The sequence below is a fragment of the Chitinophaga sp. genome (assembly GCF_039596455.1).
Lineage (GTDB): Bacteria > Bacteroidota > Bacteroidia > Chitinophagales > Chitinophagaceae > Chitinophaga.
Genome location: NZ_JBCNJR010000008.1, coordinates 57,672 through 288,357, shown reverse-complemented (window position 1 = coordinate 288,357; position 230,686 = coordinate 57,672). Strand labels below are relative to the sequence as shown.

The 230,686-nt window shown below is 53.5% G+C and carries 197 protein-coding genes and 2 tRNA genes (1 of these 199 running past the window's edge); 73 read left to right on the top strand and 126 right to left on the bottom strand.

Annotated elements, in window-relative coordinates:
* Positions 1-326, bottom strand: the 5' end (the start) of a protein-coding gene (locus ABDW36_RS22110) for a hypothetical protein (protein ID WP_343704106.1). It extends 355 nt beyond the left edge of the window; only the first 326 of its 681 coding nucleotides appear in the window; its start codon is at positions 324-326; its stop codon lies beyond the left edge, outside the window.
* A gap of 139 nt (positions 327-465) precedes the next feature.
* Positions 466-1,569, bottom strand: a complete 1,104-nt coding sequence (locus ABDW36_RS22105) for an AI-2E family transporter (RefSeq protein WP_343704105.1) — start codon at positions 1,567-1,569, stop codon at positions 466-468.
* A 93-nt stretch (positions 1,570-1,662) separates the two neighbouring features.
* Here ABDW36_RS22105 and ABDW36_RS22100 point away from each other — a divergent pair, with 93 nt between their 5' ends.
* Together ABDW36_RS22100 and ABDW36_RS22095 are read left to right on the top strand one after the other, a co-directional pair.
* Positions 1,663-1,977, top strand: coding sequence for a nucleotidyltransferase family protein (locus ABDW36_RS22100; protein ID WP_343704104.1), 315 nt, complete (start codon positions 1,663-1,665; stop codon positions 1,975-1,977).
* The gene (locus ABDW36_RS22095; RefSeq protein WP_343704103.1) at positions 1,964-2,320 is read left to right on the top strand and encodes a HepT-like ribonuclease domain-containing protein; all 357 of its coding nucleotides are present in this window, start codon (positions 1,964-1,966) and stop codon (positions 2,318-2,320) included. Before ABDW36_RS22100 ends, ABDW36_RS22095 begins: the two co-directional genes overlap by 14 nt.
* A gap of 64 nt (positions 2,321-2,384) precedes the next feature.
* Here ABDW36_RS22095 and ABDW36_RS22090 read toward each other — a convergent pair whose 3' ends face one another.
* Positions 2,385-2,789 carry a hypothetical protein gene (locus ABDW36_RS22090; protein ID WP_343704102.1) on the bottom strand — a complete coding sequence of 135 codons (405 nt, stop codon included), beginning with the start codon at positions 2,787-2,789 and terminating at the stop codon, positions 2,385-2,387.
* A gap of 165 nt (positions 2,790-2,954) precedes the next feature.
* On the opposite strand from ABDW36_RS22090, the gene ABDW36_RS22085 reads away from it, so the two are divergent.
* Positions 2,955-3,125, top strand: coding sequence for a hypothetical protein (locus tag ABDW36_RS22085; protein WP_343704101.1), 171 nt, complete (start codon positions 2,955-2,957; stop codon positions 3,123-3,125).
* Positions 3,126-3,149: 24 nt separating this feature from the next.
* Positions 3,150-4,277 (top strand): DUF692 family multinuclear iron-containing protein, encoded by a 1,128-nt coding sequence (locus tag ABDW36_RS22080; protein ID WP_343704100.1) that lies wholly within the window; start codon positions 3,150-3,152, stop codon positions 4,275-4,277.
* Positions 4,278-4,323: 46 nt separating this feature from the next.
* Here ABDW36_RS22080 and ABDW36_RS22075 read toward each other — a convergent pair whose 3' ends face one another.
* The 6 genes from ABDW36_RS22075 to ABDW36_RS22050 form a co-directional block, all read right to left on the bottom strand.
* On the bottom strand, positions 4,324-6,069 hold the full coding sequence (locus ABDW36_RS22075) for a RagB/SusD family nutrient uptake outer membrane protein (protein ID WP_343704099.1): 1,746 nt from the start codon (positions 6,067-6,069) through the stop codon (positions 4,324-4,326).
* 9 nt (positions 6,070-6,078) lie between these two features.
* Positions 6,079-9,495 carry a TonB-dependent receptor gene (locus tag ABDW36_RS22070; protein WP_343704098.1) on the bottom strand — a complete coding sequence of 1,139 codons (3,417 nt, stop codon included), beginning with the start codon at positions 9,493-9,495 and terminating at the stop codon, positions 6,079-6,081.
* 242 nt (positions 9,496-9,737) lie between these two features.
* Positions 9,738-10,805 (bottom strand): FecR domain-containing protein, encoded by a 1,068-nt coding sequence (locus tag ABDW36_RS22065; RefSeq protein WP_343704097.1) that lies wholly within the window; start codon positions 10,803-10,805, stop codon positions 9,738-9,740.
* 168 nt (positions 10,806-10,973) lie between these two features.
* Positions 10,974-11,531: an RNA polymerase sigma-70 factor gene (locus ABDW36_RS22060; RefSeq protein ID WP_343704096.1), complete on the bottom strand. Its 558-nt coding sequence runs from the start codon at positions 11,529-11,531 to the stop codon at positions 10,974-10,976.
* Between the two features lie 8 nt (positions 11,532-11,539).
* A complete protein-coding gene (locus ABDW36_RS22055; protein ID WP_343704095.1) occupies positions 11,540-12,655 on the bottom strand; it encodes a hypothetical protein in 1,116 nt (371 codons plus the stop codon).
* A 133-nt stretch (positions 12,656-12,788) separates the two neighbouring features.
* Complete coding sequence (locus tag ABDW36_RS22050) at positions 12,789-13,670, bottom strand: AraC family transcriptional regulator (protein WP_343704094.1); 882 nt, start codon at positions 13,668-13,670, stop codon at positions 12,789-12,791.
* A 137-nt stretch (positions 13,671-13,807) separates the two neighbouring features.
* Between ABDW36_RS22050 and ABDW36_RS22045 the strand changes: the two genes are divergently transcribed.
* The gene (locus ABDW36_RS22045) at positions 13,808-14,866 is read left to right on the top strand and encodes an amidohydrolase family protein (RefSeq protein WP_343704093.1); all 1,059 of its coding nucleotides are present in this window, start codon (positions 13,808-13,810) and stop codon (positions 14,864-14,866) included.
* Between the two features lie 106 nt (positions 14,867-14,972).
* Here ABDW36_RS22045 and ABDW36_RS22040 read toward each other — a convergent pair whose 3' ends face one another.
* From ABDW36_RS22040 to ABDW36_RS21995, 10 genes are all read right to left on the bottom strand, one after another.
* Positions 14,973-15,914, bottom strand: a complete 942-nt coding sequence (locus ABDW36_RS22040) for an SMP-30/gluconolactonase/LRE family protein (protein ID WP_343704092.1) — start codon at positions 15,912-15,914, stop codon at positions 14,973-14,975.
* Positions 15,911-16,813 carry a sugar phosphate isomerase/epimerase family protein gene (locus tag ABDW36_RS22035; RefSeq protein WP_343704091.1) on the bottom strand — a complete coding sequence of 301 codons (903 nt, stop codon included), beginning with the start codon at positions 16,811-16,813 and terminating at the stop codon, positions 15,911-15,913. The genes ABDW36_RS22040 and ABDW36_RS22035 overlap by 4 nt, the downstream gene beginning before the upstream one ends.
* A gap of 22 nt (positions 16,814-16,835) precedes the next feature.
* On the bottom strand, positions 16,836-17,636 hold the full coding sequence (locus tag ABDW36_RS22030; protein WP_343704090.1) for an SDR family oxidoreductase: 801 nt from the start codon (positions 17,634-17,636) through the stop codon (positions 16,836-16,838).
* A 2-nt stretch (positions 17,637-17,638) separates the two neighbouring features.
* Positions 17,639-18,664: a zinc-binding dehydrogenase gene (locus ABDW36_RS22025; protein ID WP_343704089.1), complete on the bottom strand. Its 1,026-nt coding sequence runs from the start codon at positions 18,662-18,664 to the stop codon at positions 17,639-17,641.
* A gap of 3 nt (positions 18,665-18,667) precedes the next feature.
* Positions 18,668-19,387 carry an orotidine 5'-phosphate decarboxylase / HUMPS family protein gene (locus ABDW36_RS22020; protein WP_343704088.1) on the bottom strand — a complete coding sequence of 240 codons (720 nt, stop codon included), beginning with the start codon at positions 19,385-19,387 and terminating at the stop codon, positions 18,668-18,670.
* A gap of 10 nt (positions 19,388-19,397) precedes the next feature.
* Positions 19,398-20,126 (bottom strand): DUF1080 domain-containing protein, encoded by a 729-nt coding sequence (locus ABDW36_RS22015; protein ID WP_343704087.1) that lies wholly within the window; start codon positions 20,124-20,126, stop codon positions 19,398-19,400.
* Positions 20,127-20,156: 30 nt separating this feature from the next.
* Complete coding sequence (locus ABDW36_RS22010) at positions 20,157-21,596, bottom strand: Gfo/Idh/MocA family oxidoreductase (protein WP_343704086.1); 1,440 nt, start codon at positions 21,594-21,596, stop codon at positions 20,157-20,159.
* A 320-nt stretch (positions 21,597-21,916) separates the two neighbouring features.
* The gene (locus tag ABDW36_RS22005; protein ID WP_343704085.1) at positions 21,917-23,284 is read right to left on the bottom strand and encodes a hypothetical protein; all 1,368 of its coding nucleotides are present in this window, start codon (positions 23,282-23,284) and stop codon (positions 21,917-21,919) included.
* Positions 23,285-23,302: 18 nt separating this feature from the next.
* Positions 23,303-26,380 carry a SusC/RagA family TonB-linked outer membrane protein gene (locus ABDW36_RS22000; RefSeq protein WP_343704084.1) on the bottom strand — a complete coding sequence of 1,026 codons (3,078 nt, stop codon included), beginning with the start codon at positions 26,378-26,380 and terminating at the stop codon, positions 23,303-23,305.
* Positions 26,381-26,508: 128 nt separating this feature from the next.
* The gene (locus ABDW36_RS21995; RefSeq protein ID WP_343704083.1) at positions 26,509-27,255 is read right to left on the bottom strand and encodes a DeoR/GlpR family DNA-binding transcription regulator; all 747 of its coding nucleotides are present in this window, start codon (positions 27,253-27,255) and stop codon (positions 26,509-26,511) included.
* 192 nt (positions 27,256-27,447) lie between these two features.
* Between ABDW36_RS21995 and ABDW36_RS21990 the strand changes: the two genes are divergently transcribed.
* The gene (locus tag ABDW36_RS21990) at positions 27,448-28,704 is read left to right on the top strand and encodes a PQQ-dependent sugar dehydrogenase (protein WP_343704082.1); all 1,257 of its coding nucleotides are present in this window, start codon (positions 27,448-27,450) and stop codon (positions 28,702-28,704) included.
* Between the two features lie 91 nt (positions 28,705-28,795).
* Here ABDW36_RS21990 and ABDW36_RS21985 read toward each other — a convergent pair whose 3' ends face one another.
* Positions 28,796-29,713 carry an OmpA family protein gene (locus ABDW36_RS21985; RefSeq protein WP_343704081.1) on the bottom strand — a complete coding sequence of 306 codons (918 nt, stop codon included), beginning with the start codon at positions 29,711-29,713 and terminating at the stop codon, positions 28,796-28,798.
* A gap of 171 nt (positions 29,714-29,884) precedes the next feature.
* Between ABDW36_RS21985 and ABDW36_RS21980 the strand changes: the two genes are divergently transcribed.
* The 4 genes from ABDW36_RS21980 (at position 29,885) to ABDW36_RS21965 (ending at position 32,255) form a co-directional block, all read left to right on the top strand.
* Positions 29,885-30,073 (top strand): DUF3606 domain-containing protein, encoded by a 189-nt coding sequence (locus ABDW36_RS21980; RefSeq protein WP_343704080.1) that lies wholly within the window; start codon positions 29,885-29,887, stop codon positions 30,071-30,073.
* 46 nt (positions 30,074-30,119) lie between these two features.
* Positions 30,120-31,010, top strand: a complete 891-nt coding sequence (locus ABDW36_RS21975) for a DMT family transporter (protein WP_343704079.1) — start codon at positions 30,120-30,122, stop codon at positions 31,008-31,010.
* Between the two features lie 23 nt (positions 31,011-31,033).
* On the top strand, positions 31,034-31,414 hold the full coding sequence (locus ABDW36_RS21970; RefSeq protein ID WP_343704078.1) for an AraC family transcriptional regulator: 381 nt from the start codon (positions 31,034-31,036) through the stop codon (positions 31,412-31,414).
* Between the two features lie 85 nt (positions 31,415-31,499).
* Positions 31,500-32,255, top strand: coding sequence for an SDR family oxidoreductase (locus ABDW36_RS21965; RefSeq protein ID WP_343704077.1), 756 nt, complete (start codon positions 31,500-31,502; stop codon positions 32,253-32,255).
* Between the two features lie 73 nt (positions 32,256-32,328).
* Here ABDW36_RS21965 and ABDW36_RS21960 read toward each other — a convergent pair whose 3' ends face one another.
* Complete coding sequence (locus ABDW36_RS21960) at positions 32,329-32,817, bottom strand: SRPBCC domain-containing protein (RefSeq protein ID WP_343704076.1); 489 nt, start codon at positions 32,815-32,817, stop codon at positions 32,329-32,331.
* Between the two features lie 126 nt (positions 32,818-32,943).
* On the opposite strand from ABDW36_RS21960, the gene ABDW36_RS21955 reads away from it, so the two are divergent.
* Positions 32,944-33,933 carry a helix-turn-helix domain-containing protein gene (locus ABDW36_RS21955; RefSeq protein WP_343704075.1) on the top strand — a complete coding sequence of 330 codons (990 nt, stop codon included), beginning with the start codon at positions 32,944-32,946 and terminating at the stop codon, positions 33,931-33,933.
* A gap of 2 nt (positions 33,934-33,935) precedes the next feature.
* Here ABDW36_RS21955 and ABDW36_RS21950 read toward each other — a convergent pair whose 3' ends face one another.
* A complete protein-coding gene (locus ABDW36_RS21950; protein ID WP_343704074.1) occupies positions 33,936-34,301 on the bottom strand; it encodes a helix-turn-helix domain-containing protein in 366 nt (121 codons plus the stop codon).
* A gap of 79 nt (positions 34,302-34,380) precedes the next feature.
* Between ABDW36_RS21950 and ABDW36_RS21945 the strand changes: the two genes are divergently transcribed.
* The 5 genes from ABDW36_RS21945 to ABDW36_RS21925 all read left to right on the top strand — a co-directional run bounded on the left by ABDW36_RS21945 (position 34,381) and on the right by ABDW36_RS21925 (position 43,159).
* Entirely contained in the window at positions 34,381-35,256 is an 876-nt protein-coding gene (locus ABDW36_RS21945; protein WP_343704073.1) for an NAD(P)H-binding protein, read from the top strand.
* A 337-nt stretch (positions 35,257-35,593) separates the two neighbouring features.
* Complete coding sequence (locus ABDW36_RS21940) at positions 35,594-36,184, top strand: tail fiber protein (RefSeq protein ID WP_343704072.1); 591 nt, start codon at positions 35,594-35,596, stop codon at positions 36,182-36,184.
* A 43-nt stretch (positions 36,185-36,227) separates the two neighbouring features.
* Positions 36,228-37,391 (top strand): ABC transporter substrate-binding protein, encoded by a 1,164-nt coding sequence (locus ABDW36_RS21935; RefSeq protein ID WP_343704071.1) that lies wholly within the window; start codon positions 36,228-36,230, stop codon positions 37,389-37,391.
* A 9-nt stretch (positions 37,392-37,400) separates the two neighbouring features.
* A complete protein-coding gene (locus ABDW36_RS21930; RefSeq protein WP_343704070.1) occupies positions 37,401-42,209 on the top strand; it encodes an Ig-like domain-containing protein in 4,809 nt (1,602 codons plus the stop codon).
* Positions 42,210-42,229: 20 nt separating this feature from the next.
* Positions 42,230-43,159, top strand: a complete 930-nt coding sequence (locus ABDW36_RS21925; protein WP_343704069.1) for a PorP/SprF family type IX secretion system membrane protein — start codon at positions 42,230-42,232, stop codon at positions 43,157-43,159.
* Between the two features lie 91 nt (positions 43,160-43,250).
* Here the strand turns inward: ABDW36_RS21925 and ABDW36_RS21920 are convergent, their stop codons facing one another.
* Together ABDW36_RS21920 and ABDW36_RS21915 are read right to left on the bottom strand one after the other, a co-directional pair.
* Positions 43,251-44,339 (bottom strand): hypothetical protein, encoded by a 1,089-nt coding sequence (locus tag ABDW36_RS21920; protein WP_343704068.1) that lies wholly within the window; start codon positions 44,337-44,339, stop codon positions 43,251-43,253.
* An 18-nt stretch (positions 44,340-44,357) separates the two neighbouring features.
* On the bottom strand, positions 44,358-44,723 hold the full coding sequence (locus ABDW36_RS21915; protein ID WP_343704067.1) for a hypothetical protein: 366 nt from the start codon (positions 44,721-44,723) through the stop codon (positions 44,358-44,360).
* A gap of 471 nt (positions 44,724-45,194) precedes the next feature.
* Between ABDW36_RS21915 and ABDW36_RS21910 the strand changes: the two genes are divergently transcribed.
* Complete coding sequence (locus ABDW36_RS21910; RefSeq protein ID WP_343704066.1) at positions 45,195-45,695, top strand: hypothetical protein; 501 nt, start codon at positions 45,195-45,197, stop codon at positions 45,693-45,695.
* Between the two features lie 5 nt (positions 45,696-45,700).
* On the opposite strand, the gene ABDW36_RS21905 is transcribed toward ABDW36_RS21910, so the two are convergent.
* Complete coding sequence (locus ABDW36_RS21905) at positions 45,701-47,236, bottom strand: hypothetical protein (RefSeq protein ID WP_343704065.1); 1,536 nt, start codon at positions 47,234-47,236, stop codon at positions 45,701-45,703.
* Positions 47,237-47,367: 131 nt separating this feature from the next.
* Positions 47,368-48,111: a PmeII family type II restriction endonuclease gene (locus ABDW36_RS21900; protein WP_343704064.1), complete on the bottom strand. Its 744-nt coding sequence runs from the start codon at positions 48,109-48,111 to the stop codon at positions 47,368-47,370.
* Between the two features lie 76 nt (positions 48,112-48,187).
* Here ABDW36_RS21900 and ABDW36_RS21895 point away from each other — a divergent pair, with 76 nt between their 5' ends.
* Positions 48,188-48,628, top strand: a complete 441-nt coding sequence (locus tag ABDW36_RS21895) for a very short patch repair endonuclease (protein WP_343704063.1) — start codon at positions 48,188-48,190, stop codon at positions 48,626-48,628.
* Here the strand turns inward: ABDW36_RS21895 and ABDW36_RS21890 are convergent.
* From ABDW36_RS21890 to ABDW36_RS21880, 3 genes are all read right to left on the bottom strand, one after another.
* Entirely contained in the window at positions 48,620-49,174 is a 555-nt protein-coding gene (locus ABDW36_RS21890; RefSeq protein ID WP_343704062.1) for a hypothetical protein, read from the bottom strand. The two genes, ABDW36_RS21895 and ABDW36_RS21890, sit on opposite strands and share 9 nt — an antisense overlap.
* Positions 49,175-49,231: 57 nt before the next feature.
* On the bottom strand, positions 49,232-50,632 hold the full coding sequence (locus ABDW36_RS21885; RefSeq protein ID WP_343704061.1) for a DNA cytosine methyltransferase: 1,401 nt from the start codon (positions 50,630-50,632) through the stop codon (positions 49,232-49,234).
* A 121-nt stretch (positions 50,633-50,753) separates the two neighbouring features.
* Complete coding sequence (locus tag ABDW36_RS21880) at positions 50,754-51,500, bottom strand: HNH endonuclease (RefSeq protein WP_343704060.1); 747 nt, start codon at positions 51,498-51,500, stop codon at positions 50,754-50,756.
* A 170-nt stretch (positions 51,501-51,670) separates the two neighbouring features.
* Between ABDW36_RS21880 and ABDW36_RS21875 the strand changes: the two genes are divergently transcribed.
* Complete coding sequence (locus tag ABDW36_RS21875) at positions 51,671-53,737, top strand: hypothetical protein (protein ID WP_343704059.1); 2,067 nt, start codon at positions 51,671-51,673, stop codon at positions 53,735-53,737.
* A gap of 307 nt (positions 53,738-54,044) precedes the next feature.
* Here the strand turns inward: ABDW36_RS21875 and ABDW36_RS21870 are convergent, their stop codons facing one another.
* From ABDW36_RS21870 to ABDW36_RS21820, 11 genes are all read right to left on the bottom strand, one after another.
* The gene (locus ABDW36_RS21870) at positions 54,045-55,301 is read right to left on the bottom strand and encodes a hypothetical protein (protein ID WP_343704058.1); all 1,257 of its coding nucleotides are present in this window, start codon (positions 55,299-55,301) and stop codon (positions 54,045-54,047) included.
* 155 nt (positions 55,302-55,456) lie between these two features.
* Positions 55,457-56,545: a TlpA disulfide reductase family protein gene (locus tag ABDW36_RS21865; RefSeq protein WP_343704057.1), complete on the bottom strand. Its 1,089-nt coding sequence runs from the start codon at positions 56,543-56,545 to the stop codon at positions 55,457-55,459.
* A gap of 17 nt (positions 56,546-56,562) precedes the next feature.
* Positions 56,563-58,062 carry a PKD-like family lipoprotein gene (locus tag ABDW36_RS21860; RefSeq protein ID WP_343704056.1) on the bottom strand — a complete coding sequence of 500 codons (1,500 nt, stop codon included), beginning with the start codon at positions 58,060-58,062 and terminating at the stop codon, positions 56,563-56,565.
* 18 nt (positions 58,063-58,080) lie between these two features.
* Positions 58,081-58,794, bottom strand: a complete 714-nt coding sequence (locus ABDW36_RS21855; RefSeq protein ID WP_343704055.1) for a DUF4843 domain-containing protein — start codon at positions 58,792-58,794, stop codon at positions 58,081-58,083.
* A 15-nt stretch (positions 58,795-58,809) separates the two neighbouring features.
* The gene (locus ABDW36_RS21850; protein WP_343704054.1) at positions 58,810-60,294 is read right to left on the bottom strand and encodes a RagB/SusD family nutrient uptake outer membrane protein; all 1,485 of its coding nucleotides are present in this window, start codon (positions 60,292-60,294) and stop codon (positions 58,810-58,812) included.
* 1 nt (position 60,295) lies between these two features.
* Positions 60,296-63,706, bottom strand: a complete 3,411-nt coding sequence (locus ABDW36_RS21845; RefSeq protein WP_343704053.1) for a SusC/RagA family TonB-linked outer membrane protein — start codon at positions 63,704-63,706, stop codon at positions 60,296-60,298.
* A gap of 91 nt (positions 63,707-63,797) precedes the next feature.
* On the bottom strand, positions 63,798-64,910 hold the full coding sequence (locus ABDW36_RS21840; RefSeq protein ID WP_343704052.1) for a FecR domain-containing protein: 1,113 nt from the start codon (positions 64,908-64,910) through the stop codon (positions 63,798-63,800).
* Between the two features lie 77 nt (positions 64,911-64,987).
* On the bottom strand, positions 64,988-65,530 hold the full coding sequence (locus tag ABDW36_RS21835) for a sigma-70 family RNA polymerase sigma factor (protein ID WP_343704051.1): 543 nt from the start codon (positions 65,528-65,530) through the stop codon (positions 64,988-64,990).
* Between the two features lie 112 nt (positions 65,531-65,642).
* Complete coding sequence (locus ABDW36_RS21830) at positions 65,643-66,110, bottom strand: hypothetical protein (protein ID WP_343704050.1); 468 nt, start codon at positions 66,108-66,110, stop codon at positions 65,643-65,645.
* Between the two features lie 54 nt (positions 66,111-66,164).
* A complete protein-coding gene (locus ABDW36_RS21825) occupies positions 66,165-67,667 on the bottom strand; it encodes a TlpA disulfide reductase family protein (RefSeq protein ID WP_343704049.1) in 1,503 nt (500 codons plus the stop codon).
* Positions 67,668-67,773: 106 nt separating this feature from the next.
* On the bottom strand, positions 67,774-70,200 hold the full coding sequence (locus ABDW36_RS21820) for a TlpA disulfide reductase family protein (RefSeq protein WP_343704048.1): 2,427 nt from the start codon (positions 70,198-70,200) through the stop codon (positions 67,774-67,776).
* Positions 70,201-70,369: 169 nt separating this feature from the next.
* Here ABDW36_RS21820 and ABDW36_RS21815 point away from each other — a divergent pair, with 169 nt between their 5' ends.
* Positions 70,370-71,440 carry a helix-turn-helix transcriptional regulator gene (locus ABDW36_RS21815; RefSeq protein WP_343704047.1) on the top strand — a complete coding sequence of 357 codons (1,071 nt, stop codon included), beginning with the start codon at positions 70,370-70,372 and terminating at the stop codon, positions 71,438-71,440.
* 40 nt (positions 71,441-71,480) lie between these two features.
* Complete coding sequence (locus tag ABDW36_RS21810) at positions 71,481-72,551, top strand: hypothetical protein (protein WP_343704046.1); 1,071 nt, start codon at positions 71,481-71,483, stop codon at positions 72,549-72,551.
* Positions 72,552-72,560: 9 nt separating this feature from the next.
* Here the strand turns inward: ABDW36_RS21810 and ABDW36_RS21805 are convergent, their stop codons facing one another.
* On the bottom strand, positions 72,561-73,568 hold the full coding sequence (locus tag ABDW36_RS21805; RefSeq protein WP_343704045.1) for an AraC family transcriptional regulator ligand-binding domain-containing protein: 1,008 nt from the start codon (positions 73,566-73,568) through the stop codon (positions 72,561-72,563).
* 81 nt (positions 73,569-73,649) lie between these two features.
* Here ABDW36_RS21805 and ABDW36_RS21800 point away from each other — a divergent pair, with 81 nt between their 5' ends.
* Complete coding sequence (locus ABDW36_RS21800) at positions 73,650-75,002, top strand: nucleotide disphospho-sugar-binding domain-containing protein (protein WP_343704044.1); 1,353 nt, start codon at positions 73,650-73,652, stop codon at positions 75,000-75,002.
* Positions 75,003-75,063: 61 nt separating this feature from the next.
* On the opposite strand, the gene ABDW36_RS21795 is transcribed toward ABDW36_RS21800, so the two are convergent.
* Entirely contained in the window at positions 75,064-75,489 is a 426-nt protein-coding gene (locus ABDW36_RS21795; RefSeq protein WP_343704043.1) for a hypothetical protein, read from the bottom strand.
* Positions 75,490-75,940: 451 nt separating this feature from the next.
* Between ABDW36_RS21795 and ABDW36_RS21790 the strand changes: the two genes are divergently transcribed.
* Entirely contained in the window at positions 75,941-76,489 is a 549-nt protein-coding gene (locus ABDW36_RS21790) for a hypothetical protein (protein ID WP_343704042.1), read from the top strand.
* A 59-nt stretch (positions 76,490-76,548) separates the two neighbouring features.
* Here ABDW36_RS21790 and ABDW36_RS21785 read toward each other — a convergent pair whose 3' ends face one another.
* The 3 genes from ABDW36_RS21785 to ABDW36_RS21775 all read right to left on the bottom strand — a co-directional run bounded on the left by ABDW36_RS21785 (position 76,549) and on the right by ABDW36_RS21775 (position 79,724).
* Positions 76,549-77,037 (bottom strand): hypothetical protein, encoded by a 489-nt coding sequence (locus ABDW36_RS21785; RefSeq protein ID WP_343704041.1) that lies wholly within the window; start codon positions 77,035-77,037, stop codon positions 76,549-76,551.
* A 106-nt stretch (positions 77,038-77,143) separates the two neighbouring features.
* Entirely contained in the window at positions 77,144-77,779 is a 636-nt protein-coding gene (locus ABDW36_RS21780; RefSeq protein ID WP_343704040.1) for a response regulator transcription factor, read from the bottom strand.
* Positions 77,772-79,724 carry a sensor histidine kinase gene (locus ABDW36_RS21775; protein ID WP_343704039.1) on the bottom strand — a complete coding sequence of 651 codons (1,953 nt, stop codon included), beginning with the start codon at positions 79,722-79,724 and terminating at the stop codon, positions 77,772-77,774. Before ABDW36_RS21775 ends, ABDW36_RS21780 begins: the two co-directional genes overlap by 8 nt.
* Positions 79,725-79,886: 162 nt before the next feature.
* Here ABDW36_RS21775 and ABDW36_RS21770 point away from each other — a divergent pair, with 162 nt between their 5' ends.
* From ABDW36_RS21770 to ABDW36_RS21760, 3 genes are read left to right on the top strand one after another with little or no spacing between them, the layout of a single operon-like run.
* Entirely contained in the window at positions 79,887-80,030 is a 144-nt protein-coding gene (locus tag ABDW36_RS21770) for a hypothetical protein (protein ID WP_343704038.1), read from the top strand.
* A 1-nt stretch (position 80,031) separates the two neighbouring features.
* A complete protein-coding gene (locus ABDW36_RS21765; protein ID WP_343704037.1) occupies positions 80,032-80,253 on the top strand; it encodes a hypothetical protein in 222 nt (73 codons plus the stop codon).
* Complete coding sequence (locus ABDW36_RS21760; RefSeq protein ID WP_343704036.1) at positions 80,250-80,456, top strand: helix-turn-helix transcriptional regulator; 207 nt, start codon at positions 80,250-80,252, stop codon at positions 80,454-80,456. Before ABDW36_RS21765 ends, ABDW36_RS21760 begins: the two co-directional genes overlap by 4 nt.
* A 305-nt stretch (positions 80,457-80,761) precedes the next feature.
* Here the strand turns inward: ABDW36_RS21760 and ABDW36_RS21755 are convergent, their stop codons facing one another.
* The 5 genes from ABDW36_RS21755 to ABDW36_RS21735 form a co-directional block, all read right to left on the bottom strand.
* Positions 80,762-81,565, bottom strand: a complete 804-nt coding sequence (locus tag ABDW36_RS21755) for a hypothetical protein (RefSeq protein WP_343704035.1) — start codon at positions 81,563-81,565, stop codon at positions 80,762-80,764.
* 128 nt (positions 81,566-81,693) lie between these two features.
* The gene (locus ABDW36_RS21750) at positions 81,694-82,743 is read right to left on the bottom strand and encodes a phytase (RefSeq protein ID WP_343704034.1); all 1,050 of its coding nucleotides are present in this window, start codon (positions 82,741-82,743) and stop codon (positions 81,694-81,696) included.
* A gap of 2 nt (positions 82,744-82,745) precedes the next feature.
* On the bottom strand, positions 82,746-85,559 hold the full coding sequence (locus tag ABDW36_RS21745; RefSeq protein ID WP_343704033.1) for a TonB-dependent receptor: 2,814 nt from the start codon (positions 85,557-85,559) through the stop codon (positions 82,746-82,748).
* Between the two features lie 188 nt (positions 85,560-85,747).
* Complete coding sequence (locus tag ABDW36_RS21740) at positions 85,748-87,364, bottom strand: tetratricopeptide repeat protein (RefSeq protein ID WP_343704032.1); 1,617 nt, start codon at positions 87,362-87,364, stop codon at positions 85,748-85,750.
* Positions 87,365-87,398: 34 nt separating this feature from the next.
* On the bottom strand, positions 87,399-88,388 hold the full coding sequence (locus ABDW36_RS21735) for a BtrH N-terminal domain-containing protein (protein ID WP_343704031.1): 990 nt from the start codon (positions 88,386-88,388) through the stop codon (positions 87,399-87,401).
* 47 nt (positions 88,389-88,435) lie between these two features.
* Here ABDW36_RS21735 and ABDW36_RS21730 point away from each other — a divergent pair, with 47 nt between their 5' ends.
* Entirely contained in the window at positions 88,436-90,544 is a 2,109-nt protein-coding gene (locus ABDW36_RS21730; protein ID WP_343704030.1) for a PQQ-binding-like beta-propeller repeat protein, read from the top strand.
* Between the two features lie 66 nt (positions 90,545-90,610).
* Here the strand turns inward: ABDW36_RS21730 and ABDW36_RS21725 are convergent, their stop codons facing one another.
* Together ABDW36_RS21725 and ABDW36_RS21720 are read right to left on the bottom strand one after the other, a co-directional pair.
* Complete coding sequence (locus tag ABDW36_RS21725) at positions 90,611-91,396, bottom strand: SDR family oxidoreductase (protein ID WP_343704029.1); 786 nt, start codon at positions 91,394-91,396, stop codon at positions 90,611-90,613.
* 166 nt (positions 91,397-91,562) lie between these two features.
* A complete protein-coding gene (locus ABDW36_RS21720) occupies positions 91,563-92,762 on the bottom strand; it encodes a bifunctional 3,4-dihydroxy-2-butanone-4-phosphate synthase/GTP cyclohydrolase II (protein ID WP_343704113.1) in 1,200 nt (399 codons plus the stop codon).
* Positions 92,763-93,095: 333 nt separating this feature from the next.
* On the opposite strand from ABDW36_RS21720, the gene ABDW36_RS21715 reads away from it, so the two are divergent.
* Positions 93,096-96,386, top strand: a complete 3,291-nt coding sequence (locus ABDW36_RS21715; protein WP_343704028.1) for a TonB-dependent receptor — start codon at positions 93,096-93,098, stop codon at positions 96,384-96,386.
* 74 nt (positions 96,387-96,460) lie between these two features.
* Here ABDW36_RS21715 and ABDW36_RS21710 read toward each other — a convergent pair whose 3' ends face one another.
* Positions 96,461-97,228: an alpha/beta hydrolase-fold protein gene (locus tag ABDW36_RS21710; RefSeq protein ID WP_343704027.1), complete on the bottom strand. Its 768-nt coding sequence runs from the start codon at positions 97,226-97,228 to the stop codon at positions 96,461-96,463.
* A 72-nt stretch (positions 97,229-97,300) separates the two neighbouring features.
* Here ABDW36_RS21710 and ABDW36_RS21705 point away from each other — a divergent pair, with 72 nt between their 5' ends.
* From ABDW36_RS21705 to ABDW36_RS21675, 7 genes are all read left to right on the top strand, one after another.
* Complete coding sequence (locus ABDW36_RS21705; protein WP_343704026.1) at positions 97,301-97,804, top strand: DUF695 domain-containing protein; 504 nt, start codon at positions 97,301-97,303, stop codon at positions 97,802-97,804.
* Between the two features lie 291 nt (positions 97,805-98,095).
* Positions 98,096-98,806: an alpha/beta hydrolase-fold protein gene (locus ABDW36_RS21700; protein WP_343704025.1), complete on the top strand. Its 711-nt coding sequence runs from the start codon at positions 98,096-98,098 to the stop codon at positions 98,804-98,806.
* A gap of 44 nt (positions 98,807-98,850) precedes the next feature.
* On the top strand, positions 98,851-99,816 hold the full coding sequence (locus ABDW36_RS21695) for a hypothetical protein (RefSeq protein ID WP_343704024.1): 966 nt from the start codon (positions 98,851-98,853) through the stop codon (positions 99,814-99,816).
* A 93-nt stretch (positions 99,817-99,909) separates the two neighbouring features.
* The gene (locus ABDW36_RS21690; RefSeq protein ID WP_343704023.1) at positions 99,910-101,010 is read left to right on the top strand and encodes a carboxylate-amine ligase; all 1,101 of its coding nucleotides are present in this window, start codon (positions 99,910-99,912) and stop codon (positions 101,008-101,010) included.
* Between the two features lie 9 nt (positions 101,011-101,019).
* The gene (locus tag ABDW36_RS21685; RefSeq protein WP_343704022.1) at positions 101,020-101,841 is read left to right on the top strand and encodes a GMP synthase; all 822 of its coding nucleotides are present in this window, start codon (positions 101,020-101,022) and stop codon (positions 101,839-101,841) included.
* 9 nt (positions 101,842-101,850) lie between these two features.
* Positions 101,851-103,041, top strand: coding sequence for a hypothetical protein (locus tag ABDW36_RS21680; protein ID WP_343704021.1), 1,191 nt, complete (start codon positions 101,851-101,853; stop codon positions 103,039-103,041).
* 13 nt (positions 103,042-103,054) lie between these two features.
* Positions 103,055-103,450: a RidA family protein gene (locus ABDW36_RS21675; protein ID WP_343704020.1), complete on the top strand. Its 396-nt coding sequence runs from the start codon at positions 103,055-103,057 to the stop codon at positions 103,448-103,450.
* A 143-nt stretch (positions 103,451-103,593) separates the two neighbouring features.
* Here the strand turns inward: ABDW36_RS21675 and ABDW36_RS21670 are convergent, their stop codons facing one another.
* The 4 genes from ABDW36_RS21670 to ABDW36_RS21655 all read right to left on the bottom strand — a co-directional run bounded on the left by ABDW36_RS21670 (position 103,594) and on the right by ABDW36_RS21655 (position 106,320).
* Entirely contained in the window at positions 103,594-103,902 is a 309-nt protein-coding gene (locus ABDW36_RS21670) for a rhodanese-like domain-containing protein (RefSeq protein WP_343704019.1), read from the bottom strand.
* 31 nt (positions 103,903-103,933) lie between these two features.
* Positions 103,934-104,776: a PASTA domain-containing protein gene (locus tag ABDW36_RS21665; protein WP_343704018.1), complete on the bottom strand. Its 843-nt coding sequence runs from the start codon at positions 104,774-104,776 to the stop codon at positions 103,934-103,936.
* A gap of 99 nt (positions 104,777-104,875) precedes the next feature.
* Positions 104,876-105,868: a D-alanine--D-alanine ligase gene (locus ABDW36_RS21660; protein WP_343704017.1), complete on the bottom strand. Its 993-nt coding sequence runs from the start codon at positions 105,866-105,868 to the stop codon at positions 104,876-104,878.
* Between the two features lie 104 nt (positions 105,869-105,972).
* Complete coding sequence (locus ABDW36_RS21655) at positions 105,973-106,320, bottom strand: 4Fe-4S dicluster domain-containing protein (protein ID WP_343704016.1); 348 nt, start codon at positions 106,318-106,320, stop codon at positions 105,973-105,975.
* A gap of 132 nt (positions 106,321-106,452) precedes the next feature.
* Between ABDW36_RS21655 and ABDW36_RS21650 the strand changes: the two genes are divergently transcribed.
* Together ABDW36_RS21650 and ABDW36_RS21645 are read left to right on the top strand one after the other, a co-directional pair.
* On the top strand, positions 106,453-107,505 hold the full coding sequence (locus tag ABDW36_RS21650; protein ID WP_343704015.1) for an acyl-CoA reductase: 1,053 nt from the start codon (positions 106,453-106,455) through the stop codon (positions 107,503-107,505).
* A gap of 241 nt (positions 107,506-107,746) precedes the next feature.
* Complete coding sequence (locus ABDW36_RS21645; protein ID WP_343704014.1) at positions 107,747-109,297, top strand: trypsin-like peptidase domain-containing protein; 1,551 nt, start codon at positions 107,747-107,749, stop codon at positions 109,295-109,297.
* A 299-nt stretch (positions 109,298-109,596) separates the two neighbouring features.
* On the opposite strand, the gene ABDW36_RS21640 is transcribed toward ABDW36_RS21645, so the two are convergent.
* Genes ABDW36_RS21640 through proS form a run of 3 tightly spaced genes read right to left on the bottom strand, consistent with a single transcriptional unit; the run spans position 109,597 to position 114,801 of the window.
* Positions 109,597-110,358 carry a LytTR family DNA-binding domain-containing protein gene (locus ABDW36_RS21640; protein ID WP_074237512.1) on the bottom strand — a complete coding sequence of 254 codons (762 nt, stop codon included), beginning with the start codon at positions 110,356-110,358 and terminating at the stop codon, positions 109,597-109,599.
* Positions 110,355-113,294: a histidine kinase gene (locus ABDW36_RS21635; protein WP_343704013.1), complete on the bottom strand. Its 2,940-nt coding sequence runs from the start codon at positions 113,292-113,294 to the stop codon at positions 110,355-110,357. The genes ABDW36_RS21640 and ABDW36_RS21635 overlap by 4 nt, the downstream gene beginning before the upstream one ends.
* A gap of 31 nt (positions 113,295-113,325) precedes the next feature.
* Entirely contained in the window at positions 113,326-114,801 is a 1,476-nt protein-coding gene (gene proS, locus ABDW36_RS21630) for a proline--tRNA ligase (RefSeq protein WP_343704012.1), read from the bottom strand.
* A gap of 443 nt (positions 114,802-115,244) precedes the next feature.
* On the opposite strand from proS, the gene ABDW36_RS21625 reads away from it, so the two are divergent.
* Positions 115,245-116,156, top strand: a complete 912-nt coding sequence (locus tag ABDW36_RS21625; protein ID WP_343704011.1) for a hypothetical protein — start codon at positions 115,245-115,247, stop codon at positions 116,154-116,156.
* 178 nt (positions 116,157-116,334) lie between these two features.
* Positions 116,335-117,891 carry a hypothetical protein gene (locus tag ABDW36_RS21620; RefSeq protein WP_343704010.1) on the top strand — a complete coding sequence of 519 codons (1,557 nt, stop codon included), beginning with the start codon at positions 116,335-116,337 and terminating at the stop codon, positions 117,889-117,891.
* Between the two features lie 60 nt (positions 117,892-117,951).
* Here the strand turns inward: ABDW36_RS21620 and miaA are convergent, their stop codons facing one another.
* The 5 genes from miaA to ABDW36_RS21595 all read right to left on the bottom strand — a co-directional run bounded on the left by miaA (position 117,952) and on the right by ABDW36_RS21595 (position 122,689).
* Positions 117,952-118,851, bottom strand: a complete 900-nt coding sequence (gene miaA, locus ABDW36_RS21615; protein ID WP_343704009.1) for a tRNA (adenosine(37)-N6)-dimethylallyltransferase MiaA — start codon at positions 118,849-118,851, stop codon at positions 117,952-117,954.
* A 41-nt stretch (positions 118,852-118,892) separates the two neighbouring features.
* On the bottom strand, positions 118,893-119,471 hold the full coding sequence (locus ABDW36_RS21610; RefSeq protein ID WP_343704008.1) for a hypothetical protein: 579 nt from the start codon (positions 119,469-119,471) through the stop codon (positions 118,893-118,895).
* A 36-nt stretch (positions 119,472-119,507) separates the two neighbouring features.
* On the bottom strand, positions 119,508-120,926 hold the full coding sequence (locus tag ABDW36_RS21605) for an HD domain-containing protein (RefSeq protein WP_343704007.1): 1,419 nt from the start codon (positions 120,924-120,926) through the stop codon (positions 119,508-119,510).
* A gap of 61 nt (positions 120,927-120,987) precedes the next feature.
* Positions 120,988-121,560: an L-threonylcarbamoyladenylate synthase gene (locus ABDW36_RS21600; RefSeq protein ID WP_343704006.1), complete on the bottom strand. Its 573-nt coding sequence runs from the start codon at positions 121,558-121,560 to the stop codon at positions 120,988-120,990.
* 4 nt (positions 121,561-121,564) lie between these two features.
* Positions 121,565-122,689 (bottom strand): glycosyltransferase family 1 protein, encoded by a 1,125-nt coding sequence (locus ABDW36_RS21595; protein ID WP_343704005.1) that lies wholly within the window; start codon positions 122,687-122,689, stop codon positions 121,565-121,567.
* A 178-nt stretch (positions 122,690-122,867) separates the two neighbouring features.
* Here ABDW36_RS21595 and ABDW36_RS21590 point away from each other — a divergent pair, with 178 nt between their 5' ends.
* The 6 genes from ABDW36_RS21590 (at position 122,868) to ABDW36_RS21565 (ending at position 128,398) form a co-directional block, all read left to right on the top strand.
* Positions 122,868-123,047, top strand: coding sequence for a microviridin/marinostatin family tricyclic proteinase inhibitor (locus ABDW36_RS21590; RefSeq protein WP_119079949.1), 180 nt, complete (start codon positions 122,868-122,870; stop codon positions 123,045-123,047).
* Positions 123,048-123,120: 73 nt separating this feature from the next.
* Positions 123,121-124,083: an MvdC/MvdD family ATP grasp protein gene (locus ABDW36_RS21585; RefSeq protein WP_343704004.1), complete on the top strand. Its 963-nt coding sequence runs from the start codon at positions 123,121-123,123 to the stop codon at positions 124,081-124,083.
* A complete protein-coding gene (locus ABDW36_RS21580) occupies positions 124,058-125,059 on the top strand; it encodes an MvdC/MvdD family ATP grasp protein (protein WP_343704003.1) in 1,002 nt (333 codons plus the stop codon). The genes ABDW36_RS21585 and ABDW36_RS21580 overlap by 26 nt, the downstream gene beginning before the upstream one ends.
* 54 nt (positions 125,060-125,113) lie before the next feature.
* Positions 125,114-125,926: a 2,3,4,5-tetrahydropyridine-2,6-dicarboxylate N-succinyltransferase gene (locus ABDW36_RS21575; RefSeq protein ID WP_343704002.1), complete on the top strand. Its 813-nt coding sequence runs from the start codon at positions 125,114-125,116 to the stop codon at positions 125,924-125,926.
* Between the two features lie 72 nt (positions 125,927-125,998).
* Positions 125,999-126,082: transfer RNA gene (locus tag ABDW36_RS21570), tRNA-Leu, on the top strand.
* Between the two features lie 210 nt (positions 126,083-126,292).
* Positions 126,293-128,398: a glycoside hydrolase family 97 protein gene (locus ABDW36_RS21565; protein ID WP_343704001.1), complete on the top strand. Its 2,106-nt coding sequence runs from the start codon at positions 126,293-126,295 to the stop codon at positions 128,396-128,398.
* A 112-nt stretch (positions 128,399-128,510) separates the two neighbouring features.
* Here the strand turns inward: ABDW36_RS21565 and ABDW36_RS21560 are convergent, their stop codons facing one another.
* Positions 128,511-129,245, bottom strand: a complete 735-nt coding sequence (locus ABDW36_RS21560; protein WP_343704000.1) for a LytTR family DNA-binding domain-containing protein — start codon at positions 129,243-129,245, stop codon at positions 128,511-128,513.
* Positions 129,229-130,293 (bottom strand): histidine kinase, encoded by a 1,065-nt coding sequence (locus ABDW36_RS21555; RefSeq protein WP_343703999.1) that lies wholly within the window; start codon positions 130,291-130,293, stop codon positions 129,229-129,231. The genes ABDW36_RS21560 and ABDW36_RS21555 overlap by 17 nt, the downstream gene beginning before the upstream one ends.
* 206 nt (positions 130,294-130,499) lie before the next feature.
* Here ABDW36_RS21555 and ABDW36_RS21550 point away from each other — a divergent pair, with 206 nt between their 5' ends.
* The 7 genes from ABDW36_RS21550 to rsgA all read left to right on the top strand — a co-directional run bounded on the left by ABDW36_RS21550 (position 130,500) and on the right by rsgA (position 141,894).
* Positions 130,500-132,353, top strand: coding sequence for an alpha-amylase family glycosyl hydrolase (locus ABDW36_RS21550; RefSeq protein ID WP_343703998.1), 1,854 nt, complete (start codon positions 130,500-130,502; stop codon positions 132,351-132,353).
* 68 nt (positions 132,354-132,421) lie between these two features.
* Complete coding sequence (locus ABDW36_RS21545; protein WP_343703997.1) at positions 132,422-135,397, top strand: TonB-dependent receptor; 2,976 nt, start codon at positions 132,422-132,424, stop codon at positions 135,395-135,397.
* 17 nt (positions 135,398-135,414) lie between these two features.
* On the top strand, positions 135,415-137,007 hold the full coding sequence (locus ABDW36_RS21540; protein WP_343703996.1) for a RagB/SusD family nutrient uptake outer membrane protein: 1,593 nt from the start codon (positions 135,415-135,417) through the stop codon (positions 137,005-137,007).
* Between the two features lie 20 nt (positions 137,008-137,027).
* The gene (locus ABDW36_RS21535; protein WP_343703995.1) at positions 137,028-138,056 is read left to right on the top strand and encodes a SusE domain-containing protein; all 1,029 of its coding nucleotides are present in this window, start codon (positions 137,028-137,030) and stop codon (positions 138,054-138,056) included.
* 3 nt (positions 138,057-138,059) lie between these two features.
* Positions 138,060-139,325, top strand: a complete 1,266-nt coding sequence (locus ABDW36_RS21530; protein ID WP_343703994.1) for a PQQ-binding-like beta-propeller repeat protein — start codon at positions 138,060-138,062, stop codon at positions 139,323-139,325.
* 56 nt (positions 139,326-139,381) lie between these two features.
* Positions 139,382-140,581, top strand: a complete 1,200-nt coding sequence (locus tag ABDW36_RS21525; protein WP_343703993.1) for an acyltransferase family protein — start codon at positions 139,382-139,384, stop codon at positions 140,579-140,581.
* A gap of 251 nt (positions 140,582-140,832) precedes the next feature.
* Complete coding sequence (rsgA, locus tag ABDW36_RS21520) at positions 140,833-141,894, top strand: ribosome small subunit-dependent GTPase A (protein WP_343703992.1); 1,062 nt, start codon at positions 140,833-140,835, stop codon at positions 141,892-141,894.
* Between the two features lie 105 nt (positions 141,895-141,999).
* On the opposite strand, the gene ABDW36_RS21515 is transcribed toward rsgA, so the two are convergent.
* Complete coding sequence (locus ABDW36_RS21515; protein WP_343703991.1) at positions 142,000-142,929, bottom strand: alpha/beta hydrolase; 930 nt, start codon at positions 142,927-142,929, stop codon at positions 142,000-142,002.
* 346 nt (positions 142,930-143,275) lie between these two features.
* Between ABDW36_RS21515 and ABDW36_RS21510 the strand changes: the two genes are divergently transcribed.
* Positions 143,276-143,881, top strand: a complete 606-nt coding sequence (locus ABDW36_RS21510) for a Crp/Fnr family transcriptional regulator (protein WP_343703990.1) — start codon at positions 143,276-143,278, stop codon at positions 143,879-143,881.
* A 60-nt stretch (positions 143,882-143,941) separates the two neighbouring features.
* Here ABDW36_RS21510 and ABDW36_RS21505 read toward each other — a convergent pair whose 3' ends face one another.
* Entirely contained in the window at positions 143,942-144,133 is a 192-nt protein-coding gene (locus ABDW36_RS21505) for a hypothetical protein (RefSeq protein ID WP_343703989.1), read from the bottom strand.
* 261 nt (positions 144,134-144,394) lie between these two features.
* Here ABDW36_RS21505 and ABDW36_RS21500 point away from each other — a divergent pair, with 261 nt between their 5' ends.
* From ABDW36_RS21500 to ABDW36_RS21490, 3 genes are read left to right on the top strand one after another with little or no spacing between them, the layout of a single operon-like run.
* Positions 144,395-145,579 (top strand): hypothetical protein, encoded by a 1,185-nt coding sequence (locus ABDW36_RS21500; protein WP_343703988.1) that lies wholly within the window; start codon positions 144,395-144,397, stop codon positions 145,577-145,579.
* Positions 145,580-145,597: 18 nt separating this feature from the next.
* Positions 145,598-146,395, top strand: coding sequence for a hypothetical protein (locus ABDW36_RS21495; RefSeq protein ID WP_343703987.1), 798 nt, complete (start codon positions 145,598-145,600; stop codon positions 146,393-146,395).
* Positions 146,337-146,996: a hypothetical protein gene (locus ABDW36_RS21490; protein WP_343703986.1), complete on the top strand. Its 660-nt coding sequence runs from the start codon at positions 146,337-146,339 to the stop codon at positions 146,994-146,996. The genes ABDW36_RS21495 and ABDW36_RS21490 overlap by 59 nt, the downstream gene beginning before the upstream one ends.
* A 62-nt stretch (positions 146,997-147,058) precedes the next feature.
* On the opposite strand, the gene ABDW36_RS21485 is transcribed toward ABDW36_RS21490, so the two are convergent.
* Entirely contained in the window at positions 147,059-147,265 is a 207-nt protein-coding gene (locus ABDW36_RS21485; protein ID WP_343703985.1) for a hypothetical protein, read from the bottom strand.
* Between the two features lie 44 nt (positions 147,266-147,309).
* Positions 147,310-148,068 (bottom strand): hypothetical protein, encoded by a 759-nt coding sequence (locus ABDW36_RS21480; protein WP_343703984.1) that lies wholly within the window; start codon positions 148,066-148,068, stop codon positions 147,310-147,312.
* A 181-nt stretch (positions 148,069-148,249) separates the two neighbouring features.
* Here ABDW36_RS21480 and ABDW36_RS21475 point away from each other — a divergent pair, with 181 nt between their 5' ends.
* Positions 148,250-148,459, top strand: coding sequence for a hypothetical protein (locus tag ABDW36_RS21475; RefSeq protein WP_343703983.1), 210 nt, complete (start codon positions 148,250-148,252; stop codon positions 148,457-148,459).
* Positions 148,460-148,607: 148 nt separating this feature from the next.
* Here ABDW36_RS21475 and ABDW36_RS21470 read toward each other — a convergent pair whose 3' ends face one another.
* Positions 148,608-148,898 carry a hypothetical protein gene (locus ABDW36_RS21470; protein WP_343703982.1) on the bottom strand — a complete coding sequence of 97 codons (291 nt, stop codon included), beginning with the start codon at positions 148,896-148,898 and terminating at the stop codon, positions 148,608-148,610.
* Positions 148,899-149,132: 234 nt separating this feature from the next.
* Between ABDW36_RS21470 and ABDW36_RS21465 the strand changes: the two genes are divergently transcribed.
* From ABDW36_RS21465 to ABDW36_RS21455, 3 genes are all read left to right on the top strand, one after another.
* Positions 149,133-149,357, top strand: coding sequence for a helix-turn-helix transcriptional regulator (locus tag ABDW36_RS21465; protein WP_343703981.1), 225 nt, complete (start codon positions 149,133-149,135; stop codon positions 149,355-149,357).
* Positions 149,358-149,457: 100 nt separating this feature from the next.
* On the top strand, positions 149,458-149,799 hold the full coding sequence (locus tag ABDW36_RS21460; RefSeq protein WP_343703980.1) for a YegP family protein: 342 nt from the start codon (positions 149,458-149,460) through the stop codon (positions 149,797-149,799).
* A 109-nt stretch (positions 149,800-149,908) separates the two neighbouring features.
* Positions 149,909-150,925: a hypothetical protein gene (locus tag ABDW36_RS21455; RefSeq protein ID WP_343703979.1), complete on the top strand. Its 1,017-nt coding sequence runs from the start codon at positions 149,909-149,911 to the stop codon at positions 150,923-150,925.
* A 209-nt stretch (positions 150,926-151,134) separates the two neighbouring features.
* Here ABDW36_RS21455 and ABDW36_RS21450 read toward each other — a convergent pair whose 3' ends face one another.
* The 15 genes from ABDW36_RS21450 to ABDW36_RS21380 all read right to left on the bottom strand — a co-directional run bounded on the left by ABDW36_RS21450 (position 151,135) and on the right by ABDW36_RS21380 (position 173,205).
* Positions 151,135-153,138, bottom strand: coding sequence for an AIPR family protein (locus tag ABDW36_RS21450; protein WP_343703978.1), 2,004 nt, complete (start codon positions 153,136-153,138; stop codon positions 151,135-151,137).
* Positions 153,139-153,471: 333 nt separating this feature from the next.
* On the bottom strand, positions 153,472-154,470 hold the full coding sequence (locus tag ABDW36_RS21445) for a hypothetical protein (protein WP_343703977.1): 999 nt from the start codon (positions 154,468-154,470) through the stop codon (positions 153,472-153,474).
* A 193-nt stretch (positions 154,471-154,663) separates the two neighbouring features.
* Positions 154,664-155,482, bottom strand: coding sequence for a Fic family protein (locus ABDW36_RS21440; protein WP_343703976.1), 819 nt, complete (start codon positions 155,480-155,482; stop codon positions 154,664-154,666).
* Between the two features lie 315 nt (positions 155,483-155,797).
* Positions 155,798-156,172 (bottom strand): hypothetical protein, encoded by a 375-nt coding sequence (locus ABDW36_RS21435; protein ID WP_343703975.1) that lies wholly within the window; start codon positions 156,170-156,172, stop codon positions 155,798-155,800.
* A gap of 723 nt (positions 156,173-156,895) precedes the next feature.
* Complete coding sequence (locus ABDW36_RS21430; protein WP_343703974.1) at positions 156,896-158,071, bottom strand: MFS transporter; 1,176 nt, start codon at positions 158,069-158,071, stop codon at positions 156,896-156,898.
* A gap of 7 nt (positions 158,072-158,078) precedes the next feature.
* Positions 158,079-159,248 (bottom strand): glycoside hydrolase family 76 protein, encoded by a 1,170-nt coding sequence (locus ABDW36_RS21425; RefSeq protein WP_343703973.1) that lies wholly within the window; start codon positions 159,246-159,248, stop codon positions 158,079-158,081.
* A gap of 6 nt (positions 159,249-159,254) precedes the next feature.
* On the bottom strand, positions 159,255-160,457 hold the full coding sequence (locus ABDW36_RS21420) for a glycoside hydrolase family 76 protein (RefSeq protein ID WP_343703972.1): 1,203 nt from the start codon (positions 160,455-160,457) through the stop codon (positions 159,255-159,257).
* Between the two features lie 25 nt (positions 160,458-160,482).
* The gene (locus ABDW36_RS21415) at positions 160,483-161,628 is read right to left on the bottom strand and encodes a SusE domain-containing protein (RefSeq protein WP_343703971.1); all 1,146 of its coding nucleotides are present in this window, start codon (positions 161,626-161,628) and stop codon (positions 160,483-160,485) included.
* 38 nt (positions 161,629-161,666) lie between these two features.
* The gene (locus ABDW36_RS21410; RefSeq protein ID WP_343703970.1) at positions 161,667-163,271 is read right to left on the bottom strand and encodes a RagB/SusD family nutrient uptake outer membrane protein; all 1,605 of its coding nucleotides are present in this window, start codon (positions 163,269-163,271) and stop codon (positions 161,667-161,669) included.
* Between the two features lie 21 nt (positions 163,272-163,292).
* The gene (locus tag ABDW36_RS21405) at positions 163,293-166,385 is read right to left on the bottom strand and encodes a TonB-dependent receptor (protein ID WP_343703969.1); all 3,093 of its coding nucleotides are present in this window, start codon (positions 166,383-166,385) and stop codon (positions 163,293-163,295) included.
* A gap of 59 nt (positions 166,386-166,444) precedes the next feature.
* Complete coding sequence (locus ABDW36_RS21400) at positions 166,445-168,769, bottom strand: GH92 family glycosyl hydrolase (protein ID WP_343703968.1); 2,325 nt, start codon at positions 168,767-168,769, stop codon at positions 166,445-166,447.
* A gap of 64 nt (positions 168,770-168,833) precedes the next feature.
* Positions 168,834-170,600 (bottom strand): class I mannose-6-phosphate isomerase, encoded by a 1,767-nt coding sequence (locus ABDW36_RS21395; protein ID WP_343703967.1) that lies wholly within the window; start codon positions 170,598-170,600, stop codon positions 168,834-168,836.
* A 15-nt stretch (positions 170,601-170,615) separates the two neighbouring features.
* Positions 170,616-171,533, bottom strand: coding sequence for an ROK family protein (locus ABDW36_RS21390; protein ID WP_343703966.1), 918 nt, complete (start codon positions 171,531-171,533; stop codon positions 170,616-170,618).
* Positions 171,534-171,610: 77 nt separating this feature from the next.
* Positions 171,611-172,342, bottom strand: coding sequence for a GntR family transcriptional regulator (locus tag ABDW36_RS21385; RefSeq protein ID WP_343703965.1), 732 nt, complete (start codon positions 172,340-172,342; stop codon positions 171,611-171,613).
* Positions 172,343-172,419: 77 nt separating this feature from the next.
* Positions 172,420-173,205 (bottom strand): AraC family transcriptional regulator, encoded by a 786-nt coding sequence (locus tag ABDW36_RS21380; RefSeq protein ID WP_343703964.1) that lies wholly within the window; start codon positions 173,203-173,205, stop codon positions 172,420-172,422.
* A gap of 144 nt (positions 173,206-173,349) precedes the next feature.
* Between ABDW36_RS21380 and ABDW36_RS21375 the strand changes: the two genes are divergently transcribed.
* The 7 genes from ABDW36_RS21375 (at position 173,350) to ABDW36_RS21345 (ending at position 183,154) form a co-directional block, all read left to right on the top strand.
* A complete protein-coding gene (locus tag ABDW36_RS21375) occupies positions 173,350-174,681 on the top strand; it encodes a TolC family protein (RefSeq protein WP_343703963.1) in 1,332 nt (443 codons plus the stop codon).
* A gap of 5 nt (positions 174,682-174,686) precedes the next feature.
* Entirely contained in the window at positions 174,687-175,751 is a 1,065-nt protein-coding gene (locus ABDW36_RS21370) for an HlyD family secretion protein (RefSeq protein WP_343703962.1), read from the top strand.
* Complete coding sequence (locus ABDW36_RS21365) at positions 175,744-177,333, top strand: beta-carotene 15,15'-monooxygenase (RefSeq protein ID WP_343703961.1); 1,590 nt, start codon at positions 175,744-175,746, stop codon at positions 177,331-177,333. The genes ABDW36_RS21370 and ABDW36_RS21365 overlap by 8 nt, the downstream gene beginning before the upstream one ends.
* A 10-nt stretch (positions 177,334-177,343) precedes the next feature.
* Positions 177,344-177,745, top strand: coding sequence for a hypothetical protein (locus ABDW36_RS21360; protein ID WP_343703960.1), 402 nt, complete (start codon positions 177,344-177,346; stop codon positions 177,743-177,745).
* A gap of 101 nt (positions 177,746-177,846) precedes the next feature.
* On the top strand, positions 177,847-178,764 hold the full coding sequence (locus ABDW36_RS21355; protein ID WP_343703959.1) for a PorP/SprF family type IX secretion system membrane protein: 918 nt from the start codon (positions 177,847-177,849) through the stop codon (positions 178,762-178,764).
* A 28-nt stretch (positions 178,765-178,792) separates the two neighbouring features.
* The gene (locus ABDW36_RS21350) at positions 178,793-182,599 is read left to right on the top strand and encodes an FG-GAP-like repeat-containing protein (protein ID WP_343703958.1); all 3,807 of its coding nucleotides are present in this window, start codon (positions 178,793-178,795) and stop codon (positions 182,597-182,599) included.
* A gap of 168 nt (positions 182,600-182,767) precedes the next feature.
* On the top strand, positions 182,768-183,154 hold the full coding sequence (locus ABDW36_RS21345; protein WP_343703957.1) for a VOC family protein: 387 nt from the start codon (positions 182,768-182,770) through the stop codon (positions 183,152-183,154).
* 67 nt (positions 183,155-183,221) lie between these two features.
* On the opposite strand, the gene ABDW36_RS21340 is transcribed toward ABDW36_RS21345, so the two are convergent.
* From ABDW36_RS21340 to ABDW36_RS21330, 3 genes are all read right to left on the bottom strand, one after another.
* Positions 183,222-184,037, bottom strand: coding sequence for a class I SAM-dependent methyltransferase (locus tag ABDW36_RS21340; RefSeq protein ID WP_343703956.1), 816 nt, complete (start codon positions 184,035-184,037; stop codon positions 183,222-183,224).
* A gap of 224 nt (positions 184,038-184,261) precedes the next feature.
* Positions 184,262-184,828 (bottom strand): dihydrofolate reductase family protein, encoded by a 567-nt coding sequence (locus ABDW36_RS21335; protein WP_343703955.1) that lies wholly within the window; start codon positions 184,826-184,828, stop codon positions 184,262-184,264.
* Between the two features lie 158 nt (positions 184,829-184,986).
* The gene (locus tag ABDW36_RS21330) at positions 184,987-185,640 is read right to left on the bottom strand and encodes a DUF2306 domain-containing protein (protein WP_343703954.1); all 654 of its coding nucleotides are present in this window, start codon (positions 185,638-185,640) and stop codon (positions 184,987-184,989) included.
* Positions 185,641-185,795: 155 nt separating this feature from the next.
* Between ABDW36_RS21330 and ABDW36_RS21325 the strand changes: the two genes are divergently transcribed.
* Positions 185,796-186,158 carry a helix-turn-helix domain-containing protein gene (locus ABDW36_RS21325; protein WP_343703953.1) on the top strand — a complete coding sequence of 121 codons (363 nt, stop codon included), beginning with the start codon at positions 185,796-185,798 and terminating at the stop codon, positions 186,156-186,158.
* A gap of 217 nt (positions 186,159-186,375) precedes the next feature.
* Here the strand turns inward: ABDW36_RS21325 and ABDW36_RS21320 are convergent.
* The 4 genes from ABDW36_RS21320 to ABDW36_RS21305 all read right to left on the bottom strand — a co-directional run bounded on the left by ABDW36_RS21320 (position 186,376) and on the right by ABDW36_RS21305 (position 190,618).
* Positions 186,376-186,448, bottom strand: a tRNA-Lys gene (locus ABDW36_RS21320).
* A 103-nt stretch (positions 186,449-186,551) separates the two neighbouring features.
* Positions 186,552-188,957 carry a penicillin acylase family protein gene (locus ABDW36_RS21315; RefSeq protein ID WP_343703952.1) on the bottom strand — a complete coding sequence of 802 codons (2,406 nt, stop codon included), beginning with the start codon at positions 188,955-188,957 and terminating at the stop codon, positions 186,552-186,554.
* Between the two features lie 9 nt (positions 188,958-188,966).
* Positions 188,967-189,458: a hypothetical protein gene (locus ABDW36_RS21310; protein WP_343703951.1), complete on the bottom strand. Its 492-nt coding sequence runs from the start codon at positions 189,456-189,458 to the stop codon at positions 188,967-188,969.
* Positions 189,459-189,505: 47 nt separating this feature from the next.
* On the bottom strand, positions 189,506-190,618 hold the full coding sequence (locus ABDW36_RS21305; protein ID WP_343703950.1) for an 8-amino-7-oxononanoate synthase: 1,113 nt from the start codon (positions 190,616-190,618) through the stop codon (positions 189,506-189,508).
* Between the two features lie 40 nt (positions 190,619-190,658).
* On the opposite strand from ABDW36_RS21305, the gene ABDW36_RS21300 reads away from it, so the two are divergent.
* Positions 190,659-191,258 carry a tRNA-(ms[2]io[6]A)-hydroxylase gene (locus ABDW36_RS21300; RefSeq protein ID WP_343703949.1) on the top strand — a complete coding sequence of 200 codons (600 nt, stop codon included), beginning with the start codon at positions 190,659-190,661 and terminating at the stop codon, positions 191,256-191,258.
* Positions 191,259-191,267: 9 nt separating this feature from the next.
* Here ABDW36_RS21300 and ABDW36_RS21295 read toward each other — a convergent pair whose 3' ends face one another.
* Complete coding sequence (locus ABDW36_RS21295; RefSeq protein WP_343703948.1) at positions 191,268-193,493, bottom strand: patatin-like phospholipase family protein; 2,226 nt, start codon at positions 193,491-193,493, stop codon at positions 191,268-191,270.
* A gap of 98 nt (positions 193,494-193,591) precedes the next feature.
* Here ABDW36_RS21295 and ABDW36_RS21290 point away from each other — a divergent pair, with 98 nt between their 5' ends.
* On the top strand, positions 193,592-195,097 hold the full coding sequence (locus ABDW36_RS21290; RefSeq protein WP_343703947.1) for an MFS transporter: 1,506 nt from the start codon (positions 193,592-193,594) through the stop codon (positions 195,095-195,097).
* A 69-nt stretch (positions 195,098-195,166) separates the two neighbouring features.
* On the opposite strand, the gene ABDW36_RS21285 is transcribed toward ABDW36_RS21290, so the two are convergent.
* The 4 genes from ABDW36_RS21285 to ABDW36_RS21270 are packed head-to-tail and all read right to left on the bottom strand — an operon-like array spanning position 195,167 to position 198,400.
* Positions 195,167-196,144 (bottom strand): GSCFA domain-containing protein, encoded by a 978-nt coding sequence (locus ABDW36_RS21285; RefSeq protein WP_343703946.1) that lies wholly within the window; start codon positions 196,142-196,144, stop codon positions 195,167-195,169.
* Positions 196,145-196,156: 12 nt separating this feature from the next.
* On the bottom strand, positions 196,157-197,011 hold the full coding sequence (locus ABDW36_RS21280; protein ID WP_343703945.1) for a hydroxymethylglutaryl-CoA lyase: 855 nt from the start codon (positions 197,009-197,011) through the stop codon (positions 196,157-196,159).
* Positions 197,012-197,046: 35 nt separating this feature from the next.
* The gene (rlmB, locus tag ABDW36_RS21275; protein WP_343703944.1) at positions 197,047-197,823 is read right to left on the bottom strand and encodes a 23S rRNA (guanosine(2251)-2'-O)-methyltransferase RlmB; all 777 of its coding nucleotides are present in this window, start codon (positions 197,821-197,823) and stop codon (positions 197,047-197,049) included.
* 19 nt (positions 197,824-197,842) lie between these two features.
* Positions 197,843-198,400: an NUDIX hydrolase gene (locus ABDW36_RS21270; protein WP_343703943.1), complete on the bottom strand. Its 558-nt coding sequence runs from the start codon at positions 198,398-198,400 to the stop codon at positions 197,843-197,845.
* Between the two features lie 105 nt (positions 198,401-198,505).
* On the opposite strand from ABDW36_RS21270, the gene ABDW36_RS21265 reads away from it, so the two are divergent.
* Positions 198,506-199,042 (top strand): hypothetical protein, encoded by a 537-nt coding sequence (locus ABDW36_RS21265; protein ID WP_343703942.1) that lies wholly within the window; start codon positions 198,506-198,508, stop codon positions 199,040-199,042.
* Between the two features lie 119 nt (positions 199,043-199,161).
* On the opposite strand, the gene ABDW36_RS21260 is transcribed toward ABDW36_RS21265, so the two are convergent.
* The 7 genes from ABDW36_RS21260 to ABDW36_RS21230 all read right to left on the bottom strand — a co-directional run bounded on the left by ABDW36_RS21260 (position 199,162) and on the right by ABDW36_RS21230 (position 204,909).
* Positions 199,162-199,602: a GNAT family N-acetyltransferase gene (locus ABDW36_RS21260; RefSeq protein ID WP_343703941.1), complete on the bottom strand. Its 441-nt coding sequence runs from the start codon at positions 199,600-199,602 to the stop codon at positions 199,162-199,164.
* Positions 199,589-200,524, bottom strand: coding sequence for a GNAT family N-acetyltransferase (locus tag ABDW36_RS21255; RefSeq protein ID WP_343703940.1), 936 nt, complete (start codon positions 200,522-200,524; stop codon positions 199,589-199,591). The genes ABDW36_RS21260 and ABDW36_RS21255 overlap by 14 nt, the downstream gene beginning before the upstream one ends.
* Positions 200,508-201,419: an EamA family transporter gene (locus ABDW36_RS21250; protein WP_343703939.1), complete on the bottom strand. Its 912-nt coding sequence runs from the start codon at positions 201,417-201,419 to the stop codon at positions 200,508-200,510. The genes ABDW36_RS21255 and ABDW36_RS21250 overlap by 17 nt, the downstream gene beginning before the upstream one ends.
* A gap of 94 nt (positions 201,420-201,513) precedes the next feature.
* Complete coding sequence (locus ABDW36_RS21245; RefSeq protein ID WP_343703938.1) at positions 201,514-202,941, bottom strand: pyridoxal-dependent decarboxylase; 1,428 nt, start codon at positions 202,939-202,941, stop codon at positions 201,514-201,516.
* Positions 202,942-203,082: 141 nt separating this feature from the next.
* Positions 203,083-203,583, bottom strand: coding sequence for a methylated-DNA--[protein]-cysteine S-methyltransferase (locus ABDW36_RS21240; RefSeq protein WP_343703937.1), 501 nt, complete (start codon positions 203,581-203,583; stop codon positions 203,083-203,085).
* Positions 203,543-204,439: a hypothetical protein gene (locus ABDW36_RS21235; RefSeq protein WP_343703936.1), complete on the bottom strand. Its 897-nt coding sequence runs from the start codon at positions 204,437-204,439 to the stop codon at positions 203,543-203,545. Before ABDW36_RS21235 ends, ABDW36_RS21240 begins: the two co-directional genes overlap by 41 nt.
* Entirely contained in the window at positions 204,436-204,909 is a 474-nt protein-coding gene (locus tag ABDW36_RS21230; RefSeq protein WP_343703935.1) for a DinB family protein, read from the bottom strand. The genes ABDW36_RS21235 and ABDW36_RS21230 overlap by 4 nt, the downstream gene beginning before the upstream one ends.
* 97 nt (positions 204,910-205,006) lie before the next feature.
* Between ABDW36_RS21230 and ABDW36_RS21225 the strand changes: the two genes are divergently transcribed.
* Complete coding sequence (locus ABDW36_RS21225; protein WP_343703934.1) at positions 205,007-206,425, top strand: PLP-dependent aminotransferase family protein; 1,419 nt, start codon at positions 205,007-205,009, stop codon at positions 206,423-206,425.
* Positions 206,426-206,481: 56 nt separating this feature from the next.
* On the opposite strand, the gene ABDW36_RS21220 is transcribed toward ABDW36_RS21225, so the two are convergent.
* The 17 genes from ABDW36_RS21220 to ABDW36_RS21140 form a co-directional block, all read right to left on the bottom strand.
* The gene (locus ABDW36_RS21220; protein WP_343703933.1) at positions 206,482-207,600 is read right to left on the bottom strand and encodes an ABC transporter permease; all 1,119 of its coding nucleotides are present in this window, start codon (positions 207,598-207,600) and stop codon (positions 206,482-206,484) included.
* The gene (locus tag ABDW36_RS21215; RefSeq protein WP_343703932.1) at positions 207,600-208,706 is read right to left on the bottom strand and encodes an ABC transporter permease; all 1,107 of its coding nucleotides are present in this window, start codon (positions 208,704-208,706) and stop codon (positions 207,600-207,602) included. Before ABDW36_RS21215 ends, ABDW36_RS21220 begins: the two co-directional genes overlap by 1 nt.
* A 9-nt stretch (positions 208,707-208,715) precedes the next feature.
* Positions 208,716-209,465: an ABC transporter ATP-binding protein gene (locus tag ABDW36_RS21210; protein ID WP_343703931.1), complete on the bottom strand. Its 750-nt coding sequence runs from the start codon at positions 209,463-209,465 to the stop codon at positions 208,716-208,718.
* Positions 209,462-210,376, bottom strand: coding sequence for an ABC transporter ATP-binding protein (locus ABDW36_RS21205; RefSeq protein WP_343703930.1), 915 nt, complete (start codon positions 210,374-210,376; stop codon positions 209,462-209,464). Before ABDW36_RS21205 ends, ABDW36_RS21210 begins: the two co-directional genes overlap by 4 nt.
* 7 nt (positions 210,377-210,383) lie before the next feature.
* Complete coding sequence (locus tag ABDW36_RS21200) at positions 210,384-211,280, bottom strand: HlyD family efflux transporter periplasmic adaptor subunit (protein ID WP_343703929.1); 897 nt, start codon at positions 211,278-211,280, stop codon at positions 210,384-210,386.
* Between the two features lie 11 nt (positions 211,281-211,291).
* Positions 211,292-212,554: a TolC family protein gene (locus tag ABDW36_RS21195; protein WP_343703928.1), complete on the bottom strand. Its 1,263-nt coding sequence runs from the start codon at positions 212,552-212,554 to the stop codon at positions 211,292-211,294.
* Positions 212,555-212,602: 48 nt separating this feature from the next.
* Positions 212,603-213,211, bottom strand: coding sequence for a TetR/AcrR family transcriptional regulator (locus ABDW36_RS21190; RefSeq protein WP_343703927.1), 609 nt, complete (start codon positions 213,209-213,211; stop codon positions 212,603-212,605).
* Between the two features lie 175 nt (positions 213,212-213,386).
* A complete protein-coding gene (locus ABDW36_RS21185; protein WP_343703926.1) occupies positions 213,387-213,860 on the bottom strand; it encodes an acyl-CoA thioesterase in 474 nt (157 codons plus the stop codon).
* 138 nt (positions 213,861-213,998) lie between these two features.
* Entirely contained in the window at positions 213,999-214,760 is a 762-nt protein-coding gene (locus ABDW36_RS21180; protein WP_343703925.1) for an SDR family oxidoreductase, read from the bottom strand.
* Positions 214,761-214,822: 62 nt separating this feature from the next.
* The gene (locus tag ABDW36_RS21175) at positions 214,823-215,092 is read right to left on the bottom strand and encodes a metalloregulator ArsR/SmtB family transcription factor (RefSeq protein ID WP_343703924.1); all 270 of its coding nucleotides are present in this window, start codon (positions 215,090-215,092) and stop codon (positions 214,823-214,825) included.
* Positions 215,093-215,167: 75 nt separating this feature from the next.
* On the bottom strand, positions 215,168-216,640 hold the full coding sequence (gene cls, locus ABDW36_RS21170) for a cardiolipin synthase (RefSeq protein WP_343703923.1): 1,473 nt from the start codon (positions 216,638-216,640) through the stop codon (positions 215,168-215,170).
* 116 nt (positions 216,641-216,756) lie between these two features.
* Positions 216,757-217,140, bottom strand: coding sequence for a hypothetical protein (locus ABDW36_RS21165; protein ID WP_343703922.1), 384 nt, complete (start codon positions 217,138-217,140; stop codon positions 216,757-216,759).
* Between the two features lie 46 nt (positions 217,141-217,186).
* Positions 217,187-217,711, bottom strand: a complete 525-nt coding sequence (locus tag ABDW36_RS21160) for a periplasmic heavy metal sensor (RefSeq protein ID WP_343703921.1) — start codon at positions 217,709-217,711, stop codon at positions 217,187-217,189.
* A complete protein-coding gene (locus ABDW36_RS21155; protein WP_343703920.1) occupies positions 217,711-218,055 on the bottom strand; it encodes a hypothetical protein in 345 nt (114 codons plus the stop codon). The genes ABDW36_RS21160 and ABDW36_RS21155 overlap by 1 nt, the downstream gene beginning before the upstream one ends.
* Positions 218,056-218,101: 46 nt before the next feature.
* Entirely contained in the window at positions 218,102-218,668 is a 567-nt protein-coding gene (locus tag ABDW36_RS21150) for an RNA polymerase sigma factor (protein ID WP_343703919.1), read from the bottom strand.
* Positions 218,669-218,686: 18 nt separating this feature from the next.
* Positions 218,687-221,596, bottom strand: coding sequence for an outer membrane beta-barrel protein (locus ABDW36_RS21145; RefSeq protein WP_343703918.1), 2,910 nt, complete (start codon positions 221,594-221,596; stop codon positions 218,687-218,689).
* A gap of 231 nt (positions 221,597-221,827) precedes the next feature.
* Positions 221,828-224,233, bottom strand: coding sequence for a prolyl oligopeptidase family serine peptidase (locus tag ABDW36_RS21140; protein ID WP_343703917.1), 2,406 nt, complete (start codon positions 224,231-224,233; stop codon positions 221,828-221,830).
* A gap of 179 nt (positions 224,234-224,412) precedes the next feature.
* Between ABDW36_RS21140 and ABDW36_RS21135 the strand changes: the two genes are divergently transcribed.
* On the top strand, positions 224,413-228,489 hold the full coding sequence (locus ABDW36_RS21135; protein WP_343703916.1) for an IPT/TIG domain-containing protein: 4,077 nt from the start codon (positions 224,413-224,415) through the stop codon (positions 228,487-228,489).
* A 52-nt stretch (positions 228,490-228,541) separates the two neighbouring features.
* On the opposite strand, the gene ABDW36_RS21130 is transcribed toward ABDW36_RS21135, so the two are convergent.
* Genes ABDW36_RS21130 through ABDW36_RS21120 form a run of 3 tightly spaced genes read right to left on the bottom strand, consistent with a single transcriptional unit; the run spans position 228,542 to position 230,595 of the window.
* Positions 228,542-229,210: a response regulator transcription factor gene (locus ABDW36_RS21130; protein ID WP_343703915.1), complete on the bottom strand. Its 669-nt coding sequence runs from the start codon at positions 229,208-229,210 to the stop codon at positions 228,542-228,544.
* 41 nt (positions 229,211-229,251) lie between these two features.
* Positions 229,252-229,992 carry an ATP-binding protein gene (locus tag ABDW36_RS21125; RefSeq protein WP_343703914.1) on the bottom strand — a complete coding sequence of 247 codons (741 nt, stop codon included), beginning with the start codon at positions 229,990-229,992 and terminating at the stop codon, positions 229,252-229,254.
* Positions 229,993-229,998: 6 nt separating this feature from the next.
* A complete protein-coding gene (locus ABDW36_RS21120; RefSeq protein ID WP_343703913.1) occupies positions 229,999-230,595 on the bottom strand; it encodes a hypothetical protein in 597 nt (198 codons plus the stop codon).
* Positions 230,596-230,686 lie beyond the last annotated feature (91 nt).

Genomic DNA, 230,686 nt, shown 5'->3' with positions numbered 1-230,686 from the left:
TTAGACTCGTCTGCGGCTTTTACTCTTCCCCAGTCTCCGTCCATCGTAGTAACGTTCACCTTGACGATGGCCGCGTTGCCGGCGCCGTCTTTCACGGTGATATCCGTTTTGCCCGCCAGGTCTGAGGTGAGCAGGAGCTGGTCATTCTCCACCTTTACCTGCACGATCTGCGCGTTGCCGGCCGTGGCGGTGTAAGGCGGGGCAATGCCTTCAATGGTAACGGCGGTGTCTTCTCCGGAGAGCAGGTTTACTTCGTTGCTGCTGAAATGAAGCGGCGGTCCGGATGTTTTGTCTTTTTTGCAGGACAGGCAAATGAGCGCAAACAATGCGATACATGTTAGAGCATGGTGAAATTTCATAAGTAGCTGTTAGGTTAATGTTTCCGTGAATTAAAAATATAATAATTCCCCGGAAAGCCCGGAACGATCTTGTTTCAACTTACCATGTATCTTTCTGCAGCAATAACTAGGCGTTTGTTGTGCCGGTGAAAGGCCGGGTGGCCATGCTCTGTTTCCGTTCCAGCCAGGAGTTGAACACGGTATAAAATACCGCCAGTATGATAGCCCCTTTGAACATGCCGGTAAAACCCCAGGCCGCCATTCCCCCCACTACCCCCACAAAGAGCACCAGGAAGGGCAGCTTGCCCCCGCTCCTTGCGATCAGGACGGGTTTCAATACAGCATCTGCCACCAGCACCGCCGCGCCGTAAATGCCCAGGAAGATGGCGGTACCTGTATGGCCTTGCGTAGCGGCCCATATCACCAGCGGCGCCCATACAATCAGCGGGCCCACCTGTATCAGTACCACAAAGAACACAATGGCCGCCAGCAGCACCTTGAAATGAAGGCCCGCAATGGCAAAACCTATCCAGGAAATTACCGTGGCAATAAAAGCCGTGCCCATCACCCCTATGGATACGCCCCTGATGGCATGCGCCGTGGCATACATGAGGCTCATCCCGTCTTTTCTGCCCAGCAGATGCCGGAGCGTGGATTGCAGCGGTTGCAGTATTTTATCTCCTGTAGCCAGGAGCATGGAGGATATGATAACGCCCAGTATCACCTGCAACGCCGCCCCGATGATGCCGGCGCCGCCCGTCAGCAGGTGGTGCAGCACCATTTTTATCTGCTGCTCGTAACCGACAATGGTTTCCCGCGGGTTGTCCTGGAGCTGCTGCCAGAAAGCGGTGATGGTCTCGCCTATATAAGGCATGCCCGTTATATTCGGCGGCAGGTCCGGCAAGCCGTGCTGCTTCACTTCTTCCACCAGGTGCAGCGCATCTTTTACATGCCTGCCCAGGGCGGCAATAGCGTATACAAATGGCAACGCCACCACCAGCACCAGTACCACGGAGTAGATGACCGCGGCCAGCTTCCGCCGGTTGTTCAGGAGGCGCACCAGCCGCTCATACGGCTGCGCCATGGATACGTAGAAAATAATAGCGAAGGTAAACACACCAAAAAAGACCTTCATCACGTCATACAGCGCCAACAGCAGGGCCAGCAATAGCAGCAACACAAGGATAGTTTCCAGGATACTGCGTGAAGAGGGGGATTCAGCGTATCGCATATAGTATAGCGTTATTTAACGGATTGTCCGGTTTGCGGGTATATAAATATAACTACAATAGGGGACATCTAATAAAAATCCTATCTTTGATCAATGAACACTTCGGTACCAAATAAGTCATCATTGCTGCATCGGTTGCTATCTCATAGTGATGAGATAAAATCTTTTGGTGTAAAGGAACTGGGACTATTTGGGTCGTTCAAAAGAGACAGCTCCATCAAGCACGAAAGCGATGTAGACCTCCTTGTTGAATTTGAGAGAGGGAAGAAAAACTATGACAACTTCATAGAACTTGCTTTTTACCTGGAAGACCTCCTGGGCAGGAAAGTAGAACTCGTAACACCAGAATCTCTCAGCAAACACATTGGCCCTCATATTCTAAAAGAAGTGGAGCATGTTAGCCTCTAATCTTGAACTGCTGCGACATATCTACGATGAAACCACTTTTATTCTTGACTCCACGCATGGTAAAAGTAAACACGATGTTGTTGACGATCCTGTTTTAAGCCGCGCAATTATCAGAAGCCTGGAAATTATAGGCGAAGCCTCCAAAAAAATTGATGACGAATTTAAAAGCCGGTTCCCCTATGTTGAATGGAAGAAAATGGCTGGAACACGGGACAGGCTTATACACGACTATTTCGGTGTAGATTATGATATTGTCTGGAATATTATTGAAAGTAAGCTTTCAAATCTCAAAGAATTTCTGGATACCATTCTGACTGAATTGGACAACGCACCTGAAGATTAAAGCCAGGAATCATAAAAAAGGCTGCACCCCCAAGAATACAGCCTTCATAAAATATCAATCAAGCTTAAAAAGTATCCTGCAAAGTAAGCCCGGTATTAGTGCCGGTCGGCGCTTCGGCTACTTTTTTCAATCCCGTGCCATCCAGCTTGCAGTAATAAATGCCGGTCTCTTTCTCCTCAGCGTCCATAGCTACAAAAACAACGCCCTGTTTGTTGGCGGTAATCCTGGCCTGCGGGGCAATGAACTCACCCGCCGGCAACGTGATGTTCAGTTTTTGCTGGTCCGTGCCGTCAATTTTGGATATCCATATTTCGGATGACTGGCCGCGGGTGTCTTTTGTGAATACAAAACGCTGCGGATAGTCAACAGGTGTTTCTGCCTTGCTTTCCTTTCTGCAGCTCATCTGGGTCAGGAAAAGGGAGGCGCTGAAAAAGAGCAGGATGAGGGCTGACAATAATAATCTCTTCATAACAATGTTACATGGTTTCGTGAATAAATAGGTAGCCAAAATACATGCTATCCTGAAATAAAAAAAAAGATAGTGCTGTAACTTTCCGCAGTACCCGGCCGTTTAACATCAACTGAAGCCATTGCATTGTGAGGAAACAGCATCATTATTCTTAAAACACGATCTATGAAACTTTCCAAAATCCTGATCGGCGCCATTATGGCCGGCATTGCCATTCAAACGCTGCCTTCCTGCTCCAAAGACAGAGATCTGACGCCCCAGCAAAAGGAAGCCAAGAAAAAAGAAGAAGAAAAGAAACGCCACATGGACCCTTGTCCGGCCTGTGGAATGGGCTGATGCTGAACGAAAAACATTCCTGCCTTGCCCCGACTGCTTTCCACCGTAGCCTGTAACCTGGACCCCCATTTGCTGGGAGCCTGCCTCCCGCTCTTCGAATCTGGTGAAGCCGATGCCATCGAATGGTCTTTTGATGCATTGTACAGGCTGGATGCGTTGCCGGATTGGTTCCATGGATTGATCAACGCCTTCAGTGAGGGTAACCGCCTGATAGGCCATGGTATTTTCTTTTCGCTGTTTTCCGGGAAATGGCACCCGGAACAGGAAACCTGGCTGCGGGAGCTTTCCGCCGTCTGCCGGAAATACCGGTTCGATCATATCACCGAACATTTCGGGTTCATGACCGGGCAAGACTTCCATCATGGCGCGCCGCTCAATATTCCTTATACTGATGCGGCATTGCGTATCGGGCAGGACCGCCTCCTGCGCATCGCGGATGCCTGCGGGCGGCCGGTAGGGCTCGAGAATCTTGCGTTTTCATGGTCTGTGGAAGAGGTGCGCCGGCACGGAGATTTCCTGGACCAGCTGATGGAGCCCGTCAACGGTTTCATCATCCTCGACCTCCACAACCTCTATTGCCAGGTAGCCAACTTCGACCTCCCTTTCGAAACGCTGGCCGCGCTCTATCCCCTGCATCGCGTCAGGGAGATCCATATTTCCGGCGGCAGATGGGAACCCTCGGAAGACCGATCCCGGTCCATCCGCCGCGATACCCACGACGATTCGGTTCCGGAAGAAGTATTCCGCTACCTGGAAAACATCATCCCCCAATGCCCTCACCTGCGCTACCTGGTGATGGAACAACTCGGGGCAGGACTGGAAACGGAAGACAGCAAAACCGCATTCCGTGCCGATTTCCGGCGGATGGCAGCTATTGCCGGACAATGGAATGTTACAAAGGGAGACGAGATCCTTCATCCCTTCTCCCCGCCCGCCACCCCGCCGCAAGGCGCGCCGTTGGAAGACCTGGCGCTGCACCAGCAGCAAACAGAGCTTTCTTCCATCCTCGAAAACGCCCCGTCATTTGAAGCCGCCACTCATGCCCTGCAGGCATCTTCCCTTGCGCAAAGCCACTGGCAGGTAGAACAATGGTCTCCCCATATGCTGGAAACCGCCATACGCATTGCGCAGAAGTGGATGAAAAAAAATTAAAAAAGCGCCCGCGGTGCGGGCGCTTCGTATATCCGTAACAGTACATTTATTGCACCCAGCCCGGGTTCTGTGTCAGCGCCGGGTTCAGCGTAAGCTCCGTTTGCGGCAGGGGGCTCAGGTAATCCCTGTCCAGCCGGAAGCCGTAGCCGTTGGGCAGCGGGGACTGGTAGGGGTCCATAAAGCCGTTTGCATCATCCGGATAAGGGTTTTTGGAGAATTGTTCCCCGTAAAAAATACCCTTGGGGCGTTTGCCGGCAATATATTCATCCGCAGCGGCCCAGCGGGCAATATCGTCCCAGCGGAAGCCCACCAGAGACAGCTCTACGCGGCGCTCGCGGCGCACTTCGTTGATGAGTGGGGACAGGGTGGGAAAATCCCAGTTAGGGTCTGGCGTAATGGCGGCAACATCCAGGTTGGGCATGCCAACTCGGTCTCGCAGCAGCTTGATAGACTTGTCTACCTCCGCCTGTGTAAGCTGGCCCAGCTCTGCTTTAGCCTCGGCATAGTTCAGCAGCACTTCGCCATAACGGAAAAATATCACGGGCTCCGTACCGCCGCTAAGATCGTGGTTCACGAACGCTGCGCTGTAGCCCTTCCTGATCACGTAACCGGTGGGCGTGGAATATTCCGAGCTGATGAACAATTTGGAATACACGGCCTGGTTCCAGTTGATGGTATCCGTACCTTTTATTTCCCAGGGCATGCCGGGAGAGAAAATGGTTTGTGCGTAGCGGGGGTCGCGGTCTTTCATTTCGGCGGCAAGGCTGCCATGGCCTCCAAACATGGGGCTGGCGGCTATGGGTCTGCCATCCTTGCAGAGGTAGGCATCTGCCAGGCCTTTGGTGATGCCGGTGCCATCGGGGAAGTCGCTGGACACGCTGCGGTAATTCACAATGCCCAGGCCTTTGTCAAACTTCTTCCAGAGCAGTATTTCCGGGTTGGTAGCGTAATCCGGCAATACGAAGAGATCATAATAGTCTTTGTCAGCCTTACCAGTGGAGTACAGCTGGAACTTGCCGGAGGCCATAATGGCCCCGGCAGCTTCCGCAGCTTTGGTGAAGTACTTTTCAGGATTGGCGCCGTTTACGGCAAAGGGGCTGCCGGCATGGTATTTTTCCCAACTGCCTTCATACAACGCTACTCTTGACTGCAATGCCAGCGCCACCCATTTGTTGGGGCGCAGACCGGTGCTCACTTTTTCTGCGGACATATACAACGCGGCCTTGTCAAGGTCTGCCAGTATGCTGTCTGCAATCACATTGCGCGGCGTTCTGGGGTTCAACAGTTCCGGCGAGTTGGTATTCAGCACCTTGCTGAACCATTGCACGTCACCGAAGGTGCGCAGCAGCCTGAAGTAGATCAGCGCGCGGAAGAAGTACGCTTCGCCCACGTATTGTTTATAGCTGTCAAAGGCATCTTTACAGCGCTCGTAGTTCTCGAAAAAGTAGTTCACCTTGCGCACCAGGCTGTAGTCCCAACCGCCGCCGGAAGCGGGCACCACGCGCGTGCCGTTGAGCAGCGGGCTGATGGAGGCGTTAATGAAATTGTCTGTTGCCAGGTCAAGCGCAAACACCGTTCTGTTATAGTTCAGGCCGCCGCTGCTGCCAAAATCAAGCAAGCGGTTGGCGGGGTCGTAGAACTGGTTCACATACAACATCAGGTCTGATGTGGTACGGAAGTACACTTCTTCAGACACCTGGTCTAGCGGGTCTTTCTGCAGAAAATCGTCTTTACAGGAACCGAAACTTATTATAACCGCAAGGGCGAATATGATATACTTAATCTGATTCATGGCACTCAATTAAAATGTGATGTTCAATCCGAAAGAAATCACTCTTGACAGGGGGTAGATCTTACCCAGGCCTTCCACAGAGCTGCTGCCCATGGAGGTGAAGGCAGTTTCCGGATCTATCCGTTTAGGCATTTTCTGGAACGTGAGCAGGTTCTCGCCAGACACGTATACTTTCAGGTTGCTGATGGCTACTTTGGTGGTCAGCCATTTAGGCAGCGTATAACCTATCTGCGCATTTTTCAGGCGCAGGTAGGCGCCGTTGAGCAAATAGCGGGTTTGCGCCTGCAGGTTCTTGTAAGTCTCGTTATTTTCATACGGCTTGGGGAAATAGGCGTCTGTATTGGGCCCCAGTATATTGGTTTCATTGGCGGGGCGCCAGTAGTCTTCATGCCCGTAAAAGAACGCCTCCCCGTTGTTCACCAGCCCCCAGAACAGGGCGTTGCCATATGCGCTGCTCACATACAGGTCTCTGCGGCCAATGCCCTGCCAGAACATGGAAAAGTCAAGGTTCTTCCAGGAAAGGCCGGCGCTGAGGCCAAAGTTGAACCGGGGCTGGTTGTTGCCTATCACCCGCAGGTCTCCATGATTGGCCAGCGTTCGGTTACCATCGTTGATGATGTTGTTGCCGTCGAGGTCGCTGTATTTCATGTCTCCAGGGCCCCATTTGTTGAAGAACTTGGACTGATCAGGCATCTTCTCTCCTTCCTGCTGAATAAGGCCGTCTGAAGTATAACCCCATATTTCTCCGTACACTTTGCCTTTGTAATAGTTGTCTATCAGGCCGGCGCCGTTATTGTACTCAAGGATGATGGAACGGTAATCTGCCAGGGTAAAGCGGAGGTTATAAAAAATGTCGTTAGCAATGTGGTCTTTCCAGGTGAGAGACAGCTCCCAGCCTTTGGTGGAAAGGGAGGCATTGTTTTCCAGCGGTACGGCGGTACCCAGGGCTGCCGGCAGGGTGATGGCAGGGCCGAACATGCGGCTGGTGCGCCGGTCGTACCAGTCAAAAGTGAGGCCGAGGCGAGAGTTAAGGAAAGCTGCATCTACGCCGAAGTCAAGCGTGCTGATGCGCTCCCAGGTAATATTCGGGCTCTTGATGTTGGGCATAACGGCGAAGTTGGGGCGGGTATCGTTCAGTATCCACTCCAGGTTGCTGGCCGTATGCATGATGGACATGTACAGGTAGTTGTCTACATTCTGGTTGCCCAGCGTACCATAAGAGCCTCTTATTTTCAGGTTGTTCACTGCTTTTGCCAGCCAGCCCGTCCAGAAGTTTTCCCTGGAAACGTTGTACCCGGCAGAGAAAGACGGGAACAGGCCCCAGCGGGAATCAGGCGCAAAGCGGGAGGAGCCGCCATAACGGGCGTTTGCTTCCAGCAGGTATTTTTCCTTGTAGTTATAATTGAAGCGGCTGAAGAAAGCGCGCGTGCTCCAGTGGCTCATACCATCATACAACTGTACGGGGCCGGTAGCCGTGGAAATGGAAGGCACCAGTTCCGTGATCAGCGCCCGTTTGTTACCGGAGAGGCTGTTGTATTGTTTGTATTCCTGCTCATACCCCGCCATCAAACGGAGGAAGTGGCCTGCAAGCTGCTTCTGGTAGGCGGAGGTAGCAGACAGGAAGGAATAATAGTTCTCGTCCCAATCCTGCGTAAACCCGTTCTCCGGGGAACCGATGTTCCAGAGGGTGCCGTTAGGCGCTTCCAGCCACACCTGCTTGTCATGTTTGGTGTATTTGCCGCCGTAGTAGTTATAGCTGTAGGAAACGGTAGACTTCCAGTCTTTCACCGGCTCCAGGTCTGCGCTGATGGTAGCCCACAGGTCGTTATCCCGCATGCGTTCCAGGCCGGCGTTCATCAGCTGTTGCACGTAGGGGTTGTTGATGGTGCCGTTCACGTTGTACATGGGCGTGGTGGGATAGAACTTGATCATCTCGGAAATGATCTGTTTCTTTTCCAGCCCGCTGGAGCCAATGGGGTGATGCTGCATGGACGTGGCGAACTTGGTGCTCAGGTTGACCGTCATCCATTTGGTGGCCTGCGTGGAGAGGTTAGACACCAGGTTGTACCTTTTGTAATTCTCGTCTGCCCAGTTGTAAGAGCTGCCCTGGCTAAAGTAGCCGAGGGAAATGTAGTACTGCGATTTTTCCGTTCCCCCGCTCAGGCTGAGGCCATGTTTATGATTGGGTACCACATCCTTGAAATACATGTCAAACCATTCGTAGTTGGCATTACCGTCGTGGCGGCCGCGCCAGAGCGTGGGCGGCGGGTTGGCCGTGTCATACTCCGGCAGGTAGGAGCCGTCCATATACCGTTTGATGCGGTCTATCTGCTCCGCGGGGAACTTGGGCGGCTGGCCCGCATTGATCAGCGCCTGGTTACGGGCGGTAACGTACTCCAGCGAGTTCCTCCACTTGGGAAGGTTAATGGGCGATGCGAGGCCCAGGTTGTAATTGTATTGTATCTGCACGCCTTTCGCGGCAGAGCCTTTTTTAGTAGTGATGAGCACCACGCCAAAGGGGGCGCGGGCGCCATAGATGGCGGAGGCGGCCGCGTCTTTCAGTACGGTTACGCTTTCTACGGATTCAGGGTTCAGGTTGTTGATATTCATCTCCACCCCGTCTACCAGTATCAGCGGAGCGCTGCTGCCGGCAATAGAGCCCAGGCCGCGGATGTTCCAGGTACGGCTGGCGCCCGGCTCGCCGCCGGTATTGGTAACGCCGATGTTGAGGTTGGGGGAAGCGCCCTGCAGCAGCTCACCCATATTGGCGGAGGGCCTGTTCTCCAGCATTTCGCCACGCACCACGTCTACCGCACCGGTGAGGTTGATCTTTTTCTGCTCTCCATACCCTACTACCACCACTTCGTCCAGCGCGGTGTTGTCTTCCATCATGGTGATGTTCATCTGGGCCGCTACGGGCAGCTCCCTGGTTACGAAGCCAATGTATTTGAATACCAGGATGGCGGAGTCATTTTTCACCTTGATGGTGAAGGTGCCGTCTTCCAGCGTGGTAGTGGCGTTGATGGTGCCTTTCTCTATGATGGTAACGCCGGGCAGGGGCTGGTTGTCTTTCATCACCACCTTGCCGCGCACGGTGGTCTGGTATACCTGCGTTTGGCCAGCCGCCTGCGTGATCACCACCAGGTTCTCATCTACCTGCTTGTAGGTGAGGCCGGTATTGCGCAGCAGGTGCACCACCGCTTCCGCCCAGGTTTTATCCGTTACCTGCACGTCTGCCGGGGCTTTATTTGCCAGTATCTCATCATTATACACAAAGTGGATAGACGTTTGCCGCTCAATAGCCTTCAGCACCTTTTTCAGGGGCGCCTGCCGGAGGTTGAGAGACACCCGCTCCTGCGAGTAGCCCGTGAGCGCAAAAGCCTGAACAGTGCATACACACACAATAATGGCTGCCAATTTCATCATGAGTAAAAACTTGACAAGTGGTACAACAGGCCAGCCGGGCTGAAAGCCCGGGCCTATTCTCATTTTTTTCATACTTTTGGTTATTGGGTGATAATAAATAATGGCTTCTTTCCCCTTAGAACCCGGAAAAAGCCGTTACATGAAACATTACCTTCTGGAATGGAGAGTGTTAGCGCATTCTCCTTCCTTTTTTCTGTGATTTCAGTTGACCATTGTTTGTTTAAGTTGTTGTTCGTTTTTCTTTAGCGGACGTACACAGTATCGTTTTCCAGCCGGTATGCCAGTTTACCCGTCTCCTGCAGGGTGTTCAGCACCGTGGTAAGCGATTTGTTATCAAATACGCCGGTAAAGCTGGAGCTGTACAAGTTTTTATTTTCCAGCACTACCGTTACGTTGTACCATTTCTCGATTTTGGAGGCCACGCGCAGAAAGTCATCTCCGTCAAATATCAGTTTCCCTTCCGTCCAGGCCGCGTCTACCGTAGCGTTGCCGGAGGTGTCTACGCGGGTTTTGCTCAGCAGCAGCATGGGCGCCGCCAGGCTGTCTTCCGGCATGCCCGGCACAAATGCCTTGCCGGCGGTATTGTCTACGCTGAGCTTCTGCCCGGGTTTGAGCTGTATCTTGTTCCCCGGCTGATCGTCCAGCGTAATTTCTACAGAGCCGCTTTCCAGCGTGGTTTCAATATTCGGTTCATCAGGATAGGAACGGATGTTGAAGGTGGTGCCCAGCACTTTTACCTTCAGCCCTCCCGCCTGTATGATGAAAGGTTTGTCTGCATCAGGCGCCACCTTGAAATAAGCTTCCCCTGTAAGGGCCAGCTCCCGGTTGGCCCGGCCGAAACCTTTGCTCTGGAGAATGGAGCTGTTGGCGTTGAGCCATACTTCCGTACCATCTGCCAGTACCAGGTGGGTGCGCGCGCCTTTCTGCGTTTTGATCTCGTGGCCTGCCGCCGTTTTTTCCCGGATGCCGAACCACCAGCCGCCGGCCAGCAGCAGCACCAGTACGCAGGCGGCCGCAGGCAGCAGGTACATGCTTCTGCGCCGCGGGCGGGCGGGCTCCGGCGCTTCCGCAACCGGCGCAGCATCAAACAGCCCGGCAATCTGCATGCGGGCGTAATGTGCCGAATAGGCCAGCAGCGCCTCAGAGTCTTCATCTTGCGCTCCCGCTTCAATACCGGGAACAAACTCCCGGTACAACAAGGCCAGCTGTTCATCTTCCTGCATGAGTTGCTGCAGCTCAGCCTGCTCTTCTTCGCTGGTTTTGCCGGCCATCAGCCGCCTCATCAGGGCATAAAAACGTTCTTCCTTCATAAAAAATATAAGGGGCGGTTACAGGTAAGACAAGATGCGGAGGGAAAGTCCCCAATTGTTTTAAAAAAAATTTTCAGTGAGGTTCCGGGGCGTTGTTGCAGGCCAGACAGTCAGCGGCTGTTGTGCTGCCCGTTTGCTTTTCAACATCCGCGGCTGCGTTTACGCCTGTCAGCGCCCGCTGCGTTGCCGGTAGTTTTGCAGTACATCCGCCAGCCGGTGCATGGCAATATTTAGGTGCCTGTCTACCGTATTTTCAGAAATATCCAGGATGGCGGCCACTTCCTTGTAGGAAAAGCTGTCTTCCCGCACCAGCTTGAACACCATGCGGCATTTGGGCGGCAGCTGGCTGACGGCTTCGGCAAAGTTGCGCTTCAGCTCGCGGTGAATGGTTTCTTCTTCGGGCGTATGGGAGGAAACAAACGTATCAGGGGCTACCTGGTCAATGTCCCAGGTGGTGTAATTGCGGTTTTTGAGCAGGTAATTGATGGCGCCGTTGCGCACGGCGCTGAACAGGTACACGCGGAGGTTGCGTACATCCAGCAGGGCTTCCTGCATGGTCCATACCTTCAGCATCACGTCAGACACTATTTCTTCCGCTACCTCATGCTGCCGCACGTAGGTATCCGCAAAGCGGATCAACCCTTTATAGAAATGCAGGAACAGGCGCTTGTAGGCGTTCTCGTCCCTGCCAAGGGCAACCTGTTCCTGCAATAAAGTGGTATCCATGACGTCTTTTATTGTTTTCCTTTCAACCATTTGTCGAGAAAGCGTATACCCGGCTCCACCACGGCTTCGTGGCCGCCCTCATGCATGGTCAGCTCCATACGGTCTGCCATGTTGAGGCGCTCATAATGGGTGCGCGCTTTTTTGAAATCTTCCTCTACCTGCGGCCAGTATGCAATGCCGTCTTTTTTGCCGTGCTGCACCATGACCGGGCGCGGGCAGATCAGCGATACCAGGTCGTGGTCAGCAAACTGCTGCAGCCAGCCCCTTACGAACACGTAGTTTTCATTCCCCCGCTGAAAGCTGCTGTAGCGTTTGTCTTTCACCACCATTTTATTGATGCGGTCATTATACCAGGCGGATACGATGCCGGCTTTGATACGCCGCTCCAGCGGCATCCAGAACATGGTGGCCATCCCGCCCAGGGACACGCCCCACATGCCCACTTTTGCGGCGTCTATGCGCGGGTCTGCCAGCACCACGTCCAGCAAATGCTGCACCCTTACCAGCTCAATGCCGGGCAGGCTGGTGCCGGCCAGGCGGCAGAGGTGCTCTACGTTGTTGCGCCGCTCTATGCTGCGCATGTTGAGCGGGCACAGCACCGCGTAGCCCGCTTTGAGCAAGGCTTTGGCGTAGGCGTTATAGTTACCGCCGTAGAAGGGCGTTTCCGGCGAGCTGCCGATGCCGTGCTGCACTATAATAAGGGGTACGGGCTTTTTGGCGCTGGCCGATGCGGGGATGGCCAGCACGGCATCTGCCGTTACAATGCCCAGCGGCAGGCTCAGCCATTCGGCTTTCACATCATCTATCTGGTGGGGGCGTTTCTGCAGCGGGCCGGTTTTACGGAGCACGGGGGGGCTGAGCACTACTTCCCAGGCCCTCCTGTTGGGCGCCACGCTGCGCTCCAGTGCGTCTGCACTGCTATAGTCACGGTGCCAGAGGGTTTTCGCCCGGCTGTCATATTCATCTACGAGGAAATGCGTCAGGTATTTTTCCAGTTGGGCCTCATAAGCGTCTAACCGCGCTATTTCTTCCGGTGTATTAACGGAAGCTTTCTGCTGCGCCAGTGCAGGCAACTGTAGCAGGCACGCAGGCAGCAACGCCAGAGCAGCTATCAATTTTTTCATATGTCTTTAATTACTTGCCTACCCTCAGCGTGTGTGCAGGAGATTGCTGATCTGGTTGACTGAAAAACGCGGTAAAAATGTGTACGTACCCGTACACAAGTATAAAAAACATTCTTGCAACATCCAAATTCCGTTACGCAAAAGTTTTCACCTGCAGGTAGTTCCGCTTGTACATCACCGGCGTAAAGCCCGTTACCTTCTTGAACTGCCGGTAAAAATTGGAAATGTTGAGGAAACCGCACTCGTTGGAGATATGGGGAATGGAGAGCTTGTCTTCTATCAGCAGCCGGCATACATGGCCTACCCTCACTTCCGTCAGGAAATCATAATAGGTTTTCCGGGTCATCAGTTTAAAATACCGGCAAAAGGAGGTAACGGTCAGGTTGCTGATGGCGGCTATTTCTTCCAGGGTGATCACCTTCCTGAAATTGGAGAGCGTATAATTGTATACCGCGCTCAGGCGCTCTGTTTCCTGCCGGCCGGGCGGCTGAAAGGTGTAGGTATTGCTGATAAAGGAGTATTCTTCCGTTTCAGAGAGCAGGCGCAGAATAGCCAGCAGCGTTACCATTTTCTCCAGGCCTTCCATATCCAGCAGCCGGAACAGCAGGGGCAGCAGCTGTTGTTTGGTATTGCCGTAGATCACCATGCCTCTCTTTGCCTTTTCATACAGCTTGAGCAGCAGGCGGGCTTCCGGCAGCGCCAGGAAATCATCTCCCATGCAGTTGGGTAAAAACTGCAGCACCAGGGCTTCCGTGTCTTTATGGGAACCTTTGCCGGTATCTTCCTCTTTAGAGTACCAGGTATGGGGCATGTTCTCTCCCAGCAGTATCATTTCCCCTGCTGAAAAGTTGCTGATCTTATCCCCGATAAAACGGATGCCTTCGCCTTTGAGCACACAGTGCAGCTCCAGCTCGGGATGGTAGTGCCAGGTGGTGTCGAAGCTGGGCTCAATGTCATGACGTATGCTGAATGAGGTTTGCAGCGGACGTGGAACTTTATGAAAATGCGGTTTCATGGCCGGAGGAAAACTGTTTCTCTAAATATAGGGTAAAAAAGCATGATTTACAAATAACCAACAGTATGATAATATAGTATAGCAGACTGACAATAAACGGCATAAACCGCTCGCATATAAATCATACATTAAGGCGTATGGAGAAGGGCCTTTTTAACATATGCCTCCTTTGGCTGCTTTGCGCCTGCGGCAACCACAGCCAATACTACACCGCGGAAGATTTTGCCGGCCTTCCCAAAACAGATGCCCATGTTCACATCTACACGGCAGACACCGCCTTCATTCACCAGGCCCGGCAAGACAATTTCCGCCTGCTCACCATTGCTGTAGAAGAGCCGCCCGGCATGGCGCTGCAGGAGCGGCTGGGCATTGCCCACCACCGGCGCTTCCCGCAACAGGTGGCCTTTGCCGCCACGCTTTCCATTGCGGGCTGGGACCACCCGAACTGGCCGCAAAAAACCATTGCCCACCTGGATTCCATGATCAGCGCCGGGGCCATGGCCATCAAGTTCTACAAAACCATCGGCATGGAACTGCAAGACGAAGCAGGGAATTTTGTGATGATAGACCACCCGCGGTTTGATACGGTGCTGAGCTTCCTGACCAGCAAAGGCATACCGGTGATAGGGCACTTTGGAGAACCGAAAGACTGCTGGCTGCCGCTGGAAAAGATGCAGATGAACAGCAACCGGAAATACTACAGCCGCCACCCGGAATTCCACATGTACGCCCATCCCTCCTATCCTTCTTACCATGAACAGATAGCCGCCCGTAACCGCATGCTGCAAAAACACCCGCAGCTGCGCTTCATTGGCGCGCACCTGGGCAGCCTGGAATGGAACACGGATACGCTGGCGGCCTGCCTTGACAAATTTCCGAACATGGCGGTAGATATGGCGGCCAGGATAGGCGACCTGCAGTTCCAGGCCATGAAAGACCGGCAAAAGGTGCGTGATTTTTTTATCCGTTACCAGGACAGGCTGATATACGGCACTGACCGCACGGCGGAAGACGATGGCCCCGCCCCGCAGTTCATTCATGAAGCCTGGCTGCGTGACTGGGCTTTCTTCACCGGCAGGGATACGCTGCGCTCTCCGTCTTTCGAAGGCGTGTTTACCGGGCTGCAATTGCCCAAAACGGTAGTGGATAAAATATACCGGGATAACGCGGAACAGTGGTGCAGGGGATTGCGCTAACAAGTGGCGCTACATAGAGCAGCTCTTGAGGCAAGCGCCGGCAACAAGGTATAACCGGGGTTAAAGCAGCAAGCAACGCTACAACACCGTATCAGTACAGTACGTCTCAGGGCATGGCCCCGTTCAGCACCGCGCATTTCTCTACATACACCGGCTCGCCGGCCGCTGCGGCCTGCAGATGGTAAGCCGCTGTTGGCAGGCCTTTCACGCCAGTGCGTACCTGGAACAGGCTGCCGCTCTGCGGGTAAAGGCGCAACGCTTCTTCACTCATCTCCTGCCGGGCAGTGGTAATAAAAAGCGTATCCATGTTATCCCCGCCAAACACGCAAGCGGTAACATTGGGCGCAGGCAGGCCTATCTTTTCCAGCAGGGCGCCGGTGAGAGGGTTCCAGCGGTAAACGCCGAAGCCGCCGTAATGCGCCACCCACAACATGCCTTCGGCATCAATTGTCATACCATCGGGGCTGCCCATCAGCGGCGGTATTTTAAACGCTGTTTTTTCAAAGGTGATGTTTCCGCTTTCCGCATCAAAGAGGAAAGACTGTACGCAACGCCGGGTGGAGTCTATGTAATACATCCTGCTATTGTCCAGTGACCATACCAGGCCGTTGGGAATGGTCTGGCCCGGCAAGCGGCGGTGCAGTTGCAGCTGCCCGTCCATCATATACAGGGAGCCGGCGCCTTCGTTGAACTGCATGTGCAGGGTGCCTACCCACAGGCGGCCCTGCGGGTCACAGGCGCCGTCGTTGCAGCGGTGCAATGGAAGATCTTTTTCCAGGTCTGCCAGCCATTGCAGGCAGCCGCTGGCAGGGTTGAACGCGGCCAGGCCGCCCTGCATGCCCAGCAGCAGGTTGCTGCTTTGGTGCAGAGGCAAAATGAGCGTTACGCGGTGGCCCATCTGCCAGCAGGCAGTAGTACGGTGGCCCCAGTCATATTCATAGAGGGTTTTGCCCTCAATATCTACCCACATCAGCTTGCGCGTGGCAGGCAGCCATACGGGGCCTTCGCCCAAAATACATGCTGTGTTGGATAATACGGATGCTGTCATAGTTGTGTTGTTGCAACGGGCCAGTACTGCGCCAGCTTGCGGCGTAGAAAGGCAACGCTGCGCTCCAGCTGCGCCATACCGTCTACCCCGTCCTCAATACTGATCCAGCCGTTGAAGCCTGCATTTTTCAAGGTGGTGAAAATGGCGTCATAGTCATTCAGCCCCTTCCCTATTTCACCATGGCTGAGGCGTTTGGCATACCCTGCAGCCCCGCCTTCTTCGCGGCGGAGATCTTCCAGCGTGCCTTCTTTCAGGTACCGGTCACTGGCGTGCATGGTCACCACGCGGTGCACCACGCGTTGCAGCAGCTCCAGCGGGTCTTCTCCCGCAAGATAGGTATTGCTGGGGTCATAGTTCACGCCGAAGTTGGGATGATGTATCATATCCACCAGTTTGCAGAACACGTTCATCTGCTGCGCAAACTCCGGGTACTCCCAGAAATCGTCTTTGTAATGATTTTCGATGATGAGCGTGATGCCCCGTTCTGCGGCGTAAGGGATGCAGGCTTCTATACAATCCGCCGCCAGCTTCAGCCCTTCTTCCATTGTCAGCTCCGGGCGGCGCTGGCCTGACAGCACGCGGCAATACGTACCGCCCAATGCATGCGTCATGTCTATCCAGCGTTTTTGCCGGCTGATCTGCTCTTCGCGAAAATGACGGTCCGGATGCGTAAAGTCAGGCGAGCAGCACATCATGGGGATCACCTTCCCCTTGTCTTCCACCTGCCGGCGGAAGCGGGGCCAGTTGGCGATGTTCTCCATTTCGAGGAAACCGGCGTACCATTCCAGCCCGTCTACATCCAGCGGGGCGGCCAGTTCAATCCATTCGGAGAGGCGCATGCTGCCGTCTTTACAAAGGGCATGCATAAAGGCTTTGGGAAATACGGCCAGTTGAGGCATAATATTGAGTTATGTTGTTGATCTATTTTCGTGCAGGCAATACCGTATCATCTTTAGGCGGGTTGCGCCCAATGAAGGGATGCTGCTCCAGGTCTACCACCTGCCCGCTGATGGGGCCGCTTTCGTCCGCCAGCCAGTACACGGCGGCGGCCGCTATTTCTTCCGGCTGCAGCAGGCGGCCGGCGGGCGCATATACCGTGGGCACCTGCCGGTGCCAGTCATCCGCCAGGCCCTGCGAGCGTTTGATGTCTACTTCTTTTTCCGTGAGCACCCAGCCCGGGTTGATCTGGTTCACGCGCACGCCCTGCTCCCGGTGCAGCGTATCGCCCAGGTTGCGGCTGAGCGTCATGAGCGCGCCTTTGGACACGCTGTAGGCAAACAGGTTGGGCTCACCGCTCCAGGCATTCACAGAGCCGATGTTGAGCACGCAGCCGCGCGCCGCGCTGAGGTGCGGGAGGGCGGCCTGTATAAGCGCAAAGGGAGCCAGCAGGTTCACTTCCAGTATATCACGAAAAAAGGGCAAGGTGGTAGACCGGAGGTTGGAAGATGCTATCATGGCGGCATTGTTTACCACGCCATGCAAGGAGCCGAAGCGTTCAACGGCCAGGTTGACGAGGCGCTGCGGGGCGCCGTTGGCGGTGATGTCTTCAATGTGCAATACTGCTTTGTCTTCTCCCAGCATCTGCACAATATCCGCTCCCTTGTCTGCATCCAGCCCGTGTATGACCACCCGCGCCCCTTCTGCCGCGCAGCGGATGGCAATGGCTTTGCCAATGCCGGTGCAACTGCCGGTAACGATGATCACTTTATCTTTCAGCCGCATAGTTATGCCGGTTTAATGATACTTTTTACTACTTCCCCGCGGTGCATTTTCTCAAACGCATCGTGCCATTGCGCCAGGGGCCATATACCGCCTATGATGGGCTTTACGTCCAGCCGGCCGCTGGCCAGCAACGCAATCACCCGCTCCCACACGGGCCAGTTGTGGCTGAAGCTGCCCTGCAGGGTTACGTTCTTCTGCACCAGCTGGTCCAGCGAAAAGCCCAGCGGCTGCGGGCCCCAGCCTACTTTGAGAATGTGCCCGTTGGGCCGTACCAGCTCCATGGCTACCTGGAGGGTGGCGCTGGCGCCAGCGGCGTCTATCACACAATCGGCGCCCAGCCCGTCTTGCGCACGGGCCCAGTCTCGCGCGCTGCCAACAATAGCTTCGCAACCGTATTGCTCCGCAATGCTGAGCCTGCCGCGGTCTCCTTCCAGCCCTACCACAGCTACGTCTGCACCGCAGAGGTGCGCCACCGCGGCGCAGAGAATGCCAATGGTGCCGGGGCCCAGTACTACCACCCGGTCTCCGGGGCGCAGGCGCGCATTGTTCACTACGGCGTTATAGGCTACGCAGCAAGGTTCCGTGAGGCAGGCATGCTCAAAAGGAAGATGCTCCGGTATGCGGTGCAGGCAGCGGGCGGGGGTAGACACGTACCGCGTCATGGCCCCGTTTACGCCATACCCGAAACCTTTGCGCGTGGGGTCAAGATTGTAGAGGCCTATTTTAGACATGGGGTTGGCAGGGTCTATGATAGCAGCGGTTTCACTCACCACCCTGTCTCCCACCTGCCAGCCGGTAACGGCGGCGCCCAGCTCTGCAATGCGGCCTGCAAACTCGTGGCCCAGCACTACGGGGTAATTGACCGGCCAGCTATGGCCATTGGTCCATTGATGGAGGTCACTGCCGCATACGCCTACGTACGCTACTTCCAGCAGTACGTCGTCAGGGCCTGTTTCCGGTTTGGGTATCTCACGTATTTCCACCGCTCCTTTTTCCGGAGCGTAGTTGACTACAGCGGCTGATTTCATGTGCTAATGATTTAAGGATGCATGCCCTACAGCTACGTCGCCATAGGCATGAATTTTATCGCATATCAGTTTCAGGGATGCTTCCAGGTTGCCGTCTGCCGTTTTAAAAGCATCGGCGTCTATAGTCAGGGGGGCGCCCAGTACTACCAGCGGCGCGCCGTACTCCGGGCAGCGGATGGCCTGCTCCAGCGAAAGGCCGCCCACGGCCTGTACCGGCACCTTCACCGCGGCCACCACCTGGCGCAGCTGGTCTAAGGGGCTGGGCATGCGCTGGCCTCGCGCCGCAATGCCACGCCGCTCGTCATACCCGATGTGGTGGATCACATAATCGCACCCCAGCGCTTCCAGCTGGCGGGCGCCTTCCACCATATCCGGACAGCCCAGGTTGTCTCCCATCACCTTTACACCAAAGTCCCGCCCGGCTTTTACGGCACAGTGAATGGTTTCTTCATGGGCCCTGGCCATCACCACTACGTGTGTGGCGCCGGCTTTGGCCATCATCTCCACTTCCAGGTAACCGCCGTCCATGGTTTTGAGGTCTGCTACAATGGGCACGCCGGGAAAGGCTTCGCGCAGCTTCCTCACGCCATGCAGGCCCTCCGCCAGGATGAGCGGCGTACCGGCTTCCAGCCAGTCTACACCCGCGCGCATGGCCAGCGCGGCGGTTTCGAGGGCTTCGTCAATGTTGGTGAGATCGAGCGATATCTGTACAATCGGTTTCATGTACTTGTTTTTAATCCGGCAGCTGCCGCACTTTTATATCCTTGTAGTATACCTTGCTTTTCGGATCGTGGCCCTGCAGGGCAAACGTGCCGCGGTCAATCACCCGGCCAACGTGGCCTTCCGGGGCGGCTACATTGTCCGGCTCGGTGTATTCCAGCACCGTTTTCCCGTTCACCTTCAGCGTAACCCGCTTGCCTTCTACGCGGATGTACTGGGTGTACCATACGTCGTCCGCGGCATGCACCTCCCTGATGTCTTTGATATCGTAGAGGCTGGAAGTTCTTTTCCAGTCTGTGTGCGAGTTGTTCACCTGCACTTCAAAGCCTTTTTCCGGCCAGCCTTTTTCCTGGTAGGCGGTGTGGAAATAAATACCGGAGTTGGAGCCGGGCGTTGTTTTTACTTTGGCCTCAAACTCGAAGTTTTTGAAGTTATGCTGCGCCGCATCGCCCACATAAAAAAGGTGCGCGCGCGGGCCGTGCACTACAATGGTACCGTTCTCCACGGAAAAGGTACCGGCGTTCTCGCCTACTTTCCAGCCCTTGAGGGATTTGCCGTCAAAGAGGGATACCCAGCCGTTTTGCGGAGGGGCGTTTTCCACGCTGTTATACGCCCACGGAACGGCGCTATTTCGCTCAATACCCAGCTGAGAAGCGGCAGCAAATGTACCCGCCGGCTGGGCGGTATCCGGCGCTGCATAAAGGCCTATCGCCATTAATCCAAGCCATACTGAAGGTTTCATAACAGATAGTTTTTCGGTTAAAAAAAAGGATCATCCCAGGCTGCCCCAACCCTGCCGGTATTCCCGTTTCACGAACTGGTTGGCGGCATCGTAATTGGTAACGCGCATGTTCTCATTGTCCCAGAGCAGCTTGGTGTTGCTGCCCGGATAGTCATTACCCCGGCCGCTTTTGCGCGGCACGGGAATATCCGCCACCCTGATGGCCAGGTTGGCCATCAACACTGCTTCCGTGAGCGGGCCGGCCAGGCTGAAGGGAGAGCTGAGCTCCATGTTGCCGTAACCGGCAATGGCGCCTTCCACCCATTGCGCATAATGCCCGTCCGCACTGCCCGGCACGCGGGCCAGCGTTTGTTTCACCTTCACTTCCTGCATGCGCGAGAGCGGCAGCAGCCGCGGGTTGGCCGCATATTCACTGGCCATCATCTTGCCTTTGCTGCCAATGAACAGGATGCCGCTGTTGCCGTCTCCGAACAGCTCATCGGGCCCCAGCTCTTCCGGCCTTTCGGGTTTGATGCCGCCGTCCATCCAGTGCATCGTTACCTTGCCTTTTGTTTTGTCTGTTTTGGGGAAGGTGAGCGTGGCATGGCTGGCCGGTGGACAACTGTCCGGGAAAAAGCCGCGCTGCCCGAAGGCGGTGAACACGCTGCTTACGCTGGCCTGCACATCCAGCGCATATTTCAGGTTGAGCACGCGGAAGGGGGCTTCTATGAGGTGGCAGCCCAGGTCTCCCAGGGCGCCGGTACCATAGTCCCACCAGCCGCGCCAGCTGCCGGGTATGAGGTTGTCTACGTAATCTTTTTGCGGCGCCGTGCCCAGCCAGAGGTCCCAGTCCAGCTCCTTCGGCACCGGCGGTTTTTCTTTGGGCCAGGGAATGCCCTGCGGCCAGATGGGGCGGTTGGTCCAGATGTAAACGGTATGCACATCACCGATCACGCCGGCGTCGTACCATTCGCGCAATTGCCGCACGCCGTCTCCCGAAGCGCCCTGGTTGCCCATTTGCGTTACTACTTTATAACGGTCTGCCGCTTTGGTGAGCATGCGGGCTTCGTAAATATCGTGGGTGAGAGGTTTCTGTACATACACGTGTTTGCCCAGCTGCATGGCGCCCATGGCAATAACCGCGTGGTTATGGTCTGGTGTGGAAACAGACACGGCATCGAAGCTTTTTGACTCCTTGTCAAACAGCTCCCGCCAGTCTTTGTAAAACTTCGCTTTGGGGAAGCGCTCGCGGGAGGCGGCCGTCATACGGTCATCCACATCACAGAGGAAACCGATGTCTGCCTTGCCGCTCTGGAAGAAGCTGCTGAGGTCTGAGCGCCCTTTTCCCCCTACGCCTACGCCGGCAATCACCAGCCGGTCACTGGGGGCCAGGTAGCCTTTGCCGCCTAGTACGTGTCGGGGCACAATGGTAAACGCCGCGGCCGCCATGGCCGTTGTTTTGATAAAGTTGCGACGGGAATCCGAATGCATGTGCTTTGGTTTTTGGTGAGTGGTATGTAACGTGGCTGCGGCCATTATACAGGGTTTTACCGGCCGCCTCATGTAACAAATATCCTAATTATGCCGGCTGGGATGTTATACGATATTTTCCTGTTTGTAGCGGATGTTATCTTAAAAGCGACGGCGGGTACATGGGGCAAAAAAAGGGCCGGGTCCTGCGGGCAAACGGGTGCAGATTGCGGGGGATATTTGATGGGCGTATGGTTGCAAGAGAACCGGCCGTTAAGCTGCGGCCCCTGTGATGGTAGCACAGGGGCCGCAGGGCCGGTCTTTCCAAATAATATATACCGTCAGATGGCAGGGTCTGCCGGCGTATTCACGTTATTGTCCCTTTCTATCAAGGGGTAGGGATAGAAGTTGCGGTTCCGCTCCTCACCTGGCTGGTTGGGGCCGGGGCGGCCAAAGCGGCGGCTGTCTTCCAGCTCCTGCCCGCTGATGAACATCTCCAGCCTCCTTTGTTTGTAGATGTCCGTCAGCAGCGCCGGCATGGTCATGGCCCCGCTGTAGGGCGGTTGAGACGCACCGATGCCGAACACGTCCGTTGTTTTGGTACGCACCGCGTCCAGCGCCGTTTTGGCCTGTACAAACTGCGACTGCCGGGCGTAGTTCTCGGCCATGATGAGGCTCATTTCTCCCGGCAGGTATACCGGGTATATGGCCGTGGTATTGAGCGCAAAGGCTTTCAGCGGGTAAGTGGTGGGCCCGGTTTGGCTGATGTAGAAACCCACCCGCGGATCTGAAGCCGCAGGCACCGGCGCCAGCCCGTTGCGCAGGCCCAGGGTAGAGTCAATAGCGCCAAACACGTTGACGGTGGCGTTCCATTCTCCCAGCGGGTTGGTAGTGGCGGTGGAGAAAGTGAACGTTGACGGAATGGTTTGGCTGGCCGCGGCCGCGGCGGCAATGGCTTTGTTGCCCACAGCGGCATCGTAGGTGCCGGTGATCATGCTCTGGATGTTGTAGTACCTTGCCAGCAGCGCCTTCACGGTGTTTTTCATGTCGATGGAAGGCACACGCGTTGTTGTGCCGGGCGGAACAGTACCAGGTATCCGGCTGATGAACTTGGCGCTGGGATTGGTGGTGGCCAGGTCTGCATCCGCGCTTTCCAGCACGGAGATAACGCGTTGCAGCGCTTCCGCGCGCGGGCTGAACGCCGCATTGTTTTCCGTGGCCAGCGGTATGTGCTCATAAAACTGTACCAGCGTGCCTATATTCAGTGCGTAAAAGATGCTGGCGTAGGCTTTCAGCCCTACCCTGTCTCCCGCCTCCGTGGCTACGTCCAGGTTGTTCAGCACCGTTTCCGCTTCCGTGCGGCCCAGCAGGCATTGCGTCCACATCTGCGTTACCACAGAGTTATTGAGGGTAATGGCGCCTTTGCCCGTTTCCAGCTCCTTCTCCGTAGTGTTCCCGATGTTGAGGGTATACAATGCGTACACACCATACGCACCGCCCACGGGCGCGCAATACAGGGGGCTTTGCCTGCCAATGGTAAAGCGGCGCTGCAGGCCGGCGCAAAGGTTCATCAACGCGTCCGGGCTGGTGGTAACACTGGGTACCGATGCCGAACTGGGGTTGATGTATTCTTTATTGCAGGAAACAACGGGAAATACCGTTCCCAGCAAAAGCAATAAAGCGATCTGTTGTATATGGATCATTTTCATGGCTGTTCGTGTTTGGGTTTAGAAACTGGCTCTTAAAGACAACTGGTAAGTGCGCGGAATGGGCACGTTGCCGAAATCTATGCCGCGCAGCACGGAGCTGTTGCCGCCTGCGTTGGTTTCCGGGTCGTAGCCGTCATAATCGTCCCAGCTGATGAGGTTGCGGCCTACCAGGGAAACGGAGAGCGATTTGATGAAGCTGGCAAAGGAAGGCAACTCATAAGACAAGGCTACTTCCCGGAGCTTCACAAATGATCCGCTCTCCACCCTCCATTCTTCAGTATTGTAAATGGCAAAGATGTACCCGCGGGGCAGCTCGCCTTTTATTTCCCTTTCGGAATAATCTCCGATGCCTACGCCCTGGCGTGTTCTCCTGTCCGCATTAAATATCTCCTGTCCCAGCGCTCCGTCAAGCAGGAAGCTGAGACTGAGTTTTTTGTAAGACAGGCTGCTGTTAAAGCTCAATAGCCAGTCAGGGTGAGGGCTGCCCAGCACTCTGCGCAACAGCACTTTTGTAGTGGGATCTATGGCGGCAATGGGCCTTCCTTCAGCATCCAGCGCCATGCCTCCCTTGCCGTCCCGCTCAAAATAATTTCCGTAGAATACGCCCAGCGGTTCACCAGCCAGTATTACAGACAATGAACCTGCAGCATTGGGCAAGGTAATAGGCGTTACCTGGCTGGAAGCCGTTACCAGGTTCTTGTTCCTGGCCAGTGAGCCACCCACTGTCCATGTAAAGTTTTTATTAGAAACCGGCGTTGCATTGATGCCCAGTTCCCAGCCTTTGTTGGTAAGATCTCCTACGTTCTCCGTACGCCTGCTGCCACCTGAAGACGGGGCCAGCACGCGGTCTACCAGCAGGGAGGCGTCTACTATCTTTTTGTTATAGATCGTAAAAATGACACCCAGCCTGTTATTCAGGAAAGAGAGGTCTGTTCCGAATTCCATTTCGCTTGACCTTTCCGGCTCTACCAGCTCGTTTCCCAACAGCGGGTTGATGTTATAGGTGGCCACGCCGTTGAGACTGAGCGGAAGATAAGTGGAGAACCGGTCGTAAGAGCCGATGCCCGAAAGGTTGCCGGCCAGCCCCCAGGATGCGCGGAGACGGGCGGAGGTGAACCAGTTGCCCATATCGCTCCAGAACCCCATGTCACTGATGCTCCAAGAACCGCTCAGTTTGGGGTAGAAGTAAGTGCGGGTGTCTTTCGGGAAAGATGTGCTGCCGTCTATACGGGCCGCAGCGGTAATAAAGGCTATGTTCTTGTAGCCGAAGGTTTCCTGCAGGAAACCGCCGAATATCTGCCGCTGATCATATGTATAACGCGGGTCAAGCCGGGTGGCTGCGCCGTTGATGGTGGTGATGCCGTTCAGCAGGTCACGCCCTTCATTAAAGAGGCCTGTGATCTTCTGGTACTGGTGGTTAAACCCGGCGGTAGTGAGAGAAGAAAAATCTCCCATCCGCGCGTTGTAGGAAATATTGACATCATTATTGATCAGGTAGGAATTTACCATGGCGCTTGACACATACCCTATTCCTTCCTGCGCCGCAATGTATGGGTACCGTTCAATCAGGTTGTTCCCTTCCTGGCTGTAATTGTCTACGCCCAGTACATAATCAATGCTCAAGCCCTCCACCGGCCTGATCTTTACCTGCAAGTCACTGATGGTGCGGCTTACAGCCTGTGTAAGATGCATGTCCTCTATCACGCTCAGGGGGTTCACGCGGGTAGGCTCTACGTTTTTGAGGTTTCCGGCCACGTCCCTTTCTTCAATGTTGTAAATATTGTTGGTGATGTTCACGGAATTGATGGGGCCCCAGAAAACATTGCCGTTCGGCTTCTCGTTGGCAAAACTGTTGGTATACGCTACGCCGCCTACCAGGGTAATGTATTTGCCAATGGTTTGCTCCACCCTGGTTTTGAAGTTATAGCGCCTGAAATCCGTATTCCGGATAATACCTTCATTTTTATAGTAGCCGCCGGAGAAATAATACTTTGTCTTTTCCGTGCCGCCGCTAACAGATACATAATTATCAGTACCCAGCCCGGTATGAAATATCTGGTCTTGATAATCATAACGGGTTACGTCTACCAGGCCGGTAGAGAGCCTTCTCACCTGCCCGTCCGGCCGCGTATATACCACATTGGGAGCCGGCCCGTCACTGATATTGCCCAGGCGCAGCGTGGCGGAGCCAAACTGTTTTCCGTAGGTGGAAATATACACTCGCTTGCGGAGCTCGTTCACGATGATGCTGGTGCCGAAATCAACTTTCGGCGCACCCGTTCTCCCGGATTTGGTGGTGATCAGCACCACGCCGTTACTGGCCCTGGAGCCATAGATGGCTGATGCGGAAGCGCCCGGTATTACGTCTATCTTTTCAATATCGTTCGGGTTGATGTCTGCCATACGGTTAGTGCCCACTTCGGCGCTGGACTCGTTTCGCTGGCCGGGGTCTGTGGTTACGTTAAGGTTGGTAACGTTAGTAGTGGCGTTGCTGATCACTACGCCGTCTATCACGTATAGCGGCTCGGAAGACCCTTTAATAGTACTGGTGCCCCGCATACGGATGGAAATGCCACCAGCCGGGTCTCCCGAAGTTTGTGTGATCTGCGCGCCCGGCACCTTGCCCTGCAGCGCCGCGCCGAGGTTGCCTGAGCCGGTGTTGGTCAGCTGTTTGGCGTTCACGGAGTTGACCGTATTGCCCAGCTGTTTCCTGGATTGCCGGAGGGTGGAACCGATCACCACCACTTCATCCATATTCAGCACGTCTTCCTGCATCACCGCATCTGCCGTAACCGGGCTGCTGCCGATGGTGATGCTTTGCGGCGCCGACTTGAAGCCGATACCGGAAAAATCAAGCATGTAGCTGCCGGGCTTTGCATTGGTGGTAAAATTGTACCGCCCTTCTACATCTGTGGTGGCGCCGGTGCTGGTACCGCGCAATTGCACCGTAATGCCGGGCAGCCCCTGGCCCGCGGGGGAGGTAACTCTTCCGCTGATGCGGACCTGCGCCGTAACCAGGCAGGCCAGCAGCTGGAACAAGATGATAAGCGGAAGCGCTTGCCATCTTCTGTGCAGGAGTCTAAGTGGACTTCTCATAATGATCTCAATTTTGGCGTTAGAAAAAGGAAGTAAGAAAGACTTGTTCACCGTATTGAATACAGGAGATGCATTCAGCCGGGCTGCTGCCCGGAGACGTCATTGTCAGCGATCATGATAATAGCCTGTCAGTGTACCTCCATACCTGCATCGCGGTAGGGGGCCAATAATTCATCAAGCGGGTCCAGTTCCGTAATCAGGATGTCGATGTCTGTTGCGTTGCAAACCTTCAGCCGTTGGGCCGTGTTGATCTTTTCCGATATAGCCAGCGAAACAACTTTTGATGCGGATTCTACCATGGCCTTTTTCACCTGCACTACATCAAGGTCGTTATCTGTAAGGCCTGCATGAATGTCTATGGCGTTGGTGCCCAGGAAACAGAGGTCTGCCTTCACCTGCCTGATCTGCGCAATAGCGCCGCCTCCTACCGTAATGCGCGAGCTTTTGGACAGCCTGTCACCTATCAGTATCACCTCAATATGCGGGTGCTGCAGGTATTCAAATGCTGCGGGCAGGCTGCCGGTAAAAAAAGTGGCGCGCAGCTGCGGCGGCAGCGCACGGGCCATTTCCAGGATGGTGGTGCCGCCGGTGGTGAACACGAACATGCCGTCCTGTATCAGCCCGATGGCTTTCTGCGCAATACGTTTCTTCTCAGGCAGGGAATAAATGTCTGTAATGTTGAAGGAGTTGTGGAAAGAGCGGGAAAGCGCGCCGCCATGCACTTTGATGATCCTCCCCGCGTCTGCCAGCTCATTGAGGTCTCGCCGGATGGTGTCTTCAGACACGTTCAACCGCTCTACAAGATGCGTGGTGAGCACCTTGTTGTGGAGGTTGACCTCATGAAGAATAACGTTCTGTCTTTCTTCTTTGAGCATATAGCGGGGTTGTTGAATTGTTAGCCATATGAAGGTAAACAAAATACCCACTTCCCGCACAAAAATGCATGATTTTTTCTGGAACATGCATATTTCGGCAAGGGAAGTGCGTGTTTCAGGCATGTAAATCTTTCCCCTTTATACAGCGGTATAGCTTATTTTTGGGTGAATAAAAGACCATCAATTATGCATTTGTCTCAGCAATTTCTGTCTACTATCTGTTTAGGCGGCGCGCTGGTGCTGGCCTCCTGCGGCCAGGGCAGCAGCGGCAATCATTCCAAAACGCCTGCTGACAGTGCTGCAACGCCGGCAGACAGCTCTGCCGCGCCTGTGGAAACCAAGGCCGCCAACACTGACTACAAACCCGCATTCCCCGGCCAGACAAGGATTGGCGGTGTAACCACCACCACCCCCTATCAAAGCCAGGTGCTCAGCAGTGACCTGCAATCTCCCTGGGGCATCACACAATTGCCGGACGGCCGCTTCCTCATCACGGAAAAGAAAGGCACCATGCGCATTGCCACACTAGAGGGAAAAGTAAGCGAGCCCATTACCGGTCTTCCGGCCGTTAACTCAGGCGGCCAGGGCGGTTTGCTGGGCCTCCGTGTTGACCCTGACTTTGCCAGCAACAGGATGGTATACTGGGTATTTTCCGAAAAGCTGCCCGATGGCAACCTGACGGCGGTAGCAAAAGGCAAACTGTCTGCAGATGAAAAGAAAATAGAAGGCGCCACCGTGATCTACCGCGCTACACCGGCTTATGACGGTACGCTCCACTACGGCGGCCGCATCCTGTTTGACAAGGAAGGCAACCTGGTCATCAGCACCGGAGAACGTTCAGATCTGGCCACCCGCCCGCAGGCGCAAGACCTGCAATCCGGCCTGGGCAAAATCATACGCATCACCAAAGACGGCAAACCCGCAGCCGGCAATCCCTTTGCCAACAGGCAGGATGCACGGCCCGAGCTGTATTCTTACGGCCACCGCAACGTACAGGGCCTGGCCTTCCACCCCGTTACAGGCGATCTGTGGGAAACCGAATTCGGCCCCCGCGGCGGTGATGAGCTGAACCGCATTGAGCCGGGCAAAAACTACGGATGGCCCACCATTACCTACGGCCTGGAATACAGCGGCAAAAAGATAGGTGACAGCATACAGCAGAAAGCAGGGCTTGAGCAACCGGTGTACTACTGGGACCCCGTGCTCTCCCCCAGCGGTATCACCTTCTATGCCGGCAACGCTATTCCTGAATGGCAGAACAACCTGTTCATTGCAGGCCTGAGCAGCCAGCACATTGCCCGCATCGTGATCAAAGACAACAAGGTTGTGGGTGAAGAAAGGCTGCTGGCAGATGAAAAGCAGCGTTTCCGTGACGTAACGGAAGGAAAAGACGGCGCCCTGTATGCCGTTACTGACGGCGGGCGGCTGTATAAGATATCGAAGAAGTAAGCACTCGGCTGTACATAAGAAAGGGGCTGCATAAAAAGTAAATGGTTACTTTTTATGCAGCCCCTCTGCTTTATTGTGGGGTTACCCGCTGTTATTGCTGGTTACCTGCCGGTGGTTGCGTATTGCCTGCGGGCGCTGCTGGAGTTACAGGATCTTCCGCATCGGGCGCTTTTTCTATCAGCTCCATGAACTGGTCAAGCTTGGGCGTGATGATGATCTGCGTACGCCTGTTGCGGCTTTTGCCTGCATCGTCAGCATTGGAAGCAATCGGGTTGTACTCGCCCCGGCCGCCCGCTGTGAGCCTTTTAGGATCTACACCATAATCGTTCTGCAAAGACTGCACCACGGAAGAGGCGCGCAGGGCGCTCAAATCCCAGTTGTTGCGGATGTTGGTCTTGGAAATGGGCACATTGTCCGTATTACCTTCAATCAGCACGTCATAGTCTTTGTAATCTTTGATGATCTTGGCAATCTTGGCCAGCGTGGCCCCGGCGGTGCTTGATATCTCGTAGCTGCCGGATTTGTACAGCATCTTGTCTGACAGCGAAATGTACACTACGCCCTTCAGCACCTGCACGTCAACATCCTGCATCTCTTCCCGGCTGAGGGAACGGGTGAGGTTGTTGGTGAGCACAAGGTTCAGGGAGTCGCTGGTGTTCTTGGTGTTCACCAGGTGCTGTATGTATTTGTTGGAAGCGTTGATCTCGTCTACCAGTTTGGAAATGTTCACATTACCCTGGCTTGTGGAGTTCAGACATTTGTCTAACGCGGCCTGCAGCGCCACCAGGTTGTTACGCTGCGCAGCTATTTGTTCTTCCAGGCTTTGCACCCGTGTGGTGGCGCCTGAAAGCTCACGCTGAGAGGCTTGGTATTTACCGTCCAATGCCCTGTTCTGGTTCTGTAATTCGTTATAACTGCTCTGTAACTGGCTAAACTTCTTGTTGCTCACACAACCCTCTCCTAAAATGGCTACCACCGCTAATGATGATAATAAAACCGGTACTCTCATGTGTTTGTTATTTAATATGAAGAATTATTACCTCAAGTGGATAACAAACGGGTGTCTGCAAAGGTTGTGCCAGTAAATGGATGCCATTGTGCCACAATCACTTGCAAACGGCTTTAGTACGTTTGCCGCTGGCTTTCTTTTTGCTGCTCCTGTTGTATAAAATCCTATATAATGAGTGACGATAAAAAATTAACCGGCAAGCAGGATGACATCCGTGTAGACGCAAAGGACCCCTCCGAGGTTGAATACCTGCATCAGCAATTTCCCTGGAAAACGCATGAAAAGATCAGGGAAGCTATTAAAACCAAAGGGCCTTTCCGGCAAGATATTGAGGCCTTTCTGAGCAAAGGGAAAGCATAATTACCTATTTTTACGGCCGCTTTGCAAAACCCATTGCTTTCGTTTCATGCCATCTACAAGCGCGCCGCGTGGCAAGCTGATACTGGCGGGTATCATCTTCGCATTTTTATGGGCCTCTGCCTCCGCCGGCACCAAAGTGGGCCTGAGCGCCGTGCAGCCGTTTGTGCTGTTTGTACCGCGCTTTTTCATGGCGGCCACTATTATGCTTTTCATTTCCCACGTGCTGCTGAAGAAACGCCTGCCGAAGGGCAAAGAATGGCGGCAGGTGGCCATATACGGCCTGTTCAACATCTCGCTGTACCTGGGCATTTACGTAGTGGGCATGACGGAGGTATCTGCCGGGCTGGGCGCCCTGGCCGCCGCCACCAATCCCGTATTCATCAGTCTGCTCAGCACCATATGGCTGCGCAGGCCGCTGCGGCCGGTTACTGTAGTGAGTCTGCTCCTGTGCCTGGCCGGCATTGGCGTGGCGGCATGGCCGCTGATGGCAGACAGCTACGCCACTCCCTGGGGGCTCAGCATGGTACTGCTGAGCATGGTAGCCTATTCTATCGGGTCTATTTATTTCTCCGGCCGCGTGTGGACAGACCTGCACATCTTCACCATCAACGGCTGGCAAACGCTCTTCGGCGGCATTTTCCTGTTGCCGCTTATGGCCGCCTGGTACCAGCCCGGCCTGAACCATTTTAATCTTACCTGGCTGCTGGCCACGCTGTGGCTGGTAATACCGGTATCCATCATTGCCGTGCTGCTGTGGCTGTACCTGCTGAAAGACAATCCCGTGAACGCATCGTTCTGGCTGTTCCTCTGCCCTATTTTCGGTTTCGGCATTTCCGCCGCGCTCATGGGCGAGCCGCTCAGCCTGTACACCCTGGCCAGCGTAGTGCTGGTGGTGGCCGGTCTCTACCTGGTGCAACGGGCACGGAAAAAATCATAACTTCAAGGCTACAAGCGGACACCATGAAGAAAGCAGCGCCACAAAATACCAGCCGGCCGGAAGAAATTGTGCAGCAATACCTGCAGTTCCTTGACGGGCATCTTGATGACCTGGTGCAGGGAAAAGCCACGCAAATGCTGCAGCTCCGGCAAATTGCCGCAGCCCTCTATATTTCGCACTATCACCTGACGGATACCGTCAAGCAGCTGCTGGGGCATCACCCCTGCCACTTTTATGATCAGAAGATCATTCTCAAGGCCAAGGAGATGCTGGCGGAAACCAGCCTGCCCGTTTCAGAAATTGCGCTCACATTAACCTATGACCCTTCCAACTTCAGCAAGTTCTTCAAAAAGCTCACCGGCCAGACACCGGGAGATTACAGGAAAGCACAATTAAAAGGCTGACCGGCGGAAATTCCCAAAAGTTCACCATAAGGTATCCGGCCGCTTTGGTGAGATTTGCCATACTGTTCATCAAAAAAGAATCAATATGGCAAGAAACGATCTCAAAGGGAAAGTTGTGTTAATTGCAGGCGGCGCCAAGAACCTGGGCGGCCTGTTGAGCAAAAAACTCGCCGCCAAAGGAGCGAAAGTGGCCATCCACTATAACAGCGCCGGTACAAAATCTGATGCGGACCATACGCTGGCAGCCATTCAGGAGGCCGGCGGCGAAGCCTTCACATTCCAGGCGGACCTGACGCAGGTAAGCAATATCACGAAGCTGTTTGACGAAACCATCAAAAAATTCGGCGGCATAGACATTGCCATCAACACTGCAGGCAAGGTGCTGAAGAAACCCTTTGTGGAAACAACGGAAGCCGAGTATGACAGCATGGCTGACATCAACTCCAAGCTGGCTTATTTCTTTATACAGGAAGCCGGTAAAAAGCTGAATGACAATGGCAAGGTTTGCACCATTGTAACCTCGCTGCTGGCGGCTTTTACGGGGTATTATTCTACCTACGAGGGATTGAAAGCGCCGGTTGAGCACTTCACGCGCGCGGCGGCCAAGGAGTTTGGCGAAAGGGGAATTTCAGTCACCGCGGTAGCTCCCGGCCCTATGGACACGCCCTTCTTCTACGGGCAGGAGTCTGAAGATGCGGTAGCCTATCACAAATCTGCTTCCGCATTGGGCGGCTTGACGGATATCAAAGACATTGCCCCGCTGGTGGAGTTCCTGATTTCAGACGGCTGGTGGATCACGGGGCAAACCATTTTTGCGAACGGAGGGTATACCACGCGGTAACCATGCAAACATGTACACGCAACCAAGCGCTCATTTCACCGTGAGCGCTTGTTGCATTTCTGGCAGCGCCAGCTTAACTGCTTACGCGGTCTGGCCTGGTTGTTTCAAATTCATTTCCCTCTTTGGTGTTGGGCCGCCCTTTACCGGTGGTGATGAGGTCATACATGCTGCTGGTGATGTAGTTCGTCCATGCATTATGGCAGATCTCGTAACATTCATGTGACGGCACCAGCCCCTGGTGCGTAAAACGGAGGCGGGTCTTGTCTCCTTCCTTTGATATCTCAAAAGTGGGCCGGGTGTCTTTCCATTCGGCCTGGTCTTCCGTGAAACTGAAGTAGTTATCCAGCACATGCCATACTACTTTCTTACCGGGTATCACCTCCACCAGCTTCATGGTACAACGGTGAACGTCCCTGTAATGATAATAAAACTCGTCATTGAGCTTTGCGGTGCCGCCTTCAATTTCTTCTGACCACCAGGCACGGGGGTTTGTAACAGCGGCAAAAACTTCTTCCGGGGTTTGGCTGACCAGCAGCGTGGCAGTGAAACTTTGATTTTCCATGATTGACCGTTTAGTGTGTGAGATACAAAGCTACCGTCTAGATATGGCTTGGAAGGGTGGCAAAATGGACTTTATAGCGGGGTGATCTGGACATGGCAAATGCCTACCTTTGCCAAAACACCGTGCATGAAACACATTACCATCATAGTGCCTGACGGGCAGAGCAACCTCAGTACCATTGCCAGCATTGTGGGCACCTACGAGATATTTACCCGGGCCAACGGGCATTGGGTGGAAACCGGCAGGGAAAAGCCGTTCAGGATAGAGCTGGCCGGTGTTTCAGAAAAAGCGGAAGTATACGACGGCCTGTTTTCCGTAAAGCCGCAAATACATATTTCGGCCATCCGGCAAACGCATCTCATCATCATCCCTTCCCTGGTGCGTGATTACCGGGAGGCGCTGAACGGCAACCAGGAATTGATCAGCTGGATAGAACAGCAGTATATTGGCGGCGCTGAAATAGCCAGCATGTGCACCGGCGCTTTCATGCTGGCTGCGGCGGGCCTGCTTGACGGGCGGAGCTGCTCCACCCACTGGTCTGCCGGAGACGCATTCAGGGCCTTGTTCCCGAAAGTGAACCTGCAAACGGACAAACTCATCACAGATGAAAACGGCATCTATACCAACGGCGGGGCGTACTCTTTCCTTCACCTGGTGATCTACCTGGTAGAAAAGTACTATGACCGGCAAACGGCCATTTATTGCGCCAAGATATTCCAGATCGAAATGGACCGGCAAAGCCAGTCTGCCTTCACCATATTCAGGGGCCAGAAACAGCATGGAGACGAGATGGTGATAGAAGCCCAAGCCTATATTGAAAACAGGCTGCATGAAAAAATATCCGTAGAAGAACTGTCTTCCAGGTTTGCCGTGGGGCGGCGCAACTTTGACCGGCGCTTCATCAAAGCCACGGGCAACACGCCGGTAGAATACGCCCAGCGGGTCAAGATAGAGTCTGCCAAAAAAGCGTTCGAGACTACGCGGAAAACCATCAATGAAGTGATGTATGACGTGGGATATTCGGACATAAAAGCTTTCCGGGAAGTGTTCAAAAAGATCACAGGCATATCGCCGGTAGCGTACCGGAACAAATACAACAAGGAGGCGCTGGTGTAGCTTTACTTTTTGAATTTCCCCGCCTTGTCTTTCACCGCCCATGTTTCCATGGCATCAATCACCGCCTGCAGCCCCTGCCCTGCCTTGCTCAGCCGGTAGGTTACAAAAGGCGGCACCACGGGCTTAGACTCCCGCACTACCAGGTTATCTTCTTCCAGCTGCTTCAGGTGCTGAATCAGCACTTTCTCCGTAATGGCGGGTATGGCCCGCTTCAGTTCACTATACCTTTTGGGGCCGCCGGCCAGGTGGTAAATGATGATAGGCTTCCAGTAGCCGCCTATTTTCTCCATTACGTAGGTGACCGGGCAAAGGTCCAGCGCATACTGCTTGTTTTCCTGTATAACAGATGATTGTTTGATAGCTGTCATGATACATACTTCAGGGTAAGTACTTGTCAAAAAGTAAGTACAAAGATACCTTTGTTCCCGGAATTAAAAAACAATTATCATGAAAATCATAGTTACAGGTTCTTTAGGGAACACCGCCAAACCGTTAACCACCACATTGATAGCCGCCGGCCACCAGGTAACTGTTATCAGCAGCAGTGCAGACAGGCAGAAAGACATTGAGGCCCTGGGCGCCGCCGCCGCCATTGGCTCCCTGGGCAATGCTGCTTTTCTCACCAGCACCTTCACCGGTGCGGATGCCGTATATGCCATGACGCCTCCGGGCATGGGTGGCTCCAACATTGTAGCCAACAACACCAAAGCCGGTGAAGCGCTGGCCACGGCCATACAGCAGGCGCGCGTACCGCGGGTAGTAGTGCTGAGCAGCGTAGGCGCAGACCTGCCAGGCGGCAACGGCCCTATTGCAGCGCTGTACAACATAGAACAGTTCTATAACAAGATACAGGCCACGGCCTTCACGTACCTGCGCGCCGGGTATTTCTACCTGAACTTTTATGCAGACATCCCCCTGATCAAAAGCCAGGGTTTTATGGGCGCCAACTACCCTGCCGCTACGCGGGTACCGCTGGTGCACCCGCGGGATATTGCGGCCATAGCGGCGGAAGAGCTGCAAAAACCTTCCGGTGAAAAAATCCGCTACGTAGTGAGTGATGTGCGGACGGCGGCAGATCTGGCCAAAGTACTGGGCCAGGCAGCCGGCAAAACAGACATGCCCTGGGTGGAGTTTACAGACGAACAATCCCTGCAAGGCATGACACAGGCAGGGTTGCCGGAAGAAATAGCGGGACTGTACACAGAGATGGGCGCAGGTTTCCGCAGCGGCAAGCTGCAGGCTGATTTTGAAAAGCAGGGCGCTCCTGCAAGCGGCAAGGTGAAGCTGGAAGATTTTGCGAAGGAGTTTGCGGAGAAGGTGTAAAACGATGAAATAAGCAAAGCCTGCAAAGCCGGATGCAAAAACGGTTTGCAGGCTTTTTTGCAATAGCGCAGCCGGGTTAAGCCACAAGTGCATAATATTTTTACCGGAAAAATGAAGATATGCCCTATATTTGAACCATCGTTTCACATTTCGACCCTTGAGAAGTCTTATGTTTACCCGGTTGCCCAGTAACCTATAAAAAACCAATACTAAACTTCGGCAGAGTAATGTATCTCCCGTCCGTATCAGTCTTCCAGGATGTCTTTAGCTGAAATTCATTTAAGCAGAACAATCGCTTTTCAAAAAAGATATTGTTTACTCCTTAATCATATAGTCTATGGAAGCTTACCTTGCACTTATCTGCATTTTCGGCGGCGATTTCGCTATCAGGGGCTGGGCCTTCTGCCAGGGGCAGCTGCTCTCTATTGCCCAGAACTCCGCATTATTTTCATTGCTGGGCACTACCTACGGCGGCGACGGGCGGAACACTTTTGCCTTGCCTGACCTCCGGGGCCGGGCGCCCATCGGCATTGGCCAGGGTCCGGGCCTTTCCAATTATGTACTGGGGCAGATGGGTGGAACAGAATCTGCCACGCTGCTTACTATCAACATGCCGGCACACAACCACGTTGCGGATGCAAGCGGGCTCAGCATGATACCTTCTGCCAGTACAGCCGATGGTATTACCAACATTCCCGCCGCAGACATGGTGCCTGCACAGGTACCCACTATAGGCAGCGGGCCTACCGCCATTACTGTAAAGGCTTATGCCAAGCAAGACGGCAGCAGCACGCTGGCCCCCGGTAAAATCAGCGGCAATGTGGCTATAGGCATAGCCGGCGGCAACCAGCCTTTCAGCATTCAGAACCCTTACCTGGCCATGAATTACCTGATTGCAACGCAGGGTATTTTCCCTTCCAGGAGCTAGGAGCACATCACTTTATCAACCACGTCAACAAGATCACTACTTCATGGCTCCTGCCCTTACTGTTGGCTTTCTGAGCCCCTATTCCGGCATTTATCCATACTACGCTCCGCACCTCTTTACAGGTTGGCTGCTGGGCATGGGGCTTGACCCTGCGCGACAGACCACTGTTCAATTTGTACAGGAGTACACGGAGATGGGCGGTATGAAAACTACGGAAGCCGCTGCCCGCAAGCTGCTCTTTTTCAACCGGGTGGATATCCTGTCTGGCCTTATCAGCTACAAAGCTGCGCCGGGCATTATACCACTTGTTGAAAAAGAGCGGCGGCCGGCTTTCTTTTTTGACCTGGGGGAATATGTACCGCATTTCCCGTACCTGAGCCCTGATGTGTTTTATGCTTCCCACCAGTTATGGCAATCACAGTACGCATTGGGCCGCTGGGCACAAGCCACGTTCGGCAACGGCGGCCATATGATCATGCCTGTGTACGAAGCAGGCTATCACTTTTCGAGCACCTTCCGCCAGGGCACCATTTCCGCAGGCGGAACAGCACTGAAGCTGACAGTACTGCCTTTTGACGAAAACGATCCGTACAAGATGGAGCTGGGCGCTTTTTTTGCGTCGCTCGCAAAAGATCCCCCACCCTATGTGTATGCCGTATTCTGCGGCAGCATGGGCCGGCTCTTTTTCCAGCAATGGATGGCCAGCGGCTTTCATAAAAAAATACCGCTGCTGGTACATGAAACGATGGCCTATGATGACATACTGGATGATGTCAGGCATACAGACCTCGAAGTATATACCTCCAGCTTATGGATGCGGGAAGACGAGAACAAGGTGAACCGGCAGTTTGTCCGGCAATTTGAACAGGTGGCGCAACAGCCCGCCAACATTTATGCATTGATGGGTTATGAAGCAGGCCTGATATGGAAGGAAGTGCTTCCCCATGCGCAAAAAAAAGACTGGGACACGGTGAAGCAGCAATTACGCAATGGCATCATCAACGGCCCCTGCGGTGAAAAGAACTTCTACCCTGTTTCCGGCTTTGCGTTATCCACCCCCAACATTATCAAGATCACAACACGGGGTCACAACATACACAAGATCATTCTTGACCGGGGAAAGGGCATGCGCTTCGATGCAAAAGAGCTGGAAGAAATACACAACGACAGTGTATCCGGCTGGCAGAACCCCTTTCTCTGTATTTAAAAACATACCATGCAGCAAATTTTTACCAAGTACACCAGATTACTCCTACTGTTTACATTCAGCTGCCTGCTGGGCACTACGGCCAGCGCGCAATACACTGAAACTATCCTGGAAACCGGGGGATATTACTCCGCGGTAGCCTGTGATAAAAACGACAATGTTTACGTGGTGCGCTACAACGGCGCCAGTTATGAAATAGCCAAATACATCAATGGCGCGGGTACGCCTACCGTCATCTATGACGGGTTGGCCTCGGGGCCCGGTGCCCTACCCTGGGGAATTACTGTCAATGATAACGGAGTGGTGTTTGTAACCAACCCGAACCCGGCCAACAATTGGGAGATCATCAGGCTGACACCCGGGCCGGGCGGCACCTATGCAGACGAGGTGATACAAAGCGGCGCCTGGTTTTCGGCGCTCGGACAGGGAAGCGCTAACACATTACTGGCATTGGAGTATCTTTTTTCACCAGACAGGTACCGCATAAGATCTCTCCAACCGGGACAAGAAGACCAGGCCGGCACCTGGCTCACGCTTCCTATAACCGTACATCCCGGAGCAACATCATCCTGGCCCTGGGGAGTAGTAATGGACGCCGCAGGAAACTATTATGTGCTTGACCTTCATGAAAATAACGGCGGACAAATTATCCGGATAAATGCCGCAGGAGGTTATAGCACGCATGATATACTGGCCTCCGGCGGGTACTATACCGCCCTGGCCGTTGACAGGAACGGCAATTTTTACACCACTGAACAAGTGGGTGCTACTTACCGTGTGGTAAAACGGGCAGACTTTACCCAACCCACGGGAGAGCTGCTGCTGGATAACCTGAGCATAGACGGGCTGGCAAGGCCCTGGGGCCTCGCCGTCAACAGGAAGGGAGAAGTATTTATCGGAGACGGCAGCTCAACCACCGGCGGCCGCTTCGTAAAACTCAGCCCTCCGGGTATTGCCGTAACCGGCTCGGCCAGAGCCGGCACCACCCCTACCAACACCCCCACCGTACAGTTCACCGTTACCTTCAGCGGGGCGGCCAGTGACGTCACAGCTTCCGCGTTTTCCCTATTCGCCTCCGGCGGTATTACAGGCGCCAGCGTGGCGGGCGTAACTGCTGTGAACAGTACCACATATACCGTTACCGTCAATACCGGCACAGGCAGCGGCCAGCTGCGCCTGGATGTAACCGGCGTTGGCATGAGTAATGTTGTGAGCAATGCTCCTTACGCCCTCGGTGAGGTGTACACCATAGACAAAACGGCGCCTGCCGGTACCTTATCTGTTAACGGCGGCGCGGCTGCCACCAATGACCCTGATGTAACGCTTGCCATTACTGCAGACGGTACCGCCCCCGCCTATACGATGAGATTTTCCAATGACAATACCACCTGGAGCGCCTTTGTACCCCTAGCTGCCAGCAGCGCATGGACGCTCACCGCCGGAGACGGGCTCAAGACGGTATACATGCAGCTGCGCGATGCCGCGGGTAATATAACCCTGCTGCAGGACCAGATCACGCTGGATGCCACGCCGCCCGGCACTACCATTGTTTCCGGGCCTCCTGCCCTTACGAGCAGCGCCACTGCTACTTTCACATTTAATTCTGACGATCCCGCCGCCACGTTTGAAGCGCAGCTGGATGGCAGCCCTTTTTCACCCGTAGCCAACCCGCGTACTTTTACGGGTCTAAGCGAAGGCCTGCATACCTTCTCCGTAAGGGCGCGGGACGCTGCCGGCAACGTAGACCCCACACCCGCTTCTCATAGCTGGACCATAGACCTTACAGCCCCCGCCGTAACCAGCGTGGGCGTACCTGCCAACGGCTACTACAATGCGGGAGGCGTACTTAGCTTTACCGTAAAGTACAACGAAAACCTCACGGTAAACACCTCCGGGGGCACGCCTTACCTGGAGCTGATACTTGGCAGCGCTACGGTACATGCCGCCTACCAAAGCGGCTCCGGCACCGGCACGCATGTATTTTCCTACACCGTTCAGGCGGGAGATATGGATATGGATGGTATTGCACTGGGAAACAATATTGTATTGAACGGCGGCACCATACGGGATGCGGCCGGGAACAATGTTCAGCCGGCGTTGCAGAATGTAATGCCTACCAGCAACGTATTCGTGAACACAGCATCTCCCTCCGTCACCCTGTCTACCACCGCCGCCTCTCTCGTGAACCAGCAGTTTACGGTCACGGTTACTTTCAGTGAAGCAGTCACCGGCTTTACGATAAACGACTTTATAACTACTAATGCCGGCCTGAGCGGTTTATATACAGCAGACAACACGACCTACACCGTAACCGCAGCACCACCTGCCGATGGTGCGGTCTCCATATCCTTACCTGCCAACATTGCGCAAAACAGCGGGAAAAACGGTAACCTGGCCTCCAATACGCTCAACCTTACGTATGACGGCACGCCCCCTGCCCTAAGCTCGGTAAGTGTACCCGCCGACGGCATTTACTCCGCCGGCGATGCGCTGAACTTCATTGTCAATTATACTGAGGATGTATTGGTGACTGGCACCTCTTCCCTGCCGGTAACCATTGGCGCTACCACTGTACAGGCCCTCTATACCGGTGGCACAGGTACTGATGCCCTGACCTTCTCCTACACGGTGCAGAATGGAGACCTGGATATGAACGGCATTACCATCGGCAGCAACCTGGCGCTGAACGGCGGCTCACTAAGAGATGCTGCAGGAAACACTGCGGCGCTCACGTTAAATAGCGTTGGCAATACAAACAATGTTCTCGTGAACGCTATTGTTCCTACAGTTATACTTTCCGGCACGCCGTCTCCCAACGCACCGTTTACACTCACCGCCACCTTCAGCGAAGCGGTAACCGGCCTTACCGTCACGGATTTTACCGTTACCAACGCTACCCTGAACAATCTGCAGACTGCAGATAACATCTCCTATACGGTATTGGTAACGCCGGTAGCAGATGGAACCGTCAACATCAGCATACCGGCTAATGCAGCCCAAAACGCCGGCCAGAACGGCAACCAGGCGTCTAACGTAATCTCCTATACGTACGATGGCGCCGCACCGGCGGTTACCGCGGTAGATGTACCAGCCAATGGCTATTACAGCACTGGCGAAACGCTTGACTTCACCATACATTTTAACGAGAACGTAACGGTGAACACGGCAGGCGGCTCACCGGCCATCGGTATTACCATTGGCACAGCTTCCGTGCCAGCAGGCTATACCGGCGGTTCCGGCACCAGCGCCCTCACTTTCCGCTACACCGTGCAGAACGGAGACCTTGACATGGACGGCATCAGCATAGGCGCCACACTGGCGCTGAATGGCGGCACCATACAAGACGCAGCGGGCAACAATGCAGCGCTGGCGCTGAATAACCCCGGCAGTACCAGCGGCGTGTTTGTAAACACCCGCCGCCCCGCCGTTACGCTCACCGCTTCCGCCACCGGCCGGGTAAATACGCCGGTAACCATCACCCTTAGCTTCAGCGAAGCAGTGACCAGCCTGCTGGCCACAGACATTGCCGTTACCAACGGCGCTGCTTCCAGCCTGCAAACCACAGACAACATTACTTACACCGCTACCATTACCCCGGCGGCAGACGGCGCCGTGAGCGCAACCCTGCCGGCAGATGTTGCGGAAAACATTGCAGGTAACGGCAATGATGCTTCCAATACCATTTCCTTCACCTACGATGCCACCGCCCCCGTGATCAATACCGGGCAAAGCTTCACCGTGAACCAGTACAGCCCTGCCGGCACTGAAATAGGCCAGGTAGCGGCCACTGCAGGTACAGATGCCCTGCAGAACTGGGCCATTGCCGCAGACGGCTCCGGCGGCGCCCTTGAAATTACCGGCACCGGCATGCTGCGCGTAAAAGATGTAAACCTGCTGGGCCCGCTGGGCGGCACTACCGTTACCGTCAGCATTATTGTAAGTGACGGCCTGAATACCAGCGCGCCTGTGCCGGTAACCGTACAGGTCAACCGCGTGAACCAGGCGCCCACCCTGGACCCGATTGGGAACATAAGCCACTGCCCTGATACGGAAACGCACACTGTTCAGCTAACCGGCGCATCTGCTGTAGAACCGGCGCAAACGTATACCATTGCGGCCACTGCCAGCCAGGATGTATTTGACCTGCTGACCGTTAACGCCTCCAGCCTGTTGAGCTACCGGCTGAAACCCGGCACCGCGGCGGGCAATATAACCGTTACCGTTACTATCAAAGATGACGGCGGCACCGTTAACGGCGGAACAGACACCCTGCGCCGCAGCTTCACCATCACGCTCACCAGCCCGCCGGCCATCAGCATCACCAGCGATAAAGGTACCAGCGTATCCAAGGGGGACGTGGTCAGGCTCACCGCTTCCGGCGGCACTACCTACCAATGGGCGGACGCACCCGGTATTATCAGCGGGCGGCAAAGCGCCGTACTGGAAGTAAGGCCGCAGGACAACATTACTTATGAGGTGACTGCCGCCAACGCCGCCGGCTGCACCGGCGCCGGCAGCATCAGCATAGCCGTGGTGAACGACTTTAAAGTAGACGCCACCAATATACTCACACCGAACGGAGACGGGCGGAACGACCGCTGGGTGGTCCGCAACCTGGACAGCTATCCGAACAATGAGGTGAAAATATTTGACCGCTCCGGCCGCCTGGTGTACCAGCGCAGGAATTACAGCAACGAGTGGGACGGCACCGTCAACGGCAGCCCGCTGGCGGAAGGCACCTACTATTATATCCTGACCATCAACGGCGGAGCAGCCATGGCCAAGGGATACATCACCATTGTACGGGACAGTAAATAATCCATTAAATGTTCAGCAAAATGAAAAGACTTATCACAACACCGTTATATATACGCACCTTCTGCATGCTGCTGTTTTCAGCAGCATGCGTTCACCAGGCGCAGGCGCAAAGCCTTGGAGAAGCGCCTGCATTGCTGCAGCCTTCCGGCACGCAATGGTACCAGAACCAGTACCTTGCCAACCCAGCCATGGCCGGCATAGACACCGGCATGCACGTAAACGCAGCCTACCGCCGCCAGTGGAGCGGCATGGAAGGGGCGCCTAAAACCGCCTTCTTCACGGCAGACGGCGCAATGACCAACAGGGTTGGCGCAGGCGTCAATGTGTTCAATGACCAGGCGGGCCTGATCAACCGCACCCGCATAGGACTTACTTATGCGTATCACCTGCCCCTGGGCGCCCGCGGCCAGCGTTTGCATTTCGGGATTTCATTCGTGTTCAATGTGCAGCGCCTGAATTATGAGCATGTAGACGGGGATGCAACAGACCCTTCTCTGGGAGCCTTTAACCGGCGGGACGATTATTTTGAAGCGGAATATGGCATGGCTTATACAGACGGGCCGTGGGCCCTCCAGGCCGCCATTCCCAACGTACGGGCCCTGTTTACCGGGAAAGACCTGGGCGTGAACGGCGGCGGCGTGTTCTTCACCGCAGCCTCCTACCGGTTTACATTACCCGGCGCCATCAGCCGCATTGAGCCCAAAGTAAGCTACCGTGGCGTAAAAGGATATGACAATATCCTGGATGCCGGCGTACAGATCGGCTTCCTCAACAACGTAGCCAATGTAATGGGTATGTACCATTCCTCAGGAAGCGTCACTGCCGGCCTGGGCTTCAACATCATGAAAGCCGTGCAGGTACAGGCATTGTACAACGCGCAGACAGGCGGTATCAAAAATTATGTAGACGGCGCTTTCGAAGTGGGCGCTACCGTTCACCTGTTCCGTTGACAATCAGAATATTTACTGAAAAAAAGGGCCGGTCCAAAGTAAGACTACTTTTCTGACCGGCTTTTTTTACAGTTTATGCTATTGTTCTTTTTTATGAAACGTTCTGGGCAATCAACTTTACATTGATCGTATATTCCACCTTATCAAACCCGGAAGAATAATCTTTAGTGCTTTTGAAGGTAACGCTCGTGCCCAGCTTCAGCTGCGAGAGGCTGATGCTGAACGTGCCCACCACATCATTACCACTGGTGCCGTCTTCGTCATACACTGTTACCGCTACGCTGGAGTTGAACCACACGGAGCGGCCGCATTGCCAGGTATCTCCTTCTTTCATAGAAAAATAATCGTACGTGGGGTAAGGATACGCCGTATCTCCGTCTGCCTGGAAAATAAAATATATCTCGTTCTCATCTCCTGCCCCGTCATTGGACGGATGCACGCATTTTAAACTTTCGATGATGAGGAAGTTGCTCTTCCTGGGTTGCACCACGGGTTTAATATAGGGGTCTGCGCCCTGGTCTCCCAATATGAAGGTATAACATTCCACCACCGCTATGCCGTCTTCCACGCCCACACCCAACGTCAGGGTGGCGCCCCGCAGGCCGGAGGTGTTAAAATAAAACGCGCCGCTCATCTCAAATTCAATGCCCAAGTCTAGCTCCACGCCCGTTGCGTTCCCTTCAAGCTCAGCCGGCGCCTGGTTCCACAACCCGAATTGCACACCTGCCAATGCCCCGGCTTGCAGGCCCACCTCCAGTGATACAGACAAAAATTCGCAAGACTGTGCGCCTGCGGAATTCCCCACGCCAACGGCAACGCCTAGGGTACCGGAGAAGCCGATCACCAGCTCCGCCTCCACGTACAGGCCTATAGAAAAGCTGCTATCCGGCAAGTCAAGCGACCTGATCCATTTGATCAGTTTGCTGAATACCGGTTTATCAGGCAACCCGGCTACATATGCACGCAACTCAGGCAAGTCCATGTTTTCTACTGCCGCCAGCTCCTTTTTACCTTCCGGAGAGCTGCTGTAGGCTGCCCAGGCTTTCTCCGCTTCCATAAATACCTTCTTTTCATTCTCTGTCAATACGGGGTTGGAAGGGCGTTCAGCAGGCGCCGGAGAAGGCATGGACCGGTAAGCGCTCACATAATTGGCCAGCTGTATTTTCAGTGTATCGTTCATGATGATCTTTTTTTGGTGTTAGTCAATGTAAGTATACGAGATGGTGTAATCCGCCCCATTGCGGTTGGAGAGGCGTTTGGAGCCGGAGCCGGTACCCGGCTGGAAATCGTTGCTTTGGAGGTAGGTGGCGAGGTTGGGGTCGTAATTCAGGTCGTGGTCCCAGAGTGTGACCAGCACCTCATATTCAAAGTTGAGCACGAGATTGTCCAGCTTCCAGGTGTCTCCTTTCTTCATATTCTCGCTTGAATTGATCTTGCCTGGCACGCGGATGGGCAAACCGCCGTCTGCCTGGCATACCAGGTATACTTCATCTCCCGATGTGATGCCTGACTCAGAGGTTGCGTTGCAATAAATGGATGTGACCTGAATAGAATGTTTACGCATGGTTAAAATTATTAGTTAACAAAATGATTAGCCTGACTCTGTTTTAAGCCGCTTGTACGGGCAATAATATATCAGCCCGCCCGGTATTGATGTATGCGGGCGGCACGGCAAGTCACTTGCAGGAATGCCTGTTGTGGATCGCCCGTTGGGGCAATGCCGGATGTAGCTCCCCTCTTTTGCGCAGAGGGCAATTAGTGTCGGATGTGTTTAAATGACGAAAACCGGGTGCTGCTGTTGAAGGAATGAAGAATAGGGCTCATTTGTCTCACAACAAAGCGTTGGGCGCTTCTATTGGCAGCGATATTAATCTAACGTCACGAATATACGAAAGTATTTTAATGCCGTGTTAAAAAAATGAGGCACAAGGCAATACGCCCGCCCTGTAACACATAATGATTATTTAACAATTTTCTGTGACAAAAAGCGATACTTTTACCATAGCTGCATTGCGCAGTGTGAAACCGCTGCTTCATGAAAACCAAATACCTGTTCCCCTTGTGCCTGCTTGCCACCGCCCTTTTCTCCTGCAAGAAAAAAGACGGGCCTGTGGTGATAGATACTGATCTTACCCTCAAGGTATCAGACGCGCAGGGAAAAGACCTGCTTAACCCGCAAACCGGCGTTTACGATGCTGCAACAATAGCACTGTTCTATATCGTCAACGGCCAGAAGGTACCGGTCTACTCTTCTTCCCGCGACCTTCCGAAGAATTTTCAACTGGTAGAGAACGCGGCCAAAAACGAGCACCTGCTGCGTATATTCCCCAACATGGAGAAAGAAGCCCGCCCGCAAACCCTCATCCAGTGGAACGATGCTGATACAGACACCATTACCTGCGAGTTTCAGCGGCCGGGCTCTTCCGTATTCCTGACCAAAATATGGCTGAACGGGGAATTGAAATGGGAAAAGGCTGCCACCGGTACGCCCGCTGACCTTGTACGCGGTGTACGCTTTTTTGAGATCATCAAATAAGATGTCTAATACCCGTGATAGAGATAAATAGCCCCATACGTCCAGTTGGGCCCTTTCATACCGGGATAGTTGTACCGGTCCATCATCAGTGAAACAAACCTGAACGGATAACCTTCCGGCATTTGCACCACGTTGGGCCATACCCTTGTATTGGCGGTGCTGTCCCAGGGCGGCAGGTCCATTTTCAGCGTGCCTGCTTCCTTGAGATCGGGATAAGTGTAGATGAAGATCTCCCTTTCCGAGCTGCCGGAGAAACAATAATACCGGCCGTTGATCTTCGTGATGGAAGTACCGGTAGAATTATGCTTCACCGGGCCGGCCACCTGGTTGTATCCCTTGTTCCAGTGGTCAGATTCCAGCACAACGGCCTTGTACCCGTCCTGGTTGACACAGGTGAGGATGCGCCATTTCTTTGCGGCCTGATCATACAGGATATGTGGATCTTCAATATCTCCCACTACACCGAAAGGCGCCGCGTTCATCACCGAAAAACCAAACCGGGGGTCTCTTTTGCTTTCCACGGCCAGCAGCTGTTTCTTTTCCTTGCCGGGGTTGGCATAGGCGCTGAAGCCGGTAGTGATGCCGCGCCAGGTGGCCGTCCTTCTGTCGTAAAAGATATGGGAGGCTACCTCATTGCGCAGCAGCCCGTCGTTCCTGTCAAACAGTATAATACCTTCGAGCTTAACATCAAACACCGTCGGGTTCATGCTGAACACGCCCTGGATGTGATGGGGCAGCGCCCGCCCGCGGATGGACATGGTGTACCACAACCGGCCCTGGTCAAGATACGGATCACCATTCTCACAGGTGATGGGCCGTATGTCTGCCAGGCCCATGCCGGTGGTGAGGGCCATGTCCGCGCGGTTGATAATGGCCTGACCGTTGGTGAGGCGGACGAAAAGATTGGACTGGAACGTATGGATGCGGTCTTTGGCGCGGAGGTCCATGTTCATATCGAAATCCACCTGCCCTATCACCTTCGGCAAACCGGTGCTATGATGATACAGCACAAGCCCGCTGCCGAGCATTTGCAGGATGATCTTGCCGCGGATGTTCACCGGCTCCTGTTGTTTTACCATGATGGATTTAGCTGCTGCCAGGCTTGTTTTGAACTGCACATCGTTCAATACATTATCCTTTACGTTCACCGTCATCAACACCTGCTCCCCGTTACCGGCAAACTCAAAACCGATCTCTCCTTCACCAGACAATGCGTCCAAATCTATGGTGTAAGTGGCAAAAGGGTTGAAGCCGCCGAACCAGATGGCCGTTTCCGACTTTTCCTTTGAGGTGAGCACCAGCCTGTTTTTATCAATAGTGATATCTGACCGGTTCTTAAGGCGATGCTGAGCGGGATGCATGGCGGAGATGCCGATGATGTTGGCAGGTTCCAGCCTGGCCAGTGGGATGGACTGGTTTTCCTCAAAGATCATGCGTTGTACGCCTTGCCTTACGAAGTTGATCTCATCCGGTTTTTTCTGGCCAGAGGCCGTGAGGTGGTAAATCGACAAGAGAAGGATTGCCAGTATTCGTTGTTTCATGTGGAATTGTAGTTTTTAGCATGAGCCATTCGCCTAAAACTAATATTTTTCGCGTGAAGATTATCTATTGGAATTCTGTGTTGCTCAATCCCCAAAATCAAGACCAAACTACGGCGTTCGATAGTTCTTCGTTACTCACAAGAGGAATTGAACCGTACTAGTTTCTCCCAGTCAATTGCCCCATTCTCCTTACAAAAATCAATGAGGAATTCACGATCTAATCGGTTAACAAGATTGTCATACGATGTTCTAAACAAAAGGTCCATTTCATCAGCATCTTTTCCTAGAGGCTCTATAAGATTAACGTACAGGTCCTTTTCTCCTGAGATCAGTTCCCAAAATCGAGCTCCGCACATTTTGTAATAGTTCCCTTTTTTGTATTCCGTCTCTGGTTTCGATTTGCCGTAGCAACACCCATTTACGCATATAGTGTCAACCCGTGAACCTGATGTTGCCAAACGCTTTCTGGCAGTATCAAACTGATCGATCAATTTTTTGACTTGACTGTCGTTCCCCCAAGCTGGTCCCGACTTAATAGCAACAAGATAACGTTTGCCATCTTTATCAAAGTCAAGGTCAATCCCGTCTATCCCAGCCTTTCTTCCCTCGTAGACCATATCATTGACATAAATAGCAAGCTGCTCCAGCCAATTACCAAATATGCCTTCTTCACTTGAAGAAATAAAGGCATTCAAGATACTTTCAATAATATCCCGGGATTGCGTAACGTTCTTTGCCTTGTACAAGTAGGGGTTTTTGCTTTTCAGCACCTGCTTCAACTTGATGCTTTCGACTTTAGTTAGCCGGCTTTTGTGGAATGCTGCTATATGCTTCTCCACATACGCTGTTACCTGGGCCAGATCAAATTTTGCCATAAAATTCTTTATCTTTCGGATATAGGAATGCTTTTTCTACTACCCCGTAAATATAAGCATTATAGAGCATACATAAATGACAAATAAAGAGTACAAAAGAGATAAGAGGTCGCCAGTACCCAAAAACGGGACTGTTTCCAAGGTAATGAGTGCCATTAAATCAAAAGAAACCAAACCCGAAGTACAACTACGTAAGGCACTTTTTAGTGTGGGCCTAAGGGGCTACAGAAAGAACCTAAAAGAACTCCCAGGCAAGCCAGACATTGCTTATACCAAATGGAAGATCGCGATTTTTATTAATGGCTGCTATTGGCATGGCTGCCAACAATGTGGCTGGAAGCCACCTAAACACAATACGGAGTATTGGGTCAATAAGATCAACAAGAACCGTCAGCGCGATCTGCAGAAAATAGATGCCCTCAAAAGCATCGGATATAAAGTTATCACGATTTGGGAGCATGAGCTAAAAGGAAGCATGGACCTTGTTGTCAAAAAAATACATCTCAACCTAATGTAACCGTTCAAAAGCTGGGTCCCTTATATCAAGCACATAGCTATCTTTTGCATTCCCACGTAGATCGCCTTTTCGTTGAATATACTCATGTACCGGCGCGCCATCAAGAATCGGCAAAAAATCCTGGAAGGAAATTCTGTACACGCCTATTAACGGCTGTACTTCGTAAGATTTACCGTATATGTTTGCGCGTACTGCGATCCAATCCACGTAATACAGAATGTCAATGTCCGGGTATTCCTTCTTATAACGTACCTTGTCTTTTACATTAAAAACAACAGCAAAGTTCGGATCAATGCCATACCGCTCACCCGCTTTGAAAAAAGGGGAATGTTGGGACTTGAGGTCAGTAAGCACATTAGTGGTGGAAATCAGATCAGGAGCATATTCATTACTTTCCTTTTCGGGATTCATTTTATAGCCAAGGGAAACATATCTTCTCACAAAAGCTTGCTCCTTACTTTCACCCTCTCTGCACCAGTGCAATTTATCTTGCAGATTATGGTACTCCAATTCGTTACCATCCTTATCATAAAGTATAGTACACATGGTTATCTGTATTATTAGGGAATGCTACCTAATAAAGATAACCAAATTCCAATTAAACTAAATGCAGTTTTCCATTTTCTTAGCTTTCAGCAAAAAATCTGCTTCCCATTCTTTATCAGACGTTTTCTTGTATCTTGAATAGGGAAACCCATCAATAACTTTTTTCTCTACCCCTTTATGATGGTCCATGATCTCTTTCCCGATGGCCTTACCCAGCCCAACAGGGACTGCATTCCCTATCTGCTTGTATTGGTCAATTATTGAGCCTTCAATGCTCCATTCATCTGGAAACTGTTGTATCCTTTTGTATTCTTCCACAGACAGCGGCCTGTCTGCGGTTGGATGTGCAAGTTCCGTAGCTGGCATTGCCGGGTGGGTTACGAGGGTGGGTGCCGGCCTGTCCCAGGCCAATCTTCGGTAAAATCCAGTTTTGCCACCACCCAAAAAATAAGAATTACCCATGGCCAAAGGCTGCAGGTCCTGAGGAAGATCTCTCCAATTTTGACCGGGTTTCAATAGCCTGATGTATTGAAGCCTCTTTTCCGGAAATTTGACAAAGTGCGCATTCTTATTATTCAAACCAGACACTGCTTCCCGGAAGGTGACCCAAGGTTTCAACCCTGGCATTGCGTTCTCTGCATGTGTGGGGGTCAGGTAGGGAACAGGGATTTTAGCAAGGGTCCCTATGATCACCACTCGCTCTCGTATCTGTGGAACACCAAAATTGGCGGAATTATACAGATTAAAGGTAATATTATAGCCTATTGACTCAAGCTTCTTTTTCACAAAATACAAGGAGGACCCATTAAGATGTTTCATATCCATGTGCTGTGTCAGCTTGTCCTTCACATCAATTGTCATTGGCACGGACATTAATCCCCGGACATTCTCTATGACAACATATTTGGGTTTTATTGCTCTTATAAGATCTATAAACTTTAAAAAAACGTTCCCCCTTTCGTCTTGAAAACCCATTCGTTTGCCGGCAGTACTGAAAGCCTGACACGGAGGCCCACCTACAATTACATCGACCTCCTCCGCAGCGCCTAAATTAGCATACTGCAATATTTCTTCGACATCGTAAGAGAGCAGGTCACCAATAAGCCCAATGTCTTTTTCATTCTTCACAATTGTCTTTCTTGTAGCATTATCGATCTCACATGCTAACAAAACGTTCATTCCTGCCGCTTCGAGGCCAAGGTCCAGCCCCATAGCTCCTGAAAAAAAAGACAGAACGTTCAATTTCGTTTTTGAGCGTTTCCGCGTAGACACCCTGTCAGGCACCTTTCCAGGCTGCACTTTTTTGATATCCTCAATGGTTAATCCATCAACTACCTCTTCGGGAACTATCCAAGAGCCCCCCACTCTTTCCGCTTCTATTTTCCCTTCCCGGACCAATTTTCTTATATATTGTTCTGAACAATTCAATTGTTGTGCGACCTGACTTACCGTGAGCATATTGCGTGTTTCGATAGCGAAACTAAATTTTTATACCCAATAAGCCAAAAACAGAAGGTGTGTATTTATCCACATTGTGTGAATGCCTAAAAATAGGCGATTGATGCAAGGTGACCACTGGTCATTTACTAATATCATTTCTACTTGCATTCGTCAGCATCTTTTTCAGATAATCTATGGTTAGCACCTCTGGCCTTCTATGTAACATTCTGTGACAGTTGCTACATACCAATGCCAAATCTTCCAATTTTGTCTCACGTTCCACTTTAATCAGGGCCAATGGAATTCGATGATGACATTCAATAAATCCTTCTCCAATAGGGCCATAAGTGTGCGAAAAATCAAATGCGCAAACTTCACAGGCCAACCGTCCAAACAAACGGACAGCTTGCTTCTTCTTTCGTTCAGTGATCTTTCTATTACGCTCAATACTTTTATGCCACTTGTACAAAACACTACCCTCTTTCACACTATCGCTTTGTATCTCTTCATCATCTTCAATGGTAGCCACCTCAGCCCGAAGTTCGGGTTTGGTGATGATCTTTATTATTTCCGTCGCGATCTCTTTCAGCGTTATCTGGTCATCAATAAATTCATTAAATATAGCCTTATCTAGTTTTGAGCCGTTAGGCATTCCGCCTACGTAATTGGGGTCATGCCATGCAATGTTGAGCAATTTATAAGCTACTCCGTCCGGGTTCCTATATTTGTCAGGCTCCGCTACATTAAAATTAAAAGGTATATTCCTCAAAAGATTGCTAAGTGCTATAATCTTCGGGTTTCTTTTGTCTATGGGCCCCCTGTCCGAGGAAAAATATAGAGCAAGCGCTAGAATAAGCTCATCTCTGCGCCAGTTGGGATTTTTCATGACTCATGCTGATCGAATGGTTATCAAAAACATTGTAAATATCATTATTTTATTTGACGTATTTCTAAGCACAGTTGAAACACTTTGATATCTAACCCGCTTTTCTTATTTTCAGGCATCAACCGGGGTGTCCACGACCCACACACATTAACACGCTTAAAAACCAGCGGATGAAAAAAATCCTGTTACTATTCGTAACCCTCTATTGCCATGCCCTCAGCGCGCAGACACCCGTAAACCTGAGCGGCCTCAAAAAAAACGGCGCTACCGTGCGCGTCAATAAAAACCTGCTCACCATCAACTGGCCCGCCGGCGCATCTGGCCAGGGCAGCATGGTGCTGAACCTGGAAGGCAATGCCCCCTTGTTCCACAGCATCCGCCTGGGCAAGGCGCAAACAGAAGTAGCCAAAGGCATAGACCCGGTTTTCGTACTAAGAACCGGCAAGCGCACCCTGAGCCCCAAGAGCGGCGGCTGGGACGTGTTTTTTGACAACGTGTATAAGCGCCCCTACACCACAGAGCTGGTGAAATTCACCAAGGGCAGCGCCGCCGTATCTACCAACGGTTCCCGTACCGTGGTAAAAATAGGCCAGGTGAGCACGCCGCTTTTCCGCGGCCACCTGGAAGTAACCGTTTACAATGGCAGCCCGCTGTTCAATGTGGCGGCCGTGCTCTCTACACAGCAGGATTCCACCGCCATTCTCTACGATGCCGGGCTAACCGGTACCCCCTGGCAGCAAATAGCCTGGTCTGACGTGAAAAGCGCTATGCAATACGCCCCCGCGCGTCCGCAGGAACCAAGCCGGCACCTGGAAGTAAAATACAGAACAGTGATAGGTGAAAGCAACGCCGGCAGCCTGGCCGTGTTCCCCGCGCCGCATCAGTACTTCTACCCGCTTGACGAGGCCTTTAACCTGAAATTCACCTGGTGCGGCGCCAACTACCTGGACCTGGTACCCGGCTTTGCCATCGGCATCCGGCAAGATCCTGAGGGAGACCACCGGTATGTTCCCTGGTTCAACGCACCGCCGGGCACCATGCAGCGCCTCAATTTCTTCTGCCTCATCAGCACCGGCAAAGCCCCTGCCGCGCTCAATGAAGTGAAGCAGTTCACGTATAACGACAGCTATGCACCGTTGCCTGGCTATAAAACCATGGCCAGCCATTTTCATAACGAGTTTATCACCAAAGTAGCCCTCAGCGGCCAGCCCATACCGGAAAAACCGGAGTTTACCGAAGTGCTCAAAAAGGCCGGGCTCAACATCGTAAAGCTGGCGGAATTTCATGGCCCCGGCCACCCGAAGGGGCCAGACAGTTTGCGACTGAAGGAGCTGGAGAGTTTGTTCACGCAAACCCGGCGCCTCTCCGACACCGGCTTTTTGCTGCTGCCGGGTGAAGAGGCCAACAACTTTTACGGCGGGCACTGGCTGGCGTTTTTCCCGAAGCCGGTGTACTGGGTAATGTCACGCAAGGAAGGTGAGCCATATGTTTCACAGCACCCCACCTACGGTAAAGTATACCACATCGGCAACAAGGAAGAGATGCTGCAGCTGCTGGAGCAGGAAAAAGGCCTGGCCTGGGTGGCGCATGCCAGAACAAAAGGCTCCACCGGCTTTCCTGACAGGTATAAAGACGAAGCCTTCTTCCATTCCCCCACGTACCTGGGCGCGGCCTGGAAGGCCATCCCCGCAGACCTCTCCTGGCCTACCCTCAGCAAACGCGTGCTGCACCTGCTGGATGACATGGCCAACTGGGGCCTGAAAAAGTATGTATTGGCGGAGTCAGACATTTTCACCATCACGGAGCAAAACGAAATGTACGCCCACCTCAATGTGAACTATCTCAAAATCGACAAATTGCCGCGCTATGAAGACGGCTGGCAATCCGTGCTGGACGTGCTCCGCAAGGGGCAATTCTTTGTATCTACAGGGGAAGTGCTGATGCCCGCTTTTACCGTAAACGGCAAGGAAAGCGGGGAAACGCTGCAGCTGAACAGCGCCGGAAAAGCTACTGTTGAAATGCGCCTGCGGTGGACGTTCCCGATGAACTTTGTGGAAATAGTATCCGGAGACGGTCATAAAGTATATCGTGAGCGTTTTGATCTCAGCCATACGAAGGCTTTCGGGGAACAGGCTTTCCGCTGGCCGGTGAATCTGGCCGGCCGCAAGTGGGTACGCGCAGAAGCGTGGGATGTGGCGGCGAACGGGGCGTTTACGCAGATGGTGTGGCTGGAGTAGAATAAAAAACAGGGATTATATTCTATATTGGTATCCAAAACTATACCTGAATACCTGGAATATTTCCCGCAAACGCTGGATGCGCATACCGACCAAATAAATGAATTGTAGGTATCCCTTACTGGTTTATTCAAAAAACTTATATCTATAAACTTCAGCCATTTAAATTATACCCTTTCGGGTACGATTCATACAAAAAAGACCAATAATATACCCGAACGGGTATAATTTGACGATATCTTCAGGATATTATACCCGTTCGGGATCATTAGTTACCAATTTCCCAGTAAGGGGGCTGCCGGAAGCCTTACTTTTTCACCACCTCAAGGCTTCCCGTTCTTTTACCTTCTTTTACGGTCCATCCGGGTGACAGAGATAATTTCCAGCCGTCTCCCGAATAAGTAGATTCATCAAGTTTAGTTGGCGCCGCAACACAACGGTAACTACCGTCACTCGATACCAGCACTCCTTTCTCCGCTTCCAGCTTTCCCCAGGGGCCTGAGGCACGGAAAGGCCCGAAATATACCGTTCCCGCTCCCTGCAGCGAAACGGCCCCCCGGCTGTCAAAACTGTGGCTGCCTCCGGGGAACGAAAGTGCCGGCCCCTCAACAAAGGCCTTACGCAATTCATCGAGACGGGCCTTGCGGTCTTGCTCCCTCTTCTCTTCGGATAAAAGAATTTCAGCGCCGCCGTACCTGGCAGCAGCTGTAGTGACTTCAGGGTTTGGCTGGATTTTTAGTGCCTGCACCAGGAGCAGGGCAAGATCGTCCGTATTTTTTACCCGCTTTCTCCAGTCAGGAAGGCCTGCATCGAGCAGCAGGCCGTAGGCAGGGCCGGAGAAATAGGCGAATGTGCGAACGAAGCTGGCATCCTTAGCGCTCTTTTCAATACTAACCAGCAGATCAAGCGCACCAGCAATAGCATCACTACCGGAATCCGCCACCAGTGCCGTGGCGGTATAGGCGGCAAGCCCTTCTGTAATTTCCTGTCCTCTTTCGTCTTCGATGCTGGCCGGGAAAAGAAGGTGCCGGGCCTTTCGAAATGCAACGGCATCGCCAATAGCCTGTTTTCGCTGCTTGCCGGAGCTACGGAGCGCCTGCTCAAGCGCCTTCCACTCCAGTCTCAACCAATACCGGCCTTCTTTTGAATCAAGATGTTCAGGTGTAGCTGCTGCCGCACCCAATTTGAGCTGCGGCTGAACGCCATGAAATAATTCGTGCAATAGCAGCTCCTTTCTATCACGGGGGGACTTGGTTGCAACATCATTCCAGATATAGGCGCCCCATGTTTCTCCGCCCCATTGAATGGGGGCATTCACAAGACCAAGAAGCCGTGGCCTGGTCCCATCCGGTGCAGGCTTGCTGGTAGCCATCGTTTTTGTCTGCATGTCGAAGACCACCATTGGCCCGCAGATGGGAATGCCCCATAAACGGCCATTATCCCGCTCACAAAGCGCCTGGGCCTCTTTGAAATATTCCATGGCGCGTTGCTGGTCAACCTGCGCGTTGGCAACTGTTACTATGCAAGCAAGAATCAATTGGGATAAACATGTTTTAGCTAACATAACTTAATTTTTGAGGAGTTAATTATATCGTGATTCCGTTAGCTTTAATTGGTACGCCGTTAAATTGGTCCGATAGTACATAAATATACACCATAAAAAAAGGAGCCGCCCCAAAAGGCAGCTCCCTCCAAACTATCGAGGTTTCAGACCGGGCGCTATTTAAAGATCGCCGCCAGCTTGTCTTGCAGCGCTTTCTCCCTCAGGTCTTTCGCGATCACCTTCCCGGAAGGATCGAGCAGGAAGTTGGTAGGCACGGCGCGTATACCATAGTCGGTTACGATGGGGCTCTTCCACCCTTCCAGGTCTCCTACATGCGTCCAGGTGAGGCCGTCTTTGGCAATGGCGGCCAGCCAGGCGTCTTTCTTGGTATCCAGCGTTACGCCAATTACTTCAAAACCTTTGCCGTGGTATTGCTGGTAGGCGGCCACCACGTTGGGGTTTTCTTTGCGGCAGGGGCCGCACCAGCTGGCCCAGAAGTCTACCAGTACGTACTTGCCTTTATAGGAAGAGAGTTTCACCGGGTTGCCGCTGGTATCTGCCAACGTAAAATCCGGCCGGGCGCCGATGCCTGTTTTGGAGGCAATGCGCTGGTATTCGGTGATCTCCTTGCCGTAGATGGAGCTTTTGGCCGCGGGCGCCAGCATGGCGTAGAGGCGTTCCACTTTGGCCGGGTTGGGATAATCAATGTAGCGGTGAATGATCACCAGCGGCGCCACGGGAGATGCGGGGTAGCGGCGTACCAGCTGGGTAACGGCGGAGTCCAGCTCCAGGTCGAGGTTTTCAAAACCTTTGCGGGCCTGGTTGAGGGCTACGGTGTCTTTGGCTTTGGTGGCGGCGTCAATGGCCTGGTACAGGCCGCCGGCTTTGGCGGTAATGGTGTTCCAGGTTTTGTTCCACTCCTCCCACTGCGGCTGGGTGGCGGAGCCTTTCAGCACGGGGTTGGTCATGGCCGTATCTGCCGTGAAGGTGAGCGGCTTGTTTTCCGCCATGAAGCTGAAGCCGCGGCGGATGCCCTCTACGCGCAGAAACTGCAGGGTAGCGCCTTTCAGCTGGCCGCGGAAAGTAAACGTACCGTCTTTGCTCACTACGGAATCTGTTTTGTTGGTTTTGCCTTCAGACCAGCTCAGGTATACCTTGCGGTCTTGCACGCCGGCCACGCGGCCTTTGAGGGTGTAACCGCTTTGCGCCTTCAGCAGCGGCATGCCTGCGGCCAGGCAACATATCAGAATGCTTGTTCTTTTCATATATCAGGTTTAACAATTTACGGTACTTTATAACCCATGTCTACAATTTTGCCGAAGCCGCCGTATGCCGTGGCGGTAAGCGTAAGGTCTCCCAGGTTGGACACGTTGAAGAAATACACCTTGCCTTCCGTACCGTTCCAGGTGGCTACGGCCAGTTGGGAGGTGCCGCCGGGCTCGCGCCTGAACTTCATGCGCACCACCTGCTCCTGCGCGGGGAAGGCGTGTTGCTCTGTGGTGGTGTTGGAAGTGGTTTCATAGCGGTTCACCTTGTTGCCTGTTGCATAGTAGAGATGCGGTGTGGCGGTAGAGCCTGCCGCGGCGCTCATCTGGAGGATGCCGGGGGCGTTCATCTGTGTTTTGGCAAGCGTGAGCACGGGAGATTCCCCGGTGGCTACAATAGCCTTGAACTGCAGCAGGTAGGGCACGCCGCCGGCGTCTTTCATCACGGCGTTATGATAGCGCGGTACGTTGGCGGAGTCCATGTAGACCAGCTCCATGCCGGTGCTGTTCATGTCAAACACGTTGCTGCTGGCCTGGGTGGGCAGGCGTTGCAGGCCGGTGGTGGTAACGGAGAGAAAACGTTTGCCGGTATTGTCATGTACCAGCGCGGTGTACGTGGTACCGCCGGCTACAAAGGGCGCCACGTTGTAATTGGGCGTGCCTTCGGGCGTGAGCAGCACGCCGCCCCATTTTTTAGAGCCGGGAAAACCGCCTACCAGGTTGGCGTGCACCTTGCCGTTGTTAATAGCTACGCCCAGGGAGGCGGAGAGATTTGCGCCGGTGCTGGTGCTCATCCAGGTTTGTATGGCGGGCTTCACCACATCTGGCGCCAGGTAAAAGAGATAGCCGTAGTCAAACTTATGCTGCAGGGTCTGGTAGTCCAGCTCCATGCCACCGTTTTCCCATAACATGTAGAGCTTCCGGGATGAAGGGGAAAGATCGTCCGTTACCTGGAAGGGCGTGATCTCCAGCTTTACGGGCTTGCTGACAGGGCGGCCGGCGTTGATGGTGGAATAAATGTGATGCTCCACCGTACCGTCTGGCAGTATCATGGAAAAATCCCCGGTAGCGCCGGTTTCTTCCAGGAACATCCAGCCGCGGGCGTATTTGTTGGTAATGGTGAGGTTGTAGAAATGATAACCGGCCAGGCCAGTGCGTTTGTCCATCACCTTGTAGCCTAAACGATAGTTTTGCCCCAGCGTGAAAATGGGGCTGGTTACCTTGATGGCCAGGCTGCGGTCTGTAGACACAATGCTCCTGGGCAGGGTGTAAGAGCTGGCCGGACTGTTGTCAAACACCGTCCATTCAAAGGCCAGGCTGGTATCATTACCGGGCATGGTCTGGGTGAAGGCGGGCGTGATTTTAAGGCTGTCGTTAAACAGCACGGAGAGCGCTTCCGGCGCCTTGCCGCCTTCCACTACAATCTCGTTCACGGGCCGGTAATCGTAATTGCCTTTGTCTTTATAACATCCTGCCAGGGCTACGGCCGCCAGCAGGGAAAGTATCTGGATTCTCATTGCAATGCATTTAAGCGGTTAGGGGAATACGACGCGGGCGCCGTTTTCGTCCAGCAGGGGGCCATGGGCCTCTTCATATTTGTACAGCGCGTATTTCACGGTCTGGATCAGGAACTGCAGGTCTCCCGGATAGATGGTGGTGTTCCAGTCCGTTTTGCCTGTTTCCAGTATCATGAAGCGGAACTTCACCTGTGAATATACACCGAAACTACCGGCCAGGCTGGCATCCCAGCGGGCGGGCTTCAGCAGCTGGTCTGTTACGCTGATCTTGTAATGCAGCCGGTCTATGCGCGAGGTGCCCGGGTTGTCGTTATAGCCGGGCTTGAAGTCGGCGGACTCTTCCACGGCCAGGTCTATGGTCAGCAGGCTGTCTTTCAGGCCGGGCTTGCGGTAGAGCACCACGGGCACGCGGGCTTCAAACTGGTTGGCGGGCACAACCAGCGGGCCAAAGCTGAAGTGATACCCTTCGCGGGCTTTGGAGGTGTCTGACACGCTGAGTTTGATCTCCCGGTCTTTATCCGCGGTGGAGCCCATAATGCGCAGGGTGAGCCAAACCGTGTCCTGCATCAGGCTGGCATCCTTTACGGCAAAAGAATAGTCTATGCTGTCTGCATTGGTGACGAACTTGGAGAAATAGATCCGCGGGTCTTCTTCGTACATAAGCCGGTCATCCTGGCTGCAGGCTGCAAGGCCCAGGATGGCGGAGAGTATAATGATATATCTGCGTTTCATGCTTGCGTCTGTTTATTATTTACCGAACTGGATCTCGTCCAGCGGTAATGGGAAAATGTATTTTGCTTCGGTCATCGGGTTGCCTACACCGTCTGGTATAGTGGCCGTGTTCTTCCGTTTGAAGTAATACCAGAGCTGCCCTTCGGCGTAAAACTCCTTGCGGTACTCTTTCATGATCTCCGCTTCCAGGTTGGCGGCGGTGGCCAGGGCGGGCAGGCTGCGGGCGGAGCGCACGGCATTGAGGAATACCAGCCCTTCATCAGGCGTGGGCGCTGCTTCCGCCGCTATGTAGTACATCTCCGGGAGGCGGATAACGGGTATCAGCCGCTGGCGCACGTTGCGCTGGTTGTCTGCGTGGTACTTCTTGGTGTAGAGGTTATTGAGGGTGTTCACCACCGTCCACAGGGATTTGGCCTGGATGGGCAGGCGGATGTCTGTACTGTAACCGGGCACGGAGGCTTCGTACATGTTGTTCACCTTGGTTTGGGTAGTGTACAGATCGCGGTTATCTTCATTGTTGTTAACCGGGCTTTGTTTGAACAGGTCGTCCGCTACGCGTTTGAGATGGGAGGCATAGATGGAAAAGATATGCTCCGGCGTGAACGTAAGGTCTGAGTTTTCCGTCAGCGGGTCAGTGCTGGTCAGGGTTGCGCTGGTCATGAACCGGAACTTGCCGCTGTTGATCACCTCCTGCGCATATTTCAACGCGTTCACCTTATCTCCCTTGTACAGGTGCAACCGTGCCAGCAGCGCTTTTACGGCCCAGTAGTTCAGGTGGTTCTGGCGGTACATGAGGAAAAGGTCAGGGTTGGTGGAGTTCTGGTTGCCGGCTATCTGGTCTATTTCCGTGTGAACAGACAAGAGCTGCTCCGCCTCCAGCAGCTCCTGCTCGCAGCGGGTAATGATCTGGCCAACGGTTTGGCGGGCCTGCGGCTGAATGGTGAACGCATCCATATAGGGAATGGCGGGTTTGTCATTATTGGCCGCGTTGGGCACGGGCGCGTATAGGCGCAGCAGGTCAAAGTGGAAGAAGGCACGCAAGGCCAGGGCTTCGCCTTTGATGATCTGGTAAGCCTGTTCCCCAAGAATGCTCTTTCCTTTATCTACGTTGCGGAGAATATAGTTGGCCTGCGCAATGCAGGAATAGGCGGTGCTCCATACTTCTGCTACCTCACGCTCTACGTTCACGCCAAGGCCTGCGTTGTAAGTGTAATTGTACATAGCCATCTGGCTGTACCAGTTACCCGTGCCGGACTTGTTCTCATAGCGGCCTGCCAGCACGTCCAGCATGCCGAAAGAAAGGTTGTTGCCATATAGCGAGTCTGCCGCGGCGCGCTGGTACACACCGAACAGGGCGTCTATGAAACCCTGGCGGGAAGAGAACTGTTCGTCTTCCTTCATCTGCGTTTTCGGAGACACATCCAGCCACTTTGAGCAGCCTCCCGCTATGGAGGCGGCTGCCAGCAGCACGCTCAGTATCAATATGCGGTATTGTTTCATACTAGAAAGAAGTTTGAATTTGCAGCGTATAAGATTTTGAGAAAGGATAATCCAGGCCCCTCTCCCGCTTCACGCTGGAGAAACGGAACAGGTCTGATGTAAAGAAGGTGATCCGCGTATTCTTCATGTGCACTTTGCTGAGCATGCGTTCCGGGAAACGGTAGTACACGGAAAGGCTTTCGCAGATCAGCTCGTTATCATCCTGCACAAAGCGGGAAGAAGCGCGCGTGAGGCCGGTCAGGAACCCTCCGGCGTTGGTCACGCCTTTGAAGAATACCTTGTCTCCCGGTTTCATCCAGCGCTCTTCGGCCACGCGGCGGTCTACGTTGTAGAGCGCGGCGTTCACGTTCTCCACGCGGTCTATCAGCGTCTGGTTGTAAGCCTGGCCGCCAAAGCGGAAACGGAAAAACATGTTCAGGCCTATGCCGCGTATTTCAGCGTTGGTGCCGAAGGTGCCTTCCACTTCAGGCCGGCTGTCTCCTATGATCACCTGGTCAAGCGGGCTGTACTCATTAGTAAGCCGTCCATCGCGGGTGCGGAAGATCTCCAGGCCGGTAGAAGGGTCTATGCCCAGGCTGGGCACTACCCAGATGGCGGTGGTAGACTGCCCGGCCGCGTAGCGCGGCAGCGGCGTGGAGGAATTGGTGGTATCTGCCCGTTTGTTCAGCTGTGCAATGGTGTTGGAAATGCGCTCAATGGAGTTCTTCACATGGAAGGCATTGACGAAGACAGACCAGTTGTCTCTGCTGGTTTGGCTGTTGATGATGTTGAGGCGCGCGTTTATTTCCCAGCCCTTGTTCAGCACATCTCCCATGTTCTCGTAGTAATACGGGAAGCCGGTAGATGGGGCGGTGGAAATACGGGCAATGCTGCCCTGCGTGCGTTCTATAAAGTAGTTGGCCGTAAGGTCCAGCTTGTTGAACAGGGTGATGTCTGCCCCCAGGTTGCTTTTACGTGTTTGCTGCCAGCCCAGGGCGGTGTTGCCGTAGCCCATCAGCCCGGTGCCTATCACGCCGCGGTAGTCTGTCATAGAGTGGTACGCGCTGGTGGTAACGCCCAGGTAGCTGTCAAAATTCTGTGAGCCGGTGTAGCCGAAAGAATAACGAAGCTTCAGGCGGTTGATAAAGGTAACGTCACGAAGGAAGTTTTCTTTATGCAGGTTGTAACCCACGCCGGTAGACCAGAAGGGCGCAAACCGCCGCTCAGCGCCGAACTGGGAGGAACCATCCACACGGTAGGAAAAGTCCAGCAGATAACGGTTATCATACGCATAACTTACGTTGCCCACAAAACCCGCCAGGCGGGCCTGGCCTTCCAGGCCGGAGGGCCGGTCTCCTTCCGCGTATTTGCTGCCCAGGATGAGCTCATCCATCTGCGGGTTGGGAAAACCAACAGCCCGCACGGTAGCATAGCTGAAGGCCTGCTGCTGAATGTTGGTGGCCAGCGTTCCGAAAAACAGGTGGCGGCCAAAGGTCTTATTGACATCCGCTCCCAGGAAACCTTCTACCGTAGTGCTGGAGCCGGTAGATTTGGTGTAGCTCCCCTTTTCAAAGGTGGGCGTATTCACGAAAGACGTATGCTGTGCTGGCGCGAAAACATCATAATCATCCAGCTGGCGCATGTATGCCAGGCGCGTATTTACGCGCAGCCAGGGTTTGGCCTGCCAGATGAGTGCAAAGTTATTGGTGATGTTAGTGTACTGCTTCCGGTCTATCACGTTGAGGTTGGCGTTATACAGCGGGTTCAACGCCCGGCCGGCCTTCTGCCCGTCAAGATTATCATACAGGTCAAAGTTGCTGAGGCGGTTGCCGCTGGGGCCGTATACTTCTTCGAGGAACATTTTCATGTTCCCGTCAGCATCGTACGGCGTCCAGTACGGGTTCAGCTGGGTATATTGACGGAAATGACCGTAGGGTGAGTTGTTGGCCCGGTTGAAGCCCAGGTTGAGATCGTTCCGGAACTGCAGGTTTTTGTAGCGGTAGCTCAGGTAAGTGCCCGCCATAATGTTGCGGCGGTCTGAGCCTTTCATTACACCTTCCCGCTGGTCGTAGCTGAGGTTTACACCGTAGAGCGCATCGTTGCCGCCGCCTTCTACGTATACGTTGTGTTTGTGGCCCCAGCCTGCGCGCAGCGGTTTGCTGAGCCAGTCTGTGTTCACGCCGCGCTCTATTTCAGACAGGCGGTGCTGGTAGTAGAGCTTCAGCTCTTCATCTCTCATGTTCCAGGTGTTGTTGTAGGCGCCGGTTTTCAGTTCCAGGTCAAGCTTCTCGCGGGCATTGAGCAGATCGTACCCGCGCAGGTCAGGCAGCTCTGAGGTTACGTTGCCGTTATAGGTGATCATGAGCTGGCCGCTCTGCGGGCGGATGGTCTCAATGACTATTACGCCGTTGGCCGCGCGGGAGCCGTAGATGGAGGTAGCGGCGGCATCTTTGAGGATGTCTACCTTGGCTATGCGGTTCAGGTCAAGATCATTGATGCGCTGCAGGTTTACTTCAAAACCGTCCAGTATAAAGAGCGGCACGTTGGGCGCGTTGGCGTAGTTGAAGGTGTTGCCGCTGCCGCCGTTGCCGATGTCTACCAGGCTGTTGCCGCCGCGCAGCGTTATTTCCGGCAGCATGTTGGGATTGGAGCCGAAGTTCAGGTTGTCAGGCATCTGGAACGAAGGGTCCAGCGCGCTGAGCGCGGTGAGCACGTTGCTGTTGGTCACCTTGTTGAGGTCTTCACGGGTGAAGGAAGAGGCGGCGCCGGTGAAGTTTTGCTTCGGGCGGCTGAACATGCCCGTTACCACCACGTCTTTAATAGACTGCTGGGAGGCGCGCATGATGATGTTCAGCGTTTCACCTGCGCGGGGCGTTACCACGGTTGTTTCATAGCCCATGTAGCTGATCTGCAGCTGGTCTCCGGGGCGGATGCGCACGGCAAACTCTCCTTTCAGGCCGGAGATGGCGCCGGTGCTGGTACCGCGCACTACAATGGTGGCGCCTACTACGGGCTCCTTTGTTTTGTCGTCTGTCAGCCGGCCTTTTACCTCTACCGGGTCTTGCTGCTGCGGAGCAGCGGTGGTGCGTACCGGCGCCGCTTTCAGTATCACCGTTTTGTTGCTGATGGAATACGTTAATGGTTGGTCTTTGAGCGCGGCGTCCAGCACTTCGGAAAGGCTGACGTCATTCACCCGGAGGGTAACGGGGCGCGTACCCGCCAGGGTGGCGTTGTTGTAGAGGAATGAATAGCCTGTCTGCTTGCGCAGTTCCCGGAAAAAACCGGGCAACGGCATGTCTTTCACGGTAAGGGTCACCTGCTGGGCTCCCGCCGGCACGGCGGCGAATGCCAACAGCAGGATGAACAGTGCAGCGCGGACAAAGCGCCGCCTGCCCGCCCCTGGGGGCGAATTACGATAATAGCTACGTCTCATACTGGTACAGTACGTTTAAAACATTACAAATAGCAACTGCGCATGCATAGCGAAGGAACAGCGTCCCGATTTTGGTGTATGCAGGCTCCGCTTACGGTATAGCCGTTACGGTCCTGTTCTCGATACGGAAATGAATGGTACCCGTCATTTCCAGCATTTTTAGCACTTCTGATAATTTTTCTCCCCGGGAGATCTGTCCCGTAAATATTTTCCCTTTGAGTGATGCGTGTTCGTATTCCGCTTCAATATTATACCATCTGCTTAACTGCGTCATGATGTTGGCCAGGGGCTCGTTCGTAAAGATGAACATCCCGTCTTTCCAGGCCGCCGCATCTTCCGCATACGGATCTTCCTGCACCTGCAGGCGGCTTCCCTCCTGCCATTGCGCAGACTGGCCCGGCCGCAGCACGGCGGCGCCCTGCGGTACTTCCACTCTTACCGCGCCTTTGAGCAGCACGGTTTTCTGCTCTTCGCGGTCATAGGCGGAGGCGTTAAACTGCGTGCCCAGCACGGTTACTTCCATATCTTTCATGGCTACCACAAAGGGGTGCGCCGCATCGGCCTTTACGTCAAAATATGCTTCGCCACGCAGCTCCACGCGGCGGTCTGCCCCCTGGAAGGAAGCGGGGAAGCGCAGTGAAGAGGCCGCATTGAGCCATACGCGGCTGCCGTCAGGCAATTGCACCTGGTACTGGCCGCCCTTTGGCGTGGCAATGGTATTGAATACCGGCGGGCCTTCCGGTGCAGCGGCATCTACATATACCAGCTGCATGCCGGCAGACTTGGCTACCTGCGCGCCGCCCTGTGCCGCCAGCGCACCGTTCTGCGCCGTATCCAGCTCAATAACGGTACCATCCGCCAGCGTAAGGGTGGCCTTGTCACCACCCGGCAGCGCGTCTGCCCCATATACGGAAGTGATGGCAGGGGTGCTGTCTGCACGGGGCTGCCTCAGCAGGAACCACCCTGATGCACCTATTGCCGCAAACACGGCGGCAGCGGCAGCCATACGCCAGATGTGGCGGGCCGGGCGGGTACGGCGTTGTACCTGCGCCAGCATGCGGCTGCGCAGGGCTTCCCTGCCGGCGGGTATTTCCCCGGAGGTGTCCATGCCGTCATACCAGGCATGCAGCTCCTGCTGCTCCGCTTCTGTGGCGGTGCCTGCCAGTAACTTGCCGGCCAGCTCTTCTATGCGTTGATGGTCCATCTGCTTATGATTATAGAGACATCTCGTAACGAGTTACCCTTAGTGGAGAAGAAATTTTTTTTTGAGGCCGCCGGAGCTTACCATAAAAACAGGTGCAGCGCCCTTCCCAGGCTGATGCGTATGGATTTGAGGGCTTTGGTAAGATGCGCTTCGGCGGTTTTGAGGGAGATGCCCATATCGCGCGCTATGTCATCCAGCGCACGGTCTTGCAGCTTGCTGGCGCGGAACACGATGCTGCACTTCTCCGGCAGGTGGTCACTGAGCTTGCTGACCATTTCCAGCAGGAGCTTTTCATCAATATCTTCGGGGGCTTGCATGAGCGGAGCGGCATTGGCCACCTGGCGGAGATGCTCCCGGCGGCGGCGGTTGCGGTGAAGGTGGCGGTAAATGGCATACCGGAGCATGGCTGCCAGGTAGGGCTGCAGCGACTCAATGGCCAGCTCCCGGCGTTTCTGCCAGATGGCCACAAAAACGTCCTGCACCAGCTCTTCAGCGGCGGCCGTGTCTTTCAGGTGAAAGTAGGCGGAGGCGTACAGCCGGTCCCAGTAACGGTCATAAAGTTCTGTAAAAGCCTGGTGGTCGTCCTCCCCGATCCTTTTTATTAATTCAATATCCTCCAAAGCAAGCACCAAAATGGTTGATTGATTCTATACAAATGGTTGATCCGTTGCACAAAATACAACTATTCGGGGATTTTGTTGTGTTTTTTGGTCTAAATAGCCGCCCCTCTCATCATCCCTTTTTCACCGCCTTCTTCCAACCGTCACGCATCTTTATCAATTTCCAGAAAAATAGCCCCAGCAAGACCAGCTCCAGCCTGATTGAAAAGTTCGTGCCTCCCGTAATAAAGGGCTCAATAGTAAAATATATACAGAGAACAATGCCGATGACAGCATCTATCAAACCTGCATCTACCGCCCAGTCCTGTTCTCCAAGCAAACCGATGGCCACCACTCCTTTGTAGAGGTAAATACCAATAATCAGCAGTCCTGCGCCAGATAATGCATCGGTTGTCTGTAACCCGTACAACGCCAGGTTGACTAGTTTTCCCAATAAGCCCAGCACCAGGCATACAATTGCAATAATAGCGGACAAAATAAACAACCAGGAGAATACTTTCATCCATTTGGGCAGCAGCTTGGCCCTTGTATTAATTGGCTCATCAAATTCGGAGTCCAGGTAGGAGACTTGCTCGTTCATAGATACAGGAGTTTGTCCCCCAAAGATAATACGTTTTTTCACAATACGTCAGCCCTACAGCTGCTCCGCCAGCTGCGTATACAACGCCTCCCCGTCACTGGGCCGCTTTGCTTTCTTCACCGCTACCTTCCCATCCCGCCCGAAAATAAAATACGTGGGATAACGCTGCTCCTTTTCACCCGGCAGCAGTTCCTCCCATATTTTCGAGATCCGCTCCTGCGGCATTCTTACATGCTGCCCGGTGATGTGATGCAGCTGCACATACTCCCGCCATTGCATATCCGCATCATCCTTATCGTAGCTAAGGTAGAGGAATACCACGTCTTTTCCCGCCATGCTGGCCTTCAGGGCCGGCACATGGCCCATTTCCACCTTGCACCAGCCGCACCAGGTGCCCCAGATATCCAGGTACACTACCTTCCCCCGGTAGGGCGCCAGCAACTCCTCAACAGAAGATACCTGCCGGTAATCTTCCCTGAAAACGATGTGGCTGTTCTGCTTTCCTTTATCCAACAGCGCTTCCAGCCCCGCAATCCTTTTGCGGCCGTCCGCGGCGGCTGTGCCTGCGGCAAAACGTTTCTCCAGCTCGCCCTGTATCATGCGGGCCATTCCCAGTTCCTTTGCATTACTGTAATACACCAACCGGTTGGCCAGCAGGTGTTCATACTGCGGGGCGGGCAGGCTGCCGGCTGCCAGCAGCAGGTCAACAACCTCATCGTTATACGTGTTGGCCAAATGCATGAGGGAATCAAAAGAAAGACCGGTGGCTTCTTCCAGCATTTTGCGGCCTTGCTCTTTGTTTTGCTTGTACAACCGGCCTATCTTCCTTGTATTATGTTTGACGGTGGCCTGCAGGAAGTAGCCGGCGTAAGGGCTGCTGTTCAATTCCTGTACAGACGGAATACCGGTCATATTCATCACCGTATCCCGCCACGCTTCCCCGGCAGGGTTCCTGTTGTAGCTTTCCAGCACCATGGAGAACTCCTCCAGGTTCAAAGCGTAATAATATTTAACATGCGTTTTTAGAGACTTCTTAATATTATCCGACAACGAGGCTTTAGAGACGGATTGCCGGAGGCTGTCTGCTTCCTTTAAAACAGCCGGCAGCAGGATGTTGACCAGGGAATCCCCCGGCCATTTGCCATATTCGTTTTTGGCGGAAAACTCTTTTGAAAAGGAAGGCCGGGGCGGGAAAAAGGCATGCACCATCCTATTCTCCGCAGCGCCTTTGCCGCTGTAGCGGATGGTGCCGGGCAGGTCTGCTGCATCAAAGGTAACATGCAGGGGCCTGCCGGCACTGAGTAGCAGCGGCTGTCTTTTTTCGTTATAGAGCAGCGTGACCAGCACAGGGCCATTCTCCGGCAGGGAGAAAGTGAAGGTACCGTCAGCAGTAACTTTTGCATACATGGAATTTTGAGGCTGATACCATACATCGCGGGATATGTTCAGCTCTACCGCTGCAGGTGTTGGGCCGCTGATCTTGCCGGTCAGTAAAGTTTGAGACATGCCGGCTTGCGCGCAGCACAGGAGCAGCGCCAGCAACAATTTCTTTTGCATAGCAGATAATTTTCCCCGCAAGAATAGTCAACTGGCTGGTGGTAACCGGCTGAATGTGACCAACCGGGATGATCATGCCATGAATACCCCGTGCGGGGATGTGGGGCTATTGTATCTCCCCCTTCTTTTCCAGTTGCACCGTTTGTTGTTTCCCATCCGTTTTTGGAGGCTGCAGCTGGCTGAATGCCTGGAAAGCGCCTTTCCAGTCGAGGTTGAAGGCTACTTCCAGCATGCGCCCGTCTGGCGAGATCATGATCTTGCAGGGATAACCGCTTACCTTGTAGCTCCTCTCCACGTTACCATCACTCATGGCCACGGGGAAGGTATACTTTTCGCCCTCCATGAACTGGGTCACTTTCTCCGGTGTGTCATGACAGGCAATGGAGAGAAAGGCAGATTCCGTACTGTTGCGAAGGCTTTGGGATACCTTTTCTACTTCCGGCAGCTCCTTTCTGCAGGGCTGGCACCAGGTGCCCCAGAAATCTACCAGCAGCCATTTGCCGCGGTAGTCCGAAAGTTTGTACTTTTTGCCGTCAGGACTGGTTAGCTCAAAGTCCGGCGCGGTTTTCCAGGTACGCACCAGCGTGTTGTGCACAAAGTCCTTAAAATCACGGTTGGGCATATGTTGTGCAAAGGCCTTTTGCACATCCGGCAGTATGGAGGGGTCTGCATTCACCTGCTGGGCCATTACCTTCATGGCCTCCCGGCTATCTCCCTGTTTGAAGAGCGCATTGGCGAAGCCGGGGCGGTATGTTTCTTCAGACTTCAGCATTACGCGGTCATAAAAGCTGCTGTGCGCCCGTTCTGCCTTGCTGCGGGGAGAAACGGCGGCGGCGCGGGCATAATAGTTCAGGGCCTGTGCGGCGTCTTTATCTTTGAGGGCTTCATACCGCAGAAAATAAGCGTAAGCCAGCATGTTTTGATCTGTATAGCGGGTGCTGCTCAGGCTGTCTGCTGTGCCTTTTTCCAGTATGGCGGTTACGGCCTTCAGGGTGGCGGCTGCTTCTTCCTGCATGCCATTTGCCTGCATCTGTTTGTACAGCATGAGCTGGTAGCGGCTGCCGTTGCCGTATTTCCGTTCTCCGGTGCGCAATTTACCGAACGCTTTTGCCAGCAGGCGGAGAGAATCCCGATTAGTGGTGCGGGTGGCCTGCATGCCTAGCAGCATGGGATAGGCCGCCTGGCGAATAACGGTATCCTTGTCTTGCGCCAGCCTTTGCAGGAGGCCCGCCGCGTTGCGCCGGCTGTTGTGATAGTCTGCTTCCAGCTCAGCTATTCTTTCTTCGCTCAGGCCGTTTTTACGCCAATGGCTTTTAGCCCTTTCCATATCAGCGGGGTTGAAAGTCTCAAATACACTTTGCGCAAAGCTGTGTTGCAGCCAATCCTCCAGAGATTGCCGCCGCGCCGCGCCCAGGTAGTGGATGAGCTGTATGGCGCTGTCTGCATCTTTTGCCCAAACGTTCTGCAGCTTGTTGTGGAGGTGAATGGAGTTGCCCTCCAGCATGTAATCAGGCACGGTCTTCAGTTCCCTTCTGTATATCTCATAACTGCTCTCTATATTCATTCTCTGGATGAGGCCGAGCTTGGTGTTCACATAATTTTTGCTGGTGCCGAACAACGGGTCCATTTTATGGATGAACGCCATCACCCTGGCGGAATCGTACTCCACGCCTTTGCTGTCTTTCAGGGCCGCGCTCCAGCTGGAACCTTGAATGAGCATTTCGCGCAGTTCGGGCGTAACGGCCGGGATGCGGGCCATGTCTGGCTTCTCTATAACCCGGAGCAGCACGGTGTCATAATAATGGAGGGGATGCTTTTTCCCGTTCACGTCTGCCACGCCGTTTACACTGGTGGTCAACCTGGCGGACGTCAGCCCGCCGGCAGCATCATTCCATTGGTACACCTGGCTATATTCGTTTTTCAGGCCGGGGGTATTTTCAGGCTTATGCTGAACGGCAGTAATAGTGCGGGCGCCGCCTGCCTGCGGGGCAGCTGTAAATGCAAGCGTAGAATCTGCGTTGAACCAATGCGCTGTACCGGGCGGCACCGGGAGAAAAACGGAACGGATCTCCCTGTCCAGGAAACTATGTACGTTTCCCACCAGGGGTTTAATATGATTTTTGTCAATACCCACCTGCAGGGCTTTTTCTTCCACCAGCTGCTCCAGCTCCGGCCGCGGGCGAGCGGGCCCGCCGGGATGGTACAAGATCTCCACCGGCACCTGCAGCAAGAGCACAAACAGCAACGGCTCTGTAGTGTTCATCGGGAACTCCGCCATGTCTGTCATGCGCTCCGGCAACGCCCCTTTACCCGGCTTGTAGTTGAGCAGGGTAGCGCGGATGCGCAGCGTGCCGTCTGCCTGTTTTTCCAGCAGCTGCAGCTCGCAGAGCGAAACGTAAGCCGACTGGTACGCGCCTTTATGCTCTTTGGCACAGCGGGTTTCTACATATCGGGTAAAAGGTGTTTGCTGAGCCGGTGAGGCGCCGGCTATCAACAATGCTGGCAGCAAAAGCCAGAGGGATTTTACGTACATGGTACCTGGTATTATTTGAAGAATGGCGGCTATTGAGGGTTTGATTATTTACATTAAATATAGCCAGTATTTCTCATACCCACAATATTTCGCGCACAGCGCCGCTTTTGTGGCCCCGCCTTTATGGAATATCCGCCCCGCTGCATCTATACCAGAAAACCACTGGCATTTGTTATTCTTTCAACTGAGCTGCGGCAGCATTTTCCTGCTGTCCTTTCTGCTGCTGAGCAATGTAAAAGGCGTCAACACGGGCGCCAACCGATGGATGGGCATTTTCTACCTCTTTGCCGGCTTTGCCATGCTGGGTGCTATTGCGGAGCACTCCTCCCCCGGCTATCAATGGCTGATACCGGCTACGGAAACCACCCGCTTTGCCATGGCCCCCGCGCTTTATTTTTCGGTGAAGCATTATACCAGCATCCGTTACCGCTTCCGGTTCACTGACCTGCTGCATTTTCTCCCCGCCCTGCTCTTCCTGCCCATACTCTTCGGCGGCAGCCGCTACCTGCCGGCCTGTGGAGGTATGTTGATAGGCATGGGCATCAAGCTGCAGCTGGTGGTGTATTGGGTGCTCAGCTACCGCCTGCTCCGGCAGCACCGGTCGCGGCTGGAAAACGTTGCTTCCAGCACCAGTGGGGCTACGCTGGGCTGGTTGAAAAACCTGGTGATACTCACCGGCATCATGATCGTCAATTTTCTCCTTTCGCCATTTATGCGGCCGCATACCTGGGAGGGCACTTCTTACATTATTTACCTGGCAGCCATCTACCTCTCCTGTTACCATGCATTGCGGCAGGGGCCGGTATTTCCGCCCGGGGAAAAAGAAGGCCCCCTCCCGGCGCAGCCGTCTGCCGGAGCGCCACGGCTGCCTGAAGACGAGGCGGCTGTTTTGAAGAAGCGGCTGGCCACGCTCATGCAGGAAGAAAAACTATACACGGAACCGGAGCTGTCCCTTTCCGGATTGGCAGACAGGCTGGACGTTTCCTTGCATGAAGTATCGTGGCTGCTGAACAAGGAAATCGGTAAAAATTTTTATCAATACGTGAACCACTTCCGGATAGAAGAAGCGAAAGAGCTGCTGCACTCGCCCAACCACCAGCACCTGAGCATACTGGCCGTTGGTTTTACAGCAGGCTTCAATTCCAAAACAGCGTTTAACAGCGCCTTCCGGAAAATAGTGGGCATGACGCCTGCAGAATTCCGGAATTTAGTGGTGCGCCTGGATGCAGGCGGGCAGTAGAAACCTTGCCAGTGGCTAGTATTGCAAGAAAAGCAATACTATGAAGCAATTGAAATTTGGCCCGCTGATGCTGGCCGCCACACTGACGGGATTGATGGCCTGCCTGGTTGTGTACAGGGTAACCGCCCGCTACGCCAAGAGCTGGATGCCGCCGGCAGCCATCTGGGGGCTGGCCTTCCTGGTGCTGATTGCGGCGCTGGTATACGGCGTAATCCGTTACCTCCGTTTCCGGAAAAGCGATACCCCGCCGCCTGATTTGCTGGCGCCGTTTAACATGCTGCTGGTATTTCTGCTGGCGTGGGACCTCTACTCCTTCGGCTGGCAGAAAATATTCCACCTGCAAATGGTGGTGCCGCTGGGCATGTTAGACCTGCCGTTCAATGATCTTGACGGGGAAACGCTTACCTGGGCGTACTTCAGAAGGTCTTACCCCTTCACCGTCACCATTGGCCTTGCGCAGATGACCAGCTCGGCAATGCTGCTTTTCAAACGCACCCGCCTGCTGGGGCTGATCATGCTGGTGCCGGTGCTGCTCAACATCATTCTGATCGATACCTTCTACCACCTGCATACCTGGGTGCTGGTGCATGCGCTGGTATTGATGTCTGGCGTTGCCTATCTTTTGTACCAGTACCGGGCGGGGCTGATCACGTTCTTTTTCAGGGTTGCTCCCACTCTGCTGCCCTTGCGCAAAACGCCCTGGGTGATCGGCCTCCTGATCCTGACATTACCGCTGGTGCTGCTGCTCACCTATTCCCAACCCGACTGGCACCCGCAGTTCACCGGCAAGTACAAGGTGAAAGACCTGCATGTGAACGGTGCTCCACAGCGGGCGCATAGCTTCCGTGACAGTGTGCTCACGGTAATGTATATGGACTTGCAGGATGATATTGTGCTCGAATTCAACCATTACAACAACCGGTACATTGGTACATATCAGTATGATGAGGCTTCCCGGCGGATCAGCGCCAAATGGAGATACCCGCGCAGTACGGATTTCCGGTTTGAGGGTGTAATGCAGCCGCTAAGCGGGAGGAATCTGCAGTTCAGGGGAGTGTTAGCGGGAGATAGCGTGCAGATGCGGCTGGTGTATGTGCCGGAGCCGCGGTGAGGGGGGGTGTCAGGCCGACATCTCTTTCCTCACCATTTTAGGCGTAGCATTCGTCCAGGTTTTGAATGCGCGGCGGAAAGCGGGCAGATCGTTATAACCCAGTATGCCTGCTACCTCCGTAATAGAAATTGCGGGATTTTTCATCAGGTGGAGGGCCAGCTCTCTTTTCACTTCGCCGGCCACTTCCCTGAAACTGGTGTTCTCTTCAGACAGCTTGCGTTGCAGGGTACGGACGGTTACGTTCATACCCGCCGCGGCGTCTTCTATAGTGGGCAGCTGGCCTTTGAACTGCATCAGCAACAGGTGCTTGAGGCTGGCGCGGCAGTCTGCCTGCAGCTGGAGGGATTTTTTCTGGCCCAGGATGTTGTTGAAGAGCTGGTACAGCGAGTTATCTGACGAGAGGACCGGGGTATCCATGTCACTGGTGAAGAAAACCACCCGGTGAAGCGGGGCGTTGAAGAGCACCGGGCAATGCAGCACGTCTGTATAAGCAGAAACGGCGGTTTTGGAAAACTCTACCTCCGCGGCAGCCGGGTAGATGTGCCTGCCGGTGAGCAAGCGCATATGGTACAGCATACTGGCCAGCACCATGTCTATGGCAATGCGGGCGTTGCGGGGATAGGCGCTTTTCCAGGCGGCGTTCTGGTGCAGCTCTACCATGGCTTTATCCCCTTCTTCGCGGTACATGAACGTAATCATGGGGCACACCATGCAGCCGTAGCGGCAATATACCTCCAGCGCTTCCCTGACGTTGCGGCTGGCCTGCATCATAAAACCCACCATGCCCGTCATCGAAAGGCTGATCTCAGAACCGATGGCCAGGCCTACCTGTTCGTTGCCGGTCAGGTCTGCCAGCAGATCATACAAGGCGGCGGCCTTTTGCCATTCCACCTTTTGTTCGGAGTCACTGATCTCTTCCTGCGTAAAACCGGCCAGCTCGCGCAGGGTATCATAGGCTTCCCCGTAGGTAGCGGCAGTGTGCAATATTTCCCGTATAACGGTTGCCTGTAATCCCATGGCGTAAAATGACCTGTTTCAAGTACAAATTACACTTTTTCCGCCTGTTGTACCGGGCTTTCTTTGCAGAAAAAATCACGTATGACATCCCCCAAGATCAACATCCCCCCAAACATGCCGGCGCTGCTGAACGGCCGGCGGAAAAAGATCCTCTTTGCCAACATTCCCGCAGACGGGCATTTTAACCCACTTACCGCCCTGGCAGTTCACCTTCGTGACCAGGGCCATGAAGTACGCTGGTACACCGGCCCCAGCTACGCCCCCAAAATAGAAAAGCTGGGCATTCCCTACTACCTCTTCAACAAGGCAAAGGAAGTGACCGTTCACAACATAGACGCCGTTTTTCCCCGGCGGCAGCAGATCAGGAACCATGTTAAAAAAGTGATCTTCGACATCTGCACCTATTTTATTGAAAGAGGGCCGGAGTTTTATGAAGACATCCGGGATATTAACGAGAGCTATGACTTTGACGTACTGGTGGCAGACAACACCTTCACCGGCATCTCCTTTGTAAAGGAAAAGCTCCGCAAACACACCGTGGCCATTGGCATACTGCCCCTCAGCGAATCTTCCCCCAACCTGCCGCCGCCTATCATGGGCCTTACACCGGCTACCACCCCGGCCGGGCGTGCCTTTCACGCCGCGCTCCGTTTGCTGGTGAACAAGGTGCTGCTGAAAAAACCCCATCAGCTAATGCATGCCTGCCACCGGCGGTACGGCATTACCCTGGGAGACAGCAACCTCTTTGATGCGCAGATAGAAAAGTCTACCCTCTACCTGCAAAGCGGCTCGCCGGGCTTTGAATACCCCCGCCCCGCCATGAGCCGCCACATCCATTTCATAGGCCCCCTGCTCCCCCACCGGGACAACAGCCACTATCACATTCCCTTTATGGACAAGCTGCAACGGTACAAAAAAGTGATACTGGTTACCCAGGGCACCTTTGAGCCGGACGTGAACAAGCTCATTGTGCCCACGCTGGAAGCCTTCCGCGATACAGACCACCTGGTGATCGTTACCACCGCGGGCTGGCATACCGGCAGCCTGCGCGAGCGGTACGGCAGCAGTGACAATGTGGTGATCGAAGATTTCATCCCCTTTGAGCGGATCATGCCGTTTGCACACGTGTTTGTGTCTACCGGCGGGTTTGGCGGCGTGATGCTGTCTGTCTGCAACAAACTGCCTATTGTAGCCGCGGGCATTCACGAAGGGAAGAATGAAATATGCGCACGCATCGGGTATTTCAGGCTGGGCATCAACCTGCGTACAGAAAAGCCGTCTGCGGGGCGCGTTAAGAAGGCCGTCCTCCAGGTGCTGGCAGACCGTACCTACAAACGGAATACGGAAAAGCTGGCGGCGGAGTTTGCTTCTTACGATCCGTTGCGGCTTTGTACGGAGCATATTGAAGGGTTGCCGGTGGTGGCCGGGAAGTGATGACCGGATTGTATTCCGGTTTGCCAGATGAATAGGATAAGCTGACACGCATGATCCGCATTCAATCAAGCACTTCCAAGCCAGGGTTTTCCTCAGCCCTGGCTTTACTCCTTCCCCATGCATACCCTCCGCTCCCGCTAATAATTGCGGTAGCCACTATTTCCAGTATCCGTAATGCTATTTCTTCTTTGCCTGCACGTACACAATACAGAAGCACCCCTGACACTATCAGGAGAATAATAGTAAAAAATACAGCGAGCAAAATCTTATGATGCAATCCATGACGTGGTGCATTTTTTATGAATTCGCCTTGCTGCTTCAGACCTTCCCTGGAAAGTTCATAATTCTGCTGAAGCTCAATTTTACGAAGTTCGTTTTCCTGATGACGCAGCCTTAATTCTTCCCGCTGCAATTCAAGAAATTCCCTTATAGATTGTTCGCCTAGGCTATTTGTTTGATTGTTTCGCTGCGGTAAATTTTGAGGCATATTTATAACCGGGTTTGAGCACCACCCGAACGGACCCGCCAACTTCATTACTACCTAAACGGGGAGGAATAAACCTGGCTGACACTACAGACGCTCTGTCCTGCTCGTACAGCCTGACAAAAGCTCCCGGTGAGAAAACAATCTCATTATGAGGTCTTAATTTTGCGTTCATAGTTCATAAATTATCGGAGGTATTGTACTTTATTTTCTTGTCTAAGCAAATTGGATCACGGATTTAACCAATGCCTTTCAAATGAAAAACGGGATTGAACAAGTAAAAAAAATTCGATGCTAAACGTGTTATTCAAAACTACAGAAAATAATATTCCTGCCAATGTACAACGCTTGTCATTTTCTAATACCTGAAAAACTATCGGTTATTATAGCATTTTAATCTGTAGATTCCGTGAAAAACTAGTAAGATTCTTTACTTTGCATGCATCAATAAGCCATGCACCACCTCCCACTCACATACCAACAAACAATATTCAACACAATAGCAGGAAAGATCACCACCCCTGACTTCGAAACCTGGCTCTACGCCCACCCTGAACTGGAAGGATACATAGGCCCGGAACGCTACCTCAGCCTCATCTCTTTCCGCTTCAAAACAGACAGCAGGTACAATCTCATAAAAATACTGGAAGCAGTAATTGACATGGGAGAATACGAAACCCACAAACTGCTGTCCCGGCTAAAAGAAGCACAAACACTAATTCCCGGCCTGCCGGAACTGCTGGAGCTTTTCTACTACCAGTATTGCGACGGCTACTATTTCCTGCAAAAAGTTGCCCTGGGGCAGGGCTTGTCAGTTGTTATCCATAAGGAAAACGGAAATGCGGAATTTGAGATCACGCCTGCCTCCTTTGAGGAACTGCAGACAGATATTGCACAGGTAATTCAATGGATAGCAGAAAAGAAGATCGTGCTCACCGGCACCAGGGATAACCTGAACAGGCTTGAATACATCGATCAGCGTGAACCATATGACCGCGAATAAAAAAAATGGAGCACCCCCAAAAACTGGTTGATGCTCCATCAATCTTCCAACAATCAGTACTATTTCGCCTGGTAACTATAATTCTTGTTATGAGATTGCCCGCCGGCAATAACCAGGTTTTCAACATTCGTTTCCGCTTTACCATCTACTTCCACCTTATAGCTCATCGTGATCGTATTAGCCTCCAAACCATTGATGCAGCTTGCGTTCAGGCTGCCGAAGTCAAAGGGCTTCACCGTTTCGAGCACATATGTTTGGTTAGCTCTGAATTCCTGCACACCCAGCAAGATATGGTCTTCATTACCCTGGGTTACGCCGTTTATTTTCCAGACAGGAGCGCCGTATTGGCTGGCGTCATGGTTTCCCGCCCCTATCCCGAAATCAACCTGGTCACCCTCGGCAAGACCGGTTACGGTAATAGTAACTTTCATGGATATTTTCCTGGCAGCCGGTTTGGGGTCGTCTTTGCTGCATCCCGTGAATATTAAACCTGCAATAGCCATCAGGCACAAACTGAAAATAATACGTTTTACTCTTGTAGTTTCCATTTCCTTTGGGTTAAATGTAATTAATGGCCCAAAGGTAAACCTGCCTCAAAATGCCAACAATACCGGGGAATAGGGCTTTTTACCCTCCTAATTACAGGAGGGTGGCTTACAGCAGCTTCTCCTGCACCATCAGCATCAACAGCTCCGCCGTGTTTTTTGCCCCGAACTTTTGCAGCAGGTTCTTACGATAGGTATCTACCGTATAACGGCTTAAATACAGCTCAGCGGCTATCACCGCGGTTGTTTTGCCTTCAGAGAGCAATTGCAGCAATTGTTTTTCTCTCTTTGTAAGTGACGGAAGGGGTTTGGCGTTCTTTACGAAGGCATCAACAATCAGTCCCTTCAACGCTGCACTGAGCACTACCTCTCCGCGCTGGGCCAGTTCTATGCTGTTCAGTATCTCCGCTGCGGGGGAGCTTTTCAGGATATACCCTGATGCGCCGTGCTGCAACAGCTCCAAAACGGTACTGCGCTCTGCCAGGTTGCTCATTCCCAATATGCAGGCGCCTGGTAATTGTGCCTTGATCTCCCTGCACAGGTCTATGCCGTTGCCATCCGGGAGCATGATATCCAGCAGCACTATATCCACGCTGTTGCTCTCCAGGTAAGACCGGAAGCTGCCTGCATCCGTAAAGCTCAATACGGCTGCATACCGGGGATCGGCTTCCAGGAGGTGTTTCATGCCTTCGATAACGATGGGATGATCATCTACTACAGCCAGTATTTTTTTGTGATCAGACATACAGCTCAATGTTTATGGTGGTGCCTTCAGCCGGGGTGGATTCAATATCCAGCCGGCCTTTCATGTAGTTCACGCGGTTGCGGATATTGCTCAGCCCTATTCCGTTTGAGGTGGCGAGGATGCCCGCATCGAAGCCGCGGCCGTCATCTTCCGCTGTAATAAGGAATACGTGGCCGTTTTGTATGCACTGCAGGATGATCTTGCGGGCATGGGCATGCCGGATGGCGTTAGTGAGCAGCTCCTGCACAATGCGGTAGATGTTGGCCTGCGCGGCAAGGGGCATGCCTTGCGCTATACCGTTTGCCTGGAACTCGATATGGGTATCATCCGTGCGCAGGGAAGCGCACAGGTCGCGCAGCGCTGTCTCCAGGCCGGATTTCAGCAGGCTGTCCGGCATCATGTTACGGGCAATGCGGCGCAAGTCACCAATGGAATCTTCCAGCTGCCCGATGGCCTCATCGAGATACGGAACGGGTTGTTTCCGCTGCTGGTCAGACAATTTTATCATGATACCGGAGAGCGCCCCGCCAAGGCCATCGTGCAGGTCTCTCGCCACGCGCTGCCGCTCCTGCTCCTCTCCTTCCAGCATGGCATTAGCCAGCTTCAGCTCCTGCTGCTGCTCTATCTCAATGAGCTTTTGCCGGGCCCGTTTGCGGCTGCTCCTGTAAAAGATCACCAGCAATAGCGAAATGGCCAGCAGCAACAGCCCCGCGCTGCCCAGCAGCCAGTTGGTCAGCCGCTGGTTCTTTTCTTTCATCTGTACCTGCTGCTTTTCCGCCTGCAACCGGATGATCTGCTTTTCTTTTTCCGCTACGTTGTATTTGCTTTCAATGGTGGCCAGTTCGCTTTTCAGCTTTTCAGGGTATACGCTGTCTCTTACACTGTTGAATTTCTTCAGCCACTCGTAAGCTTTGGGAAGGTTGCCCATTTTCTCATAGGTATCAGACATGTTCATAAAATAGATCATCCTGTTACCATCCAGGTTCACGGGCGTTTCATCAATGGCCAGCTGCAACGTTTTCCGGGCGGCCTCATACTGCCCCTGGACAAAGTATAATTTGTAGAGATGGAACCGCAGCTCGTTCAGCTTATATTGTTTGTTGAGCTTTTCCGCCAGGGCAATGCCGCGTTGCAGATGGGCCAGGGATTGGCGAGGGTTACCGGCGGTCCGGTAATACATGGCGGCGGAATTGCAATAGTCCAGGTTATATTCCGATTCCGGAAAAGGTTGCAGCAGCTCACCGGCCTGGTCCAGCAGGGGTTTTGCCCTGGCCAGGCTGTCCATATACACGTAGTTGTCCGTGGCAAAAAGCAGCGTGGTAACTTCGGTGTGTAAAGGCGGGCGGGCACTTTTGTAGTACGCCAGGCTTTTATCGAAATATCCGGCCGCTTTTGCATGTACGCGCAGGTTCATGAATACCATGCCTACATCCGCATAATATCCGCCAATCAGCATGTTTTCCCCGGCTTTTTCCGCCATGGGAATGGCTTTGGTGAGGATCAGGTTGACCATTTCCGTTAAATCGTTCTTCCGCTGGTACAGCGCCCCGGAATTGCGCCAGGCCCTTGCCTGGAACACGTAGCTTTCCTTTGTGCGGAACCTGCTGAACATCCCGGCGGCTTTGGCGTAGAGCTGCAGCGCCTTGTCTACGTCCGTATCAAAAAAATAACCGGCTTCATAGAAGCGGTGTACGGCCTGAAGGTAGCCGTTTTCTCCGCCGTATTTTTTTCCTGCCTGCAGGTAGTGCAGCGCTTTGGCGGTATCGGAATAAGACCAGAAGTCAGACAACAGGTAACTGGCGCGCGCCCGCAGGCTGTCCGTAAGCCCGTACTGTTCCAGCTGAACAAGACTGTCTACGTACTTTTTTTCATCCACCAGGGGCTGGGCCTTTGCAATAGTGAGGGCTGCCAACAGGATGAAGGGTATTGAAAATAAATGTTTCATATAGTCAGGCGCGGTAAATATACAGCAATCAACCAGAACAGGGGAAAAAGCAAAAGCGGCACATTTATTTGGCAAAATGTAAACTATACATTACATTTAGTAATGTAAAAATTACATTTTATGCGCTAAAATCCTTTCCCGTATGCCTACTGGGCCAAAATATTGGGGGCACTGATAGTGCTGGCCGGTATTGCCAGCTTTTTCTTCCAGCATCATAAAAAAGGGGTGTATGATTTCAATGACCTGGCGGCAGGCCTGAGCTGGGGCTTTGTTTTTATCTTCTTTTCAAAAGAGAACAGACGATGAAATGGTCCGGAGCCTGAAATTCAAAGCGCTGGCGGTAGCCGTCATTGTTGCGTTCTCCATCACCCACCTTTACAATTACATTTTTCTGAACTGGCGCCTGGAGCGGGGGAAAGACATCATCCTGTCCATCTCCGCCTACCAGTTCCTGGCGTTAACGCTCATGATGGCAACAGGTTATTTTTACTACCTGAAACACCAGATAACATCAAATGAACGGGAATGAAGAATCTCATAAAAGTGGAACGGGCAAGGAAAAATTTAACACAGGCGGAGCTGGCGGAGAAAGTAAAAGTAGCGCGGCAGACCATTATAGCCATTGAAGCAGGCAAATTTGTTCCTTCTACCATACTGGCTTTTAAAATTGCCGGGGTATTAGGCTGCAAACCTGACGAGCTCTTTGAGCTGGAAGAGGACGACTGGCTGTAAGTTGCGGCTGCAACACGGCCCAACCCTGCCGTAACCATGCAGGAAAACACTATGAACACTATAGGAGAACAGTACCGCAGGTGGACTTGCTACGGAATTGCCCCGCACAACGTGTTCACATGCCGTAAAAGGGTATTACTCCATACATTTTGAGCGGAAAAAGCATAAAAACAGGAAAAAAGAAACGGAAGAAAGGCGTAACAAACACAAAAATCAGGCAAGAAGGCATGAGTTTCCATCAACCCGGAAGATTGCAGGTAAAGTGACACTAAAAAAAATACGCGGCGTATAAAAAAACATCATTCCTATTCCCGTTGATTGAAGTTAACCACCAGCCCCGGTACAAAAGGGATGGCCGCATCTTCCGCTACCGCCGTGTACGGCCGCGGCGCCCGCTCCTCTTTACCCGGCAGTACCGCTATCACGTCTGCCGCGGAGAATTTGCGGTTGTACAACATATGCATCTTGCCGCCCTGCGCTACACAGCTCATCACCTCCAGCACCACGCAATACAATGCGCCCTTTTCCGCCGGCATCACCAGCGTAAGCGCCTCAGACGGCCGGCTCACGTCTACCAGCACCGGTGCGGAAGCCACGGCGGCGGCGTTTGTAAAGCCGGGCTGTACGCAGATGGCCACTGCCTTGATGCACAGGTGGGTGGCCAGCGGGTTGGCCGTGTACGCCTCCATGGCAGGCAGGTGTACTTCAATGCTGCCGTCATAATTACGGGAAACGGACGGCGTTACCGTCAGCACATGGGAAAGGTTGGCATGCTGGTTCAGGGAAAACCCCTCCAGCCCGCGGAAGTGCCGGGGAATAAAGCGTTTCTGCCGGTGCAGGTCATCTTCCCGCAACACGTTCAGCAAAGCCTTGTTGAGGCGGTTGCCCATGGCGTGTTCATAACGGATGTCCAGCAGCGGGTCCATGGCATGCCGCATGGCGGCGCCCAAGGTGCTGGCTTTACCGAAGTACCGGCTGCTGATTTTGGTGCGGGGGCTTTGCCGCACCTCAGCAGGCATGGAGCGCACGTAGTACTGCTTCCCTACGCGGTAGCCTATCAGGTCTCCTACCCGGCCGGTGAATTTCAATAGCCCTGTTTGCTTGCCCATAAGTGAATCGTTTTTAACTGAAGTTACGGAAAACGGGTAACCGCAGTTGTTAACAGCAGCAATAATGAAGCCGGGCCTGCATTTAGGCAGGCCCGGTTGTTACAATAGTGCATACAGCATCAGGTAAATCAGGGCAATTGCTGCCTGATCTTCGCCTCCATATCACTCCATGAGTAATAATGAAACACCTTCCCGTTGCTCATGGCCACCAGCATGCCTTTCGGGAACCTGGGGCCCAGCGCCACGGGGGTTACCTCAGACCCGTCGCTTTCTACGGTAGACACGGGTACTTCGGCCAGAAGGGTATGCTGGTGGGGGTTGCCGGCCGCCCCCTCCCGCGGGAACACCATAAACGTGTTGGCCTGCTGGTTAGACACCAGGATGTACCCTGTGCTGTCGGTAAGGGGATAAATGGAAATGCCTTCATGGTCAGATGCAAAACCGGTGGTACCGAAAAGGGCCAGCCCGGCAGCAGCGGTGTCATCAGGGTTGGCGTTATATTTCCGGATACCCACGGTTTCATCTGAACAGTATACGTAGCCCAGCGCATTATCTACCGCTATGGCCTCAATTTCCTTCTTGCCGCTGTATTGGCCGAATTTGCGCACCAGCGCGCCGGTTACATGGCCCTGCCCGTCATCCTGCAGGCGGTATTGCCAGAGGTAATTGTTCACGGGGCCGCTTTTACGGCCTACAATGGCAAATATGGCGGTATCTGCAGGGCGGGTGTACAAGGCCACGCCCATGGGCGCGCGCTCCGCCTCGCCTTCAAACACGGGTATGCCGCCGTTGTCTATGGCTTCCAGGCCGGGCAGCCTGAACACGCGGAGCTTGTTGGTTTCCCTTTCTGTGACCACAGCCACGTCTACCCGCTGGCCGCCCAGCAGCAGGCCGTAAGCAATGTCTACATTATTGGGGCGTTGCAGCCGTGCGGTTTTGCGCACTATTTTACCGTTGAGGTCAAAGGCATAGAGCGCGCCGTCACTGTCTTTATCTGTGCCGATGATGAGGCTCTGCAGCGTGTCTGCCGGGTTGATCCAGATGGCAGGGTCATCGGTATCGTGCACTACCTGTTCTGTGATCACTACGGGCTGCAGGGCGCCGGGGGCCTTGGGTTGCGTCTGGCAGGCGCTGCAAAGCGCTGCGCCGGCCAGCCATATTATATATTTCCTGGTCATGGTCAGAGGTCAAATTTAAATCCAACATTGTAGCGGGGGCGGTAATATTCCGCCTGCATGGTACGGTCTGAAACGCCCTGGTAGTAACGCAGCGGCTGGTTGGTGAGGTTGTTGGCCTCCCCGAACATGCGCAGCTGGCGGGTGAGCCTGAAAGAAGCGTTGGCGTCCAGGAAAAACTGGCGGTCATAATACCGGTCGTCAAACGCGGAGCCGCCCAGCTCATCCAGGTAGGCAGCGGCGTAGTTGCCGGAAAGCCGTGCGGAGAAGCGTTTGTTTTCGTAAGAGAGAGAGGCGTTGAACATATGCGGCGCCGTGCCGGGCAGGGTTACGCCGGTGCGCTTTTCCCCGTCTCCGTTATACACGCCTTCGGCGGATGATTTGGTGTAGGTGTAGTTCAGGTAAATGCCGAAACCTTTGAGGGCGCCGGGCAAAAAGTCGAGCTGGCGCTGAAGGGCCACCTCAAAGCCGTACACCTTCACCTTGTTGCCGTTGCGGGCCTGCTTGTACGTCCAGCTTTCACCGGCGGGCACGGGATTTTTTTCACCGGGATATTCGGCGGCAAATTTCTCCGTGGTATACTGCTCATCGTTGTACATGTAAATGAAATCGCGGATGTGCTTGTAGAACACGCCGCCGGAGAGGATGCCTACAGACTTGAAATAATGTTCTGCCATGAAGTCAAAGTTCCACGCGTAAGCGGCCTTCAGCTGCGGGTTGCCGGCGGCCAGCTCCTCATCGTCCGCCACGCTGCTGATGAACGGCGCAATGTCATAATAGTTGGGCCGGGCAATAGACGTGGTGGCGGCCAGGCGGAGTATGGTATTCGGGTTTACGTCGTACTTGAAAGTAAGGCCCGGCAACACGTTCAGGTAGCTGTTCTTCACGCTGCGTTTACCGGCCAGCTCTTCTTCTTCCTCCACAATATTCCCGTCATAATCTATCTGCGTATTCTCCAGGCGCAGGCCGGCAATCATGGAAAAGCGCGAAGAAAAGTCCTGGTCCCAGCGGATGTACCCGGCCGTGATGGTTTCTTTGGCGGTGAAGTTTACGGCGAGGTATTCCGAGGGATTATCGTTCTGTTCAAACAATGTGCTGTTGCCCAGCGCCTGGCTGCCCAGGAACTGTTTGGAAACAAACGAGCCGGGGTTGTATTGCTCACCGGGCTGAAAACCTTTGCCGTCTGAAGTGTACAGGGGGATGACCGACAGGTTGCCGAAGGGTGTAACGGGCTCGTACTCGAAGAAGTTATTGTTCCGCTTTTTGTCTTTCAGGCGGAGGCGGCTGCCTACCCGCAGGCGGCCTTTCTGGCCGGGCACCACGCTCAGGGGGAAGCGGAGGTTGAGCTTCAGGCCCAGCTCGTTTTCACGGGTATAGTCGTGGTTTTCGGAGAGCTCGTTAAACTCCAGGTCGTTATTGCTGCTGCCCGGCGTTGTAGCGAGGGGGAAACGCGGGTTGGCCAGGTTGAGCGATACGGGTACGCCTTCCTGCTCAAATTCAATATACCGCTCGTTAGGGCGGTCTTCACTGGCGGAAGAATAGCTGGCGGCCCAGTCAAGGTCTACCTTGCTGCCTATCAGGTGCTCCCCGCGCAGGGAATAGTTCTGCACGCGCTGGTCTTCCAGGCGGCGGCTCTTGTTGCGGCTGTTATCAATACCGCCCTTGGTTTGGCGGGATACGGCGCCGGTATAGCCGGTAAGGTTATCGTTAGCGTCATATTCGGGCTCAATGTCCTTGATGCCTGCGCGGTAACGGTTCTCCCGGTCGTCACGCCAGTTGTACATGGCGTTGGCATAGAGGGTGTTTTTGGAATTGAGCTTGTAATCAACCGCGGCGGAAAGGCTTCTGCGTACACGTTGCACGTAATACTTGCGTATTTCCAGCTCTTCCGTGAACACCCTGTCTTTGTCATCTTTCGCCCACACGGCCTCCACATCATCAGAGCCGTAATCATTGTTATTGTACGATGCGCTGACCACCGCGCCCAGTTTCCGGTTGAAGAAGCGGTTGCCCAGCACCAGCGAGCCGTTGTACAGCGGCCGGTTGCGGATGGGGTTGTAACCGCCGGAAAGCGTGGCAGACACGCGCGGGCCATTGGGCGCGGCGCGGGTGACCAGGTTGACGGAACCGCCAATGGCGTCTGCATCCATATCAGGCGTGAGCGTTTTGTTCACTTCAATGGTCTGCACCATGTCTGAAGGAATGAGGTCCATCTGCACGCGGCGGTTGTCTCCTTCCGCGGAAGGGATGCGGTCCCCGTTCAGGGTGACGGCGTTCAGCTCCGGCGCCAGGCCGCGGATGATGATGTTGCGCGCCTCCCCCTGGTCGTTCTGCATGGTGATGCCAGGTATGCGTTTGATGGCATCGCCAATGTTGGCGTCCGGGAAACGGCCTATCTGGTCTGCGGAGACGATATTGGTTACGTTGGGGTTGTTCTTCTGCTGGTTGAGGGCCTTGGCCTGGCCGCGCAGCCGGTCTCCCAATACCAGCACTTCCCGGCCGTGGATGCCGCCGGCTTCCAACCCGAAATTGACAACTACGTTGGCGCCGGCTTTTACGTCCACTTCGGTAGCGGCTTTTTCATACCCGATGTAGGTCACTTCCAGCGTATACCTGCCCGCGGGCACGCCCAGGAATTCAAACCGGCCCTGCTGGTTGGACACGGTGTAGTGGTTGCCCGGCCGCAGGCGCAGCGTGGCGCCGGGGAGGGACAATTGCTGGTTTTTGTCTACCACCAGGCCGGTGACGAGGCCGGTGCCCTGTGCATAAGCGGCTATGCTTAAACAGGAAAAAACGAGAAAGGATAAAAGTGTTTTCATGCGGTACGTCTTTTTTTCAGACAGCACAAAGTTGTGGCCCGGTACCGCCCCCCGGCAAACTTCCGGCGTGAACAAAAAGGCTACAGCCCTTTCCGGCAGCGTGAACAAAGGGGCAACAAACAGGCATTAACTTGCTGGTTCTCAATTGCTGCGTCCGTTACAAAATGCCTGTTAAGAAAACGTTACCACTAAAGCGATTGTATAAAAACCGCCAGGCTTTCCCCCTGCGGCAGGTTGAGTTTTTTGCGGAGGCGGTAGCGGAGCACCCGCAGGCTGTCTTGGGAAATACCCAGTAAAGTGGCAATATCTCCAGAGGGCAGGTTCATGCGCAGCAGGGCAATAAGCCGAAGGTCTCCCGGTGTAAGGTGCTCGCAGCAGCTTTTCAGCTTGTCGAAAAAAGACTGGTGCACCTGTTCAAAAATGCCCCTGAACTCGTCCCAATGCTGGTCCTGGTTAAAATTCCGGTTAATCTGGAGTTGAAGCTGTTTGAGTTGCTTCTTCTGGTCTCGCCGGTCTTCCTTCACCATTTCCTCCAGCCGGTTGTGCAGGTTTTCCAGCAGCTGGTTTTTCTGGATGATGTGGAGGGTGTGCGTGCTCAGCTCCTTAGACCGTACTTCCAGCTCCTGCTTGAGAGAATGCTCCTGCAGCTTTTTATGCTCCATTTCGGATTCCATCAGGGCTTTGGCAATCTCGTAATTCCGTTTCTCCTGTGCGTTGAGCAGCTGGGCGTTGCGGATCTTGAGGCGCTGGCGGCTGATGATCAGCATGGCCATGATGACCAGCAGCAGGCCCACCACTACCAGCGCCAGGGTGATGTTGCGGGCATTGCGGAGGCGGCCTATTTCATTGTTTTTCTTTTCTATGTCGTACATGGTCTGGAGCAGGGCCACCTGCCGGCCGTTTTCCCGGGAGTAGATCTGCAAGAGGTGGTGGCGGCTCAGTTCCAGGTAATAATAGGCGCTGTCGTTTTGCCCCAGGCCGTTGAAGGCCTTGGCAATATCCCGGTAGGCGCTGCAGGCCTGGTATTGTTCGTTGTGCCGCAGCGCCAGCGCCAGGGCGGCGCGGGTTTGCTGCAGGGCTTCCGCGTGGCGGCCGGTTTTGCGCAGTACGTCTCCCAGGTTGTTGAGCACTTCTATGCAGGCAATGGAGTCTCCCGTTTGGCGGTTGAGCGCCAGGGCCCGGCGGAAGTAAGGCGCGGCGGAATCATACCGGGCCAGGTCTTCATAAATACTGCCGATGTTCTCGTAGATCTTGGCCATGCCGCGGTGGTCATCTATCTGGAGGTACCGGGCCAGGGCGAGGCGCTGATAATAAAAAGCGCTGTCATACTGCTGCTGCTTTTCGTAGAGGTGGCCTATTTTACCATGCGTGAAGGCCATGCCGGCCTGGTGCTGCCCGCTGCTGTACAGCGCAAAGGCCTCATTGAACTGCTGCCTTGCCTGCGCGGGCTGGCGGTTATAATAATAAAGGGTGCCAATGTCAGTAAGGTTTTCCGCCTGCAGCAATGTTTCCCCCTGCTGTTGAAAGAGGCGGCCGGCCTGCAGGTGATAGTCCAGCGCCTGCGGATAGTGCCCCAGGTGGTAGCAGATGCGCCCCATTTGCCGGAAGCAGCGGGCGGCCTGCAAATAGTTCTTTTGCTCCAGGGCCTTGTTGCAGGCGTCTTTCCAGGCCAGGAAGGAAGTATCTGCCGGCGGGCGCACCTGCTCCGGTTGGTGGATGATCAGCGTTTTTTCTTCCTGGGCATGGAGCGCGCAGCAGCAGCCGGCCAGCAGCAACGTCAGGAAGGTGCGGTAGAACAACATCATACCGCAAATAAAACGTTCCAATGTTACGGCAATATTAAGCGGTGGGAGGAACATCCGCCAGCAAGCCCATAGCCGTCTGCTCTTCCGCCGATATTTTTTTGAGGACAGCCGCCGCTTCGCGGATGGGCCGTACATCTTCCGTGCGGCCCGCTTCGTCCAGCAGGGAAGATACCGCCGTCCACTGCGCGGCAATGTTTACAAATGCCTCATGCGCCTGTTGCAATACAGGCAGGCGCAGCAGTGCATAACTCTCCTGCAGGAAATCACGGTAGAGGTTTCTGAACAAGGCGCCGCCGGTGCCGGCTTTCTCCATCATCATGGCGGTGGTGCAAAAATCGCGTTCCCGGCTGGAACTGGTGTTGAACCACTTTTCAAGCTCGCCTGCCGTTTTCAGGATGCCTTTGTAACCGATGTTGGTGATGGGGGGATGCAGGTATGCCTTTGCATTGTTGCGGATGGCGTTGCGTACCGCTTCATCCAGGTTGTAAGGTTTCCCTTTATGCAGTGTGTAATAGAGGTTCTTTGATGCCATGGGGCCCTTTTCCGCCCTTGCTTTGGCCAGGCTTTCCAGCGATGTTTTGACGCGGCCGCCCTGTTGCAGCGTATCTACCAGGAAGGCATTTGCATCATCATAACCGTAAATAGCCGTGTAATGGCCGGCGAAGTGAAAAGGCTTTGAAAAATATTCCAGGTGATAACAGTCCAGCTTAAGGCCCACCGCCTGGCCTTCATTCAGCAATGCCTTCACCTCTTCCCAGGCTTTGCGGGCAGAAGAAGTTTCTTTCACGGTCAGCTGCAACCGCAGGTTGGCGGCAATGTTCTCCGTCAGCACATCAGGCTTCACCCGCCCGCCGATGAACGGAAAATCCATCGCCTTCATATGCCAGAAAATAAAGCCCAGCCCCTCTCCCAGCCCAAACAGCATGGGCTCCGACAGGGAGATCTGCTGCTGCAGCAATAACGTGCCGGTGGCGGTGGTTTCACAATGCTGCCCGGAGAATGCCTGCAGGTGGTTGATGATCATGGGAATGATTTATGAAAAACTACGTAAAATTTCTACATTTAAAGTATATGCGCTACAGTATAGTTCCCTTTATCTTGCTACTGGCCGCCTGCCATTCCACGGGCAGTACAGAATGGCCCGCCTACAACGGCGGCAGCAACGCCCAAAAGCATTCCACGTTAAAGCAGATTGATACCGCCAACGTGCAGCACCTGCAGGTAGCCTGGCAATACCGCACCGGTGATGCGGACACGGTTAAAAACTCGCAGATACAATGCAACCCGCTGGTAGTAAACGGCATACTGTACGGCATCTCTCCCCGCCTGAAGCTCTTTGCCCTGCATGCCGCCACCGGCGCGCCCAAATGGGTGTTTGACCCCTTTGAGAAAAATGCGGCGGCTAACGTGAACAACGCCCGCGGCCTGGCATACTATGCGGAGGGAGACAGCAGCGCCCGCCTCTTCTACACCGCAGGCGCATTTCTTTATTGCATCAGCGCGGCAGACGGCCGGCCGGTAAAAACCTTCGGCAGCAACGGCCGCATAGATTTGCATGATCACCTGGGAGAAAGCGCCAAAAGCCTGTACGTTACTTCCACCTCGCCCGGAATGATCTATAAAGACCAGATCATCATGGGCACGCGCGTATCTGAAGGCGCAGACGCCGCGCCCGGCCACATCCGCAGCTATGACGTGCACACCGGCCAGCTGAAATGGATATTCCATACCATTCCGCAGCCTGGAGAATTCGGGCATGATACCTGGAAAGACCCCAACGCCTGGCGTCACATCGGCGGCGCCAACGCCTGGGCCGGTTTCAGCCTGGATGAAAAGCGCGGCATTCTCTTTGCACCCGTAGGCTCCGCCGCGTTCGACTTCTACGGCGCCAGGCGGCTGGGCACCAACCTCTTCGCCAATTGCCTGCTGGCGCTGGATGCCAATACCGGCCGGCGCATCTGGCACTTCCAGGGCATTCATCATGACGTGTGGGACCGAGATCTGCCCGCCCCACCCGCGCTGGTCACCATCACTTATGAAGGGAAACCCACAGATGCCGTAGCGCAAACCAGCAAAACGGGTTTCATCTTCCTGCTCAACCGCGAAACCGGCAAGCCCCTCTTCCCCGTGGTGGAAAAGGAAGTACCGCATCAAAGCCCCCTGCCCGGCGAAGTGCTTTCACCCACACAGCCCTATGCCCTGCATCCAAAACCCTTTGTGCGGCAGGGAATGACGGAAGCCGATCTGCTTACACAGGTACCCGACTCTTCTTACCAGGATATCAAAACCCGTTTTGCCACCCTGCGCAAAAGCCACATGTTTGAGCCGCCCTCCAAAGAAGGCACGCTCATGTTCCCCGGCTTTGACGGCGGCGGCGAATGGGGCGGCCCGGCCTTTGACCCTGCCACGGGCATGCTGTATGTAAATGCCAACGAAGTGCCGTGGATATTGCAAATGGTAGACGTTGCCGCTAAGCAGAACGGCCGCGAAACCTTGCAGGCCGCGGGCCGGCGGCTTTACCAGCAGCATTGCATCAGCTGCCACGGGGCAGATAAAAAAGGCGGCGGCAACTACCCTTCCCTGCTTGACGTTGAAAAGAGATACACCTTTCAGGCCTTACAGGAACTGCTCCGTACCGGCCGCCGCATGATGCCGGCGTTCAGCTACCTTCACCCGGAAGAACGAAAGGCGGTTACACAATATGTCCTCAATATGCCGGCAGGCGGCACGTACACCGGCCCCACCGCGCCCACAGACAGTTTCCGCAACCTGCCCTACAACATGGCCGGCTACAAAAAATTCCAGACCAAAGAAGGCTACCCCGCCGTAACGCCGCCCTGGGGCACGCTCAGCGCCATTGACCTGAACACGGGAGAATACCGCTGGAAGGTGCCGTTGGGAGAATCCGCCCTGGGCAACACGGGCACGGAAAACTACGGCGCCCCGGTGGTGACAGCCGGCGGCCTGCTCATTATTGCCGCCACGCCAGACAGCAAGCTGCGTATTTTCAACAAACGCAACGGCGCGCTGCTCTGGGAAACCAAACTGCCCGCACCGGGCTTTGCCACACCGGCGGTGTATGAGGTGAACGGGAAACAATACATTGTGATAGCCTGCGGCGGCGGCAAGCTGGGAACAAAGCCGGGGGATAGTTATGTGGCGTTTGCGTTGGGGGAATAAAAAAGCGGGTAACTTGAAAGAAACCCGCCTTCCTCAAAAGCGTCTATTAAGTAAAGTACCGGATATTCACCAGCAGGTCCAGCCGCCATCTACCACCAGGTTGTGCCCGGTGATGTAGGCAGCCGCGTCAGACAGCAGGAACGCTACAGGGCCCGCTATCTCGGCAGCATGCCCCACCCGCCCCATGGGAGACTGGCCGGCCAGCCGCTCCACAAACGCGGGGTGTTGCTGTTGCACGGCCGGGTTAGGAAAAGGCCCCGGCGATATGCAATTGCAACGCACATTGCTGCCTGCCCAGTGTACCGCGAGATATTTTGTCATCTGGATGATGCCGGCTTTTCCAACACCGTATTCTACCGGGTTTTTGTTCATGGGCGCCTGGTACAGCTCCGCCCGCGGAGATACCATGCCGTACATACTGGAAAATAATATGATGCTGCCTTTCCCTTTTTCTTTCATCAGGCTGCCTACTTCCCTGGCCAGCACAAAACCGGCCGTGATACCCGTATGGTTCGCCCTGTCAAAATCTTCCGCCGTCAGGTCTTCCATTGTTTTGGCGGTAGAGGCGAATGTAAGGTTCACCATACCGGCAGGCACGCCGTACCGCGCCGCATTTTCTTTCACGAACGCCGGTATGGCTTCCACCTGCCCTACATCCAGCGTGGCGGGCACAACCTTCCCACCCGCCCCGTATGCTTTTGCAGCCAGCGCCGCCCGGTTGTCCAGGTCTACGCACAACACTTTTGCGCCGGCGCTGATAAGCTGCGCAATAACCGCCTGCCCCAGGTAACCCGCCCCGCCAAATACCCAAATCCACTGGTTATCCAGCCGTAAAAAACTATCTGTTCCCATGATTACATATTTTATCCGGCCTTGTTACGCGCAGGCCTCTGGGTCAAAAATAGCTTTAACCGGGCGTTGTGATTGCTACTTTTATTTGTATTGATGGTATGATCTTTCAGAAATGAAAAAAGGGAGGCATCAAAAAATGATACCTCCCTTTTCCTATATGTTCTCTTTATTTCATGATCTCATGCCCCAGCTTGTCCCGCTTCGTTTTCAGGTAAAACTCGTTGTGCGGGTTAGGACATATCTCGATGCCTACGTTCTCAACGATCTCCAGCCCGTAGCCGCTAAGCCCTGCGCGTTTGCGCGGGTTGTTGGTAATGAGGCGTATTTTGGTCACGTTCAGGTGGCGGAGTATCTGGGCGCCTACGCCGTAATCCCGCTCGTCCATGCCAAAGCCCAGCTCCAGGTTGGCCTCTACGGTATCGCGGCCTTCTTCCTGCAGCTTGTAGGCTTTCAGTTTGTTCATGAGGCCAATGCCGCGCCCCTCCTGGTTCATGTAGAGGATGAGGCCTTTCCCTTCCTTTTCCACCATCTGCATGGCGGCCTGTAATTGTTCCCCACAGTCGCAGCGGAGAGAGTGCAGGATGTCTCCCGTAAAGCAGCTGGAGTGTACGCGGGTGAGCACCGGCTCCCCTGCTTCCCAGTCTCCTTTCTTGAGGGCCATGTGAATGTCTCCGGAGTTGAGCTGTTTGAAAGCTACCAGCTCAAAGTTGCCGTATTTGGTGGGCATCTGCACCCTTACTTCTTCTTCAATGAGGGTTTCTGTGCGGAGGCGGTATTCTATCAGGTCTTTAATGGAGACCAGCTTCAGGTTGAACTTCTTGGCAATTTCCCGCAGTTCGGGCAGGCGGGCCATGGAGCCGTCTTCATTCATGATCTCCACCAGTACGCCGGCGGGCTCAAAACCGGCCAGTCGCGCCAGGTCTATGGTAGCTTCCGTGTGGCCGGTGCGGCGCAGAACGCCCCCTTTCTTGGCCCTGAGCGGAAAAATGTGGCCGGGTTTGCCCAGCTCTTCGGGGCGGGTTTCCGGGTCTATCAGCGCCTGTACGGTTTTAGCCCTGTCATGCGCTGAAATACCGGTAGTGCAGCCATGGCCCAGCAGGTCTACAGACACCGTGAAGGGCGTCTGGTGCAGGGCGGTGTTATCTCTCACCATCAGCTCCAGCCCCAGCTCCTCGCAGCGCTCTTCCACCAGCGGGGCGCAAATGAGGCCGCGGCCGTGAAGGCTCATGAAATTAATGATCTCTGGTGTTACGTTCCGGGCGGCAGTAATAAAATCCCCTTCGTTCTCGCGGTCTTCATCATCCACCACAATCACGAGTTTTCCCTGTTTTATATCCTCAATGGCGGACTCTATAGTATCCAGCATAATGTCTTTCCGGTTAGATAAAAGAATGTGCAAAGTTATGACATAAAAGCGAGCTTTAGGGATATGGCCCCCTTACGGTGCATAACTTGCCATATTAGACTTATTCACATTTGATATTTTGGAAATTCTGGGCCGGTATTCGAACATTTCCCCTTGAAAAACCGTTTTACTGTTATTCAATCAAAATCAGCAAGGCCCGATTCTTCGAAAAACGCAACTTGTAACAATTTGTTAATTTGAAGTTAAAATTCGAATAGCTTATTTCTTCATCTTTGCAGTATCATCAAATATGTTGTTATGGGATTTAAAAAGTTACTCACTACATTCCTATGTATGCTGGGGGTCAGTGGCGTGTTTGCACAGGTGACCACCAGCGGTATTACCGGGAACATCAAAGATAAGGACGGTCAGCCGCTGATTGGCGCAACCGTTAAAGCTACCCACCAGCCTTCCGGCACCGTTTACGGAACGGTTACCCAGCCGTCCGGCAACTTCAACATCCAGGGCATGCGCGTAGGCGGCCCCTATAAAGTGGAAATCTCGTTTATTGGCTATGAGCCGAAGGTACTGGAAGGCATCACCCTGCTCCTGGGCGAGTCTTACGTGGTGAACGAAAGACTGGGCACGAGTGACCGCCAGCTCAGCGAGGTGGTCATTGCCGGTATAAAAAGCCCTATCCTGAATAACGAACGCACCGGCGCCTCCACCAACGTCAACGCCCGGCAGCTGAATTCGCTGCCTACCGTTAGCCGCAGCCTCACCGACTTTACCCGCCTCACCCCGCAGGCAAACGGCAATAGCTTTGCCGGCCGCGACAACCGCTTCAACAGCGTGAAGATTGACGGTGCGGTGCTCAACAACGGGTTCGGTACAGACAACAGCCTGCTCCCCGGCGGGAGCGCGCAGCCTATTTCTCTTGATGCCATAGAGGAAGTACAGGTAAACGTTGCCCCCTTTGACGTTCGGCAGACCGGCTTCACCGGCGCCGGCATCAATGCCGTAACCCGCAGCGGTACCAACGAATTCACCGGTTCTGTGTACGGCCTGTACCGCAACGAGAATTTCAACGGCACCAAAGTAAATGAACGTAAGCTGCCTGCGGCGGCCAAATCGTCCAACCGCGTGATCGGCGGCCGCATCGGCGGGCCCATCATCAAGAACAAACTGTTCTTCTTCGCCAACTACGAATACGAAAAGTATATGTTCCCGGGCAATACCTGGGTAGCTTCCCGCCCCGGCCTCACCGGCGCCAACGTGGCCCGCACCACCGCGGAAGACCTCGAAGCGGTAAAGAATCTGCTCATCACCAAATACGGATATGACCCGGGCGCATATGAGAATTATGCCAACGAGAATACGAACAAGAACCAGAAGTTCCTGATACGTCTCGACTGGAACATCAACGACAAAAACAAGTTCACCGTACGTTACAACCAGGTGAACGGTACGGAAGACCAGCTGACCAATGCGAACTCCGGGCCCAACCCGCGCGCCAGCTCCAACCGTATCAGCCGGAACTCCATTGCTTTCGAGAACGCATTGTACCAGGAAGAAAACAACATCCGGTCATTGACGGCAGAGCTGAACAGCACTTTTTCACCCAGCCTGTCCAACCAGTTCCTGGCTACCTACAGCTACATCCAGAAGAAACGTAAAACCCCGGGAGACATCTTCCCGTTCGTAGACATCCGCGACGGTACTCCCCAGGCAGACAACTACATGAGCTTTGGTACCGAGCTCTTTTCCTACGGTAACGAGGTGGTGAACAATAACTTCTCCTTTATTGATAACCTTACCTACATCACGGGCAAACATACCCTTACCGGCGGCATCAGCTTCGAGACCATGAGCTATGGCAACAGCTACCTGCGTATGGGCACCTCCTATTACCGTTATAATTCCGTAGCAGACTTCCTGGCGGATGCCCAGCCTATCGCATTCGGCATCACCTATCCTTATACCGGCGCAGACCCGATGGCAAAGGTGAAGTTTGCACTGGGCGGCATTTACGCACAGGACAAAATATCTATTACAGACCGTTTCAATGTAACAGTGGGCCTCCGTGTAGACCTGCCGCTGTTCTTGAACGACGCCCTGCATAACCCCACCGTAGATACGTTGCAGTTATTAGGCAAAAACGGCGGGCCGGCTAACTTTTCTACCGACAAATGGCCGAAATCCAAACCCCTGTTCTCTCCCCGTGTTGGTTTTAACTACGACGTTTTTGGCGACCGTTCCCTGCAGCTGCGCGGCGGTACCGGTATCTTTACCGGCGTGATCCCGTTTGTATGGTTTACCAACATGCCCACCAACTCCGGCGTAATACAGAATACCCTGGAACCGGTGAGCGCGTCCGTACTGGCCCAGATCACCAGCTTCAACAAAGACCCTTATTATTGGGTGAACCGGCTGGACGCGTTCCCCAAATCACCTTCCAGCACAGCGCCCGGTACCGTTGCGCTGATAGACCCTGATTTCAAGATGCCCCAGGTTTGGCGCAGCAACATCGGGGCTGATTACAGGATTCCCGGTACACCGTTGATCGCTACACTGGACGCTATCTACAGCAAAGACATCAATGCCGTGTACCAGTATAACGCCAACAGAAGAGCCGCTCCAGGTAAAATGACCTACTCCGGTGACAACCGCGATTTTTGGGCCGCCTCGGCAAACGCTACCTACAACCGCGCTACCGGCGCCATTGTACCGGTGTTAAGCAATACCAGCAAGGGCTACTCTGCCGCAGTGAGCTTCGGTCTCACGCTGCCGTACAGGAAGGGCCTGTCTGCCGGCGTGAATTATACCTTTACCTCCGCCAAAGACATCACCGGCAACCCCGGCTCTGCCGCCAACTCTGCCTGGTCTAATAACTACTCTGTGAACGACCCGAACGAGCAACTGCTGGGCTACTCCCAGTTTGCTGCGCCGCACCGCGTTTCCGGTAATGTTTCTTACCGCATTGAGTACGCCAAACACCTGGCCACCACGGTATCCCTGTTTTATGAGGGCACCAACTACCTCTCCAGCATCGGTACCAACCGCGGCCGGTTTGCTTACACCTACAACGGAGACATCAACCGTGACGGTGTATCGCTCGACCTGATGTATATTCCCAACAGCGGTGCAGAACTGAACTTCGCGCCGCTGACCATCAGGAACTCCAGCAATGAAGTGGTTTTCACCGCCTCTCCGGAAGAGCAACGCGCCGCCTATGATGCTTTTGTAGAAAACAACAAAGTGCTCCGCGAAGCAAAAGGCGGTTACGTAAAACGCAACAACGGCCTCGCTCCCTGGCTCAACCGCTTTGACCTGCGGGTTCTCCAGGACGTGTTCACCAACATCGGCACCCGCAAGCACTCGCTGCAGATCAGCCTGGATATCATGAACGTAGGCAACCTGATCAATTCCAAATGGGGTGTAGCCAAAGAGCTGAACAACAACTCTTCTTACAACTACACGCTGTTGAACGTAGCCAGTGTTACGCCTGCCGGTGTGCCTACCTTTAATATGATAGCAGTGCAGGACGCCAGTGGCAAGTATTACATGCCTGACTCTCCGTTCCGTGACTGGTTTGATGTGAGAAATACCTGGAATATGCAGTTAGGGCTGCGTTACAGCTTCTAATAACCAGCTTTGTCATACAACAGGAAGGCCATTTCCCGATGGAAATGGCCTTCCTGTTGTATGTTGAACATGATTTATGCCTTCACCACCCAGTCCAGGAACTCCGGCATCACGCCGGCCCAGGTGGCCACATCGTGGCGGCCGCCTTTTACAAGGGTATAATGGATGTGTTTGCCTTTTTCATAGCCTTTTTCTTCCAGCAGCGTCATCAGCTCCTCGGTATCGTCTACCGCGTCTATCACCCCGTTCACGTTCCTGTCTTCCTTTTCATCTTCCGTACCCGCCTCAAAAAAGAAACGCAGGTCTGGATGAAAGCGCCCTTCTTTCACCTGCCGGTGCATGATGCGGCGCTGTTGCGGTACGTCGTTAGCGGAGCGCCACCAGAGGGAACCGGAGAATACGCCGGCCTTGTGGAACTGTTGCGGGTGGTTCCACACAATATCCAGCGCGGAAAGCCCGCCCATGGAGAAACCGGCAAAGGTTTTGTCGGGGAACTGCTGGTGGTAACGGCTTTCCAGGAAAGGCAGCAGCTCCCGCAGAATGAAGCGGGTGTACAGGCCGGCCTTGCAGCCGCGGCCCTGGTAGTCCATATGCCTGGCGGTACCATACTCCTGCAGGCGCTGCGGGCCGGCATGAATGGCCGCTACCCACAGGGAAGGATGGCTGGTGTTGTGCAAATGCTCCAGCATGGCGGGGAAGCCCATGCTGTCAAGGTCCTGCCCGTCATTCAGCAGCAGCAGGTGCGGCGTATCCCGCGTATTGGCCGGCAGGTACACGTCAAACGTCACTTCCCTTTGCAGGAAAAGCGAGTACTGTCCATAAGATTCTTTTCTGGGAAGCATAAGCAGACGGGTTATATCTAAAGTTAAAAAATTAGCGCCAGAGTTGCCGTGAATAATTGTTAAATTACGAAGATGAAAATGATGCAGACGCTTTTGATGATGTTACTGCTGGCGGGGCCCGCCATAGCGCAGGAGCCCGCAACCTACACGAGGAAATACAACGGTAAAACAGGCCTCATGTCCCTGAACGGTTCCCTGAAAGCCGGCGCGCCGGATGCCGGCAAAACCTTTTTGCTGATCACCGGCATCACCTTCTTGGAATGTGACGGCAAGGGCCTGCCGAAAAAGGGTTTCCGCGAAACCCTGCAGACCATAGACGATGCCACCACCCGCCAGCTGCAGCTGCTGGGCATAGCCGTAAAGGCGGCGGGTTTTACGTATAACTGCAATCAAAGGAGCTACTATTACCTGAGTGATACGGCGGATGTGCGTACCGTGCTGGAAACCTTTTACCGGCAAAACTTCCCGCAGTACGCCTGGCAGGTACATATGCGGCCGGATGCGGAATGGGACGTGTACCAGCGGTACCTCTACCCGGCAATGACGGGCAACGCGCCCCTGCCGCCCCTGGAGTAGATCGCCTTCACCGTACCGGCACCTGTAGATTGCCGGAGGATGAAGGCGGTAACCGGGCACAACGGGAAAGCTCCCGATAACAAGCACCTGCGAGCTGCGGAGGATGAAGGCGGTAACCGGGCACAACAGGAAAGCTCCCGATAGCAAGCACCTACGAGCTGCCGGAAAAAAAGAGGCCGGCAGGAGCAACCGGGCACAGTACTCCCTTTACCTTTTTGAGAACCCGCTTTTTTTCGTGAAATTCGTAACACATCCTGAAACCTGGAAAGCATTCACCAAAAAACCTGTCCTTTGACTGAAAACTACTATAAATGGCATTCCCCGCGCATAGGCCGCGAATTCGAAATGCTGGTGTTCGGCGAGGGCGGCTTTCCGCTCATCCTGTTCCCCACTTCCATGGGCCGGTATTACGAAAGTAAAGACCGCGGCCTCATTGAGGCGGCAGGCTGGTTCGTGCGCAACGGGCTCGTAAAGGTCTACTGTCCTGACGGCCTGGACATTCTCACCTGGTACAACAAGAACGCCCATCCCGCTGAAAGGGCCTACAATCATACTTTATACGATGAGCTGATCAAGGAGGAAGTGCTGCCCCGCGCTGTAGCGGAAACGGGTTACCAGCGGGTGGCCGTGGCGGGCTGCAGCTTCGGGGGCTACCATGCCGCCAACTTCGCCTTCCGCCACCCGGAGCTGGTGTCTTACCTCTTTTCCATGAGCGGCCTGTTCGATATCCGCTCCCGTACAGACGGGCATTATGACGATAACGTGTATTTCAACAACCCGATGGATTATATGCCTGACAACGCCCACCCGGACCTCTGGCGCATGGGTATTGTGCTGGGCGCAGCAGAAACAGACGTGAGCCGGGGCCAGAACGAACAGTTTTCCGGCATCCTCCAGCAGAAAAGCATACAGCACTGGCTGGACGTAAGGCCCAACTCGGTGCATGACTGGCCCGTGTGGCGGGAAATGCTGCCGCATTATTTGTCATTGCTGAAGCCGTAATACTGACTAAACGCATTCCTTTTCACCTTCAACCATTCAGGCGGATGAAAAAGATCGGAATTTTGTTCGGACAGGAAAACACCTTCCCACAGGCCTTTACAGACCGCGTGAACCGCCTTTGCGGCCCCGGCCTCTGCGCGGAGTTTGTGATGATAGACCAGGCCCTGCAAGGCCAGCCGGGAGAATACGCCGTGATCGTAGACCGCATCTCGCACGATGTGCCTTTCTACCGCGCCTGGCTCAAAAACGCCGCCCTCACGGGCACCGCCGTGATCAACAACCCCTTCTGGTGGAGCGCTGATGAAAAATTCTTCAACAACGCCCTGGCCCTCAGCCTTGATATACCGGTACCTAAAACCGCATTGCTGCCCAGCTTTGAGCTGCCGCCGGATACCAGCGGCCGCTCCTTCCGCAACCTGCGCTACCCCATGAACTGGGATGCCATTTTTGCCTTCACCGGCTTCCCCGCCTATATGAAACCTTACGCCGGCGGCGGCTGGAAAGACGTGTACCGCGTAACGGACAAAGAAGACTTTTTTGCCAAACACGCCCAAACCGGCCAGGAAACCATGATGCTGCAGGAAGAGATATTGTTTGAAGAGTATTACCGCTGCTACTGCATTGGCGGGCAACACCTGCACATCATGCCCTACGAGCCGCGCAACCCGCCGGCCGAGCGGTACAAGGCAGACTTCCGCCCCGGCCCGGCGCTGCAGGCGGCCATGGAACATTCCATCCTTACCCTCAACCGCGCGCTGGGGTATGATTTTAATACCGTAGAGCTGGCCGTGCGCAACGGCATCCCCTATGCCATAGACTTCTGCAACCCCGCGCCGGATGCAGACGCCGCCTCCGTGGGCGAAGAAAATTTTGAGTGGGTGGTAGATACCCTGGCCCGCTACGCCATAGAACGCGCGCAGGCGCAGCGTTTTGGCCGGGATAACCTTACCTGGGGCGCCTTTGTCAGCAAAGGCGCAAAGCGGCGGCGCGCTTCCTCGCCACGCAAATAGGCAGCGCAAGCATACCCTACCTTCAGATCAAAATAAATGCGAACTTCACAGTTCAAAACAGGAAAAACACAGGCCCTTCATAAACGATCTTGCATGAATTTTTCAGCGTTTACCCTTGGAATTGAAGAAGAATATATGGTGCTGGACCCCCAGACCCGCGAGCTGCGCTCCCATGAGCAGAAAATTGTAGAGCAGGCGCAGAAGGTGATCAAAGACAAAGTAAAGGCCGAAATGCACCAGGCCGTAGTGGAAGTAGGCACCCAGATCTGCGCCAACATAGAAGAAGCGCAGGCAGACGTGCTGCTGCTGCGCAAAACCATCACCCAGATAGCCGGGGACCTGGGTTTCAGTATAGGCGCCGCCGGCACCCACCCCTTCTCCAAATGGGAGAAGCAACTGATCACAGACCACCCGCGCTACTTTGAGCTGGTCAACGAAATGCAGGACGCCGCCCGCTCCAACCTCATCTTCGGGCTGCATGTGCATGTAGGCATGGAAAACCGCGAAATGGCCCTCCACATTGCCAACAGCGTGCGGTACTTCCTCCCCCACATCTTTGCCCTCAGCACCAATTCCCCCTTCTGGGAAGGCCGCAATACGGGCTTCAAATCTTTCCGCACCAAGGTGTTCGACAAATTTCCCCGTACCGGCATACCGGATTATTTTGCCAGCATAGAGGAATATGACAACTACATCAAGCTGCTGGTCAAAACCAATTGTATAGACAATGCCAAAAAAGTGTGGTGGGACCTCCGGGTGCATCCCTTCTTTGACACCGTAGAGTTCCGTATTTGCGACGTGCCTCTCACCGTGCAGGAAACCATCACCCTGGCCGCCCTGTTCCAGGCCGTATGCGCTAAAATATACAAGCTGCGCATGCAGAACCTCAACTTCATTATCTATAACCGCGCGCTGGTGAACGAAAACAAATGGCGCGCCTCCCGCTACGGCATAGACGGCAACCTGATAGATTTCGGGAAAGAAATGGAAGTGAATACCCGCGCCCTTGTTTACGAGCTGCTGGACTTTGTAGACGATGTGCTGGACGACCTGGGCTCCCGTTCCGCAGCGGTAGACGGCACCCAGCGCATACTGGCCGAAGGCACCGGTGCAGACAAGCAGCTGAAGGTGTTTGAAGACACGGCAGACCTCGTTTCCGTAACTGATTTCATACAATCCCGGTTTCTGGCGTAATTTTGCAGTATGAAGGTAGCCGTATTAGACCTCTACGAAGGCGTGCAGAATGAAGGGATGCGCTGTATCCGCGAATTGCTGATACAATTTGCCGAAGCGGAGCAGATACCCCTGCAGCTGAATGAATTTGACGTACGCCGGCTGCAGAAGGTGCCAGACCTGTCTTACGACGTATACATCTCCTCCGGCGGCCCCGGCAGCCCGGTAGACAGTGCGGGCAGCGCCTGGGAAGCGGCTTATTTCCAATGGCTGAACAGCGTGCTGGCCTGGAACGAAGCGCCCGGCAAACGCAAGAAATATGTGTTCCTCATCTGCCACTCTTTCCAGGTAGTATGCCGCTACTTTGAGCTGGCGCAGGTATGCCGCCGCAAATCCGCCGCCTTTGGCGTGTTTCCCGTACATAAAACAACCGCCGGCATGGAAGAGCCGCTCTTCAATGGCCTGCCTGACCCGTTCTATATTGTAGACAGCCGTAACTGGCAGGTGGTCCAGCCCGATGAGGCCAAGCTGGCCGCTATGGGCGCCAGCATACTGGCCATAGAAAAGGAACGGCCGCATGTACCGCTGGAGCGCGCCACCATGGCCATCCGCTTCAATGAGTATATGATAGGCACCCAGTTTCACCCGGAAGCAGACCCGGCCGGCATGCGCAAACACCTGCTGCTGCCCGCCAGGAAACAACGGGTTATTGCAGACCATGGCGCTGAAAAATACAACAGCATGCTGGAGCTGCTGATGGAAGCAGACAAGATACCGCTGACCCACAACACGCTGCTGCCCAACTTCCTGCAAGATGCGTTGCAGCACCAGCGGGAATATCAGTACACCTAACTTTGATCTATGATCCCCTCCATACGCCAGGCATATAACAAACAGTTTTCCACCGCACGGTATAAAGCCCTGCTGCAGGGCCTTGCCGGTGAAACCGGTATTACGCCTGACTTCAGGGTGGCGGAAACGCCCGTATTTGTGCCCGCGGCCCTGCACCAGCAGCTGCTGGACGCCGGCAACGCCATCAACGCCATTATTGCCCGGCCTGATTTCAAGGAACTAACGGAAGCGGCTATCCCTAAACATCAGCTGGTACCGCGCGAAGATGCGCATCCCGGCTTCATCATCATAGACTTTGCCGTTACCCGCAACGAAAACGGCGAGCTGGCGCCCCGGCTCATTGAGCTGCAGGGCTTTCCCAGCCTCTTCGGCTTCCAGGAGCTGCTGGCCCGCCACTACCGCCGGTATATGGAAGTGCCGCCGGGCATGAACAACTTCGGCAGCGGCCTGGACACGCACAGCTACACGGCGCTGCTGCAACGCACCATCCTGGCCGGCCACGACCCCGCGTCTGTGATACTGCTGGAAGTGCTGCCGGAGCAGCAGAAAACCCTCATAGACTTTGTATGCACGGAAAAAATGCTGGGCATTCCCACCGTTTGCGTGTCTGAGCTGGTGCAGGAAGGCAAAAAGCTCTTCTACCGCCGCAATGGCAAGCTGCTGCCCGTACACCGCATCTACAACCGCGTAATTGCGGAAGAGATAGAGCAGCACCGCGCCCTGCTGGGAGATACCGTTAACTTTCAGCATGAGCTGGACGTGGAATGGGCCACACATCCCAACTGGTACTACCGCGTCAGCAAGTTCCTGCTGCCGCACATTCAGGGGCCCTTTGCCCCCAAAGCCTGGTTCCTGCATGAAATTCCCGTGCTGCCGCAAGACCTGCACAACTATGTGCTGAAACCCCTGTTCTCCTTTGCGGGCCAGGGCGTGATCATAGACCCCACGCCGGAAGATGCCGACCGTATTACCGACCCTGAAAACTGGATACTGCAGCAGAAAGTGGAATACGCCCCCGTGATAGAAACCCCTACCGGCCTGGCCAAATGTGAAATAAGGCTGATGTACTGCTGGCCGGACAACGCGCCCGCGCCCATACTGGCGCATAACCTGGCCCGGCTGAGCAAAGGAAAGATGATTGGCGTGAACTTCAACCGTGATATGGACTGGGTAGGCGGCAGCAGTTGCTTTTTTGAATAAACAACCGAAATATATGCAACGCTTAAACATCAGTTCCGGCGCCCCCTGGGAATCCAAAGTGGGCTATTCCAGGGCCGTGCGCACCGGCAATGTGGTAGAGGTTTCCGGCACCGTTTCGGTAGACGGGGAGAAAGTGATAGGCCAGGGTAACGCCTATGAACAAACGAAACATATCCTGGCCAAAATTGAGGCCGTACTGGTGAAGGCCGGCGCCTCCCTGCATGATGTGGTGCGCACCCGTATGTACGTGACCGATATTTCCCAATGGGAAGAAATAGGCCGCGCCCACGGCGAGTTCTTCCAGGCCATCCGCCCCGCCACCACCATGGTGGAAGTGAGCCGCCTCATTGACCCCAGGCTGCTCGTGGAAATTGAGGCTACCGCCGTGGTGCCGGCGCTCAAAGGTTGATGACAGGTATAAAAAATAGAATGCAGGGCCACGGCTCCGCCGCCTGGCGGCGCAGGGATTCCTGCAAAAGGCGCCGGATGCCGTCCGCGCATAAAAAAGCCGCCCCAAGCGGAGCGGCCTGTCAGTCTTTTATACGCCACGGTTTACTGGCCGAATTGCTGCTGCCAGCCCATCATACCGCCGGTAAGGTTCTTCACGTTCTGAAAACCGTAAGTTTCCAGCAGCATGGCGGCCTGGCCGCTGCGGTTACCGCTCTTGCAATACACGATCACCTCTTCATCTTTCAGGTGCTCAATGACGTCCGTCTGCATGGCGCGGATGTCTCCCAGCGGCAGCAAGGTGCCGCCAATGTTGAATTCGGCGTTTTCGTGCGGCTCCCGCACATCTACCAGGTGGAGGGTTTCGCCCTTGTCCAGGCGTTGCTTAACTTCTTCCGCAGTGATATTTTCCATGTTGCGAATATTTTTACAAAGTTAGTATTAATTATTCTGCCGGCGCAGGCTGCACATTAGGCGCCGCCGGCGGCAGCACGGCCGTGCTGTCTTTAACTGGTTTGGTGGCCGTCAGCCAGAGGTCTACGCTTTCCCCCGCACGTATCAGGTTCAGCTCTCCCAGCTCGTTGCGGCGGGCCGGCGTCTGTTTGAAAATAAAGGCGCCCAGGGTGTCTGTTACTCCCCCGTCTATCAACACCGTGCCCACGTTCAGGTTGCTGGCCGCCAGTATCTCACGCGCTTCAAAATAGGTAGCGCCAATAAGGTCTGGCACCGGGTTTTCCATGCTGCCCGTTCCGCTGCTCAATACCAGCGTGATGTTGCTGCCCTCCGGTATTTCCTTACCGGGTTTGATGGGCTTGCCGTTCAGCAATTGCTCCAGTACGGTATTGGTGGCAAAGTCTGGTTTGTAGATGGTATCCCCTATATTCAGCCGGCGCGCCCGCAGGGTCATTTCCGCGGAGCGGTAGGTCAGCCCCTCCAGGTCAGGCATGGGCACCATGGGCGGCACCACCTTGTTCACTGTGAGGTAGATAGTACGGTTCACTTTCACCACATCACCGCGCTCCGGGGTTTGTTCATATACCAGCAGGGCGGGCATGGTATCTATATAGATAGAGTCTCGCACCTCCACTTCAAAACCCAGTTTTTCCAGCGCCGTGGTGGCTTCCTTGATGGTTTTGCCCCTTACGTCGGGCACGGTTACCTCTTCTCCGTGGCGGGTGAGGAACCCTAACGAGCTGAAAAAGATGATAAATACGAGCACAACCGCCCCAAGGATCACCAGTATGTTAAACCCGAAGGAGCGTTTTGTGATGTTCTGAAATAATTTCATCTGTTAATATTTGACTTTCTTGCGGGCCAGATGGGGCATCGCATTTACATCGCCCTGGGCAGTATAGATCATGCCCGGTCTCATGTATGGTAATTCCTTTTAATTTTTGCTGAGGCATTCTTCAAGAAGCATGCCGTAAAACGCCTCCAGGGTTAAACCGGCCGCGCGCACCTGCTGGGGCACCAGGCTGTTCTCGCTCTGGCCCGGCATGGTGTTCACTTCCAGGAAGTACACCTGGCCCGTGCCTTCTTCCAGAATGAAGTCTGCCCGCACAATGCCCCTGCAGTTCAGCCGCACGTACAGCTCCTGCCCGGCGGCGCGTATCTGTGCCGCGGCGGCTTCGGGTATTTCAGCAGGCGTCACCTCATTGGTGATGCCGGGGGTATATTTGGCCTCATAGTCAAAAAACTCTTTGGTGCTGCGGATCTCCGTCAGCGGCAGCACGTTCAGCTTGCCTCCCGCGAAGAACATCCCGCAGGTCACTTCCGTGCCTTTGATGAACTCTTCTATCAATATCTGGCTATCTTCCTTAAACGCCTTCTCAATGGCCGGCTCCAGCTCTTCCGGCTTGTTCACCTTGCTCATGCCGATGCTGCTGCCCCCTTCCGCCGGTTTTACGAACACCGGCAGGCGCAGCTGCTGCAAGATGTCTTTGACATCGTACGGCTTCTCACGGAAAATATGCGCGGAACGGCTCACGTTCACCACGTTAAGAGCGGCCACCACCTTGTTGCAATAGCTTTTGTTGAAGGTGAGCGCGGAGGTGACCATGCCACAGCTGGTATAGGGAATGCCCAGCATTTCAAAGTAGCCCTGCAGGCGCCCGTCTTCTCCCGGCGTGCCGTGAATACCAATAAAAACGGCGTCGAACGTTACTTTATTACCGTCCAGGAGCAGGCTGAAGTCATTTTTGTCTACCTGGTGAACCCCGCCGTCAGGCGCGGTATACTGCCAGCTTTCCCTGGTAATGATGATCTTGTACACGTTGTACAGGGCCGCGTTGATGTTTTTTTCGATCACAGCGGCGCTTTGCACCGAGATCACGTACTCGCCGGAATAACCACCGGCTACGAGGGCTATGTTTTTCTTCATAAGGGTTTATAAAATGACCGGAAAAGTAAAAAATTAAAAAGGAAGAGCCAACAATTGCCGGCCCTTCCTTTTCACTTATAGCAATTTTTAACTTTTTATGAGGATTACAGGTGCAGCTTGGCTTTCTTCGCCATCAGCTCGTCTACCGTTTCCTGGTACATTTCGTCAGGCACGCAGCAATCTACCGGGCATACGGCCGCACATTGGGGTTCTTCATGGAAACCCTGGCATTCTGTGCATTTATTCGGTACAATATAATAAGTATCCACAGCTATTGGGGCGTTGCGCTGGTCTGCGTCCAGCTCAGTGCCGTCCATGAGGGTATAGGAGCCTTTTACGGTAGTGCCGTCAGCCATCGCCCACTCTACACCGCCTTCATAAATGGCATTGTTCGGGCATTCCGGTTCACACGCGCCGCAGTTAATACATTCGTCTGTTATCTTAATTGCCATGTTGTAAACTTTTTGTTTAGGATGTAAGCCATTAATTTTGCTTCAAAAATAGAATATCTTCAATTTAAATACTCAAATAATTTTCATGACCTTTCGGGAACATTCAACGGCTAAAATATAAAAATGTGCCGAATGTGGAAACCGGGCCGTGAAAAGACAGACATCATGCAGACAGAAACATCACAGAAAATAGCTGTTCTGGAGCGCCTGGGCGCTTACCTGGGCGGCGGGGGCACGGAAGAAGAACAGGAAAGCCTGGAACGGGCCAAACAACTGGCGTACCAGCATAACGGCTGGTTCACCCCCGAGTTCATCAACCTGGCCATCAGTAACATCCGTACCTATTTTCTCAACCGCCCGGCGCTGGAACAGTGGCTGGCGCAATACCCCGGTTTCGGCCAACCGGCCGCTCCCAAAAAAGTGGGCATCGTGGCCGCTGGCAACATTCCGCTGGTGGGCTTTCATGACTGGCTGACGGGTTTTCTCAGCGGCCATGCCATCCGCCTCAAACTCTCGTCCAAAGACAATATACTGCTGCCTCACCTGCTGCAGAAGGTGGCTGAATGGGCCCCGGAGGCCGCCGCAGCTACCAGCGTGCAGGAAGTGCTGAAAGACTGTGACGCCTATATTGCCACGGGCAGCAACAATTCCGCCCGGTATTTCAATTATTATTTCGCCAAATACCCCCATATCATCCGCCGCAACCGTACCTCGGCCGCCGTGCTCACCGGCAGTGAAACGCCGCAGGAGCTGGAAGCGCTGGCAGACGATGTGATGCTCTACTTCGGGCTGGGCTGCCGCAACGTTACCAAGGTATACGTGCCGGAAGGCTATGATTTTGCCCCGCTGCTGAAAGCGCTGGAAAAATATGACTACCTGGCGGAGCACCACAAGTACAAGAACAATTACGATTACAACCTTGCGCTTTACCTGCTCAACTCCTCCCCTTACCTTACCAATAACAGCCTGCTGCTGCACGAGAACGAATCACTGTTCTCCCCGCTCAGCGTGCTGCATTACGGCTTCTACCGCCACCGCGGGGAGCTGGAGGAGCAACTGAAGGCCAACCCTGACCTGCAGTGCCTTGTAGCGGCAGACGCCATCCCCTTCGGGCAGGCCCAGCGCCCTTCGCTGACAGATTATGCGGACGGGGTGGATACCGCGGCGTTCTTCGCCTCGCTTTAACAAAATGTCATTTCTCTTTGTTATCTTGACAGGCACCGCCAATACTTTTGGCAGTGCCTGTGCCGTTTATATAAGGACCATTAAGGTGGCTTTAACGATTGGTATAAAAATCTGTTAAATACTTTGGTGTTATAACTTCTAATCCCGTTTCACGGTTAAATTTGTAAGTAACAGGCATGCAAATTGATCTGAAGTACCTGAATAAATTTTTACCCGATAACCTTCTAAAACCAATACAAATATGAAATTCAGGCAAGTTGCGACAACCGTTCTGATCAGCGCTGCCACCGCCTTCGGGAGCATATTTGTCTACAGCAAATATTTTCAGCCCAAACACAGGCAGGAAGGCATGTTTCAGAACGGCTCCATGGCGGTACCGGTAAACTACGCCAGTTACATGCCGGGTACTGCAGCCAACAATAATCTGACCCCGCCCACGGACTTTACAGAAGCTGCCAGAATTGGCACGCCGGGGGTGGTGCATATAAAAACGAAGATCAACCCGAAGCAGCTGCCCAGCAACATCCAGAAAAGAAGGAGCCTGCTGGAGGAGTTTTTCGGGGAGCAGTTTGAGGACGAAGGAAGCCGCCGCCGGTATTATTCTCCCGGCCAGATGGCCTCCGGTTCGGGCGTACTCATCTCTGACGACGGGTTTATTGTAACCAATAACCACGTGGTAGACGATGCGGACGAAATTTCCGTTACCCTCAGCAGCAACAGAACTTACACGGCCAAAGTGATTGGGACAGACCCTAACACAGACCTGGCCGTTATCAAGATAGACGCCAAGGGCCTGCCGTACCTGCTGTACGGGAACTCTGACGATGTGCAGGTTGGCCAATGGGTGCTGGCCGTAGGTTATCCGCTGAACCTGGAAACCACGGTAACTGCCGGTATAGTGAGCGCCAAGAGCCGCGCCATCGGCATCAACACCCGCAACCGCCGCTCCGCCATTGAGTCTTTCATACAGACAGACGCGGCGGTGAACCAGGGTAACAGCGGGGGCGCGCTGATCAACACAGCGGGCGAGCTGATAGGCATCAACTCCGCCATTGCTTCCCCCACGGGCGCATACGCAGGTTATTCCTACGCCATACCCGTGAACCTGGTGAAAAAGATCGTGAACGACCTCATGAAGTTCGGCAACGTACAACGCGCCTACCTGGGCATTGAGTACATGAACCCGAACGTAATGTCTGACCAGGAACTGAAAGAGGCCGGCATGACGAGAGACATGGCAGGCATCAAGGTAATGAACGTGCCTGCCACCGGCGCAGCCGCCGCGGCAGGCATCAAGGAAGGAGATATTATTACAAAGATAAACGGCGTGAAAACCTCCTCAATTCCGGAGTTGATGGAGCAGATCAGCCGGTACAAACCAGGTGACAAAGTGAGCGTGAACTATTTGCGCAACAACAAAGAGTACACGGCCAATACAATTCTGAAGAACCTCGACGGGAATACGGACATTGTGAAGCCAAGTGTACTCGACTACCTGGGGGCCGAGTTTTCAACACTGAACACGAGGTATGCCAAAGAAATGGGGATAGAAGGCGGCGTATTGGTCACCAATATCAACAGCGGCCTGATCAAGAAACAGACCAGCATGCGGCCGTACTTCGTGATACTGAAAGCCGGCGGTACAAAAGTGACCAACGTAGATGTGCTGAAAAAAGCGCTGGAAGGGAAAAGCAAGGTAAGGCTAGAAGGCTTCAACGCCAATGACCAGTACGGTAATATTGTGTATTACGACCTTGACCTCAGCGGCGCAGCCACCACCGTTGATTTTTAACAAGTGTTTTCATATAGGTTTTATAGGTTAGGATTGAAGGCCGCCCGCTTCTCGGGTGGCCTTCTTGTTTTTGATCAGAATGAATTGAAAAAGCCCTCCTGGCGGAGGGCTTTTATTATGGCCATTACGGTAAAGGCTTACAGGAATGACCATATATCCTATGAAAACCCTACTCTAATGTAGGACTATAACCTGTATCCCTAATTTGCCATTTGGTGAACGCAGGGAAATTGTCCGTTAACGGTAATAAACGAAAGGTGAAAATAAAAAGGCTGCCCGGAAAGAACGGGAGGCAGGGGTTAAAGGTTGATCACGCCCTTGAGCTGGGTGAAAAACTCGTCTTTTTTGCGGGACGAAATAGGAATGTTCTTCTGGTCACTCATGATCACCGCGGTACCTAAGCCCTTGATGATCTTGACAATATGGTGGATGTTGATCAGGAAGGATTTGTGCACGCGGTAAAAACCCTTGTCAGACAGCATTTCCTCATACTCTTTCAGGGATTTGGAGATGAGGTGAGACACATTGTTGATCAATTGTATTTTGGTGTAGCTGTCAAACGCTTCGCAGTAGATGATGTCTTTCAGATCAATTACATTATACCCGTCGTTCACCGGTATCACGATCTTGGAGAACGCATTATCATTATTCTTTACATAATCTTTCAGGATGGAGGCCAGCTCGTTGAGGCGGCCTTTTTTGCTGCGCTTCACTTTCTCCAATGCATCTTCCACCTCGCTCACCTTGATAGGTTTGAGCAGGTAGTCTAACGCCGCAAATTTTATGGCCTGGAGCGCATATTCCTGGAACGCTGTAATGAAAATCACTTCAAAGTTAAGGACAGGGAACATTTCCAGTAACTGAAAACCGTTATGTGGGGGCATCTCAATATCCAGAAACAATACATCAATAGGGTTATTCTTGATCATTTCAGCGGCCTCATGGATATTTTGCGCTTCTCCTATCACTTTTACATCCTTGCAGTAATTCTCCAGTATGTTTCGCAGGATATGAATGTTGCGGACCTCGTCGTCTACAATGGCAGCTTTTATAATACTCATAACATCTTTACAATGGGAATCAGGATTTCAACCAAGGTACCTTCCTTGTTGCCGAATCCAGACTTAAATTTATCAATAATTTCTAACTTTCCAACGCTTCCATTAAAAGATTTAATAATCTGGAGCCTTTCTTTAATAACACTCAAAGCCGTTGATTCATGCTTGGCCAGCTTCCCGCTCTTGATGTTGTTGGCGTGCTCCCAGCCTATACCGTCATCATCCACGGCGCAGTACAGCAGGTCCCCATGCATTTCCAGCCGCACCAGCAGGTGGCCGCTGCCGTTTTTGGGCGCCAGGCCGTGCTTCACCGCATTTTCAAGAATGGGCTGTATGAGCATGGGGGGAATATAAACGGTGTATTCCTTCAGCTCCGTGCTCAGATCAAACTTATAGACGAAAGAATTGGCAAAACGGATCTTCTCCAGCTCCAGGTACCGCGCCAGGAAGGCGATCTCCTCTTCCAGCGAGATGTATGACTTCCGGGAGTTGTTCAGCATCTGCCGCATGAGGGTGGCAAAGTCTGCCAGGAAGTTCAGGGCCTGCTTTTCCTCCTTCTCCAGTATCAGGTGCTGTACGGAGTTGAGGGAGTTGAAAATGAAATGCGGGTTCATCTGGTTGGTGAGGGCCTTGGCCTCCAGCTCCGCAATACGGCGGTTGTACTCGGTTTTACGTTTTTCCCCGCCCTTGATACGACCCACTATGTACCTAAGTATCAATAATATGGCCAACAGGCCCAATATCACCAGTATGCCCCTGGCCCACCACTCCTGGTACCACTGGGGCAATATGGAAATACGCAGGGATACGGGAGGGCTCCAGTCACTTTTATACTTGCGCGCCCTGAACAGCAGGGTATAATCTCCGGGCAGCAGGCGGGGGTACGGTACAATGTTGCTCATGGTGGTCACCCAGCCGGAAAGGGTATCTCCCGAAAAGTTGTACTGGTACTCCACCAGCTCCGGCAGGTCAAAGGCAATGGCGCCAAACTCCACTTCCAGCGCGCCCCGGCGCTGATAGAGGTGGGAAAAATGCGGTTTGGGCGGAAATGTGCTGTCTGCGTACCGGATGGCGTTGAGGTACACCGTAGGCGGTATGGTATCTACGGGGATGTGATCTCCCGAAAAGTAGCACAGGCCGTTGGAGGTGGCTACGTAGAGCGTATCTCCATAGTGGCAGAGCCCCCTGATGTCGTCACTCATCAACCCGTCATTAGAGGTGATGTTGCGCACCAGCACCCTTTCCCTGGCGTCTATGACAGACAGGCCCCGGTTGGTGGCTACATAGAGCCGGTCTTTCCCGTCGTAATACAATTGCTGGCAGATATCGCTCACCAGGTTGTCACTGGTGCGGAAATGCCGCACCACTTCATTGTCTTTCAGCACAAAAATGCCCTCATCACTGGTGCCCACCCAAAGGTAGCCATTGATCCACTGCATGTCCTTGATGCTCAGGCCCAGCCGCGGGTCTCCGCGCACCGGCTCTGGCGGCCGCCCGCCGCTGCTGTAGTACAGCCCGGCGCCGGTACCCAGGTAATAGGCAGAATCCCCGATGCAGGAGATAGACGATACCAGGGTTTCCAGTCCGCTGAGGTCTGTTACGTTTTTCCCTTCCAGCCCGTTGAGCAGCCGGTTACGGCTTACCACCAGCACCCTGCCGGAAGGCGTAATGTCCATGTCTTTAATGGTACGCATGGTGTAGAGCAGGCGCAGCCTGCGGGTGCCGGGAGAATACTCGTAAATGCCGTTGTCTGTACCAATAACCACCTCCTCCCCTTTGGGCAGCGGCAAAATGCCGAATACGCTGTTGCGGCCAATGGTAGAATCCAGCGAAAGGCGGGAAATAGTGCCGTTACGGTCCATGGTATTGAGCATACCGGCATTTTCCCCGATGTAAAGCAGGCCGTTGCGCCGGTCTTTGAACACACTGTATACGGAATGGGAATAGAGGCCGTTGGTATTGTCCAGGTAACCGAAATAAAAATGTTTGAAGGGGATGTGATACACCCCGTCACCATAGGTGGTGATCCAGATATTGCCGTCACGGTCGTTCAGAATGCCGGTAACGTAGTGGTTATCAAGTAATTTGCTGACCTTTTTCTCCCCCTTGAAAAAGTCACGGATGTAATAAAGCGCGCGCTGCGTGCCTATCCAGAGATTATTCCGGTCTGTGCAGATGCTGCTCATTTCCTCCTGTATACCCCATTCTGCGCCTTTCAGGAAAGGGATCAGCTCCCCGGAGGTGTAGGAATAGGCCACGTTGCCGCTTAGCAAAATGGGGAATTTGCGGATGCGGTCGGCAAATTCAGGGTCTGTAACCGGGTAAGGAGGCGTGAGGAAGATCTTCTGGCTAACGTTGTTGCTGTCTTTTACGGCCTGCAGGTTAAAATACCGCTGCAGGGGCCTGAAAATGCTGTCTTTGCTGAGCAGCCATAGCACGTCCGTCTGTTTGGCGCCCAGCTTGTCATAAATGAGCTGGCGGCCGTTGTACTGCACAATGCGGCCGGCGGTGTTGAGGAACCATACGGCGCGCGCCCTGTCTTCAAAGGCATATTGCATGTAGTGGCTGCGGCTGTTGAACCGCAGGCTGGTGTCATTTTCTTCGTTATGGAGCGTATGCCGGTAGTAATAGGAAGGTTTGCCGTTGTTGGTAAAAAACCATACCCTGCCGCGTGAGTCTGCGGCCAGCTTGATGACGTCGTTGTCTGTAAGGCCGTCTTTTTTGGTGTAGTTGCGGAAACGCCTGCCGTCAAACTTGCTCACACCGGTGGGGGTGGCAAACCAGATGAAGCCTTCCGGGTCTTGCACGGCCCCGTATACGGTAGCGTTGGCAAGCCCATCCTTTACATTGTAATTGCGGATCACCAGGCCTTGCGCGCGCACGGTGGCGTACGCTCCAAGGCCCAGGAGCAGGAATATTATGTAACGGATGGCTTGCATCAACGGTGGATGTCTGTAGTTATGCTTTGAATCAATAAGCCCTTGCAAACAGTACTCTTTCTTTGGAGGGCTTGCCGGTCAGTATGCAAACGCCTGCCTCCTGCGGATTGTTCAAAGGAATGCAGCGGATGGTGGCCTTTGTTTTTTCCTTGATGGCAGCCTCCGTTTCCGGGGTACCGTCCCAGTGGGCCGAAATAAACCCGCCTTTTTCATCCAGCAGCCGCTCAAAATCCTCCCAGGTATCTGCTGTGGTAATATGCTCGTTCCTGTAAGCCAGGGCTTTGTTATACAGGTTTTGCTGGATCTCTTCCAGCAGCGCTGCCACATTGGCAGCCAGGCCGTCCAGCGAAACACTTTCCTTGGTGCGGGTATCCCTGCGGGCTACCTCCGCCACATTGTTCTCCAGGTCACGGGAGCCGATGGCAATGCGCACGGGCACGCCTTTCATCTCATATTCGGCAAACTTCCAGCCGGGGCGGGAGTTATCGGAATCATCGTATTTCACCCTTACGCCGGCCGCTTTCAGCTCTTTCACAATAGCGCCCACTTTCTCATCTATGGGGCCTTTCTGGTCTGCTCCCTTGTAAATGGGTACAATTACCACCTGTAACGGTGCAATGCGGGGCGGTAGTATCAAACCGTCATCATCACTGTGCGCCATTACCAATGCGCCCACCAGGCGGGTAGATACGCCCCAGGAGGTGGCCCATACATATTCCAGTTTATTGTCTTTGTTAGAGAACTGAACGTCAAAGGCTTTGGCGAAGTTCTGCCCCAGGAAGTGGGACGTACCGGCCTGCAGGGCCTTGCCATCCTGCATGAGCGCTTCAATGCAATAAGTATCTACCGCGCCTGCGAAACGTTCGGAAGCAGATTTTACACCTTTCACTACGGGCACGGCCATATAGTTCTCCACAAAGTCCGCATACACGTCCAGCATGCGGCGGGTTTCCTCCACCGCCTCTTCCGGAGTGGCGTGGGCGGTGTGGCCTTCCTGCCAGAGGAACTCCGCGGTGCGGAGAAAGAGGCGGGTGCGCATTTCCCAGCGTACCACGTTGGCCCACTGGTTCACGAGCAGGGGCAGATCCCGGTAAGACTGGATCCAGTCTTTATACGTATTCCAGATAATTGTTTCGGAAGTGGGGCGGACAATGAGCTCTTCTTCCAGCTTGGCCTCCGGGTCTACGATCACGCCGCCGCCGTTGGGATCGTTTTTGAGGCGGTAATGGGTTACCACGGCGCATTCTTTGGCGAAACCTTCCACGTGGGCGGCTTCCTTGCTGAGAAAGCTTTTAGGGATAAAAAGCGGGAAATAGGCGTTCTGGTGGCCGGTTTCCTTAAACATCCTGTCCAGCACGTCTCTCATGTTCTCCCAGAGGGCAAAACCGTAGGGTTTGATCACCATGCAGCCGCGCACGGCGGAATAGTCAGCCAGTCCGCCTTTCAGAACGAGGTCGTTGTACCATTGCGCATAGTCTGCCGACCGGGCTGTAATCTCTTTGCTCATATAAGTTTTTTTCTTTTACCGTTTACCCGGTTTTTGGTGTCTTCAACTGCTTCCCTTACAGGCGGTTAATGCGGTGATTTTTCCGTTTATCCGTTTCAGTGGCCATTCAGCAGAAACCCTGTATTTCCGGCGCTTCTGACACAATTTATTGGCGTAATATTTGTTTATATAATAATACGGAATTTGCCACGGACCTGCGTTGAAAACAGATGAAAATTTTAGCCGGGTGTGCGAAGATAATAAAACGCTTGGTGCGGGGCCCATTTCAACGATAAAATTCGTTTAAATTGAGTAAATTTACATTGTTAATCAAATATCACCAGATGAGACCTATGATATATAGTGCCGTGGCTGCCGTGCTTGTGTTAAGCAGCTGTTCATCGGCATATCAAACCGCACAAACGCCGGATGATGTATATCACTCTCCGGCGAGACCACAAACTGTGTATGCCAGTAACACTGCCAGCAATACGCGAAGTGATGTAGTAGAGGAGACGTATGATGACAATGGCGACACTTATGTAACTTATCAGGACGATGAGGAGCGTTACGATTATGCCCGCCGTATTGATAACTTCAGCAGGGGCTACCGCGGCAACTACTGGGACGGTTATTACTACGACGATTTTTACGGCAGCCCGAACGTTTACATCAACAATTATTACGGAAGCCGCTGGGGTTCCTGGGGTTCTTACTGGGGCCCGTCTTTCGGCATAGGCCTCGGGTTTGGCTGGGGTTACAACCCCTACCGCTGGGGTGGCTGGTACAGCCCGTGGTACGGTTATCATAACCCGTGGTACAGCCCCTGGTATGGTAGCGGATGGTACGGCAGCGGCTGGCATGGCGGCGGATGGGGTTACCCTGTTTGGGGCGGCCATTATTCCAACCCGCGCCCGTCCAACTCATGGGGCCCGAGAGGCTCTGCTTCTTCCAGGGTGTTCAACACCGGCTCCGGCAACGTAAATACCGGCAACCGCAACACCAGCGGCGCAGCGCCCAGAAGGGTGTTTGACCGCAGCGGCACGCCCACCACTACGCCCGGCAACGGCAGCAGCGCTCCCAGGAGAGTGTTTGACAGGTCTTCTTCAGAACGCCCTGCTTCACAACCGAGCAACAGCACCAGAAGAGTGTTCCAACGCTCCAGCTCAGAACGTCCGGTTTCACAACCGACCTATGACCGCAGCAACGAACGCAGAAGCATACCGCAACGCAGCGCGCCCGTACGGAGCGAACCTACTTACAGGGCTCCGGAACGCAGCAGCGCACCGGCCCGCTCCTACCCGAGCAGCTCACCGTCTAACAACAGCGGCAGCAACAGCGCACCGGCAAGAACATTCCGTCCCCGTGGCGGCTGATAAATATTCATTGAATGATCAATTGCGGAGAGGCCCACATGCCTCCCGTGATTGATCATTCCCTTTTATATCCTATGCCCTTGCAACGGAAGCACGCTATTTCTCACCATACTTTTGAAAAGATGAAACCGGGTCAGCCGGTATTCCATCTGACCTCTGAAAAATAAATTGTTACCAGATGAATAAAAGGATCACATTTCTTTTGATAGCCCTTGGTGTATCTGCCCACGGATGGGCGCAGGATGAGGGAGACGCCTTGCGGTACAGCCGCCTGACCACAGGCGGTACAGCCCGTACGCAGGCCATTGGTGGGGCGGCAGGTTCTCTGGGAGGTGATATTACCGCCTCTCACGTAAACCCGGCCGGCATCGGCTTTTTCAAAACGAGTGAAGTGGTTTTTACGCCCGGTTTTTATTTCCGCAGCAACAGCGCCAGCTACCTCGGCACCAATGCAGATGAAAGTAAATCTGGCGCCATGCTGGGCAACGCCGGCATTGTGTTTGGCATACCCGCCAGCAGGAACAATTCCAAATGGCGCAACCTTGCTTTTTCCCTGGACTATAACCGGCTGGCAGACTTCAACAACACCTTCCGGCTGAACGGGGTGAACACCACCACCAGCTATTCAGACCGCTGGGTGCAAGACCTGAACAACAACGGCAGCCCCATTCCGTTCGACAATGCCACGGGAGACTATCCCCTGGGCGCCAGCCTTGCGCTGAACACCTACCTGATAGACGCCGAGCTTGATCCCAACGGCAACCTTACCGGCTACTTTTCCGGTGTACCGATTGGCGCGGCAGGCATTCAGCAGCAGGCCATTGTGAAAGAAAAGGGCGGGCAGAACGAATTCTCCCTGGCGCTGGGCGGTAATTACGCCGACCAGTGGTACATGGGCGTTTCCCTGAACTTCCCCACCCTGCGTTACGAGCGCAACCGTACCTGGGCGGAAGACGACCTCTCCGGCGATACCAACAACGACTTTTCCTATTTTGAATACACCGAGAACCTGAAAACAGACGCGGTAGGCTTCAACGCCAAGCTGGGGGCCATTTACGCGCCCATGCCCAGCCTGCGCATTGGCGCCGCTTTCCATACGCCCACCTGGTACTCCATGAGAGACCAGTCCAGCGCCAACGTTCAGGTAGATACCGAAGGTTATCAGCCAGACGGGCGTAGCGAACGCTGGCAGTCTACAGGAGACCTGCTGGACGGCTACCCCGTAGAGTACGAGTACAACCTGAAAACGCCCTGGCGCGCGCTGGGCAGCGTATCCTATATTTTCGGCACCAATGCAGACGTAAGCCAGCAGCACGGTTTCCTTACCGCTGATGTGGAATACGTGAACTATGCCTCCGCCAAATACAAGTTCAACAAAGGCACCGCTTCAGACCGCGAGTTTGCGGACCGCCTGAACCAGTCTATCGAGAACATGTACAAAAGCACGGTAAACGTTCGTGTAGGTGGTGAAATGAAATTCACCGTACTGGCTGTACGCGCCGGCTTTGCTTACTATGGAGACCCTTATGAGAACTCCACGGTAGATGCCAGCATCAAAAAGATCAGCGGCGGCGTGGGTTACCGTAACAAAGGTTTCTTTGCAGACCTCACGTACGTGCATACACTGGCCAAAGAGGCTTACCAGCCTTACGTTCTCCGTGATGCCGCGGTTGCGCCCGCTACCATAGATATGTCTGGCGGCGCCGTAATGGCCACCATCGGGTTCAAGTTCTGATCATATAAATTCCGGATACAAAATGGAGAAGGAAAGGGCAGCCGCTCTTTCCTTTTTCGTTTAGCGCTGCTGTTGCAACCATTCCATCACCGCCTCTCCTTCCCTCGCATCAAACCATTGCATCTCTGCGTCTCTCCTGAACCAGGTGAGCTGACGCTTGGCATACTGGCGGGTGTGGGTTTTAATGGCCTCTATTGCTTCTGGCAGGCTGGCGCGGCCATCCAGGTAATCAAACACTTCGGTGTAGCCTACCGTTTGCAGGGCGTTGTGGTGATGGAATGCCTGTACCGCTTTTACTTCTTCCACCAGCCCTGCTTCCATCATGGCGTCTACACGGCGGTGAATATTGGCGTGCAGCAGTTCTTTGGGGAGCTCAATGCCAATTTTTATGATCTTGAAGGGCCGCTGACGGCGCATGGCGGTGCGGTATTCAGAAATAGAGCGGCCCGTGGCTTCGAGCACTTCCAGGGCGCGCATGAGGCGTTGGGGGTTTTGTGTTTCCGCAATGGCATAAAAAGCAGGGTCTCGCTCCTGCAGCGTTTGCTGCAGCCATGGCAGGCCGTTTTCCGCGTATTGGCGGCGCACGGCGGCGCGTATTTCTTCCGGGATGGCAGGCATCTCGTCCATGCCTTCCAGGAAAGCGCGGATGTACAGGCCCGTACCGCCCGTTACTACCGCTACCGGGTGGCGGGTAAAGATATCGGCGGCGTATTGCAGGGCCAGCTGCTCATACATGGCCGCATTCACTTCTTCCGTGATGGAATGGGAATTGATAAAATAGTGGGGAACGGCCGCCAGCTCTTCCGGGGAGGGTTTGGCGGTACCAATGCTCAGCTCGCGGTAGCACTGGCGGGAGTCTGCGGAGATGATCTCCGTGCCCAGCATTTGCGCTATTCGTATAGCCAATGCCGTTTTTCCTACGGCCGTAGGGCCGGCCAGTACAACAACCGTATGTTCCATATGCTGAAAGGGGCCGGCGCAGCGCCTCACCCTGTGTGTTGCTAATAGATGTTCTCTTCTTCGCCGCCGCTTTCTTCCATGCCGTCTTCACCATCTTCTCCTGACTCCTCCCCCTCTTCGCCATAGCCTTCTTCAGACATGCCTTCACGGTTGAGGTCATATTTCTCTTCCATTTCCACCAGCTTGTCTCCAATAAGGCCTTTGGTGCCATACTGGCTCGGGGCCAGGCCTTCCTTGCGCACACAGGCGGGGTAGCTGAGCTTGGCGTTCTCGTCTTTGGCCACACCGATCAGTTCTACGAGGAAAGTCCAGTTCTTGGCAAAATCATACAGGTAAATGAATTTCTGGTTGGGAGCCTTTACCATGGCGCCAATAGGCGTATCAGACATGAGCAGCGGCTCTGCTTTGCGGGGCTGGTTGTCTGCTTCCAGTATTATTTCGCGGCCACGCTGCCAGTTATCGTTACTACGGAAGAACGTGGCTTTGTGCTTGCTGTCAAACTCATATGCAGTCAATATGGCTTGATGGAACTGTAAAAAATTCTGGGAAGGCTTTACCGCTATGTCTCTGTAGACACTTTCATCTTCTTCCCAATAAACTCTAAACTTCAATACCGGCATATGATTAAGTTATAGGCGTCCAGCAAAAATACCAAATTATTTTACAGGGGTCAAATCCAGTTCTTTGGCCTTCTCCAGCATGTACTGGTAGGCCGCTTCGTAGTTGTTAGGAATAATACCGTCAAGAATGGCTTCCCTGATGGCATTTTTCAAGTCTCCCACTATGCGCCCGGGCTTGAGGCCAAACACTTCCATGATGAGCTCCCCGGTAACAGGCGGCTGCCAGTTGCGGATGCGGTCACTTTCTTCCACTTCTTTCAGCCGCTCGCGCACCATCTCGAAGTTTTCCAGATACCGCTTCACTTTAGCGCGGTTCTTGGAAGTGATGTCCGCTTCGCAGAGCAGCATGAGCGCTTCCAGGTCTTCCCCCGCATCAAACAGCAGTCTCCGTATAGCCGAATCTGTTATATTCTCCTTGGTAAGGCTGATGGGGCGCAGGTGCAGCTCCACCAGCTTTTTCACCTGCCGCATTTTTTCATGCTGCGGCAGCTTGAGCCGCGCAAAGATGCGGGGCACCATTTTGCCGCCCACGGCATCATGACCGTGAAACGTCCAGCCATGGCCTTCTTCAAAGCGTTTGGTGGCCGGCTTGCCAATATCGTGCAGCAGGGCGGCCCAGCGCAGCCAGAGGTCCGGCGTATGGCGGGAGATGTTGTCTATCACCTGCAGCGTGTGGTAAAAATTATCTTTATGCCCTTTTCCTTCCACCATTTCCACGCCCACCAGGTCTGTCATCTGCGGGAAAATGATCTTCAGCAGGCCCGACTTGTACAGGAGATCCAGACCCACGGAGGGCTTGGGAGAGAGCAGTATTTTATTCAGCTCGTCTGTGATCCTTTCCTGGGAAATGATCTTGATACGCGCGGCGTGGTCTGCAATGGCCTGGAAGGTTTCCGGCACAATGCTGAAATCCAGCTGGGAAGCAAAGCGGATGGCGCGCATCATGCGCAGCGGGTCATCACTGAAGGTGGCGCCCGGCTCCAGCGGTGTGCGGATGAGCTTGTGCTGCAGGTCTTCCCGGCCGTTGAAGGGGTCCAGCAGTTGGCCGTAATCTGCTTTATTGAGACTGATGGCCAGGGCGTTGATGGTAAAATCACGCCGGAGCTGATCATCTTCCAGGGTGCCGGGCGTTACTTCCGGGTTGCGGGAGTCACGATTATAACTTTCCTTGCGGGCGCCCACAAATTCTATTTCGAGATCTTTATAACGTATCTGTGCGGTGCCGAAGTTCTTGAAATAGTTCACTTTCAGGGAAGGGTCCAGCATGGCCGCCACTTTATGGGCCAGCGCAATGCCGTCTCCAACGCAAACAATATCCATATCCTTGGTGGGCCGGCCCAGGAGCTTGTCACGCACAAAGCCGCCGATGAGGTAACAGGGTACGCCCACCTGGCGGGCCGCGCCGGCCACGGTTTCGAACAAATCCATTTCCCGTTGCGTACAGGGAATCTGCATATACTTTCTAGTGGTTTAAGGCGCAAAAGTAAATGAATTGGAGCAGGAACCCAAGGGGCCGCTATGGCCGCAGCACCTCCAGCTCGCCGCTTTTGCTGATGCGCACAATGCGCGAAGGCTGGTGTTGGGTGGTATCATCCTGACGGTATTTTACCACATAATCCACTCCCCTTCTTATTTCCGGGGAAATATCCGCAAAACTGCCCGGTGCAGGTTCACCGCTGATATTGGCGGAGGTAGACACCAGGGGTTTACGCAGGCGCTTTACCAGGTGGCGGCAGAAAGGATCTTTCACGAGGCGGATGGCCACCGTGCCGTCTTCCGCCACCACGTTGGGCGCCAGGTGCAGCGCCCCTTCATAGATCACGGTGGTGGGCCGGTCAAAGCCCGCCAGCACATCTGCAATATCCGGCGGGGGCTGGGAAAGGTATTTTACAAGGTCTTTGGTATCAGCCATCAGGATCACCAGGCTTTTGGACTCATCCCGCTTTTTCAGGCCGAATATCTTCTTCACCGCCTGCTGGTCAGTAGCATCACACCCAATACCCCAAATGGTGTCTGTTGGGTACAAAATGGTGCCGCCGTTCCTTAGTACGGCGAGGGCATGCTCCAGGTCGTTCTCAAAATGGATCATCGGTTTACAGGTTTTCGTATACGTTCATCACTGCCTCGGCGCATTTGGGCACCGTAAAATTTTGCGCATGCAATATGCCTTTTTCTTTCATGCCCTCAACAAGCGTTCCATTTCCGGCCACCTGCTCCATGGCTTCCGCAATGGCCGCCGGGTTGAGGGGGTCTACATACAGCGCCGCGTTGCCGCCCGTTTCCAGGAAGCAGCTGCCCCGGGAGGTGATCACCGGCGTGCGGCTCCAGAGCGCTTCCAGTATAGGGATGCCAAAACCTTCAAACAATGAAGGGTACAGTAGTGCGGTGGCTCCCTGGTACAGCGCGGGCAGGTCTTTAAAAGCGAAATCGGCCACTTCGTTCAGCCATATCACCTGCTTTTCCAGCCCCTTTTGCCGGAGGAACTGCTTTACTTTTTCCTTGTATTGCCTGCCGTCTCCCAGCACAACGAGCGGTATATCCAGCCGGCCTTTCAGCTGGTGAAGCGCTTCGGCAATGCGCAGCAGGTTCTTGCGCTCTATTACGGAGCCTACGTACAGGAAATATTGGGCGGGCAGGCCGTATTGCTGCAACATGGCGGCAATGGCCTCCTGGGAATGCAGGGTTTCGAAAGCAGGGTCACAGGCCTGGTAGCATACGCTGATACGGTTGGCCGGGGTGCCGTAAAACTCCACCAGGTCTGCCTTTGTCTGCTCGCTGATGGCAATCACCCGGTGGGCCTGCTCACAGGCGTAGCGGGCCTTTTTGCGGTAGGTGAGCACATCTATCGGGTTATATTGCTGCGGGTAGCGTTCAAAAATAAGATCGTGCATGGTAACTGCCGTTTTGATGGCGGTACGGTGAATGCCGAAGGGCAGCTCCGCGCTGAGGCCGTGAAACACATCCACTTCCTGCCGTTGCAGGTCTTTCACCATCCAGCGGCTGCGCCATACGGACTTCAGCCAGCGGTGATGGGCCCTGACGGGCAGCACCGCCTGCATACCGGCCGGCGGCCGGAAGAGGGGCTTCGTTTTAGGCGCAAAGAGGAAATACTGGTGTTGCGGGTATATTTCCGCGAGCGAACGGATGAGCGTGCGGCTGTAATTGCCCAGCCCCGTCCGGTTCTGGAAGGCCCGTTTGGCGTCGAAACCGATGTTCAAGGTGTGAAGCGTTTTATCCGGCGGCAAAATAATATTTCTCCCTCCCACATCGTTAATATTTTTTTCTTTCTGTAAAAAATGCTAAATTGTTTGTCCACCAGAAAAGGACAGTCATCTACTTAATGCTATCTGTAATATCTTCTTAAACCTTATCTGTAACTAAAAAACAAATCATATTATGAAACCCAATGAACAGGTATTAAAGCCATTCTTTGCGCAATTCCTTGAATCGCAAATGAAAGCGGAAGAAGAGAAAAATCGCCAGGCGGCCGGTACATGGACCAGCAAGCTGGCTGATGCACCCGATCAGACGCACAAATACCCTTCAGACGGGGATGAGGAATGGTGGCTGTTGTAAGCCGCCGTTACATTCAAATTGATCATTGCAAGCAATGGCCGCGGCTGTTGCTTGTTTTTTATAAGACGGTTCCATGATTCTCTGCATCACCCATTCCCAGGACACTTATACCATTGACCTCGTACAGCAACATCTTGAACAACTGGGCTACCCCAGCTTCCGCTTCAACTCGGACGAATTCGGCACCCGTTACCGGCTCCGGTACCGGCTCACCGCCTCCGGCCCCCAATACCAGCTGGAGCACGGCCTCACCCTCATAGACGCGGCAGACATTACCGGCGTATGGTACCGCAAGCTCTGGGAGCTGAAAGTGCCCCCCTCCCTGGACGCGGCGTATGTACCCGCCTTCATCAAAGAATACAACACCTCCCTCCACATTTTCCTGGACGCGCTGGACGTGCCCTGGATGAACCGCATAGACCTTGACCACGCCGTGAGCGGTAACAAGCTGCTGCAGCTCACCGCCGCGCAGGCCGCCGGCCTGGCCGTGCCGCAAACCCTTTTCAGCAACCACGCGGAAGACGCCATCCGTTTTTATGACGATCATAATGGGGACGTGGTGGTAAAGCTGCACGGCGCCTTGTCCAAAACCATGGACGGGCGGGGCAACTTCTTCCCCACCACCCGCCTGCGCAAGGAAGACGTACCCATGCTGGAATCTCTCTCCGCCTGCCCCATGATATTGCAGGAATACATCCCGAAAGACCGCGAGCTGCGCATTGTGTACGTAGACGGCGAGTTTTTCACCGGCAGCCTCCGCGCGCCTGACACTACAGACTGGCGCACCGCCAGCACCACCGTCATACAGTGGGAGCCCTTTGTGCTGCCGCCCGCGCAGGAAGAAAAGATCAGCCGGCTGATGCAGCTGCTGGGCCTGCCCTTTGGCGCCATAGACATGATTGTTCAGCCAGACGGGCAATACGTGTTCCTGGAAGTGAACCCGCAGGGAGAATGGGGCATGCTGCAGAAATATTTAGGTTTTCCAATAGCCGAGACCATAGCAGAAAAACTTGTTCAAAAGATCACCCATGCCTGAAGGGAAAGTTCTGATCATCACCCATACGGCCGATAATGAGGCCGTAGACACCGTTATACGCTACATCTCCGAAATGGGCGGCCAAAGCGTACGTTTTGACGTAGACCGCTACCCGGCAGACCTCACGCTCACCACCACCTACCGGCAGGGCCGCTGGGAGCTGTGGCTGGGGGAAGAGCGGCTGGACGATATCACCGCCGTATGGTACCGCCGCAGCTACCACATCGGCAAAGGCCTGGAGCCTTTGCTGGACAAGGAGTTCCTTGGCTCCGCCCTGGGCGAGGTAAGGCGCACCCTCTTCGGCATGCTGGAGGGCCTGCCCTGCTTCCAGCTGGAGCGCTACAGCGTATACCGCCGGCTGGACAGCAAGGAAGAGCAGCTCCGCATGGCCGTGAACTGCGGTCTGCTGGTGCCCGAAACCTGCATCACCAACTCCCCGCAGCAGCTGCAGCAGTTCCTGCAGCAAACCGGCGGCCCCGTGGTGGCCAAAATGCAAAGCGCCTTTGCCATTTACCGGGAAGGCGAAGAGCACGTAGTATTCACTAATGAGATCACGGAAGAGCACCTGCTGCAGCTGGAACAGCTGAAATACTGCCCTATGGTGTTCCAGGAGAAACTGCCCAAAGCGCTGGAGCTGCGGGTCACCATCGTAGGCCGGCAGCTGTTTTCCTTCGCCATCAACTCACAACAAATGCCCGGCGCGGAAACAGACTGGCGCAAGGAAGGCGCCGCCCTGGTGAACAGCTGGAAGCCCTACCCCCTCCGGGAAGACATCACACAGGCCCTCATGGCCATGATGGACGCTTACGGTCTCAACTACGGCGCCATAGACCTCATACTCACGCCAGACGGGCAATATTACTTCCTGGAAGTGAATGCCGCCGGGGAGTTTTTCTGGCTGGACAAGCTCTGCAACAACGCTATTTCCCGCCAGCTGGCCGCAATATTATTAAATGCCGCAGAAAGAAGGGAGTGAACACTAACAACTGTGCCCGATTATATTATTTTTGCGGTCTAAATATTCTTAGCAATGGATGTACAGCAACAAATCCAGGCTGCGTGGAACGACCGTAGCCTGTTACAGCAAACGGAGTATTCCGATGCCGTGAGAGCCGTTATTGAGGCCGTAGACAAAGGCAAGCTACGCGTAGCGGAGCCCGGCGAAGGCGGCTGGAAGGTGAACGAATGGGTAAAACAGGCCATCCTGATGTATTTTTCCATACAACCCATGGAAACCATGGAACTGCCCCCCTTCGAGTTCCATGACAAAATGAAGCTCAAAACCAACTATAAAGAGCTGGGCGTGCGCGTGGTACCCCATGCCGTGGCCCGTTACGGCGCGTTCATAGCCAAAGGCGCCATTTTGATGCCCTCTTACGTGAACATCGGCGCTTATGTAGACGAAGGCACCATGGTAGACACCTGGGCCACCGTCGGCTCCTGCGCGCAGATAGGCAAACACGTTCACCTGAGCGGCGGCGTAGGCATTGGCGGCGTACTGGAGCCCCTGCAGGCCAGCCCCGTGATCATTGAAGACGGCGTGTTTGTTGGCTCCCGCTGCATAGTGGTAGAAGGCGTACACGTGGAAAAAGAGGCCGTACTGGGCGCCAATGTGGTACTCACCCAGAGCACCAAGATCATAGACGTAAGCGGCCCTGAGCCCATCGAATACAAAGGCCGCGTTCCGGCCCGCAGCGTGGTGATACCCGGCACTTACACCAAGCAATTCCCGGCGGGTGAATACCAGGTGTCTTGCGCGCTGATCATTGGCCAGCGGAAGGCCTCTACAGACTTGAAAACCAGCCTGAACGACACGCTGCGCGAGTTCAATATTGCTGTTTAATTTTATAATTTTTTGGGTGCAGTGTTTGGAAATAATTGAAAACTCCTTACCTTTGCACTCCCTGAACGGGATGCCCAGATGGCGAAATTGGTAGACGCACTGTGTTCAGGTCGCAGCGCCGGCAACGGTGTGCTGGTTCGAATCCAGTTCTGGGCACTCGGAAAAAGACAAATCGGTTTAGGCTGATTTGTCTTTTTTGTTTTATCCCCAAGGAGTACACCCATTATACAAACGCTGTACGCACCTGTTTTTCCGCCGTCTGTAGCGGTTGCGCCGCTACTCGTACCTAACCCCCTTTTTCCATGTTTTTAATATCTATTTTGGCTGCCATTCTACTAAAAACAGGTAGCAAAATCATATTCCAACATGTACAAATGGTATTCGCGCGTTGTCGCTTTCGGACTTTGCATGATAGCTCCGGCCTTTACCAGCAGCGCAGCTGCACAGCAACTCACCTCGCCGGATGGCCATCTTTCCTTAACCGTATCGTGCGATAAAAAAGGGACCATTTCCTATCAGCTGGATTACAAGCAACAACCAGTGCTGCAGCCTTCCCGACTGGGCTTTGTGTTGAAAGATACCCAGCCCCTGCTTGACAATTTTGAGCCGGTAAAGGTTTCCCGCGATACCGTGAACAACGTTTGGCAGCCTGTGCTGGGCGAACAACGCAATATCAGGGATCATTACCATGAAATGCTGCTGGCCTTCCGGCAAAATAGGAACGGCAGAACGCTGTATATTCGGTTCCGGTTGTTTAACGATGGATTGGGATTCCGGTACGAATTTCCTGTTCAGGACTCTCTTCGCTTTTTTATTATCCGTGAAGAAAGAACTGAATTCAGGCTGGCGGAAGACCATCTCGCGCTCTGGATGCGGGGCGATTATGATACGAACGAATATCCTTATTCCCGTACCCGCCTCAGCGGCCTGAACCGGGAGTGGGAGAAACCGCCTTTCCCCGTCCATGCGCAATCGCCCGTTAAGATCCCTTCCGTCCAAACCCCGCTGATGCTGTTTTCTCCCGGCAAACTGTATATCAACATCCATGAAGCGGCGCTGTATAACTATCCCGCCATGCAACTCGCCTGGCACGAAAGCACCAAGACCTTCACGTCTCACCTCACGCCCGATGCCCTGGGCAATAAAGGCTACCTCGAAACACCCGCCCACACGCCCTGGAGGACCGTCATCGTCAGCGATAAGGCAGCCGGCATCCCCGCGTCGAGGCTTGTGTTGAATCTCAACGAGCCCTCCAGCTATAGTGATGTTTCGTGGATCAGGCCCATCAAATACATCGGCGTATGGTGGGAATATTTCGTGACGGGCAAAAGCACCTGGGCGTACGGAAAAGATGGCTCCCAACATGGCGCCAATACAGCGAACGTAAAACGTTACATCGATTTTGCCGCTGTCAATGGAATAGACGCCGTACTCGTAGAAGGCTGGAACACCGGCTGGGAAGATTGGTTCGGCAACTGGAAAGAGGACGTATTCGACTTTGTAACGCCTTACCCGGATTTCAACGTCGATGAACTGCATGGCTATGCGAAAGAAAAAGGGGTCAAGTTGATCATGCACCACGAAACCAGCGGATCAGTATCCAATTACGAGCGCAGGCTCGATACGGCGTTCCGGTTCATGAAGGAAAATGGCTACAACGCCGTGAAAACGGGATACGTCGGCAAGATCATCCCGCGGGGTGAGCACCACGACGGGCAAACAATGGTCAACCACTACGTGCACGTAGCGAAAAAAGCGGCGGAACACCGCATCATGGTCAACAGCCACGAAGCGGTCCGCCCTACCGGCCTCCATCGCACCTATCCCAACTGGATAGCCCAGGAATCCGCACGGGGCACGGAGTTTGAGTCCATGGGCGGGCTACCTCCCAATCATGCATGCATACTGCCATTTACCAGGCTGATCGGCGGCCCGATGGATTATACACCGGGCATATTCCAAACAGATCTTTCCTGGTACGCGGGTAACCGCGGAAGGGTGAACACGACGCTGGTCAAGCAACTGGCATATTACGTCACCATCTATTCTCCGCTCCAGATGGCCGCAGACCTTCCGGAACATTATAACCGCTTCCCGGATGCCTTCCAGTTTGTCAAAGATGTGCCCGTGGATTGGGACACCACTTGCATCCTGGAAGCGGAACCAGGTGAGTTCATCACCATCGCCCGTAAAGCGAAAGACAGTAACAGCTGGTTCGTTGGCAGCATCACTAATGAGAACGCCCGCACCGCACCTATCCACCTCGGTTTCCTGCCTGCCGGCAGCAAGTATATGGCCAGGATATACAACGATGCGAAAAATGCCAGTTATGACAAGAACCCGCAGGCATACTCCATCCGGGAAATCCCGGTGACCGCTTCCACCCTGTTGCAAGAGTACCTGGCGCCCGGCGGCGGACTGGCCATCTCAATCACCCCGATCAAAGACAGCCGAAAAAAAACAACGCAGTAGATGTTCAGCCAAGTATAAAGAAAGTCACGGCGATCACTGTCCGGCTATTTACCCGGACCGATTGTTGCGTGCGATTTAGCACAAACGACGAGGCCGGGTGTTTACCCGGCTTCTATCCTTTCTCCCGTACCCGGTATTCGTTCAGCAACTGCAACGTATGCGCCGCGTAATGCCGGCCGATGGGGATGCTGGTCCCGTCGATCTCTACCATGGCATGGCTGAACTTCCCGATCCGGTGCAGCGAAATGATAAAGCTGCGGTGAATGCGGACGAACTTCGTTTCAGGCAGTTTTTCCTCCATCTCGGAAATAGACAGGTACGTGCGAAAGCTGTCGCAGTTGGTTTTGATCTGGATATAGTTTTTCTGCGCCTCCAGGTAAAGGATATCGTCCAGGTAAATCTTGACCATTTTTTTGTCGCAGCGGATGAAGATGAACGGCGGCTCCGGATCTGCCTCAGGCTTTCCAGGCAAATCGACTGGCAGTTTGTCCCATTTGATGAAACGGTTGATGGATTTGAGGAAACGTTCGAACAAAATGGGTTTGAGGAGGAAATCGACCGCATCGAGATTAAATCCGTCTACGGCATATTGTCCATGGGCCGTCGTGAAAATGACGTTTGGCGCAGGCGTAAGCGAGCGGATGAAATCGAGCCCGTTAATGCCCGGCAGGTTGATATCAGTAAAGATGAGATCAGGCGTATGATGGGCGAGCCAGGTCATTGCCTGCGTGCAATTGGTGAAAGTGCCAGACAACTGGAGAATATCCACTTTTGAAATATACAATTGCAACAGATCGGAGGCGGGTTTTTCGTCTTCGATAATGATGCACTTAATTCGCTCTGTCATAGGTTTCGAGTTTTAGCCGTAGGTATACGGAGTAGCTGTCTTCATTTTGAGATATCTTCAGGGCGTGGTTGTTTTCATACAGCAAATTGAGCCTTCGCCGGACGTTTTCAAGTCCCACGCCTTCGCCTTTGTGGAGTTGATGACCGGAGTAGCCGCAAACGGCGCTGTTTTCGATACGTGTCGTCAACCAGCCGTTCTGGACGGAAATCCAGATCGTGATCCAGCTCTCTCCCTGTTCGTTGGGCATCAGGTGTTTGAAACAATTCTCCACGAACACCATCAACATGAACGGTTCCAGCCATTTGTCCTTCATATCGCCTTCCGCATGAAAGCTTATATGGACATGATGATCGAACCGCGCCTTCTGCAAGGCGATGTAATCTTCCAGGTACCCGATTTCCTTGTCGAGCGGGATCTGCCTGGTGTTGATTTCATAGATGGAAAACCGTAACAGCGAAGACATACGCGAAATGATTTCCGCAGTTTCGGGAGACGTCAAAACGGATTTTGCGTACAGCGTATTCAATACGTTGAAAATGAAATGCGGATGGAACTGGTTGCGCAGGATGACCAGCTCCGCCTGTGCTTTTTCCTTCGCGGTCATGACCGCCTGATGCCGTTCCCGCATCCAGTTGTAGAACAGTTTGATGGAAAAAGGGATCGTGACGACGAATTGCAGCTTGATGACGTTGTAAATGAATGGCGAGATGCTGAATATGGGCTCCTTCTTCCAGTGGGTCAGAAAAAATTCCAGGATCACGTAATTATCGAGCCACCGCTGGATCACGGCAAAGAGAAGAATGAGCGGAACGTAGAAGAGCAGGAAGAGCCGCACTTTTTTATGTTCCAGGAATTTCTCCACTAATATTTCCAGCACGATGGCGACGAACACGGCGCGCATGGGCAGGCTGATCAGTTCCGAAGCGAACGCGTTCCGGAAATCCCGGTCCGGCCCTGCCTGTGCAAATCCGAAGACCAGTACGTACACGAGCCAGTAAATGACATAGAAACTCCTTTTCCCCCACCTGGAGCCTGGTATATCGATCATAGACAACGCGGAAATTATACGGTAAACTAAAGAATTATCGGCACATACGTGCTAATTTATACAAACGACGTTTTTGCCGGTACTACCGGCTCAAACCGGCCTGGTTTACTGTATTTATATCGGTTGGCTTGCTGTCGGTATAAGTCGCTTTCACAGTGGGAAGTGAATGTATAACTTAGCCAGCGAATACAATCCACGTCTACATCATGATAAAGAAAACGATACTTTTCCTTTCGATATTTTCAGCCATCTCCACAACGAAAATCGCCGCCCAGGAGGTCTACCCCACCCACTGGTGGGCGGGCATGAAAACGCGTTCACTCCAGTTACTGATCAAAACCGGCGATCCCGATTTCGGAAAAGGGAGAATAACGACCAGCTATCCCGGCGTCTCTGCCAAACGGTTGCATACTTTCGCGAACAGAAGCTACCTGGCCATCGACATTGAACTTTCAGCCAGCGTAAAGCCCGGCACCGTGTACCTGATGTATGAGCGAAACGGGAAAAAGACCCCCATTCCCTGGTCGCTAAAAGCCCGCACGGGGATTCCGGGAAAGGATTTCGCCCGGGGCTTGTCCGGAAAGGATATGGTGTATTTGCTGATGCCGGACCGCTTCAGCAACGGAGACGCTTCCAACGATCGCGTGCCGTGGATGCGGGACCAGTCGCTCGACAGAAAAAACTATTACGCCCGGCACGGAGGAGATTTCCAGGGCGTCATCAATCATCTCGGTTATTTGCAGGACATGGGCGTGACCGCCGTGTGGATGACACCAGTGCTGGAGAACGATATGCCCGACAGAACGGAACACGGATATGCGATCACCCATCACTACCGCATCGATCCGCGGTATGGCGGTGAGCGCATGTACAGGGTTTTACGCGATTCGCTGACACGCCGGGGCATGAAACTGGTGCAGGACGCCGTGTACAATCATACCGGCACCTTTCATAACATCGTACAGGACCTGCCAGACCGGGACTGGCTGAACCAATGGCCGCAATTCACGTCTACCAGCGCACGGGAGCAGGCTTTGTTCGATCCCTATGCTTCCGAGGCCGACAAAAAGCGGATGAGCGACGGATGGTTCGTGAAGGAAATGCCGGACTGGAACCAGCGCAATCCTTATGTTGCTAATTTTCTTACCCAGCACGCTATCTGGTATATCGAAGAGTTCGGGATCGATGCCGTGAGACTGGATACATACATGTACAACGATCTGGTTTTCAGCAACGCCTGCAACGCTGCGCTGATGGCGGAGTATCCTGCCCTGAGCCTTTTCGGCGAGGTGCTGGTGCAACATTCCCCGAACCAGGCGTACTTCGCGGCCAACAACATCGCTACGCCGTTTAAAAGCAACCTGGCGTCGCTGATCGACTTCCAGTGCCTGTTCAACGGCATCGGCCCGGCGCTTACGCAGGAACCCGGGTGGTATACGGGCGTAGTTCAACTGTACAATGTGATCAGTCATGATTTTTTGCTGAAACATCCAGACCGGAATGTGCTGCTGCTCGATAATCATGACCTCCCCCGGTTTTTTACCCGGGTGAACGGAGATGTGGCGCGCCAGCGGATGGCCTACACCTGGCTGCTGACCTGTCGTGGCATTCCGCAGCTCTACTATGGTTCGGAGGTGCTGATGGCGGGAGATACGAAGCCCGACGGGCTGGTACGGCTCGACTTTCCCGGCGGCTGGCCCGGCGATGAAAAGAATGGGTTTACGAGGCAAGGGCTTTCCGAAGACGAACGTTCAATGCAGCAGCTCGTCCGCCAGCTGGGCAACTTCCGTAAAAATTCGACCGCCATCCAATCGGGCAGGTTCATGCATTATGCACCCCACGGCGGCCTGTACGCATATTTCAGGTACAACAACATCCAGACCGTGATGTGTGTCATGAACACTTCCACCAAACCGGTCCATATCGACTTCGGATATTTCAGTGAAAGGACGTCAGGATTTAATACCGCCACCAACGTTGTAACGGGCAGCGTGTTGCCGCTTTCGCAGGCGGCGGAATTGCCGCCGTTGACGATGTGGGTGCTGGAACTGCAAAAATAGCATCAGCACATTCAACCAAATACGAATACTATCATCAAGATCGCTTAATTCCAAATCCAATTTTCGTTATGAAAAAAATCTACAACTGGTCATGGTTACCGTTGCTGCTGCTCCTGGTTGGCTGGCAGACCGATGTACAGGCACAGGTAAACGGCAAAGTGACCGATGCCATTAGCGGAGCGCCCATCCCGGGCGTCAGCATCCAGGTCAAGGGAACTTCCCGCGGAACGCAAACCGATGCGAATGGTCTTTTCACCATTGCGGAAACAAATGCGTCCTCCGTGCTGGTTTTTACTTTCATGGGCAAGCAGCGGCAGGAAGTATCCGTCGGCAACCGCAGCACCATCAACATTTCCCTGTCAGACGACAACCACGAGCTGCAGGAAGCCGTTGTGATCGGCTATGGTACGCAGAAGAAAAAGGAACTGACCGGCAGCATTACGACCGTCACCGCGAAAGACTTCCAACAAGGCAACATTCAGACGCCTGAGCAGCTGATAGCGGGCAAAGTGGCGGGCGTATCTATTAGTTCCAATAGCGGCCAGCCGGGCGTGGGCAGTACGATCCGCATCCGTGGCGGTTCTTCGCTTAACGCCAGTAACGATCCGCTCATCGTGGTAGACGGAGTGCCCCTCAGCGGCAGCTCCCTGAACGGCGCCCCTAGCCCCATGAGCCTCATCAACCCTTCCGACATCGAAAGCTTCACGGTGTTGAAGGACGCCTCCGCTACCGCTATCTATGGCTCCAGGGCGTCGAACGGGGTGATATTGATCACGACGAAGAAAGGCACCTCCGGCCGCGCGCGCTTCCAGTTCACCTCACAGGTATCGGCCGCTACGCTGGCGAAGAAAATCGCCGTCATGAGCGCCGATGAAGTTCGGGCACACGTAAAGGCGAACGGCACGCCCACCCAGATCAGCCTGCTGGGCGATGCCAACACCAACTGGCAGGACGAAATCTACCAGACGGCCATCGGGAACGACAACAACCTAAGCGTGTCCGGCGCCTTCCACAATATACCCTACCGCCTGTCTGCCGGCTACCTGCACCAGAACGGCGTGCTTATTACCGACAAGCTGCAGCGCGGCTCCGCTGGCATCAACATCAGCCCCCAATTGTTCAACAAGCACCTGAAAATTGATGTGAACGTGAAAGGCGCGTTGACGCAGGCGCACTATGCGAATGCCGGCGCCATCATCAACGCCGTGCAGTTCGACCCCACGCAGCCGGTGTACGATCCGGAAAGCCCCTTCGGTGGGTACTTCGAATGGTACTCCAGGGACGGACAGACGGGCCAGGTGAGCCCCAATTCCATAGCGCCCCGCAACCCCGTGGCGCTCATCCGCATGCAGGATAACGATAATACCGTGAAACGGAGTTTCGGGAACCTGCAGCTGGACTATAAATTCCATTTCCTGCCCGATCTGCGCGCCAACCTGAACCTCGGCTACGACTTGTCCCGCGGGCACGGAAACATCAACGTTCCGGAAAATGCTGCCCAGAATTATGGCGAGCAATACCGGGGCGTCCAGAATAAATTCAGGCAGGAAGTCGACAACAGGGTGATGGAATTTTACCTGGCTTACAACAAAGAACTCCCCCAGATCAAAAGCACCGTAAACGTGACGGGGGGATACGGATACTACGATAACGCCACCACCAACTTCAACTTTGCCACGCTTGCGGCCAACGGAGATACGGTAGATGGAACGAAACCGGTATTTCCGTTCGACATCCCCCGCAATACACTTATCTCCTATTACGGCCGGCTCATCTATTCGTTCAATGAGAAATATACGGTGGCGGCTTCTATCCGGACAGACGGATCTTCGCGCTTCTCGCCGGAAAACCGCTGGGGCGTATTCCCGTCCGCGGCCTTTACCTGGCGCATCAACCGGGAGGCGTTCATGCAATCGGCCCGGGAAATCGAAGATCTGAAATTGAGGGTCAGCTATGGCGTAACCGGGAACCAGGACGGGATCGCCAATTATTCCTATATGCCGGTGTATTCCATCAGCAGCGCAAAATCGCAATACCAGATCGGCGACAGGTTCTATTACATGGCATCTCCCGCGGCTTACGACAGTGAGATCAAGTGGGAAGAAACCGCCACTTACAACGTAGGGCTCGATTATGCACTCAAAACCTGGCGGCTGCGCGGCAGCGTGGACGCCTATATCAAAAAGACACGGAACCTGCTCAATACGGTACCCATTCCTGCAGGCTCCAACTTCAGCAACCAGATACTCACCAACGTGGGGAATATCGAAAACAAGGGCCTGGAATTCTCCATCGCGGCCACGCCGGTTTCAAGTGAAAAACTCAACTGGGACATCGGTTTCAACCTGACGTACAACGAAAACAAGATCACCAACCTGACGGCCGTCAACAATCCTTCCTTTGTGGGCAACCAAACAGGCGGCATCACAGGCGGAACGGGGCAAACGGTACAGATACACAGCGTCAACCATCCGGTTTCCTCCTTCTTCATCTACCGCCAGGTGTATGGTAAGGATGGACGGCCGCTGGAGGGCGTGTATGAAGACCTCAACAAAGACGGCGTCATTAATCAGCAGGACCAATACTGGTACAAATCGCCCGCCCCGAGTGTGATGCTGGGTTTTTCGACGCAGGTGGCCTGGGGCAAATGGTATTTCAGTACCGTATTGCGCGCCAATCTAGGCAACTATGTGTACAACAACGTAAATTCCAACTTCGGGATCAACAGCAACACCTTGGCATCCAACGCATTCATCAACGGCGGGATTCCCGACTATTACCGTACGGGATTCTCCGCGCCCCAATATCAATCCGATTACTACATCAGCAATGCCTCCTTTCTGCGGATGGATAATGTGGGCGTAACGTACAACGTGGGCCGGTTGTTCAAAAGCGAAGCGGGGCTGCGTGTGAGCGCCAATTGCCAGAATGTGTTTGTTTATACCAAATACCGCGGGCTGGACCCTGAGCTCAGCAGCGGGATCGACTACAACCTGTACCCCCGCGCCCGGACATTCGTATTGGGCCTTCACCTGGATTTATAATTTGAAAAACTTTGCACATGAACAAGAAACGCACGATAAAATACGGTTTGCCGGTGATGCTGGCACTGGTTTGTTTCGCCTGTACCAAAGACCTGGACCGCAAGCCCACCAATTCGCTGATCGCCGACGTGGCTTACAAAGACATGGAGGGCTACCAGAAAGCCGTGGCGAAGATGTACGGCAGCTTCGGGCTGACTGGTAACGCCGGCAACGGCTCTTCTGACCTGGCAGGCATCGACCCCGGCGCGTCCGATTTTTTACGTCTGTACTGGAACGTGCAAGAGCTGACCACGGATGAGGCCATCTGCGTATGGGCAGACCCTGGGGTGCCGGATTTCCACGAAATGGACTGGTCTTCCAACAACATCATACTGATGGGCTTATACAACCGGTGCATCTTTCAAATCACAATTTGCAATGAATTCCTCCGCGAATCTACTGAAGAGAAGTTGGCAGCGCGCGGGATTACGGCAGGCGACGCGGAGAAAATCAGGAATTATCGGGTCGAAGCACGGTTCCTCCGTGCATTCCAGTACTGGGTGCTGATGGATGTTTATGGTAATCCGCCGTTCGTGACGGAGGAAACGCCAGTCGGGAAGAATATCCCCCCGCAGATCAAGCGCGTGGACCTGTTCAGGTATGTAGAACAGGAGCTGAACGCAATAGAGCCGCTTATGGCCAAAGCCCGGCAGAACGAATACGGACGTGCCGACGAGGCGGCGGTATGGGCGCTGAAAGCCCGGATGTTCCTCAACGCAGGCGTTTACCTGGGTGCGGGCAACGAGCGCTATACTGATGCGATGCTGAACGCCCGGAAAGTGATCGACGCCGGGTATTCGCTCATGCCTGCGTATCAACACCTCTTCCTGACAGACAATGACCGGAATAACCCCGAGGTAATCATGCCGATCAACTACGATGCCGTATCCACGGAAAACGCAGGCGGCACCAGCTTTATTATCAACGCCGGACTGGGAAGCCCCATGAACGGCCGGGCTATGGGCATGCCAGGCAACGGATGGGGCGGGAACCGGGTCACAAAGAATCTGCCGCTGCTCTTCGGGGACTATGTGAATACGGCCGACAGCCGTTCCATATTCTACACCGAGAACACCAACCCCGAAATCGACAATCCCCGGGATTTTGCACAAGGGATCAAAGTGATGAAGTTCAAGAATATCGACCAGCAGGGACAAATGCCCGTCGGCAACCCCAATTTCTCCTCCGTAGACTTTCCGCTGTTCAGACTGGCCGAAATGTACCTTATTTACGCGGAAGCAGTTAAACGCGGCGCAACCGGTGGCGACGAAGCCCTGGCGCTGACATACCTCAACCGCCTCCGCGAACGGGCTTACGGAAACAGCGCCGGCAATATTGCCTCCTTCAACCTCGCCTATATCATTGACGAGCGGGGCCGGGAATTTTACTGGGAGGCCTTCCGCCGGACGGATCTCATCCGCTTTGGTCTTTTCACAACCAACACCTACCTCTGGCCGTGGAAAGGAGGTGTGAAGGAAGGACGCGGCGTGGAGGCCTACCGTAACCTTTTTCCGCTTCCGGCTTCAGATATCGTTGCCAATCCCGGACTGGTACAGAATGAGGGATATTAATCAAGTCAAAACGAAATATTATGTCCAAACTATATTATGCGCTGGCATTTTGCCTGATCGCAGCCACCGCTTGTAAAAAAGACGGAACAAAACTGGCAGCCAAAGACGGTACCTCGCCTGTCATGCAACTCTCCGCGAAAGATCTCATCCTTGAAAAGAGCCACGCTGCAGACAGTGTTTTGGCGGTCAACTTCACCCATGCGGATTTCGGCTATTCCGCGATAGTTATCTATGCACTCGAAATAGACCGGAAGGGAGGCGATTTTTCGCAAAGCGTTTCCATCGATGTGCCACGCGGCGGCCGGAAACTGACGGTCGGTGAACTGAACGGTGCTGCCATGGGGCTGGGAATGCCCATTGGCGTGAGCAGTGATGTGGAAGTGCGGGTCCGCGCCAGGATAAGCCCCGCGTTTCCCGCAGCCTATTCCGAAAGGTCCGCGCTTTCGCTCAGCCCCTACCTCGACCTGAAAACCTATAAAATGATGTACGTGCCGGGAAGCTACCAAGGCTGGGCGCCGGAGAACGCACCTGGATTGGCAGACGTGGGCAATAACGACGTTTTCGAGGGATATGTGCATCTTGGCGGCAACGCCACGCAGTTCAAAATAACCGCCGCGCCTAACTGGGACGTTAACTACGGTGGCACCAGCAACGCCAATGCCGGAACATTGGTGAGGGGCGGTGGCGATCTGAGCATCCAGGGTACAGGTTATTATCTCTTCAAAGTGGATATGAAAGCCATGACCTGGAGCGCCGACAAAACCAGCTGGTCGGTTGCAGGACCGGCTGTAAAGAACAATGGTGAAGATGTGGATTTGACTTTCGATGAAGATGCGGGCACCTGGTCTGCCGTATTGGACCTGGACGCCGGTGGGTTCAAATTCCGTGCGAACCGGGCAGACGTGCTCGTGTATGGCGACAACAGGCCGGGCGATCCCTTCCTCGACGCGGGCGGACCGCCGATAAAGATAGACGCTGCAGGCAGTTACCGGGTGACGCTCGACCTAAGGCTTGCCGGAAATTATTCATACTCAATTTCAAAACAATAGTGTATGAAATTGACCGTACTGCTGTGGGCATTATGCTGTTGTTCATTTGCCGCCGAAGCCCAGTTTACGGGTTTCGGCGACCTTCAATGGCGATTTTTCGCCGGAGGGAAGTGTTATTCGGCTCCCGCCATTTTCAATGATCTCATCCTGGTCGGCAACGATGCAGGCGCTCTCCGTGCAATAAACCTGGCCGACGGCAAAGAAAAATGGCGGTTCCAATGCGGCGCCATCGGCACGGCCCCTGTTGTGCAGGAAGGAAAAGTATTCTTCGGGAGCTACGACGGGCATTATTATGCGCTGGACGCAGGTACCGGGACGCTGATTTGGCGGTTCGCCACCGGCGGCGAATCGCGCATCGGCGCCAGGGGGCTCTGGACGATGCAGCCAGACAGCCTCTACATGACCGATCTGTACGACTTCTTCCTTTCCACGCCGGCGGTTGATGACCGGCGTATTTACTTCGGTAGCAGCGACGGGTGTATTTACGCTTTGGATAAAAACAGCGGCCTGTCCGTCTGGAAGTTCCAAACGGGCGGAAAAGTGCATGGCGGAGTAACGGTACATGAAGGGCGCGCCTACGCCGGGAGCTGGGACAGTAACATCTATGCCCTGGATGCGGTTAACGGCCGGGAAATTTGGCGATTCACCACCGCAAGGGATTCCGTTTATCATGTGCTGGAGGGAATTCAGGCCACTCCCCTTGTTTCAGAAGGTCTCGTTGTGATCGGAAGCCGCGATGCGCACCTATATGCGTTGGACGCGGTCACCGGGGCCTTGAAATGGAAATACGACGCAGGCAACGCCTGGGTTTCCGGAAGCGCCATTGCGGCAGGTGACCGGCTATTTGTGGGAACCTCCGACAGCTACCTTATGCTGGCCCTCGATGCGTACACTGGCAGGGAGATTTTCCGGCAGCATGGTGGAGGTTACATTTTCGGCGCCCCCGCTGCCGCCGGGAACACGATCTGCTACGGGGATTTTACCGGTAGGATACGCCTGCTGGACAAATCCACCGGAAAAATTCTCGACACGTTCGACACGCCCGGCCGGACGCAACACGCCGCTACCGTTCTGAACGCTTCGGGTAAACTGGATTTCATGTACAGCGCTGCCGGGAAAGATCCGGTCAGGTATAGCACGAATGTAGCCGTGATGGACCTTTTTTACAAACTCGGACCGGTAACAAGCGCACCGGTACTGCATGGAAATTCGATGTATTTTACTTGCACGGATGGTTATTTATATGCGGTCGCATTGAAAAAAGAATAGGTCGACCGGGCTGGTATTAACTGGCCGCCGATATCTATCCGTGGCAAATTTTAACCTTGAAAGCATGTGTCATTATGACAATAAAACACAGGGATGTATGGGTCGATTATCTGCGGGCGGCCATCACGGTGTTGGTAGTAGCGCATCACGCATCGCTATCTTATACCACTTTTGCTGCATTCAACGCGGAGGCATACGTGCGCTCTACTCACCCTGTTGTAGATGAACGAAGGTGGCTGGGGCTGGACATTTTTCAAAACTTTAACGATATCTTCTTTATGTCCCTGATGTTCATGATCAGCGGTTTTTTTGTGCCGGGCAGTCTGCAACGAAAAGGTGCCCGGGGCTTCATTACAGACCGCATTTACCGTTTGTTCGTCCCTTTTGTAGCCGGGGCCACCGTGCTGGCGTTCGTCACTTATTATCCGCCTTTCCGGTTGGCGCATGGCACCGGAAGCCTTACCGCGTTCCTGCAGGATTTCTTTACGACGGAGGCGTGGCCTGCAGGGCCGGTATGGTTCATCTGGATATTGCTCGCCTTCAACCTGGCATATGTCCCCCTTTCGCGGGTGTGTGGCAATGCCCTTTCCCTTCTGGGAAAGCGGGCGAACGTGTTGGGCAATAAACCGGTACAGGCGGCGGTATGGCTCATAATCATAACGTGGACCGCTTTTACCCCGCTGGCATATTCCGCAGGGGCCGGTACCTGGACGGGCTGGCAACCGTTCGATTTCCAGCTCAGCAGGATCGTGTTGTATTTTACCTGGTTTTTACTCGGAAGTTGCCTGGGCATGGGCGATTTCAACAAAGGGCTGTTTGCCGTCAGTTCCCGGTTGGTACGTAATTGGAAAGTCTGGGCCTTACTGGCGCTCCTCACCTTCGGAGTGATCGTGCTCATCAGCAACTTCGAATTGCTGGGAAAACTGGTAGTGGAAGGAAAAATGAATGCATTCACCGGCTGGATGATCTACTTCGCCGTATTCTCCATCTCCTGCTCCCTCAGTTCGATAGCTTTTATGACCGCTTTCCGGGCGCTGGCCAGTAAACGTGCTGCCTGGTGGGACAATCTGGTCAGTCATGCCTACCTCATATACCTCATCCACTATTCCTTCGTGATCTGGCTGCAGTACTTGCTAGTGAACGCAAACCTTCCGGCATTTTTGAAGTTCCTGCTGGTATTCTCGTTCAGCCTGTCCTTATCCTGGTTTGCCGCCTCCTTGCTGAAGAAGGTCCCGTTCATCCGGAAATACATGTAAAACAATGGTTTTGATGATAATCTCTGGTTTGCCCGTTTTCTTTTTCCGGACATAACCAATATTTCATTACCTTTGTGACTCATGACACGCCCATCACCATATTACCAGCTGTCGATCATTGCAGCCTAACGCAGGCCCACAAAGCATTCCCGCTTTAATACTCCCGGCTACCTGCGTTGAAAGTCTTCAATTAATTTATTGGACCCGCCTTGCTATGCTTGTCCGCATACGCAAGACAGAATTGTTATACCATGTCGGCATTACAACTGTACGGATGGAATGAGCATTTCATGCGTCATTTCGAAACAAATACATCTCAGCATCTCGAAGCCGCAAGAGTGCTGTCTATACAAGGATTTAAACATCTGCTCACCACTGAAACAGGCAACCTGGAAGCGCAACTTGCCGGCGCATTGATGAACAGCCGCGAACCGGAGGCCTATCCCAAAGTAGGCGATTGGGTGCTGGTGAAACGGTACGATGAAGAAGGTATTATCATCGATACACTGCCGCGCATCAACGAGCTCAGCCGCAAAGCGCCCGGTACGCAAAGTACCCGGCAGGTGTTGGCAGCCAACATAGACGCGGCGTTTATTGTGCAGGGGCTTGACCGGGATTACAACCTCATGCGCTTGCAACGCTACCTGCAACAGGTAGTGCAATGCCATATTCAGCCCGTTGTCATTCTCAACAAGGCAGACCTGGTACCCGATCCGGAAACGTACCGGCAGGCGGTACAGGAACTGGGATACAACTGCCCGGTGGTGCTCACCAGCGCGCTGAACCAGGCGCAGCAAGAAGAATGGACAAGCCAATACCTCCTGCCCCGACACACTTACATCCTGCTGGGCTCTTCAGGCGTAGGCAAAAGCACGCTGCTCAACAGCCTGCTGGGTTACAGGCTGCAGGAAGAAGGCGCTACCAGTACCGCCAACAGCAAAGGAAAACATACCACCACCGCCAGGCACCTTGTACTGCTTCCCAATGGCAGCATGATCATTGACGCGCCGGGCATGCGTGAGTTCGGGGTTACTGGAGAGAGCGGAAGCGAAGGCGTGCATCACCCGCTGATAGATGAGCTGGCGCCGCAATGCCGGTTTGGCGATTGCACCCATCAGCATGAGCCTGGGTGCGCTGTTATAGCCGCTGTTCGCAAGGGCATATTGCCTGAGCCGGTATACCGCAGCTACCTGAAGCTATTGCGTGAACAATACCACTTCCAGGCCAGCGAAGCGGAAAAGCGGCGGAATGAAAAGCAGTTCGCTAAAATAGCTAAACAGGTATCCAGGCACCGCAAAGACAGGAAGTATTGATAGCCGGATGATGAAAACAAAGCGGCCTGTAAATATACAGGCCGCTATTTTATGGTTGCGTATAAGATATGCATGACATGCCATTCCGCAGAGATCGTTACGCGTTTAACGCACAAAGCCGGCTACAGCATCCACGAAAGCGGCATTGTTCTCAAAATAAAGCATGTGCCCTCCCTGGATGACGAAGACCTTCTGGTTTGGAAAACGGAACAGCTTGTAGTGATCCGGCCCAATGTTATGGTCTGCCGCGCCGGAAATGACCAGCACGGGCAGGCTAAGCTGGCCGGTGGATTGGGTAAAGTCGGTGAAGTATTCCGCCATGCCCAAAGCTGCCCGTCCGAAAGTATAATTCCGTTGGGCCCAATTGTCTACACTATCAAGTTTCTTTACGTTTGCTTCCTTGTCAGACAACATTTGGTAGCCCAGTCCTTTTCCGCGCAGTGCGGTCATGGCCTTGGAATAAGTTGTCACCACCGCTGCAGAATCACCGGCATGAAAGCTGGTGCCCAGTTTGCTATTGACAAAGGCGATCTGGCTTTGCAGCGAGTTGTTGATACTCAGCGTGGCGTTGAGGAACATCAACCCTTTTACGTGGCCCGGATAACGAAGCGCGTAGTTATAGGCCAGTATTCCTCCGAAGGAATGAGCCATCAGGTAAACCTGCGCTGCCCCGGCTGCCTGCCGGATGTTTTCGATATCTTCCACCATCCTGGCGAGGCTGTAATCGCCATTTGCCGAATTTTCCGAACGTCCAGATCCGCGTTGGTCGTAGTAATACATCTTAAGCGTACTTTCCAGGGCATTTCCGCCCAGCACTTCAAAAGACTTGCTCCATGCGCCAGGCCCGCCATGGATAAAGATGCAGGGGCTTCCTTTCCCGCTGGCTTTCAGGTATAGCTTCACCCCATCGGATGTTGTAATGGAGCTGTCGGCATGGAACGCGCGGATGGCGCCGTAACCGCCGGAGGACAGCAGTAGCAGGGCGAGGAAAGTTAAACACTTTTTAGCCATGGGTAAGATATTGGTAAGTTGCATATAGTTCTGATATGGGTCGAGATGCCGGGAGTAACATTATGTGATCGCAAATTAATATTAAAAATCGCAATGTCAAAAGTTCATATCGTCGCCGCATCAATCACGCACCCTGTAACGGGGGGCTTTCATTGTCATTTACGGAATACTGTAACCGCCATCTATCCGCAATATATTACCGATTACGCCTGATTTTTGTTACTTGTTCTTCCGTAAACAAGCAAATCAGTAATATATTACGGATTTGGCGAAGCATATTCCAGGCAATTGCATCACTGAGAAAAAGCTTATATTCGCATCTCCCACAGTTAACCTTCCGCACAGCATTCATTCACCAAACCATATAACTATGCATTCAAACCAACGTGAGTTCACCATGCTTTTTGAGTGTTTTGCCCAGCTGGGGTACACCTTTCCCCCGGAAGTGAAGGAAGAAATTATGGCCACCACCTACCTGGAAACCTACAAGAAAGACGAGACCATCCTTCCCTACAAACATGTTTGCGAACATGTGTATTTCATTACCAACGGCGTTACTGCCATCAACATTGAGCTGAGGAACAAGGAGTACATTCATTGGCTGATGATGGAAGGCGATGTGTTCATTTCCGTCAACAGCTTCTTTTTTGACCAGCCCAGCAATCAACGCATCGTGGCGCTGGAGAACACCCAATGTATTGTGATGCCTAAAAAAAACCAGGAAGAAATTGGCAGGCGGTACCCGGAGTTTAAAGATTTGCGGAGCAGGCTCACGGAGTATTATTATTCGGAGTCAGATGAAAGAGGATGCATGCGGTTCATGACCGCCACTGAGCGGTGCGCATTCATGTTTGAGAACTACCGCAAGTTGTATGAACGGGTGAACAATTACCACATGGCCTCTTTCCTGGGTATGGAATTGCAGACATTTAGCAGGGTGAAGGCAAAGATGTTGCGGGAAGGTGGGGAGAAATAATTTAACATCCCAGGTACTCATGTATCCGCAATGAGGGTGTGCTCCTCTGTTCCGTAGTATTTAAATCCGTTCCAGCGGCCAGACAGAAAACATGGTTTTGCTCCAGCCGAAATTCTGGAAACCATCAGCTTCCATGTATAACCTTTTGAACTCTTTGGGAAATACGAAGCTGGTGGCGGCTTCCGCTTTGCCAATCAAATCGGCAGACGCCCCGGTATTGAGCTGTATTTCTTCATTTTTCCATTGCTGCAATATGACGGAAGTTAATAAATGTTAACTTTTTGAATAGCATTCGTACTTTATTTTTGACTGCAACAAAGTCATTTCGAAACCCGGTATTGGCAGATAACCCAAGGCGAGATACACCTGATACTAACACGATAGCGAACATCTGCCTGAATACCACCTGACAGCCTGCTCCGTCTAACATTGCTATAATCCCGTGAGATGCAGCCTCAAAAGGCCGCCGGGCAGACTATTGCATATTATTTCCTCACCTAAAAAATACCACCCATGAAACTCCGCGATTTTTTTCAACAAACACGCAATTTTTTAGACCCTGGCGCCGACTCTCCGCGCGATCACCTGTTTGCCATCGATCTGGATGACATTCCTTCAAAGCTGGCCACGATACGGAAAGAAGCCAACGAGTGTACGGCCTACCTGGAAGAATTGTTCAAGTCGCCCCGTATTGACCGCAACATGGTAAAAATCGTCCGTGCCATACAGAATCCGGTGGAACTTGTCCTTTTTGCATATGAGTTTGAGCTCAGGCCGAAGAAGGCCCCGGCAGAGCCGGAAGCAGACAGCACACCAGAAGAATTACTGAGATACTGCCGCCTGGCCTGTACAATGATTTGCACGGTACTAGACCTGCTGGTAGATCTTTTCTCCGGGTTTATAGACAAAGACAGCATGATGCCCTGGATCTACTATTTCAAACGCACTACCAGCTACCGCAGCATGTGGGATAACCTGATGGAAGGCAATCCTTTCCCCGCTGAAGTGATAGAAGAACTGAACTGGTTGAAAAAGCCATTCGATTTTGATGACACCGGCCGCCCTCTGGGCGAGATGAGCTACCGGGAAATGGAGTACATGGAATCCGTTGCCGTGGGGGCTTTTAATGCCCTGTACGGCAAGGTGCCGCAAGATGAGCTGGTATCCACGCTGCACACGCATTTGTGGAACAACAACTTCAACTGGCAAGAGTATGCCGCTTTCACTTTTTACCAGGAAATTGAGTCCCTCCGGGAGCTGCCGCTGCAAGAGCAGATTACCGCCATGGTGAAGGTGATCAACCGCATAAGGCAGCGGAAACGCTCCACCACGCCTGCCTTTTTTGACGAGCCGCCACTGAAAGACTACATCATGCGCCGCCTCACAGATTACCTTGACGGCCTGAAGCTCCGCCTCAGCGCCGGCCGCTTCCTTGGAGAAGCCCTGCCGCCGGAAGGCCGCCCGCAGCAACTCAAGGTCAACCTGCCGCCGGAGAAGCTGGGCTACCTGTTGCGCTACCTGCAGGAGCACCAGGTAGTGGCCGGTATGGAACCCGGCGTGCTGCTCAACTTTGCCTGCACCTTTTTTCAGCCCGCCAAAGGCGGCCGGTATTTGTACGAGATCCTTTCCGCCGCCTACCACGCCAACCCGGTTATTTCCGAACACAATGTAAAGCGGCTGCTAGACCCGCATCAGTAACCTCTAAACCCGATTGTTATGCCCAGAAAATTCACGCCGGCACACGTACCGGCCAACTACCTCCGTCACATGAACGGTTTTATCAGCGCCATGGAAACAGACCCGCGGCTGAAGCCCGCGCATGTAAGCCTCTACGTTACGCTGTTCGGCTGCTGGAACAGGAACTTCTTTGTGAACCCGTTCGTGATTTACCGGCAGCAGGTGCTGGACACCAGCCACATCGGCTCCAGAGACAGCTACACCAAAACGCTCAAAGAGCTGCACGCCTTCGGCTACATCCGCTACTACCCTTCCGCCAAGCGGGGCGGCATGGCCAAAGTGCATATACTTCCCTTTGCTTCCGTCAACACCATTTCGTTTGAGGAACTGACGGCCTACCCTCCTTTTCCAGATACGTCCGGCAGTCCGGAAAACGGGCCTGAAACAGTCCCGGAAACAGGACAGCACAGTCCCGAAAAAGGGACCGCCGCAGTCCCGAAACCGGGACGCTTAAATAAACATACAAACAAAACAAACCCTAAAAACAGCGCACTCCCTCCCCCCGAAAAGCAAAAAACAGGACTGAAAAAGCCCTCCGGCGCCGAAGAAGTAACCGCCTGGTTCCGGGAAATGCGTTACCCTCGTGCCCAGGCCCAGCTTTTTTTCAGCCACTACCAGGCCAACGGCTGGCGCCAGAGCAACGGCCTGCCCATCCGTAACTGGCAAGCCGCCGCGGAAAAATGGATGCTGAACGTTCCAAACTTTAAACCCAACACGCATGACAATCCAGCCACACGCCTCAACGCCCGTAAGCAGCGTTATTCAGACCCGCTATGACTACGTTCATCTGCTGCACCTGGTACAGGAACGCGGCAAGAAGCTCTACGGGCCGCAATACGCCGTACAGGACGTAGACCGCGCCGTGGTGATGAAGCTCATCACCTACTTCATGGCAGACGAAGCCCTGGCCCCGCAGGAAGGCCTGCAGCTGCACAAAGGGCTGCTGGTATGCGGCCCCGTGGGCTGCGGCAAAAGCTCGCTGCTGCACATACTGCGCAGCCTGCTGCCAGAAAAGCTGCAATACGGCATTGTATCCTGCCGCAACGTGGTGACCCGCTTTGCCGAGTCCGGCTACGGCATCATACACCGGTACAGCTGCCTGCCCGGCTCGGACACGCTGCCATGGAATTGTTACTGCTTTGACGACCTGGGGCTGGAGCCCAAGGGCTACTTCTACAAAAGCGAATGCAACGTAATGGCGGAAGTGCTCTTTAACCGCTACGAGGCCTTTGTTCACCGCGGCATTGTGACCCACCTCACCACCAACCTGGGCCCCGCGGAGCTGGAAGAGACCTATGGCAACCGCCTGCGCAGCCGCATGCGGGAAATGCTCAACCTGGTAGCCTTTCACGAAGAATCGCCAGACAAGCGGCGCTAAGGGGGCAAAAAAAGGCCCCGGCGCGTTGCCGGGGCCTGCCTCTAAGTTGGCCGATTGCCAGATCACTCCTGCTCCACCGCCGTTTGGCTTACGCCGGAGAGCACCGCGCCCGCCACGGCTATATACCCCGCCAGGGAGGTCATCTCCTCCGGCAGCGCAAAGGGCAAGCCCAGTATGTAGGCGCTAAGGCCGGTGAGCGCCAGGCCCCAGTTGCGGAGCTTCTGGAAAAATAGCGGCGTGGGGGCCGTCAGTCTTTGGAAAATGTTCATAACAAAACGGTTTTAAAGTGAATAGAAACAACAAACAACACCAATTATGCAGCGGCATTGACAGTCAACATGGTCATAGCGTTGAACTCGCCCGCGTTGAAGCCATAGAACCGCCCGTTCACTTCCTGCAGGAACTCTATGCAGAGCGCCAGGAACAGGGGTTTATCACTATTGGCAGGCAGGTTCAGGGTCAGGCTGACGGGGGCCGCCTCCACTTCCGTGATGGGCAGCTCTGCCGTGGCGGCGATGGCGTTTACGCTGGAGCCGTCGGCAAAGTCTACCTCCGCAGCAGCCGCCGTGAGCACGTAATGCGTGGCGCCGGGCGGTACCGCCATGAATTTGGCTGGTATCATGGCCGGTATCTCTACCGTAGCCGTGCCGGAAGCGCGGTCTATAGCGCCCGTTACCGCCGCGTAGAGCGTGGTAGACATGGGGCTGTTGGCATTGAACTCAAAGCCTTTGAAGAAGCCCAGCTCCCCTTCCGTTACCTTGCGCTCGCCGCGCAGGTTAACGCCGTCTGTTTTGATGACGCGGTTGAACAACCGGCTCATGCGGCTTACGAGACTACCGTCACCCACGCGCTTGACCACCGTTTTCATGGCATCGCGCAACACCTTGCCCGCGTTGCCGGCCCGGCCGAACTCCCGCCCGTTTTCACGGGTGCGGGCAAACTTCGGGTCGTTGAGGATGCGGGAGGCGTCTACCCCGCCTTTTGCGCGTACGGCATAGCCGTCTTTCGTTTTGTAGAATGTGAGGTTACCCGTGGTACCCTGAATGGGAAGTATCCCTTTTTGTTTTGGCATAGTTGTAAAATTTTGAAGTTTACGATGCGGGCTTTTTTCATCGCCAAGCCCTTTGAGCGTTTTTGCACTGATCAGGTGCAACGTAATTACACATCGAAACTACCGGCGCTCATTCCCGCCAACAAACAACTTTGCCGGTATTACCGGTTTTTGCCGGAATCCGGACTTTTATCCACATAATATGGCCAAGTTATACCCAGAAAGGATCGTGATCTACCCGAAAGACGTAGAGAACCTCATCGGCAAATGCGAGCGTTCCGCCTCGGAGCTGCTGCGGCAGATCAGGCGGGCGCTGGGCAAGCCGCGCGGGGCTTTTGTGACCCTGCGGGAGTTCTGCTACTTCACGGGCATGGACGAGGAAGAAGTACGGGCGGAGCTACGCAAAAGGTAGGATGCTAGTACGTTACTTGCACCTTGCTTGCACCTTACTTCCAGTATACCTCCAGTATACTCCCAGGATGGTACGTAGGGAGTGTATGTTTTGGGCGTTTTCGGGGGTAAGGTACATTTGGGACAGTCCTGTTTTGGGGAGGTTAGGGTTAGTGGGAGATTTCGGGACTGTTTGATATGTGAATGTTTGTTGGGATGGCGGGGGCGGCTATGAGTCTTTTTGCCAGCTCTGAAGTGATGATGTTGTTGATCTGATGCTTCTGCGCTTCGGGGATTTCATCTGTATGGCGGCAGAAATATTCCAGGTCATCATCATCCCAGCCGCAGGTGATGCAGATACGGGCTTCTATGGAAGCGGTGATGAGGTTGAGGCTGGCGAAGATTTGTGATAAAGAACCCTTCACCGGAAGATCGTTTTGTGATTGGTTGTTGTGACTCATCTTTCTTTGGTTTTCAGGTTAACACTTGTAGTAGATTCATAAGCATATAGTCTATCAACCTACCGCAATGATTTAAAAAACAATAAAAGTTGTACTTTCAAAATGAGAATTGACCGCTCAGTTGATTGAGGGCGTCACTCAGTCTCTACAAAAATAAGCAAAATACAAACACTCAGAATATCTGGGTGGAAAATAATCTGCCAAAATCTTTCTTGCCCTTAAACAAGAAATGCCATGGCACCGATAGATCAGTACATAATTGACGTAGTAAGGGAAAAGAGAAAGGCCTTAAAGATGAGCCAGGACGAATTGGCGGAAAGATTGGGTGTTTCCAAAGGGTTTATTGGGAATGTAGAAAGCCCTAAATACATCGATAAGTATAGTACTGCGCAGATTAATGAGCTGGCTAAGATATTTGAGTGCTCCCCTAGAGATTTTCTTCCGGAGGATCCTTTCTAAATCAATAGAGCTGTAAGATGATATTAACATTCACTGCTGCTGGAATATTCAGCGATTTGAAGTATATTGATTTTATTCTTTAACCCTAAAAACCATAACTATGGGAAAGTTTGTAATTACCAAAAGAAGTAATGGGGAATTTCAGTTTAATCTCAAGGCGGATAATGGTGAGACGATTCTTACCAGTGAAGGTTACTCCGCTAAAGCAAGTTGTTTGAACGGGATTGAGTCTGTTAGAACGAACTCGCAATTAGACGCTAATTATGAAAAAAAGACTTCAAGCAATGGTAAGCATTTTTTCAATCTAAAAGCTTCCAATGGGCAAACTATTGGGACTAGTGAATTGTATGAGACTGCGTCTGGAAGGGATGGCGGTATTGAGTCGGTGAAGAGGAATGCGCCGGACGCAAATATTGTAGATGAAAGTTCTAAGGCTGCTTAAAGAACTACTTGGTAGGCTTGTAGAGTAATCTTTGTGATATCATCTGCCAAGCCTACCACTCCACATATTCCTTAAAACAGCAAAGCAATCCCAATAATATCCAATACTTATGAATAAAGAAACTGTTAAAAAATTCAATGATATCAACATTGCTGAAATTCTCGGACAATCATCAATTCCAGATAGTTTCAAGGAAAACGCCTATAAAATTACAAATCAGCTATCTGTAATTCATACTTATATCCAAAGGGCCACAGCTGCGGCGCTGAGTTATGGCACTCCCGCTCCTCTCACAAAAAATTTAGAAGAAATTGTTGACACCTACCTGGATAATATTTCTTTCCTGAAGAAAACACTCACTGATAACACCCCGCAGGATCAAAGAACATCCTTGGGTACAGCTTTGGGCAGATTAGATGCATATTATTCTACTTTCTTTGAAATTTCAAGCGGCAGCAAAACGATGCCTACTATCTCGGCTATAATTTGTAGTTCTAATTCTATGTCACTTGAAGAAAGCATCCTTGAAAAAAATAACTATCTAAATTCTCAAGTCGAACATAAGTTAAAGCAGGCTGACGACGTCCTTAATGAATTAAGTAAAAAGGCGTCAGAAGAAGTTGTTTCAAACTATGCAAAAATATTTGAGAAAGAGGAACTCGCTAATAAAAAAATCTCAAGAATATGGTTTATCAGCTCTATTTCAATTGTTACTGCGTTCATAATATTCATCATTATATCAAGCAATATTGACTTAATGAATATATACCAGCCCGGGCTAGACAAATCGTTAAGTACAATCAATTATTCTAATCTTGTGTCAAAAATTATCGTTGTTTCCATAGGGCTTTATTTAATTTCATTCAACTTTAAGCAATTCTCTATTGCGAAACATCTGCAAACGGTTAACAGTCACAGAAAAAATGCTTTGAATTCTTACAAGCTCTTTTCAAGCTCTATTAACTCTGAAGATATGGCAAGTCGAAATGCGCTAATGTTACAGGTTGCAAAAGCAATATATGAGTATAATACGACAGGCTATCTGTCCAGCAAGCAAGCAGAAGGATCAAACTCAGGTTTCTTTGAAATCACGAAATTTGTTTCCGAGAATAAGGGGTCAAACTAGCATTCCTGCGTAATGCTTTCGAATAAACAATTTCTAAAATACCCCCCTTTCACCAAAACTTTTTACAGTTATCCAGTTAAAGGTCATTGAAAACCAGAGGTTCTGTTTCTGATGTAGAGTTCTGAACATCGTCTTATTCTAAGATTGAAATCAAACTGCTAGGCTACCTTACTTTAACTGGATAACAGTAAACAGGTAAAGTCCTTGTACTACTTTTCCAAATTGACCTCTATCGCCAAAGGCATATTATTTTTAGGGCTTGTTGAAACTTTGTATGCAACGAATTTTCCTTTGATATTTTTGAAATCTAAATTCTTATTCTGATTTGAGTGAAAGAAAATATTATTTGGATATCGCTTAATGAATCCGCAATAGTTCCCATATCTATCAAGCATAGTTCTTATAACTGGCCCTTTATAAAAAAAGTTCTCATCGTTTAAAATTGTGTCTTGTTGCACAGTAAATTTTTTCCTCACCTCTTTTAAAAGTAACTGCGTGAAGTCTGGTACATCTTTCATCGCAAACTTGCTTTTATTTAATTGATCGATCCATATAGATGCCGCTGTTTTAAATATTGTACCTACTTCATAAAATTTTTGTCTTGTTAATTTATCATCTTTTAAGACCGTTATTATTTTTAAAGAGTGTTCATCAACTGGTTTTTCAGAATTAAGATTAGGACAATTTCCAGCTATAGCTTGCCTAAAAAGCATTAATAATTGTGATTTATAAGCTCTCAATTCAGGAAAGTAACGCTCTTCTCTAAATAATTTTTCAAGCTTGTAAAATGAATAGGCAGTAGTGAAATACGGAAGCTTAGATTGAGTCTCTTGGAAAATTATGTTCGAGAATTCTCTTAATAGAAAAGATTCGTGCCTATGTGAAAGATGTGGTTTGTTTAAAAACATTCCAACAAAATATTGGGTCAGAATTCTCAAGTTGATTCTTTGTACTTGTTTTATTGTGGGATTATGAGCATATTGCTTTGCTCTCCTTTCATAATATATCTTGTCAGTAAATTCGGCAATGTAGTGATTGCAAAATGCCTCAAGGTCTTTATGAAATTTTTTTGTCCCTTCAAATGCTTCATCTAAAACGATGGTTTGCCTATTGGTCCCTTTAACTATTTCATTTGAAATATCACTGTCCTTTGTTGCAATTATCTTAACATTAAGCGGAACATTAGATATATTCAGTCCCTTTTGTTTTGCTAAAAAAATTACGTGACTAGTTTGACAACCGTTTACTATTTGAGGGTTTATAATTTTTAGCTTTCTATTATTCGAAGTGAACTCTTCACATACTATCGTAATCCCATTGTTAAGTAAGATGAATTTTTGAGGTTCATCTTGAATCGTTTCAAATATTTCATTATTAACAGTATTTTCACCTTGGTAGTCTCGAACATTATCGTCAAAAAGGGATTTTCTAATTACACCTTCCTCTGTAGTCAATATCTTGGAAAATTCTTCTGCTGAGCACAATGTAATACATGAGTTATCTACTTTATCCACAAAGGTTAACTCCATGCTTCCAATGGTTTCAATAATTGCAGTAAAGTTATTTTCATTACTATCTAAAATACTTCGAAATGAGTCACTATCAATAAAATGTACATCTACTTTGTCATAAGTTTTCAATGTTAAAATATCATTCTTTGCCTGTTCTACTAAAGCCATGTGATGCTGATTATTTCTCCATTTTCCCATTGCAACATAATACATTCTTACTGTTGGGGGATTGTTCCAGTTAAAGGTAATTTCATCGCTTAATAAATACTCTTTTATTTTTATCGTTTCCTTGATTTTCTCATTCATCGGCAGTGTAGGGGAATTCGACAAAAAGTTTCTCACTCCCGCAATAAAACTATTAAGTTCCGCAGCATCGAAGTTAGGTTTATATTTAGACTGAATAAATATAAATTCGATATTAATGCGCCTATACTTTTGAATTATATCGTCTACTTCATCAATACTTTTTATCAAAAGTCCATTTACTTTCACTGCGGCACCATCAATCCCAGTATCTTCCGGCCCACCTACACAAATCTTTTCTAAAAGTTCTGAATCAGCAGAGAATGCATCGGGCTGATGTTGAGTAAGAATGCCCGAGTTTACAAATTGTTCAAATGCCTCACCATCAGCGATATTATTAAGGCCATAGTTATCTCTAAATTTTTTAAACCTGGCATTGATAATTGGTTCGTTTGTCATTGAAATTTGTTATTTAAGGTAAAGGGATATATTTTAGTCGAAAATAAGTGAAGTCTTTTATTTTTACAAATAATAGGAAGGAATTACGCGGTTTTAGATGGGCATATACCACCATAAGACCAAATCTCCAGGTAATCAATCAAACCATCAAATAGAACAATTGCTCCTAGCGCCACCGCTATGGACAACACTACCGTAGCTGCGTAAAAAGACAGGAAGCCTGGCGTAAGTTGTTATATCTAAAACGCTAGGCTTCCATTCAGAATTGGTCGGTAGAAATTTTATCCCAGACAATTTACTTTCAAAAAAAGTACATACGTGGATTGAATGTTATTATTTCTCACCAAGCATGGCCAGTTTATACCCCACTCCAAACCCTATCCAAGGCTTGTAGGCATAATACCATTGTCTGCTAATTTTAGTGAGTGGAATATCTGTTCCTGCAAATAACCCAATATTCAAATCACCATAACTTTTTACTATAGCGATGCCTGTACTCAACCCTAGTTGTGTAGGCTTGGCTGCAATCTGCTTTTTTAATATTGAATCTTGTGTAGGAAAGCTATTATCAGACGATACAGCTAAAAGAGTAGGTGCGGCAAAAAAGCCGACAACCCATTGTCGGGCGTTCTTGGTTTTCGTTCTGTCCACATAGAAGCGCGTTACTCCCCAACGGAATCCAAAATAGGCTCCCAGGTTTAAGGAACTTGATGATTCAGTTGGCACATGTACTGAATCCTTTTTATAGCTAAATCGGTATTTAAAGGGTATGCTAATTATGCCTATTTCACTATTTGAGAATGGAACTGAAATATACTGTCTAATGTGGTTGAGTGAATCTTGCGTTGAGATTTGATAAAAAAACTCACCCAACTTCAGTCCACTGTGTATGTATTCCGCAGGCATACCATCTTTAGGTTTACAGTTAGCTGGCTCTGTTTGTGATTTAATACCCCAGAAACTTATATAAACCCTACCGGAAATATCATCTTTCTGGATAAGGTCTCCTACAAGTTTTCGACTGCAAAGAGATAATCTCGGCACTTTCTCCGATATAATAGGGTATGTTTCATTAGCAATTGTATCAACTATGATATTGCTCTTAGCATTCAAAACATATTCCTTAATGTTTATTTGGGCTATTGCCTTAACTCCGTTTTGCTTTACTGAGCAAAAAGTAGTATCCTTTACAAGATAATTTATTGGGTAAGAATCCTTCCCTATCTGATATTTAAAACGCTGTTTCATTTGAGCAAAAGTGACTAGCGGGAGACACATACATAAACATACCATGTTTAATGCAACAGTTAACATTTGATATTTTGATTTCATAAAAATGGGGGATTTGAGTGTTAGGGATATATGGGGATAAAAACTCTATTGTTTATTAGTCTGGGGTATCAAGTGCAAATTCAGTCAACAAGCCTTTATTAGCGTCTAGGAAACATTCTGCTCATACAAAATAAAGCAAAAAAAACGAAGAAACCTTACCCTTCGGCATTCTTGCCAAAATCTCTGGTAAGAATCAGTTACAAATTCTTTTATAACACACTCTTATAACTCTCATTTTCCCCACACTCCCCACCAACATCCGCAAAAATCCCCCCGCCTCACCAAACCCCAGGCTCCCATATTCCAGCCCAAGCGCCTTAATATTATCGTAATAAGCCCGACGATGCACATAATAATACTCCTCCGACCGCACCAACCAGGCCTTAGCTCCCAGCTTCCGCGCCAGAAACCACTTCTCCAGCAACCGGGCGCTCCTGCCGTTCCCATCACGCCATGGATGAATTTTCACAAACATCAGGTGAATCATACTGGCAAAAAAGAAAACCTCTGCAATAGACATTTCCCTTTCCAGCAAAACGGCCAGATCACTATAGAACCTCTTCATAGCCTCCAGCACCTCAAATGAGGGCGCCGCAACATACTCAATGCTTCCATCCATTGAGGTAACATACATGTTTGTATTCCTGAACTTACCCTGTGAATCTTCGGGAAGAATATGTTGAGCCAGCAAAGCATGCGCTTGGGCTATATTTTCGGGAGTTATGGGCGTATTTTTAGCAAATTGATATGCAGCATACAGGTCATCAGTTTTACACACATAATCCGGCTGCAACTCTACACCAAACCGCTTGTATTTGACATAAGAATCAAGTTCAATTGCCTCTCCTTCAATTCTCCCTGAATAAACGGCAGCGGCGGCAATATGAAAACTAAAATCCTCATTAGACAAATCCGCTTCCTTAAGCAAATCAAAACAATTACTCAAATTAAGGCCGCCAACCTGCCTGATATAGTCTCGTAGTAAGTCTGTTGGAATTATTTGTAAGCCCATAAATAAAAGTGCAGTAAAACTACAAAGGATTCCAGTCAGGGTCTCTTTTATCGTTACTCGCAGGTTTCTTTACACGACGTACTGCCTCCCGCTCACAAGCTCCGAAGGCCACAAAGTTTTGCTGGGCCTCCCTCAAAGAAACCCTATTCGCCCCACCCTGGTAGTCCGGCTCGCTGAATTGATACGGATCATCCTCCCAAAAGCATATCGGGCAAATTTCATATCCCCCTCTTTCTGACAAAGTAATATACCCACAACAAGGGCAAGTTGAATTTATCATTCAATTAGATTATGGAAGAAACAATAATAATATGGTCATATGATACCATACAACCTATCCACCACCTTCATCTCTCCCTCCCCAATACGTAATGCAATTAACCCCTTGATTTGCTCATATAGCTCTCTCCTAACCCACTGCGGCATAACAAGCATCGTTTCTTTCTGATCTCCCAAATGCTCATAAAAAGAAACTCCAGCGGCATTCCACAGCTTCTTTTCCTTCTGCTGCAAGCACCACTCCGCAAACTCATAACAGGCCTTCAGCTTCACATCATCCCCAGATTTGTGAGCAGCAATAGTCTCAGCCAGTAGTTCAGAGAAAACCTCATAAATGGAAACGTCTTTACTCTCAAGCTCAGTTTTTAGGTGAGGCAGGCATGCTATCGCTTTTCTTCTCCATACACTCATATTGGTTTGAATATTCTAAGTAACCATTTCAAAAATCAGCAGCCAAAGTCCCAATCTACCCCAAAGACCATTTTCCACTATAACCACCCAAACGGAGATATTTTTCCATTATAACTCCATTTTTGGCAACAATTTTCCATTATAACCACTTTATGGAGATAATTTTCCATTATAAACCCGTTTTGACAATATTTTTCCACTATAAACCCAAAAGCAGGAGCGCAAAAACAAACTAGTTTGCCCCTCCACGATCCCCTACCTACACCCCACCTTCCGAAACTCATCATCCTCCGACAAATAAATAACCGCCGGAAACGAACTAACCCCAACCTGGTACCTCTCCCTCTTCCCACCCGAAAACTTCAATACCATCACCGTCACCTTCTTCGGAATACTAAAACGAGACGCTATCCGCCAGCTCCCCTGCAAGGTCTCCCCCAGCCTCACCCACTGAAACGTACCATCTGCCCTGGTAATCAGGCTACCGCTAGCCGTATCACGCGCCTTCCAGCAGCCGGTATAGTAGTCAGTATAGTATTCATGGGTGCTCATATACGCATAGTTAGGCAGGGAATCCGTCTGCGCATTGGCCGCGCTGCAACAAAAAAGCAGGAAACAAACCAGTTTCATAGCAGGGCATTTACCTTAAATATACGCAAAAACAAAGCCGGGAGAATGGTAAAAACCCATCCCCCCGGCTTCAAAAAACATAAACAAGCTTCTTTACCTCCCCTTCGCCGCTAGCCCCCAATGGTACAAGCAGCACACCAGCAACACCGCTACCGCGCCCCACTGCGCCCCGGCCGCATCAGAGGCCACGCCCATTAGGAACGGGAAAATAGCCCCGCCGGAAACGCCCATGATCAGCAGGCCAGACACTTCATTGGAGCGTTCCGGCTTCCGTTGCAGGGCAAAGGAGAACAATATGGAAAAGATGTTAGCACAGGCAAAACCCGCCAGCGCCACGCCGAAATAGATCACCGCGGCGGTGGAGGCGAATAGCAGCACTATCATGGACGCTACGGCGGCTACCGAAGAGATTAAGTAAAACCGGTGCGCAGACCATTTGGCGAGCAAGATAGCCCCCAGGAAGGTGCCCGCGGTTTTGAACACAAAGTACAGGCTGGCCACGTAGCCCGCCTGCTCCAGGGCCATGCCGGTGCGCTCCATCAATATTTTGGGGGCGGATACGTTCAGCCCTACGTCTATGCCTACCAGGGTGAGAATGCCCAGGAAGTAGAGGAATATCTTCCCGTCTCCCAGCAGGGCAAAACACTCTGCAATGGTGGAGGTGCTTTCCTTCCGGTCGTTTTCCTGCAGCGGCGTGGCGCTCAGCCAGAGGAAAGAGAGCAGGGTGATGCCCGCAAATACCGGGAAGAGCCACTGCCAGTTATGGAACTGGGCCACGGCAAACGCCGCAATGATGGGGCCCAGGAAGGAAGAGATAGCTTTGATGAACTGCCCGGCGGTGAGGCTGCTGGTAAGCCGGTCTTTACTCACCACGTTGGTGAGCAGCGGGTTGAGGGCTACCTGCAGCAGGGTGTTGCCGATGCCGATGAGGGCAAAGGCGGCCAGCACCACGGGCAGCGTGTAGGAGAGCATGGGCACCAGCAGCCCTATGCCGGTTACCACCATGCTCAATTGCACGGTGCGTTTGCGGCCTATCTTGTTCATGAGCATGCCGGTGGGCACGGAAAAGATCAGGAACCACAGGAACACGGCCATGGGCAGCAGGTTAGACAGGGTGTCTGACAACGCAAAGTCTTTCTTCACGTAGTTGGTGGCAATGCCCACCACGTCTACAAAGCCCATAATAAAGAACCCGAACAGGATGGGCGCCAGTTGCATTACCCTGGTTTTGGCGGGCGGCTGCGGTATGTTGCTGGTTGCTTGCGTCATAGCAATATTATTTTAAGTTGAGCAGGGCCATGCGGGCGTACAGCTCTGCAATGCAGGCCTCATCCAGCAGCCATTTGGGTTTGCCGGCTTCGTCACGCGCATCGACCCAGTTGTGGTTGAGCAGGCCGTAACGGTCGCGGTTATTCCAGGCATGATCTACCCTGGCAATGATGGCTTTCAGGTACTGCGGTTTTTTATCTACTTCGTACAGGGCGGCGTAGCCGCGGAACAGTACGGTGGCAAACCAGGGCAGGTCGCAAAACTCACTGCGCATGCCTTCTTGCGGTTTGCCGAAGTAGTGATACGCAGATTCCGCGGTTTGCCGGGCGTCTTGCAGGTACTTTTGCTGCCGGGTGAAGTGGTAGAGCATCACGGCGGCTTCCAGCATGGAGCCGGAGTTGTACGTGTAATACGTCGGGTTCACGATGCCGGTGGCGGTTTTAATATCGTTGGCGTACAAACCGGCGGAATCACGCAGGTGTTTGTTCATCCACTCATAATACCGGATGCCCTGCTGCAGGTAATACGGCTCTTTGGTGGCCTGGTACAGCTTGAGGGCGGCCAGGGTAGCCATGCCGTTGCTGCAGGCGGGCTTCTGGTCTTCATGCCCTTCCAGCCAGGTTACGCCGCCGCCCAGCACGTCCGTCCACCCGCTCATGATGAAGGTGAACACTTCCTTAGCCCTTGAAAGATACACCGGGTTATGGGTATTTTCGTAGGCTTCGATGTAGTCTATAGCTACAAGGCCGTTGTCGTCATAATACCGGTCTACCTTCTCGAACTTTGAGGGATAGGCCTGGTAACCGGCGGGATGACGTGTTGTATCCCGGTACTGGTACATGGCGGCCATGGAAGAGTCTACATACGGCTTGTACACGGCCTTTTTGCCGGGCAGCCGCATCATGATGCTGGAGGCGGTTACAATGCCGCTCAGCGGCCAGAGGTAGCTTACTTCTTTTGACTGCACGTTCCCGTCCTGCATATAGGTGAGGGAATCTTTATGCTGCTGCGGGTAATATTCTGAAAACAGCCCGTGCTGCGGTACGCGGTAGAGCGTCCACACCCGGTGAAACATTTCCGTAGCCCTGCGCTGGTACTCGGCTGCGGGCTGCACCTGCTGCGCGGCGGCGGTAAGGGCCATGCCGGCCAGTACCATGCTGAATAATATCCTTTTCATCATCTTCTATTCTTCGTTTTTCCAGATAGAGATCCTGGCGTAGATCTCTACCATACCAATATGCGTGAGCAGGGAATGATACCTGCCCAGGTCGGAACCAGACCAGTCTTCGTAAAACTGTTTGGTATCCGGCAGGCGGGCGTGCTGCCACGCGTAATCTACGTTAGCCACCAGTGTGTTGATGTAGGTGGCGGCGGTTGGGTCTGCCTTATGCAGCTCCAGGTAGCCGCGCAGCAGCACGGCGGTAAACCATGGGTCGTGCGGCGTAAAGAAGCGGCCCAGGCCAGACACCTGGCGGGTGAACACGTTGTAGGAGCCTTGGGCCCAGGTTTTAGCGTCCGTCAGGTAGGACTCCTCACCGGTTATCTTGTAGAGCAGCGCGGCGTTCTGAATCATGGCGCCGGAGTTGTACGTCCATTTGGCGTAGTTGATGCTGCCGTCTTTGATCCAGATGGAGTTCCAGAAGGTTTGGTCCGCGGGGTCCAGCATGTATTGTTTGACCCAGTTGTACCAGCGTTTGGCGGAAGTAAGATATACCTCGTTCTTGTCTTGCTGGTACAACTGCAGGGCCAGGGTGGCGGAAAGAGCGGTCACGTTGGTGGCCTTGATATAATTCGGATCGTCCGGGTTGTTGCGCACGCCTTCGTTCCAGTGCAGGCCGCCGCCTGCTTCGGGCGTTTCGCCGGAGGCGCAGAACTCGTAACAGATCCTGGCGTTCTGCAGCAGCTGCGCGTTGCCGGTTACCTGGTAGGCTTCCAGCATGTCTATACCGGTAATGGCGTTATCGTCATAAAACCGGTCTGCCAGGCCTTCGCTCACGGGCACGGACTGGTACGCGGCCGGCGTTCTGGACGCGTCCAGGTAGCCTTCCATACCGGCCAGGGTGCTGTTGTAGTAACCCTGGGCGGCTTCATCCGTATACCCCACCTGCTTCAGCAGCGTGGCGGCGGTGAACATGGCGGAGTACGGCCAGAGGTAGGCGTACTTCGGGTCTCCGGGCTGGGCGGGGAAACTCTCGCGCACGTAGTTGCTGCCACTGATGCCGTAGTTCTTGTATATATCTTCCAGCGCCTGGCGGGCTTTGAGCTTGTAGGTGAGCTGCACGGTGGCGGTATCTCCATCCACCTTCACCGGCACGTCTTCCCGCTCCTTGTAACACCCGGTAAGGGTGATGGCCGCGGCTGCTATGATTAAAAAGATCGATCTCATGTAAATGGCTTTAATGGTTCAGCAATTAATGCACGGTGAGCTGGTAGCTGTAATCTTCTTTGGCGCCCAGCTTCAGGGTAAAGTCTCCCGTTTTGCCGTCTGAGCCGGCGGGGTACTTGTACGTGTAATCCCACTGTGAATTATCTACCGGCACTACGCGGTAGTAAGCGGCGGGCGTGTTGGCATCGGGCGGCGTGGAGTTAGACTGGTTCACGCTGCCGTAATACATGGTGCCGGCCGTGCCGCCTGCGTCTGCGGTGAGGAACTGGAACTTGAAGCGGTCATCTTTCCAGCTGCCGAAATCAAAGTAAGCAATGGGTACGTTTTTGGCTTCCCAGGTGCCGTTGCCGGCGTAGGTGAGCTTGCCGATAGACCTGTTATACGCGGAGGCGAACACGCCTGCGTCTGTGATCTCGATCATTTCAGCGGCGGCGTTGGCAAAGTCGAGGCGGATGCGGTAGAGCTTTTCGCCGGTTTGCTGGTTCTCCCCTCCTTCCTGCATGCGGGTGCCCTGGATGGAATAAGTTACGGGCGTGCCGCTGTTGCGGTCTGCAAAGAAGAAGGCGCCGTCTTTCAGCTTGGTGAATACTTCAAACACACCGTCTGCACCCAGTTTCATGGGAGTGGCCTTGGCCAGGTCGGCACCGCCTTCAGAGGCCGCACCGGTAACGAATACGTTGGCGGGTATTTCCGTGAAGCCTGCGGGCCTTTCTATCACTATCACGCGGGAAGAGTCTGCCCGTTTTTCGTTGAGGCCTTTGCTGGCTATTACGGTCCACTGCAGGGAACCGCTGGTGGAGGGCTGGATGCCGGCCTTGCTGGCAATGCTGTTCAGCACCTTATGAGAGAGCGAAAGCGAGTTTTGCACGCCGTTGCCGTTGGAGGCCACGGTGTAGATGGGGCGCTGAAAATCCCCGCCCACGGTATCAAACGCTACTTCGTACATCACCAGGCTGCCGTCTTCCGCCCTGGCGGCGCTCCATTCAAAGTTCACCACGGCGCTGGTGGCAGGCTGCAGCTTGAAGTATTTGCCCACTTCGGGGTAATACAATTCCTTAACGGTGGAAATATTGCTGTTGATGGTCTTTTCCTTTTCGCAGGAAGTGAAGGTGCCGATAGCCACCAGTGCGGCTACGATGCTGTATATGTTGAATTTGAGAGTATGTTTCATGACAATGTCTTTTGATGATTTGTGGATATAGCTTATGATCACCAGCCGGTGTTGTTCGGCAGCAGGTTTTTATTCATGTCGATATCTGCCTGCGGTACGGGCCAGAGGTAATGTTTATTGGCGTCAAACACACGGCGGTCTACCACCAGGTGGCTGCCGCCTACCTTCATGCCGTAGAGCGTGCCGTTCATCACGGTCTCGGCTATCTTCCAGCGGCGGATGTCAAATACCCGCTGGCTTTCCAGGGCCATTTCGGTACGGCGCTCGCGGCGTACCAGGTCTGTGAGGCCCGTGTTGCCCAAACCGGCGTAGTTGGCAAAGTTGAGGGCGGCCGGGTCTGTAAAGCCTGCGCGTTCCCGGAGGGGGCGGATGGTGCTGTTCCAGGTGGCTTCATCCAGCTGGCCCTGCATGGCTTTTGCCTCGGCGTACATAAGCAGCACGTCTGCATAGCGGAGCAGGATGAGGTTGAGGCCGGAGTTGTTGTTGCCATCTGCCGTACGGTCGTAATACTTGCGGAAGTAATAGCCGGTTTTGGAAGCGTCTGCCTTGTCTACCGCATTGTCTCCCGTGCCGGGCGCGGTGCGGATCACCACGGTTTCCCCGCGTTTGGTGATGAAGGAAGAACCGTCATGTATGATGGTGGCTTCCAGCCGCGGGTCGCGGTTGGCGAAGGGGGCGTTCTCATTGTAGCCGGAACCGGTTTCGCGGATGCCCTTGCCGTTGGTCATTACAAAATCATCTACTAAAGATTGTGAAGGGGCCATGCCGCTGATGAGCACGCCTTCGCTGAAGGGGATGAAGAAGCGCTGCATGGACTGCGTTCTGTGTACGGGCACGTACTCCATGTTGAGGATCACTTCGCTGTTGTTCTCGTTCTCCGGCTGGAAGATGCCGGCAAAAGACGGGAACAGGGTGTAGGTGCCGTAAGTGCCTGCCATGATCTGTTCCAGCACGGTGGCGGCTTCGTTCCATTTGCTGTCATACAGCAGCACCTTGGCTTTCAGCGCGGCGGCGGCGCCCCTGGTGATGCGGCCCTTGTCTGCATCGGCGTATTCGGCCTTGAGGGGCAGGGCGCCGGTGATCTCGTCCAGCTCGGCCAGCACGTAGCTGATCACTTCGGCTTTGGCGGTGCGGGCGATGTTGAAGCTCTCTTCGTAAGAAATTTCATTCTTGATCAGCGGTACGTCTCCATACCAGTTCACCAGGTGGAAGTAGTGGAACGCGCGGATGAAACGGGCTTCTGCCTGGTAGCGGGCTTTCAGGGCGGCGTCCAGCTCAGGCACCTTGTCTATATTGGCCAGCAGGTTGTTCACGTTGCGGATGCCGCCATAATGAAAGGCCCACTCCCCTGCCACGCGGTTGGTACGGCCATCGTACGCGCCGGCGGCAATGCTTTGGGCGGCGCCGCCGTTTACGGAGCTGGAGCTGAAGGAATTATCGCTGAGACTTTCGTTGAAGAAATAATAATCGTCTGAATACATGCCTGCGTAAACGTTGTTGAGGCTTTGCTCCGCAGCGTCAGGCTTTTGCCAGAAGGTGAGGTCCGTATCCTGGTAAGAAGGGCCCAGATCGAGCTTCTTACATCCCACGGCTGCCATCAGCAGCGCCCCCATCACTATTGTACTATACTTTCTTATCCTCATAATAAGATCATTTAAACGTGGTTAAAAGTTGATGTCCAGCCCTACCGCCCATACTTTCTGAACCGGGTAAATGCGGCCGCTGGTGGCGCTGCTGAGCTGGTTCAGGTTGAGGGTATTGTTAAACTCCGTCAGCTCCGGGTCAAAGCCGTTCTTCATGCCGGTTACGGTCAGGAGGTTTTGCCCGGTGAGATATATCCTTACTTTCTGGATCTTGGCCCTGCTGGTGAGGCTGGCAGGCAGGGTATACCCTATCTGCGCGTTCTTCAGCCTGGCGTAAGCGCCGTTTTCCAGCCAGAAGGTGGAATTGGCGTTGTTGTTGACAGAGGCGGTGCCGATGGTGAGGCGGGGGTAATCCGCGTAGGGATTGTTGGGCGTCCACCGGTCTTTGTGCTGGGAATACACGTTGTCCCAGTTGTTGTGGAACGCCTCTACGCCTTCACCGCGCATGTACACGTTCCTTTTACCCACGCCCTGGATGAAGATGCTGGCGTCAAAGCCTTCCCAGGTAACGCCGTAGTTCAGCCCGAAGGTGAAGCGGGGGAAGGGATTGCCCATCACAAAGCGGTCGTTGTTATCAATCACGCCGTCTCCATTGCGGTCTACGTACTTGATGTCTCCGGGCTTCACTTCATTTACGAAGGCTGGCTTGGGACTGTTCTTGATATCTTCCAGGCTCTGGTAAAAACCTGCGGCCTGGTAGCCGTAGTAGGAGCTGATGGGGAAACCTTCTCGGTTAATATAAGTCACGTCTCCCTCCTGTATGAACGTTCTGCCCTTGAAGTCAACGATCTCGTTGAGGTTGTCTGCCAGGTTGGCGCCAATAGTGTGGTTGAAATCTCCGGTTTTGGCGCGGTAGTTCACGGCCACTTCAAAGCCCTGGTTCTTTATTTTACCGGCATTCTGGAAGGCGGGCGTAGCGCCGTAGAGGCCAGGAGCAGGCAGCTGCAGCAGGATGTTATCTGTGATCTTGTGGAAATAATCGTAGCTGATGGTCAGCCGGTTGTCCAGCATAGACAGGTCAAACCCGATGTTGGCGGAGTTGGCGGACTCCCAGGTGATCACCGGGTTGCCCACGGCAAAAGAAGTACCGGCCACGGGCAGGTTGTTGAAGCCGTACATGTTGCTCACAGTGGTGTACACGTTGAGGTAACCGTAGTTGGAAATGATCTGCTGGTTACCCAGCTGGCCCCAGGAGCCGCGCAGCTTCAGGTCTCCCACTTTCTGGCGCACCGTTTCCATGAACGGCTCGTCCGTTATACGCCAGGCGGCGGAGAAAGACGGGAAGAAAGCGCCGCGGTTGCCTTTGGCAAAGCGGCTGGAAGCATCGTACCGGAAGTTGAACTCGAAATAGTATTTGTTATTGTAAGCGTAGTTCAGGCGGCCGAACACGGAGTTGAGCGCCCACTGGTCTATACGGGTATCGTACGTGTCGTTAAACCCGGTGAGGGTTTGCGTGCCGGTGGTGGAATCTCCGGTGTTGTTGTCTACGTTGAGACGGCGGGTTTGACGGTACTCGTTCTTCCACCCTTCTGTAGCGTAACCCAGGAGGCCTTTTACTTCGTGTACTTTATTGAAGGTCTGATCGTAGTTGAGCAGCGCCTGGAAGTTGTCTTGTATGCTGCGGGAATGATTCACCGTTCTGCTGCTCTGGTTGTCTGAGCCGGAATAGGGTGCGTAGTCAATAGAGCGGCGGAACTCGTCCATATTGTTCACGCGGATGTCTGCCCCGTACACCACTTTGGCGGAGAGGTGTTTGGTGAGGGCATATTCCGCGTTGGCCATGTAGTTATAGCTATCGTTGTTATACAGCCTGCGGCCGCCCTGCTCCAGCTGCGCCAGCGGGTTGTTGGAAGCGGTGGGCGCCAGGAAGTAATGGCCTGCTGTGTCTTTTATGGGATAGATAGTGGGAATGCGGATGGCGGTAGACACCAGCCAGTCTGAATAATAGGCATGCTCCCGTATCTTTTGTTTGGCATAGGCAAAGTTACCGCCCAGCTTCAATTTGCCCAGCTGCGTGCTGAGGTTAGCGCGGCCGTTATACCGCTGGTAGCCGTAATTGGGCCCGCGGTACAGGCTGTTCTGGTCCATGTAGCCGCCAGACAATAGGTAGGATACCTTACCAACTGCGCCGGTAACGCCCAGGTTGTGGTTGTGCTGCAATACGGCGGGGCGCATCACTTCGTCCATCCACCATTTTTCAGAGCCTTTGGCGCCCTGCTGGCGGATCTGCTCCGGGCTGAACTGCGCGGTTTGGCCGGAGTTCACGAGCGCTTCGTTCTTCAGCTGCATGTACTCCACGCCGCTTACCGGCTTGATCAGGAAGGTAGGCTGCTGCGCGCCGGCAAAACCGTTGTAGGTAATACGCGGCACTTTGTTGAGCCTGCCTTTTTTAGTGGTAACGAGAATAACGCCATTGGCCGCGCGGGAGCCGTAAATGGCGGAGGAAGCGGCGTCTTTCAGCACGCTGATGCTCTCAATATCATTCGGGTTGATGAGCTCCAGTGAGCCGGGCACACCGTCTACCAGCACCAGCGGGCTGGAGTTGTTCACGGTGCTCACGCCACGCACGTTGATGTTCATGGCGGCGCCGGGCTCCGTAGCGTTCTGCTGGATGATGAGGTTGGGCGCCGCGCCTTGCAGGGCCTGCACGGCGTTGGCCACGGGCTTGCCTTCCAGCTCTTTGGCCGTTACCACGCTTACCGCGCCAGTGAGGCTGGTGCGCTTCTGCGTGCCGTAGCCTACCACCACTACGTCAGTGAGCGTGCTGCTGGCTACGCTGAGGGATACGTTCAGCGGGCCGCTGGCGGGAATGGCCACCTCCTGCGTGGCGTAGCCAATGGAGGAGAATACCAGCAGCTGGTTGCTGCCGGCGGGAATGTTGAGGGAAAAGGTACCTTCGGCAGACGTGGCCGTGCCGGTGCCGGTGCCTTTCAGAGAAACGGATACGCCCGGTATAGGCTGTTTGGAGGCGCTGTCTGTAACGCGGCCGGTAACGGTGCGCGGCTGCTGGGCGTAAGCGCCGCCGGCCATGGCGAGAAACAGCAGCAGTGCCATCAATGGCCGGCCGTTCTTCCGGAAGAGCCGCTCTGCGATAACGTGACAATAAGCGAACATAGGCTTAATTTTTTTTGATCAGTGGAATGTGTGGTTTTTATATCTCATGCTTCGCTGCATTAATACGCGGCGGGTTTGTCTGACAGTTCGTACTCCAGCTTTCCGCCCCGCGTCAGCTGCTCAAAGGGAATGGCGTTGCGCTTGAGCTTTTTGCCGTTGAACGTGGGCCGGTGCACGTAGATATTGCCGGCGCTGTTGTTACGCGTTACAATCTCCAGCTTGTCACCTTTGTAGTATTTCTTATTCAATTGGATCTCTACTTTGTCGAAAATGGAAGAGCCGATCTGCATCTCCGGTTTGGCCGCTGCGCCGCCCTGCACGTCAAACAGACCGATGGCGCTCAGCACGTACCAGGCGCCCAGCTGGCCCTGGTCTTCATCCTGCCCGTAGCCATACCCGTGAATGCCTTCCGTACCATAAAACTCGTTGCAGATGGCGCGCACCCACTTTTGCGTAAGGTGCGGCTTGCCGGAGTAGTTGAACATCCAGGGCATTTGCAGGCAGGGCTGGTTGCCATGGTTATACGGCGCGCTCAGGCCGGAGAAGGCATCTATGGTAGTGCCGCCGCCGAAGGTGGTTTTCTGCGCGGCAGTGAAAATGCTGTCCAGCCGCTTGTTGAACTCCGCCTTGCCCATTTTGGCAATGAGGCCAGCGGGATCGTGCGGTACGTAGAAAGAATATTGCCCCGCGTTGCCTTCCTGGAAACCGCGCCAGGGCTCCGTGGGTTTGAAGTTGTCTACAAAGCTGCCATCGGCGCGGCGGGGGCGCATGTATTTGGTAGACGGGTCAAAAATGTTCTGCCAGCTTTTGGAGAGTTTCAAGAGGGTGTTGTAATCTTCCTTCTTGCCCAGCTTTTTGGCCCATTGGGCTACGGCGTAGGCGCTGAAGGAGTATTCCAGCGTATGGGAGCCGGAGAAGCACCACTCGCCGGGCGCCGGGTCTACGTGGTCTACATAGCCGTATTTACGGAAGCGCTCCACATCGTCTTTGCCCGCGCCTTCAGGCCTGTTCTCATAGCCTATCTCGTTCTTGAGGGATGCGGCATAGGCCTTGGCCACGTCAAAATCGCGGATGCCATAGTTGTACGCACCGGCCATCACCAGGCTCACAAAGTTGGTACCCACGCCGGATACGTATTTGCTGGAAGCAATACCGTCTCCCAGCCAGCCGGCGTCGTTATACACCAGCAGCTGGCTGCTTACGAAGTCTGAGTAATATTCAGGGTAAGCGAGGGCCCAGAGGGGCGTCAGGTTCCAGAATGCGCCCCAAACGGCGTCTGTGTTGTAGTGATTGTGAACAGGAACGCCCTGTGCGTTGAGGGGTATCTGCCCCACCCCGCCGGTGTTTTTAGGATAAGCGCCGTTCACGTCGCTGGCCAGGCCGCGGCCCAGCACGGCATGGTACAGGCCGGTGTAGAATTTGGTGAGGTCTGCTGTAGTGCCGCCGGTGACGGTGATGCGGCCCAGGTAGTTGTTCCACTTTTGGTGAGACTGCTGCCTGGCCTGCTCAAAGCTCATGTTGGCGGCCTCCGCCTTCATGTTGAGGCGGGCGTTCTCTATAGATGTATAAGAAAGGCCCAGGCGCACGGTAACGGCTTCCTGGTCTTTGGTGTTAAAGGTGAGGTACAGCCCTGCGCCTTGGCCGCTGATGTCTGTAGCGCCGGGCGTTTGCGTTTCACCACGGAAGGTGCCCACGGCGGAGGGTTGTTTGTCTACCACGGCGGAAAAGTACATGGCAACCTCTGCGCCTTTCTGGTATTTCTGTACATAGGCGGGCAGGGTGATCACGTAACCTTCAATGCGGCCATCAGGCGCCTGGTATACGCGGGCGTCTTTCACTTCGCCGCTTTCTCCCTGCTTGTTGCCGATGTCAAACAAAATATGTGAATCAGCGCCGGCAGGGAAGGTAAAGCGCTGAAAAGCTACCCGCTCGGTAGCAGTTACTTCTGCCTTGATGCCGTACCGTTTCAGCAGCACGGAGTAATAACCTGCGGTGGCTTTTTCCTGCTCACGGTCAAAGGCGGAACGGTAGCCGGAGAGAGAATCTTCCAACTGGCCGGGCACGGTAACCAGTTGCCCTTTGGTAGGCATCAGCGATACGCCGCCCACCTGGAACTCGTGAAAATTGGGGAACCCTTCAATAGAGGTGTGCCGGTAATCATACCCCACCGCTTCCCAACCGTTGGGGTTGCCGTAATGCCCGTTGGTAGACGGCCCCGGCTTTGCCATCCCGAACGGCGAAGCGCCGGGCGCAAAGTGGAACCAGCGGCAATGCGCCGTACCTATCAACGGATCTACGTAGCTAACCCAATCTTTCTTTTCCTGCGCACTGAGCGATGCTGTAACCAGCAGCAACAACCAGAGCATCCAATTTTCCTTTCTCATACCTAAATTGTTTTGTGGTGATGATAACTGCCCGGGAACAAGCGTTACCGGGCAGTTTCAGTTTTTATTTTACAAAGGCCTTTACCACTTTGGCGGTTGTTTTGCCTTCGTTGATGATCTTGTAAGACCCCGCTGCGGCAGGTACCGCGAAGGTTTCAGCATAGCTGTACCGCTGGCGGAAGCCGTTGGCGGTCTCTACCACTACAGACTCCCCTTCTACCAGCATCAGCACGTGGCATTTGCCGTTGGTATCTACCGTCATGTTTTTCGCAAACTCCATCCGGTGCACATCATAAAAATGTTCCGCATGGGTAGGCGCGTGCACCAGCTGCCAGTCTTCCCCTTTCTCGATCACCTGCTGTTTGGAGATCAGTTCCTCCTGTACTTTTGCGCCCTTGCGGCTGAAGTCCAGGTTATTGAAAGCATGGTCTATATTGATGGGACGGGGCTTCCCGTTGAGGTCAAGCCTTACCCAGTCATACATCTTGAACGTAAAAATGTAAGGCGTGGCGCTGATTTCCAGTACCAGGTTGTCTTTCCCGGAGCTGTGCACGGTGCCGTTGGGGATGAGGAAAAAATCGTGCTTGTGGGCGTCAAATACCTGCACGTACTTTTCAACGTCAATGGCCGTGTTGGTAGCTACGCTATCTTCCAGCGCCTGGCGGAAAGCCGCCGGGTCAATGCTTTCCTGGAAGCCCAGGTATACTTTGGCGCCGGGCTTGCAGTCCAGCATGTAATAGGTTTCATCTTGCGTGATGGTTTCCCCGAACTGCTCCTGGATGTATTGCACGCGGGGATGGCACTGGATGGAGAGGTTGCCGCCGTCAAAGGTGTCCAGGAAATCGAACCGGATGGGGAAGTCTATGCCGAAGCGTTGTTCATCCTGCCCCAGCACGTCTTTGGCGTGTTTCATCATCAGCCAGTCAAACGCAATTTCCAGCAGGTGGCCGTCGCTTTCAAACACCAGCCCGTTTTCCGGCACTATCATTTCGAAAGACCAGGCGTAGTTCACTTCTTCTTTGTTCAGGCCGGGAATCTTTTTCTTCATCCAGTCTCCGCCCCAGGCGCCGGCCTCAAACCAGGGCCGTACGCGGAAAGCGTTCCGGGAGAGGTATTGCAGCCCTTCGCTGATGGCCGCATGGGTGGCCCAGGAGATCTTGTCTTTCCACTGGCCGTCTGCTATCACCTCTATGCGGGACAGAATTTGTTGTTTGTGCGCATTGAGCAGCACCCAGTCTACAAAGTAGAAACGTTTGTAGGTTTCCTGGTTATCGTCCCACGCCTGCTTGCCCAGGTTGTTGGCCGTACGGGCGCGCATGCGGTATTGCAATTCGTTTTTAGGCAGGTCTATGTACACTACCGGCGCATTGAGCCCGGTGAGCGCCGCGCCTACGCCGATCACCAGCGTAATGCCTTCCGCGGCGGGCTGTACATTGCGCAGCTTTTCTTTGTCAAAAAGATCTTCCAGGGTAATGGTGGCCCTTCTGCCCCACACGGTACCTTTTTCTCCCAGGAAAGGCGCTACCAGTGCTTCTATTTCGGTGGAAGGCTTCATGAGGGTGGAAGTGCATACCACGGTTACGGCTACGCCCGCAGCCTCCAGCTCCCGCTGCAGGGAGCCGGCTATATACTCCCAGTCGTTACCAATATATCCGTCTATCAAAATAACATTCCGGCCGGTCATCCATTTAGCAAGGCTGGCATATCCGTTCCGGATCTTGCCTGCTCCCAATTGGGCAAAGGGGTACATATCGTACGCACCTGCCGCGGGAGGCTGTTTCTCTGCCGTGGTGGCCGGCATCAGGGGTTGGGTTGTTTTTCTCCAATTCATGATGGTGTTCATTTTCTATCGCGCATTATTGTTGGTAACGAGTATCGATTTACAGATCCACGCCGCGCCGGAGAGCGCTGAGTTCTCCCCGCGGTTGGAAATATGTACGGTGGTGTTGATATTGTTTTGCTGCAGGCAGGCCTGCAGGGCAGGTAAAAAGTAAGGGTGCGCCTTGCGGATGTTGCCGCCTATTACCAGCCGCTCTGCGGCAAAGTCTTTCAGCCAGGGCGCCAGCACTTCTCCCAGTGAATGGCCCATTTCTGCAAACAGCGCCAGCGCTATGGCATCCTGCTGTTCCGCCAGGTCTGCTATGTTCTTCACTTCATTCAGACGCTGGCCGGTGCGCTGCTGGTATTCGTTGAGCAGCCAGCGGGAAGAGATGTAATCTTCCGCAATGCCAGCTTTGTAAGGCAGGTGATAGATATATCCTTCAGGCGGTATGCCTTTGCCTTCATGCAGAATAATATTGTTGTGCAGGAAAGTGCCGCCCAGGCCGGTGCCCAGCGTAACGGCCACCATGCGGCTGCAGCCTGCTCCCTCCCCCGCCCATGCTTCTCCCAGGGCAAAGCAAGACGCATCGTTCTCGAAATAAATGCCGCCGTCAAAGCTTAAAGACGCCTTCAGCGCGGCCCTGATATTCATGCCGTAGAGGGACTCATATTTCGCTACGCCTTTGATCAGTGAGATGCCCTCCGGGTAGTCAAACGGCCCCGGCATGGCAATGCCGATGGCGGCTACTTCTCCATTAGCGGCGGTGAGCACATGACCGATGGCTTTCGTCCACCGCGTGAGAATATCTCTTGCGTCCGCACCCGCGTTTACCGGCTCCTTGTACTTGGAACTGTCTGCCACCGCACCATTGGCCAGATCTACCAGGGCGGCGGTAATATGTGAACCACCTATATCCGCACCGATCACATAGTTATTGTTCATATGTTTGAACATATTAAAAATGAAGAAAAAAATATCCTTTTCCTGCACGGAGCAAAAAAAGGAGATCACATAAAAGATCAGCTTTCTGACCTTATCTCAATGGAATAAGTGAACTTGTCTGACCTGTAATAACCGATGTTGTATTCAATAGGCCTGTCTCCCGGGTCATACACAAAGCGTTCCCTGAAGAGCACGGGGCACTTCTGGTCTACCTGCAGCTTCTTTGCCACATTGCCGGCCATGAGGGCGCTGATGTGCTCGCTGGAGCGCACCACAATGATGTCAAATTTTTCAGACAGCAGCTGGTATAACGGACGGTTGAGATCGTCACTTTCTGTAAGGGTGATACGTGGATGGAAGTAACTTTCAAAGTAAACGATGGGCTCGCCATCTACCCCTTTGAGTTTGCTGAGTTTGCAGATAGACGTGTGGAGCGGGATGTTGAAAAAGCCGGCCATCTTTTCATCTGCCTTCACCCTTTCCAGCGTGAGCAGCAGGTTGGAAGTAATGATACCGCGCTTGGACATCTCCTTGGTAAAGCTCTGCCAGTCTTGCAGGCTGGTAGACAGCTGCCGCTGCGCCACCTTGGTGCCCACCCCCTTCTTCCGGGCCAGCAAGCCTTCATATTCCAGCTTGTTGGTGGCCTGGCGGATGGTGTTCCTGGAAACGCCCAGCCGGTTGGCCAGTTCCACCTCTTTGGGCAGGAAAGAGCCGTTCTGGTACTCCGGCTGGCTGATCAGCTTCCGGAGCAGCTCTTCCACCTGGATGTGGAGCGGCAGTTTACTCTTATGGTCTATCTTCAAACTCATGTATGAATGTTCAAACATACTAAAGTTTGGAACATAAACCAATCTTTTCCAAAAAAAATTTCCAAGGGGCGCCGGTCTTAATTTTTGCGGAGGTCTGTGGGCCGGGAATGGGTAAAAGCATAAAAAGTATTGCTGAAGGAGCCGATGGAGTCATACCCTACTTCAAAAGCAATGTCTGTAATGGGCATGTTGGTTTTTACGATCATTTCAATGGCCTTCACCATCCGCAGCGTTTTTAAATACTGCAGGAAAGAAATGTGCAGGTGAGACTGGAAGAGCCTTGACATGGAACGCTCGCTCATATTGAAACGGGCGCTCAGTGTTTTCAGGTTAACGGGTTCACCGATGTTCTTTTCCAGGTATTTAATAATAGGCTGCATGCGCTCGTCTTCCGTAATGGGCAATACAATGGGCAAGGCGCTGTTGTTCAGCTGCGGCAGCAGTTTTTTGAGAGATACCAGGAACTCGAAGTTGTAGCTCTTCTGGTTGATGTGTTTGCCGTCCCACCGCTCGGTATAGTTGATCATCTGTATCAGCAGCTCGCTGGCGGGGTAAATGCCCAGCTGGTCATAAAAAGGATGGCCGGCATCATCTGTGGCGTAAAAGTAAAGAGAGCGTAGCACGGTGGCTGAATGGCCGATGCGCAACACATGGGGCATTCCCTTCGGTATCCAGAAGTAGTGGCGGGCGGGCACTACATAGGTCTTGAAGTGAATGGTAATATAGGCAATGCCACCTTCTACATAACTCAACTGCCCTTTGCGGTGGGTATGCAGGGGAATGAGCTTCTCAGATTTTTCATGCATAACAAAAACAGACCGTGGCTGTTTGTCTATATCCGGCAATGATGCTATTAATCCCATAATGCTGTTGCGCTGCAAAGTTATCTACAAGCAGCCAGATCCCAAATATTTATTTTGGCCGGATCGGATAAAAATATGGCTATTGTAATATAATGCCGGATGTTCCCGCACTGTAGCTTTGCGCTCCAAATTGAGTAAGACAGTATGCGGACACTTCCAGTTCTGCTTTCCCTGTTGTATTTGCAACAGGTTTCTAATGCGAATCACCGTTTTTCCCGCTGTGCAACAGCAGACACACTACACCTCACCCTGCAGGAAGCCTGGCAAAAAGCCGAAGCCAACAGCCGCCTTGTAGCCATCAAAAGAAAAACGGTAGCCATAGCCGGTGAAGAGATCAGGGACGTACAGATGGAGCGGCTCCCGGAGCTGGGCCTGAAAGGCACGGCGGAAAAAGCCTCCAACATCCCCATTTATGACCATGGCCTGTTTTCCAAACCCTCCCAGCATGAGGTGATCCACACCCTTTACAAAGCCGGCGCAGACCTTTACCTCAACATCTACCACGGCAACAAGCTCAACCTGAAAGTATCGGAAACCAGGATACTGCACCACATCAGCGAGATACAGCAAGACCAGGCCCTGTCTGACATACGGTACAAAACAGCCGCCCTGTACCTAGACCTCCAGAAGTCTTTTATTTTCCGCCACCTCATCATGCAGGATATTGCAGACCAGGAAAAGCAGCTGAAGGAGATCAAAGCCTTCCACAAGAACGGTACCGTGCTGAAAAGCGACGTGCTGCGCGTGGAGCTGGACCTCTCCCGCCGCAAAATGGCCCTGGTTACCATCAATAATGACATCCTGATCACCACCCAGCAGCTCAACATCATCATGGGAGAGCCAGACGAGCGCATCATCCACCCCGCTGCCACCACTCCCCACCAGGATGAGCGCGTTCCCTATGAGCACTACCTGGCCGAAGCCCTGCATCACTCCTTTCCCTATCATATATCAGAAAAACAAACGGAACTGAGCAAGCTCCGCATCAGGCAGGTGAAAGCCAATGTACGCCCCCACCTGGGCCTGTACGGAGATTTCTATTATGCCAACCCGCAGATATTCCTGTTCCCTTACAACCCTTACTGGTACTCCCTGGGCGTGGCGGGCCTGAAGGCAACGTTCCCCCTTTCGGCACTCTATCACAACATTCATAAGGTGAAGGCCGCCAAACTGGAGCTTGAGAAGGAAGAAGAGATACATCATGATACGGAAGACAAGGTGCGGCAGCAGGTCAGGGAGGCTTACCTGCGGTACAGGGAAGCGCTGGTGCAAATAAACGTGGCGGAAGTGAACGTAACGCAGGCGGAAGAAAACGCGCGCATCATCAAAAACACCTACTTCAACCAGGCTTCGCTGATCACAGACCTGCTGGACGCAGACATACAGGTGCTGCAATCCCGCTTTGAGCTGGCTGCAGCCCGCATCACTGCGCAAACCAGGTACTATTTACTCCAAAACATCACTGGCGTTCTATAAATACAATGAAAAAGAAATACGCTGTTACAGACAGACTCATCACAAGGATCACCGGGTGGATATCCGGCATTATTGTTATTGCCCTGGCCATCTGGGGCGTGTACACCCTCTGGGGCTACTACACCTACGAACAAACCAATGACGCGCAGGTGCAGGAATACATCAACCCCGTTATTTCACGGGCGGGCGGCTTTATTGTGGCCGTAAAATTTGAGGAAAACCAGCTCGTCAAAAAAGGAGATACGCTGCTGCTCATAGACAACCGGGAGTATGTACTGCAGGAAGAACAAACAAAAGCCGCCATTCAGCGCGCTGAAGCGCAGCTGCTGGTACTGGAAAGCAACATCCACACGCTCCATAAAACCGCGGAGGCCGCCCGGGCGCAAGTGGCGGCTACCAAGGCAAAAGTATGGAAGCAGCAGCTGGACTATGACCGCTACCTCGAGCTGTACAAAGAAGAATCAGCCACCAGGCAGCAGCTGGAACATATGCAGGCCGCGCTAGACGTGAACACCAGCGATTACCGGGCCGCCCAGGACAACCATGAGGCCGCTGTTTCCCGCACGGCAGACGTGAGGGCGGAAAAAGCGGTAGTGCTGGCGGAAATAGCGCGCTTAAAAGCCCTGCTGAGGCGGCACCAGTTGGACGTCAGCTACACCGTGATCACGGCATCCTACAACGGCAGAATGGGGCGGCGCACGGTGGAAGTAGGGCAAATGATAGATGCGGGAGAAACGCTGGCCTTTATTGTCAATAACGAAACGGATAAATGGGTGGTGGCCAATTACAAGGAAACACAGGTAGCCCACATGCGGATAGGTGATTCCGCCGTGGTGGTGGCAGATGCCTTCCCCGGCCGGAAATTCAACGGCACCATTATTTCCCTCTCCCCTGCAACGGGCTCCAGCTTCTCACTGCTGCCGCCAGACAACTCTACGGGAAACTATGTGAAGATAGTGCAACGCGTGCCCGTGCGCATCCGCATAGACGGCGCCCGCGCGGAAACAGACGTATTGAAGGTGGGCATGAACGTAAACGTGTACATTCCTAAAGAACAGCACCGTGACTAATGGTATTCCCATATTCAGGCAATGGGCGCCGGAATGGCTGGTGAAGATCATCCTCTTCCTGGTCATACTGCCCAGCATTGTACTGTTTTTCCTGCCGCTGGCCAATGTCAATGCCGCCGCGGGTTATTACGGCAGCGAGCCTGCAGACATCCAGTTTGCCGTGGCGCTCTTTTACGCAGGGTATGTAGGTTTCTACAGCCTGGAGCGGCGCTTCTTCACCTACCTGGCCGCCAGGGAATACTTCATCCTGATCACCTTCCTGCAAATGCTGGGTACGCTGGTTTGTTACCTGACACACGAGGTATACATCCTGTTCCCGATCCGGTTCATGCAGGGCATGCTTTTCTCCAGCACCGTCAACCTCTCTTTGGCGCTCATGTTTACGCGACTGCGCAGCGAGCGGGCCAGGGAAGTTAGCTTCTCCGTTTTCTTCGGGCTGCTGCTTTGCGCCATCCCTTTCAACAACTTTGTTACGGCAGACCTGATAGACGCCCATAACTTCAACATCGTATACAAAGCCGCGCTGTTCTCCTTCCTCCCCTGCCTCATGCTGCTGATGCTGACCATGAACAACGTGCGGCTGAACGTGCGGTTCCCCCTGTACAAGCTGGACTGGCAAAGCTTTGCCATCTACAGCATTGTGCTCTGCCTGACCGGCTACATCATGATCTACGGGCAGGAATACTACTGGCTGGATGATATGCGCATCAGGTACAGCGTGATAGGGATTGCAGGCCTTGGCGCCATTTACATACTGCGGCAGAAGGCCATGAAGCACCCTTACATAGACCTGCACATATTCCGGTTCCGGAACTTCAAAATAGGATTGGTGGTATTGTTTGTGATGTACATTTGCCGGTTCGCCTCCGGCGTTTCGAACAACTTCTTTGCTACGGTATACCGCTTCGACCCTATGCATGTTTCATATATCAACCTCCTGAACCTGGCGGGGCTGGTAACCGGCGTTATCATAGCCTGCTGCATGATACTGCAGAAAAAACGGATACGTTATACCTGGCTGCCGGGTTTCCTGCTGCTGCTGGCCTTTCATGTGATCATGTTCTTCCTTTTTGACGTACAGGGTGATGAGCATAACTACTTTGTGCCGCTGTTCATCCAGGGGCTGGGCGTGGGCCTCATTATGGTGCCCACCATCATCTATTCCATTTCTTCCGTGCCGGTAGCCTTGGCGCCTTCCGCCTCCGCCATCTGCCTGGCTATCAGGTACCTGGGTTTTTGTGTCAGCATCGGCATCATCAACTACTTTGAGCTGTGGGGAAAGAGCAGGCATTACAATGCCTTCCAGGACCATTTGACGCTGGTAGACCCCATGGTGAGGCTGAACCTCGAAAAACAATCGGCATACCTGGTTGCCAAAGGCATGGCGCCGGAGCAGGCTGCAAAGGCGTCCTATAAATTACTGGTAGGCCGCATCAACGGGCAGGGGCAGCTCCGCTACGGCATGGACTATTACGAACTGATGGCCTGGGTGATTGTGGGCACGCTGCTGCTCATTGCCCTCTTCCCCTACCTGAACCGGACGGTAGTGTATTTAAGGTCAAGGAGGCTTTCTCCGGCATAATATAATTGATATGAACAGACTGTTGATGATATGCCTTGTGCTGCTGTGCACAGGCTGCAAAAAAGAAAACATCGCCTTTACACTAAAAACCATCCGGCTGCATGAATACCGGCATAGCGGTCTTCCCACCCAACAGCTTTACCTAAAAGTTTGTGAAGATGATACCGCCAAGGTGCTGGCGCATACCAACGGATACCCCAGCAACCTGACGCTGCCGGCTACTTTCAGCGTTCACCCGGCCATACCGATGACGCTGTACAAAAAACATTACCGGTTCCAGCTCTGGGGAGACGTTTCCGGTTATATTGGCGGCTGCCGGGTGGATATGGATGAGTACAAGATCATCTTCCCTATTGATATGGAAGTAACGAATGACAGTTTGAGCATTTCCATATCTGGCAGCTGGAAATAATGCGCCCCACCCCGCTTCCCCCAAATGAGGGATACCGGTGTGTTCGGGAATATCCGTCCTTTGCAGTGACAGTATCCTCTTTGACACAACCGTATCCGTGCATGATAAAACATTTACACCTGCTGGGCATGCTCCTGCTCTTATCCCCATGTTTACAGGCGCAGGAAAGTTTCGTTTACGCCAATTTCAACAAACATCTTGGGCTGGTGAACCCCGCCATCATGGGCATGGACTCTTCCACCTCCCTGACGGCGTTTGGCCGCAAGCAATGGGCCGGCATTAACGATGCGCCCATGGCCTTCAGCTTCACCGGCAATACTTTCGTACCAAAGCCGGGCATTGCCGTGGGCCTGGTGGCGGAGTATAAAAAGGTAGCCGTTACTTCCTACACCTCTTTGGGCGCAATGGTGTCCAAAACGGTGAACATCACTCCAACAGAACGCCTCACCCTCGGCTTCTACGGCGGCATGGACAATTTTTCCGCCCGCTACAGCGGCCTGGGGCAGGGAGACCCCGCGCTGGCCAACAAACAGCCGGTGAACGAATGGCGCGGCGTGGCTGGCTTCGGCATTATGCTGCACCGTGACAATTTCTACATCGGCGCTTCCATGCCGCGCATCAAGCTGAAAAACTTCGAAAGCGAAGGCCAGCTGCGGCCGGAAGATGAGGGCAACAGCGGGTATATAGCGGCAGGCAGCATTCACCCGCTGGGAGAAGATTTTTCCATTGCCCCTTCCCTGCTGTACAACCTGTTCCCGCAAGACAAACCGCTGGACATAGGCGCCACCGTGATATACCGTGAAAGCGCCGCTGCCGGCCTCACCTGGCGCAGTACCGGCGAGATGAACGCCGCGCTGCAATACACCATTCAGCGGCGGCTGCAGCTGGGTTACTCCTACATCTTCGCGCTTGGCAACAAACGGAACATTATCCGTTTCAGCTCCGGCTCTCACGAAATTTTCGTGAACTACAGGATACCCTGGGCCGCAGGCGCTTTCCTTCCCTATAAATGGTGGTAATATCCGTTCCTTTCAAATTCAGCATGATATGTTTCTTTCCCGCATAAAAAAACTGCTCTGCACGCTGGCGTTGCTGCCGGCGGCATTCCACGCCTATTCCCAAACCGGGCCGTTTACCGCGGTTCCCACTGCCGGTTTCGGCAACCTCAATACCTACGGCGGCAGCACCGCATGGGCTGATTACGACAACGACAGCGACCTGGACGTATGCATTGCCGGGCTGATGTATGGCGGCGGCTACGAGGCACGTATTTACCGCAACAACGGCAACGGTACTTTCACAGACATCGGCGCCAATTTGAGTAACACCGGCGCAAACGACTCCGAAATGACTATTGTCTGGCTGGACTATGACAACGATGCGCAGCTGGACCTCCTCCTGCTGGTGGGCGGCCCGGTAATACTATACCGGAACGTTGGCGGCACATTTGTTCCCGTCAGCAATACCGGGCTGCCGGAAAGGCTGAGCACTGGCGGCGCAGCGGCAGGTGACTATGACAACGACGGGTATCCGGACCTGGCCATCAGCGGCTTCGATGGCAGCGCCAGAGTAGCAAAAATCTATCACAATAACCGCCAGGGCGGCTTTGAAGAAACGGGCACACCGTTGTTGGCGGTAAGCGGCGGAGATTTTGCATGGGCAGACTATGATAAAGACGGGTTGCTGGACCTCATGATGACCGGCTCTGACAACAGCAGCTCCCGCAACAGCTTATACCGCAACCTGGGCAACGGCAATTTTTCTACCGGCACAATGGTGGGAGCCTATGGCTTCCATTACGGCTCCATCAGCTGGGGCGATTATGATAACGACGGGTACCCTGACCTGCTGCTATCGGGGTTCAGTACGCAGCACCCAAACCAGTATCTTACTAAAATTTACCGCAACAATGCCGGCACCGGGTTTACGGACATCAACGCCAACCTGCAGGGGGTGAGTGGCAGCACCGCGTGGGGAGATTATAACAACGACGGGCTGCTGGATATAGCGGCCGCCGGGCAAACGGTCTGGGACCCCTCAACCCCCCAGTCTGGCACGTACATATATATGAACAGGGGCGGCAACAATTTTACCCTCGAAGCAACGCTGGATGCCCGTAGGTTCTCCTCTGCATCATGGGCAGACTACAATAACGACGGCCGGCTCGATCTGCTATGGATCGGCTCCGAGCTAAGCGGTTCATTTGCCTGCACGTTGTACCGGAATACCTCCGCAGTTGCCAATGCGCGCCCCGCAGCGCCCACCGGCCTGTCTCATTCCATTTCGGCCGATGAGCAGTCCGTCACCTTCACCTGGCAGCCGGCTACTGACGCACAAACGCCTGCCCCTGGTCTACACTACAACATCTACCTGTACGAAGACCCCGGCAACCTGGTGAAAGTAAACGGGTATGCGGCGCCCGGCGGCTACCGCAGGCAGGTAGCCGTAGGCAACGCTACCCAGAACACGAGCTACACGTTCCACGGTCTTGCGTATGACAAGGTATACCGCTGGAGCGTACAGGCTATAGACGCCGCCTGGGCGGGCTCTGCCTTTCCCGCGGAACAATCTTTTGCCACCCGCAAATCACAAACCATTCAGCTGAATGACCTCACGCATCAATACGGCAATCCGGATTTTATACCCGCCACCCTCAGCTCCGGCCTGCCGCTCACCATTCAACTAGGTAACCCTTCCGCGGCGGAGTTGCTGCCAGACGGGAAGGTCCGCATCAAAGCAGTAGACACCTGCTCCCTCATTGCCTATCACCATGGCAACGGGGAGTGGCTGCCCGTTAACGTGATCCAGAAAACGATGATATTCACGCGCGGAATGCTCGTTGTTGCCGCAGATGACAAGAAGATCACCTACGGCAGCCCCCTTCCGGCGCTTACCTACCATATTACCGGCTTTGCGGGCAGTGAAAACGAAAGTGTACTAACGCAGCCCGTGCAAATATCCACCACGGCCACCGGCAGCAGCGGCGCGGGCGCCTACCCCATCAACGCCAGCGGCGCGGCAGCAGCCAATTACAATTTCACCTATCAACAAGGCACGCTTACCATTGAGCCGAAGCCGCTCAGCATTGTGCTGACCCCTATTGCGGACAAAGTATACGGCTCCGCAGACTTTACGCTCAACGTACAGGCAGACCCAGCGCTGCCCCTCACCTTCAGCAGCAGCCAACCTGCCGTTGCTACTATAGACGCCGCCGGCAATATTCACATCACCGGCACAGGCACCACTGAAATTGCCGCCATGCAGCAAACCGGCGGCAACTACCTTGGAGATACTGCCCTGGTAACACTACGCGTCACGCCCGCATCACAAACCATCACCTTCCCGGCCATTGCACCCAAAACCTTCGGGGATACAGATTTTGACCCGCAGGTGCAGAGCAGCGCAGGGCTGCCTGTACAGCTCAGCAGTTCGGATGTGAACGTTGCCACCATCACTGCGGATGGGAAAATTCATATCACAGGCACAGGCACTGCTACTATCACAGCCACGCAAAGCGGCAATGCCAATTACAACAGCGCTACCACCACGGCAACGCTCACGGTGGGCAAAGCGGCGCAAACCGTCACCTTTCCGGCCATTGCACCCAAAACTTTTGGTGATGCGGATTTTGACCCGCAGGTAGAAAGCAGTACCGGTTTGCCGGTTCAGCTCACCAGTTCAGACGCCAACATTGCCACCATTGCTGCAGATGGAAAGATCCACATCACGGGCACAGGCACCGCTACCATTACCGCTACGCAAAGCGGCAATGCCAATTACAACAGCACTACCGCTACCGCCGTATTAACCGTTAATAAGGCAACACAAACCATCACGATTGATCCGCTGCCTGCCAAAACTTTCGGTGACGCGGACTTCACCGCCAGCGCGCATGCCAGCTCCGGACTGCCTGTTACTTTCAGCAGCTCAGACCCTAACGTTGCCACTGTTGCGGCCAACGGTACTATTCATATCACCGGTGCTGGTACCGTTACCATAACTGCTATACAAGCCGGCAACGGTAACTACCTGGCCGTCAGCATCACCGCAACGCTCACCATCAGCAAGGCCATACAGCAGATAACATGGATCGATCTGCCGGTCAAAACCTTTGGTGATGCAGATTTCCCTGCCGGCGCGGCAGCCTCCAGCGGCCTGCCCGTTGAATACGCCAGCTCAGACGCCAACGTGGCCACTGTGAACGCCGCCGGCCAGGTCCACATCACCGGTGCGGGTACCGTTACTATTACGGCTACGCAAAGCGGCAACGGCAACTATTCCGCCGCCGCCACGTTGTCTAAACAACTGGTAGTAAGAAAAGCCCAGCAAACCATCACCTTCGGGCCGCTGGCGCCCCGCAACGTTAACGAACCGCCTTTCAACCCTGGCGCCACGGCCAGTTCCGGCCTGCCGGTTACATACGAGATAGAGAACACCAATCTTGCTACCGCCAGCAATGAACTGGTAACGCCCCTGCGCGCCGGCATTACCAGCATTACCGCGCGGCAGGCGGGCAACGCCAACTTCGAAGCAGCTGTGGCAGTTACGCAAACACTGGAGATCGTCTCTTCCGGCCAGGAAATAAAAGTAAGCGATGCGATTACCCCGAACGGGGATGGCATCAACGACTTCCTGCAGATAGAAGGCCTGCGCAATTTCCCTGACAATGAGATGCATATTGCCAATGCAACCGGCAGAATTGTATTTGAAGCCAAACCGTACCGGAATGATTTTAAAGGATATGCTAATTCCGGCGGCCAGTTGCTGCCGAAAGGCGTGTATTATTACATGTTCTTCTATACATCTGGCGGTACGCGCAAAAAAGTGACGGGCTTCTTTGTACTGGAATACTAGACCATTGTAACAGCACGAAGCCGGACAAGCGTTTTACAGCTGTCCGGCTCCGTTTTTTATATTAAGGAAAGACGGAAATGGCCCCGGAAATTTCGCAAACGGCCTCCCTCTCTCATAAGGTAATGGGCTACTTTTGGGTTGTGTAATTAACCACCATAACACTAGTATATGAAACCGAAAAGGATCTGGGCCAATTTCAGTGTCCAAAACTTAGATCGAACCACTGCATTCTACAACCAGCTCGGGTTCAAACACAACGGTGCGTCAGACCAGCTGACCAGCTTCTTCTTTGGAGACAACAACTTTGTGATCCATTTCTTTTTGAAAGATGTGCTTGAGCCCGCCATGAAGGGGCCAATACCAGATGCAAAAGCCGGGAACGAAATTATATTTACCCTGTCAGCAGACACAAGGGAAGAGGTTAATAACTGGGAAAAAGAAGTGCGGGAAGCCGGGGGAACAATCGTTTCAAAGCCGGAAGAGTTTGGAGAAGGTTATTACGGTTTTGTGTTTGCAGACCCGGATGGCCATAAGTTCAATGTATTCCATATGTAGAGCGCTAACATGCAAAAAACCGGTGCAGCCGCGCTTTACCACGGCTGCACCGGTTAATATTTGCCGGTTACCTGCGTACAACCGTTACTTTCAGGAAGGTAGCGGGAATAAGCGTGGCATCACTGCTCCCGCTTTTATTCTCGCGGTTGAACAGTTCTTCCAGTTCCTGTTGCAGCTCAGCGGCCTTGCCGTTCTTTTCAGCAGCCTCAAAAGCATTCATAGTAGGCCCATAATAGTTCCTGAACCTGGCCAGGAACTCCGCTGGGCTGCCGGAGATCTCAAAATTAAAAGTATCCCTGGCAAAGGAAATGTCTTCCTTGGCTACACCGGCACTGGTGAAGCGCTCAATTACATGGCTTTCAACACCCCATAACATGGGGCTGATGAAACCTTCCGGCGGCGGAGGGGTGTACGCTGAGCTGATCTTCAGTATCTGGGCCACCAGGGTGGGGTCTCCCGGTATCCAGTTGCCCATTACAATTTTTCCCCCCGGACGGGTTACCCGCACCATTTCCCTGGCTACATCCAGCGGTTTGGGCGCGAACATGGCGCCAAAGATGCTGACCACCAGGTCAAAACGCTGGTCTTCCAATCCGTCCAGTTGAACGGCATCGCCTTCACGGAACTCGCAATTGGCAAGCCCCTCCGCTTTTGCCCGGCGGTTCCCGGCTTCCACCAGGTTGCTGGCAATGTCAACACCTAATACGTGCGCGCCGAGCTTTGCGGCGGGAATGGCAGTGGTACCGTCGCCACAGCCGAGATCCAGCACTTTAAGACCTTTGGTGACGCCTAATTGGGAAACAAGCGCGGCGCCGCTTTCCCTCATGCTTTCAGCGATCTTGGTAAAATCGCCCTTCTCCCATAATGCTTTGTTTGGGTTCATTGTGATTGTTTTGAAAAGGCATTGCCCACAACCTGACGGTGTGCGTGTAGACTAATTTGGGATTAACCTAACGGGCAATACTTTTGGGGTTATAAAATATACTTTTCCAGGGCCATACCGGCTCCTGATGGTTGCAAATTTACAGTTGAACAGCTGGCTGGGGAAAAAGGTAAAGGGATTTAGGAAAATTTTAACGTTTTTCCAAAGGGAACTGTTAATAGCAATTATCGCTTCGCGTAGTGCAATGTAACAACGCCGGAACCAAGCGTTTTTGACGCTAGTAATTTCAAATTACTCATCTGTGTACTGCTATCGAACAGGCTGATCCCCTCTCCTAATATTACAGGATGCAGGGTCAGCTTATACTCGTCTATCAGCCCGAGATTCATCAGGTTTTTGGAGAGGCCGGGACTCCCGAATATTACCAGGTCTTTGCCCGGCTGCCGCTTCAGTTTGTTCACCTCCTCCACAATGTTGTCTTTGATCAATGTGGTATTGTTCCAGTCAGCGCTGGTCAAGGTTGTTGAGAAAACTATTTTGGGAACGTTCTGCACCCATTGCGCGTGTTCAAGGGAGTGCCTGCTTGCATTCGGGTCTTCCAGTACGCCGGGCCAGTACCCTTCCATTAAATGGTAGGTGTTTTTGCCGTACACCGGGGAGCCCACTGTTTTAACCAGCTCGTCCGCAAATTGCTGCAGTTCACCATCATATGTCAAAAAGCCAAGGCCGCCATTCTTGTCACCGGCAAAACCATCGAGAGACATGTGCGCAAATAAAACCAGCTTTCTCATTTGAGTGTGTTTTGTTTGTTTTGAATTGTAATTCCAATATACAAAACTATTGCCGGCAGGGAGAATAGCGGATGGGGTTAAGTGACAATTAATGGGGCAATAGTGCCAATGCTTGTTAAAAGCATCGTGAATAGTGCCGAATATACAGATTGCCGTCTTTATCCACACTTATGTTGCCGGCCGCGGCTACTGCGTATCACCTCATAAGTATAAAGAGGAACGGCCCATCCCATCCAGAAAAGCGGCACCGTTACTTCTTCAAAACTACCCAGTTGCTGTATGTACGGGATCTTGTAGGCAAATCCAGATATCAGGAAAGCCACAGTAACGATATAGCTTCGTATCATCCATTCCTTATGCAATTTAAACTGTTTCCTGATGGCCTTGTAGAAAGCAATGAACGTAGCGCTGATCCAGATGCTGGCCCACACCTGCAAGGTAAATGCATAAGCCCAGTTCACTGCATAAGCTGTTGTGAAAGCAAGTACAATGGCGCTGACGCTGCTCACAAGGATCGACAGCAGGTACAGGTAGCCGATAGCACGGTGTAATTTCCAGCTATAGTTGCGCAGCTTTGGCCAGAATTGAACAATTCCAGACAGCAATGCTCCTCCGCCAGCTGTAATATGCGCGATGAGGAACCAACGCACCGGGAAGTATTTTCCCAATGCTTCGGGCGTCATCTGCAAGTAGTGATCTGCTCCATGCATGAACAGCCAGGTCATGAAGAAGATTCCGATCCAAATCAATAATGGAAAGATATCCGTCCAGTTGGTCACGAATTGTGTTTTTACATCCATTTCCTTTTCCATTTCCAGGTTCTTTATAGTGTACAATAAATTTGAAAAGCCGAAAGCAAATTTCGCGTGGAGTTATCAGTAGCACAATAACCGATAAAAGATTCGGTATGGGTTGGTCAGCTGAATTAAGAGGGATTACGTAATTTTAGCAGACACAAGTAAATTATATGTACACGAGAAAAATAGCTGACGATCCAGATTGTGGCCTGTTCCTGGCCATGAAAGTGCTGGGCGGCAAGTGGAAATGCTGCATTCTGGATGCCATCAGCAGGGATATTACACGTCCCAGTGAGATTGCGCGTTACATCAGCGACGCTTCCGTCCGCGTGATCGAGATGCAGCTGGCGGAGCTGCTCTTTTATGGATTGGTGGAAAAATATACGGAGGATTTATATCCTAAGAGAACGGAATACAAGCTCACAGGTCTGGGCGAATCCTTATTGCCAATTCTTGCACAGATAGACCGGTGGGGGTTGGAAAATGCACAGGTGATCAGGGAGCGGATAACCGAGTTGGAGGAGGATAAATAAACTGACTCCATTTCACACAAGTTTCAGATTTTTGAATGAGCCTAAAAACCGCTACCCAATCAGTGGCAGGGGACCTAATTTACGCCGCCGGAGCAGGTCTCCGAACAGGTCCCCGAATGATCTGATAGACTTTGTGCTTTCTTGTGCGAATTATTACGTAAAACCCGAGGGTGACGAAAGGTTTAAACGAAAAAGGCGCTATTTCTAGCGCCTTCTGTGATCCCGCTGGGACTCGAACCCAGGGCCCATACATTAAAAGTGTATTGCTCTACCAACTGAGCTACGGAATCAATCACCCGTTTTCGTTTGGGATTGCAAAGATATGTATTAAATTATTTTCGCCAAATATTTCAATAAATAAAATTGACACATCCTCTCAAACCCTCTCCTACTCTACGTTCCAGGCGCAAAAAATATTTTCTTTACAATGCCTTCTGGTGATTTTCGTTCGTCATATAAACGCAGCGAATAATATTTTCCTGCTACCCAATCATCTACCATGTTATCATAATACCGGCTGCCGGGATTACCGCTTTGCCCACCGGGATAAATGCCCCAGGCCCGCGTTTCCTTGCCCAGCTCCACCACCATTCTCCAGGATGGGCCGGTTGTTTTTTTGGTAGCGTTGATGATGTGGCGGCCACCGCCGGTGTTGAGGCCCATGCGGCTCAGCGCGGGCAGGCTGCGGGAGAGATGCCTTATGTCTGTACCGCGGAACTTGCCCAGCGGCAGTTTGCCGGCCTTGTCGAGAATGGCGGCAGAGTCCGCTGCCAGCCGGAAGGCGGTTTGCACCGCATCCTGCAGGGTTTCACGCTGCGGGGTATGCACGTTGTCTACAAAATGCATGGCACTGTCCCGCATCAGCCAGAAGAGAGTGGTTTTCTCCAGCGGCCGCACCAAGGCAATGCTGTCACGTACCAAATCATCATCCCATATCTGTTTCTCCAGCTGCTCCCACCAGAGCAGGAACAGCGTGGCGCCCTTGCTTTCCGGGGAGCTGACGGCATCCCAGGCAAAGATGGTTTTCCAGTATTCCCGCTGCGGAGCGGTGAGTTCCGCGGCATTCATGTACTGGCTCAGGAACGGCAATGCGGCCTCCGCCAGGCGGTTCTTGTTGTCTTTTTGCAACGTCATCATATCTTCCGGCGTAATGCCCTGCATGGCGCTTAACCGCTCCTTGATGCGCATACCGCGGAACAGGTCGTAGTAGCCGAACATATGATAAGGATAAGTGCTGTCTGTGGCGGCCTGGTTGGCGGAGCTGACAAATCCCTCCGCAGGGTTGTAGCTGTGCGGGTTTTCCGCCTGGGGAATGAAGCCCTGCCAGGCATAAGTGCTGTCTGAACCGGGCATCACAAATTTGCCCTGGTCTTGCCACCGCAACGGATGGCGGCCGTTGTGCCAGATGGCAATGTCTCCGGAGTCTTTACCGGCAAATACAAAGTTCTGGGCGGGGCAGTTCCACAGTTCCATGGCCTTCAGGTAGTCACTGTAGTTACGGGCGTGGTTGAGACGGTAAATGCTCAATAGTTCGTTAGAGGGGTCGTGTGCCGTCCACCGCATGGCCAGGAAGGCTTCATGAGATTTCAGATCGGGGAAGGTATTGTCGTACAGCACAGGGCCCCATACGGTGTAGGCCACGGTGTCCATATACGGCTGCTGGCCGCGTACCTTGATTTCCTCCACCCTCAGGCTGGCGGGGCGCCAGGCGCCGTTGAAGCGGTATTCTTTTTTGCCGTTGCGGAACTGCATGCGGTAAAAGTCCAGCACGTCCATATAGCCGTTGGTAAGCCCCCAGCCAATATGGTCGTTAAACCCGATGATGATGCCGGGCGCGCCGGGGAGGGACACGCCATACACGTTCATATTGGGGGTTTTGATCTGCATTTCGTAGAAGAGCGAGGGCAGGCCCAGCTCCAGGTGCGGGTCGTTACAGAGAATGGGCGCGCCTGAGCGGGTTTTGCTGCCGGAAACGGCCCAGTTGTTACTGCCTTTATCCCTGTCCTGCACAGCGGCCTGCACCTTGTAAATTTTACCCAGCAGGCTGTCTGGCGGCGCCACAGCGCGCACGGTGGGCGCTGGAAAAGGCGTGCCGGCAGGGATGATGGGGGCCTGCTGGTCCGTAAAATCAGGGTACATCCGGTCAAAGTCTGCCTTGCTGTAGAGCTGGCGGGCATTGGTGTACTCGAGGTCATCCGCGCTGGAGGCCAGGTCGTAGCTCATATACTTGATGAGCAGGGCCGTTTTCAGGTTGCTCCAGGGTTCTGGGGCGTAGCCCAGCAACTTGTACTCCAGCGGGTACTGGCGGGGGCGCAATTCCTTTATATAGGCGTTTACGCCGGCGGTATAGGCATCACTCTGCATTTTTGAAACCGGGTCTGCCTCGATGGCGGACACGGCTTTTTCAGCAGCGTACACCATGCCTTCACGGCGCTTGCGGCGGTCATACTGCAACAGGCCGGGGCCCAATATTTCACAGAGGCGGCCGCCGGCGGCGTAGGTTTGCAGCTCCATTTGCCAGAGGCGGTTTTTGGCGTGCAGGTAGCCTTGAACAAAATAGGCGTCCTGCTCCTGCGCGGCAAATACATGGGCTACCATCCGGTCATCAAACCATACCTGGGCGGCGCCTTTCAGACCGGGAATAACCAGTTGTTCTTCCGCTTCCACAGCCAGCGGTTCTGCATGCTGCCAGAAACCGTGTTGCGGGCTAAGGAGCATGCCCAGCGCGGGCAGGCTGCCCCATTTGTGGTTGAGCGCCCATACGAGCGCTATCGTAAAAACGAGGGGGATCAATCTCATAGAGGATGGTTATAGGCGAGACAGCGAAGCCGGCTCTTCCAGGTACAGGTCTATTACCTTGTTGCTGATTTCGTCATACTTGGCAAAAATCTTTTTCAGCAGGGCGTACAACTCCTTGTAATTGGTGAAAGACGGCTTGCCCGGCGACGGCGGCTGGTCCATTACTTCACACAGGCGGTTCAGCTTGCCGCCTTCCTTCACGTCATGGTCCAGGTCAAATACCATGGCCACATCTATGAGCCCGTCTTTCAGGGAAATGGCAATGCCGGAGCCAAGGCCTTTTACGGTGCGTACTTCTTCCAGCACTTCTACGGTGTAAACGGCGCTTTTGGCATCATAGGTCGTTTTTTCATACCCAAACTCCCTGATCATTTCATGTGCTTCCGTAATGCTGTGGTCTGCAAAGGCCGGTGTACCCTGGTACTCCGCCAGCAGCGAGTTGTACCAGCTACAGATATCGAGCTCTTCCAACACTTTTTTCCAAACAGGGTGAATGTCCATAAAAAACAGTTTTAGAAGGGTGAGAAATCATTGTTAATATACGCCTTTTAGGTAAAAATAGTTCCGGTCAGCCTGGCCACTTCGGTTTCCGTATTAAAACTGTGCAGTACCACCCGCAGCCGCTCCCCTCCGCGGGGCACCGTAGGGTGCAGGATGGCGCGCACGTCTAACCCTACTTCTTGCAAGCGCTGTGCCAATCCGCGGGCGGCCTCGTTGCCGGGGGCCATTACCACCTGTATGGGCGTTTCACTCTCCAGCCGCCGCTCCGGGGGCACGGCCGCCCTGAATTGCTGTATAAGCTGCTGTAGCTGCTGCCGCTCCTGCCGCATATCAGGGAAAATGCTGTAAGCGGCCAGTATAACGGCCACGGCCTGGGGCGGCAATGCAGTAGTATAAATGAAAGAACGGGAAAAGTTGACAAGATAACTGCGCAATATGGCTGAACCCAGCACAATGGCGCCGTGGCAGCCAACAGCCTTGCCAAAGGTATGCACGCGGGCAAAACAGCGGTCTTCTAACCGCAACGCCTGTACGAGGCCCTCTCCCTTTTCCCCCACCACGCCGGTGGCGTGGGCTTCGTCCACTATCAGCAAGGCGCCATGCTGCCGGCAAAGCCGGCTGATCTCTTTTAGCGGGGCCAGGTCACCATCCATAGAATAGACAGACTCCACGGCCACAAACGTGCGGGTACCGGCGGCGTTCTGCAGCTTCTTCTGCAGGTCTTCCAGGCTGTTATGCTGAAAAGAATAGGCCTGCGCGGCAGACAGCCGTATGCCGTCACGGATGGAGGCATGTATCAGCTGGTCATACACAATGGTATCCCCCTTCTGCGGTACGCAGGAAAAGAGGCCCAGGTTGGCATCGTAACCGGAATTATAGAGGAGGCCTGCGGGAGCGTTGTGGAAAGCTGCCAGCACTTCTTCTGCTTTCTCCGCCAGCTCATAATTGCCGGCCAGCAGGCGGGAACCGCCGCTGCCATGCACCTGCGGCAGCTGCCGGCAAATGGTGAGCGCCTCTTCCTGCACACGCTCGCTGCGGGCCAGGCCCAGGTAATCATTAGAACAGAAATCAACCTGCTGGCCGGGCAGGCGCAGTTGCCGGAAAGCATGCTGCTCACGCCGCCGCTGAAGGGCGGCTTCCAGAAAGTCCTCCTTTTGCATGGTCCAAATCTATAACTTTGTGCTCCAATATCAACACCGTATGAGCAGTAAAGTTTCAATACTCGGCCTGAAGTTACCCACAGACCCGCGCTGGGTGAACCTGGCCGCTATTTCACTGGAAGAAGTGCTGACAGACCATGCTTTTTGCGAGCAGAAAGCGGCCACTTCATGCATTTCACTGATTCAGCGGTACCCGGAAAAACAGCGGCTGGTGGAAGAGCTGGCGCCTATCGTAACGGAAGAATGGGGGCATTTCAGGCAGGTACTGGCGGAAATGAAGAAACGCGGCTTTACGCTCGGCAAGCAGCGGAAAGATGATTATGTGAATGCCCTCATGGCCTTTCAGCAAAAGGGCGGCTCCCCGGCAGACGTGCTGCTGGACAGGCTGCTGATATTCGCGCTCATTGAAGCGCGCAGCTGCGAGCGGTTCCGCCTGCTGAGCGAAGGGCTGGAAGATGAATACCTCCGCCAGTTCTACTATAAATTCATGGTGTCTGAAGCAGGCCACTACCGCCTGTTCATCGATCTTGCCAACGAATACCTGCCGGAAGAAAAAGTGAAAAAACGCTGGCAGGAATGGCTGGCTTATGAAGCAGACATGATCAAGACCCTGGAAGTGCGGGGTGACAGGATGCATTGACGCTCTCCCTCAGAAATGGAACCCCAGGTTCACATACGCTTTCAGGTATTTAGCCTGGTCACTATACATCAATGTACCTTCCAGCGGCCCCAGGCGGGTACTGTAACCAAGGGTGATGCCATAGCCGGTAAGCACATTGTCAAAAACGGGCACCAACCTTTGCCTGTTAAAGATAGCGGCGGAAGCACGGGGTATTACAAAAATATTCTTCAATGCCTCATATTGCCAGGCCAGTTGTACAGACCCTACCTGTGAGGTATTCATTTCCCCGTCATAGAGCCCTACAAAGGGTATCTGGTTGCGGCTGAAGTCAGTGAGACCGCCAATAAAAAGATCATTCACCAGCTCCTGGTTGTAATTGTAGCTCACACCGGCGTACAGGTTCAGGTTAAAGGTATTTTTACGGCCCAGCGGGAAATAATAGTTCATTTTCAGGAGGGCACGCTGATAGTTGTTGAAACGGAAACCCAGGCTGTCAAGATTCAGCTCCGCACCGTCTGTATTGCGCATAACAAAGGTGGGGTTCTGGTTGTGTATGGTGCTGGCCTCCAGCGTGATCTGCGCCCCCCTGGTAGGGTACATCTTGCGGTTAATGGTGCTGAGGCCGTAATAAAAGAAAGAATTGAGCTGGTTGGTATTGCCGTCTACCTCAATGTACGGGCTCAGGCTGGGTTTCAGGCGGATGTACTCCCACCGCGTGCCTATCCCTACGGCCATTACGCGGTTCAGCATATATTGCATATGAATGTCTACGGCCGCGTATTTGTTACGGTACTCCTGTATTTTCTTGAAATTATCGTAATAATTGAGGGGATTGTTCTCATAGTACGCTCCCAGCCCGAAACCAACGTTCCGCTTGCGGCCCAAATACTTGAAATATTCCCCGCGCAGCCGCGGGTTCTCACTGATGGCAGCAGTTACATAGGCGCGGGAGTTGGGCACAATGAAATTGCGCTGGGTGATGTTGATGATGGCGCTTACATTGGTGAACGTATTATAATGCAGGGCAAATTTTACGTAAGTGAGCGGGTTTTCTTCCACGTCAATTTCCAGTTCGCTTTTACCATAGCCCAGCGGGTTCAGGTGATAGGTGATCTGCTTGTAGAAGCGGGTGCCGTACACGTTCACCACTGCCTCCCGTATTTTTTGCGGGGTGTAGCAACCGCCAGGCTTGAGGTTGAGCCTGCCGCGGAAAAACTTTTCATCAGAATGCAACAGGCCGCGTATGGTAATGTCTGCAATTTCAATATCAGGCACCACGGGCACGCGGTTTTTAGGTGGCGGCGGCTGCGGGTACAGGGCGTTCAGGGAATCTGCCAGGCGTTTAAACACGGGGTACATTTCCCGGCCTTTTCTTTTGCCCAGCTCTATAATGGAGTCTACGCTGCCGAAGCTGGCGGCGCCATAACCTTTGAGGTTGGGCTCTATGTAAATGTCCGTTATTTTACGGGCTTCCTTGAAATCTTCCGCGTCTTTATAAAATCCCAGCTGGTAAATAATGTCGATGGGCGTTACCAGCTCATCAGCCTTGGCCAGCCCGCCGCTTACGCTGGAGCCGATGATGATGTCTGCCCCCATCTCTTTGGCCGTGATGGTGGGAAAATTGCGCACCACCCCGCCGTCTACCAGCTTTCTCCCGTCTATCCTCACGGCCGTGAAAATGGAAGGAATAGCCATACTGGCACGCATACACGAAACGATCTCCCCGCTGTCCAGCGTCACAATTTCACCGGTGGCCACGTCTGTAGCTATACATTTGAAAGGGATGCTGAATTTGGAGAAGTCTTTCACATCCCGCGCGGGCCAGCACATGGCAGCCAGCTCCAGCCAGAGCTGCTGCCCGGAAATAACGCCGGAAGTAAGCTTGGGCTTGCCATATTCAAAGGGCACCTCCACCATATAGCGGTTGTATTCGGCACGTTCCTCGAAACTGATATCGTCCATGGTGGGCTGATTGGAGAAGAGGGAGTTCCAGTCGAGCTTTCGGGCCATGTGCTCAATGGAATCCCCGGAGTAGCCAATGGCGTATAAACCGCCTACAATGCTGCCCATGCTGGTGCCGGTCACATAATCTATTTTCAGCCCGGCGCTGTCTATAGCCTGTAGTATGCCAATATGGGCCAGGCCCTTGGCCCCGCCCCCGCTCAGGGTGAGCCCTACCCCCGGTCTCTGGGCGTATAGGCTGGAGGGATAGGTTAAAATCAGCAGGATAAGAATAACAAAAATACGACGCATGCGGCTTAACTGTCCTTGTATAATAAAGATAAAGGATTTTACGGATGCATAAATTATTAAAGTATTTTTCTATCTTTTCGGGATAACAATTTGACTTTATGAGCTCCACGAAACAGCATCAGAACATCTGGCAGGTGATATTTGCGTCTTCTGCCGGGACATTGATAGAATGGTACGACTTCTACATCTTCGGCAGTCTTTCCCTGATATTGTCTGAAAAATTCTTTCCCGACAGCAATCCCACCCTTGCGTATATAGCCACCCTGGCCACTTTTGCCGTGGGTTTCATTGTGCGCCCCTTTGGCGCCATTGTGTTTGGCCGGCTGGGCGATATGGTGGGGAGGAAATATACTTTCCTGCTCACGCTGCTCATCATGGGCGGCTCCACCTTTGCCATTGGCCTTATTCCAGGTTACAAGACCATTGGCCTGGTAGCGCCTATACTGGTACTGATATTGCGGCTGGCGCAGGGCCTTGCGCTGGGTGGAGAATATGGCGGCGCGGCCACCTACGTAGCAGAGCACTCCCCTGCCCACCGCCGCGGCTATTACACCAGCTTCATCCAGACCACGGCCACGCTGGGCCTGTTCGTATCCCTGGGCGTGATACTGGCCACCCGTACCAGCATGAGCGCTGAGGCGTTTAACGACTGGGGCTGGCGCATTCCCTTCTGGCTGAGCATCTTCCTGGTGCTGATGAGCTACTACATCCGCATCAAGCTGCATGAGTCCCCCTTGTTCACGCAGCTGAAAAAAGAAGGCAAAACCTCCAAGAACCCGCTCAAAGAAAGCTTCGGCAATAAAGAAAACCTGAAGCTGGTGCTGCTAGCGCTGTTCGGCGCCGCCATGGGGCAAGGCGTGGTATGGTACACCGGCCAGTTCTACGCGCTTTCCTTCCTGCAAAGCACCATGCATATAGATTTTGTGCAGAGCAATGTGATCATTGCCATAGCGCTGCTCATCGGCACACCTTTCTTCATTTACTTCGGCCACCTGTCTGACAAAATAGGCCGGAAAAAGATCATGATGACGGGCATGTTCATTGCGGCGCTGGCGTATTTCCCTATTTATAACGCAATGGACAAAACGGTAGACCTCTCCGCCAAACAGGAAGTCACTTCCATGTACCGCGTAGAGAGCTCCCTGGTGCCGCAGGAAGACGGCAGCACCATAGAAAGATCCGCCAAGATCCGTACGTATTCAGACAGCACCGTGGTGAAAGAAATAACCACCGTCACCAAAGACAAAAAAGAGGTGAAAAAAGAAGTGAAAGTAGGCACCAACAACCTCATCTGGCTGATTGTGCTGGTGCTGATACAGGTGATATTCGTAACCATGGTATACGGCCCCATTGCCGCATTCCTGGTGGAGCTCTTCCCTACCCGCATCCGTTATACCTCCATGAGCCTGCCGTACCACATCGGCAACGGCGTGTTTGGCGGGCTGTTGCCGGCCATTGCTACGCTCATGGTTCAGAAAACAGGCAACCACCTGGCGGGGCTGGTATACCCGGTGGCCATTGCGCTGATCTGCCTGGTAGTGGGTGTAATATTTATCAAAGAGAAAAAGACGGCAGACGGATATGCGGAAGTACCGGAAGTCTAAGTCCGTTGACGGTAAATACAAAGGCCGCCCCTATTGCAGGAGGCGGCCTTTGCTTTAATATTGTCTTTCTTATTGCCCGCTGAAATATTCCCACTCGCTGCTCATCTCCAGGTAAGGATGCGCCTCCGACAAAGCTTTCACTTTTCGTGCATACGCCGCCAGAAACTGTCGGTGCTGCGGCGTTTGCGGGTTGAATGGGCGGTGCTGCCGCGCACGGAGGATGTCTGCTACCTGTTTTTCCAGCTGCTGCGCATCGGGGTGCAGGCAGGCGGTGGTGAAGTGTTGCCATACATATTGAATGGCCAGCTCGTTGGGGTGTACCAGGTCTTCTTTGTAGAAACGGTAATCCCGCAGGTCGTCTATCACCAGCTCGTAGGCAGGGAAATAAAACAGCCGGTCAAATTTATTGACCAGGTGATGCACGGCCTGTAGCAGGATGGCTTTGCTCAGGTTGTTTTCCACCACCCCGTCCCGCAGATAGCGCACGGGGCTTACAGTAAAGAGGATGTTCACCTTGCGGTTGGAGAAGAAAAGGCGATGCATCATATTATCCAACGCGGCAATGATCTCGTCTGCAGACAACAGCCTTTTGTAAAAAGATGCTTCCGGTACTTTATGACAGTTGGCTACGATGTTACCAGTTTCTTTCAGTACGTATACATAAGCGGAGCCAAGGGTGATCACCAGCCAGTCTGCCTCCTTCAGCCTTTGGCTGGCCGCGGCCTGGGAATCATTGATGCCGGCCAGTACGGCTTCCCGGTCAGGGCCGGAGAAACGGGAATGATGGTCCCAGCTGTGCCAGAGGTCTTCATGCATGAACAGGTCTGCCTCCGTATACCGCCGCCCATCCATATACCCTTGCAGGCTTTGAGCAATGCTCAGCGGGTTGAACAGGATGCCGTTGGGGTTTACCAGCACGTTGAACTTGTGCTGCTGCAACCGCCCGCCTATTTCTTCGGCAAAGCAGGAGCCTGCCAGCAGCATTTTATCTGCGTATTGCACGGAGGGTTCCAGCGGCGCTACCGGGAAGGTCATTCTGAAGTTCATGCTGCGAAGTTATCAAATCAAATCTTTATGAAACAGCCGCTCCGCTTTCTGTACGGCGTCCAGTATGTCTGTCATATGAAAAGGCATGGGTATCTGCTGGCGGGCGCACCAGGCAGCCAGGTTTTCCGTGGCAATGTTGCCTACCAGCTCATCTTGCGCCATGGGACAACCGCCAATACCTTTCAGCGCACTGTCAAAGCGGCGGCAGCCGTTGTTATAGGCGGCGGAAATCTTTTCTTCCCAGGCGTAGGGCGTGGAATGGAAGTGCGCGCCAAATTCAATATCAGGGTAAGCGGGAATGAGACGGGAAAACAGGGTGGCAATATTGGCCGGTTCCGCTACGCCCACCGTATCTGCCAGGGAGAGAATGCCGATGTTCATGCCGGCAAAGGTGTCTGCCCACTGCAATACTATCTCCGGACTGTACGGGTCTCCGTAAGGGTTGCCGAAACCCATGGACAGGTATACCACCAGTTGTTTGCTGTTCTTGATACACAGCTCCTGCATGGTTTGCACTTCGGCCAGGGATTGTTCAATGGTTTTATTGGTATTACGGAGCTGGAAGGTTTCCGAGAGGGAAAAAGGAAAGCCCAGGTAGTCAATGGCATCGTAGCCTACCGCTTCTTCCGCTCCCCGCACATTGGCCACAATGGCCAGCAGCCTGGTTTTGCCGTTGGGGCGCAGGCCTTTCAGCACGGCGGCGGTGTCTGCCATCTGGGGAACGGCCTTTGGTGAAACGAAACTGCCGAAATCAAGCGTATCAAAGCCTACCTCCATCAAAGCGTTGAGGTAGTCCGTTTTGGCGGCAGTGCTGATCTGGTGCGGCCAGCCCTGCATGGCATCCCGGGGGCACTCTATGAATTTCATTTCTCTGGTTTTTTAAATACCTGGCAAAACAGGTTTCACCCTGCCTGCATCCGTTGTTTCATGGCCTCATACAAAATAATACCTGCGGCAACGGACACGTTGAAAGACTCGAAACTGTTCTGCATGGGAATATAAAACTGCCGGTCTGCGGCTTTCAGCAGCGCCGGATACACGCCTTTATCTTCCGAACCCATGATTACGGCCACCGGTTCCGTCCAGGGCAGGTTAACCAGGGTTTCCTTTGCCTCCATTTCGCTGGCCACTACCTGTATACCGTTGAGGTGCAGGGTGTCAATGGCCTTCAGCAGGCTGTTCACCCGGCACACGGCAATTTTTTCCAGGGCGCCGGCGGAAGATTTGAGGGCTTCTTCATTAAGGGCGGCAATGCCCTTGTCTGGTATAATAATGGCCTGTGCGCCGCAGCAAACTGCGCTGCGGGCAATGGCGCCAATGTTCCGTACGTCTGTAATACCGTCCAGGATGAGGAAAAGCGGTGTTTCGCCCTTGTCTGTTACGTGAGAGATCACGTCCTGCAGGTCAAGATAAGCCACTTTGGCCGTGATGGCCACTACTCCCTGGTGATTGGCCTGGGTGAGGCTGTTGAGCTTTTCTACCGGTACGGTGTTGATGGGAATGCGCTGCTCCGCGGCCAGCTGGCGGATCTGGGGAATAATATCTCCCGTGGCGGTTTTCAGCAGGTAGATCCGTTCAATGGCCTTCCCTGAGCGCATGGCTTCCAGCAGGGGCTGGCGGCCAATGATCAGGGCTGATTGTTTCGGTTTCGGCGGCGAAGGTTTAAATCGATTGTTCATCAGCGGCAAAGATAACGCATCAAAGCTCCCCTTCCAGCATCATGAGTTTAATCTTTTGAATGGCCGCCACAGAGAGGGAATCTGTGATCTCGTGTTTTTTTACCATCTGGTAGGCTTTTTCAAAGGGCAGGCGGAGAATGGCCAGCTGTTCCGTTTCTTCCGGCTGGGGCTCCCGCTGCTCCAGGCCGCGGGCCAGGTACACCATGCCAAACTCGTCTGACACGGAGTTGGAGAGGTGCAGCTGTACAATGAGGTCCCACTGGCTGGCTACCAGCCCGGTTTCTTCCAGCAGCTCCCTCTTGGCGGAGGCCAGCGGGTCTTGCCCCAGGGGGCCTCCTCCTTCGGGAATTTCCCAGCTATAGGCTTCCAGGGCAAAGCGGTATTGCCCTACCAGCCAGGTATTTTGTTCCTCATCCATCGCCAGTACGCCAATAGCAAGGTTCTTGAAGTTTACCACCCCGTAAATGCCCGGTCCGCCGGAGGGGTTGATCACCTGGTGTTCCGTAACACTGATCCAGCGGTTGTCATACTGCAGCGCAGATGCCTTGATCTGCCAGGGATTTTGTTGTTGTTCCATTGAACAAAGAACGTGGAAAAAGCGATATATTTATACAAGATTTCAATTTCGTTCGCCCGACCAAAATTAGTCCATCAGGTTATTGTTCAGATAAACAAGATGCTAATGAAAAAACTTTACCTCATACTGTTACTCCTGGGCCCCCTTGTGTCTACTGCGCAGAGAAGAGAGAATTTCAGCAATGCCTACCTGGGCGCCATGCTGCACAACAGCCAGGCCGGCATTTCACTGGTCAATTCCTTTGGTTTCATCAAGTACGCAGGCGTAGGCGCAGGGGTAGACATCACCAGCTTCTGCAACTCCCTGATGGTACCTGCCTACTTTGACGTACGCTTGAAATACCCGGCAGGCCGGTTCATTCCCTATGCCCTGGGGCAATTCGGCAAACCGCTGTACAACAAGGAAAATGCGCTCACCTACCGGGAAGAAACGGGCTCGACCATTCCCATCAAACTAAACGGCCGCCACTTTTTTGGTACAGGGCTGGGGTTCCAGTACCGGGCAGACAAGGTGTGGCTGTTTGCCTCCTACATCCGCCGGGAGTACCATATGCGGTATGAGGGCAAGCGGGCCCTGCCCCACTCCTTTGACACAGAGTTTCCGGCGGCTGCCAACGTATTTATGGTAGGGTTTACTTTTTGAAGGAACCAGGTTGGCAGAGAGGGCTGCACGCAAAAATGCGGCCTCAAGCGGCACAAGACCTGCAGGAGCTTCCGCTGTAAACAGCAACGGGAGCGTTTCCGCTCCCGCCCTATTGGTGGTTAAATGGAAAGATAATAATAGTAAAACTCCTCATCCCGCTTAAACCCTTCATCTTCATATAGCGCCTGCGCCGGCGTGTTGGTGATGTGCGTTTGCAGCATAATGTACCGCGCGTCCGTTCCCTGCCCCAGTTCCCTGGATGCCCCTATCAGCTTGCGGGCCGCGCCTTTGCGGCGGTGTTGCGGGTCTACGAACAGGTCGTTCAATATCCACGCCTTTTTCATACCAATGGAAGAAAACACCGGGTAGAGCTGCGTGAAACCCAGCAGCTGGCCTTCTGCTTCCGCTACGTAGATCACACTGTCATTGTTCTCGAAACGCGCTGCCAGGTAGGCTTTGGCGCCTTCCAGGTCTGGCGCCTGCTCATAATGCTGCCGGTAGGCGTCGAAGAGAGCGGCCAAAGGAGCCAGGTGGCTGGCGCTTGCTTTAATAATTTGCATGAACAGGAAATATTTGGTTGAGATGATGATGTATGTGCCGCAGGTAATCTTCCGCTACGTATTGCAGCGTAACCGGCGCGCCGGGGCCTATTACGCAGATGTGGCCCAGCGCTTCAGCAGGTATGAGGGGCAGCAGCCCGGCAATGTGCAGGTTCAGCGTTTTCCAGAGCAGTACCAGCTGCTGCCAGGGCTCGTGCTGGTATTGGCGGGCATCCACCCAAAAGTCCTGGTTATAACCGGGCAGTTCGGAATATTCTGAATGCTGCGCGCGGATGAAGCGCGGGTAATTGTTGGCGGCGGAATCTATGAGGTGGCCCAGTATTTCCTTGCGGCTCCATTTGGCCGGGGAGGGCCGGGCGCCGGCCTCTTCTTCTGAAAAACGCAGCAGCTTTTCCGTCATCTGCGCAATTGTATGGCGCAGCTCGCGGGCCAGCCCCGCTAACGGCGGTGCTGGCAGGTCAATGCCCATTTTGATATTGCACCGTTCATAGCCGCCGCTTTCCAGCTCCATTTCTTCAAAACCCAGCTTGCGGTACATGGCCACGGCGGCCGCCTGTTTGGTGTTGGAGTACAGTATCATGCGGGTATAACCAGCCAGCGCCGCGCGTTCCATAATGGTCTTTGCCAGCAGCCAGCCTAGCTTGCGGCCCTGGAAAGCATCGTCTACCGCCATCTTCGTCATTTCCACGGTGTTCTCGTCTACCTGCTTGTAGGCCACGGTACCGGCCATGTCGTTACCCAGGGCCACAAAAATAATGTCTCCCCCATGCGCCAGGATGTGCTCCTGCGGGTGTTCCAGCACGGCGCGGTCAATTGGCTCCAGCGTATAGTTGCGGGTGATCCACGCCTTGTTGAACTGCTCGAAGTAAGGCTGATAGTCAGGGTGCCAGGCCAGCACCCTTGCATCATTTGCTGCGTTCATAACTTTTATTCTTGTTAAATGCGTTGTTGACGAGGTATACGCCCAGCAAGGTTACCAGGCAGGAAACGCCAATTGTCCAGTTCAGTTTTTCGCTGAGTATGAGCCAGCCTAAAATTACCGCCACCACAGGGTTAATGTACGCATAAATGGAAACGAGCGAAGGCGGTAAATTGTTCAGGGCGAATACATAAGCGGAATAACTCAGCAGGGAACCGATGAAGATAAGGTACAGCAGGCTGCCCCACAGTTCCCCGGTAAAACTGCTGATATGCAGCGCCTGGCCCATGAACAGGGAAATGACCAGCATCACGATGCCGCTGAACAACATCTGGAAACCGGCGCCGTACAGGTAGTTGACGCCCAGCGCCCACTTGGCCGTGAGCACGGAGCCCAATGCCCAGAACACACAGGCGGCGGTGATGAGCATAATGCCGAAGCGGTACTGCGGGTCCATCAGTTCCCTGATGTGATCGCAAAAGATACCGCCGATGCCCAGCAGACCGATGACCATGCCCAGCACCAGCTGCACCGTTATTTTGGTGCGCTGTACCAGGAAGTAGCTGAAAATGGTGATCCAGATAGGCACAGTAGCGGCTATAATGGCCCCCATGCCGCTGGGGATGTAGGCCATGGCCCAGGTCATGAGCCCGTTGCTGCCGCAGAGCATGAGCACGCCTATTACAAAAAGCCGGGAAAGCACAGGCAGCTCCGGCAGCTTGTACCCCCGTATCAGGAAGAAGCCTGTGAGCAATACGCCGGCGGCCGTTTGCCGCAGGGCGGCCAGCAACATGCCGTGCATATGTTGTACGCCTATTCTGGCGGCCAGGTAGGTGGTACCCCAGAAGATGCTCACTATTACCAATGCCACATAAGCGTTTATGTTGTTCTTTTTCATGACTTGTTTTTGATATGGTGCTCCTTCACAGAAGGCAAGGTTAAAACGAGCAACGGGTGGATACCCGCCGCCTTTACTAATATCAACCTCTAAATCAATTATTCTCCAGGATGGCGGAAAGATGGGCTATTTCAGCAGCAACGGTTTCCAGTTCGTCCATCACCTTGTCAATGTCCTGGTCTGTAGTCCGCCAGTTGACCAGCGCCGCCCTTAAAGCCGGCAGCCCCTGGTATTGGGTAGGCGTTACATATACCACGCCCCGCATATTGAGTTTTTGCAGGAACAGTTGTACATGCTCCGCCAGCATTCGTTTTTCATGGCTCAGCGTAAAACATACCACGCAGAGGCGCACGGGCGCCAGCAGGCGGAAACGTTCGCTTTTGCGGATGCGTTCGCCCAGTTGCTGGGCCAGCCGTATGTTCTCTTCCACCATATCCCTGTAACCTTCGGCCCCGTAAGCCTTCAGTGAAAACCAGGCGGGCAGTGAGCGCAGGCGGCGTGAGTTTTCCGGTGCGTAGTTGATGTAATTGAAATGCTGTGAGGGGTCTCCCAGATAAGCTGCGCCCGCGTTCTGGAACACGGCCAGCTGCAGCAAGGGATGACGGGTGAATATCATGGCCGCATCGTACGGCACGTTGAGCCACTTATGGGCGTCTATGGTAACGCTGTCTGCCGCTTCCCACCCGCGCAGCAGGTGTTTATATCTCGGACTGGCGGCCGCAAACCCGCCGAAAGCGGCGTCTACATGCAACCAGAAAGCATGTTCTTTTTTCAGTTCCGCAATGGCGGCTATATCGTCAAAGTCTACCGTGTTCACCGTGCCTGCACTGGCCACGTAAATGAAGGGCTCGCCGGGGTGCGCGGCTATCCAGGCTTTCAATGCGTTGATATCTACCGCTTCCCGCTCCGGCAACGTGGGCAGCTTCACCAGGGCGTTGCGGCCCAGGCCCAGCATGGATAATGCTTTGGCAATGCTGGAATGAGGCGTGGCGGCCAATACCTTTACGTCTTTCAGTGCACCTGCGCCGGCAGTATCTACATCCACTCCCTGCTGCCTGCCCAGCCACTGCCGCGCGGCGGCCAGTCCTGTAAAATTGGACATGGTGGCCCCGCTCACAAAACAGCCCAGGAACTCTTCCGGCAGGCCGAACAATTGTTTCAGCAGGTCAAGTGTTTCGGTTTCTATATGGAAAGACACGGCGGACTTGTCTGCCGGGTTCATATCAATAGTACTGGCAAGCCAATCCCCGGCCAGGGCCGCAGGCGTAACGCCGCCGGTCACAAAACCGAAGTAGCGGGGGCCGGCGTTGCCGGTGAGGTAATCACCAAAACGGTTGTCAAAATGCTCCAGCGCAGCAGCGGCGCCCATGCCTTTTTCCGGCAGTACCGTAGCCGGGAAGGCCGGTACCGGCAAACTCACTTTCAGCTCGTTGATCCGGGAGAGGAAACCGCCCGCATAAGCGGCTGTTTGGGAAAGCAGTTCATTCAACTGTAAGAGGTCGTGGCGGAATGTTGCGTTCATGGTTCGCGGTTGTTAGGTCTCAATTTGACAACACAAAATTCAAGCTTTTCTGTATAAAAAAACAGATTCAGTTTTGTAAATTTTGACCATATCAGATGGGTTGACAAGCAACCGTGATCCGTGACGAATGCGGTTCGTCATTCAGAAGAGCAGGCCGCCGCGCTCATGGTCCAGCAGCCACTGTTTACGCCATAAGCCACCGGCATAACCGGTAAGTTCGCCACCACTGCCAATCACGCGGTGGCAGGGCACTATGATGGCCAGGTTGTTCTTGCCATTGGTAGTACCTACGGCGCGGATGCTTTTAACATTGCCTACCCTTTTTGCGAGGGCCAGGTAGGTGATAGTTTCACCAAAAGGAATGGTGGTGAGCTGATGCCATACCGTTTGCTGGAAAGGCGTGCCGGGTTGTTGCAGGGGCAGTTCAAAAACGCGGCGTTGTTTCCCGAAATATTCCTGCAGCTGGCGGATGCATTCATGCAGCAAAGGCGGGGCATCCGCACTCTCCTCCCCGTCATCCGTGAACAATACGGCGCTGATATATTCCGCTGTACCCCTGACAAGCAGGCGGCCTACGGGAGAACGCATGCTGAGCGCGTACTCATTTGGCGTAGAGGGAACGCCAGCAGTAGAAGGTGGCATATGCTGCATGGTTTTGCCAGTGTTGGGTAATGTTTTTTACTTCCTGTATGCCGGGTTTGGCGGGCAGACCCAGGCGGCGGCGCAGGGCATTGTGCAGGCCGGCGTCTTCCAGCGGCAATGCCTGCGGGTGCTGCGCAAATTTCATGAGCACATAATTGGCGCTCCAGGGGCCAATGCCTTTAATGGCCAACAGGGTATCACGGGCCTGCTCATACGGCAGTTGCATCAGCATGTCTTCACTCAAATGCCCGCCGGCCATCAGCTGTGCAATACGGATGATGCCTTCTGCCTTGGTGCGGGAAAACTGCATGGGCATCAGGTGTTCAGGGCGCAGCACGGCTATAACGGCAGGGTGCGGATAGAGGTAATACGTGCCTCCCTCCCATTCTACCGCATGCCCGAAGGCCTGCACCAGCCGCTGCTTCATGGTATAGGCAAAAGCCAGGTTGATCTGCTGGCCGGTGATGGTCCAGGTGATGGCCTCAAAAAGATCTGGTATGCCCACCAGCCGCAGCCCGCTGAACTCCTCTACCAGCGGGCCCAACAGGGCATCCGTGGCGGCAAAACGGTAGAAGGGCCGCATGCTGCCATCCAGGTGCAGCCAACGGTTAATGTAGCTTTCGATATATGCTTCGCCGTTAGCATCTATTGCTCCCTGCAGCACTTCGGCGGTCAGTGCTTCCTGGCCGGCGGCTTCCGTTATCCGCAGCAGCACAGGATTGCCGCGGGGGGCCAGCAGCTTGTACACGGCGCCGTTCCGTACATAATGCAGGCATTCCCGCGGGGAACGGTTGAGGAACTGCAGGCTTTCGGCAAAGTTGAAATGTTTATAGTCGGTGACGGGTAGCGTGATCATGATGATTTGGTATGCACCAGCTGGAAAATGGTGAACAGGTGATGGGCTTCATGCAGGATGAACAATTCCACCCACTGTGTGATGTCAAACCGCCCGTAAGCAGGGTGTGTACCGTGGCGGCGGAGCGCTTTTTCATCCAGCCCGTCTATGAACGCTATCATGCTCTCCCGGTCTTTCCGGTAAACATCCAGCAGTGCGGCATTGCGTACGTTTTTATATTGGGCGAAGAGGGGATCGTTTTCCCACACATAGCGTTCAAACACGGGCTCGTCTTCCTCCAGTATCCGTTTAAAACGCTGCATATACACGGGGTGGAACACCGCCAGGTGCGCCGCGTTCTCCAGCGCCGTCCATTTGCCGGGGCGCACTTCCCGCTGCAGGTGCTCCTGCGGCAGATCGGCGGTCATTTCAGCCAGGGAAAGGTGCTGGGTGCGGAAACGGGTGTCTACGGAAAATGGTAATCTTGGCATGGCGGCAATCAGGTTAAATGAAAAATGAAATTAGGAAATTCCAGCCAAACAGATATCATTTCCGTAATTTTGACCATATCAGTACAAAATTGGCGTTATGGACCATTTATACCTGCAGGTGGCGGAACGTATACAAACGATGATCGAAAAAGAGGTCATCCGTATTGGCGACAAACTGCCTTCTGTACGCTCCCTCAGCAAGGAGCAGGGCATCAGCATGAGCACTGTTTTCCAGGCGTATTATCACCTGGAAAGCAAGGGCTACATTGAACCGCGGCCCAAATCGGGCTATTACGTGCGTTTTTCCCCGCGCCGCCTGCCGGAAATGCCCAAGATCAGCCGGCCGGTAAAAAAGGCCACGGAAGTGAACGTGAGTGACATGATCACCGAAGTGTTCTACCACCTTTCGCCTGACGACGTGCTGCGTTTTTCCGTAGCCGCGCCGCATGAGAGCCAGCTGCCCGCCGCCAAACTGAGCAAATCGCTTATACAGGCCATGCGCAGCCTGCCCGCCAACGGCACCAGTTACGAGAACCTGCAGGGCAACGTGAATTTAAGGCGGCAAATTGCCCGCCTCAGCCTGCAATGGGGCGGTACTATTACAGAGGATGATATCGTGACCACAACAGGCTGTATGGACGCTTTAACGCTCTGCCTCTCGGCCACCACGCAGCCGGGAGACGTCATTGCGCTGGAAAGCCCGGCCTATTGCGGCACCTTCCAGCTGGCGGAAAGCCTGGGCCTGAAGGTGCTGGAAGTGCCTACCAACCCGGTATGCGGCGTAGACCTGGAGTACCTTGACAAAGCTATTCCCAAGTTCAAAATAAAGGCTTGCGTATTTGTTACCAACTTCAACAACCCCATCGGCTCCTGCATGCCAGACAAAAACAAACGGGAGCTGGTGCGCCTCATGAACAAATACGACATTCCGCTGATAGAGGACGATATTTACGGGGATACCTATTTCGGCAAAACCCGCCCCAGCAGCTGCAAACAGTATGACCGCACCGGCAACGTGCTTTACTGCAACTCCTTCTCCAAATCCCTGGCGCCGGGCTACCGCGTAGGCTGGATCATGCCGGGCAAGTACAAAGACAAGGTGCTCCGCCTCAAGCTGAACCACTCCGTTTCCAGCGCTACGCTGCCGCAGGCGGCCATTGGCCACTTTTTAGAAAACGGCCGTTATGAGCACCACCTGCGCAACATCCGCACGCTGCTGCACACCCAATGCCTCCGCTACCAGCAGGCCATAGCAGACTACTTTCCGGAAGACACCTGTGTAACCCGCCCGCAGGGCGGCTATGTGCTGTGGCTGGAGCTGAACCAGCAGGTGAACACCATTGAGCTGTACGAGCAGGCCATGAAACGCAAGATCAGCTTTGCGCCCGGGCGCATCTTCTCCCTGCAGGACAGGTATAATAACTGCCTTCGCATCAGCTTTGCCAACCCCTGGAGCAAACAGGTGGATGACGGGTTAAAAACCATCGGGAAGCTGGTACACCAGGCGCTGCGGTGAGAAAAAGAAGGCCAGGGCAAAAATGCCCCGGCCGTCCGTTTTCCTACAACTGTTTACTAAACCGTTTTACGGTAGTTCCATACGGCCACACCATTGACCACGGCGGCCATCAGCAGCATGATGCCGAAATAATGTTGTATGTCCGCCCAGCCGCTCCCCTTCTGCATCACCATGCGGATCACCTTTACAAAATAAGCTACGGGGTTAATGAGCGTAAGCTTTTGCGCCCATGCGGGCATGCTTTCTATGGGCGTGAACAGCCCGCTCATCAGGATAAAAATGATCAGGAAAAACCAGGTGATGAACATGCTCTGCTGCTGCGTTTCCGTAAAGGTGGAAATCAGCAGGCCCAGCCCCAGCATCACCAGCAGGTACACGGCCGCAAAAAGGAACACCCAGGCAATATTGCCTTCAAAGGGCAGGCTGAACACCAGCTTGCCCACCGTCAGGCCAAAGGCCAGTTCAAACAAGGCTATGATCCAGAAGGGCAATAGCTTGCCGATTATAAAATGATGCTTGCGGATGGGGGTTACGTTCAGCTGCTCAATGGTACCAATTTCCTTTTCCTTCACAATGTTCATCCCGGATAAAAATGCGCCTATAAGGGTAACCAGCACCACCAGTATACCAGGCACCATAAAAAACTTGTAGTTAAGCGTGGGGTTGTACCAGTAGCGGTAGGTAACGTCTATATGCTCCGGACCATCGTCTTCATCCAGCGCCAGCCAGTCCATGCGCACCTGCCGGTTGAACTGGCCAATAATGCTGGCGGCGTAGCCATAGGCCAGGCCGGCCTTGCTGCCGTTGATGGCGTTTACGAGCAGCTGCACTTTAGCCTCATTTTCCCGCACCAGGTCCCGCTCAAAATGTGCGGGAATAGTGAGCACAAGGTCTGCCCGGTTGGCCTCCAGGTCTTCAAACGCTTCCTTGTGGCTGTAAGACTGGCGGTGCAGGGTGAAATAACCGGAAGAAAGCAGCTTGTCACGCAGCTGGCGGCTCCAGGTGGAACCGTCGTAATCCACCACGTCTACAGAGAGGTTCCTGATCTCGTAATTGGCGGCAAAGGCCAGCACCAGCAGCTGCACCACGGGCACCACAAAAATGATGGGCAGCATGGAGCGGTTGCGGAACACCTGCAGGAACTCTTTTTGCAATATGAAGAAGATGGTACGCATCAGCTTAAGCGGGTTTTAAATTTGCGAACGCTCACCAGCAGGAAGAACAGCGTCATGCCGCCCAGGATGAGCGTGGGCTGCCATACCTGGCGCAGGCCGGCGCCTTTGAGCATCACATCTTTCAAAATAATGATGAACCACTTGGCCGGAACAATATTGGCGAATATCTGCAGCGGCTTCGGCATACTCTCCAGCGGGAACACAAAGCCGGAAAGCAGTATGGTAGGCAGCAGCAGGCCCATCATGGAGATCATCATGGCCGTTTGCTGGGAATTGGTCAGGCTGGATATGAGGATGCCCAGTGAAAGCGCGGCCAGGCAAAACAGCAAACACTCCAGCAGCAACAATAGCAGGCTGCCCCTGATGGGCATGCCGAATATCCAGAAACCCATAGCCAATATGGTAAGAGCAATAATGAAAGAAAGGGCGATGTAGGGTATCACCTTGCCCGCTATGATGGTAACGGGTTTCAGCGGAGAAACCAGCAGTATTTCCATGGTGCCCAGCTCTTTTTCCCGGGTGATGGTGATAGAGGTCATCATGGCGCAGACCAGCATGAGTATCAGCGTCATTACTCCGGGAACGAACAGGAACACGCTTTTCAGCGAGGGGTTGTAGATCATGCGGGCCTCCGGCTGAATGGTGAGCGGCAAAGTGATCTTCCCCGTCATTTCCTGCTGGTACCGGAGAATGATGGCGTTGGCGTAATTCACCAGCGTGGTGCCGGTGTTGGGATCTGATGCGTCTGTAAGCAGCTGCAGCGGCGCTTTGCGGCCGTGGTAAAATTTATGGCCGAAATTGGGCGGTACTACCATCACCATTTTCACCTCCCCTTTCCTGAAAACGGGCTCAATATCTTGCTCCGCATGCAGGTACCGGTCTACCGTGAAATACCCAGATGCGGTGATGCGGTCTGTGAGCTGCCGGCTATAGGCATCCTGCGCCTGGTCAAGCACCGCTATTTTCACATTGCGCACCTCATTCGTGATGGCAAAGCCGAACAGCACAATCAGCACTACGGGCATGCCGAAGAGGATGAGCAGGGTGCGCCTGTCACGGAAAATATGATAACATTCCTTTCGGACAAAAACGAAGAACTCCCGCATGATGGTCAGTTAAGATGATGAATTGTTTTCCGCCGGTTTGGCGCGCGCCAGCTGAAGGAACACCTCGTTCATGGAATCTGCCCGGTATTGTTCCTTCAGGCGGGCCGGCGTGTCCAGCGCTTTTATTCTGCCGTCTACCATAATGGAAATGCGGTTGCAATACTCCGCTTCGTCCATATAGTGCGTGGTCACGAAAATGGTGACGCCGCCGTCTGCCGCTTCGTAGATCAGGTCCCAGAACTGGCGCCGGGTAATGGGGTCTACCCCGCCCGTAGGCTCATCCAGGAACACAATAGACGGGTTGTGCAGCACGGCAATGGAAAAAGACAATTTTTGTTTCCAGCCCAGCGGCAGGGAGCTGACCAGGTGATCCGCCTCCTTTTGCAGCTGCAGCTTTCCCAGCAGCTCTTCCGTTTTGCTTTTGATCTGCTGGTGGCTCAGGCCATAAATACCGCCGTAGAAGCGGATGTTCTCTTTCACCGTCAGATCTTCGTAAAGCGAGAACTTCTGGCTCATATAGCCGATGCGCCGCTTTACCTGCTCAGCCTGTGTGAAAATATTGAAGCCGGCTACTGTAGCTTCACCGGAAGAAGGTTTCAACAAGCCGCACAGCATGCGCATGGCGGTGGTTTTCCCGGCGCCGTTGGCCCCCAGGAAGCCGAATATTTCCCCCTGCTCCACTTCAAAAGTGATGGCGTTGGTGGCAATAAAATCGCCAAAACGTTTGGTGAGGTTGCGGGTAACGATAGCTTTGCTCATACCGTTTCATTTTGTTCCTGCATCAGCTGCATGAAAGCATCTTCAATGCCGGGCTGCGCGGGTTTGATCACCAGGTTGCCGTGCTGCAACGGGGCCAGGTAGGCTTCCGCTGCTGCTACGGGTACATGCAGCGTTACATGCAGGTATTCCCCAAAGGCAAAACAGCTGTCTGTTCCTTCAAAGGCCCGCAGGTCTTGTATGAGACGGAACATATTGTCTGCCCGCATAGCCCATATCTTTTTGCCGTAGCTTTTTACGATGTTGCCGGGCGTGTTGATCTGCATGATCTCCCCTTTCTGGATCAGCGCAACCCGGTCGCAGAGCATAGCTTCATCCATGTAAGGAGTGGATACGAGGATGGGGATGCCTTTCTGCCGCAGGCGCTGCAGCATTTCCCAGAACTCTTTGCGGGAAACGGGGTCTACGCCCGTGGTGGGCTCATCCAGGAACAGCACGGCTGGTTTGTGCACCAGCGCGCAACACAGTGCGAGCTTCTGTTTCATACCGCCGGAAAGTTTGCCTGCCGGACGGTTTTTGAAGGGCGCTATCTGATCGTAGATGTCTTTGATGAGATCATAATTCTCTTCCACACTGGTTTTAAAAATAGTGGCGAAGAAATTCAGGTTCTCTTCAATGGTGAGGTCCTGGTAGAGGGAGAAGCGCCCCGGCATATAACCCACCTGCCGGCGGATGGCCTTGTAATCTTTCACCACATGCAGGCCGTTCACAAAGGCGTTCCCCTTGTCTGCCAGCAGCAGTGTGGCCAGTATGCGGAACAGGGTAGACTTTCCCGCGCCGTCCGGCCCGATGAGGCCAAACAGCTCCCCTTCTTCCACCGCAAAAGAAATGTTGTGGAGGGCCTTTACATCACCAAAACTCTTGTGTACGTTTTCTATCACAATGGGTTGCATAACGCAATTATTGAGTGATCCTTAATTCTCCCGGCATGCCTATTTTGAGGCTGCCGTCATTTTGTACGCGCACTTTTACGGCGTATACCAGCTGTACCCTTTCCTCCCTTGTCTGGATGGTTTTGGGCGTAAACTCCGCTTCAGACGCTATCCAGCTTACCGTACCCGGCCAGTTTTTGAGGCTGCCGTCAGGCATGTCTGTCTGCACCGTTACCTGCTGGCCGGTTTTCAGGCGCGGCAGCTGGCTGCCGCTCACGTAGGCGCGGAGGTACATGGTATTGAGGTCTGCTATCTTGTATAGCGGTTTGCCGTAGTTCACCACCTCTCCTTTTTCCACGTACTTGGTGAGCACGGTACCGGCCACGGGGTTGATAACGCGGCTTTGGGCCAGTTGCTCCTTCACCTGCTCTACCTGTAGCTGCAGGGGCTGCGTTTCACTGCTGATGCCGCTTACCTGTGTATGGAGAGTGGAGGCGGTGGAGGCATATTGTTTTTCCAACACGGCAATGGCCGCGTTGATATCGTCCAGTTGTTTGGGTGTGGCGGCGTTGGCCTTCAGCAGGTTCTGGATGCGCTGCCTTTCTTTCTGCTGGGTGGCTATCTGCTGGCGGATCACTTCCAGTTGAGGGTTTACCTCCGGCTTTTTGCTCAGCACCGCCTTGATATTGGCGCCCAATTGCGCTTTGCGCAGGTTGAGCTGCACGGAGTCTATACCGCCCACCAGGGCATTGGCGGCCAGCTGCATGCCTTCCTCCACGCTGAAAGTGAGCAGGCGGCCGGTGGCCTCCGCAGACACGATCACTTCTGTGGACTCAAAGTTCCCGTAGGCGTCCGCCGCGTTTTCCCTGTTGCCGCAGGCGGTTAAGAGCGTTAGTATTGATATGGCCGTTACCGTTGTTTTCATCAGTGTATGTTTTAATTGCCTTTAATAACCTGGTAATTCAATGTGGCGTAGACCCATTGTATGTGGTGCGTTTTCTCCGCTATCACCGCCTGCGTTTCTGCGTGCAGGTCGGTAAGATAGTCATGTACCGTCATCACCCCGTTGTCCAGCTGCGCGGCAGATACCGTGCGCACGCTTTTGCGCAGGGAAACAATTTCCTTGTCTTTTTCCAGCGCGGCGGACAGGTTGCTGATCTCGGCAGACTGCTGCAGCAATTGCGAACGCGTTTGCAGGGAAAAGGTTTCAGACTGCGCGGCCACGGTACGCTCCTGCTGCTGGAGAATGGCTTTCTCCGTGCGGTTGTAGCGCCAGTTCCAGAGCGTCCAGTTGAGGCGCAGGCCGCCTATGTAGTAGAAGTCGAACTTGTTGTCAAGCATATTAAGACCCGGCCGGCCATAACCGCCGGTGGCAAAGGCGCTCAGCCTGGGCATGCTGCGCGTGCCGGTGAGGCGGCCCTGCTGCTGCAGTACGTCTGCCTGGTAGCGGTACAGCTGCAGCTCAGGGCGTTGCAGCTCTCCGCTTTGCTCAGGTTGAGCGGCGGGTAATTGCAGCTGCACATCTTCCCCTATATCTTTCCCCGTGAGCAAGGCCAGTACCTGAATGGCGGCGCGTTTGCCTGTTTGGGCCTCATATACCTGCTGCTCCGTTTTCAGCAGCTCCGCCTTCAGTATGTCTACCTGGCTGGCCAGCACCGTGCCGTTGTCTACCCCGGCCTGCAGCCGTTCCATCCGCTGCTTTACCTCGGCCTGCATCTGCTGCCTGGCGGCCAGGTTCTCTTCCCACAGCAGTGCGTTAAAATAGACCTGCATTACCTGCTGGCGCAGCTTGTGCATTTCCACCTCCACCCTTTGCTGCTCGGTTTTCTGTTGTGCCAGCTGCAGCTCCCGCTGCCCTGCGGTGACGCCGCCGTCCCAGATGGTTTGTTTCACCATCAGCTCAACATTGTACTGGTCTCTGGGAATAGTGGGGATGTTCACATTGGGTAGTTTAATGGGGATGCTCACTACGTCTGACTGGTAAGTGGCCTTGCCGCCCAGCTCTACCTGCGGCAGGTAACCGGTTTTGATGTTACGTAGCTGCAGGGCTGTTACCTCGTCTACCACCTGTTTCTGTTTGAGCATGGGGTAATACTCCCGCGCGTAATGCCAGGCGGAATCCAGTGTGAGGCGCTGCTCCTGGGCGTGTAACCGGCCTGTGGCCAGCAGCCCCAAAAGCAGCAGGGGAAAGAATTTCATAATTAACTCTTTTATTTAACTATTTGGTTAATTCCATCACAAAAAAAATCAGGGCCGTAATGCGTGCATCACAAAATCCGTCACAAACTTCTTCCGCTCTTCCATCATCATGCCGAACTGTACATCATTTACTGTAAAAGCCGCCTGCAGCAAAGGTTTGGCCACAAACGGGAATATACACATGGAAATAATGCTGATCATCAGCTGGCCGGGATTCACCTTTCTGAAAACGCCCTGCTCCATGGCCGCCGCTATTTCCTTGATAAATACCTGTACGTTGGGAAAAAGGGGCGCATGCAAAAACCGTTGTACAATACGCTCCGGGTTTTGCTGAATTTCATTCAGCACAAACAACGGCAGGTACGGATTGTCACTCAGTGTGGTGATGTAATGGCTCACGGCCGCACCTATTTTGTCCTGCACCGGCATTTTTTCCGCCAATACGGCGTTCACCCTCACCAGCAGCTGATCTATAGCCTCCCAGAACACTATTTCAAACAGCTTTTCCTTGCTGCGGTAGTAATAATGCAGCATGGCCTTGTTGATACCCGCTTCGTCCGCAATATCCTGCATCCTGGCGCCGGCCAGGCCCCTGTGCATGAATATTTTCCTGGCTGCTTCTATGATCTGTTGCTCCGTGGTATTTAATGTCTGCATCGTTAACTCTCTTATTTAACCATTTGGTTAAACTCCTGACAAAGATATTAAAATAATTGAACGGGCCAAATAAAAAATAAAAAAGCCGGGGTACGATTACCCCGGCGGCTGTTTTCCTACAACTGTTTACTTATTCGGTTCAATATTCTTTATGAGGTGTTTAACAAAGGATGCTTCAGGCCGGTTGCCGCATGGCGGTTACCCGCTGCTCAAAGGTATCTGCCGGCAGCTGGTCTGCCGCAATCTGGCCCAGCAGCTCCATCATGCCCGCATCATGTACCGCGCGGCGGCCGGTTTTCAGGTCTATATGGGTGAAAGTAGACCAGAGCACGGATTTCACTTTTTTCTTTTCTTCGTCCGTCATCCACATTTCCACCCTTATCTGGCTGTCCGTAAAATCCAGCACGCGGGAAAAGATACACACCCGCTCCGCTACCAGCGCCGGTTTAAGATAGGCTATCTGGTGCTGGGTCACTACCCAGCCAAACCCTTTGGCCGCGTAGCTCTTCAGCTGAATGCCGTAAGCGTCTGCCAGGTGGTCTTCACGGGCATTCATAAAATAGTTGATGTAGGCAGCATTGTTCAGATGGCTGAACGGATCGCAGTCATTAAAACGGATAATGTAAAGGCTTTCCGGTTCTTTGATCATATCGCATGGTTTTAATGCTTCGAATGTAAAGAAAAAGCCGGGACCAGTGCGAAACTGCCCGGCCTTGCTAGTGTCAATTTGTTTTTAAACGCATCAGGGTCAATCAACGGACTATGAAAGTATGCAGTCTTCCGATTTTTATCCTACCAGTTCATGGATGGTGAGCCCACCATCAATATTGTATTCTGCGCCGGTAATGAAAGAAGCGTCCGAGGAGGCCAGGAAGGCCACCAGTTTGGCCACTTCTGCCGATTGCCCGGGGCGGTTAAGCGGTATCCTTTCTGCAAATTTTTTGTGGAACGCTGCTATGCTGTCGTCGTCCATACCGGCTTTGGCCAGTATGGGTGTTACGATGGGTCCCGGGTTCACCACGTTTACGCGGATGTTACGGGAGGCCAGTTCGCGACTTAACGTTCGGCCAAGGGAATTCAGCGCGGCTTTACTGGCAGAGTATACTGAAGACCCCGGCATGCCCGTAAAGGCATTCACGGAAGATAACAGTACGATGGAAGCGCCATCGTTCAGCAAGGGCAGAAATTTCTGTACAGTGAAAAAGGCGCCCTTGAAATTTATGTTCATCGTTTCGTCAAATTGCGCTTCCGTAACCTGATCTACGGGTACAAACGCTCCTATACCGGCGTTGACGAACAGCACGTCAACCTTGCCATAGGTGGTTTTTACCTGTTCTGTGAGCTGTGCGGCATCGGTGAGACTGGCCTGGTTAGCGGTAATACCCAAAGTACCGTTGCCCAGCGTGGCTGCAGCCGCTTCAACAGCAGTGCGGTTGCGCCCCGTAATCACCACCTTTGCCCCCCTGGCTATGAACTCTTCTGCCGTAGCGTACCCTATTCCACTGTTGCCGCCTGTGATAACGGCCACTTTATTCTGTAAGGTGCTCATAAAAGTGTGTGTTAATTTATATCGATTTATTTAAAAACTTCGATGTATTTGGCCAAAAAAAATCAGCTGAGCTGTAAAAAGAACATGGAAAGGTGTTTCATCATTTCCCTGTTGATGGTCAACGTCACATTCCGGCCCTCCTTGGTGCTGATGAGCACCCCGCTATCTACCAGTATCTTGATGTGATGGGATACGGTAGGTTGCGAAAGACAGGTAAAATCCTTAATCTCACCGCAGCAAAGACACTCCTGCCGTGCTATCTTCATGAGTATAGCCATCCGGTTCTTGTCTGCCAGAGCGTTCGCTGCTTTCTCAATCATCGCTGCGTCCATGATGCAAATATAGGTAGTTTTTTGAAATATCGAAATCTATCGATTTATTTTTTTTCTCCGCCAACCTGGGCACTGTCACAGCAGGGGGGAAATCAGCCGCACCACCGCCTCCCCCAGCCTCGCCCAGCGGCCGCGGTCACGCCAGCCGTCCAGCATCAGCTCATTGCTGTAAAGAGCATCCTGCAAAAATACTTCCGTGAGCTTCCAGTTGATCTCCCGGCTGTACACAAAAGCATTTACCTCAAAGTTAAAGTCAAAACTGCGGATATCCATATTTGCCGTGCCTACTACAGACAGGTTATCATCTACCACCATGGTTTTGGCATGTACAAAACCCTTGTTGTACCGGAAAATGCGCACACCGCAGGCCAGCAGGTCTTCATAAAAAGACTCCGCGGCCTTGTTCACCAGGCGGCTGTCACTTTCACCGGGCACCAGCAGGCGCACGTCTACACCAGAGAGGGCGGCCTGCTGCAGGGCATTGTAAATGGCTTCGTTGGGAATGAAATACGGGGTGGTAATGTAGACGGAACGCTCCGCCTGATTAATGGCGGCCAGAAAGGAGAGCATAATGGAAGAGCGCTCTGAATCGGGGCCGCTGGCGGCAATCTGCACCAGGTCATCTCCCTTGGTCTCAATGTCCGGGAAAAACTCCTGCGTAATGGGCAGGTCTGTTTCCGCACAAAAGTTCCAGTCTCCCATAAACAGGAACTGCAGCGTATGCACGCCCTGGCCTTTGATACGGAGGTGTGTATCTCTCCAGAAGGGCCAGTGCTGGTGAGCCTGGCGGTACCGGGGGTCATTGATATAGCGGTCTGCAATATTGATACCGCCTATGAAGCCGGTATGCCCGTCTATCACCACTATTTTACGGTGATTGCGATAGTTGAGGCGGTTGGCCAGCAGCCTGATCTTGTAGAAAGGGTACACTTCGATGCCGGCGGCCCTCATTTCCCGGAGGAAGCGGCGGTTAATATCACTGCTGCCAAAATCGTCATAAATGAACCGTACCTCCACGCCTTCCCTGGCCTTCTGCGTCAGGATGTCCATTACCTCGCGGCCAATGATATCTTCCTCAAAAATGTAGTACTCCAGGTGGATGTGATGCTGGGCGCTGCGCAGGGCGCTGAGCAGGGCGGGAAACTTCTCTTCTCCGTTAATGAGCACTTCCGTTTCATTGTCTGCCGTGATGGGAGACAGCGTATCCCGGAAAAGCAGACGGGCAATGCCGCCCTTGTTGTCTACCAGGGCGGAGTGTTCCAGCAGTGTATCCCTGTTCTCCTTGCGCAGATAGTCTTTAAGCCGCTCGCTGAGGCGCACGTTGCTCATCCATTTGCGGCTGTAGATACGGTTTACACGGCGGTTTACGCCAATGAGCAGGTAGATCACCACGCCCAGGCCGGGAATAAAAAAAAGCAGCAGCAGGTAAGCCAGGGTTTTACCCGTGGTACGGGTTTCCATAAGGGCTTTAACGGCTACCAGCGCCGTAAGGCCGTAGAGAATAATAATGCCGATGGATTGCCAGTGGTCTTTGAGGAATTGCAGCATACCGTGTACAATAATACGGATTTCTTTACACGGCATAAAAAAGCCGTACCATACCGCGTGCATTCTTCCGGGTTATTTTGCGGTATGATACGGCCATTACTTTCCTTGCGGGTTGCCTAGTTATTCCCGCCGCCGCCACGGTTGCCCATGCGCTGGCGCCTTTCTTCTTCGGCGGCTTTGTACTTCTTGTACTGCTCTTCCGTGAGAATGGATTTGATCTTTTCGTCCCTTTCATTGGCAAATTTCATGAACGCATCACGGTCCATGCGGTTGCCGGAGCTTCTGGCGCCTTCACGCGCTTTCTCCATGTCTTTGAATGATTTGGTGAACACAGAGTCCAGCTTCACCGTTTGTTCCGGCGTTATCTGGAGGGTTTCCTTCATACGGTCCAGCGTCATTTTCACGCGTTCTTCCACACTGCGGCGCTGGCCACCCTGCTGGGCCTGGGCACTGAAGTTTACGGCCAGCCCGAAAGCCAGCAATAATAGGAGCTTTTTCATGTTTTTCGTTGTTAGTGGGTGCTGTTAAGGAAATTTATATTAATGCTCATGATCCGTGACGGGTACTGTCTTCTTTCGGCTGGCTTCTGCGCGGGCCGCCGCCCATGCGTTTGATAACCTGCTGCACCAGTGTGTCAAACCGGGCCTGCTGTTCAGGGGTGCAGATGGCTTTCACCTGTTGAAAGTGACGGAATGTTTGCAGGTCCATCTGCTTCTGTTTGGCGGCAATGGAGTCTGCGGCGCTGTTGATCACTGAATCCGGCACGCTGGCCTGGTTCAGCAGTTTGTAAAAATTATTCCGGGCGTTGCGCAGCTCCCCGAAATAAGGCTTCATTTTATCCCAATGCTGGTCTTTCAGCTTTTTGTACTGTTCCATCTGCTCTGCGTTAAAGCCTACTTCCTTTTCCAGTATCTGGGTTACTCCTCCCCTGTCACTCTTGGCGCCATTGCCACCGGGGTGGGGCGGTTCCGGCTTTGCCCAAACAAAGAACACCAGCAGCAGAATATTGGTGAGTAACAGTACCAGTACCAGTAAACTCAGTACCTTATTCCTCGCAAATGTTTCCTTCATTATGGCTCTGTTTTATCATATTCGTAAAAAGTGGTGATGCCCAACTGGTACTCATCGGCAAAGGCCTGCTGCAGGGCGGTGGTTTCTACCAGCTCCGCAGTGGTTTTGAGTTTAGATACAAACATGAACCCGTTGGCTGCCAGTATCAGCACCACCGCGGTAATAGCCACTGAAGGCCTGGTGATCAGCGCAATAAGACGGTCCCAGGCATCTGCGGGCCTGGCCTGCTGCATACGTGCCATGAGCCGGGTATAGAAATAAGGCGCCGGTTCTGCACGCTGCACCCCGTCAAGGCTGCGCATGGTCTGTTCTGTTTCCTGTTGTATGTCTCGTCTCTGCTTCATATTCGCTGTATTTAAATTAGACGATAATTATGCTGAAAACTTGCACTTAATCTTCATTTCTGTAATAATCTTCCAGTTGCTCCCGCAGGTTCTGCTTGGCGCGGTGCAGCAAACCCTCTACCGCAGACACGCTGGCATCCATGGCCTCCCCTATCTGCCGGCTGCTGAGGCCTTCCAGCTTTTGCAGCACAAAGGCCACTTTCTGGCTTTCCGGCAGGCTGGCAATGGCCCTGAAGAGCAGGGCGGCCCTTTCCTTGTCTGCCAGCTGCACGCCCGGGTGATGAAAGTCCGGCGGGTCTATCAGCAGCTCGTTCTGCTGGCCGAAGAGACTGTACACCTTGCCCCAGCGCTTTTTGCGTGTTTTTTTCCGCAAATGGTCCAGGCACTTGGTAACCGTAATGCGGTACAGCCAGGTAGATATCTGTGATTCCCCCTTGAAGCTGCCAACAGACTCAAACACCTGCATAAACACTTCCTGGGCTACATCTTCGGCATCGGCGGCATTTTGCAGGATGCCAAGGGCAGTGTTGTAAACCATGCCCTGCCAACGGGCCACCAGATCTTTAAAGGCGGCCTCGTTCCCCTGCTTTAATTGTGCTATGATGTCCGTCAATGCGCTCTGTGTATGGTGTTAAAACGATCTGTTGCGCTGCATCATACCGGGAGGCGGCCCGTCACCGCGGTCTCCACGGTCATACCGCTCGCGGAACTCACCTCTTTGCTCCCGCTCCGGCATTTTGAGCTTGCCAAAGTTCCTTAACCTGTAAGTAAATGTAAGCATAAAATACTGTGTGAGCACCTGGTTCTGCTCATCAATGATCTCCAGCCCGTTCATGGTACGGCTTACGCTCCGGTTCTGCTTCAGCAGGTCAAATACAGACAGCCGCAGCTCACCGCGCTGGTTTTTGAGGAACTTTTTGCCCACGGCGGCGTTCCAGAGCCAGAAACGCTGGTCAAAACCGTCGCCCAGGCCTTTGGTAAAGGTGTGGTTCACCTCATTTTGCACCACCCAGCCGTTCTTGCTCAGCAGGTTTACGCTGGCGGCGGCATTGTGGGTGGAATAGTTGGCATTGTTACGGGGGTCTATGGTATTTTTGAGCACATTGAAATTGGCGTTGTAAGACACGGTGAAGTCAACATACTCGCTGATGTTGCTGCTTACCACCGCGCCCAGGCTGTAGTTGTAGTTATGGGAGAACCCTTCCACATAGTTAGACACACCGGGCGTACGCACGTAGCCCAGGCCTGCGTTCATGTTGAAGTTGGATTTGATGAACTTCAGCGGTACCCCATAAGTAAAGAAAGACCGCGCACTGAAATACCCGTCCATGTTCATGGCCTTGGTAAGGCGGCCGCCTGCCTTCAGGGTGTCTGTAGCCGTCAGCAGGGAGTCACGCGCGCTGGTGTAGATGCCGTTGGCAATATAGTCCTGGTTGGTTTGAACGAACACATTGGCAAAGAAGTTATTCCCGTTGGCCGTGTTGGTGTAGTTATACCGGCCGGCCACCATGTGCCCGAACTGCTGCCGCAGGTTGGGGTTACCGATCCTTACGTTGGTAAGGCCGGAATAGATGTATACATCCTGCAGCTGGTCTATAGACGGCTGGTTAGTGGATGACCGGTAGAAGATGCGGAGGCGGCTGTAGTCAGACAGCTTGTACATCAGCATGGCATTGGGCAATATGTTCTGGAAGCTTTGCTTACCGGCAAACACGGTAGGGTACTCCCGCTTCGTCTCCATTTCCGCGTACTGGTAGTTGACGCCTACAGACAGCATCTTGTCACGGTTGCCCAGGCGGTAAGTAAGCCCTGCGGCCTGTGTGTTGTATTTGTTGCTGAAGAGGTTGGACTGCGAAGGGTCGAGTATGGTGTAGTCTTTCCCGTCATAGTCATATTCATACGCCTTGCGGTCAGAGCTGTTCTTTGACCACGAGGGGTTATAGCTCACCTGCAGCTGGCCTGACTTGCCTACAGGCTCCGTATAAGACACGTTCACGTTGAAAGACTGGCCGTTGGAAAGGGGCCTTACGCGCTGGCGCAGGGAGTCGTCAATACCTTTCCCTACAATGTAGTTAAGGTCACTGTTGGTAAAGGTTTCCCCGGTACGGTCATTAGTGCTCAGGCCCAGGCCCACGCTGATGGTGCGCCCGCGTTTGGCAAAGGCGTGGCGGTAGAGCAGGTTGCCGTTCAGGTTGTAGCCTGAATTGACCCTGTCGCTGTTGGCAGCGTTGGTGCTCATCAGGTCTTCGTTGGTGAGCGTGTTGCCAAAGGAGTTGGAAAACCCGCTGTTCTTCTGGAAGCTGATGCTGGGCGTGAATATGATGGTATTGTTGGAATCTATGTTGTATTCCACCCGTGCATTGATGCGGTGGTTGTAGTTGGTGCTGCCGCTGGTGGCCGTATCGTTCTCTATCCGCTGGGTAATGGAATCTATAGCCGTTTGCACGCGTGATATTTCGGAATTGCGCTGGGTGGCGTTATTGAAGAAATAACTGCCGCTGAAGGTCACTTTTTTGCCCCAGTTATCGTTAAAGTTGATGCCGAAAGAATTGGTGGTGTTCAGCCCGTTCTGCTGGCCTACCATGAAGTTGTTGCCCCCGCCACTGAAGCCGCCGCCGCCGCGGCCACCGCCGCCTCTTCCGCCACGCCCGCCGCCACGGCCACCGCTACCGGCATTCTGTACGCCCAGCAGGTCCTGGCTGGAGAAGTTCTGCTGGTTCACGTTGTTGGCCAGGCCAATGATGGAAATGCGTTTATCGTCTTTGAAGAGGTTCACGTTGCCGCCGGCGGAATAACGCCCGTCTGTACCATAGCCGGCATATATCCTGCCGAACTGCCCCTGCCGCATCTCCGCGCGGGTCACAATGTTAATGGCCTTTACAGAGTTACCGTCGTCAAAACCGGTAAAGCGCGCCTGGTCACTCATCCTGTCAAACACCTCAATTTTGGAAATCACTTCCGCGGGCAGGTTGCGCAGGGCCAGCGTAGCATCATCCCCGAAAAACTCCTTGCCGTCTACCGTAATTTTCTTTACATCTTCGCCGCCCGCTTTCACCGTACCGTTCTCTACGGTAATGCCGGGCATCTTTTTCACCAGGTCTTCCCCGCTGGCGTCAGGGTTTACCTTATAAGCATCTGCATTGTACTGCAGGGTGTCTCCTTTTTGCTGGGAGGGCGGCACCTGGCCTTTGATCACTACTTCCTTCAGCTCGCGGGAGGATTTGGGCATGTAAATAGTGCCCAGGTCTTGCGTTTCCGCCTGCAGCATAATGGCGCGGGTCAGTTCTCCGTACCCTACAAAGCTGATGGTAAGAATATAAGGCTTCTGGGCAAGACCTGTCAGTTCAAAAGCGCCTGAAGCGTTGGTGATAGCCTGTTTTTTGAATGCGGCATCTTCCGGGGAGCTCAGCCTTACGGTTGCGTTTCTCAAAACGGTACTATCCCCCTTATCCCTCAACACTCCTTTCAGTACCAGTTCCTGCGCAAACAACCCATGTGCGCAGGTCAGCAATAAAATTGTAAAAATCAGTGCATGCCGCATATTACGTTGGTTAGTCTGATTGGTTGGACGATGTTTTGACGGGAACCATTCGGCGGCCGGGGCAAAAAATTGTTAACGGCGGGAGGACGGGTGTTGACCGGAAAAAGGCAGTGATAAGCGGAGCCGGGAAACAAAAAGCCGGCGCCGGTACCAACAACAAGGGCCGGCCGTTCACAACGGCCAGCCCTTTATCTTGATAATTTTGATCACTGCTGATGTGCGGCTTATCACTTACTTGGCGTCTCTCACATAGGTGTTCAGCCATTGCGTTTGCTCCCACAGCATATGCAGCAGGTTTTCCCTGGCGGTGTACCCATGGCTCTCGAACGGCAGTTGCACAAAGCGCACCGTACCGCCATGTCCTTTGATGGCGTTGTACAGCCGCTCGCTCTGGATGGGGAAGGTACCGGAATTATTGTCCATCTCCCCGTGTATCAGCAGCAGCGGCGTTTTGATCTTGTCTGCAAAGCTGAAGGGGCTCATGTTGTAATACACCTCCGGGGCCTGCCAGTAGGTACGTTCTTCCGCCTGGAAACCGAAGGGCGTAAGCGTGCGGTTATAGGCGCCGCTGCGGGCAATGCCGGCCTTGAACAGCTTCGTATGTGCGAGGAGGTTAGCGGTCATGAAAGCGCCGTAGCTATGGCCGCCTACGGCTACGCGAGTGCTGTCTCCCACGCCCATTTTAGCCAGTGCCTGAATGGCGGCGTGGGCATTGAGGTATAACTGGGGAATGAAATTATCGTTCGGCTCTTTATTGCCCTCTCCTACAATGGGCATTTCCGCATTGTCAAGAATAGCGTAGCCCTGGGTAACCCAGAACAGCGGGCCGCCATACCCTACACGGGTGAACGTGTACCTGGAGCCGCGCACCTGGGCGGCATCTGCGGCAGATTTGTATTCACGCGGGTAAGCCCAGATGAACACGGGCAGCGGGCCGTCTTTTTTGGCATCATAGCCTTTGGGCAGGTAAAGGTTGCCGGTGAGGTTTAGCCCGTCTGCCCTTTTGTAGGATATTTTTTGTTTGCTCACCCCTTCCATGGCTTTGTAGGGATTGGCAAAGTCCGTGATGGGCGTGCCGGTGGCGGAGCGCTTGCGCAGGTCCCGGATGTAGTAGTTGGGCACGTCTGTAACGCTTTCACGCAGGGTGAGCATGATGAGCTTCTCGGGGTCAAGGGCCTCTATCACCCGCTCATAGTAAGGCGCCTGGCAACGCCAGAGCACAGTGCCTTTGCGGGTTTTCAGGTTATAGCTTTGTACAAAGGGCATGTCTCCCTCCGGGGAAGCGCCGTCTGAGTTGAGCAGCAGCTCCCCGTTCTTCCTTACGAACAGTACGCGCTCGTTGTACTGGTTGTATACGGTGAAGGGGGTACCAATATCGCTGTAAGCGTCGTTGCTGCTTTTTTCGAAAAGGGAATCCAGCCGGCCCGTTACGCTGTTGAATGTGCTGATACGTTCCCGCCGGTCTGCGAACATAGATTCATACACCAGCGCCAGTTCTTTTGTGCTGCCCCATATTACGCGCCTGAAGCGGCGCTGGGTGCGGAACAGCTCTTTCGGTTCCCCGGCGGCAACGGCATCTATGGCGTACAACCCGTCGCGGAACGGCGCTTTTTTGCGGCCCAGGCCGCCGTCTAGCGCCTTGATGTAAGTGATGGTATGCGCTTCATCATCTTTCCAGCTAAAGCCGCGGGGTACGTCCATCACGTCATCAAACCCGATGGGCGCGCCTTCTGAAGAGGGCGTTTTGGCCAGTACCTTCTTCTCTCCACCGTTCAGGTCTGTTACCAGTGTGGTGGAGGGAAAGCCGTAGGCGGGCACCAGGTAAGAGAAGGGCTTTTCTATACGGCGCAGCAAGAGGTATTGTTTATCCGGCGAAACGGACATGCTGGCGTAGATGGCAGGCGTACCTATTTTTTGCTCGGTTTGCAGGTTGTTCAGCACCAGCTGGGAGGTGGTGATGTAAGCAAACAGGGTTTCGTCATACGGGCTTTTGATAAGGTCCTGGTACGTACGGGAAGCGGCGGCCCTGCCCTTGCTTTCCTGTACCACGGGGCCTTGGGGAGCCGCGGGCTGCACGGGCAGCGCGCCAATGCCGGCGGGCACGGTCTTGTACAGCAGCGTATCATTGCCTGCCCAGGTATAGGCTGCGCCCATAGCCGCATTCACCGGTGCGGTGTTGATCTTCCGGGCGGCGCGGCCGGCAATGTCTATAACGTAAAGGTCTATACGATCATTTTCACTATGCAGGAAAGCGGCGCGTTGGCCGTTGCTGTTCCAGCTCAGGCTGGAAATGCGCGGCTCCGCGGGCATGCCGCTGATGCTGAATACTTCCCCGGTGCGGATGTTCTTGAGCTGCAGCCCTGCGCCGTAGGCTTGCCTGCTGGGCCCGAAATTGCGCGGGTTGAGGCGAAGACCGGCTATGCGCAGCTCCGGCTGTGCCAGCTCTTCTACCGGTTCATAAGAATTACGTTCGGTCAGTATCATCCACTCCCCGCCCCTGCTTACGCTGACGGAGGGTGTGGGTTTGGCCAGCAGCAGCTCTTCCAGCACAGCGGGCGGTCTCTGATAGGTCACATTGTCCTGGGCATGGGCCGCAAGCCCTGCCAGCAGGCAAAGGGATAGTACAGATCTTCTCATTGCAGAAACAGATTTAGATTCCAGGTAAAAATCAATATTATCCGGCTAAAATAAAACAAACAGCCGTAAAAGGCGGCAAAACTTGCGTACTAGTACGTACCCGGTGTATTTGAAAAAGCCCTAACTTTATGTTGACCATATCCCGCATACCTTATTTCATAACCCCAAAAAGCACAATTATGGAACAGCTTAAAACGCTGCTGTTTGTGCGTGCCGAAAACAACGGAGTATTTGACGGCTCCTTTCTGGGCACGCCCATCACCATGAATGGCAGCATTACCCATTCCACCAAAGAAGACGAATTTTTAATCACAAAAGGCTTCATCAACATGGGCCGAATTCCGGGGCTGGAAACCAGCGGCGCTTTTACCCTGGAAGCTGTGATCACTCCCGAGGCCGTTACCGGCAGCCGGCAGAACATCATGGAATCTCAATCCCCTCCAGCCGCGCTTTTCATCGACAATAAAGGTTTGCTCACCGGCAGCGTGCACGTAAAAGGAACGGGCTGGCAAAGCCTGGCGGCCAAAACCCCGCTGGCAGCCGGCAAAGCCTATCGTGTGCGTTTCTCAAGAGACGCGGGCGGCAAAATGACGCTGGAGGTGAACGACAAATCTGTAGCCACGTCCAAAACCACCGGCGCCCTGGAACCGGTGGGCCAATTGGGCTTCAGGGCCGGCGCCGGCATGGACGGCAAAGCCTACCAGTTCAAAGGGAAGATCGGCAACATCACCATCCGCGAAGGCGCTTTTACCGCCACCGCCTGGAACAAACGGGTAAGGGACGCCAAGATCCTCGAAACGAGCATCAAAAATAAAATAGGCGCCGGCGCGCTGGTATCTGTTATAGCCAGCCTTGACGAGAGCCGCGCCCACCTGCAGCCCATCAAGGAAATCATGAACGCCGCCGGCGTGGAGAAGATCAGCGATCTTTCCACCCTGCAGGTCAAAGTGCCCACCGCCATTCCCAAAGGCAAGCTGCTGGTGGCCCCGCGCAAGTCAAGGATCATAGATGTGAACTGGGGCAATATTGCCGGCGGCTTCAAGGCGCTTACGGCCGCGCAGAAAAAAGAGCAGCTGGCGCGCTACCTGCCCAACCGCAACAGCAGCGCCGTGCTCAAGGCGGCGGCTACCGTAACGCATCCCGCACCGGGGCCTATCACCCCTGTTAATACCATTGGCGCCACAGGCCTCTCCGGCCGGCTGGACCATCTCACCATCCTGAACCGTACCGGCGTGCGCCTGCCTAAAGACGTGATCCGCAACAGCCCCACTCTGGCCGCTTTCCGCCCCGGCGTCAGCCTCAGCGAAGTAGTGCAGCTCAGTGGTACAGGCTTGCGGCTCAACAACAAGGAAACCTTTCTGCAACAGATAGCCGCCCGCAAGCCGGAAGCCTGGCCCATGCTCACGCAGCCGCCCAAGCCCATTAAAATGGTCACATTGCCCATAGGCGCGTCTGTGATCATTGCCGGCGTGCTGGACCTTACCAACACCCAGCTGGTGATAGAACCGGATGTGGAAAAGCTGTACATCATAGCGGAAAGAGTGATCTGCGGCCCCAACGCCACCATTACCTGGCGGCGCCCCGGCGGCTCTACTCCGCCGCGGTTGAATGATGACGGCCTCAACGGCCAGGGCTGGAACGGTATCCATACCAAACATGATTCGCGTGACGGGCTGGACGGCTCCAACGGCCAACCCGGCTCGGAAGGCATACCGGGCGCAGGCGGCCGCAATGCGCCTGCACTGGAAATGTGGGTGAAAGACCTTACCAACATTCCTAACCTGGACCTGAACGGGGAAGACGGCATCAAAGGCGGCGCCGGCCAGCGTGGCGGGCGCGGCGGAGACGGCGCAGACGGCGCTGGCGGTAAAAGGATATGGGTATTTGGCTGGCATTGCGTGAGCGACCCCGGAGATGGCGGAGACGGCGGCAATGGCGGCCGTGGCGGTGACGGCGGGCGCGGCGGCAACGGCGGCGCAGGCGGTAACATCACCATTGGCGTGCTGGACGGCACCCTGGCCTCCACCGTTACCAACAACGCCTTCCGCCTCAAAAACCAGGGCGGCCAGCGCGGCCGCGGCGGCGCGGGCGGTGAAGGCGGCAACGGCGGCATTGGCGGCCGCAGCGGCAACGGTGAAACCTGCAAAGACGGCCGCAACGGCCACAACGGCTCCAAAGGGCAACCCGGCGCTACAGGCCCTGACGCTTCCCTGGCCGGCCGCGACGCGGAAAACCGCTTCTTCCAGTTCAGTGAAGACGCCTGGGAAGAGCTGCTTACCCGGCCTTTTGTAACAGAGATCAATCCCTCCGAAGTATTCCCCGGCAATAAAATAACCCTGCGCGGCACGCAGTTCGCCAATAATGACCGGGTGGTGATAGAAGGCGTGGCCACCCTGGTACCCACCATCAACGCAGATGAAAGCATTTCCGTAAACGTGCCGCTCAATATTTCAGGCGGCCAGAAGTCTGTATACGTAAGGCGCGCATCAGACGGTACGGAAAGCAACCGCGTACCCATCCGCGTAAAACCGCAGCTGGACACGCTGCCCGCCAGTCTGCCACCTAATGCGGACGTGACCATCACCGGCAAGGCCTTCCTCACCGGCGCTTCCGTGCTCATCAACGGCGCCGCCATACCCGCCAGCAGCGTTACCGCCACCCAGGTGGTGTTCCGCATGCCGGGCACCGGCGGTACCGGCAGCAGCGGCGGCACGGTAAACGTAGCGGTCAGGAACCCTGACGGGCTGGTGAGCAACACGCGCACCGCCTCCAAACCGCGCATACTGGAAATACCCTTCACCTTCGGCGCCAACAACCTGCCCTTCAAAAATCCCACAGACGGCGTGCCTGACTGGGGCACGTTTGAAGATACCTTCGGCACTGCCGAAGTATGGCATGAGCTGCTTGACCCCCTCTTTGGCCACCCCGTGCTCACCGGCGCGTTTTATATTTTCTATGAGCACTTCCTGAAAGGCACCGCCAACGGCGGCCTGGCCACCGGCTTCTGCACCTCCATGGCCAGCTTTGTGGCAGACAAGCTCTGGAAGGGAGAAAACGACGCCGTCACTTTTTCCAAGGCCAGCATCCATAAAATGCTCACTGCCATTCACGGCAAACTGCTCAGCCGCGAAAGCCTCATCCACTTCCATGACCAAAGCCGGCAGGAAATTGCCCGCGTGGAAAAAACGGCCCGTGAAATTGAAAAGGTGTTCCTCACCGGCTGCGACCGTAACGTGGCGCCCCTCCTGTTCTTCATACCCTCCGGCGCCGTATGGGACGCTGGGTATATAGACGGTCTCAGCTCCAGCCATTGCCTCATGCCTTACCGCTTCGTATACCCGGAAGGCCACCCCGGCCCCAAACTGAGCGCAGATGGATCCACCACCACGGCCAGTCTGAACGGCGTAGAGCTCTATTGCTGGGATTGCAACCACCAGGATGATCCTAACTGCCGCATCAAATTCAGGATGGACGGCGGCGTGCTGCACTATGATTATTTTGACGGCGGCACGGACATACAGTTCTCCAGCAGCGATAACATTACGCTGGGCCAGATGAGCAACGGAGATTACCTGCTGGCGGACCATGACCTGCCCTTCTCCGGCCCCTTCGGTCTCACCAGCTTTATCATCGACTTCCTGCTGAGCCCTGCAGACCTGGAAATACTGGATGAAAACGGCCTGCGCGTTGGCCGCTTCAACAACAGCATCTACAGTGAGGTGCCGGACTCGCACCCCTGCTACCTGGTGCCCGGCGCCTACCTGCTGCCCGTAGACCGTAGCTATACGCGCCATATTGTAGGCAATGGCAGCGGCACTTACACCTTCAACAGCATTATGCCGGACGGTACTACCATCAAACTGGAAAACGTGGCCACCCAGCCCGGCCACCGGGATACGCTGATGATGAACGCAGACGCTTCACAGGTGCGCTTTGCGCCGCATGCGGAAAAAGAGTTCACCGTTACCTTCTCCAAGCTGGTAGGCAACCAGGTACGCTCGCTGGCTATCAGCGGCGTAGGCGGCGGCCCGGCCACGGAGGCAGATATTACGGTGGCGCCAGACCTCAGCCTGTTCAGGCTGGGCAACCGCAGCTCGCTGAAAAATGTGGAAGTGAAGGCTTTCTCTGTGAACAAAACGGCCAATACGCCGGTGAACAAAAAAGTATCGCTGCAGCTGCCGGTCAATCATGACCTGGTGGTATCTGTGAGCGACTGGAATACGGTAGACCTTCAGGCAGAAACATTAGGGTTTTAGTACAACCGAGCACCGATCTGCCATGGGCGCCCCGCGTGGGCGCCCTCTTTTTTTATAACAGTTCTTCTTCCCGGATGAGATGGTTTTTGAGCGCGTACATCACTACGCCCGCGGTGTTGCGCACGTTCATTTTTTCGAGGATGCGGGTGCGGTAACCTTCTACGGTACGTTTGCTGAGAAAGATGCGGTCACCTATCTGCTGCGCGGTCAGCTGCTGGCAAATGAGACGGATAATTTCCTGCTCGCGGTCTGTGAACGTGACCACTTCACGGGGTTTATGGGGATTGAACCGGCTGCGGGCTATCATGCCGGCCAGCTTGGCGGATGTGCTTTTGCAATAGTACACCTTGTCTTCGTACACGTGCGCAATGGCGTCCAGTATCTCCTGTTTGTCCGCGTTCTTCAGCAGGTATCCTTTGGCGCCGGCCTCCAGCATTTCGACGATCTGGTCTTCTTCATCAAACATGGAAAGGGCAATGATACGTGCGTCAGGGTTTCGGCGCACCAGCTCGCGGGTGGCGGCAATGCCGTCCATACGCGGCATCTTGATGTCTGTCATGATCACATCGGGGTTCTCCTTTTCCACCAGCTCCAGCAGCTCGCGGCCGTCTGCCGCCTGGCCTACCAGTATGATGTTTTCCTGCCGGGAAAGCATCAGCGCCAGCCCGTCCAGAAAAATTTCGTGATCGTCTGCAACTGCAAGGCGAATATCGTAGTTCATGCCGCTAATGTAGTGTTTGAGGTTGCTGACAAATATACGAATTATCCCAGAGGTATCCTGATATAATAGCGCGTGCCCCGGCCGGGGGCGGAATAGATGGAGAGATGGCCGCGGATGATGTCTGTGCGTATTTCCAGGCTTTTAAGCCCCAGCCCGCGGGAGTTGCGGCGGCTCTTTTCCACATCGAAGCCTTTGCCGTTGTCTTCCGCCAGCACCAGCAGCTCCCTGTCATCTTCACTGAAGCCGATTTCCAGGCGCGTTGCGCCGGCATGTTTGAGCGTGTTATGGATGATCTCCTGCACGATGCGGAAAATGTGGATGTCCCTTTCCGGATGAGGTGTGATGTCGTTCACCGCATACACCCGCAGTTCCATGCGCCCCTCCTGCCCCAGTAACTGGTAAAACTCGCGGATGGCATCCTGCAGGCCCTTTCTTTCCAGCGTGTTAGGCAGCAGGTTGTGGGATATTTGCCGCATGGACGTTACGATCTCGTCTATGTATTTACCCGACTTGGCTATCACCGCCTTGTCACGCGCATCGGGTACTTCCACGCTGCTGATGTTGAGCTTTACGGTGGAAAGCAGCGGGCCCAGGCTGTCATGCAGGTCTGTGGCAATACGTTTACGTTCGTTTTCCAGCAGGCGTATCTCTGCCGTAATACGCTCCCGCTGCAGGCGGATGTAGCGGCGGTGGTAGCGGATGATAGACACGATAAAAAAGGTGATGATCACCGCCAGCAGCGAGCAGAGGAACACGGTGGTATAAACGATCCTTTCTTCCATGGGGCCCTACGCTTTAAACCGCTTGGAAAAATAATAGTCGTCCCTCACGGGCATGAAATAAACGGCTACGGCGTAAACAATATTAACAAAAGCGTTGATAAACGCAAAAATCCCGAAGATCTGCCGGCCAATTTTTGAATTGTCCGGATCTATCAGCATAAACCCTTCTGTAATGAGACTGTATACACCAATGATGATGAAACCGGTGCAGATGAGGAACTTGGAATTGCGGAACAGGTTGTCGCTATAGGAAGTTACCAGCGCATTGATCTCGCTGATAGATAAAAATACCGTAGTGAGGGAATAGAGGATGACGAAATAGGAGGAGAAGCCGTTGGCCAGCACGCCCATGCAGATGTTCTCCACCACCCATACCACCAGGTAAATAGCCGCCAGCGCGGCAAACAGCCACTTCCTTTTTTTCAGGAAACCCCAGGTATAGAAAAGGTACAGGATGATGCCGGCTTCCAGCAGTATGTAAATGTTGCTGGGAATGCGGTTGTCTTTGGTAAGGCGGATAGTGATCTGGCTCACCACTTCCGCGGTGAAGGCCAGCAATAGCAGCAGCAGAAAAGGATGAAAGCTGGCACGAACGCGGTTCATTCGTGCCAGCCCCATTATCAGAGGTATGAGAACCGTAAAGCTCAGTAGCTGTGTAGCGGTATTGGACATGGGAAGCAGGTTATAGAAATTT

Bases quoted from the DNA above. Each gene is read 5' to 3' on its own strand.
- ABDW36_RS22045 (WP_343704093.1), top strand. From the start codon at position 13,808: ATGGAGAAGGGCCTTTTTAACATATGCCTCCTTTGGCTGCTTTGCGCC.
- ABDW36_RS21855 (WP_343704055.1), bottom strand. From the start codon at position 58,794: ATGAAACGCAGATATATCATTATACTCTCCGCCATCCTGGGCCTTGCA.
- ABDW36_RS22055 (WP_343704095.1), bottom strand. From the start codon at position 12,655: ATGAAAAAATTGATAGCTGCTCTGGCGTTGCTGCCTGCGTGCCTGCTA.
- ABDW36_RS21650 (WP_343704015.1), top strand. From the start codon at position 106,453: ATGTGGAAACCGGGCCGTGAAAAGACAGACATCATGCAGACAGAAACA.
- ABDW36_RS21850 (WP_343704054.1), bottom strand. From the start codon at position 60,294: ATGAAACAATACCGCATATTGATACTGAGCGTGCTGCTGGCAGCCGCC.
- ABDW36_RS21880 (WP_343704060.1), bottom strand. From the start codon at position 51,500: ATGAAAAATCCCAACTGGCGCAGAGATGAGCTTATTCTAGCGCTTGCT.
- ABDW36_RS21685 (WP_343704022.1), top strand. From the start codon at position 101,020: ATGAAGGTAGCCGTATTAGACCTCTACGAAGGCGTGCAGAATGAAGGG.
- ABDW36_RS21720 (WP_343704113.1), bottom strand. From the start codon at position 92,762: ATGCTGGATACTATAGAGTCCGCCATTGAGGATATAAAACAGGGAAAA.
- ABDW36_RS21590 (WP_119079949.1), top strand. From the start codon at position 122,868: ATGAAACCCAATGAACAGGTATTAAAGCCATTCTTTGCGCAATTCCTT.
- ABDW36_RS21350 (WP_343703958.1), top strand. From the start codon at position 178,793: ATGTTTCTTTCCCGCATAAAAAAACTGCTCTGCACGCTGGCGTTGCTG.
- ABDW36_RS21125 (WP_343703914.1), bottom strand. From the start codon at position 229,992: ATGGAAGAAAGGATCGTTTATACCACCGTGTTCCTCTGCTCGCTGCTG.
- ABDW36_RS21760 (WP_343704036.1), top strand. From the start codon at position 80,250: ATGAAGAATCTCATAAAAGTGGAACGGGCAAGGAAAAATTTAACACAG.
- cls (WP_343703923.1), bottom strand. From the start codon at position 216,640: ATGCTGCAATTCCTCAAAGACCACTGGCAATCCATCGGCATTATTATT.
- ABDW36_RS21390 (WP_343703966.1), bottom strand. From the start codon at position 171,533: ATGAACAATAACTATGTGATCGGTGCGGATATAGGTGGTTCACATATT.
- ABDW36_RS21995 (WP_343704083.1), bottom strand. From the start codon at position 27,255: ATGCTCAAAGAAGAAAGACAGAACGTTATTCTTCATGAGGTCAACCTC.
- ABDW36_RS21845 (WP_343704053.1), bottom strand. From the start codon at position 63,706: ATGAGACGTAGCTATTATCGTAATTCGCCCCCAGGGGCGGGCAGGCGG.
- ABDW36_RS21535 (WP_343703995.1), top strand. From the start codon at position 137,028: ATGTCCAAACTATATTATGCGCTGGCATTTTGCCTGATCGCAGCCACC.
- ABDW36_RS21750 (WP_343704034.1), bottom strand. From the start codon at position 82,743: ATGACCAGGAAATATATAATATGGCTGGCCGGCGCAGCGCTTTGCAGC.
- ABDW36_RS21295 (WP_343703948.1), bottom strand. From the start codon at position 193,493: ATGCGTCGTATTTTTGTTATTCTTATCCTGCTGATTTTAACCTATCCC.
- ABDW36_RS21810 (WP_343704046.1), top strand. From the start codon at position 71,481: ATGAAGCAATTGAAATTTGGCCCGCTGATGCTGGCCGCCACACTGACG.
- ABDW36_RS21830 (WP_343704050.1), bottom strand. From the start codon at position 66,110: ATGAACGAGCAAGTCTCCTACCTGGACTCCGAATTTGATGAGCCAATT.
- ABDW36_RS21875 (WP_343704059.1), top strand. From the start codon at position 51,671: ATGAAAAAAATCCTGTTACTATTCGTAACCCTCTATTGCCATGCCCTC.
- ABDW36_RS21270 (WP_343703943.1), bottom strand. From the start codon at position 198,400: ATGGAACAACAACAAAATCCCTGGCAGATCAAGGCATCTGCGCTGCAG.
- ABDW36_RS21545 (WP_343703997.1), top strand. From the start codon at position 132,422: ATGAAAAAAATCTACAACTGGTCATGGTTACCGTTGCTGCTGCTCCTG.
- ABDW36_RS21825 (WP_343704049.1), bottom strand. From the start codon at position 67,667: ATGCAAAAGAAATTGTTGCTGGCGCTGCTCCTGTGCTGCGCGCAAGCC.
- ABDW36_RS21905 (WP_343704065.1), bottom strand. From the start codon at position 47,236: ATGAAACAACGAATACTGGCAATCCTTCTCTTGTCGATTTACCACCTC.
- ABDW36_RS21665 (WP_343704018.1), bottom strand. From the start codon at position 104,776: ATGAAATTATTTCAGAACATCACAAAACGCTCCTTCGGGTTTAACATA.
- ABDW36_RS21895 (WP_343704063.1), top strand. From the start codon at position 48,188: ATGACAAATAAAGAGTACAAAAGAGATAAGAGGTCGCCAGTACCCAAA.
- ABDW36_RS21325 (WP_343703953.1), top strand. From the start codon at position 185,796: ATGTACACGAGAAAAATAGCTGACGATCCAGATTGTGGCCTGTTCCTG.
- ABDW36_RS22105 (WP_343704105.1), bottom strand. From the start codon at position 1,569: ATGCGATACGCTGAATCCCCCTCTTCACGCAGTATCCTGGAAACTATC.
- ABDW36_RS21610 (WP_343704008.1), bottom strand. From the start codon at position 119,471: ATGCCGGTATTGAAGTTTAGAGTTTATTGGGAAGAAGATGAAAGTGTC.
- ABDW36_RS21290 (WP_343703947.1), top strand. From the start codon at position 193,592: ATGAGCTCCACGAAACAGCATCAGAACATCTGGCAGGTGATATTTGCG.
- ABDW36_RS21345 (WP_343703957.1), top strand. From the start codon at position 182,768: ATGAAACCGAAAAGGATCTGGGCCAATTTCAGTGTCCAAAACTTAGAT.
- ABDW36_RS21135 (WP_343703916.1), top strand. From the start codon at position 224,413: ATGGAACAGCTTAAAACGCTGCTGTTTGTGCGTGCCGAAAACAACGGA.
- ABDW36_RS21420 (WP_343703972.1), bottom strand. From the start codon at position 160,457: ATGAGATCGATCTTTTTAATCATAGCAGCCGCGGCCATCACCCTTACC.
- ABDW36_RS21980 (WP_343704080.1), top strand. From the start codon at position 29,885: ATGAGTGACGATAAAAAATTAACCGGCAAGCAGGATGACATCCGTGTA.
- ABDW36_RS21230 (WP_343703935.1), bottom strand. From the start codon at position 204,909: ATGCCAAGATTACCATTTTCCGTAGACACCCGTTTCCGCACCCAGCAC.
- ABDW36_RS21765 (WP_343704037.1), top strand. From the start codon at position 80,032: ATGGTCCGGAGCCTGAAATTCAAAGCGCTGGCGGTAGCCGTCATTGTT.
- ABDW36_RS21670 (WP_343704019.1), bottom strand. From the start codon at position 103,902: ATGGAAAATATCACTGCGGAAGAAGTTAAGCAACGCCTGGACAAGGGC.
- ABDW36_RS22025 (WP_343704089.1), bottom strand. From the start codon at position 18,664: ATGAAATCAGCCGCTGTAGTCAACTACGCTCCGGAAAAAGGAGCGGTG.
- ABDW36_RS22090 (WP_343704102.1), bottom strand. From the start codon at position 2,789: ATGAAGAGATTATTATTGTCAGCCCTCATCCTGCTCTTTTTCAGCGCC.
- ABDW36_RS21145 (WP_343703918.1), bottom strand. From the start codon at position 221,596: ATGCGGCATGCACTGATTTTTACAATTTTATTGCTGACCTGCGCACAT.
- ABDW36_RS21175 (WP_343703924.1), bottom strand. From the start codon at position 215,092: ATGGACGCAGCGATGATTGAGAAAGCAGCGAACGCTCTGGCAGACAAG.
- ABDW36_RS21955 (WP_343704075.1), top strand. From the start codon at position 32,944: ATGAAACACATTACCATCATAGTGCCTGACGGGCAGAGCAACCTCAGT.
- ABDW36_RS22100 (WP_343704104.1), top strand. From the start codon at position 1,663: ATGAACACTTCGGTACCAAATAAGTCATCATTGCTGCATCGGTTGCTA.
- ABDW36_RS21540 (WP_343703996.1), top strand. From the start codon at position 135,415: ATGAACAAGAAACGCACGATAAAATACGGTTTGCCGGTGATGCTGGCA.
- ABDW36_RS21690 (WP_343704023.1), top strand. From the start codon at position 99,910: ATGAATTTTTCAGCGTTTACCCTTGGAATTGAAGAAGAATATATGGTG.
- ABDW36_RS21970 (WP_343704078.1), top strand. From the start codon at position 31,034: ATGAAGAAAGCAGCGCCACAAAATACCAGCCGGCCGGAAGAAATTGTG.
- ABDW36_RS21445 (WP_343703977.1), bottom strand. From the start codon at position 154,470: ATGAAATCAAAATATCAAATGTTAACTGTTGCATTAAACATGGTATGT.
- ABDW36_RS22005 (WP_343704085.1), bottom strand. From the start codon at position 23,284: ATGAAAATGATCCATATACAACAGATCGCTTTATTGCTTTTGCTGGGA.
- ABDW36_RS21340 (WP_343703956.1), bottom strand. From the start codon at position 184,037: ATGAACCCAAACAAAGCATTATGGGAGAAGGGCGATTTTACCAAGATC.
- ABDW36_RS21130 (WP_343703915.1), bottom strand. From the start codon at position 229,210: ATGAACTACGATATTCGCCTTGCAGTTGCAGACGATCACGAAATTTTT.
- ABDW36_RS21680 (WP_343704021.1), top strand. From the start codon at position 101,851: ATGATCCCCTCCATACGCCAGGCATATAACAAACAGTTTTCCACCGCA.
- ABDW36_RS21900 (WP_343704064.1), bottom strand. From the start codon at position 48,111: ATGGCAAAATTTGATCTGGCCCAGGTAACAGCGTATGTGGAGAAGCAT.
- ABDW36_RS21265 (WP_343703942.1), top strand. From the start codon at position 198,506: ATGAAAAAACTTTACCTCATACTGTTACTCCTGGGCCCCCTTGTGTCT.
- miaA (WP_343704009.1), bottom strand. From the start codon at position 118,851: ATGGAACATACGGTTGTTGTACTGGCCGGCCCTACGGCCGTAGGAAAA.
- ABDW36_RS21245 (WP_343703938.1), bottom strand. From the start codon at position 202,941: ATGAACGCAACATTCCGCCACGACCTCTTACAGTTGAATGAACTGCTT.
- ABDW36_RS21795 (WP_343704043.1), bottom strand. From the start codon at position 75,489: ATGCCTCAAAATTTACCGCAGCGAAACAATCAAACAAATAGCCTAGGC.
- ABDW36_RS21495 (WP_343703987.1), top strand. From the start codon at position 145,598: ATGCCCAGAAAATTCACGCCGGCACACGTACCGGCCAACTACCTCCGT.
- ABDW36_RS21500 (WP_343703988.1), top strand. From the start codon at position 144,395: ATGAAACTCCGCGATTTTTTTCAACAAACACGCAATTTTTTAGACCCT.
- ABDW36_RS22040 (WP_343704092.1), bottom strand. From the start codon at position 15,914: ATGACAGCATCCGTATTATCCAACACAGCATGTATTTTGGGCGAAGGC.
- ABDW36_RS21965 (WP_343704077.1), top strand. From the start codon at position 31,500: ATGGCAAGAAACGATCTCAAAGGGAAAGTTGTGTTAATTGCAGGCGGC.
- ABDW36_RS21425 (WP_343703973.1), bottom strand. From the start codon at position 159,248: ATGAAAAGGATATTATTCAGCATGGTACTGGCCGGCATGGCCCTTACC.
- ABDW36_RS21360 (WP_343703960.1), top strand. From the start codon at position 177,344: ATGAACAGACTGTTGATGATATGCCTTGTGCTGCTGTGCACAGGCTGC.
- ABDW36_RS21930 (WP_343704070.1), top strand. From the start codon at position 37,401: ATGCAGCAAATTTTTACCAAGTACACCAGATTACTCCTACTGTTTACA.
- ABDW36_RS21960 (WP_343704076.1), bottom strand. From the start codon at position 32,817: ATGGAAAATCAAAGTTTCACTGCCACGCTGCTGGTCAGCCAAACCCCG.
- ABDW36_RS21860 (WP_343704056.1), bottom strand. From the start codon at position 58,062: ATGAGAATCCAGATACTTTCCCTGCTGGCGGCCGTAGCCCTGGCAGGA.
- ABDW36_RS21485 (WP_343703985.1), bottom strand. From the start codon at position 147,265: ATGAACATTTTCCAAAGACTGACGGCCCCCACGCCGCTATTTTTCCAG.
- ABDW36_RS21285 (WP_343703946.1), bottom strand. From the start codon at position 196,144: ATGAACTTCAGAATGACCTTCCCGGTAGCGCCGCTGGAACCCTCCGTG.
- ABDW36_RS21780 (WP_343704040.1), bottom strand. From the start codon at position 77,779: ATGTCTGATCACAAAAAAATACTGGCTGTAGTAGATGATCATCCCATC.
- ABDW36_RS21480 (WP_343703984.1), bottom strand. From the start codon at position 148,068: ATGCCAAAACAAAAAGGGATACTTCCCATTCAGGGTACCACGGGTAAC.
- ABDW36_RS21335 (WP_343703955.1), bottom strand. From the start codon at position 184,828: ATGAGAAAGCTGGTTTTATTTGCGCACATGTCTCTCGATGGTTTTGCC.
- ABDW36_RS21910 (WP_343704066.1), top strand. From the start codon at position 45,195: ATGAAAACCAAATACCTGTTCCCCTTGTGCCTGCTTGCCACCGCCCTT.
- rlmB (WP_343703944.1), bottom strand. From the start codon at position 197,823: ATGAACAATCGATTTAAACCTTCGCCGCCGAAACCGAAACAATCAGCC.
- ABDW36_RS21705 (WP_343704026.1), top strand. From the start codon at position 97,301: ATGAAAATGATGCAGACGCTTTTGATGATGTTACTGCTGGCGGGGCCC.
- ABDW36_RS21890 (WP_343704062.1), bottom strand. From the start codon at position 49,174: ATGTGTACTATACTTTATGATAAGGATGGTAACGAATTGGAGTACCAT.
- ABDW36_RS21220 (WP_343703933.1), bottom strand. From the start codon at position 207,600: ATGCGTACCATCTTCTTCATATTGCAAAAAGAGTTCCTGCAGGTGTTC.
- ABDW36_RS21730 (WP_343704030.1), top strand. From the start codon at position 88,436: ATGCGCTACAGTATAGTTCCCTTTATCTTGCTACTGGCCGCCTGCCAT.
- ABDW36_RS22065 (WP_343704097.1), bottom strand. From the start codon at position 10,805: ATGAAGGAAGAACGTTTTTATGCCCTGATGAGGCGGCTGATGGCCGGC.
- ABDW36_RS21620 (WP_343704010.1), top strand. From the start codon at position 116,335: ATGAATAAAAGGATCACATTTCTTTTGATAGCCCTTGGTGTATCTGCC.
- ABDW36_RS21410 (WP_343703970.1), bottom strand. From the start codon at position 163,271: ATGAGGATAAGAAAGTATAGTACAATAGTGATGGGGGCGCTGCTGATG.
- ABDW36_RS22075 (WP_343704099.1), bottom strand. From the start codon at position 6,069: ATGAATCAGATTAAGTATATCATATTCGCCCTTGCGGTTATAATAAGT.
- ABDW36_RS21450 (WP_343703978.1), bottom strand. From the start codon at position 153,138: ATGACAAACGAACCAATTATCAATGCCAGGTTTAAAAAATTTAGAGAT.
- ABDW36_RS21725 (WP_343704029.1), bottom strand. From the start codon at position 91,396: ATGGGAACAGATAGTTTTTTACGGCTGGATAACCAGTGGATTTGGGTA.
- ABDW36_RS21140 (WP_343703917.1), bottom strand. From the start codon at position 224,233: ATGAGAAGATCTGTACTATCCCTTTGCCTGCTGGCAGGGCTTGCGGCC.
- ABDW36_RS21695 (WP_343704024.1), top strand. From the start codon at position 98,851: ATGAAAAAGATCGGAATTTTGTTCGGACAGGAAAACACCTTCCCACAG.
- ABDW36_RS21935 (WP_343704071.1), top strand. From the start codon at position 36,228: ATGGCTCCTGCCCTTACTGTTGGCTTTCTGAGCCCCTATTCCGGCATT.
- ABDW36_RS22030 (WP_343704090.1), bottom strand. From the start codon at position 17,636: ATGCGGCTGAAAGATAAAGTGATCATCGTTACCGGCAGTTGCACCGGC.
- ABDW36_RS21515 (WP_343703991.1), bottom strand. From the start codon at position 142,929: ATGCAACTTACCAATATCTTACCCATGGCTAAAAAGTGTTTAACTTTC.
- ABDW36_RS21635 (WP_343704013.1), bottom strand. From the start codon at position 113,294: ATGCAAGCCATCCGTTACATAATATTCCTGCTCCTGGGCCTTGGAGCG.
- ABDW36_RS21160 (WP_343703921.1), bottom strand. From the start codon at position 217,711: ATGAAGGAAACATTTGCGAGGAATAAGGTACTGAGTTTACTGGTACTG.
- ABDW36_RS21455 (WP_343703979.1), top strand. From the start codon at position 149,909: ATGAATAAAGAAACTGTTAAAAAATTCAATGATATCAACATTGCTGAA.
- ABDW36_RS21255 (WP_343703940.1), bottom strand. From the start codon at position 200,524: ATGAACGCAGCAAATGATGCAAGGGTGCTGGCCTGGCACCCTGACTAT.
- proS (WP_343704012.1), bottom strand. From the start codon at position 114,801: ATGAGCAAAGAGATTACAGCCCGGTCGGCAGACTATGCGCAATGGTAC.
- ABDW36_RS21300 (WP_343703949.1), top strand. From the start codon at position 190,659: ATGAGCAGTAAAGTTTCAATACTCGGCCTGAAGTTACCCACAGACCCG.
- ABDW36_RS21440 (WP_343703976.1), bottom strand. From the start codon at position 155,482: ATGGGCTTACAAATAATTCCAACAGACTTACTACGAGACTATATCAGG.
- ABDW36_RS21940 (WP_343704072.1), top strand. From the start codon at position 35,594: ATGGAAGCTTACCTTGCACTTATCTGCATTTTCGGCGGCGATTTCGCT.
- ABDW36_RS22060 (WP_343704096.1), bottom strand. From the start codon at position 11,531: ATGGATACCACTTTATTGCAGGAACAGGTTGCCCTTGGCAGGGACGAG.
- ABDW36_RS21865 (WP_343704057.1), bottom strand. From the start codon at position 56,545: ATGAAAAGAACAAGCATTCTGATATGTTGCCTGGCCGCAGGCATGCCG.
- ABDW36_RS21120 (WP_343703913.1), bottom strand. From the start codon at position 230,595: ATGAACCGCGTTCGTGCCAGCTTTCATCCTTTTCTGCTGCTGCTATTG.
- ABDW36_RS21920 (WP_343704068.1), bottom strand. From the start codon at position 44,339: ATGAACGATACACTGAAAATACAGCTGGCCAATTATGTGAGCGCTTAC.
- ABDW36_RS21165 (WP_343703922.1), bottom strand. From the start codon at position 217,140: ATGAAAAAGCTCCTATTATTGCTGGCTTTCGGGCTGGCCGTAAACTTC.
- ABDW36_RS21355 (WP_343703959.1), top strand. From the start codon at position 177,847: ATGATAAAACATTTACACCTGCTGGGCATGCTCCTGCTCTTATCCCCA.
- ABDW36_RS22070 (WP_343704098.1), bottom strand. From the start codon at position 9,495: ATGATGAAATTGGCAGCCATTATTGTGTGTGTATGCACTGTTCAGGCT.
- ABDW36_RS21215 (WP_343703932.1), bottom strand. From the start codon at position 208,706: ATGCGGGAGTTCTTCGTTTTTGTCCGAAAGGAATGTTATCATATTTTC.
- ABDW36_RS21415 (WP_343703971.1), bottom strand. From the start codon at position 161,628: ATGAAACATACTCTCAAATTCAACATATACAGCATCGTAGCCGCACTG.
- ABDW36_RS22085 (WP_343704101.1), top strand. From the start codon at position 2,955: ATGAAACTTTCCAAAATCCTGATCGGCGCCATTATGGCCGGCATTGCC.
- ABDW36_RS21330 (WP_343703954.1), bottom strand. From the start codon at position 185,640: ATGGAAAAGGAAATGGATGTAAAAACACAATTCGTGACCAACTGGACG.
- ABDW36_RS21945 (WP_343704073.1), top strand. From the start codon at position 34,381: ATGAAAATCATAGTTACAGGTTCTTTAGGGAACACCGCCAAACCGTTA.
- ABDW36_RS21185 (WP_343703926.1), bottom strand. From the start codon at position 213,860: ATGATCAAAGAACCGGAAAGCCTTTACATTATCCGTTTTAATGACTGC.
- ABDW36_RS21915 (WP_343704067.1), bottom strand. From the start codon at position 44,723: ATGCGTAAACATTCTATTCAGGTCACATCCATTTATTGCAACGCAACC.
- ABDW36_RS21200 (WP_343703929.1), bottom strand. From the start codon at position 211,280: ATGAAAACAACGGTAACGGCCATATCAATACTAACGCTCTTAACCGCC.
- ABDW36_RS21250 (WP_343703939.1), bottom strand. From the start codon at position 201,419: ATGAAAAAGAACAACATAAACGCTTATGTGGCATTGGTAATAGTGAGC.
- ABDW36_RS21840 (WP_343704052.1), bottom strand. From the start codon at position 64,910: ATGGACCATCAACGCATAGAAGAGCTGGCCGGCAAGTTACTGGCAGGC.
- ABDW36_RS22035 (WP_343704091.1), bottom strand. From the start codon at position 16,813: ATGCCTCAACTGGCCGTATTTCCCAAAGCCTTTATGCATGCCCTTTGT.
- ABDW36_RS21470 (WP_343703982.1), bottom strand. From the start codon at position 148,898: ATGAGTCACAACAACCAATCACAAAACGATCTTCCGGTGAAGGGTTCT.
- ABDW36_RS21655 (WP_343704016.1), bottom strand. From the start codon at position 106,320: ATGGCAATTAAGATAACAGACGAATGTATTAACTGCGGCGCGTGTGAA.
- ABDW36_RS21530 (WP_343703994.1), top strand. From the start codon at position 138,060: ATGAAATTGACCGTACTGCTGTGGGCATTATGCTGTTGTTCATTTGCC.
- ABDW36_RS21400 (WP_343703968.1), bottom strand. From the start codon at position 168,769: ATGAGAAAGGAAAATTGGATGCTCTGGTTGTTGCTGCTGGTTACAGCA.
- ABDW36_RS21435 (WP_343703975.1), bottom strand. From the start codon at position 156,172: ATGAGTGTATGGAGAAGAAAAGCGATAGCATGCCTGCCTCACCTAAAA.
- ABDW36_RS21755 (WP_343704035.1), bottom strand. From the start codon at position 81,565: ATGGGCAAGCAAACAGGGCTATTGAAATTCACCGGCCGGGTAGGAGAC.
- ABDW36_RS21950 (WP_343704074.1), bottom strand. From the start codon at position 34,301: ATGACAGCTATCAAACAATCATCTGTTATACAGGAAAACAAGCAGTAT.
- ABDW36_RS21305 (WP_343703950.1), bottom strand. From the start codon at position 190,618: ATGCAAAAGGAGGACTTTCTGGAAGCCGCCCTTCAGCGGCGGCGTGAG.
- ABDW36_RS21870 (WP_343704058.1), bottom strand. From the start codon at position 55,301: ATGTTAGCTAAAACATGTTTATCCCAATTGATTCTTGCTTGCATAGTA.
- ABDW36_RS21550 (WP_343703998.1), top strand. From the start codon at position 130,500: ATGATAAAGAAAACGATACTTTTCCTTTCGATATTTTCAGCCATCTCC.
- ABDW36_RS21735 (WP_343704031.1), bottom strand. From the start codon at position 88,388: ATGATCATCAACCACCTGCAGGCATTCTCCGGGCAGCATTGTGAAACC.
- ABDW36_RS21740 (WP_343704032.1), bottom strand. From the start codon at position 87,364: ATGATGTTGTTCTACCGCACCTTCCTGACGTTGCTGCTGGCCGGCTGC.
- ABDW36_RS21975 (WP_343704079.1), top strand. From the start codon at position 30,120: ATGCCATCTACAAGCGCGCCGCGTGGCAAGCTGATACTGGCGGGTATC.
- ABDW36_RS21310 (WP_343703951.1), bottom strand. From the start codon at position 189,458: ATGGACATTCACCCTGTTTGGAAAAAAGTGTTGGAAGAGCTCGATATC.
- ABDW36_RS21155 (WP_343703920.1), bottom strand. From the start codon at position 218,055: ATGAAGCAGAGACGAGACATACAACAGGAAACAGAACAGACCATGCGC.
- ABDW36_RS21640 (WP_074237512.1), bottom strand. From the start codon at position 110,358: ATGAGTATTATAAAAGCTGCCATTGTAGACGACGAGGTCCGCAACATT.
- ABDW36_RS21605 (WP_343704007.1), bottom strand. From the start codon at position 120,926: ATGCAGATTCCCTGTACGCAACGGGAAATGGATTTGTTCGAAACCGTG.
- ABDW36_RS21925 (WP_343704069.1), top strand. From the start codon at position 42,230: ATGAAAAGACTTATCACAACACCGTTATATATACGCACCTTCTGCATG.
- ABDW36_RS21180 (WP_343703925.1), bottom strand. From the start codon at position 214,760: ATGAGCACCTTACAGAATAAAGTGGCCGTTATCACAGGCGGCAACAGT.
- ABDW36_RS21510 (WP_343703990.1), top strand. From the start codon at position 143,276: ATGCATTCAAACCAACGTGAGTTCACCATGCTTTTTGAGTGTTTTGCC.
- ABDW36_RS22015 (WP_343704087.1), bottom strand. From the start codon at position 20,126: ATGAAACCTTCAGTATGGCTTGGATTAATGGCGATAGGCCTTTATGCA.
- ABDW36_RS21370 (WP_343703962.1), top strand. From the start codon at position 174,687: ATGAAAAAGAAATACGCTGTTACAGACAGACTCATCACAAGGATCACC.
- ABDW36_RS21560 (WP_343704000.1), bottom strand. From the start codon at position 129,245: ATGACAGAGCGAATTAAGTGCATCATTATCGAAGACGAAAAACCCGCC.
- ABDW36_RS21430 (WP_343703974.1), bottom strand. From the start codon at position 158,071: ATGACGCAAGCAACCAGCAACATACCGCAGCCGCCCGCCAAAACCAGG.
- ABDW36_RS21380 (WP_343703964.1), bottom strand. From the start codon at position 173,205: ATGGGATTAATAGCATCATTGCCGGATATAGACAAACAGCCACGGTCT.
- ABDW36_RS22010 (WP_343704086.1), bottom strand. From the start codon at position 21,596: ATGCATTCGGATTCCCGTCGCAACTTTATCAAAACAACGGCCATGGCG.
- ABDW36_RS21565 (WP_343704001.1), top strand. From the start codon at position 126,293: ATGTACAAATGGTATTCGCGCGTTGTCGCTTTCGGACTTTGCATGATA.
- ABDW36_RS21490 (WP_343703986.1), top strand. From the start codon at position 146,337: ATGACAATCCAGCCACACGCCTCAACGCCCGTAAGCAGCGTTATTCAG.
- ABDW36_RS21460 (WP_343703980.1), top strand. From the start codon at position 149,458: ATGGGAAAGTTTGTAATTACCAAAAGAAGTAATGGGGAATTTCAGTTT.
- ABDW36_RS21745 (WP_343704033.1), bottom strand. From the start codon at position 85,559: ATGAAAACACTTTTATCCTTTCTCGTTTTTTCCTGTTTAAGCATAGCC.
- ABDW36_RS21985 (WP_343704081.1), bottom strand. From the start codon at position 29,713: ATGAGAGTACCGGTTTTATTATCATCATTAGCGGTGGTAGCCATTTTA.
- ABDW36_RS21375 (WP_343703963.1), top strand. From the start codon at position 173,350: ATGCGGACACTTCCAGTTCTGCTTTCCCTGTTGTATTTGCAACAGGTT.
- ABDW36_RS21315 (WP_343703952.1), bottom strand. From the start codon at position 188,957: ATGAGATTGATCCCCCTCGTTTTTACGATAGCGCTCGTATGGGCGCTC.
- ABDW36_RS21405 (WP_343703969.1), bottom strand. From the start codon at position 166,385: ATGTTCGCTTATTGTCACGTTATCGCAGAGCGGCTCTTCCGGAAGAAC.
- ABDW36_RS22050 (WP_343704094.1), bottom strand. From the start codon at position 13,670: ATGAAACCGCATTTTCATAAAGTTCCACGTCCGCTGCAAACCTCATTC.
- ABDW36_RS21885 (WP_343704061.1), bottom strand. From the start codon at position 50,632: ATGCTCACGGTAAGTCAGGTCGCACAACAATTGAATTGTTCAGAACAA.
- ABDW36_RS21385 (WP_343703965.1), bottom strand. From the start codon at position 172,342: ATGAGTTTGAAGATAGACCATAAGAGTAAACTGCCGCTCCACATCCAG.
- ABDW36_RS21235 (WP_343703936.1), bottom strand. From the start codon at position 204,439: ATGATCACGCTACCCGTCACCGACTATAAACATTTCAACTTTGCCGAA.
- ABDW36_RS21710 (WP_343704027.1), bottom strand. From the start codon at position 97,228: ATGCTTCCCAGAAAAGAATCTTATGGACAGTACTCGCTTTTCCTGCAA.
- ABDW36_RS21260 (WP_343703941.1), bottom strand. From the start codon at position 199,602: ATGCAAATTATTAAAGCAAGCGCCAGCCACCTGGCTCCTTTGGCCGCT.
- ABDW36_RS21775 (WP_343704039.1), bottom strand. From the start codon at position 79,724: ATGAAACATTTATTTTCAATACCCTTCATCCTGTTGGCAGCCCTCACT.
- ABDW36_RS22000 (WP_343704084.1), bottom strand. From the start codon at position 26,380: ATGAGAAGTCCACTTAGACTCCTGCACAGAAGATGGCAAGCGCTTCCG.
- ABDW36_RS21790 (WP_343704042.1), top strand. From the start codon at position 75,941: ATGCACCACCTCCCACTCACATACCAACAAACAATATTCAACACAATA.
- ABDW36_RS21555 (WP_343703999.1), bottom strand. From the start codon at position 130,293: ATGATCGATATACCAGGCTCCAGGTGGGGGAAAAGGAGTTTCTATGTC.
- ABDW36_RS21805 (WP_343704045.1), bottom strand. From the start codon at position 73,568: ATGGGATTACAGGCAACCGTTATACGGGAAATATTGCACACTGCCGCT.
- ABDW36_RS22020 (WP_343704088.1), bottom strand. From the start codon at position 19,387: ATGAAACCGATTGTACAGATATCGCTCGATCTCACCAACATTGACGAA.
- ABDW36_RS21395 (WP_343703967.1), bottom strand. From the start codon at position 170,600: ATGAATTGGAGAAAAACAACCCAACCCCTGATGCCGGCCACCACGGCA.
- ABDW36_RS21800 (WP_343704044.1), top strand. From the start codon at position 73,650: ATGACATCCCCCAAGATCAACATCCCCCCAAACATGCCGGCGCTGCTG.
- ABDW36_RS21645 (WP_343704014.1), top strand. From the start codon at position 107,747: ATGAAATTCAGGCAAGTTGCGACAACCGTTCTGATCAGCGCTGCCACC.
- ABDW36_RS21600 (WP_343704006.1), bottom strand. From the start codon at position 121,560: ATGATCCATTTTGAGAACGACCTGGAGCATGCCCTCGCCGTACTAAGG.
- ABDW36_RS21675 (WP_343704020.1), top strand. From the start codon at position 103,055: ATGCAACGCTTAAACATCAGTTCCGGCGCCCCCTGGGAATCCAAAGTG.
- ABDW36_RS21205 (WP_343703930.1), bottom strand. From the start codon at position 210,376: ATGCAACCCATTGTGATAGAAAACGTACACAAGAGTTTTGGTGATGTA.
- ABDW36_RS21225 (WP_343703934.1), top strand. From the start codon at position 205,007: ATGGACCATTTATACCTGCAGGTGGCGGAACGTATACAAACGATGATC.
- ABDW36_RS22095 (WP_343704103.1), top strand. From the start codon at position 1,964: ATGTTAGCCTCTAATCTTGAACTGCTGCGACATATCTACGATGAAACC.
- ABDW36_RS21585 (WP_343704004.1), top strand. From the start codon at position 123,121: ATGATTCTCTGCATCACCCATTCCCAGGACACTTATACCATTGACCTC.
- ABDW36_RS21575 (WP_343704002.1), top strand. From the start codon at position 125,114: ATGGATGTACAGCAACAAATCCAGGCTGCGTGGAACGACCGTAGCCTG.
- ABDW36_RS21715 (WP_343704028.1), top strand. From the start codon at position 93,096: ATGCTGGGGGTCAGTGGCGTGTTTGCACAGGTGACCACCAGCGGTATT.
- ABDW36_RS21785 (WP_343704041.1), bottom strand. From the start codon at position 77,037: ATGGAAACTACAAGAGTAAAACGTATTATTTTCAGTTTGTGCCTGATG.
- ABDW36_RS21820 (WP_343704048.1), bottom strand. From the start codon at position 70,200: ATGTACGTAAAATCCCTCTGGCTTTTGCTGCCAGCATTGTTGATAGCC.
- ABDW36_RS21280 (WP_343703945.1), bottom strand. From the start codon at position 197,011: ATGAAATTCATAGAGTGCCCCCGGGATGCCATGCAGGGCTGGCCGCAC.
- ABDW36_RS21240 (WP_343703937.1), bottom strand. From the start codon at position 203,583: ATGCCACCTTCTACTGCTGGCGTTCCCTCTACGCCAAATGAGTACGCG.
- ABDW36_RS21210 (WP_343703931.1), bottom strand. From the start codon at position 209,465: ATGAGCAAAGCTATCGTTACCCGCAACCTCACCAAACGTTTTGGCGAT.
- ABDW36_RS21475 (WP_343703983.1), top strand. From the start codon at position 148,250: ATGGCCAAGTTATACCCAGAAAGGATCGTGATCTACCCGAAAGACGTA.
- ABDW36_RS21190 (WP_343703927.1), bottom strand. From the start codon at position 213,211: ATGCAGACATTAAATACCACGGAGCAACAGATCATAGAAGCAGCCAGG.
- ABDW36_RS21195 (WP_343703928.1), bottom strand. From the start codon at position 212,554: ATGAAATTCTTTCCCCTGCTGCTTTTGGGGCTGCTGGCCACAGGCCGG.
- rsgA (WP_343703992.1), top strand. From the start codon at position 140,833: ATGTCGGCATTACAACTGTACGGATGGAATGAGCATTTCATGCGTCAT.
- ABDW36_RS21660 (WP_343704017.1), bottom strand. From the start codon at position 105,868: ATGAAGAAAAACATAGCCCTCGTAGCCGGTGGTTATTCCGGCGAGTAC.
- ABDW36_RS21465 (WP_343703981.1), top strand. From the start codon at position 149,133: ATGGCACCGATAGATCAGTACATAATTGACGTAGTAAGGGAAAAGAGA.